The sequence below is a fragment of the Neobacillus sp. NPDC093182 genome (assembly GCF_044754045.1).
Map to the genome: position 1 here is coordinate 1 of NZ_JBIVOI010000015.1, position 202,730 is coordinate 202,730.

The 202,730-nt window shown below is 38.6% G+C and carries 200 protein-coding genes, 1 rRNA gene, 6 pseudogenes, 1 riboswitch and 2 other annotated features; of the genes and pseudogenes, 112 read left to right on the forward strand and 95 right to left on the reverse strand.

What is annotated here, in order from left to right; all coding sequences use genetic code 11:
- Positions 1-211: pseudogene (locus ACIQAA_RS23705) on the reverse strand (IS21 family transposase); the annotation flags it as partial.
- A gap of 540 nt (positions 212-751) precedes the next feature.
- Here ACIQAA_RS23705 and ACIQAA_RS23710 point away from each other — a divergent pair.
- The 13 genes from ACIQAA_RS23710 (at position 752) to ACIQAA_RS23770 (ending at position 10,846) form a co-directional block, all read left to right on the forward strand.
- Complete coding sequence (locus ACIQAA_RS23710; RefSeq protein WP_402624507.1) at positions 752-1,072, forward strand: ribonuclease E inhibitor RraB; 321 nt, start codon at positions 752-754, stop codon at positions 1,070-1,072.
- 5 nt (positions 1,073-1,077) lie between these two features.
- A complete protein-coding gene (locus tag ACIQAA_RS23715; protein WP_402624510.1) occupies positions 1,078-1,275 on the forward strand; it encodes a hypothetical protein in 198 nt (65 codons plus the stop codon).
- A gap of 402 nt (positions 1,276-1,677) precedes the next feature.
- A complete protein-coding gene (locus tag ACIQAA_RS23720; RefSeq protein WP_402624513.1) occupies positions 1,678-2,355 on the forward strand; it encodes a FadR/GntR family transcriptional regulator in 678 nt (225 codons plus the stop codon).
- 15 nt (positions 2,356-2,370) lie between these two features.
- The gene (locus tag ACIQAA_RS23725; RefSeq protein WP_402624516.1) at positions 2,371-3,540 is read left to right on the forward strand and encodes a trans-sulfuration enzyme family protein; all 1,170 of its coding nucleotides are present in this window, start codon (positions 2,371-2,373) and stop codon (positions 3,538-3,540) included.
- Positions 3,541-3,606: 66 nt separating this feature from the next.
- Entirely contained in the window at positions 3,607-4,926 is a 1,320-nt protein-coding gene (locus tag ACIQAA_RS23730) for an ABC transporter substrate-binding protein (protein WP_402624518.1), read from the forward strand.
- Between the two features lie 67 nt (positions 4,927-4,993).
- On the forward strand, positions 4,994-5,926 hold the full coding sequence (locus ACIQAA_RS23735) for a carbohydrate ABC transporter permease (protein WP_402624521.1): 933 nt from the start codon (positions 4,994-4,996) through the stop codon (positions 5,924-5,926).
- Positions 5,926-6,759, forward strand: coding sequence for a carbohydrate ABC transporter permease (locus ACIQAA_RS23740; RefSeq protein WP_402624524.1), 834 nt, complete (start codon positions 5,926-5,928; stop codon positions 6,757-6,759). Before ACIQAA_RS23735 ends, ACIQAA_RS23740 begins: the two co-directional genes overlap by 1 nt.
- A 327-nt stretch (positions 6,760-7,086) precedes the next feature.
- Complete coding sequence (locus ACIQAA_RS23745; RefSeq protein ID WP_402624527.1) at positions 7,087-7,698, forward strand: DUF1643 domain-containing protein; 612 nt, start codon at positions 7,087-7,089, stop codon at positions 7,696-7,698.
- Between the two features lie 301 nt (positions 7,699-7,999).
- Positions 8,000-8,446 carry a hypothetical protein gene (locus tag ACIQAA_RS23750; RefSeq protein WP_402624529.1) on the forward strand — a complete coding sequence of 149 codons (447 nt, stop codon included), beginning with the start codon at positions 8,000-8,002 and terminating at the stop codon, positions 8,444-8,446.
- Between the two features lie 2 nt (positions 8,447-8,448).
- A complete protein-coding gene (locus tag ACIQAA_RS23755) occupies positions 8,449-8,673 on the forward strand; it encodes a helix-turn-helix transcriptional regulator (protein WP_179603222.1) in 225 nt (74 codons plus the stop codon).
- A gap of 51 nt (positions 8,674-8,724) precedes the next feature.
- On the forward strand, positions 8,725-9,444 hold the full coding sequence (locus ACIQAA_RS23760; RefSeq protein WP_402624532.1) for a DUF4386 domain-containing protein: 720 nt from the start codon (positions 8,725-8,727) through the stop codon (positions 9,442-9,444).
- A complete protein-coding gene (locus tag ACIQAA_RS23765; protein WP_402624535.1) occupies positions 9,441-10,403 on the forward strand; it encodes an NAD(P)-dependent alcohol dehydrogenase in 963 nt (320 codons plus the stop codon). Before ACIQAA_RS23760 ends, ACIQAA_RS23765 begins: the two co-directional genes overlap by 4 nt.
- A 131-nt stretch (positions 10,404-10,534) precedes the next feature.
- Positions 10,535-10,846 carry a hypothetical protein gene (locus ACIQAA_RS23770; RefSeq protein ID WP_402624538.1) on the forward strand — a complete coding sequence of 104 codons (312 nt, stop codon included), beginning with the start codon at positions 10,535-10,537 and terminating at the stop codon, positions 10,844-10,846.
- A gap of 388 nt (positions 10,847-11,234) precedes the next feature.
- Here ACIQAA_RS23770 and ACIQAA_RS23775 read toward each other — a convergent pair whose 3' ends face one another.
- Positions 11,235-11,579 carry a GNAT family N-acetyltransferase gene (locus tag ACIQAA_RS23775; protein ID WP_402624981.1) on the reverse strand — a complete coding sequence of 115 codons (345 nt, stop codon included), beginning with the start codon at positions 11,577-11,579 and terminating at the stop codon, positions 11,235-11,237.
- A 528-nt stretch (positions 11,580-12,107) separates the two neighbouring features.
- Between ACIQAA_RS23775 and ACIQAA_RS23780 the strand changes: the two genes are divergently transcribed.
- The 4 genes from ACIQAA_RS23780 to ACIQAA_RS23795 all read left to right on the forward strand — a co-directional run bounded on the left by ACIQAA_RS23780 (position 12,108) and on the right by ACIQAA_RS23795 (position 15,642).
- Entirely contained in the window at positions 12,108-12,419 is a 312-nt protein-coding gene (locus ACIQAA_RS23780) for a luciferase domain-containing protein (RefSeq protein WP_402624541.1), read from the forward strand.
- A gap of 228 nt (positions 12,420-12,647) precedes the next feature.
- On the forward strand, positions 12,648-13,154 hold the full coding sequence (locus ACIQAA_RS23785; RefSeq protein ID WP_402624544.1) for a DinB family protein: 507 nt from the start codon (positions 12,648-12,650) through the stop codon (positions 13,152-13,154).
- A gap of 402 nt (positions 13,155-13,556) precedes the next feature.
- Positions 13,557-14,771: a metallophosphoesterase family protein gene (locus ACIQAA_RS23790; RefSeq protein ID WP_402624547.1), complete on the forward strand. Its 1,215-nt coding sequence runs from the start codon at positions 13,557-13,559 to the stop codon at positions 14,769-14,771.
- Between the two features lie 283 nt (positions 14,772-15,054).
- Positions 15,055-15,642 (forward strand): hypothetical protein, encoded by a 588-nt coding sequence (locus ACIQAA_RS23795; RefSeq protein ID WP_402624550.1) that lies wholly within the window; start codon positions 15,055-15,057, stop codon positions 15,640-15,642.
- A 246-nt stretch (positions 15,643-15,888) separates the two neighbouring features.
- On the opposite strand, the gene ACIQAA_RS23800 is transcribed toward ACIQAA_RS23795, so the two are convergent.
- Both ACIQAA_RS23800 and ACIQAA_RS23805 read right to left on the reverse strand, forming a co-directional pair.
- Positions 15,889-16,191 (reverse strand): hypothetical protein, encoded by a 303-nt coding sequence (locus ACIQAA_RS23800; protein WP_402624553.1) that lies wholly within the window; start codon positions 16,189-16,191, stop codon positions 15,889-15,891.
- A complete protein-coding gene (locus ACIQAA_RS23805; protein WP_402624556.1) occupies positions 16,157-16,405 on the reverse strand; it encodes an MATE family efflux transporter in 249 nt (82 codons plus the stop codon). The genes ACIQAA_RS23800 and ACIQAA_RS23805 overlap by 35 nt, the downstream gene beginning before the upstream one ends.
- A 390-nt stretch (positions 16,406-16,795) precedes the next feature.
- Here ACIQAA_RS23805 and ACIQAA_RS23810 point away from each other — a divergent pair, with 390 nt between their 5' ends.
- Both ACIQAA_RS23810 and ACIQAA_RS23815 read left to right on the forward strand, forming a co-directional pair.
- A complete protein-coding gene (locus ACIQAA_RS23810; protein WP_402624559.1) occupies positions 16,796-17,251 on the forward strand; it encodes a DinB family protein in 456 nt (151 codons plus the stop codon).
- 79 nt (positions 17,252-17,330) lie between these two features.
- Positions 17,331-17,555, forward strand: a complete 225-nt coding sequence (locus ACIQAA_RS23815) for a hypothetical protein (protein WP_402624561.1) — start codon at positions 17,331-17,333, stop codon at positions 17,553-17,555.
- Positions 17,556-17,599: 44 nt separating this feature from the next.
- Here ACIQAA_RS23815 and pepF read toward each other — a convergent pair whose 3' ends face one another.
- A complete protein-coding gene (gene pepF, locus ACIQAA_RS23820; protein ID WP_402624563.1) occupies positions 17,600-19,414 on the reverse strand; it encodes an oligoendopeptidase F in 1,815 nt (604 codons plus the stop codon).
- A gap of 110 nt (positions 19,415-19,524) precedes the next feature.
- Positions 19,525-20,241: a 23S rRNA pseudouridine(2604) synthase RluF gene (rluF, locus tag ACIQAA_RS23825; protein ID WP_402624984.1), complete on the reverse strand. Its 717-nt coding sequence runs from the start codon at positions 20,239-20,241 to the stop codon at positions 19,525-19,527.
- 197 nt (positions 20,242-20,438) lie between these two features.
- On the opposite strand from rluF, the gene ACIQAA_RS23830 reads away from it, so the two are divergent.
- Positions 20,439-21,311 carry a cation diffusion facilitator family transporter gene (locus ACIQAA_RS23830; RefSeq protein ID WP_483874190.1) on the forward strand — a complete coding sequence of 291 codons (873 nt, stop codon included), beginning with the start codon at positions 20,439-20,441 and terminating at the stop codon, positions 21,309-21,311.
- A gap of 47 nt (positions 21,312-21,358) precedes the next feature.
- Here ACIQAA_RS23830 and ACIQAA_RS23835 read toward each other — a convergent pair whose 3' ends face one another.
- Together ACIQAA_RS23835 and ACIQAA_RS23840 are read right to left on the reverse strand one after the other, a co-directional pair.
- Positions 21,359-21,673, reverse strand: a complete 315-nt coding sequence (locus tag ACIQAA_RS23835; protein WP_402624569.1) for a hypothetical protein — start codon at positions 21,671-21,673, stop codon at positions 21,359-21,361.
- A gap of 156 nt (positions 21,674-21,829) precedes the next feature.
- On the reverse strand, positions 21,830-22,750 hold the full coding sequence (locus tag ACIQAA_RS23840; protein WP_402624572.1) for a TetR/AcrR family transcriptional regulator: 921 nt from the start codon (positions 22,748-22,750) through the stop codon (positions 21,830-21,832).
- 188 nt (positions 22,751-22,938) lie between these two features.
- Here ACIQAA_RS23840 and ACIQAA_RS23845 point away from each other — a divergent pair, with 188 nt between their 5' ends.
- Positions 22,939-24,471, forward strand: a complete 1,533-nt coding sequence (locus ACIQAA_RS23845; protein ID WP_402624575.1) for a DHA2 family efflux MFS transporter permease subunit — start codon at positions 22,939-22,941, stop codon at positions 24,469-24,471.
- Between the two features lie 118 nt (positions 24,472-24,589).
- Positions 24,590-25,063: a branched-chain amino acid aminotransferase gene (locus tag ACIQAA_RS23850; protein ID WP_402624578.1), complete on the forward strand. Its 474-nt coding sequence runs from the start codon at positions 24,590-24,592 to the stop codon at positions 25,061-25,063.
- A 144-nt stretch (positions 25,064-25,207) separates the two neighbouring features.
- On the opposite strand, the gene ACIQAA_RS23855 is transcribed toward ACIQAA_RS23850, so the two are convergent.
- Positions 25,208-25,825 (reverse strand): GyrI-like domain-containing protein, encoded by a 618-nt coding sequence (locus ACIQAA_RS23855; RefSeq protein ID WP_402624580.1) that lies wholly within the window; start codon positions 25,823-25,825, stop codon positions 25,208-25,210.
- A gap of 147 nt (positions 25,826-25,972) precedes the next feature.
- On the opposite strand from ACIQAA_RS23855, the gene ACIQAA_RS23860 reads away from it, so the two are divergent.
- The 10 genes from ACIQAA_RS23860 to ACIQAA_RS23905 all read left to right on the forward strand — a co-directional run bounded on the left by ACIQAA_RS23860 (position 25,973) and on the right by ACIQAA_RS23905 (position 38,420).
- Positions 25,973-26,662: an NAD(P)H-binding protein gene (locus ACIQAA_RS23860; protein WP_402624583.1), complete on the forward strand. Its 690-nt coding sequence runs from the start codon at positions 25,973-25,975 to the stop codon at positions 26,660-26,662.
- A 123-nt stretch (positions 26,663-26,785) separates the two neighbouring features.
- A complete protein-coding gene (gene wrbA / locus ACIQAA_RS23865) occupies positions 26,786-27,397 on the forward strand; it encodes an NAD(P)H:quinone oxidoreductase (protein WP_402624586.1) in 612 nt (203 codons plus the stop codon).
- Positions 27,398-27,888: 491 nt separating this feature from the next.
- Positions 27,889-29,253, forward strand: a complete 1,365-nt coding sequence (locus tag ACIQAA_RS23870; protein WP_402624588.1) for an NAD(P)-dependent oxidoreductase — start codon at positions 27,889-27,891, stop codon at positions 29,251-29,253.
- A gap of 79 nt (positions 29,254-29,332) precedes the next feature.
- Complete coding sequence (preA, locus tag ACIQAA_RS23875) at positions 29,333-30,619, forward strand: NAD-dependent dihydropyrimidine dehydrogenase subunit PreA (protein ID WP_402624591.1); 1,287 nt, start codon at positions 29,333-29,335, stop codon at positions 30,617-30,619.
- A 15-nt stretch (positions 30,620-30,634) separates the two neighbouring features.
- Positions 30,635-32,053: a dihydropyrimidinase gene (gene hydA, locus ACIQAA_RS23880; protein WP_402624594.1), complete on the forward strand. Its 1,419-nt coding sequence runs from the start codon at positions 30,635-30,637 to the stop codon at positions 32,051-32,053.
- Between the two features lie 350 nt (positions 32,054-32,403).
- Positions 32,404-33,873: an NCS1 family transporter gene (locus ACIQAA_RS23885; protein WP_402624597.1), complete on the forward strand. Its 1,470-nt coding sequence runs from the start codon at positions 32,404-32,406 to the stop codon at positions 33,871-33,873.
- Between the two features lie 29 nt (positions 33,874-33,902).
- On the forward strand, positions 33,903-34,121 hold the full coding sequence (locus ACIQAA_RS23890) for a hypothetical protein (RefSeq protein ID WP_307301322.1): 219 nt from the start codon (positions 33,903-33,905) through the stop codon (positions 34,119-34,121).
- 73 nt (positions 34,122-34,194) lie between these two features.
- Entirely contained in the window at positions 34,195-35,466 is a 1,272-nt protein-coding gene (locus ACIQAA_RS23895; RefSeq protein WP_402624599.1) for a PucR family transcriptional regulator, read from the forward strand.
- 115 nt (positions 35,467-35,581) lie between these two features.
- Positions 35,582-37,048, forward strand: coding sequence for a CoA-acylating methylmalonate-semialdehyde dehydrogenase (locus tag ACIQAA_RS23900; protein ID WP_402624601.1), 1,467 nt, complete (start codon positions 35,582-35,584; stop codon positions 37,046-37,048).
- A gap of 16 nt (positions 37,049-37,064) precedes the next feature.
- Positions 37,065-38,420 carry an aspartate aminotransferase family protein gene (locus ACIQAA_RS23905; RefSeq protein ID WP_402624604.1) on the forward strand — a complete coding sequence of 452 codons (1,356 nt, stop codon included), beginning with the start codon at positions 37,065-37,067 and terminating at the stop codon, positions 38,418-38,420.
- A gap of 51 nt (positions 38,421-38,471) precedes the next feature.
- Here the strand turns inward: ACIQAA_RS23905 and ACIQAA_RS23910 are convergent, their stop codons facing one another.
- Together ACIQAA_RS23910 and ACIQAA_RS23915 are read right to left on the reverse strand one after the other, a co-directional pair.
- A complete protein-coding gene (locus tag ACIQAA_RS23910; RefSeq protein WP_402624605.1) occupies positions 38,472-38,699 on the reverse strand; it encodes a hypothetical protein in 228 nt (75 codons plus the stop codon).
- Between the two features lie 33 nt (positions 38,700-38,732).
- The gene (locus ACIQAA_RS23915; RefSeq protein ID WP_402624608.1) at positions 38,733-39,719 is read right to left on the reverse strand and encodes a multicopper oxidase domain-containing protein; all 987 of its coding nucleotides are present in this window, start codon (positions 39,717-39,719) and stop codon (positions 38,733-38,735) included.
- A gap of 424 nt (positions 39,720-40,143) precedes the next feature.
- On the opposite strand from ACIQAA_RS23915, the gene ACIQAA_RS23920 reads away from it, so the two are divergent.
- From ACIQAA_RS23920 to ACIQAA_RS23955, 8 genes are all read left to right on the forward strand, one after another.
- The gene (locus tag ACIQAA_RS23920; RefSeq protein ID WP_402624610.1) at positions 40,144-42,393 is read left to right on the forward strand and encodes an AAA domain-containing protein; all 2,250 of its coding nucleotides are present in this window, start codon (positions 40,144-40,146) and stop codon (positions 42,391-42,393) included.
- 84 nt (positions 42,394-42,477) lie between these two features.
- Positions 42,478-42,683 (forward strand) — a binding site (T-box leader).
- Positions 42,684-42,734: 51 nt separating this feature from the next.
- On the forward strand, positions 42,735-43,847 hold the full coding sequence (proB, locus tag ACIQAA_RS23925; RefSeq protein WP_402624612.1) for a glutamate 5-kinase: 1,113 nt from the start codon (positions 42,735-42,737) through the stop codon (positions 43,845-43,847).
- A gap of 8 nt (positions 43,848-43,855) precedes the next feature.
- The gene (locus ACIQAA_RS23930; protein WP_402624614.1) at positions 43,856-45,097 is read left to right on the forward strand and encodes a glutamate-5-semialdehyde dehydrogenase; all 1,242 of its coding nucleotides are present in this window, start codon (positions 43,856-43,858) and stop codon (positions 45,095-45,097) included.
- A gap of 121 nt (positions 45,098-45,218) precedes the next feature.
- A complete protein-coding gene (locus ACIQAA_RS23935) occupies positions 45,219-47,495 on the forward strand; it encodes a helicase C-terminal domain-containing protein (protein WP_402624617.1) in 2,277 nt (758 codons plus the stop codon).
- Between the two features lie 97 nt (positions 47,496-47,592).
- Positions 47,593-48,369 carry a hypothetical protein gene (locus ACIQAA_RS23940; protein WP_402624619.1) on the forward strand — a complete coding sequence of 259 codons (777 nt, stop codon included), beginning with the start codon at positions 47,593-47,595 and terminating at the stop codon, positions 48,367-48,369.
- Positions 48,370-48,386: 17 nt separating this feature from the next.
- On the forward strand, positions 48,387-49,250 hold the full coding sequence (locus tag ACIQAA_RS23945; RefSeq protein ID WP_402624622.1) for a DUF3307 domain-containing protein: 864 nt from the start codon (positions 48,387-48,389) through the stop codon (positions 49,248-49,250).
- An 83-nt stretch (positions 49,251-49,333) separates the two neighbouring features.
- Positions 49,334-49,858, forward strand: coding sequence for a type 1 glutamine amidotransferase domain-containing protein (locus tag ACIQAA_RS23950; RefSeq protein WP_402624986.1), 525 nt, complete (start codon positions 49,334-49,336; stop codon positions 49,856-49,858).
- Between the two features lie 84 nt (positions 49,859-49,942).
- On the forward strand, positions 49,943-50,215 hold the full coding sequence (locus ACIQAA_RS23955) for a DUF1292 domain-containing protein (protein ID WP_402624625.1): 273 nt from the start codon (positions 49,943-49,945) through the stop codon (positions 50,213-50,215).
- 39 nt (positions 50,216-50,254) lie between these two features.
- Here the strand turns inward: ACIQAA_RS23955 and ACIQAA_RS23960 are convergent, their stop codons facing one another.
- Both ACIQAA_RS23960 and ACIQAA_RS23965 read right to left on the reverse strand, forming a co-directional pair.
- Positions 50,255-50,620, reverse strand: coding sequence for a hypothetical protein (locus ACIQAA_RS23960; protein WP_402624628.1), 366 nt, complete (start codon positions 50,618-50,620; stop codon positions 50,255-50,257).
- A 100-nt stretch (positions 50,621-50,720) separates the two neighbouring features.
- Positions 50,721-52,145 (reverse strand): sigma-54 interaction domain-containing protein, encoded by a 1,425-nt coding sequence (locus ACIQAA_RS23965; protein ID WP_402624629.1) that lies wholly within the window; start codon positions 52,143-52,145, stop codon positions 50,721-50,723.
- A gap of 206 nt (positions 52,146-52,351) precedes the next feature.
- Between ACIQAA_RS23965 and pruA the strand changes: the two genes are divergently transcribed.
- The 3 genes from pruA to ACIQAA_RS23980 all read left to right on the forward strand — a co-directional run bounded on the left by pruA (position 52,352) and on the right by ACIQAA_RS23980 (position 56,447).
- Complete coding sequence (gene pruA / locus ACIQAA_RS23970) at positions 52,352-53,896, forward strand: L-glutamate gamma-semialdehyde dehydrogenase (RefSeq protein ID WP_402624631.1); 1,545 nt, start codon at positions 52,352-52,354, stop codon at positions 53,894-53,896.
- 26 nt (positions 53,897-53,922) lie between these two features.
- Complete coding sequence (locus ACIQAA_RS23975; protein WP_402624988.1) at positions 53,923-55,113, forward strand: ornithine--oxo-acid transaminase; 1,191 nt, start codon at positions 53,923-53,925, stop codon at positions 55,111-55,113.
- A gap of 68 nt (positions 55,114-55,181) precedes the next feature.
- Positions 55,182-56,447, forward strand: a complete 1,266-nt coding sequence (locus tag ACIQAA_RS23980) for a Glu/Leu/Phe/Val family dehydrogenase (protein ID WP_402624991.1) — start codon at positions 55,182-55,184, stop codon at positions 56,445-56,447.
- A 51-nt stretch (positions 56,448-56,498) separates the two neighbouring features.
- Here ACIQAA_RS23980 and ACIQAA_RS23985 read toward each other — a convergent pair whose 3' ends face one another.
- Positions 56,499-57,866, reverse strand: coding sequence for an aldehyde dehydrogenase (locus tag ACIQAA_RS23985; protein WP_402624633.1), 1,368 nt, complete (start codon positions 57,864-57,866; stop codon positions 56,499-56,501).
- Between the two features lie 141 nt (positions 57,867-58,007).
- Here ACIQAA_RS23985 and ACIQAA_RS23990 point away from each other — a divergent pair, with 141 nt between their 5' ends.
- Positions 58,008-58,256: a hypothetical protein gene (locus ACIQAA_RS23990; RefSeq protein WP_402624635.1), complete on the forward strand. Its 249-nt coding sequence runs from the start codon at positions 58,008-58,010 to the stop codon at positions 58,254-58,256.
- A gap of 37 nt (positions 58,257-58,293) precedes the next feature.
- Here the strand turns inward: ACIQAA_RS23990 and ACIQAA_RS23995 are convergent, their stop codons facing one another.
- Positions 58,294-58,893: a TetR/AcrR family transcriptional regulator gene (locus tag ACIQAA_RS23995; protein ID WP_402624638.1), complete on the reverse strand. Its 600-nt coding sequence runs from the start codon at positions 58,891-58,893 to the stop codon at positions 58,294-58,296.
- 185 nt (positions 58,894-59,078) lie between these two features.
- Here ACIQAA_RS23995 and ACIQAA_RS24000 point away from each other — a divergent pair, with 185 nt between their 5' ends.
- The 5 genes from ACIQAA_RS24000 to ACIQAA_RS24020 all read left to right on the forward strand — a co-directional run bounded on the left by ACIQAA_RS24000 (position 59,079) and on the right by ACIQAA_RS24020 (position 63,859).
- Entirely contained in the window at positions 59,079-60,215 is a 1,137-nt protein-coding gene (locus tag ACIQAA_RS24000; protein ID WP_402624641.1) for a CaiB/BaiF CoA transferase family protein, read from the forward strand.
- Between the two features lie 21 nt (positions 60,216-60,236).
- Positions 60,237-61,004 carry a 3-hydroxyacyl-CoA dehydrogenase gene (locus tag ACIQAA_RS24005; protein WP_402624644.1) on the forward strand — a complete coding sequence of 256 codons (768 nt, stop codon included), beginning with the start codon at positions 60,237-60,239 and terminating at the stop codon, positions 61,002-61,004.
- 39 nt (positions 61,005-61,043) lie between these two features.
- Positions 61,044-62,198: a thiolase family protein gene (locus tag ACIQAA_RS24010; RefSeq protein WP_402624646.1), complete on the forward strand. Its 1,155-nt coding sequence runs from the start codon at positions 61,044-61,046 to the stop codon at positions 62,196-62,198.
- Between the two features lie 282 nt (positions 62,199-62,480).
- Positions 62,481-63,419 carry an MBL fold metallo-hydrolase gene (locus ACIQAA_RS24015; protein ID WP_402624649.1) on the forward strand — a complete coding sequence of 313 codons (939 nt, stop codon included), beginning with the start codon at positions 62,481-62,483 and terminating at the stop codon, positions 63,417-63,419.
- A gap of 47 nt (positions 63,420-63,466) precedes the next feature.
- Complete coding sequence (locus ACIQAA_RS24020) at positions 63,467-63,859, forward strand: acyl-CoA thioesterase (protein ID WP_402624651.1); 393 nt, start codon at positions 63,467-63,469, stop codon at positions 63,857-63,859.
- A gap of 100 nt (positions 63,860-63,959) precedes the next feature.
- Here ACIQAA_RS24020 and ACIQAA_RS24025 read toward each other — a convergent pair whose 3' ends face one another.
- A complete protein-coding gene (locus tag ACIQAA_RS24025; RefSeq protein ID WP_402624994.1) occupies positions 63,960-64,487 on the reverse strand; it encodes a helix-turn-helix domain-containing protein in 528 nt (175 codons plus the stop codon).
- Positions 64,488-64,683: 196 nt separating this feature from the next.
- On the opposite strand from ACIQAA_RS24025, the gene ACIQAA_RS24030 reads away from it, so the two are divergent.
- The 4 genes from ACIQAA_RS24030 (at position 64,684) to trhO (ending at position 67,775) form a co-directional block, all read left to right on the forward strand.
- Complete coding sequence (locus tag ACIQAA_RS24030) at positions 64,684-65,328, forward strand: alpha/beta hydrolase (protein ID WP_402624653.1); 645 nt, start codon at positions 64,684-64,686, stop codon at positions 65,326-65,328.
- 23 nt (positions 65,329-65,351) lie between these two features.
- Positions 65,352-65,771 carry a DoxX family protein gene (locus ACIQAA_RS24035; RefSeq protein WP_402624656.1) on the forward strand — a complete coding sequence of 140 codons (420 nt, stop codon included), beginning with the start codon at positions 65,352-65,354 and terminating at the stop codon, positions 65,769-65,771.
- Positions 65,772-65,790: 19 nt separating this feature from the next.
- On the forward strand, positions 65,791-66,573 hold the full coding sequence (locus tag ACIQAA_RS24040; protein WP_402624658.1) for a DODA-type extradiol aromatic ring-opening family dioxygenase: 783 nt from the start codon (positions 65,791-65,793) through the stop codon (positions 66,571-66,573).
- 254 nt (positions 66,574-66,827) lie between these two features.
- Positions 66,828-67,775 carry an oxygen-dependent tRNA uridine(34) hydroxylase TrhO gene (gene trhO / locus ACIQAA_RS24045; protein WP_402624659.1) on the forward strand — a complete coding sequence of 316 codons (948 nt, stop codon included), beginning with the start codon at positions 66,828-66,830 and terminating at the stop codon, positions 67,773-67,775.
- Positions 67,776-67,818: 43 nt separating this feature from the next.
- On the opposite strand, the gene ACIQAA_RS24050 is transcribed toward trhO, so the two are convergent.
- The gene (locus ACIQAA_RS24050) at positions 67,819-68,970 is read right to left on the reverse strand and encodes a glycoside hydrolase family 18 protein (RefSeq protein ID WP_402624662.1); all 1,152 of its coding nucleotides are present in this window, start codon (positions 68,968-68,970) and stop codon (positions 67,819-67,821) included.
- Between the two features lie 181 nt (positions 68,971-69,151).
- Here ACIQAA_RS24050 and ACIQAA_RS24055 point away from each other — a divergent pair, with 181 nt between their 5' ends.
- The 3 genes from ACIQAA_RS24055 to ACIQAA_RS24065 all read left to right on the forward strand — a co-directional run bounded on the left by ACIQAA_RS24055 (position 69,152) and on the right by ACIQAA_RS24065 (position 72,335).
- Positions 69,152-70,258, forward strand: a complete 1,107-nt coding sequence (locus ACIQAA_RS24055) for a metallophosphoesterase (protein ID WP_402624665.1) — start codon at positions 69,152-69,154, stop codon at positions 70,256-70,258.
- A 114-nt stretch (positions 70,259-70,372) separates the two neighbouring features.
- A complete protein-coding gene (locus ACIQAA_RS24060) occupies positions 70,373-71,800 on the forward strand; it encodes an ATP-binding protein (RefSeq protein ID WP_402624668.1) in 1,428 nt (475 codons plus the stop codon).
- Positions 71,778-72,335, forward strand: coding sequence for a response regulator (locus ACIQAA_RS24065; protein WP_402624671.1), 558 nt, complete (start codon positions 71,778-71,780; stop codon positions 72,333-72,335). The genes ACIQAA_RS24060 and ACIQAA_RS24065 overlap by 23 nt, the downstream gene beginning before the upstream one ends.
- Positions 72,336-72,365: 30 nt before the next feature.
- On the opposite strand, the gene ACIQAA_RS24070 is transcribed toward ACIQAA_RS24065, so the two are convergent.
- On the reverse strand, positions 72,366-72,956 hold the full coding sequence (locus ACIQAA_RS24070) for a hypothetical protein (RefSeq protein WP_402624674.1): 591 nt from the start codon (positions 72,954-72,956) through the stop codon (positions 72,366-72,368).
- Between the two features lie 246 nt (positions 72,957-73,202).
- Between ACIQAA_RS24070 and ACIQAA_RS24075 the strand changes: the two genes are divergently transcribed.
- The 4 genes from ACIQAA_RS24075 to ACIQAA_RS24090 all read left to right on the forward strand — a co-directional run bounded on the left by ACIQAA_RS24075 (position 73,203) and on the right by ACIQAA_RS24090 (position 77,685).
- On the forward strand, positions 73,203-73,499 hold the full coding sequence (locus ACIQAA_RS24075) for a 4a-hydroxytetrahydrobiopterin dehydratase (protein WP_402624676.1): 297 nt from the start codon (positions 73,203-73,205) through the stop codon (positions 73,497-73,499).
- Between the two features lie 27 nt (positions 73,500-73,526).
- Positions 73,527-75,254, forward strand: a complete 1,728-nt coding sequence (locus tag ACIQAA_RS24080) for an aromatic amino acid hydroxylase (protein WP_402624678.1) — start codon at positions 73,527-73,529, stop codon at positions 75,252-75,254.
- 235 nt (positions 75,255-75,489) lie between these two features.
- A complete protein-coding gene (locus tag ACIQAA_RS24085) occupies positions 75,490-76,401 on the forward strand; it encodes a CBASS cGAMP-activated phospholipase (RefSeq protein ID WP_402624680.1) in 912 nt (303 codons plus the stop codon).
- Positions 76,402-76,500: 99 nt separating this feature from the next.
- A complete protein-coding gene (locus tag ACIQAA_RS24090) occupies positions 76,501-77,685 on the forward strand; it encodes a DHH family phosphoesterase (RefSeq protein WP_402624683.1) in 1,185 nt (394 codons plus the stop codon).
- A 47-nt stretch (positions 77,686-77,732) separates the two neighbouring features.
- On the opposite strand, the gene ACIQAA_RS24095 is transcribed toward ACIQAA_RS24090, so the two are convergent.
- Complete coding sequence (locus ACIQAA_RS24095; protein WP_402624686.1) at positions 77,733-78,098, reverse strand: carboxymuconolactone decarboxylase family protein; 366 nt, start codon at positions 78,096-78,098, stop codon at positions 77,733-77,735.
- A 76-nt stretch (positions 78,099-78,174) separates the two neighbouring features.
- The gene (locus ACIQAA_RS24100; protein WP_402624688.1) at positions 78,175-79,014 is read right to left on the reverse strand and encodes a DUF2935 domain-containing protein; all 840 of its coding nucleotides are present in this window, start codon (positions 79,012-79,014) and stop codon (positions 78,175-78,177) included.
- A gap of 119 nt (positions 79,015-79,133) precedes the next feature.
- Between ACIQAA_RS24100 and ACIQAA_RS24105 the strand changes: the two genes are divergently transcribed.
- The 4 genes from ACIQAA_RS24105 to yiaA all read left to right on the forward strand — a co-directional run bounded on the left by ACIQAA_RS24105 (position 79,134) and on the right by yiaA (position 83,378).
- Positions 79,134-80,591, forward strand: coding sequence for a spore germination protein (locus tag ACIQAA_RS24105; RefSeq protein ID WP_402624691.1), 1,458 nt, complete (start codon positions 79,134-79,136; stop codon positions 80,589-80,591).
- 5 nt (positions 80,592-80,596) lie between these two features.
- Positions 80,597-81,682 carry a GerAB/ArcD/ProY family transporter gene (locus ACIQAA_RS24110; protein ID WP_402624693.1) on the forward strand — a complete coding sequence of 362 codons (1,086 nt, stop codon included), beginning with the start codon at positions 80,597-80,599 and terminating at the stop codon, positions 81,680-81,682.
- Positions 81,675-82,772, forward strand: coding sequence for a Ger(x)C family spore germination protein (locus ACIQAA_RS24115; protein WP_402624696.1), 1,098 nt, complete (start codon positions 81,675-81,677; stop codon positions 82,770-82,772). Before ACIQAA_RS24110 ends, ACIQAA_RS24115 begins: the two co-directional genes overlap by 8 nt.
- A gap of 135 nt (positions 82,773-82,907) precedes the next feature.
- Positions 82,908-83,378: an inner membrane protein YiaA gene (gene yiaA / locus ACIQAA_RS24120; protein WP_402624698.1), complete on the forward strand. Its 471-nt coding sequence runs from the start codon at positions 82,908-82,910 to the stop codon at positions 83,376-83,378.
- A gap of 84 nt (positions 83,379-83,462) precedes the next feature.
- Here the strand turns inward: yiaA and ACIQAA_RS24125 are convergent, their stop codons facing one another.
- Positions 83,463-83,723, reverse strand: coding sequence for a DUF2533 family protein (locus ACIQAA_RS24125; RefSeq protein WP_402624700.1), 261 nt, complete (start codon positions 83,721-83,723; stop codon positions 83,463-83,465).
- Positions 83,724-83,860: 137 nt separating this feature from the next.
- On the opposite strand from ACIQAA_RS24125, the gene ACIQAA_RS24130 reads away from it, so the two are divergent.
- Both ACIQAA_RS24130 and ACIQAA_RS24135 read left to right on the forward strand, forming a co-directional pair.
- The gene (locus ACIQAA_RS24130; RefSeq protein WP_402624703.1) at positions 83,861-84,145 is read left to right on the forward strand and encodes a DUF3219 family protein; all 285 of its coding nucleotides are present in this window, start codon (positions 83,861-83,863) and stop codon (positions 84,143-84,145) included.
- 21 nt (positions 84,146-84,166) lie between these two features.
- Positions 84,167-85,183, forward strand: a complete 1,017-nt coding sequence (locus tag ACIQAA_RS24135; RefSeq protein ID WP_402624706.1) for an LLM class flavin-dependent oxidoreductase — start codon at positions 84,167-84,169, stop codon at positions 85,181-85,183.
- 143 nt (positions 85,184-85,326) lie between these two features.
- Here the strand turns inward: ACIQAA_RS24135 and ACIQAA_RS24140 are convergent, their stop codons facing one another.
- Positions 85,327-85,626, reverse strand: coding sequence for a hypothetical protein (locus tag ACIQAA_RS24140; protein WP_402624708.1), 300 nt, complete (start codon positions 85,624-85,626; stop codon positions 85,327-85,329).
- Between the two features lie 264 nt (positions 85,627-85,890).
- Between ACIQAA_RS24140 and ACIQAA_RS24145 the strand changes: the two genes are divergently transcribed.
- The 3 genes from ACIQAA_RS24145 to xerS all read left to right on the forward strand — a co-directional run bounded on the left by ACIQAA_RS24145 (position 85,891) and on the right by xerS (position 90,210).
- Positions 85,891-86,280, forward strand: a complete 390-nt coding sequence (locus ACIQAA_RS24145; RefSeq protein WP_402624711.1) for a cupredoxin domain-containing protein — start codon at positions 85,891-85,893, stop codon at positions 86,278-86,280.
- Positions 86,281-86,611: 331 nt separating this feature from the next.
- Positions 86,612-88,870: a PxKF domain-containing protein gene (locus tag ACIQAA_RS24150; protein WP_402624714.1), complete on the forward strand. Its 2,259-nt coding sequence runs from the start codon at positions 86,612-86,614 to the stop codon at positions 88,868-88,870.
- Positions 88,871-89,124: 254 nt separating this feature from the next.
- Positions 89,125-90,210, forward strand: coding sequence for a tyrosine recombinase XerS (gene xerS / locus ACIQAA_RS24155; RefSeq protein WP_402624717.1), 1,086 nt, complete (start codon positions 89,125-89,127; stop codon positions 90,208-90,210).
- 245 nt (positions 90,211-90,455) lie between these two features.
- Here the strand turns inward: xerS and ACIQAA_RS24160 are convergent, their stop codons facing one another.
- From ACIQAA_RS24160 to ACIQAA_RS24185, 6 genes are all read right to left on the reverse strand, one after another.
- Entirely contained in the window at positions 90,456-91,217 is a 762-nt protein-coding gene (locus ACIQAA_RS24160) for a hypothetical protein (RefSeq protein WP_402624720.1), read from the reverse strand.
- 97 nt (positions 91,218-91,314) lie between these two features.
- Positions 91,315-93,753: a DNA topoisomerase IV subunit A gene (gene parC / locus ACIQAA_RS24165; RefSeq protein ID WP_402624723.1), complete on the reverse strand. Its 2,439-nt coding sequence runs from the start codon at positions 93,751-93,753 to the stop codon at positions 91,315-91,317.
- Positions 93,750-95,729, reverse strand: coding sequence for a DNA topoisomerase IV subunit B (gene parE, locus ACIQAA_RS24170; protein WP_402624724.1), 1,980 nt, complete (start codon positions 95,727-95,729; stop codon positions 93,750-93,752). The genes parC and parE overlap by 4 nt, the downstream gene beginning before the upstream one ends.
- Positions 95,730-96,007: 278 nt before the next feature.
- The gene (locus tag ACIQAA_RS24175; RefSeq protein WP_402624726.1) at positions 96,008-96,421 is read right to left on the reverse strand and encodes a CoA-binding protein; all 414 of its coding nucleotides are present in this window, start codon (positions 96,419-96,421) and stop codon (positions 96,008-96,010) included.
- A gap of 125 nt (positions 96,422-96,546) precedes the next feature.
- Positions 96,547-97,050: an ATP-binding protein gene (locus tag ACIQAA_RS24180; RefSeq protein WP_402624727.1), complete on the reverse strand. Its 504-nt coding sequence runs from the start codon at positions 97,048-97,050 to the stop codon at positions 96,547-96,549.
- 238 nt (positions 97,051-97,288) lie between these two features.
- Positions 97,289-99,028: a glycosyl hydrolase family 18 protein gene (locus tag ACIQAA_RS24185; RefSeq protein ID WP_402624729.1), complete on the reverse strand. Its 1,740-nt coding sequence runs from the start codon at positions 99,026-99,028 to the stop codon at positions 97,289-97,291.
- A gap of 154 nt (positions 99,029-99,182) precedes the next feature.
- Between ACIQAA_RS24185 and plsY the strand changes: the two genes are divergently transcribed.
- From plsY to ACIQAA_RS24205, 4 genes are all read left to right on the forward strand, one after another.
- The gene (gene plsY / locus ACIQAA_RS24190) at positions 99,183-99,770 is read left to right on the forward strand and encodes a glycerol-3-phosphate 1-O-acyltransferase PlsY (RefSeq protein ID WP_402624731.1); all 588 of its coding nucleotides are present in this window, start codon (positions 99,183-99,185) and stop codon (positions 99,768-99,770) included.
- Between the two features lie 506 nt (positions 99,771-100,276).
- Complete coding sequence (locus tag ACIQAA_RS24195; protein ID WP_402624733.1) at positions 100,277-101,428, forward strand: CapA family protein; 1,152 nt, start codon at positions 100,277-100,279, stop codon at positions 101,426-101,428.
- A 39-nt stretch (positions 101,429-101,467) separates the two neighbouring features.
- Entirely contained in the window at positions 101,468-102,211 is a 744-nt protein-coding gene (locus tag ACIQAA_RS24200) for a CPBP family glutamic-type intramembrane protease (protein WP_402624736.1), read from the forward strand.
- A 77-nt stretch (positions 102,212-102,288) separates the two neighbouring features.
- Entirely contained in the window at positions 102,289-102,582 is a 294-nt protein-coding gene (locus ACIQAA_RS24205; protein ID WP_402624739.1) for a HesB/YadR/YfhF family protein, read from the forward strand.
- 44 nt (positions 102,583-102,626) lie between these two features.
- On the opposite strand, the gene ACIQAA_RS24210 is transcribed toward ACIQAA_RS24205, so the two are convergent.
- The 9 genes from ACIQAA_RS24210 to ACIQAA_RS24250 all read right to left on the reverse strand — a co-directional run bounded on the left by ACIQAA_RS24210 (position 102,627) and on the right by ACIQAA_RS24250 (position 109,422).
- Positions 102,627-103,535, reverse strand: coding sequence for a Gfo/Idh/MocA family protein (locus ACIQAA_RS24210; protein WP_402624741.1), 909 nt, complete (start codon positions 103,533-103,535; stop codon positions 102,627-102,629).
- Between the two features lie 16 nt (positions 103,536-103,551).
- Complete coding sequence (locus ACIQAA_RS24215; RefSeq protein WP_402624744.1) at positions 103,552-103,845, reverse strand: hypothetical protein; 294 nt, start codon at positions 103,843-103,845, stop codon at positions 103,552-103,554.
- 24 nt (positions 103,846-103,869) lie between these two features.
- The gene (locus tag ACIQAA_RS24220) at positions 103,870-104,298 is read right to left on the reverse strand and encodes an acyl-CoA thioesterase (RefSeq protein WP_402624747.1); all 429 of its coding nucleotides are present in this window, start codon (positions 104,296-104,298) and stop codon (positions 103,870-103,872) included.
- 4 nt (positions 104,299-104,302) lie between these two features.
- Positions 104,303-106,651 (reverse strand): AAA family ATPase, encoded by a 2,349-nt coding sequence (locus tag ACIQAA_RS24225; protein ID WP_483874192.1) that lies wholly within the window; start codon positions 106,649-106,651, stop codon positions 104,303-104,305.
- A gap of 115 nt (positions 106,652-106,766) precedes the next feature.
- Positions 106,767-106,982, reverse strand: coding sequence for a small acid-soluble spore protein Tlp (tlp, locus tag ACIQAA_RS24230; protein ID WP_402624752.1), 216 nt, complete (start codon positions 106,980-106,982; stop codon positions 106,767-106,769).
- A gap of 319 nt (positions 106,983-107,301) precedes the next feature.
- Entirely contained in the window at positions 107,302-107,445 is a 144-nt protein-coding gene (locus ACIQAA_RS24235; RefSeq protein ID WP_179595565.1) for an acid-soluble spore protein N, read from the reverse strand.
- Between the two features lie 68 nt (positions 107,446-107,513).
- A complete protein-coding gene (locus ACIQAA_RS24240) occupies positions 107,514-107,645 on the reverse strand; it encodes an FbpB family small basic protein (protein WP_402624755.1) in 132 nt (43 codons plus the stop codon).
- A 317-nt stretch (positions 107,646-107,962) separates the two neighbouring features.
- Positions 107,963-108,496 (reverse strand): redoxin domain-containing protein, encoded by a 534-nt coding sequence (locus ACIQAA_RS24245; RefSeq protein WP_402624758.1) that lies wholly within the window; start codon positions 108,494-108,496, stop codon positions 107,963-107,965.
- Between the two features lie 137 nt (positions 108,497-108,633).
- Entirely contained in the window at positions 108,634-109,422 is a 789-nt protein-coding gene (locus ACIQAA_RS24250; protein ID WP_402624761.1) for a class II aldolase/adducin family protein, read from the reverse strand.
- A gap of 145 nt (positions 109,423-109,567) precedes the next feature.
- On the opposite strand from ACIQAA_RS24250, the gene ACIQAA_RS24255 reads away from it, so the two are divergent.
- Positions 109,568-110,608, forward strand: a complete 1,041-nt coding sequence (locus ACIQAA_RS24255; RefSeq protein WP_402624764.1) for an NAD-dependent epimerase/dehydratase family protein — start codon at positions 109,568-109,570, stop codon at positions 110,606-110,608.
- A gap of 96 nt (positions 110,609-110,704) precedes the next feature.
- Here ACIQAA_RS24255 and abc-f read toward each other — a convergent pair whose 3' ends face one another.
- The 6 genes and pseudogenes from abc-f to ACIQAA_RS24285 form a co-directional block, all read right to left on the reverse strand.
- Entirely contained in the window at positions 110,705-112,405 is a 1,701-nt protein-coding gene (gene abc-f, locus ACIQAA_RS24260) for a ribosomal protection-like ABC-F family protein (RefSeq protein ID WP_402624766.1), read from the reverse strand.
- A gap of 523 nt (positions 112,406-112,928) precedes the next feature.
- Positions 112,929-113,138 carry a hypothetical protein gene (locus tag ACIQAA_RS24265; protein WP_402624769.1) on the reverse strand — a complete coding sequence of 70 codons (210 nt, stop codon included), beginning with the start codon at positions 113,136-113,138 and terminating at the stop codon, positions 112,929-112,931.
- Positions 113,139-113,164: 26 nt separating this feature from the next.
- Positions 113,165-113,530: a DnaJ family domain-containing protein gene (locus tag ACIQAA_RS24270; protein ID WP_402624771.1), complete on the reverse strand. Its 366-nt coding sequence runs from the start codon at positions 113,528-113,530 to the stop codon at positions 113,165-113,167.
- A gap of 106 nt (positions 113,531-113,636) precedes the next feature.
- Positions 113,637-116,228: pseudogene (gene acnA / locus ACIQAA_RS24275) on the reverse strand (aconitate hydratase AcnA); the annotation flags it as partial.
- On the reverse strand, positions 116,206-117,141 hold the full coding sequence (locus tag ACIQAA_RS24280) for an L-threonine 3-dehydrogenase (protein ID WP_402624773.1): 936 nt from the start codon (positions 117,139-117,141) through the stop codon (positions 116,206-116,208). The pseudogene acnA and the gene ACIQAA_RS24280, both read right to left, overlap by 23 nt.
- Before the next feature lie 46 nt (positions 117,142-117,187).
- Positions 117,188-118,378: a glycine C-acetyltransferase gene (locus tag ACIQAA_RS24285; protein WP_402624776.1), complete on the reverse strand. Its 1,191-nt coding sequence runs from the start codon at positions 118,376-118,378 to the stop codon at positions 117,188-117,190.
- 268 nt (positions 118,379-118,646) lie between these two features.
- Between ACIQAA_RS24285 and ACIQAA_RS24290 the strand changes: the two genes are divergently transcribed.
- Positions 118,647-118,937 (forward strand): hypothetical protein, encoded by a 291-nt coding sequence (locus ACIQAA_RS24290; protein WP_402624779.1) that lies wholly within the window; start codon positions 118,647-118,649, stop codon positions 118,935-118,937.
- A 43-nt stretch (positions 118,938-118,980) separates the two neighbouring features.
- On the opposite strand, the gene ACIQAA_RS24295 is transcribed toward ACIQAA_RS24290, so the two are convergent.
- The gene (locus tag ACIQAA_RS24295) at positions 118,981-119,979 is read right to left on the reverse strand and encodes an NAD(P)H-dependent flavin oxidoreductase (protein WP_402624781.1); all 999 of its coding nucleotides are present in this window, start codon (positions 119,977-119,979) and stop codon (positions 118,981-118,983) included.
- Between the two features lie 211 nt (positions 119,980-120,190).
- Positions 120,191-120,292, forward strand: a riboswitch (purine riboswitch).
- 111 nt (positions 120,293-120,403) lie between these two features.
- On the opposite strand from ACIQAA_RS24295, the gene ACIQAA_RS24300 reads away from it, so the two are divergent.
- Together ACIQAA_RS24300 and ACIQAA_RS24305 are read left to right on the forward strand one after the other, a co-directional pair.
- Positions 120,404-120,997 (forward strand): xanthine phosphoribosyltransferase, encoded by a 594-nt coding sequence (locus tag ACIQAA_RS24300; protein WP_402624784.1) that lies wholly within the window; start codon positions 120,404-120,406, stop codon positions 120,995-120,997.
- Positions 120,997-122,310 carry a nucleobase:cation symporter-2 family protein gene (locus ACIQAA_RS24305; protein ID WP_402624787.1) on the forward strand — a complete coding sequence of 438 codons (1,314 nt, stop codon included), beginning with the start codon at positions 120,997-120,999 and terminating at the stop codon, positions 122,308-122,310. The genes ACIQAA_RS24300 and ACIQAA_RS24305 overlap by 1 nt, the downstream gene beginning before the upstream one ends.
- 38 nt (positions 122,311-122,348) lie before the next feature.
- On the opposite strand, the gene ACIQAA_RS24310 is transcribed toward ACIQAA_RS24305, so the two are convergent.
- The 5 genes from ACIQAA_RS24310 to ACIQAA_RS24330 all read right to left on the reverse strand — a co-directional run bounded on the left by ACIQAA_RS24310 (position 122,349) and on the right by ACIQAA_RS24330 (position 127,239).
- Positions 122,349-123,473, reverse strand: coding sequence for a Ger(x)C family spore germination protein (locus ACIQAA_RS24310; RefSeq protein ID WP_402624789.1), 1,125 nt, complete (start codon positions 123,471-123,473; stop codon positions 122,349-122,351).
- Between the two features lie 2 nt (positions 123,474-123,475).
- On the reverse strand, positions 123,476-124,582 hold the full coding sequence (locus tag ACIQAA_RS24315) for a GerAB/ArcD/ProY family transporter (protein ID WP_402624792.1): 1,107 nt from the start codon (positions 124,580-124,582) through the stop codon (positions 123,476-123,478).
- Positions 124,583-124,601: 19 nt separating this feature from the next.
- A complete protein-coding gene (locus tag ACIQAA_RS24320) occupies positions 124,602-126,113 on the reverse strand; it encodes a spore germination protein (RefSeq protein ID WP_402624997.1) in 1,512 nt (503 codons plus the stop codon).
- 100 nt (positions 126,114-126,213) lie between these two features.
- Entirely contained in the window at positions 126,214-126,405 is a 192-nt protein-coding gene (locus ACIQAA_RS24325) for a spore germination protein (protein WP_402624795.1), read from the reverse strand.
- Between the two features lie 315 nt (positions 126,406-126,720).
- The gene (locus ACIQAA_RS24330) at positions 126,721-127,239 is read right to left on the reverse strand and encodes a methylated-DNA--[protein]-cysteine S-methyltransferase (protein WP_402624798.1); all 519 of its coding nucleotides are present in this window, start codon (positions 127,237-127,239) and stop codon (positions 126,721-126,723) included.
- Positions 127,240-127,385: 146 nt separating this feature from the next.
- Between ACIQAA_RS24330 and ACIQAA_RS24335 the strand changes: the two genes are divergently transcribed.
- Together ACIQAA_RS24335 and ACIQAA_RS24340 are read left to right on the forward strand one after the other, a co-directional pair.
- Positions 127,386-128,309: a DNA-3-methyladenine glycosylase 2 gene (locus ACIQAA_RS24335; RefSeq protein ID WP_402624801.1), complete on the forward strand. Its 924-nt coding sequence runs from the start codon at positions 127,386-127,388 to the stop codon at positions 128,307-128,309.
- Between the two features lie 65 nt (positions 128,310-128,374).
- Positions 128,375-129,418 (forward strand): DUF3231 family protein, encoded by a 1,044-nt coding sequence (locus ACIQAA_RS24340; RefSeq protein ID WP_402624803.1) that lies wholly within the window; start codon positions 128,375-128,377, stop codon positions 129,416-129,418.
- 44 nt (positions 129,419-129,462) lie between these two features.
- Here the strand turns inward: ACIQAA_RS24340 and ACIQAA_RS24345 are convergent, their stop codons facing one another.
- Complete coding sequence (locus tag ACIQAA_RS24345) at positions 129,463-129,816, reverse strand: VOC family protein (protein ID WP_402624806.1); 354 nt, start codon at positions 129,814-129,816, stop codon at positions 129,463-129,465.
- 191 nt (positions 129,817-130,007) lie between these two features.
- Here ACIQAA_RS24345 and ACIQAA_RS24350 point away from each other — a divergent pair, with 191 nt between their 5' ends.
- The 7 genes from ACIQAA_RS24350 (at position 130,008) to ACIQAA_RS24380 (ending at position 137,483) form a co-directional block, all read left to right on the forward strand.
- Positions 130,008-131,564: an ABC-F family ATP-binding cassette domain-containing protein gene (locus ACIQAA_RS24350; protein ID WP_402624808.1), complete on the forward strand. Its 1,557-nt coding sequence runs from the start codon at positions 130,008-130,010 to the stop codon at positions 131,562-131,564.
- A 209-nt stretch (positions 131,565-131,773) separates the two neighbouring features.
- Positions 131,774-132,682, forward strand: a complete 909-nt coding sequence (locus ACIQAA_RS24355; protein ID WP_402624811.1) for a putative selenate ABC transporter substrate-binding protein — start codon at positions 131,774-131,776, stop codon at positions 132,680-132,682.
- A 13-nt stretch (positions 132,683-132,695) separates the two neighbouring features.
- On the forward strand, positions 132,696-133,448 hold the full coding sequence (locus tag ACIQAA_RS24360; RefSeq protein WP_402624814.1) for a phosphonate ABC transporter ATP-binding protein: 753 nt from the start codon (positions 132,696-132,698) through the stop codon (positions 133,446-133,448).
- A gap of 1 nt (position 133,449) precedes the next feature.
- Positions 133,450-135,087, forward strand: a complete 1,638-nt coding sequence (locus tag ACIQAA_RS24365; protein WP_402624817.1) for a PhnE/PtxC family ABC transporter permease — start codon at positions 133,450-133,452, stop codon at positions 135,085-135,087.
- Positions 135,088-135,351: 264 nt separating this feature from the next.
- Positions 135,352-136,515: an MFS transporter gene (locus ACIQAA_RS24370; protein WP_402624820.1), complete on the forward strand. Its 1,164-nt coding sequence runs from the start codon at positions 135,352-135,354 to the stop codon at positions 136,513-136,515.
- 66 nt (positions 136,516-136,581) lie between these two features.
- Entirely contained in the window at positions 136,582-136,923 is a 342-nt protein-coding gene (locus ACIQAA_RS24375; protein ID WP_402624823.1) for a hypothetical protein, read from the forward strand.
- A 152-nt stretch (positions 136,924-137,075) separates the two neighbouring features.
- Entirely contained in the window at positions 137,076-137,483 is a 408-nt protein-coding gene (locus ACIQAA_RS24380; protein ID WP_402624826.1) for a VOC family protein, read from the forward strand.
- A gap of 46 nt (positions 137,484-137,529) precedes the next feature.
- Here ACIQAA_RS24380 and ACIQAA_RS24385 read toward each other — a convergent pair whose 3' ends face one another.
- The 3 genes from ACIQAA_RS24385 to ACIQAA_RS24395 form a co-directional block, all read right to left on the reverse strand.
- On the reverse strand, positions 137,530-139,665 hold the full coding sequence (locus ACIQAA_RS24385) for a heavy metal translocating P-type ATPase (RefSeq protein WP_402624827.1): 2,136 nt from the start codon (positions 139,663-139,665) through the stop codon (positions 137,530-137,532).
- 176 nt (positions 139,666-139,841) lie between these two features.
- Complete coding sequence (locus tag ACIQAA_RS24390) at positions 139,842-140,282, reverse strand: ArsI/CadI family heavy metal resistance metalloenzyme (RefSeq protein ID WP_402624830.1); 441 nt, start codon at positions 140,280-140,282, stop codon at positions 139,842-139,844.
- Positions 140,283-140,307: 25 nt separating this feature from the next.
- Positions 140,308-140,439 (reverse strand): hypothetical protein, encoded by a 132-nt coding sequence (locus ACIQAA_RS24395; protein WP_402624832.1) that lies wholly within the window; start codon positions 140,437-140,439, stop codon positions 140,308-140,310.
- 228 nt (positions 140,440-140,667) lie between these two features.
- On the opposite strand from ACIQAA_RS24395, the gene ACIQAA_RS24400 reads away from it, so the two are divergent.
- Positions 140,668-140,991 (forward strand): ArsR/SmtB family transcription factor, encoded by a 324-nt coding sequence (locus ACIQAA_RS24400; RefSeq protein ID WP_402624835.1) that lies wholly within the window; start codon positions 140,668-140,670, stop codon positions 140,989-140,991.
- Between the two features lie 109 nt (positions 140,992-141,100).
- Here the strand turns inward: ACIQAA_RS24400 and ACIQAA_RS24405 are convergent, their stop codons facing one another.
- The 7 genes from ACIQAA_RS24405 to ACIQAA_RS24435 form a co-directional block, all read right to left on the reverse strand.
- The gene (locus tag ACIQAA_RS24405; RefSeq protein WP_402624838.1) at positions 141,101-141,271 is read right to left on the reverse strand and encodes an iron-sulfur cluster biosynthesis family protein; all 171 of its coding nucleotides are present in this window, start codon (positions 141,269-141,271) and stop codon (positions 141,101-141,103) included.
- 178 nt (positions 141,272-141,449) lie between these two features.
- Positions 141,450-141,878, reverse strand: a complete 429-nt coding sequence (locus ACIQAA_RS24410; RefSeq protein ID WP_402624841.1) for a protein-tyrosine phosphatase family protein — start codon at positions 141,876-141,878, stop codon at positions 141,450-141,452.
- A 22-nt stretch (positions 141,879-141,900) separates the two neighbouring features.
- Positions 141,901-143,682, reverse strand: a complete 1,782-nt coding sequence (gene arsA / locus ACIQAA_RS24415) for an arsenical pump-driving ATPase (RefSeq protein WP_402624843.1) — start codon at positions 143,680-143,682, stop codon at positions 141,901-141,903.
- 25 nt (positions 143,683-143,707) lie between these two features.
- Entirely contained in the window at positions 143,708-144,064 is a 357-nt protein-coding gene (gene arsD, locus ACIQAA_RS24420; protein WP_402624845.1) for an arsenite efflux transporter metallochaperone ArsD, read from the reverse strand.
- Between the two features lie 90 nt (positions 144,065-144,154).
- Positions 144,155-144,577: an arsenate reductase (thioredoxin) gene (gene arsC / locus ACIQAA_RS24425; protein ID WP_402624848.1), complete on the reverse strand. Its 423-nt coding sequence runs from the start codon at positions 144,575-144,577 to the stop codon at positions 144,155-144,157.
- Positions 144,578-144,602: 25 nt separating this feature from the next.
- Positions 144,603-145,658 carry an ACR3 family arsenite efflux transporter gene (arsB, locus tag ACIQAA_RS24430; protein WP_402624851.1) on the reverse strand — a complete coding sequence of 352 codons (1,056 nt, stop codon included), beginning with the start codon at positions 145,656-145,658 and terminating at the stop codon, positions 144,603-144,605.
- A 15-nt stretch (positions 145,659-145,673) separates the two neighbouring features.
- Positions 145,674-146,024, reverse strand: coding sequence for an ArsR/SmtB family transcription factor (locus ACIQAA_RS24435; protein WP_402624854.1), 351 nt, complete (start codon positions 146,022-146,024; stop codon positions 145,674-145,676).
- A 193-nt stretch (positions 146,025-146,217) separates the two neighbouring features.
- On the opposite strand from ACIQAA_RS24435, the gene cccB reads away from it, so the two are divergent.
- The 4 genes and pseudogenes from cccB (at position 146,218) to ACIQAA_RS24455 (ending at position 148,051) form a co-directional block, all read left to right on the forward strand.
- The gene (cccB, locus tag ACIQAA_RS24440) at positions 146,218-146,574 is read left to right on the forward strand and encodes a cytochrome c551 (protein WP_402624857.1); all 357 of its coding nucleotides are present in this window, start codon (positions 146,218-146,220) and stop codon (positions 146,572-146,574) included.
- A gap of 143 nt (positions 146,575-146,717) precedes the next feature.
- Positions 146,718-146,885: a hypothetical protein gene (locus ACIQAA_RS24445; protein WP_402624860.1), complete on the forward strand. Its 168-nt coding sequence runs from the start codon at positions 146,718-146,720 to the stop codon at positions 146,883-146,885.
- A 15-nt stretch (positions 146,886-146,900) separates the two neighbouring features.
- Positions 146,901-147,227: pseudogene (locus ACIQAA_RS24450) on the forward strand (redoxin family protein); the annotation flags it as partial.
- A 122-nt stretch (positions 147,228-147,349) separates the two neighbouring features.
- On the forward strand, positions 147,350-148,051 hold the full coding sequence (locus ACIQAA_RS24455; protein WP_402624862.1) for a hypothetical protein: 702 nt from the start codon (positions 147,350-147,352) through the stop codon (positions 148,049-148,051).
- A 31-nt stretch (positions 148,052-148,082) separates the two neighbouring features.
- On the opposite strand, the gene ACIQAA_RS24460 is transcribed toward ACIQAA_RS24455, so the two are convergent.
- The 5 genes from ACIQAA_RS24460 to ACIQAA_RS24480 form a co-directional block, all read right to left on the reverse strand.
- Positions 148,083-148,685, reverse strand: coding sequence for an alpha/beta hydrolase (locus ACIQAA_RS24460; protein ID WP_402624864.1), 603 nt, complete (start codon positions 148,683-148,685; stop codon positions 148,083-148,085).
- Positions 148,686-148,703: 18 nt separating this feature from the next.
- The gene (locus ACIQAA_RS24465; RefSeq protein WP_402624866.1) at positions 148,704-149,312 is read right to left on the reverse strand and encodes a flavin reductase family protein; all 609 of its coding nucleotides are present in this window, start codon (positions 149,310-149,312) and stop codon (positions 148,704-148,706) included.
- A 13-nt stretch (positions 149,313-149,325) separates the two neighbouring features.
- A complete protein-coding gene (locus ACIQAA_RS24470) occupies positions 149,326-150,264 on the reverse strand; it encodes a ring-cleaving dioxygenase (RefSeq protein ID WP_402624868.1) in 939 nt (312 codons plus the stop codon).
- Positions 150,265-150,493: 229 nt separating this feature from the next.
- The gene (locus tag ACIQAA_RS24475; protein WP_402624870.1) at positions 150,494-151,648 is read right to left on the reverse strand and encodes a glucose-1-phosphate adenylyltransferase; all 1,155 of its coding nucleotides are present in this window, start codon (positions 151,646-151,648) and stop codon (positions 150,494-150,496) included.
- Positions 151,649-152,132: 484 nt separating this feature from the next.
- Entirely contained in the window at positions 152,133-153,611 is a 1,479-nt protein-coding gene (locus ACIQAA_RS24480; protein WP_402624871.1) for a SulP family inorganic anion transporter, read from the reverse strand.
- A 239-nt stretch (positions 153,612-153,850) separates the two neighbouring features.
- Here ACIQAA_RS24480 and ACIQAA_RS24485 point away from each other — a divergent pair.
- From ACIQAA_RS24485 to ACIQAA_RS24495, 3 genes and pseudogenes are all read left to right on the forward strand, one after another.
- A pseudogene (locus ACIQAA_RS24485) lies at positions 153,851-153,934 on the forward strand (transposase); the annotation flags it as partial.
- A 4-nt stretch (positions 153,935-153,938) separates the two neighbouring features.
- On the forward strand, positions 153,939-154,304 hold the full coding sequence (locus ACIQAA_RS24490; protein WP_402624872.1) for a hypothetical protein: 366 nt from the start codon (positions 153,939-153,941) through the stop codon (positions 154,302-154,304).
- Between the two features lie 21 nt (positions 154,305-154,325).
- Complete coding sequence (locus ACIQAA_RS24495; RefSeq protein ID WP_402624874.1) at positions 154,326-155,354, forward strand: zinc ribbon domain-containing protein; 1,029 nt, start codon at positions 154,326-154,328, stop codon at positions 155,352-155,354.
- Positions 155,355-155,797: 443 nt separating this feature from the next.
- On the opposite strand, the gene ACIQAA_RS24500 is transcribed toward ACIQAA_RS24495, so the two are convergent.
- The 11 genes from ACIQAA_RS24500 to ACIQAA_RS24550 all read right to left on the reverse strand — a co-directional run bounded on the left by ACIQAA_RS24500 (position 155,798) and on the right by ACIQAA_RS24550 (position 164,061).
- Entirely contained in the window at positions 155,798-156,370 is a 573-nt protein-coding gene (locus ACIQAA_RS24500; RefSeq protein ID WP_402624875.1) for a 5' nucleotidase, NT5C type, read from the reverse strand.
- Position 156,371: 1 nt separating this feature from the next.
- Complete coding sequence (gene ribD, locus ACIQAA_RS24505) at positions 156,372-157,475, reverse strand: bifunctional diaminohydroxyphosphoribosylaminopyrimidine deaminase/5-amino-6-(5-phosphoribosylamino)uracil reductase RibD (RefSeq protein WP_402624877.1); 1,104 nt, start codon at positions 157,473-157,475, stop codon at positions 156,372-156,374.
- Positions 157,468-158,223, reverse strand: coding sequence for a GTP cyclohydrolase II (locus ACIQAA_RS24510; RefSeq protein WP_402624878.1), 756 nt, complete (start codon positions 158,221-158,223; stop codon positions 157,468-157,470). The genes ribD and ACIQAA_RS24510 overlap by 8 nt, the downstream gene beginning before the upstream one ends.
- 129 nt (positions 158,224-158,352) lie before the next feature.
- Positions 158,353-158,988, reverse strand: coding sequence for a pentapeptide repeat-containing protein (locus ACIQAA_RS24515; protein WP_402624880.1), 636 nt, complete (start codon positions 158,986-158,988; stop codon positions 158,353-158,355).
- A 73-nt stretch (positions 158,989-159,061) separates the two neighbouring features.
- Positions 159,062-159,781, reverse strand: a complete 720-nt coding sequence (locus ACIQAA_RS24520) for a YebC/PmpR family DNA-binding transcriptional regulator (protein ID WP_402624882.1) — start codon at positions 159,779-159,781, stop codon at positions 159,062-159,064.
- Positions 159,782-159,954: 173 nt separating this feature from the next.
- The gene (locus ACIQAA_RS24525) at positions 159,955-160,755 is read right to left on the reverse strand and encodes a hypothetical protein (RefSeq protein ID WP_402624884.1); all 801 of its coding nucleotides are present in this window, start codon (positions 160,753-160,755) and stop codon (positions 159,955-159,957) included.
- Positions 160,756-160,939: 184 nt separating this feature from the next.
- Positions 160,940-161,578, reverse strand: coding sequence for a GTP cyclohydrolase I FolE (gene folE, locus ACIQAA_RS24530; RefSeq protein ID WP_402624999.1), 639 nt, complete (start codon positions 161,576-161,578; stop codon positions 160,940-160,942).
- Between the two features lie 27 nt (positions 161,579-161,605).
- On the reverse strand, positions 161,606-162,283 hold the full coding sequence (locus ACIQAA_RS24535; protein WP_402624887.1) for a helix-turn-helix transcriptional regulator: 678 nt from the start codon (positions 162,281-162,283) through the stop codon (positions 161,606-161,608).
- 142 nt (positions 162,284-162,425) lie between these two features.
- Positions 162,426-162,659, reverse strand: coding sequence for a hypothetical protein (locus ACIQAA_RS24540; RefSeq protein WP_402624889.1), 234 nt, complete (start codon positions 162,657-162,659; stop codon positions 162,426-162,428).
- A gap of 146 nt (positions 162,660-162,805) precedes the next feature.
- The gene (locus tag ACIQAA_RS24545; RefSeq protein ID WP_402625002.1) at positions 162,806-163,144 is read right to left on the reverse strand and encodes a DUF3231 family protein; all 339 of its coding nucleotides are present in this window, start codon (positions 163,142-163,144) and stop codon (positions 162,806-162,808) included.
- 23 nt (positions 163,145-163,167) lie between these two features.
- On the reverse strand, positions 163,168-164,061 hold the full coding sequence (locus ACIQAA_RS24550) for a mechanosensitive ion channel family protein (protein ID WP_402624892.1): 894 nt from the start codon (positions 164,059-164,061) through the stop codon (positions 163,168-163,170).
- 110 nt (positions 164,062-164,171) lie between these two features.
- Between ACIQAA_RS24550 and ACIQAA_RS24555 the strand changes: the two are divergent.
- Positions 164,172-164,375 (forward strand): annotated as a pseudogene (locus ACIQAA_RS24555) (VanZ family protein); the annotation flags it as partial.
- An 81-nt stretch (positions 164,376-164,456) separates the two neighbouring features.
- Here ACIQAA_RS24555 and ACIQAA_RS24560 read toward each other — a convergent pair.
- From ACIQAA_RS24560 to ACIQAA_RS24580, 5 genes and pseudogenes are all read right to left on the reverse strand, one after another.
- Entirely contained in the window at positions 164,457-164,687 is a 231-nt protein-coding gene (locus tag ACIQAA_RS24560; RefSeq protein ID WP_402624894.1) for a hypothetical protein, read from the reverse strand.
- A gap of 161 nt (positions 164,688-164,848) precedes the next feature.
- Positions 164,849-165,733 (reverse strand): annotated as a pseudogene (locus tag ACIQAA_RS24565) (ABC transporter ATP-binding protein).
- A 107-nt stretch (positions 165,734-165,840) separates the two neighbouring features.
- The gene (locus ACIQAA_RS24570; protein WP_402624897.1) at positions 165,841-167,187 is read right to left on the reverse strand and encodes a flavin monoamine oxidase family protein; all 1,347 of its coding nucleotides are present in this window, start codon (positions 167,185-167,187) and stop codon (positions 165,841-165,843) included.
- Between the two features lie 72 nt (positions 167,188-167,259).
- Positions 167,260-168,615 (reverse strand): arsenic transporter, encoded by a 1,356-nt coding sequence (locus ACIQAA_RS24575; protein ID WP_402624899.1) that lies wholly within the window; start codon positions 168,613-168,615, stop codon positions 167,260-167,262.
- Between the two features lie 301 nt (positions 168,616-168,916).
- Positions 168,917-170,623 carry a hypothetical protein gene (locus tag ACIQAA_RS24580; RefSeq protein WP_402624901.1) on the reverse strand — a complete coding sequence of 569 codons (1,707 nt, stop codon included), beginning with the start codon at positions 170,621-170,623 and terminating at the stop codon, positions 168,917-168,919.
- 221 nt (positions 170,624-170,844) lie between these two features.
- On the opposite strand from ACIQAA_RS24580, the gene ACIQAA_RS24585 reads away from it, so the two are divergent.
- The 5 genes from ACIQAA_RS24585 (at position 170,845) to ACIQAA_RS24605 (ending at position 176,107) form a co-directional block, all read left to right on the forward strand.
- Positions 170,845-171,912, forward strand: coding sequence for a CotH kinase family protein (locus tag ACIQAA_RS24585; RefSeq protein WP_402624904.1), 1,068 nt, complete (start codon positions 170,845-170,847; stop codon positions 171,910-171,912).
- Positions 171,913-172,066: 154 nt separating this feature from the next.
- On the forward strand, positions 172,067-172,612 hold the full coding sequence (locus tag ACIQAA_RS24590) for a hypothetical protein (protein ID WP_402624907.1): 546 nt from the start codon (positions 172,067-172,069) through the stop codon (positions 172,610-172,612).
- Between the two features lie 65 nt (positions 172,613-172,677).
- Positions 172,678-173,886 carry a hypothetical protein gene (locus tag ACIQAA_RS24595; RefSeq protein ID WP_402624910.1) on the forward strand — a complete coding sequence of 403 codons (1,209 nt, stop codon included), beginning with the start codon at positions 172,678-172,680 and terminating at the stop codon, positions 173,884-173,886.
- Between the two features lie 167 nt (positions 173,887-174,053).
- The gene (locus tag ACIQAA_RS24600; protein WP_402624911.1) at positions 174,054-174,725 is read left to right on the forward strand and encodes a DUF2642 domain-containing protein; all 672 of its coding nucleotides are present in this window, start codon (positions 174,054-174,056) and stop codon (positions 174,723-174,725) included.
- Positions 174,726-174,916: 191 nt separating this feature from the next.
- Positions 174,917-176,107 (forward strand): M14 family metallopeptidase, encoded by a 1,191-nt coding sequence (locus tag ACIQAA_RS24605; protein WP_402624913.1) that lies wholly within the window; start codon positions 174,917-174,919, stop codon positions 176,105-176,107.
- A gap of 349 nt (positions 176,108-176,456) precedes the next feature.
- Here ACIQAA_RS24605 and ACIQAA_RS24610 read toward each other — a convergent pair whose 3' ends face one another.
- A complete protein-coding gene (locus ACIQAA_RS24610; RefSeq protein WP_402625005.1) occupies positions 176,457-176,804 on the reverse strand; it encodes a DUF2500 domain-containing protein in 348 nt (115 codons plus the stop codon).
- Between the two features lie 167 nt (positions 176,805-176,971).
- On the opposite strand from ACIQAA_RS24610, the gene ACIQAA_RS24615 reads away from it, so the two are divergent.
- Positions 176,972-177,364, forward strand: a complete 393-nt coding sequence (locus ACIQAA_RS24615) for a thiol-disulfide oxidoreductase DCC family protein (RefSeq protein ID WP_402624915.1) — start codon at positions 176,972-176,974, stop codon at positions 177,362-177,364.
- Between the two features lie 158 nt (positions 177,365-177,522).
- Here the strand turns inward: ACIQAA_RS24615 and ACIQAA_RS24620 are convergent, their stop codons facing one another.
- Positions 177,523-177,933, reverse strand: a complete 411-nt coding sequence (locus ACIQAA_RS24620) for a VOC family protein (protein WP_402624918.1) — start codon at positions 177,931-177,933, stop codon at positions 177,523-177,525.
- A gap of 476 nt (positions 177,934-178,409) precedes the next feature.
- On the opposite strand from ACIQAA_RS24620, the gene treP reads away from it, so the two are divergent.
- The 3 genes from treP to treR all read left to right on the forward strand — a co-directional run bounded on the left by treP (position 178,410) and on the right by treR (position 182,307).
- On the forward strand, positions 178,410-179,834 hold the full coding sequence (treP, locus tag ACIQAA_RS24625; RefSeq protein WP_402624921.1) for a PTS system trehalose-specific EIIBC component: 1,425 nt from the start codon (positions 178,410-178,412) through the stop codon (positions 179,832-179,834).
- Between the two features lie 76 nt (positions 179,835-179,910).
- Positions 179,911-181,578, forward strand: a complete 1,668-nt coding sequence (gene treC / locus ACIQAA_RS24630; RefSeq protein WP_402624924.1) for an alpha,alpha-phosphotrehalase — start codon at positions 179,911-179,913, stop codon at positions 181,576-181,578.
- A 12-nt stretch (positions 181,579-181,590) separates the two neighbouring features.
- Positions 181,591-182,307 carry a trehalose operon repressor gene (treR, locus tag ACIQAA_RS24635; protein ID WP_402624927.1) on the forward strand — a complete coding sequence of 239 codons (717 nt, stop codon included), beginning with the start codon at positions 181,591-181,593 and terminating at the stop codon, positions 182,305-182,307.
- A 183-nt stretch (positions 182,308-182,490) separates the two neighbouring features.
- Here the strand turns inward: treR and ACIQAA_RS24640 are convergent, their stop codons facing one another.
- Positions 182,491-183,087: a class I SAM-dependent methyltransferase gene (locus ACIQAA_RS24640; RefSeq protein WP_402624930.1), complete on the reverse strand. Its 597-nt coding sequence runs from the start codon at positions 183,085-183,087 to the stop codon at positions 182,491-182,493.
- A gap of 175 nt (positions 183,088-183,262) precedes the next feature.
- Between ACIQAA_RS24640 and ACIQAA_RS24645 the strand changes: the two genes are divergently transcribed.
- Positions 183,263-184,534, forward strand: a complete 1,272-nt coding sequence (locus ACIQAA_RS24645) for an S-adenosylmethionine decarboxylase related protein (protein WP_402624934.1) — start codon at positions 183,263-183,265, stop codon at positions 184,532-184,534.
- Positions 184,535-184,653: 119 nt separating this feature from the next.
- Positions 184,654-185,271 (forward strand): RraA family protein, encoded by a 618-nt coding sequence (locus ACIQAA_RS24650; protein WP_402624936.1) that lies wholly within the window; start codon positions 184,654-184,656, stop codon positions 185,269-185,271.
- Positions 185,272-185,509: 238 nt separating this feature from the next.
- Here ACIQAA_RS24650 and ACIQAA_RS24655 read toward each other — a convergent pair whose 3' ends face one another.
- On the reverse strand, positions 185,510-185,908 hold the full coding sequence (locus ACIQAA_RS24655) for a c-type cytochrome (RefSeq protein WP_402624939.1): 399 nt from the start codon (positions 185,906-185,908) through the stop codon (positions 185,510-185,512).
- Between the two features lie 275 nt (positions 185,909-186,183).
- Between ACIQAA_RS24655 and ACIQAA_RS24660 the strand changes: the two genes are divergently transcribed.
- Positions 186,184-186,588, forward strand: coding sequence for a hypothetical protein (locus ACIQAA_RS24660; RefSeq protein WP_402624942.1), 405 nt, complete (start codon positions 186,184-186,186; stop codon positions 186,586-186,588).
- Positions 186,589-186,720: 132 nt separating this feature from the next.
- Complete coding sequence (locus ACIQAA_RS24665) at positions 186,721-187,632, forward strand: DMT family transporter (protein ID WP_402624944.1); 912 nt, start codon at positions 186,721-186,723, stop codon at positions 187,630-187,632.
- Positions 187,633-187,674: 42 nt separating this feature from the next.
- Here the strand turns inward: ACIQAA_RS24665 and ACIQAA_RS24670 are convergent, their stop codons facing one another.
- The 3 genes from ACIQAA_RS24670 to ACIQAA_RS24680 all read right to left on the reverse strand — a co-directional run bounded on the left by ACIQAA_RS24670 (position 187,675) and on the right by ACIQAA_RS24680 (position 189,942).
- A complete protein-coding gene (locus ACIQAA_RS24670; protein ID WP_402624947.1) occupies positions 187,675-188,943 on the reverse strand; it encodes a S8 family serine peptidase in 1,269 nt (422 codons plus the stop codon).
- Between the two features lie 219 nt (positions 188,944-189,162).
- On the reverse strand, positions 189,163-189,393 hold the full coding sequence (locus ACIQAA_RS24675) for a hypothetical protein (RefSeq protein WP_402624950.1): 231 nt from the start codon (positions 189,391-189,393) through the stop codon (positions 189,163-189,165).
- Between the two features lie 87 nt (positions 189,394-189,480).
- On the reverse strand, positions 189,481-189,942 hold the full coding sequence (locus ACIQAA_RS24680) for a flavin reductase family protein (protein ID WP_402624953.1): 462 nt from the start codon (positions 189,940-189,942) through the stop codon (positions 189,481-189,483).
- Between the two features lie 281 nt (positions 189,943-190,223).
- Here ACIQAA_RS24680 and ACIQAA_RS24685 point away from each other — a divergent pair, with 281 nt between their 5' ends.
- A complete protein-coding gene (locus ACIQAA_RS24685; RefSeq protein ID WP_402624956.1) occupies positions 190,224-191,876 on the forward strand; it encodes an FAD-binding dehydrogenase in 1,653 nt (550 codons plus the stop codon).
- A gap of 94 nt (positions 191,877-191,970) precedes the next feature.
- A complete protein-coding gene (yyaC, locus tag ACIQAA_RS24690) occupies positions 191,971-192,570 on the forward strand; it encodes a spore protease YyaC (RefSeq protein ID WP_402624958.1) in 600 nt (199 codons plus the stop codon).
- 74 nt (positions 192,571-192,644) lie between these two features.
- On the opposite strand, the gene ACIQAA_RS24695 is transcribed toward yyaC, so the two are convergent.
- Complete coding sequence (locus ACIQAA_RS24695) at positions 192,645-194,237, reverse strand: amidohydrolase (protein ID WP_402624961.1); 1,593 nt, start codon at positions 194,235-194,237, stop codon at positions 192,645-192,647.
- Between the two features lie 250 nt (positions 194,238-194,487).
- Positions 194,488-195,759, reverse strand: a complete 1,272-nt coding sequence (gene ilvA, locus ACIQAA_RS24700) for a threonine ammonia-lyase IlvA (protein ID WP_402624963.1) — start codon at positions 195,757-195,759, stop codon at positions 194,488-194,490.
- Between the two features lie 88 nt (positions 195,760-195,847).
- Positions 195,848-196,098, reverse strand: a binding site (T-box leader).
- 196 nt (positions 196,099-196,294) lie between these two features.
- Here ilvA and ACIQAA_RS24705 point away from each other — a divergent pair.
- Entirely contained in the window at positions 196,295-196,807 is a 513-nt protein-coding gene (locus ACIQAA_RS24705; protein ID WP_402624966.1) for a gamma carbonic anhydrase family protein, read from the forward strand.
- Between the two features lie 524 nt (positions 196,808-197,331).
- On the opposite strand, the gene ACIQAA_RS24710 is transcribed toward ACIQAA_RS24705, so the two are convergent.
- The gene (locus tag ACIQAA_RS24710; protein WP_402624969.1) at positions 197,332-198,669 is read right to left on the reverse strand and encodes an MDR family MFS transporter; all 1,338 of its coding nucleotides are present in this window, start codon (positions 198,667-198,669) and stop codon (positions 197,332-197,334) included.
- 201 nt (positions 198,670-198,870) lie between these two features.
- Between ACIQAA_RS24710 and ACIQAA_RS24715 the strand changes: the two genes are divergently transcribed.
- The gene (locus ACIQAA_RS24715) at positions 198,871-199,224 is read left to right on the forward strand and encodes a hypothetical protein (RefSeq protein WP_402625007.1); all 354 of its coding nucleotides are present in this window, start codon (positions 198,871-198,873) and stop codon (positions 199,222-199,224) included.
- A 37-nt stretch (positions 199,225-199,261) separates the two neighbouring features.
- Here ACIQAA_RS24715 and ACIQAA_RS24720 read toward each other — a convergent pair whose 3' ends face one another.
- The 4 genes from ACIQAA_RS24720 to rrf form a co-directional block, all read right to left on the reverse strand.
- Entirely contained in the window at positions 199,262-200,386 is a 1,125-nt protein-coding gene (locus ACIQAA_RS24720; RefSeq protein WP_402624972.1) for an NADH-dependent flavin oxidoreductase, read from the reverse strand.
- Positions 200,387-200,485: 99 nt separating this feature from the next.
- Positions 200,486-201,958, reverse strand: coding sequence for a diguanylate cyclase domain-containing protein (locus tag ACIQAA_RS24725; protein WP_402624975.1), 1,473 nt, complete (start codon positions 201,956-201,958; stop codon positions 200,486-200,488).
- Between the two features lie 269 nt (positions 201,959-202,227).
- Positions 202,228-202,482, reverse strand: a complete 255-nt coding sequence (locus ACIQAA_RS24730) for a DUF1292 domain-containing protein (RefSeq protein WP_402624978.1) — start codon at positions 202,480-202,482, stop codon at positions 202,228-202,230.
- Between the two features lie 153 nt (positions 202,483-202,635).
- Positions 202,636-202,730: ribosomal RNA gene (gene rrf, locus ACIQAA_RS24735) — 5S ribosomal RNA — on the reverse strand; the annotation flags it as partial.

Consider the following 202,730-nt stretch of genomic DNA (forward strand, 5'->3'; position numbering starts at 1 on the left):
CTCCTGATAAGTCAGGATGGTCCTGTAGCCATCGAAGAATGTCCTCCCGAAAGGGATCTAGCTTTTTACTTCTGCTTTGTAATGAGATGGCAAACGAAGGCGACATCTTTGCGTATTCTATCACTCTATTCCTAGAAATCTTCAATTTCCTAGCTATCGCGCTATTTGAAAATCCCTCACCGCGAAGCCTATGAACCTCGTTGTAAATCATTAGCCTTTCCACTCCTGTTAATTCCTCACTTTCCATAGACTGATTTAAGTATATAGAAAGTGGGTTCATTAAGGTAAACTGTTGATTCTTATTTGTCGAAATCTGTTTATCCTTATTTGTGGAAAACTGTTGATTCTAGTTTATCGTTTACACTGGGGACTGTTTTTGGTCGGCACTGTCCTCTTTAAAATCCATGTGAACCTACCCTGTGTATTGATGGCGCTTATTATTTGCACTGCTGTGTTCGCATAAAATAAGCTTCAGTTCAATGAATGATTTTCCTAAATAGAAATACTAAAGAGCTTGGTTCTCGAATACCTATACAATAAAACACACATGCGATAGAAATAGCCGTTTACCCTATTTAATGAAATTGTTTCCTTATTTTGGTAATTAGCGTGGCTATTCTTTTTTGTTATTAATGGGGTAAACACATAGACTTTATACCTTTTTGTACAATGAAAATTTATGATTTGTCGAATAGATATAAGTAAATTATAATGAAAACAATGAATGTACTATAATATGGAGGAAAAACAAATGAAATTTCCAAATGATGCTGATGGAGATGCTTTACATAGTCTATATAAAGATGGATTAGATTTTAAAAAACATCAATCAGTGGACTTTTTTGTTGCTGTGCCTAATAAAGCAACAGGTGAAGAATTATTGCAAGTACTAAGAGAAGAAGGATTCAATTGTTTCTTAGAGCAAGACGACGAAACGGAAGAGTGGGCATGTTGTTGTTCTAAAAGAATGTTATTAAATTATAATGAATTAATAAAAATACAGAATCAATTAAATAACTTAAGTAAACCACATGGTGGTTATTCTGACGGATGGGGCGTTTTTGTAGAATAAAAGGATTGTGGAATCAAAAAGATGCTTCCGTAGCGATTAATATCAATATTCAGCGAATTTCTGTTGATCCAAGAACGGCTCATAAAAATGAAGAAGTTGTTCGCTTTTTTCCAGTTGTCTATAGCATTAAATTACGAAGCCAATTAGACAATTTATTCATAAGAGCCACGGAGGAAAAAACAAGTAAAGTATTTTCTACATAAAAGAAATAGGTGACCCACTACCAACTGAAGAGAATTTTAAAAAAGTGAACCACAAGGCATTTAAAAAGAGTTTTGGTCAGGTATCTTTGTTTTAGGAACTCACGTACAATTTCATATTTTATACAACGGCCTACAGATATTTTAAAGAAATTATGGACTGTATCCCCAGTTTTTTTGTTTTACACAAAGTCTTTACTGCGTTTGCCTTATGATATTACTCTTAACCCTTGCCGCATACAGCAAGGGTTTTTACCTGTACATGTAGCTTTGGCACCAGCAAAGTCTGTCGGATATTGACCGAAAGTTAGAATTGACTTATTTAAATATTCAGAATAAACTTAACCTATCCGATAGGTTGATAGTCATAGAGCATGAAAAATTAATTCTTAGAAGGTGACAGTCATGAAGAGTATTAAAAAGGTTTCAATGCATGAGATGATTGCGGATGAAATCAAAAGATATATTCGCGAGCATCATTTAAAGAGGGGAGATAAACTTCCATCTGTAGCAGAATTAACATCTATCCTCGGTGTGAGCCGGTCGAGCATTCGCGAGGGCTTACGCTTCCTTGAAGGCTTTGACATGATTGAAGTTCAAAATGGAAAAGGAATTTTTGTTAAAGATGGTGATGCCTTAAAAATTGAGGCGAAGATCGAAGTGGAGCAGGAAAAAAACTCTCTATTACATATTAGTGAGCTGCGAAGAGCACTAGAGGGGAAGGCGGTGGAGTTAGCAGCCATCAGGGCCTCTGAATCTGAAATTGAAGAAATGGATCGGATCCTGACGGAAGTCATTGCCCTAAAGGATGCCGGACTAGACTCCTCCGAAGTGGATTGGGAGTTTCATAAAGCCATTTATCGGGCGTCACATAATCCGCTATTAGAGAGTGTCGCTGAATCAGTCTCTGACACTTTTAACCGGCTTTGGAGCAAACCCTTTGGTATTGTTCATATTTTTACAGATACGATCCCTTTTCACCGGACCATGCTGGATGGAATTAAGGACCGGGACCCTGCTTATGCGTTACAAGAGTTTAATAAATTTATAGACATAGTGGAAGATACTCTACGAAAAATTTAGAAAGAAGGAATAGGCATGACGAAACAGTCCTCAAATGAACATATCGTCACTCATATCGGTGATGAATATGAGCGGTTTCATGGAGCAGTGGTTCCACCCATCTATCAGAATTCGCTGTTTGTATTCGAAAACTTCGAGCAGCTGACAGCAGCGATGAAGGATGAGCAAAGCAGTTACCTGTATTGGCGTGGCACCAATCCAACGGTTGAAATTGTGGAGAAGAAAATTGCTGCGCTGGAAAAAGGGGAGAGGTGTAAGTTGTTTTCCTCAGGGATGGCTGCCATCTCATCAGCGACTTTAACCTTTTTACAATCAGGCGATCATGTTTTAAGTATCAGCAATATATACGGTCCTACAACGAAGTTCTTTACCTATATTGAAAAATTCGGCATCTCTCACACGAATACCCTCAACACAGACCTCGAGGCAATCGAGTCATTGATTCGCCCCAACACGAAAATAATCTACCTAGAAAGTCCGACGACCATGTCCTTTAAACTTGTTAATTTAAAAGCGATTGCATCTCTTGCTCAACAGCGTGGGATTAAAACAATTATTGATAATACCTGGGCTACACCTGTTTTCCAAAATCCGATTACATATGGAATTGATATCGTTGTCCATTCTGTTTCGAAGTATTTAGGCGGCCATAGTGACCTTGTTGGCGGCGCCTTAATTACGAGCAAGGAGATCATGGATCATCTTTTTTATCATGAATATCAGCTGCTTGGTGGTGTCATGCCGCCTTATGAAGCATGGCTTTTAATGCGCGGGCTTCGGACCCTGCCAATTCGGATGAAGGCACATCAGGAAAGCGGATTGAAAATCGCTTCCTTTTTAGAAGAATCTTCTGCTGTCAAACGGGTCAATTACCCTGGGTTAGAAAGCTCTCCAGACTACAGGCTTGGAAAAGAGCAGCTAAAAGGCTATACAGGCTTGATGAGCTTTGAGCTCAAGAATAACACATACGAATCTGTCCGGAAGGTGATTAATAGCCTAAAACATTTTCAAATCGGTGTTTCCTGGGGTGGTTTTGAAAGTCTTGTGATTTCACCGAACTATGGCTATAACGTCGAGCAGTTAGTGAAAGGCGGCTTAGACCCGGGGTTGATCCGAATTTCGGTCGGTTTAGAGAATGTCGATGAGTTACTCGAAGATTTAGAGGCAGCATTAAAACTAGTTTAACCATTGGTATAAAAGGGGGCTGCCCTTTTGTATATAACCACAAACATTTCAAGGGGGAGTAATGTTATGCTTCATCTCAAAAAGGGGTTTTGGGTTCTTGTTTCATTCATGTTGTTTGTTGGCATCTTGGCAGGCTGCACTAGTTCAGAGGTAGATAACGAGAAAGAGGATAAAGAGGGAAAAGTCACATTAAGGATGATTGAAAGTATTACTAGCCCAGCCAGGACTACACTCTTAAAGGAAATGATCGCTAAATTTGAAGAGGAAAATCCGAACATTAAAGTTGAATTGATTTCTCCTCCTTTGCAAAGCGCTGATGAAAAAATCACACAAATGCTCATGGCAAAAGAGGATATTGATGTATTAGAAGTTCGTGAGCAGACGGTTAAGAACTGGGCAGCTAACCAATTTATTGAAGACCTATCAGCCTATACAAGCAAGTGGGAAGACTGGAATTCGTTAACGGAAACGATTAAGCATGGAGCAACAGCTGTTGACGATAAACCTTATTATATCCCCTATGGTGTATATGAAAAAACGTTATTCTACCGGAAGGATTGGTTTGAAGAAGCTGGAATTAAGGTTCCGGAAACTTGGGATGAGTTAGTAGACGCAGCGATTAAATTAACCGATCCTTCAAAGAATCGCTATGGCTATAGCTTCCGAGGCGGTGCAGGCTCTCCGGACTATATTGAATTTATGACATGGTCATTCCTCGGGGAAAAGATTACGGAAAAGGATGCGTATTTCACAACTGAAGGTAAGGTCATGTTTGATACACCAGAAGCCAAGCAGGTGCTTGATACCTTTGTAGAAGTATATAAGAAAGCGTCTCCTCCTGATTCGATTAGCTGGAGCTACCCGGAAATGGTTCAAGGCTTTACTTCCGGAATGACTGCGATGTTAATTCAGGATCCAGAGGTCATTGTAACCGCTGAGGAAAATATGGAAGAAGGAACATGGGATACAGCTCCACTGCCTAAAGGAACTCCATCAGGGGTGGCACAGCAGCCGGCAGGAACAGCAGGCTGGGGAATCGGTGCTTTCACCAAGCATAAGCAAGAGGCATGGAAGCTTGTATCGTTTTTATCAAGTCCTGAACAAAATTTATTTTTCGCCAAGGAAAACTCACTTATTCCGATTCATTTAAGTGCAGGTGACGACCCCTATTTCAAAGAGGGCTACTTTAGCTCTTACATTGAAATGAATGCGAAGCCAGAAGAATTCTTAATCGCTGACCGTCCTGTCCACTATAAGGGATATGCTGAATACCGTGCCTTAGCTGAAAAGGACATTCAGGCTCTATTATTAGGTAAGCTATCAAAAGAAGATGTATTAGCAAAGTGGACTGATTTTTGGAAAAAGGAAAAAGAAAATCATAAATAAAGTAAATGGAGGGCAGTAGGAAAGACTGCTGCCCTTTGTTCTTTTTTCGGAGAGGAGACTATGAAACTTGAAAATACAGACTGAAACAGTTACAGAAAGAGGCTTGCCATTGTTTCGTATATCTAAACAAGGTCTTTTCATATTCCTTTGTTTACTCCCAGCAATCATACTTGTTTCTATATTCACCTATTATCCCTTGTTAAAAGGGGTGATCATGGCGTTTCAAAATTATTCGGCCTATGATTTAATGAACATTCGATTTATCGGTCTAGAAAACTTTAAAACAATCATGGCTGATATAGGCTTTAAAGAGTCACTCGTTAATAGTTTCTATTGGGTCTTTTTTTCGTTAGTTCCTCAATTCTTCATTGGATTTATCGTCGCCTTGATGTTGAGAAGGAAGTTCAAGGGAAGAGGGGTTTACCAAGCATTTATCTTTTTTCCATGGGCAATGTCGGGTTTTTTAATCGGGTTGATTTGGCGCTGGATGTTGAATGGACAAGGCGGGGTTATTAATGACCTGTTGATTAAGTTTGGAATCATTGATAGTGCCATCCCTTTCTTGGCGGACCCCACCTGGGCAATGGTTTCTGTCATTGTTGCAAATGTCTGGTACGGGATTACCTTCTTTGCGATTATGATTTTAGCTGCCTTACAATCCATTCCTGAAGATTTGTTTGAAGCAGCAAAGATTGATGGTGCCGGCTATTTCCAACAGCTTTTTAACATCACCATCCCATATATTTTGCCAACACTGATTGTCACAACGTTGCTCCGAGTCATTTGGATTATAAATTTTCCTGATTTAATCTACTCACTTACAAATGGTGGACCTGCGGGTTCAACACATATTCTATCAACCTTTATGTTGGAGAAAATCATGTTTGGCCAAAACTACGGACAAGCTGCTGCTGTTGGGGTTATTCTCATTTTTATTTTAATTTTCTTTTCAATCTTTTATCTGCTAGCAACGAAATTCAATAAAGCGGGTGATTTTTAATGGTGAGACGAATAAACTGGAAACTGTTGGTTAAGGTTGTTTTCTTATCCTTATTTCTTGTCTTCACGGTGTTCCCGCTGTATTGGATTTTCGTTACATCATTAAAACCTGCGAATGAAATGTTTACCTTCCCCATCCAATATTGGCCGGAAAACGTTACATTCGAAAACTATATCAATATCATTAAGATTTCAAACTTCGATGTTTATATTATGAATAGCTTGATTCTCTCCTTAATTGCAGGTGTTATTTCCTTAATTATTGCTACACTTGGCGGTTACGTTCTTGCCCGGTTTGAGTTTAAAGGTAAAACGCAGGTGATCTTTGCATTCTTCATTACCCAAATGATTCCCTTATTTATTGGGCTGGCACCATTATATTTGTTAATGTCCAAGCTGGAGCTGATTAATCGATTGCCTTCGTTAATGCTCATGTATACGGTGATGATGGTGCCGTTTTGTACGGTAATGATGAAGGGCTTCTTTGAAAGGATTCCGTTAAGTTTGGAGGAGGCAGCCATGATTGATGGCTGTTCACGGATAACAGCGCTATTTAAAGTGATCATTCCTGTCATGCTGCCGGGTTTAGCTGCAACATTCATCTTCGCATTTGTACAGTGTTGGAACGAATTGTTCCTAGCGGTTATGTTCATCGATAAAGAAGAGGCAAAAACTATTCCGGTTGCCATGAACTCGTTTATTACGAAATTTGATATTGATTGGGGATCGATGTCAGCCGCAACAGTATTATCTGTTATACCGACTCTGCTGTTGTTCGCTTTTGCTCAGAAGTATATTGTTGAAGGGATGACACAAGGTTCTATTAAGGGGTAGTGATTGCACTATCCCTTTTTGTATGTAGTTTCAGTGACATGGGTAAGTAATACGATTTTATGGTATTTAATCAATCGATTGGTTCATATCGACAATTGGCGGTTACTGAAGGATGTATTTGTTTATTGTTGGTTAAACGGGTTAGACTGTGTGGAATGCTGTGATAACTCGACATTTTTTAATCAATGTAGCGGGATATTGTTCAAAGCATCGTCTGTTTTGGTTAATTTTCTTCTAGGTCTAGGTCAGAATGATTTCTTCACTTAATTTAAAATTTTACATATTTAATTTGTTTATTTCTTATTATTTTGCAAACGAGGGAGAATATTGGACAGCTATAAAGCCTTTGGTACATTCTATAAGTGTAATAATTTTATATGTAGAATAAAAACATTCCTGCAGTTCGGAAACGGTAGTAACTCTATTGGATCAATTATTATGTTAAATCCTGGTGAAGCTAGCTTTGTTGATAAATCGATTGTGTTTGATGTTGAAGAAAAAACTGGAGAACTGATTCCAGATAAAACTATGAAAAGGCTGGCTGAAATCTTACAACAATCAAATAAAGAACTTCTTAATGGACGCTTTCATATTTATAATCTCTTTCCATTTCAACATACGTCTTCTAAAAACGCCGTAAAAGAAAAACAATGGTTAATCCAATCTTATGAAACAAACAAATCAATAATACAGCAATTCAATGAAGAAAAACATCCATGGGTGTTACTTGCATGGAGTACTGAAAAGGGGTCTGAACTTAATCGATTAAAAGAGCAATGGATCTCTGCGATTCATGATACGGATATAAAAGTTTTTGGTCTAAAAGCACAGGGGAAGTTAATGTTTTATCATCCATTTCCGCGGATACAGGATCATAAAGAACGTTATTTTAACGAGATCATTCGACAACTACAAAATAATGAGGGTATTGTAGTTTAACAAATACATATTATTATTTGAAAGCGAACATCAGATAAGGTGCTGAGGTTCGCTTTTTAGCTTCAAGAAGATTGTTAGCATAATTAAGCCCCTTTGATCTTATCCAATCAGAGGGGCTTTGGTTATGGTTTGTGTAGAAATAATTAAATTTCCATTCTACATCAAGGACAGGATACTGCCCAATAAGGCAGTATCCTGCCTATTTTTGTAAATTATACTTGACTTGATGTATGGTTTACTTTACATTTAGTATAACAAGTTTAACTTCTTGTAAAAATAATCATACACGGAGAGGTGAATCATGACTTATCAAGAAAAGAAAAGTATCGTTTCGGTCATTAGTGCTATTCTCATTTTCGTCTCGTATTGTTTGTTCATGTACCCGTGGTACCCAGGAGAGGGTGTGGAGTCGAGTGAGGTTTTTCATTATTGGGGTTCCTTTGTCCTTTACCTGACTTTATTTTCAATCGTTGCACATATCATGATCAGCATTATTTTCAACATCGTATTTAGACTGACGACCAATGAAAAAGAACCAGCATTTGCGGATGAATTAGATAAGTTAATTGACTTGAAAGCGTTCCGAAATTCATTTTTTGTGTTTGTCATTGGTTTTCTTTTTGCAATGGGATCACAGGTTTTCTATCAACCGTTACATGTGATGTTCATTATTCTGATTTCTGCAGGTTTCATTTCAGATGTCACCGGCTCGGTTACAAAACTTTATCACTATCGGAAAGGAGTGTAAAAATGGGTAAAAATCTTGTCGGCAATCACATCCGTAAATTACGATTCAACCATGATGAAATGACACAGCAGCAGTTGGCTGACAAGGTGGGAGTAACCAGACAAACCATCGTAGCTCTCGAAAAGGGAAACTACTCCCCATCACTGGAACTAGCTTTTCGCATCGCTCATGCCTTTAACTTACCATTGGAAGAAGTATTCTTTTATGGGGATCACACAAAGCAGTAAGAACGATCAATGCTTAACGTTTTTGAATTTATTAAGTGAGGGGATAGAAAAATGAATTCAAACAGAAAAGCTGCAAAAATTGTGGGAGTCCTGTTTATACTTGCTGCTGTTACAGCGGTGATAGGTCTAACTTTATACGATCCTATCTTAAACGGTCGCGATTATCTAATAAAAGGTTCCGAACACGCCAACCAAGTGATAGTCGGAGCAGTAATGGAATTAATTCTAGTCGTTTCAGCGATTGGAACGGCCACTACCATGTTTCCATTGTTAAGACTATATAATGAAACTATCGCCCTTTGGCATGTTTGCTTCAGGTTTCTTGAAGCAAGTATTATTACAGTTGGTGTCATCAGTGTCTTGTCCCTCCTAACCCTAAGCCGGGAATTTGTAGCAGCAGGAGCCCCAGATCCTTCATCTTTTCACTCTTCAGGCATAATCCTAAAAGCAATACATGACTGGACATTCATGCTTGGTCCACTTTTCATGCTTGGTATCAATACGATGATGTATAGTTATATATTTTATAAAACCAAGCTTGTACCCAGATTTATATCAATTCTAGGTATGACAGGAGCCACTTGTGTTTTCATTTGTTCCTTGTTCGTAATGTTTGGTGTATTCCCTCAAATTTCTTTTTGGGGTGCTATTTTGGCTGTGCCAGTAGCAGCGAATGAAATGATTTTAGCAGTATGGCTTATCGTAAAAGGATTTAACGAAAATGCCTTTACATCACTTACTGCAAAAAGTAAAAGGAAAGCGACGATATGAGAGCCATGATATGCACAAATTATGGATCACCGGATGTTTTTCAGCTCCAAGAGGTAGAAACGCCAATCCCTAAAGATCATGAAGTCCGGATTAAAATATACGTGGCTTCCGTCGGACCATCAGACTGTACCTTTCGAAAGGGTTCTCCCATCGTTAAGCTTGTATACGGGTTTAGAAGACCAAGGAACCCGATATTTGGTACGGAGCTGTCAGGCATAATTGATGCCGTTGGCAAAAAGGTAACACGATATAAAGTAGGCGACCAAGTCTTTGGGTTAAGTGCTAAGACGTTTGGCGCCAAAGCTGAATACAAATGTCTGCACGAAAACACCCCTCTGGCAATCAAACCGGCAGGAATGTCCTATGAAGAAGCGGTCGCCATCTGTGATGGTGCACCTACCGCATTGACGTTCCTTCGCGATAAAGGAAAGGTTCAGAGCGGACAACGTGTTCTGATTAATGGTGCATCTGGAGCGGTGGGGCTTTATGCCGTACAAATTGCGAAATACTTGGGGGCCGAAGTTACAGGAGTATGCAGCGGTGCAAATGTGGAGTTGGTAAAATCCCACGGAGCAGATAAGGTGATTGACTATACCCGGGAGGATTTTACGAAAAATGGTCAAATCTATGACATCATTTTCGATGCAGTGGGAAAGCGATCCTTTGCAGAATGTAAAGGATCGCTCACGCAAAGAGGTGTCTACCTTTCCACGGTACTTTCTTTATCCATTCTTTTAGACATGATGAAGACTACGGTGTTTGGCAACAAGAAAGCCATTTTTGTCACGGCGGGACTAATGCAGAACCAAGCAAATCTAAACTTTCTTACAGAGCTTTATAAGTCTGGAAAGATCAAAGCGGTCATCGATCAACGATATCCGCTCGAACAGCTTGCCGAAGCTCACCGTTATGTGGAAACGGGTCACAAAAAAGGAAATGTTGTGATAAATTTAGTTTGAGGCAGAAGCTATTAGAAGGATAAAATGCATGTTCTTTTATTCATACAAATAATCCAGTGGCTGCAGTACTACTTAGTAAGATGGGGTACACGGAACAAGAAAAAGTTCAAGTGAAAAAGGAATTTTTGCGAATGTTAGTAAAAATGGAATTGAACTCAGCAAAAGCAGAACTCATTAATGGCTTTTTCGAAACATATCTAACCATAAATGAGAGCGAGGAGGCAGAACTTATGGAAGAGATTAAACAATTAGATAAACAAGAATCCGAACAAATATTTAAGCTGCCAAATTCATGGCGTGAAAAAGGGATAGCAGAGGGAATTCAAAAAGAGAAAAAGCAAACGGCCCTTGAAATGCTTAGAGAAGGGTTATCTGTTGAACTCATTGCAAAGGTTACTAAGCTTAGTCCTAATGAGATTGAAGATTTAAGAGATACTCTATAAGCATTAAGGATGAAGAAAACTCATCTTAAGAGGGAAAGCTTCTTGGAAATGAAAACTCGGAGGGGCTTTTGTTGTATCGATAAGACAAAAATGCCAGTCAATGCCAGTCAACATCCATAAATGGCTGTTTTCTAGCTTTTTCTCATCACCCTTTGGTCCTATTATCAATATTTTGTCATTTATTTTTTCTCTTACTTTGTTTGATGAAATAATGATAGATTTGTTATAGCTGGAACTAGTACAAAAGGAACAGCTGCAATTAATTGAAAGGAGGACAAAAGAATGTGCTAGAATAAGTATTTTTTTGCTTCACAAAAGATTAATTGAATGATTTGGAGCAGGCATACGGCTATGGATTTATTCTTTAAGATTGACTTCCCACAATTACTTATTTCATCTCGAAATTTCTTCTCTTTTCTTTCAAATAAGATTTTCCTTCCTCTTGTTTCATAGTTAAGCCAAACTGCTTTTTTGCTCCGATCTTGTCGTATAAAGATTGGGCAGCAAGATTGTCATGTGCAGTTTCCCAACTCATATGTGAATAACCGTTCTCCCTCATATAAGAAATACAAGTTTGAAGTAGTTTTTCACCAATTTTTTGCCCTCTTCCATCAGGTGTTACAAATAAATCATAAAGGAAAGCCATCCGTTTAGCTTCCAATGTATTAAAAGTGAAATATAATGTAGAAAAACCAACTAAGCCATGTTGTTCCTTTTCTGCAACGAATTGAATACCTTCATAAGGGTTTTCAAGTAAATGATTAACTAGTTTTCAAAGTGAATCTTCAGTTGGACGAGGACACTTGTAGAAATCAACAATGTACTGATACATTAAATCAAGAAGTTGAGGGATATCTTGTTCTGTTGCATATCTAATGTTTACGTTCTTCACTTCATTTCCGCCTCCATTCTGGTTTTATTACAATTATTAATCTTGCAATTTTTATGCCAATTTTAAAAAACATTAAATGATTTTGCGGCGATTATTAAATAAGAAGAACAGTTCCTACAACTAAAGTTGTAGGAAGAATTCAATAAAATTAATGAAGGAGAAATGTATTTAATTCAGTAAGATGTAAATACGAGCAAAAAGATATTTATTATCTCCCGTATTCATTTCATTCTTTTTGATTTTCGGTAATGTTTGGCAAACCTTTGTGATGTTGGCCATGTAACTTTATTGTTAAAGCGAAGGTACCCCATATCATTATAGAAATCTATTGTTTATAACGATATTAATTGAAGAAAGGTGAGGAGAAAGATGATACTTGAATTGTTAAGACAGGAGCTTCTTAGTTGGGAAGGTGTTAGCGAGCAGCCACATCGGTTTGGAGGAGTGGAATTTCGCTTTAAAAATAAAGAATTGGGTCATTTACACGGTGAGAAGCTTGCTGACTTTCCTTTTCCTAAATCGGTGAGAGATGAACTCATTCAGGCAGGGCTAGCAGAACAACATCATGTTCTTCCTAATTCCGGATGGGTAAGTTTTCGAATCAAAGGAGAGCAGGATATTCCTCATTTATTAAAGTTGTTCAAAATGCAATATGACAGGATCGCTAATAAGAGTACTTGATTTTATTCAACTATAAATCTTTTTAAGAAGCTACATTTTTCAACAAAAGAAATTTTTTATAGCTCCTTGATAATATTAGCTTGATTGACTCTCATCAATAACACTAAACAAAATTAGGTTTCTATACTTCTATTAAGTGAAAATTTAACATTTTTTGTAAAAAAAATATAATTCATAGAATATAGGGGTTATAATGGAAACAAAACTAATAATCGAGGAGGAAATCAATTGAACTCGACATTACAATTTTATGGATACCATACTTGGTCAAATAACAGAATTTTTTCACATTTAAAGGAATTACCTAATGACATCTATACCCAAGAAATTCAAAGTGTTTTCCCATCGATTTCAGATGTGATTGTTCATATTTTTCTAACCGATGTTACTTGGTTTGGGGTGATCTCTGGTGACAGCTTTGAGGAAATCACGGAAAATGTGACTGAGATGAGGGAGAAGACGAATGGAAAGAGCATGGAGGAAATGGAGAAGATGTATACACAGCTAACGAAGAAGTACCATGCCTTTTTCGCTGCTCATGAAGATTTGAATTGTCCAATGAGTGTCGAACATCCTCATTTTGGAAAGTTAAATACTCATCTTTCTGAACTGGTTCAGCATGTGGTTAATCATGGCACGTACCATCGCGGGAATATAACGGCGATGCTGCGACAACTGGGCCATAAGGGTGCTTCAACTGATTATGTTTTTTATTTGTATGAACAAAGACAGTAATTTTAATAGGGGGAAAGTGGCATTCGCCGATTTTGGGGACATTTGCCAGATACCAAAGGGCTGTTTATGCAGTCCTTTTTTTATTTTTATGTAAATAAAGGGCGGGGTAGTTAATAATCATGGATTGTGGGACTAAGCTCCATGATAGCCGATGGAATCTTTCATTTATTATTTTTTATGGGAGTACTTCCTCCCATTTTAAGTGAACGTAAAAGAATAGTAAATAGGTCTATTAATATCATTTCAAATGCCCTCAATATAAAAAATTAATAATGATGCAATCTTTACCAAATAAACATTAAAATTTTACAAAGGGTAAACAAAGAATTAAAACTTCACTGCTACTCTTTTTATAGATTTACTTTTTAATATATTTCTATAAAGGGATGTGGAGATTTTATTATGAGTCATTATGAATTGCAAAAGGGATTGGACAGACGGCGCTTTATCAAAATCGGCGGGTTGAGTACATTGGCATTAACACTAGGGTCAGCGGGCATTCCGGCTAATATGTTCACGGGTAAGGTACATGCCGCAGCAAATGAGGATATCAAGCTTCAATTTAAACCGGATGGAAAATTCAAGATTGTTCAGTTTAACGATACCCAAGATGATGAAAACATTGACCGTCGTACGATCGAGTTGATGGAAAAAGTCCTTGATACTGAAAAACCAGATTTTGTTGTCCTTAACGGCGACAACATTACAGGTGGCTGTGATACACCTCTTGAGATGAAACAAGCAATAAATAATGTAGCACAACCGATGGAGCAGAGAGGGATAAAGTGGGCGATTACATATGGAAACCATGATGAGGACTCCACTCCAAAAAGTGGCCTTAATGAAGAGGACATGCTCGAAATTTACATGTCTTACAAATACAATATGAACAAGCCGAGTGTAAAAGATATTACTGGAACAGGAAATATGAATCTCCTTATCAAAAATTCCAAAGGAACGGACGCAGCTTTTAATCTTTGGTTGCTTGACAGTGGAAGATATGCTCCTAATTCTATTGCTGGTCAAGACTTTGAGGGATATCCAACCTGGGACTGGCTGCGTTTTAATCAAGTAAGCTGGTATTACGAAACCTCTAAAAATTTAGAGAAACAATGGGGTCACAAGGTTCCTTCGCTTGTATTTATTCATATTCCACTTTGGGAACATCGATATATGTGGTTTGCGAGTGTAGATAGTAGATCGGACGAAAACCACGCTAAAGCTGTGAACAAGCATAATATTATCGGAGAAAGAAATGAAGAGGAATGCCCAGGCCCGATCAATAGCGGCATGTTCTCAGCTATGCTTGAGAGGGGAGATGTCAAAGGTGTTTTCTGCGGCCATGATCATGTAAACACCTACATGGGTAACTACTATGGCATCCTGCTTGGTTATGCCGGGAATACCGGTTTTGGGACCTATGGTCTTCCGGGTGCAGATCGAAATAGATTACGCGGTGCAAGGGTTTTTAATTTGGATGAAAATACTGCAGATGTGCTAGTAGAAACACATATGGTGTTTGCAAAGGACTATGGTATCGATCTGACAGCCAATGACCAGAGCATTTCTCCAGGTCCAATCGATGAAAGCAAAAAGAAAGAAAAAGTAGTTAAATAGATTGACTTAAAACGGGTGGTAACAGTTACTACCCGTTTTATTTTGAGAGGTGATACAATACCGGCGAGGATTAAAACCCAGAACAGTATCATCATTCAGTTGAAAATTATTTTACAGATTTTGTGCCAGATTTAAAGCGCTAGTATTATCCAAAGCTTGGATAATACTAGCGCTTTTGTATTGAGTTTTTTAATTACTCCGAAATTCCAAATAACTTAGTTTCATGCAGAAGGTAATGTGATATCCTATAGAGGAAAATACGGTCAAATAGGAGAGAAAAACATTGTCTAAAGAAATATTATCTAAACAAACCGCAGGTGTTTTAAGCGCAGTTATTAACCAGCCTCATTGGAAAAAGGATGCGCTTTCACAAAGAGTGATCCAAGTATTAACAGAGATGAAACAAGCTGTGGATTCGCAAGAAGCTCACTTAGAGACATTGCTTAGAAACGTGACATTTTTGATTGAAAATACGAATCGTGCAAAAGCTTTTTTAAAGCATTGTATTAATGAAGAAAAGTTTGTTCCCCAAGAAACTTTTCATACCTTCATGTTGGACGTCCCTAGACAAGTGAACGAGTCTAATTTCTTAGCCGAAAATATGCCTCGTTTTAAGGAAATGGTGTACAAAGGTTCCACTAAAGAAGAACAAGTTGCACATGCTGAATTGGTTTATTGCAATATCAGGCTAGTAAACGATCTGCTAATTGATTTTATTGGCACTTTCCTTCAGCCAAATAACAAAGACTTTATGATCCACTTTATGGAGTATGCTTCCGATGTAGTCGTAGATACCGTCATGCACCATTGCCAGTCTATTTCGAACCTCATTCTAAAAGAAATAAACCAGAATATCAAAATAGAGGATTAGTAAACTATAAATTATCTCTATTGTGGGACAGTGGTAAACTGTCTCACAGAAGGGTTTTTTTGTTGCTGAAAATTTAATTAAACCAAACATACTGGAGTTGTGGAGCTTTTAAGAACAAGGGCATTATAAGTACTTACCATAACATGGGCTAAAGGGGAGTGCTAAAAGCAAAAGAAATGCCAATTCATAATCAAATTGGCCCCAATTCTAAATTCATCATTATACATTCATTAAGATCCTTCTTATTTAAACATGAACCGATGTTACCTCTGATATTGGTACATTTTTACTTTGGGCTGAGGTCCATTTGTAAATGATATACCTTAAAGCATTGGTTAACCCTTGAAGAACAATTAAGCTAGAAAAAGCGATCCACGCACCTGTCTGTCCTAAATCAAAAACCTGTGTTAATAGAATGGTACAAGGAATGAAGAAAACCCAGTTTAGTACCAAGGCTGCCCGAGAAAGGAAGGTGGTATCTCCTACTCCCCTAAGGCCACCCGCAAAAATGATGTTAGCCCCAAAACAGCACCATGAACCCCAATCCAAGATAAACCGTCACCAACCCGAACTTCTTCGCTTCCAGCGGTCTGCCTTTTCCAATCGCTTGACCAATTCCAACAGTAGAAGCCGCCCCGAAACCATTTGCCGGCATAAAACCGAAGGACAGGATATTTAAAGCAATTTCATTGGCCGCAATAGCCACTGTACCAAGACGGGTAATACAGGCGGTAAACACCAGCATTCCTATGCTATTAGACAATTCTGTAATCCCCAGAAATCCCTTTCTTAACCATTGAGGGATTGTAAAAAGACGGACTTAATATGCATTTTACATTCAAGAAAATGATTACTAATATTACATTTTTTATTACGATCTAAAAACTAAATGAAGTTAAATCAATACACGAAGCTTTAAAAGAAATGCTGTTATTAACCTAGTAGTATAAATTTAGGGAAAATTTGGTTTTTTTCTTATAAAACTATTTATAATAGTAATAGGAACTTAATTTGTTCGATATGCAAACCATATTATTAGGGGTGAATACCATTTGAATTTCGTTATTTAGCTTTGAAATATTACGTTAAGTGACCACGTACCATTAAGTGCTGTATTTGATCATGAGTAAGGATAATTTAATATAAAAGGATGGTGGCTTACTTGGAAACAATCCAATCTATGTTTAAGCATTTACATTGGGCTAATCAACGAATTCTAGAAACCTTACAAAACAGTGAAGAGAACAAGCAGGCAAATAATCTCTTCTCCCATACCCTTCATGCGGAAAACGTTTGGTATACTAGATTAAAAGGTGCAGATAGTTCTCATTTACCGATCTGGGCAGAGGTAAGTTTAGAATCCTGTGTAGAAATGGTTAATCAAAATCATCATAACTATGCTGAATTCCTTTCAATGTTATCCAATATCGATTTAGATCAACTAGTCTCTTACAAAAATAGTAAGGGTACAGAGTTTCAGGATTCCATAAGGGATATCTTAACCCATGTTGCTCTTCATGGTCAGTACCATCGAGGACAAATCAATCAACTTCTAAGAGCATCAGACCTAGAACCTATTAATGTTGACTTCATTACATTTAAAAGATGATGGTCCGATTTAAAACATAATTCAGGGCAATACTTATTAGGGATAATAAAAGAAAAATTTTAAAAAGTGGGGGAGCAGATTGCTTAAAAAAGCAAACGATGAGGTAGTTTCTTTTTCTGCTAATAAAAAATGGCTTGCCATTCCAGCAGCAATACGCAAAGACCTCGAACAAAATGTTTGGTGTAGTAATTGCAGCGAAGTTGTACAAATTGTAAACTATGACGTCAAAGATTCACCTCCCGGGATTGTTCTAAAAGGGAAATGTAAAAATTGTGGCAAAGATGTGGCTAGATTTATTGAATAAAAGAGTGCCAGGCACCATTTAATATGAGCGGTGCCTGGCACTTTTTACTCGTATGATTTTTCTAATTCATCAATTAGTGAACCGACATAAGCTACTGCTTTTCTGACTGGCTCTGGAGTCGACATATCCACACCGGCATGTTTCAAAAGCTCAAGTGGTTTCATGGTTCCACCGGCACGCAGAACTTCCAGCCATCGGTTAACAACTGGCTGACCTTGTTCCTGAATCAATTTTGCCACTGCAGTAGAGGCTGTCAATCCAGCGGAATAAGTGTAAGGATATAAGCCCATGTAGTAATGAGGCTGGCGCATCCAAGTCAGGCTTGCACCTTCATCGATTTCCACCTTATCTCCCCAGAATTCTGTTAGTACAGCTCTGGTCACTTCAGATAAAGTATTAGCAGTAAGGGCTTTTCCGCCTTCTGCTAACGCATACACTCTGCGTTGATATTCAGCTTCCAGTAGATGAGTGACAAAATTATGATAGTACGTTCCTAGCAGCTGAAGCACTACCCAGCGGCGCATTTCCTTGTCTTCATTATTTGCTAATAGGTGCTGCCCTAATAAAAGCTCATTCATAGTTGATGGAGCTTCAATAAAATATAAGGAAGGTCTAACATTCATGATTCTTTGATTTTTGTTTGCTAAATAAAAATGGCCAGCGTGACCGAATTCATGTGCAAGGGTGAAGCAGCCGCGCATATTATCCTGCCATGTAACTAAAATGTATGGGTGTGCACCATAAGGGCTGGAACAGAAGGCACCTGTCGATTTTCCGATATTATCGGCAAGATCAACCCACCGCTCTTTAAAGCCTTTTTCAATAATTTCACTATACTCAGGTCCCATTACCTTCAATGATTCCAGGATAAGTTGACTTGCTTCTTGGTAGGTTGTTTCTGGATTAAAATCAGGATCCAATGGTGCTTTCAAATCACAAAACTTCATGACATCAAGACCTAATGCTTTTTTCTTAAGTTCAGCAAACCGGCGCATGTGAGGGGCGAGCTCTTTAAAGATAATATCTATTTGATTGTTGTACATTTCAAGGGTTACTTGCTGTGGTTCTAGAAGCATTTGTTCAACGGACTGATAGTTTCTTAATCGAGAAAGGGTTACTTGCTTTTTTACTTCAGCAGAATAGGCTGCTGCAATTGTGTTTTTATATTGTTTAAGCGTTGAAACGAAAGAGTCATATGCTTTTCTGCGTGTTTCTGTATTTGCAGAAAACTCATAGCGATTTTCAAATAAAGCAAAAGAAACAGGTAATTCATTTCCTTTACTATCCGTAATAGGGGCAAAGTCCATGTCTGCTAATTTAGCCATGTTATAAACGGTATAAGGGGCACCATGAACCTCACCCAAAGCGGCTAATACTTCTTCTGTTTCTGGTGAAAGTCTATGTTTTTTTGTTTCAAGCAGCTCGAGTAAATCCTTTCTGAAAGGTTGAAGTTCTGAGTTCTCTTGAAGATATTTTTCAATCGTTCCTTCTTCAAGTGAAAGGATTTCAGAAGCAATGAATGATAATGCAGCAGTCATTTTTGTTCGTAGTGCAGCTAGTTTGGCTGAATTAGCTTGATTAACAGGATCAGTCCCATCAGCGGATTGCTTTAAGCTTGCATAGGTTGCTGCTTTGACCATTTTCATTAATAGTTGTTCTTGAGCGATTAAGCATGCTGCTAACTCTTTTGAACTTGTATGTAAATTACCTTTAAAGCCCTCAATCTTTGCGGTATCATTTTCAATCAGAGCAAGGTCGGCTTCCCATGCCTGATCTGACACAAATAAATCATCAAGATTCCATGTTAAGTCATCTGGAATTTCTGAGCGGGTAAGCCGTTTTTCTACTGTCTTTTCCATTTATTTTCTCCTCCTCTAAACCTTCGTGTTCCTAAGTAATATCATATATTATTTGAATATTAAAGCAAATAAAAAATGAGTCGAACTGTTTACGTTTCGACTCATTCTTTTCACCATTCTCTAGGTTCATAATTGAGATCACTAAATAATTGCTGCTTTTCCTTTTTCGTTAAATCTCTCCATTGGCCAACAGGGAGGTTTCCTAAGTGGATATTCATAATCCGAATTCGCTGAAGGCGGACAACGGAATATCCGAGAGCAGAGCACATCCGTCGAATTTGCCGATTCAGCCCTTGCGTTAAAATAATCTTAAAAACATACTTTGACAGCTGTTCCACTTTACATGGGAGGGTTATCGTATCTAGAATTTTAACGCCTTCAGACATCTTTTTTAAAAACTCCGAAGTAATCGGCTTATCTACGGTTACAATATATTCTTTTTCATGCTTATTCTCCGCCCGCAGTATTTCGTTGACGATATCTCCGTCATTCGTTAACAGGATTAACCCGTCTGAATCTTTATCTAGTCTGCCTATGTTAAAAATTCGAAGAGGGTGGTTCACTAAATCGATGATATTACCTTTGATATGTCTTTCCGTTGTGCTTGTAATCCCAACGGGTTTATTAAGGGCAATATAAACATAATTTTTGGCGACCCTAATGGTTTCACCGTTAACACGAACCACATCTCCAGGCTCAACCTGACTTCCAACCTTAGCAACTTTTCCGTTAATCGTAACTCTACCTTCTTCTATCCATTTATCCGCTCCGCGCCTAGATGTTTTTCCAGACTCGGAAATAAATTTATTTAATCGCAGGTTAAACACATCCTTAAATTCGTTCAATATGTTCTTAGAATACTTAACTGTCAGCTTAATTTCAAGGTTAAGCTAACTGTTGTTTTTACCAAAGCCAAAACTTTTTCGTGCTTGTTATAAAGTTCGAGCAGGGGAAAAAGGTTTCTCTAGACCCACTAGATGTTTTTGTTCAATAATATAGATGAGATAAGAAGTGGGTGATGAAAATGTTAGAAGAACAAGGATTTTTGGATTTAAAAAGAGGAGAGCGCGGAGCTATCGTAAGTATTATTGCCTATATTTGTTTGTCAGCTTTAAAACTAGCAGTTGGATATATAGCAAATTCTGAGGCATTGAAAGCAGACGGTTTAAATAATGTAACAGATATCATTGCATCAGTGGCAGTTCTTATAGGTCTAAAATTATCCCAAAGGCCGGCGGATGATGATCATCCTTATGGACACTGGAAAGCAGAAACCGTAGCTTCCATGGTCGCCTCCTTTATTATGGCAGCAGTGGGTCTCAAGGTTACATACGAAGCGATCGTTAGTATTTTTTACGTACAAAAAGAATCTCCAGATGTTATCTCGGCCTGGACGGGGCTTTTTTGTGCGTTCGTGATGTACTGGGTTTACCGGTATAATAAAAAACTCGCAACAGAAATTAACAGTCAATCTGTCATGGCGGCAGCAAAGGATAATCTCTCTGATGCCTGGGTAAGTGTAGGTACTTTTATCGGTATCATGGGTGCACAGTTTGGACTCCCTTGGCTTGATCCTTTAGCAGCAGTACTTGTTGGACTCCTCATTTGTAAAACAGCATGGGATATTTTTAAAGAAGCATCTCTCTATTTAACGGATGGATTTGACGAAAAGCAAATGGATATATATAAAGATACCATCCATCAATGTAAGGGCGTCAAAGGTGTAAAAGAAATTAAAGCAAGAAACTACGGGAACAACATAGTCGTGGACGTCGTCATACTCGTTAATTCCACATTAGATGTGAAAGAGGCTCATGATATTGCCACAACAGTGGAAGATGAGTTAATGAGGACACATAAGGTTTATGACGTACATGTTCACGTAGAACCTAAGTAGAATATACATAAAAACAAAAAGGATGGAGTTTTTATGCTCCATCCTTGCTAGTAATTTCTCCTCCGCATTTTATATACCAGCATATTATTTCCATCCCAGCCTCTTGTGATAATGAAATTACCACTTATTGTTTCATATAGTTTTACGCTGCCAGGATTTGATTCATCCCGTTTTTCTTTCGGGGTAACATCGGCTGCAACGTCTTCGATAGTCTTATCGGTTGCCACGTCTTCGATCGTGATTGTCGGGCTATTTTCAATATCTGCGCTTAGAGAATCCCTGTGCTCAGGTCTATGACCCCAGAACTTGAAAGAATCAAATATTGATCTTCTTTCATTCTTATCTGGCATGAAATCTCCCATTGTTTTGCACCTCCAGTAGCTTTAAAAAGCAGTAAGCAGCTGCTCCTCCTCAAAATAGTAAAACAATCCATTGTTTTTACTATATTACGTAAAACTACCTAGAAATGCATGGGCAAACGCTCAGTCGATAAAATTCTCATCAGCAAAATGTCTATTTTAGTGTTCTTCTTCAGTTTCCTCCAATTGTTGAAAGAAGGCAGTTATGATTTCGTTAAGCTGTAGTAACTCTTTTTCCCAGGCACCTGCTGGGTTATTTTGCAATGTTTGGAGGGTGCTTTCGATTAGGAATTTTCTTGGTGCACGAGTATGCATGATTTCTTCTTGGATAAAATCTATCAGTTCGTGATATTTTTCCTGGTCATTTTTATCTTGAAAGTGTTTTGAGATGCAATTTCTCATAGCACTGACGATTTTGTAAAATTGAACGATTAAATCATGATTATTCTTCTGAAGCCCAGGCAGCCATTTTTCTAAAAGCTCAGGGTCGTGCAATTGTTCATCGGCTTCCGCTACTTCGTTAACCATATTAACTAAACGATTCACACTATATCTGACAACATTACTAATTTTCTCATTTGAATCGGTTGCCAAGCGATTGTATTGGAGATTGTTCTGCAGGAGCCCCTGAAACATAATGGCACAATCTAATAAATAAGGTTTATTTTTTTCACCAAAGATATCGATAAATCTGCTAACCATCCATCTTAGTGAACGTAATCGTGCGATTCGGATAAATTGCTTTAAATCTGCGTCATTTGTGGAAGTGACTTCTTCATATAAAGCAATTAACTTATTTTTTTTATTAGAGATCATTTGCAGTTCTAGTTGTCTAATAAAGACCTCGATATCTGAAGGGCTTTTCCCAATTAATAAATCGTTTCGCTCCTTTTGGAGCTGCTTATAGATTGTTTTATAAATAGCAATTAATAGCTCACTCTTTGATGAGAAATATTTATAAAAGGTTCCTTTTGAGATACCGCTAAAATCTAAAATATCCTGAATCGATGTCGCTTGGAAACCCTTTTCAATAAATAATTGATGGGCCTTATTAATGACATGCTGTTTTCGATCATTCATTTTATCACCTATCATTCAAAGTATACTACCTGTATAAAAATATACTACATGATAATTCTGGGCTTTACAAATCTATAATTTTTAGGTGTTTTTTGATTGCAAAAAATGAACTATCGGTATATTATTAATAAAGCGTGAAACAGTGGTATAAAAAAATGTACAAAGAGTTTACACAGGGGGTATAGAACATGGAACACGTAAAAAATGAAACGAAACGTCCCCCATACGGGATTATCTCAATCCTAATGATTGGGGCTTTTATTGCTTTTTTAAACAATACTTTACTAAACATAGCACTTCCATCTATCATGGCTGATTTGGAAGTTGAGGCGTCAACTGTCCAATGGTTAACCACAGGCTTTATGTTAGTAAACGGGGTATTAATTCCTACAACCGCATTTTTGATTCAAAAATATTCTGTACGAAATCTATTTTTAGTGGCGATGGGCTTGTTTACGGCTGGAACTATTCTTGCTGGGTTTGCTCATGTGTTCCCGATTTTATTAGCAGGCAGGATGACCCAGGCGGCAGGTTCTGCGATCCTAATGCCGTTATTAATGAATGTTATGCTAGTAAGCTTCCCAATTGAAAAAAGAGGAGCAGCAATGGGGATTTTTGGATTAGTTTTAATGGGGGCACCGGCAATTGGACCCACATTATCTGGCTGGTTAATTGAGCATTATGACTGGAGAATGCTTTTCCACTTTGTTACACCAATTGCTTCGGTTGTTCTATTAATCGGTTTCTTCTTATTAAAAGATAAAAAAGAAAAAGTTGATATTCGACTTGATTTCATATCTGTATTCCTTACAAGCGTGGGCTTTGGGGGCATGCTTTATGGTTTCAGTTCAGCAGGAAAGCAAGGCTGGGATAGTCCACAGGTTTATTTGACGATTGCTATTGGTGCTATATCATTGCTTATTTCCATCATACGTCAACTTAAACAAGATAAGCCGATGCTTAATTATAGAATCTTTAAGTATCCGATGTTTGCTTTATCATCTGTTATTTCAATGGTATTAACAATGGCAATGTTTTCAGGGATGCTGTTGCTGCCGATTTATGTTCAAACGGTACGCGGCATATCTCCATTTGATGCAGGCCTAATGATGCTTCCGGGAGCAATCATTATGGCACTTATGTCACCCGTTACAGGTAAACTATTCGACAAATTTGGCGGACGCCTTTTAGCAATAATTGGCTTAGTGATCACCGTGATAACTAGTTATCTCTTTAGCCAATTAACGCTCGAAACAACGTATACTCAATTGCTGCTTTTATTCTCAGTCCGAATGTTAGGGATGTCCATGGTAATGATGCCTGTTTCTACGAATGGCTTAAACCAATTACCTGCACGTTTCTATCCACATGGCACTGCCATGAATAACACGCTTCAGCAGGTTTCTGGAGCAATCGGAACTGCCTTATTGGTCACCGTGATGTCAAACCGTGCAGAATCAAAGGCAAAAGAGCTCGGTGAAGCAGCAATGGCAAACTTGACTGAACAGCCAACACAAGAAGCTTTAGCTCAAATGCAGCAGCAAATTATGATGAGCGCAACATTAGACGGTATTAATTTTGCATTTTTCGTATCAGTCTTTATTGCCTTGGTTGCGCTGGTCCTTGCCTTCTTCATGAAACGTGTGAAGCAAGCAGAAGATAATTTAGAAGAAAAACCTGTTGGAAAAAAAGTAGTAAATAATAAACTAGCAGAAAATTAATACGAATCTAAACGTCTATACTCTTAGTGAGTTTAGGCGTTTTTTTTATTAAAATTTGCTTTTTTATTTGACATAACTCTATAGTAAAAGTGGGATTGTCTAAATAGGAGGTTTTAAAATGGAAATCAAATTAAACTCAAGTTTTAATGAAGCCTATATTGAACGCTGCAGCAAGGAAACAGAAACGATGATTGCTAATGAATCAGCGAGTTTTTTAACCAAACCAATTACATATTTAAAAGAACATAAACGTGAATTTATTTATGTAGAGTCAGCTTTGTTTGAAGAAATCGGTGTCGAAGGTGTGTCGATCGAGGTAGATGATGTCTTCGGAACCTATGATGTCATGCTGGGTTTAAAGCTTCAAAAGAAGTTTGAAAAAATGTTAAAGGAACAGCTTAATCACTCTTTACAGGGTGATGAAGCAAAATTTGATTTAATGTTTAGCCATGACGATGGTTTATGGGATTTGAACTTTGCCTTAAATTACGTAGATGCATATCGAGAAAATCTATCCATCCATGAGTCCCTTCAATTAATTCACCAGTTTTTATCTGCTTTAGTACATACCGTTAAACAAACAACCAGCTGAAATACGCTGGTTGTTTGTTTGTATCTGCGTTAAGCATGATAGTAAGGGAGGGAGAGTTTTTGAGAGTTATATCATTGTGCCCAAGTAATACTGAAATAATGGAATACTTAGGTTTGTCTGATCTTTTAGTATAAGATCCAAGTGTTATTTTATCTTATATCTAAGTACTGTTTTTAATTTTGCGGGGTCCGACTTTCTTGGATCACTTATGTAGATTTCCCGATGTCTTTTGTCGATTCGAGTCAGGTGATTGGCAGCACAAAAATCATCCATTTTTGAAAAAGTTACCGGTTCACTATCGTAATCCCCCATGTGCATACATTGGACACACAATCCCTCTTCAATAGTTTCAAATTTAACGGACCGTAACAGTACATCTGATACCTTTTTCGCACTTACTTCCTTGGCAAATGAAAAGAGTTCCGCTGTAACAAACTCTGGCTGGCGAATCATCAGCTTATAAACGAGTCTGTCTTTGTCCAGCTTTTCTAATTGTCTCCCTTCTTCATCCAAGTCCCAGACTCCTTCTAATGGAAAAACCGTATATTCATAATATCCCTCCGGAGTGATACCTTTCTTTGGAAGCATCCTGATCGCATATGATAAAGCATATAGGGCCTCCACACATTCCGTAAATGCTTCGCTGTTAGGATTTCCTTTCCCTTTTAATGTGAAGTAATGGATCGGAGGCACTGCAATTTTAGCTGGGTGCGCAGCAGGCAAATACAAATCTTTCTCTTTTTTTCTCCATTCATATTTCATCGTTCGCTCTCCTTTATGTTGGCTACATAAAAATGATATATCATTTATTGTAAAAAAACATTTTCTTTTCTACTTTTTATTTGAACCTTTTGTGCATGGTATAATTTTCTTACGTGATTGCTTAATGTTGAGAGGGGCTAGCTGAATATGGGTCTAACAAAAAAAACGGCACTTGTGCTCGGAGCTACAGGTCTAATCGGAAAAGAATTAGTCCAAATACTTAGTGAAAATGGGCACTATCAAAAAGTGCATTTATTGGTTCGCAGACCGATTGAAGTAGAATCTAAAGTATGTGAAGTACATATCGTTGATTTCGATAAACTACATCAATACCATGAGTTATTTCAAGTAACAGATGTTTTCTGCTGCCTAGGGACAACGATAAAAGTGGCAAAGACAAAAGAGGCTTTTCGTAAAGTAGATTATGAATATCCTATTGAGGCTGCAAAAAAAGCAAAGGAAAACGGTGCTGAAAAGTTTCTCATAGTCAGTTCTATGGGGGCAGACAGTAAGTCATTATTTTTTTACAGCCGGGTAAAAGAGGAGGTAGAGGAAACACTGGCTAATTTAAACATACCTTCTCTGCATATTTTCAGACCTTCATTATTGTTAGGAAAGCGGGAAGAGTTCCGGTTAGGAGAGAAACTAGCCGAAAAAGCCAGCGGTGTGTTGAACAAAATCATGATAGGTCCCCTGCGTCCATACCGAGGGATACAAGCAAGAAAAGTTGCTGCTGCGATGGCAGTGATGGCTCAATCAAATAAAAAAGGACACCATGTCTATCTCTCACATGAAATTGATTCAATGATTGGGTTTTCAGAATGGAAAAAGCTTTAAGCAAACGAATATTTTAATTTCTTATCGGGGAAAATTTAATGTCACCAACAATCATAGAGGTGGTATTAAATGGGTTTTTTAAGCAGATTATTTGGAAACCAACCGGATAAGGAGACAGAGCCAATGACAAATGTAAAATTAGCTGTCGTTTACTATAGTATGGGCGGCACGAACTACCAATTAGCAAAATGGGCTGAAGAGGGGGCGAAAGAAGCAGGTGCAGAAGTAAGAGTATTAAAGGTACCTGAGCTTGCTCCTCAGAATGTAATTGATGAAAATGAAGGCTGGAAGGCACATGTAGAAGCGACAAAGCATGTACCTGAGGTAAAACATGATGATTTAGAGTGGGCAGATGCCATCATTTTCAGTGTTCCAACTCGCTTTGGAAATATGCCTGCCCAAATGAAGCAATTTTTAGATACAACAGGGGGATTATGGTTCCACGGGAAACTGGTTAATAAAGTAGTCAGCGCGATGTCTTCTGCACAAAACGCTCATGGCGGACAAGAAGCAACGATTCTATCTCTTTATACATCTATGTATCATTGGGGTGCGATTGTTGCAGCACCTGGTTATACAGATCCTGTTATTTTCTCATCAGGAGGCAACCCATACGGAACCAGTGTTACAGTTGGACAAGACGGTAAAATGATTGAGGATGTACAAGCTACCGTCAAACACCAAGCAAAGCGTACCGTTCAAGTTGCTGAATGGGTAAAAAAAGGTAATCAATAATATTAATCGAAAGTGTACCAAATAGGTGCACTTTTTTGTTTGTCGTTATCATTCGGCAATTAATTTAAGAATGTCGAGAACTTATTTGTTAGATAAACTGTCATTGATTTTTAATTTAGCCCTATTTTTTATGTGAAAACCTTGGTTCTTTCGTAAAGGATGCCTATTATTTTTTTTATAATCTTCATTAATAGGTTCGATGTAATTTTACAAAATTTTTTGTTCACATGTGATAAATTGGTAAAAGATTAACATTGGTACAAGAATAACTCTCATTTATCAACTACTTTATTCAACGCAATTTCCCTTCAAAACATCATCTGCTAATAAGGATCACATTTCATGTTTTAATACATCGGGTTACATATTGGATAGTAGAATACGAGCATCATTTTACAGGTTGTATAATGAAATGCACTTTTGTGGTCTGTAAAATTAAAAATAGATGCAGAATTTTCAGTAAAATCACTTTTAAAAAGGAGGGCTTTTTATTGGAAAAAATACAGCGAATCTCCACGATCAATCTAGAACGTAACTTCCAAGAAGTAGAACGTGCACTTACCAATCAAGAAGCGTTGGAAGAATCCAATCGCTGCCTTTATTGCTATGATGCCCCTTGTATTAAGGCATGCCCCACAGGCATCGATATCCCAACTTTTATAAAAAAAATTGCCTCAGGAAATTTACTTGGCTCTGCGAAAACCATTATGACCTCCAATCCAGTTGGTGCAAGCTGTTCTAGAGTGTGTCCAACAGAGGAGCTGTGTGAAGGTGCTTGTGTCTTAAATCATTCCACAAAACCAATTATGATTGGAAACCTGCAGCGATATGCTACCGATTGGGCCATCAAAAATGAACAAACGCTGTTTGAGCCTGGAAAACCAAATGGTAAATCTGTTGCTGTAGTGGGCGCGGGACCGGCTGGACTTTCTGCTGCCAGAGAACTAGCACGATTTGGATATAAAGTGACGATATTTGAAGCCGCAGAAAAAGCGGGCGGGTTAAATACCTACGGAATTGTCTCTTTCCGTCTTCCACAATCTATCTCGTACTGGGAAGTGGAACAGGTTGAAAAGCTTAATGTAACAATCAAAACCAATACACGGGTTGGTAAAGATGTGTCCGTAAAGAATTTACTTAAAGATTTTGATTGTATTGTTTTAGCGGTTGGCATGTCACATGTTCCTCATTTAGGTATCGAAGGTGAAGACCTCGAGGGAGTCTATGATGCGATTGAGTTTGTAAAGGAAACTAAAAGCGGAAGATTATCAAAGGATTTTGTTGGGAAGCGTGCCGTTGTGATCGGTGCAGGAAATACGGCCATTGATGGTGCCACCTGTTCAGTACGATTAGGTGCAGAAAATGTAAAAATTTTATACCGTCGAACAGAAGAAGAAATGACGGCCTATGATTTTGAATATGAATTTGCCAAACAAGATGGTGTCGAATTCCGCTGGTTAACCGCACCTAAGAGAATTATTGGAGATGAACATGGAAAGGTAACCGGGATTGAATGTATCAAAATGAATCTTGGTGAGCCTGATCAGGACGGCCGCAGAAGACCTAATTCCGTTGAAGGATCAGAATATGTTATACCGGTTGAAGCGGTTATCAAAGCGATCGGACAAACAAGGCATTTGGAACTTATTAAGGCACTAGAACTACAGCATGATAGTGGTGTAGTAAAGGTAAATAAAGAAACCTATCAAACTTCCAATCCCAAAATATATGCATGTGGTGATGTTGTTTTTGGAAAAGGCAATGGCGATGCCATGGTGGTTACCGCTGCACAGCAAGGGAAACTGGCAGCCTATAGCATTCATAAACAATTTACAGCAGTTGGAACTGCACATTAATTTAACATTCCTAAGGATATAATTATGTAAGCGCTTTCTGATAATAAAGCATGTTTCTATAACAAAGGGGTGAATTCATTTGGCTGATTTAAGTATTAATCTTGCAGGAATAAAATCTCCTAACCCATTTTGGTTAGCTTCTGCACCTCCAACTAATTCAGGGTATCAGGTTCAGCGAGCCTTTGAAGCGGGGTGGGGCGGTGCCGTATGGAAGACATTAGGTGACCCCATCTTAAATGTTACCTCTAGGTTTGCGGCGATAAGTTTTAACGGACAGCGGGTTGCTGGGTTCAATAATATTGAATTAATAACGGACCGGCCATTAGATGTAAATTTGAAGGAAATCTATGAAACGAAAAAGAGATTTCCAAACCATGCAATTATTGCATCCTTAATGATGGAGCCAAAACAAGAGAAGTGGCATGAACTGGTTAAACGTGTTGAGGATGTTGGGGTCGATGGTTTGGAATTAAACTTTGGCTGCCCGCATGGAATGGCTGAACGAGGAATGGGGGCTGCATCCGGGCAAGTACCAGCACTAGTTGAACGTCAGACCTATTGGGTAAAAGAAGTGGCAAAAACGCCTGTTATCGTAAAATTAACACCGAACATCACGGATATTACAGCTACTGCTGAAGCGGCTTGTAATGGCGGAGCCGACGCTATCAGTATGATTAACACCATAAATAGTTTAATGGGAGTAGACCTTGATACATGGAATACGATTCCACATGTTGCTGGGAAGGGTGCGCATGGCGGTTACTGTGGTCCTGCCGTAAAACCGATTGCTTTAAATATGGTGGCAGAGTGTGCACGACATGCAACTATTAATGTTCCTATTTCAGGTATTGGCGGAATCTCGAACTGGCAGGATGCCGTTGAATTTATGTTAATGGGCGCAACGGGTGTGCAAATTTGTACCGCTGCTATGCATCATGGATTCCGTATTGTTGAAGATATGATTGAAGGACTTAATCATTATTTAGATGGCAAGGGGATTAAATCTGTCAGCGAAATCATTGGTAAATCCGTCCCGAAATATTCGGATTGGGGTAATTTAGATCTCAATTATAATATTGTGGCAAAAATCAATACCGATGTGTGCATCAATTGTAACAAGTGCCATATTGCCTGTGAGGATACCTCTCATCAATGTATTGATAGGTTAACAGACGAAAATGGGAATGGGTACCTGAAGGTTAGAGAAGAGGATTGTGTTGGCTGTAATCTTTGCTCGATTGTCTGCCCGGTTGATGGAGCAATTGATATGGTGGAAGTACCAAATGAAATGCCTCCGATGACTTGGAATGAAAGACAGTCTGCCTTGAGTCTTGCAGCAGAATGTAAGATTAATAGTCACAAATAAGAAGGGAGAAATGGTATGAAGAAATTGATAAAAAATGGAACGATTGTAACAGCCTCAGATACCTATACAGCAGAAATATTAATTGAAGACGGAAGAATAACTCAGATTGGCACAAATCTTACAGCACAGGGAGCAGAAATAATCGACGCCAATGGCTGTCTTGTTATCCCTGGGGGTATTGATCCCCATACTCATTTAGATATGCCTTTTGGAGGAACCGTGACAAAGGATGATTTTGAAACGGGAACGATGGCGGCAGCTTTTGGCGGAACAACAACGATAATTGATTTTTGTTTAACGAATAAAGGTGAACCGTTAAAAAATGCGATCCAGACCTGGCATGCAAAATCGAAGGAAAAAGCGGTAATCGACTATGGTTTCCATTTAATGATAGCGGAAATCAATGAGAATGTCTTAAATGAACTTCCTTACGTGATCAATGAAGAAGGTATTACCTCTTTCAAAGTATTTATGGCCTACAAAAACGTTTTCCAGGCGGATGATGAAACGCTTTTCCGAACCCTTGTTACAGCGAAAGAAAATGGTGCGCTTGTAATGGTCCATGCTGAAAATGGGGATGTCATTGATTATTTAACGAAAAAGGCCATCGCAGAAGGAAACAAAGATCCAATCTATCACGCCCTGACCAGACCGCCTGAACTAGAGGGGGAGGCGACGGGAAGAGCAGCGAAACTCACCGGACTGGCAAACTCGCAATTATATGTGGTTCACGTTTCTTGCGCGGATGCAGTTGAAAAAATCGCGGAAGCACGCAGCAAGGGTTTTGATGTTTGGGGTGAAACTTGTCCACAATATTTAGTTTTAGATCAAAGTTACTTAGAAAGACCAAATTTTGAGGGTGCAAAATATGTTTGGTCACCTCCATTACGAGAAAAATGGAACCAAGAGGTGTTGTGGAATGCCTTAAAGAGCGGACAGCTGCAAACGCTTGGATCTGACCAATGCTCCTTTGATTTTAAAGGACAGAAGGATTTAGGAAGAGATGATTTTACAAAAATTCCAAACGGCGGACCGATTATTGAAGATCGACTATCGATCTTATTTTCTGAGGGGGTGAGGAAGGGACGGATTAGTCTAAATCAGTTTGTTGATTTAACTTCTACTCGAGCGGCTAAATTATTTGGCTTATTCCCGAAAAAAGGGACGATTGCAGTGGGGGCAGACGCTGATATCGTCATTTTTGATCCACAAGCAGAAAGAGTGATCTCTGCTGAAACTCACCATATGGCAGTCGATTACAATGCCTTTGAAGGCATGAAAGTCACGGGTGAGCCGGTTTCCGTATTATCACGAGGGGAGTTCGTCGTGCGGGATAAGCAGTTCGTCGGCAAACCAGGATCAGGCCAATATCTAAAGAGAGCCAAATACAATGTGAATGCACCAGTAAACCAAAACGAAACCCTATCCATTTAACAGCATTAAAGAGAACACTACTTTCTCCATTCATTGTTGAACGACTCCTGCAATTGCTTGCCATACAGCAAGCAATTGCCCTAAATAACCTCAGTTGTTGTCGGTGATTGAATTTGAATATTTAAATTCTTTTAATCTTGGCTGTGTTCGATCAAATTGTTGATTTGCACCCTGTTGATTGGAGCGAAAGGCACGAAGACTCCTGCGGGAGTACGGGGCTGGGGAGACCCCACAGGCGCTTAAGCGCCGAGGAGGCTCCCCGGCACGCCCGCGGAAAGCGAAGTGCCTGTAGTGGAAATCAACAGGCCCCATCAACACAGCCTTTAGTAAAACCGAAAAGGAGTGTTCATATGAAAAAAAGCCACTTAAAGTCTTCAGATTTATTACCAATTCAACAAAAAGACAGAAAAGTTACAAAGTTAGGATATTCATTTATGTGGGTAGGGATGGTAGTCGTACTCGCTACCTTTGCGATTGGCGGTGCAGGGGTCCAAAGTCTCTCCTTGCCGCTTGTCATTCTTGCAACCATTATCGGTTCACTCGCCATCGGATTTTTCATTTCCTTAATTGCTGATATCGGCATAGAGCATGGATTGTCATTTCCTGTATACATGAGAGCTCCATTTGGGACGATCGGAACCCATATTCCTTCAATCACAAGGGGAGTTACCGCTTCAGCTTGGTTTGGGATTAATACCTATTTCGGTGCGACAGCAATGAACGGCATTTTAAATATTTTATCTGGATTTGATAATTGGTTCATCTGCTTCATTATTTTTGCAATTTTCCAATTGATTAATACCGCTTTAGGAATTAAATCGATTGAAAGATTTGCTGATTTAGCGGCGCCAATCATTCTCATAATCTCGATTTGGATGTATTCCTCATTATCGGACCAAGCCCAAGCTGCGGGAAGAGATGTTTGGAGCTGGGTAGAATCACCAGTTACCGGCGGTGCGGCGGTTACCGCTTTTATGGTTGTTATTTTTAGTAACATGGGCTTCTGGGCAACACTGAGTGCCGATATTCCATCGATTTCTCGCTACATGAAAGCTCCAGTAAATGAAAAGAACTGGTTTAAGAGAAACAAAAGTTCTTTAATCGGAAACCTTATTGCCATGCCATTAACGCAAACCTTCATGATCATCATTGGTGCAGTCTCTTACATTGCGGTATTAAATGCAGACCCAGTGGTTGCACTTCAAGAATCAGCCAGCGGAATGGTCCTTGCCGTTTTACTGTTGATGATCGTATTAGCTCAGTGGTCAACGAATACTGCTGCGAATGTTGTTCCTGCTGCAACGATTTTCTCTAATGTAGGCGGACCGAAGTTTCCATTTTGGGCGGGTGTTATTACCGCTGGAATAGTGGGTACAATCGTGCAGCCGTGGGAGCTATTTGGTGTCATCATTCCTATTCTTTTAATCGTTGGCGGCGTATTGTCAGCAATCGTTGGTATTCTCTTTGCGGACTATTATTTAATCCGTAAAAGAAGAGTAAATGTGCCGGAGTTATACGAAGACCATGGTCAATTTAGATATTGGGGCGGTGTGAATCTTGCAGGCTTTATTGCTTGGATTATTGGCGGTTATGTCTCCTATTTACTCCCGGCATATGGATTTTTAGTAGGTTTCCTGCTTGGAGCTGCTATCTATTATGTCCTGGCGAAATACTGGTGGTTTAAGAAGTATCAACAAGCTGAAATTGAAGATCCAAGTGACGCAAAATATCTAGGAATCTCAGTCGGACGTGATTGGGTGATTGAAGAAGAATTTGAGTCTGTCATCGAGGAAGCACCTGCTGGTTTAAAATTTGATTAATGAAAATTTCTGAATTGTAGGAGGATACGATGTCGGATTATCAACAATATCTTAATGAACGAGATAAGCTTGATTTTTTCATCCAAAAGGGTTTTCGAATTAATGCCGTCCATGAACACTTAGATGGTGCTTCGGTTGAGTTTTACCACCCAGCGAGTAAAGAAAAGGAAACATTGCTTATTGGCACTGCCAATGCAAGAAAGTATTTTTCCAGCTTACTTATTAAACAGAATTTGGGCATAAGATGAGTTGAGAAGGAAGAAAGGGGATTGGTGCTTATAACCAATCCTCTTTTGAAAATTGATAGTTGGGAGAAATAGGATGAAGGAGCATTTACCATTGAGGGTTTCCGATATATTATCTCGGAAGCACTTCGAAGAAGCGATCGTGATAGCTGGGGAAGAAGGTTTGAATCGGATAGTAAAATGGGTTCACGTTGTCGAAGTAACAAACATTCGAAATCTTTTAAACGGAGATGAACTTATCCTATCAACAGGGGTGGCATGGAAAGAGGATGAGGATCTGTTTGTTTCTATACTCAATCAACTAGTAGAAACAAATGCAGCAGGTCTTTGTATTGAAATGGGAACTTATTTGTCAGAAATCCCTGCAGCTGCCATCCAGATTGCGGAACAAAAAAAGTTTCCGATCATTATTTTTCAAAAAGAAGTTCCCTTTGTTGAAATTACCCAGGATATTCATACCTTTATTATAAACAAACAATACAGGAAAATAAGTGACTTGAGGGCGTTATATGATGAGGAAAAAAAGAGGGTCGAGGAATTAGAGTGGCTCCAAGGCTGGTTAGAGGGGGACCATCCTTTAGACAGTATAAACGAATATTTATTGGAACATGGGATAAAACCAAAATCTACTGAAGCCCTTGTTTTACTTGCCAAGTTACATTCATTTAAAGAGAAATCGAATCAAGATGTAACGTATATTAAGTTATTATTTCAGTCTGTTTTTGAACAGAATGGCTTTGCTGTATTTTTGGTTGAAAAAAGAAATGTGATCATTTTTATCTTAATAAATAATCGCCCGAATAAGAATGTTAAGGATCGAATAAAAAAAGCAATCGAGTCGATTGAAGATTCAGAGTTTCTGAGAAAGAAGAGTACAGCAAAGATATTTATGGCAGCAGGTAAGTTTGTTGACCGATTAACAGATATACATATGAGCTGCCAAACCGCAAAAGAAACACTCCGCATTCAACAAGAAATGTCCAAGGAGAAAACGTATTTTTATGAGGATTTACATTTATACCGCCTCATATCCCAAATCAGTAAGCATGTAGATTTACAGGAACTTGTCATGGAATATCTGCAGCCAGTCATTCAACATGATAAAAAGTATAACGGCAAGCTGTTAGAAACATTAAAAACTTATTTAGAATGTAACGGATCCAAGCAAGAAACGGCTAATAAGCTTTTTATTGTAAGGCAGACCTTATACCACCGGCTCCAAAAACTGGAGAATCTGCTTGGAAAGGATTTTATGGACCATGAAAAACGAGTGGCATTCGAGTTCATGCTGCTCGTAAAAGATTATTTATCACCCTATTTCGCGGACAGTAAGAAAAATATTACGTAGTGTTCATTATGTGGAAGAAAATGCATGGGTTATCTTACAGTATGTCTAATGAACAACTTTCAACTATACGAGATAATGAATGTATATGATTTTAATTTAACTAGGAGGCGAATATATGAGCGTAACAAAAAAGGATACAACTGTTCTACAAAATTATATTAATGGTGTTTGGGTAAGTTCAAACAGCAGTCAGACCCTAAATGTCCCAAATCCTGCAACAAATGAATTACTCACTAAAGTTCCAGTTTCGACGAAAGAAGATGTGAATGAGGCGGCTGCAGCTGCGAAGGAAGCGTTTAACAAGTGGAAAAAGGTCCCGGTGCCAAAACGAGCAAGAATACTCTTTAAATATCATAGTCTATTAAGTGATAACCATGAAGAATTAGCAAGATTGATCGTCCAAGAAAATGGTAAAGCATTTAAAGAGGCATATGGGGAGGTTCAGCGTGGGATTGAGTGTGTAGAATTTGCCTCGGGAGCACCTACCTTGATGATGGGTGAAACATTATCAGGTATTGCGGAAGAGATAGATTCGGAGATGTTCCGCTATCCATTAGGGGTGGTTGGCGGCATCACACCGTTTAACTTTCCTATGATGGTACCGCTTTGGATGTTTCCTTTAGCCATTGCCTGCGGAAATACCTTTGTGTTAAAGCCGTCCGAACGGACACCGATTTTAGCTAATAGACTAGCAGAGTTGTTCTCTGAAGCGGGAGCTCCTCCTGGAGTCTTAAATGTCGTCCATGGTGCACACGATGTCGTAAATGGATTACTCGATCATGAAGATATTGCTGCGATCTCTTTTGTTGGTTCTCAGCCAGTTGCAAAGTATGTTTACGAACGAGCAGCAGCGAAAGGAAAAAGAGTTCAAGCCCTATCAGGAGCGAAAAATCATCATATTGTCATGCCAGATGCCGATATGGATAAGGCGGTACAGCATATTATCTCTTCAACGTTTGGAAGTGCGGGGCAGCGCTGTATGGCATGCAGTGCGGTTGTGGTTGTCGGTGACAATGAACCATTCGTTAAGGCCTTAGCTAAAAGAGCAGATGAGTTGATCATCGGAAATGGAATGGATGACGAGGTATTATTAACTCCTGTCATTAGAAAAGAACATCGCGAAAAGGTTCTTGGTTACATTGAAAGAGGCATCGTAGAAGGTGCTGACTTAATCCGCGATGGCCGCAAAGAAATGAGTGACCATCCAGAAGGGAATTTCTTAGGACCAACCATTTTCGATCATGTTACTCCTGAAATGACCATTGCCAAGGATGAAATTTTCGCCCCCGTTTTAAGCCTGCTCCGTGCCAGAGATTTAGATGAGGGATTGGAATATATTCGAAAATCCAGATATGGAAATGGAGCCACCATTTATACAAATAATGCAAAGGCAATCCGGCAATTCCGTGAAGAAGCTGACGCGGGTATGCTCGGTATTAACGTTGGTGTTCCGGCAACAATGGCATTCTTTCCATTTTCAGGCTGGAAGGATTCCTTCTATGGTGATCTCCATGTAAATGGGAAAGACGGCTTGAACTTCTATACGCGTAAAAAAATGATTACATCCCGTTTTGAAGCATAAAAAGGAGGGACGGAGCATGGTTCAAACAGGTCGTCCGCAGGAAGAATTACTTGCACAGGATGATAAATATTTATGGCATTCCATGAAGCCTTATAACCCCAATGCAACCATAGTTGCCACGAAAGCAGAAGGTTCTTGGGTAACCGATGCCGATGGAAAGCGCTATTTAGATGCAATGGCTGGATTATGGTGCGTGAATGTCGGCTATGGAAGAACAGAGCTTGCCGAGGCAGCTTATGACCAGCTAAAGGAAATGGCTTATTTTCCACTTACTCAAAGCCATATTCCGGCTATCAAACTGGCTGAAAAATTAAATGAGATGCTTGGCGATGAATACGTCATCTTTTTCTCAAACAGCGGTTCTGAGGCGAATGAAACGGCTTTTAAAATCGTCCGTCAATATCATCAGCAAAAAGGGGATGTGAATCGCTACAAAATAGTATCCCGTTACCGCGGTTATCATGGAAATTCCATGGGGGCTCTAGCAGCAACCGGTCAAGCACAAAGAAAATATAAATATGAGCCGCTCGCTCCAGGATTCATTCATGTTTCTCCGCCAGATTCCTATCGGGATGATGTTAATGTAAGTGATCCAAAGGAACTTTCATCTGTAAAAGAAATCGATCGGACCATGACGTGGGAACTAAGCGAAACGATAGCTGCGATGATTATGGAGCCTATCATTACGGGCGGGGGAATCCTAGTGCCGCCTGAAGGATACATGAAGGCAGCCAAAGAGGTTTGTGAAAAACATGGTGCTCTGTTGATTGTAGATGAAGTAATTTGCGGCTTTGGGCGAACTGGAAAACCTTTTGGCTTTATGAATTACGATGTTAAGCCCGACATTATCACAATGGCGAAAGGGATAACGAGTGCGTACCTGCCGTTATCCGCAACAGCCGTTCGTAAAGAAATATACGAAGCCTTTAAAGGAACGGAAGAATATGATTATTTCCGCCATGTGAACACCTTTGGCGGCAATCCAGCTGCTTGTGCCCTGGCGTTAAAAAACCTAGAAATTATGGAAAAAGAAAATCTCTTTGACCGCTCGCGTGACCTCGGTAAACTAGTGGTCAATGAATTAAGTGATCTTCTTCAGGACCATCCATTTGTTGGCAATGTACGTGGAAAAGGCTTATTGGTAGGAATTGAATTAGTGAAGGATAAGAAGACAAAGGAACCTTTGGAGGTAACCCTGGTTAATCAAGTGATTGCAAACTGCAAGCAGGAAGGGTTATTAATTGGTAAAAACGGAGCCACTGTAGCGGGCTACAATAATGTATTAACCCTATCACCTCCATTAAATATCACCCAAGAAGATATCAATTTCATTATTAAGACGGTAAGTGACAGCTTAAAGAAAATTAAATAAGCATAAAAAAAGTCCTAAGTGCCGGAAACACTTAGGACTTTTGCTGCTCATTTATTTTATCACAATGGGTATTCTTCCGTTTAAGAGGAAGGCATCGCTCAAATGATGTCTATATTCTATTTGACCATATGAGCTTAAAGATCTGCTAGACCTAATCAGCACATCCATCCTCTGGGCAGTCGACATTTCAATCGGCTTTCCAGCTGGAATCGTAAAAGGTTCATTGTAACGGCCAAATGGCGGTACACCGAGAGACCGGCCATCGACTGCGATAACCACGACATCAACCGGAAAGGTAATCTTTATTTTTGTTTAGGCTGCACATAATAAACGGACAAGGATCGTCTGATTTCTTTTAGCGTTAATAGAAATCTGCATCCCAGCCACACCACTATTTAAACCAGCTTGAACTGTTAGTCCAGGGCGGATAGATACCGCACTGCCAATGCGTCCTGGGAAATTAACCCCCGTAACGACAAAGTAATCAGGATTGTAATCATGAAAGGCAAAGAAATCATAACTTCCACTGTCATTTTCGTGAAAATCATCATTGACTCCCGGTTCATCACCCATCTTTGGGAAAGTCTGATGTACATGATCTGCTTGCTCACGCCAAACGGAGTCGATGTCATCAATAACCCAAAGTGCTTCCACATCATAAGGAACGGTCATGGCATGCGGATCACCACTCTCTAAGTTGCCTCCAATAAAACCAGGGAAATTTGGATATTTCGCTAGGTTGGCTGCTGTACGACGAGGATATCCGCCAACATTTTTGCCATCACTAGCATCATAGGCATCAGGCGGTTCCACAATCAGAAAATCATATAAACCAAAGTCGAAATGCTGAATCGTGCTTCGATGGCAATGATAAAAATAACTGCCGATATGATTAGGCTGCCACTGATATGTGTATTCTCCCAACTCCATGGAGGTATGTCCAACACCATCATTCATGGCAGTAGGCTCGATTCCATGCCAATGTACAGTGTGTGCAGGCTGACCGTGAGCTTCCACATAACTATGAAATACTACACCGCGCGGCACCCGTATCGTAGGACCAGGAAACGTTCCTTCCGATGCCTCAGGAACATCAGGATTTCCAATTAGAAAAAATCCAAGTTTTCTGCCATCCCACATCGCAAGGTCTCTTCCGTGCATAAGGTGGACTCTTTGGTTTTTTGGGATACTCATGACAGCTCCTGGTATAGTTGCAGCAACAAACTCAGGGACTGGATTGGTTGGATTCAAGAGCTCAGGGGTTGGCGGACTCTCTTGTGGTGGATCAAACGATTTCACCCATTCACCCTCGTGTCCAGCCACAAATAAAGACCTTATTTTAACCTGTTTTGAGTATTCAACCTTGTTCGGCTGGTACTAAATAACTATTCATTTTACAGATTGAAAATTCCTTTCTTTACCACATCTTGACAGCAATTTTTTTATCGAGGATATCTTTTTAAATATGACAAATTACACGCACGATTGTTTCGTAAAATAGGCAAAAAGACTCAATTGAAAACGAAGGGAATCAATTGTTGACTTTATAACGAACAGGTGGAGGCAAAGAAAAAATTTAACGTCGAAATTATTCTATGTATAACATTTTACTAAATCCAGAGATTGAGATTTTTTACACGATAGATTTATTTTTATGGATAAAACATGCTATAGTAAATTGACCATTTAGGGTAAATAGCTTTTAATTTAAAGGATGAAATCGATGACGAAGACAGTTTATTTGAAAGAGTGGCAGCAGGCGCTCCAAAATGAAATACTTTTTTTAAAAAAATACGGCAGTAACAAATATAGAGTGACAAACGGCAGGCTGTTATCTAACGATGGCACATTTACCTATTATTTTGACACTGCCTTTTCATTAAAAATACCAGTTGGTTCCTCCATCACGGTTATGTGGGGCGGAGTAAAGCAGGGAGGACGGACCCTTTCTTCTGAAGGGAAGGGGATCATTGTTCAATTAGAGCAATCGTTAGGTGATTTAATCCCTGAAGCCTATATCTATCACGATCCTTGGGAGCTGCTTGAACAGCTCATCGAACGGTTAGATGAAGTCAACAAAAGCAAGCAGAAACGTTTAAGAGTCAACCGATTAATGAACCCTTCGATGCCCGCAAAGCATCCCGTAGAAAAGATTAAAAGCAATGTTCATGAATTAGTGCTGCGCTCAAAATACAACCCGGTCACCTTCGTGTGGGGACCGCCTGGAACTGGAAAAACCTATACCCTTGCACGGGTTGCTGCAAATAAATATTTTCAAGAAAAAACGGTACTTATTCTTTCCCATAGTAATCAGGCAGTTGATGTATTAATCAGTGAAATTTCAGCATTTATTAAAAAGAAAGACCGCTTCAAAGAAGGAGATGTACTTCGGTACGGATCTAATACCGGGGTGGGAGAAGATAGCGATGAAGCACTTACCATCAGTCAGCTCTTACAGAAACAGGAAAATAGTCTTGTAGAAGATAAAGAAGCATTAATAGAAGAAAGAAAAAACCTAAAACAAGATATAGCCCGTTCCTTTAGTAAAAGAGATACGAATCAGCTATTGGATCTTGAGAAAAAGATTGCAAGAGTGCTTGAAAAAATACGTCAAAAAGAAATAGAGTATGTAAAGAATGCCCTTGTCGTTGGGTCTACGCTTGCCAAAGCAGCTAGTGACCCTGCTATTTATGGTAAGGAATTTGATGTTGTTATTGTGGATGAAGCAAGTATGGCCTATGTACCACAGGCAGCATTCGCGGCTTCACTTGGTAAAAGAGTAATCATATGCGGAGATTTTAAACAATTACCGCCCATCGCTTCTTCTAGGGACTCCCTCGTCACGGAATGGCTGAAAGAGGATATTTTTCATCGAGCAGGTGTGGCAGATTGGGTAGAGGAGGGTAAACTCCATCCGCATTTATTTTTATTGAAAGAACAGCGAAGGATGCATCCCGATATCTCTGCTTTTACCAATCGATACATTTATCATTCTCTTGTAGGTGACCATGAAAGTGTACTTAGTAATAGAAAAAAAATCGTTGATCATGCACCTTTTCCAGGGAGGGCTGCGATCCTTTTAGATACAAGTTATATGGGTGCTTTTTGTATTAATGAAAAAAGTTCTAATTCAAGATCAAATCTATGGCAGGCTCTGATTTCTTTTCAATTGATTCATGAATCCTATCTCGGCGGTGCACGTTCCATTGGATATGTAACACCCTACCGGGCACAAGCAAATTTAATGGATCTCCTGCTGCAGGATTTATATGAAAAAGAACGATTATCTACAGATATTGTTTCAGCTACCGTTCACCGCTTTCAGGGCAGTGAAAGGGATGTAATGATCTTTGATACGGTTGATTCCAATCCACAGGAACGGGCGGGAATGCTATTAACTGGAAAAGATAGCGAACGACTCATTAATGTAGCCATTACAAGAACAAAGGGAAAATTAATTCATGTCTGTAATATCGCTTTTATCCGCAAACATGTCTACAATAGAAAAACGATTAGACAGCTTGTTGAACATCAAGAAAAACATCAACAAAGTGTAAGAACAAAGGATATTGGCACTTGGATAAAAAATCAGCTTCCTAATTTAAAGTGGATCCATGCACTAAAATTAGATAAGGTTCTCAAGGACATAGAAAATGCCCGTTCTTCTATTGTTATTTCCTTACCAATAACTATTGTTTTGCCAGAGTCATGGACAAATGTTTTAGTTCATCGCAATCCGTCCGCCACACTCACCGTTATTTCTGAGAAACCCATTCCAGAAATACAGCCCGACTCATGGCAGGAGGCTGGATGTTCGTTCCCGTTTGTCGTCATTGATGAGCATATTCTCTGGCTCGGTTTCCAGCTAGGAAGAGGAAAAGGGTTACAGCCTCCCTATATCGCAGCTAGATTAAATTCGGAAAAGGTATGCGATTATTTGATCGGACAGTTAGTAACAAATGACTTAGACTAAAGAACTCATGTAATATTTTAATTTTCAAAAAACATTCTTGACATTTTGCTCATTTCTATAGATAATAAATAAAATTACAAAATGTTAATGGTAAGGGATTAGTAAACTTGGGAACGTGATAGAGAGTGAAACCCACAGGCTGTAAGGTTTCTCACGGGAAAGAGGTTGAACCTGCCCTATTCACACCGCTTATGAAAACATAAGCCGTTTTCCCTCGTTACGGAGTCAAAGTGGATGCTTTTGGGCATCAATGAAGGTGGTACCGCGGAAACGATTCTTCCGTCCTTTTTATAAGGACAGAAGAGTCGTTTTTTTATTTTTTTTAGAGGGGTAAGAGTAGGATGAAGAAACAACTTGTGGTTGTAAAAATAGGAAGCAGTTCGTTAACAACAGCTTCAGGTACGATATCTGAAGAAAAAATCCGTGATCATGTAGAAGCACTTGCCTGCATAAAAGAACAAGGCCATGATGTCATCCTGATCTCATCTGGAGCAGTCGCAGCAGGCTTTGGGGCGTTAGGGTATCCGACACGCCCGAAAACCACAGCAGGAAAGCAGGCAGCGGCAGCAGTCGGCCAGGGATTATTAATGCAGCATTATCATTTGCAATTTAAAGAGTTCGGGATTGTCCCAGCCCAAATTCTATTAACTAGAGAAGATTTTTACAGCCTTGAGCGGTTTCATAACCTTTACAATACCATATCGGAGCTTCTTCAAAGAGGCGTTATTCCGATTATTAATGAAAACGATTCTGTTTCGATTGAGGAATTAACCTTCGGTGATAATGATATGCTGTCAGCGCTTGTAAGCGGGTTTTTACATGCGAATGCATTAATCATCTTAACGGATGTAAATGGCTTATATAATGGAAATCCAAAAGTGATGAAGGATGCGAAGAAATATGACTTCATTCCGAGGGTTAACGATGACCTGCTTGAAGCAGCAGGAGGCAGTGGTTCTTCCGTTGGAACAGGCGGAATGAAATCGAAGCTGCTGGCAGCGAAAAAGGCACTTTCCTTCGGCGTTAGTGTCTTTGTCGGGACCGGTCAGGGCAGGGATAAGCTTTCCAATATTTTAGAGGGTAAAGGCGATGGAACTTATATTGGAGGCTCTTTCCAGACACAAATGCAAAAGAAAAAGCAATGGATTGCTTTTCATTCTCATACAGCTGGCATTGTGGAGATTGATGACGGGGCAGAAGAGGCAATTCTTACAAATGGGAAAAGTTTGCTGCCTGTTGGTGTTACAAATGTTATTGGTGATTTTAATGCGATGGATGTTGTCGAGGTTCACAATCAAAGAGGTGAATTGATTGGCAAAGGACAAATCTATTATTCTTCAAAAAATCTACAAATGGTCAAAGGTTTACCTGGTGAGAAAACGAAAAATTTTTCAATCAATAAACGTGCAGAAGTGATTCATCGAAATAACTGGGTCTCTCTGCCAGAGGAGTGAATTTTGTAATGAGTGAATTACTAGAAAAGGCCAAAAAACTAAGATTAGCCTCAAAGGTACTTGCTATTCTTTCTACCGAAGAGAAAAATGAAGCCTTAGCAAAAATGGCTGACCGATTACTGACAGAGAAAGAATTAATCCTTACTGAAAATGCTAAAGATATTCAAGCAGGAAAGGAAAATGGATTTTCGCCTTCTTTGCTGGATCGGTTATTGCTTACCGAAGCAAGAATTGAACAAATAGTGGAAGCGATTCGCCAGTTGATCGAACTTGAAGATCCAATCGGGGAAACCATAGAAGCTTGGGAGCGCCCGAATGGGTTACAGATTCATACGGTTCGTGTTCCGCTTGGTGTTATTGGAATGGTGTATGAAGCTCGTCCGAATGTAACCGTTGATGCAGGAAGTCTTTGCTTAAAAGCGGGCAATGCGGTTCTGCTAAGGGGAAGTACTTCGGCTCTTCATTCTAATAAGGCACTTGTTAAAGTAATGCGTGAGGCTTTAGCTGAAAGTAAGATACCAGCAGATGCCGTTCAGCTGCTTGAGGATACGAGCAGGGAAACCGCTTCGCAAATGTTTAAACTAAATCAATATCTTGATGTACTGATTCCCCGCGGAGGTGCGGGTTTGATTCAATCTGTTATTGAAAATGCGACAGTGCCTGTACTTGAAACGGGTGTTGGGAATTGTCATATATTTATTGATGATACAGCACAAAAAACAATGGCGGTTGATATTACGATTAATGCAAAATTGCACCGTCCTTCAGTATGTAATACGGCTGAAACTCTTCTCCTTCATGAGGATTGGCCATATATCTCAGAAATCATTCATTCCTTAAAGGAAAAAGGAGTGGAGCTTAGAGGGGATGAAGAGCTTGCTGCTCAATATCCATTTGTAAAACTAGCGGTTGAAGAGGACTGGCAGAACGAATTTTTAGCACCAATTTTAGCTGTTAAATTAGTTAAGAGTGTGAAGGAAGCCATTCAACATATTGACGAGTACAGTACAAAACATTCGGAAGCGATAATCAGTGAAAACGATGAAAATGTACGGTTATTTTTCCAGGCAGTGGATGCAGCTGTCGTCTATCATAATGCCTCCACACGCTTTACCGATGGAGAACAATTTGGCTATGGAGCGGAAATTGGAATTAGTACACAAAAACTGCATGCACGCGGACCAATGGGGCTTAGGGCTATTACTACTTCAAAGGCAATTGTGCAGGGTACAGGTCAAATTCGTTCATAATAAGTATTAGAGAACAAGGTAGATTCTTGTTCTCTATTTTTTTAATCATTGATTATGTGAGAAAAGAATTCTGTTATAATATTATTCAAACATATATTCTTATTTGGAGAAGGTGAGATTCTTGACTAATACCATTCAAATAGCGGTTAGGACCCTCGTGGAACATGTTTATAGCAGTGGCAGTATTGATTCCAGGTTTAGAGCACAGTCCACGATGTTAGATGGAACCAGAATTCACCAAAAAATCCAACATACATATCAAGAATCTGATCAAAAGGAAGTTTATCTTCGTGCTGACCTGTCTTTTAAAGACCTCGTATTTACAATTGACGGCAGGTGTGATGGTTTATTATTCCGTGATGGAGTCGTAATTATAGATGAGATTAAATCCACCTCTCAGCCGTTGGAACACCTTGGAGAAGAGGGTCTTCCCGTTCATTGGGCACAAGCAAAAATGTACGCTTATATATATGCGAAGGATCATCAGCTTCAGGAGATTTTTGTACAGCTTACCTATGTACAGGTTGAAAGTGATGAGAAGAGATATTTAAAAAAGTGTTTTACATTTGAGGATTTAGAGGTTTTTGCTCATGAGGTAGTAGAGAATTATTATCCTTATGCTAAATTACTTTATGATCACCGAGAAGCACGGAATGAAAGTAGTAAACAACTTGTTTTCCCGTTTGAATCTTACCGTGCTGGACAAAGGAAACTAGCTGGCGGTGTTTATAAAACGATATCAGAAGAAAAGAGTTTGTTTGTAAAAGCACCAACTGGGATTGGCAAAACGATTTCAACGTTTTTTCCTGCTGTTAAAGCAATGGGGGAGGGGCATTTAAATCGTATTTTTTATCTTACAGCTAAGACCATTACCCGGACAACGGCAGAAGAGGCTGCAGAGCGAATGCGGTCTTGCGGGCTATGTATGAAGTCCGTTACGATTACGGCTAAGGACAAGGTTTGTTTTAAGGATGAAACGAAATGTCAAAAGGATTATTGTGAGTTTGCTGATGGCTATTATGATCGAATAAATGAAGCGATTTTAGATATCGTATCGAATGAAACCTCTATGAATCGTGAGGTAATCGAGAAATACGCCCGCAAGCATACCATTTGTCCTTTTGAATTCTCGATTGATCTTGCTTATGTCGCTGACGCTGTCATTTGTGATTATAATTATATTTTTGACCCTCGCGTTTCGTTAAAACGATTGTTCGAGGATCAGAAGAAATCCACACTTTTATTAGTCGACGAAGCTCATAATCTGGTTGATCGCGGGAGAGAAATGTTCTCTGCCTCCTTAAACAAAGATTCATTTCTCCAATTGAAAAAGGAATTTAAAACTGTCAATAAGGTTATATATGATTGTGCTTCTAAGATAAATGCTTGGTTTATTTCTATGAAAAATAATCATGGAGAGCAGAGTGAATTTACTTTAGAGCAGGTGGATGAAGAATTGGTCGAGTTGTTAACCCAATTTAATGAAGGTGCTGAACTTTATCTACAAAAAGAGAACGCGCAAAACCTCCTGGATCTGTACTTTCAAGTCAATGCGTTTTTGAAAATAGTTGAGTTACTTGATGACCACTTTGTAACCTATGGGGAGAAAAATAAAAATGATGTGACACTAAAGTTGTTCTGCATCGACCCTTCCAAATTGCTGCAGAAGATGGGGAAAAACTATCGTTCGAAAGTCTTTTTTTCTGCCACGCTATCGCCGATATCTTATTACCAGGATGTCCTAGGCGGGCATGTGGACGATTATACCCTGTCGATCCCTTCGCCATTTAAAGAAGAACAGACAGATATTTTTATCAAACCGCTTTCGACTAGATATCGTGACCGAGAGAGAACAAAAGAGCCAATTGCATCCATGATCCATTCCTTAGTTCAAAATCGACCGGGTAATTATTTAGTCTTCTTCCCGTCCTATCAATATTTACTTGCGGTATATGAACAGTTCGTCACAGAATTTCCGGGAATCCATACCTTACTTCAGGGTTCGGGAATGTCTGAGCAGGAAAGAGAAGCATTCTTAGCAGAGTTCCAACCAAATCAGACAGAGACGCTGGTTGGATTTGCCGTACTTGGCGGAGTTTTTTCAGAAGGTGTCGACTTAAAGGGTGACCGGTTAAATGGAGTGGTGGTGATCGGTGTAGGTCTGCCACAGCTTTGCTATGAACGTAATCTTATCAAGGATCATTTTAATCAAAAGGAAAAAAGCGGTTATGATTATGCCTATGTATTTCCTGGAATGAACAAGGTATTACAGGCGGGTGGACGGTTAATCCGTTCGGAAGAGGACCATGGGACCATTGTGCTCGTAGACGACCGATTTTTACAAAGGCACTATCAAGAACTGCTGCCACTAGAATGGCGGAGTTTTACGGTCATATAGGAGCATTTTTATCAAATTGGATGAAAGTTTGACTATTTACTCTAAATTAACTAAAATTAGACTATATAATCTAATTTTTGGATACGAAGGTGTAATGATGAATCATCCTATTTCCATTTTTATACTTGATGTAAGTAACTCTTCATCCGCCGAAATGGGAGAAGAATTGACGGATTACCTAGATGAGCTTGTAAACTGGATTAATGTTTGGATGAAGGAGTTTGGTCATTGCAAGGTAAAACACCGTGCGGGCGATGAAATTATTTTTGCAGGTTATGGCTATTCAACTGCCTATATTATCGCATTTTTTATAAGCAGGGTTTGGAAGTATAGCGACCATACCCCTTATTTTGGTTTATCATTTGGTGATAGTGATAAAGAGTTAGAAGAAGTCGATATTGAGAAATGGATCCACCCGTTAATTAAGCAGGCAAGATATGCGAATGATTTATTAAAACAAGAGCAAGACAGGCCGTTATTTAAATTTGAACTGGATCAATTTTATCAAAATATATCACACTTCCCATATAACCAGTTCCGGAATGAGTTTGAGGTTTTAATCAATTCATTATTACGTTTACAAATGACGATGTTAAAAGAGCAAACACCTATTCAGGAGCAGGTTTTTACTTATTACCTTATCTTGCAGCAGCAAAAAGCAGCAGCAAAACTGCTTGGAAAAACAGCACCGACAATCTCTAGTCATTATAAAAAAGGGAAATCTGAAGAAATCATTAAGGTTTTTACCGAATTGGTCACCATCCTAGATTCACTGCAGGAAAAATCATATATCGATAAGCCGAAGAAAGCAAATAGTGAATCATTAATCGAATCAGTTCGAAATCATTTAAAAATAAATCATATGAAGCAATGATGCAGAGAGGAGTTTCCATGCTAGTATTATCCCTTATTCTCGCCCATCTCATAGCTGATTTTTATTTGCAGACCGATGAAATGGTCGTAGATAAGATGAAAAATATTAAGAAGCATACCGGCCACCATTTTCTTGTAAATCTACTTGTGCTGACTGTTTTTTACCTTTTTTCATTTAATGAACTAAGTGTTTTTACCAGTCTCATTTTTCCGTTGCTCTTTATTGTGAGCAGTCACTTTCTAATCGACATCCTGAAAATTAGGCTCCTTGATACCTTAAAAATAAGCAATGAAGAAAACCTAAAAAGAGCTAGTTTCTTTATAATTGATCAGCTCATACACCTTGGACTGATTCTGCTTGCGGGACAGTTATTTTTAGGAGTTAGTCTTGCAGGATTCCAAAAGTTTTTACTGCACGAGAAAGAATTAGGAGCTATAAACTCAGTTTTATTCATTATCATTGTGATTATTCTTGCAACGAGTGTAAGTGGGCATATGATAAAAATCCTATTAGGTTCCCTGCCTAATCAGCTTTTAACCTTTGAAGGTAAATATACATTTAAAAATGAACGGCAAGAGGCTCAATATGCCAAGAATCATACGGGTAATAGAGCATTGACAGAAGAATACAACTATACGATTTTTAGCAAACATGACCTCTCTCGGGGAAAATTAATTGGCTATATTGAGAGATTACTAGTCTTAGTGTTAACCTTTTATAGTGCGTATCCCGCAATTGGATTTATTGTTGCTGCAAAGTCGATTGCACGGTTTAAACAAATGGATGACCGGAACTGGGCGGAGTACTTTTTATTGGGAACGCTGACATCGATGTTCATAGGGATTACGCTGGGAATACTTCTGCGGGAAGTGTTGACGTAGACACCACTGATTAGAAAAAATCATGGTGTTTTTTTGTGATTTGTATTTTCTATGTCATAATTAAAAAGGAGGTGGGAAGAATGATGCAATTAAAAGGTAAGAAAGTTGTTAGTCTTGTTCATCATGATTTTGAAGATCTTGAATTATGGTATCCCATTCTAAGACTAAGAGAAGAAGGGGCTGTTGTTCACTTAGCAGGTGAGAAGGCTGAGGATGAATACATAGGTAAATACGGTGTTCCGGCAAAATCGGATTACTCCTATAGTGATATTAAAGGAGAAGAGTACGATGCTATATTGGTTCCAGGAGGCTGGGCACCTGATAAGATCCGCCGCTTTCCTGAAGTCCTTTCACTGCTTCAACATTTCGAAGACAACAAAAAGCCGATTGGACAAATCTGCCATGCAGGGTGGGTTTTAATTTCTGCAAAAATATTGCAGGGTAAGAAGGTAACAAGCACACCTGGGATTAAGGATGATATGGAAAATGCCGGTGCAACTTGGTATGATGAACCGGTTGTGGTCGACGGACACTTAGTCTCAAGCAGACGCCCGCCGGATTTACCGGATTATATGCGCGAATTTATTAAAGTTATCGAGAAAAAATAAGTTATTTTTAAGCATTATTTCCATCCTTTTTAGAGATACTTATGGAATGAAATGCTTATTCTTTTAATGAGAGGGAGATGTAACGTGGCCAATATTGAAGTAGGCGAAGTTTTTACGATTAGTGATGAAACAGATCAGGAGCAGGAAGTAGAAGTATTAGCTTCCATCAATATAGAAGGTACCAATTATGTGGCTGTTGGTTTTGTAGAAGATATTAAAGAGGAAACAGAAGAAGACATTGATATTTTCTTCTTAAAAGTTGATGAGGATGGAGACTTAACGGCTATCGAAAGTGACGATGAGTTTGATAAAGTATCGGCTGCTTTTGATGAGATTATGGATGAGGAAGAGGAATAGGAAAAAGCTGGCTTCGGCCAGCTTTTTTTAAAGAATAGATTAGTGTTCGTGGGAGTCAGGTGGAGTAACACCCATGTAAAATCCATTAAAAAATGCTGCTGTCCAGACTGTTCCATCAGAGTATGTTACCGGAATACCTATCATCATTGTTTTATGGGTAACATTGTATATTACTTCAACGTTTCCTACGCCATTCCACTTATATCCCTCTTGTTTTATTAACTTTTTTGCGTTTTTTAATTCATTTGATTTTAAAAGGTCAGAAACAATTTTATTTTTTTCAGCACCTGTAATTTCTTCTGTGATACACCCACACTCGCCATGTGCAAAAGCTACATTTCCCGAACCAACAAACATCAAGAAAACAATTAAACTAGTACAAAGTAATGTTACTATCTTTTTCATAAATTCTCCTCCTTTTTATGTACTACTTATATATTCCTCTATTTCTCGACAATTTCCTGCAAACATTGTGAAAAATTTCGGACAATTTTACTAGTACTTGTTACTCATGCTTGATGTTTAGTTTTTTCATTCGATACTGGAGGCTTTGGCGGCTTAGTCCTAGTACATCAGCCGTTCTAGTAATATTGTAATCATGATTTTTCAAGACATGTTCAATATAGGACTTCTCAAAGTATTCCATTTGATCCTTTAGTGAACCTGTGATATCATTCCCGTCTTTCAAAAACATATCAACGGAGACAGAAGAAGAGTTTCTTTCTTTTACATGCAATTTGCTTCGATATTGATAGGGTAGATGCGAGTACTCAATGAGTTCCTCATCATCCAACATAATGTTCATAGCCGCTTCAATCAGGTGTTCTAGTTCACGAACATTTCCATGCCAATCATACTCTAGAAAAGAAGCTTCGACCTCTTCTGATAAACCTTTTACATTCATTTGAAAGAGATCGTTGTACTTCTTAATAAAAAGCTGGGCCAGGAGAGGGATATCCTCTGTGCGCTCCCTTAAAGGCGGAATGAAGACAGTGACAACTCCAAGACGGTAATACAAGTCCTTCCGCATATGGTTATTGGTTACCGCATCAATCGGGTCCTCGTTTATATTTGCGATCACTCGAACATCAACTGGTGTATCTTTCGTATCCCCAACCCGGCGGATCGTTTTTTCTTGAAGTGCACGAAGCAGTTTCGCCTGAAGATTTAGATTAAGAGAATTAATCTCATCAAGTAACAACGTTCCGCCATTGGCCTGTTCAAATAATCCTGGCTGGTCGATGGCTCCGGTAAATGCACCCCGCCTTGTGCCGAATAGAAGACTTTCTATTAAGTTATCAGGTAAAGCCGCACAGTTTTGAGAGATAAAGGGGCCGGAAAACCGACTGCTGGCATTATGTATACTTTGGGCAAACAGCTCTTTCCCAGTGCCTGTTTCTCCCACAATTAAGACATAAGAAGAGGTCCGTGCCGCACGCTTGGCACCTTCAATGACTTCCTTCATCACTAGACTGTTTCCTGTAATACTATCAAAAGTATATCTAGTGGTACCTTTACGCGTGATATTCCCTTTTATTAAACGTTCCAGCTTTGTCACGTCATTGGCTATTTCAACAGCACCCAACAGTTCTTCGTTTTCATAAATAGGAATGGTATTGTTGTTGGTGGTGATTTCCCGGCCTTTGTTATTAAAATAGGTTTGTTTAACATTCTTTGTCTCTTTTCTATCTTGAAGCGCTTTTACAAGTGTGCTAGATTGATCTTCCTTAAACATAAAGACATCTAGCAGATTCTTATTCATTACATCCTGGATGTCCATCGATTCCATTTGGGCCATTTTATTATTATAAATAACCGTATTCCCTGAAGCATCTACAGCATGGACCCCAACATCCACTTCATCTAAAATCCTTTTATACATGGAAATAAGATACTGCAGGTATTCAACTGTCATTTTTGTCTGATCCATGAGAGTCATTCCCCTTATTGTTTATCTTTCTATTAAAACAAATAATCCAAAATAGCGCAAAATATTTTTGCATTAAAAATAATTTATAAATTTGGCGCAAAAATATTTTGCATTTAATAACATAAATCCCTTATTTATGTAGATTTTATGTTTGGCACGGAACTTGCAATATTATATTTTGTACAAACCACAAGGGGGACAAAAGAATGAAACCGTATACGCATGAACCATTTACTAATTTTACAGAAGAAGCAAATAAACAAGCATTTCAACAGGCTCTTTCGTATGTTCAATCCCAGCTAGGAAAGGAATATCCAGTTGTGATTGACGGGGAATCCATTACTACCGATAAAAAGATTCAATCTATTAATCCAGCAAATAAAGAGGAAGTCATCGGAAGTGTGTCCATGGCAGACCAAGAACTTGCCGAAAAGGCCATGCAAACGGCATTAACTGCATTTGAATCCTGGAAGAAATGGAAGCCTGAACACCGTGCCAATATCCTATTCCGTGCAGCTGCGATGTTACGCCGACGTAAACATGAATTTTCTGCTTATCTTGTAAAAGAAGCTGGAAAGCCATGGAAGGAAGCGGACGCAGATACCGCTGAAGCAATTGATTTTATCGAATATTACGGTCGTCAAATGCTTCGTATTAAAGAAGGTTTTCCTGTTCAAAGCCGTGATGGTGAATACAATCAATATCACTACATTCCACTAGGTGTAGGAATCATTATTTCACCATTTAACTTCCCATTGGCCATTATGGCTGGAACAACCGTGGCAGCAATCGTCTCTGGTAATACCGTGCTATTAAAGCCTGCAAACTCAACACCAATCGTGGCTGCAAAGTTTGTAGAGCTTATGCATGAAGCTGGACTGCCAAATGGTGTATTAAACTTTGTACCAGGCAGCGGGGCGCAAATTGGTGATTATTTAGTTGATCATCCAAAAACTCGTTTTGTATCCTTCACTGGTTCTCGTGAGGTAGGCTGCCGAATCAATGAACGAGCTGCAAAAGTTCATCCAGGACAAATTTGGATTAAACGTGTGATTGCTGAAATGGGCGGTAAGGATACCGTTGTTGTGGACAATGATGCTGACCTAGATTTAGCAGCAGCAAGCATTGTTTACTCTGCTTTTGGTTTTTCGGGTCAAAAATGTTCTGCTGGCTCACGTGCGGTTGTTCATCAAGATGTTTATGATGAAGTGCTTGAAAAAGCTGTGGTGTTAACAAAGACACTTACACTTGGTAACCCAGAAGATCTTTCTAATTATATGGGTCCAGTGATTGATGATAAATCATTTAAGAAGATCTTGAATTATATCGAAGTTGGTAAACAAGAAGGAAGGTTAATGACAGGCGGAGAAGGCGATGACTCTGTGGGTTACTTTATCCAGCCAACGATCTTTGCTGATTTAGATGAAAATGCCCGGCTTATGCAGGAAGAAATTTTTGGTCCAGTTGTCGCTTTCTCAAAAGCTCGTGATTTCGACCATATGATGAAAATCGCTAACAACACCGATTACGGCCTAACAGGAGCATTAATTTCAAACAACCGTCAACATATTGAACGTGCCCGTGAGGAATTCCATGTTGGAAATCTCTACTTTAACCGTACTTGCACAGGAGCGATTGTTGGATATCAGCCATTTGGAGGTTTTAATATGTCAGGGACAGATTCAAAAGCAGGCGGTCCTGATTATTTATTGCTCCATATGCAAGCAAAAACAACATCTGAAACGCTATAGAGGAGGAAGTCACAATGAATACGATTATGAATAAAACAACTGAAATTATCGAACAAACACAAAAATTTGGTGCCAATAACTATCATCCACTTCCGATTGTGGTATCAAAGGCAGTGGGAGTATGGGTGGAAAGTCCAGAAGGAAATCGCTATATGGATATGTTAAGTGCTTATTCTGCGGTAAACCAAGGACACCGTCATCCTAAAATCATTCAAGCCTTAAAAGACCAAGCAGATAAAGTAACGTTAACATCACGTGCTTTTCATAATGATCAGCTTGGTCCATGGTATGAAAAAATATGTAAATTAACGAATAAAGATATGGCACTTCCAATGAATACAGGTGCTGAGGCTGTTGAAACAGCTCTTAAAGCAGCACGCCGCTGGGGCTATGATGTGAAGGGAATCGCTGACAATCAAGCAGAGATCATTGCTTGTACAGGCAACTTCCATGGCCGGACAATGGGTGCCGTTTCACTATCATCTGACCCTGAATATAAGCGAGGATTTGGTCCAATGCTTCCGGGCATTAAGCTCATTCCTTATGGAGATCTTGTGGCGTTAAAAGCAGCCATCACTCCAAATACGGCAGCATTCTTAATTGAACCAATACAAGGTGAAGCAGGAATTATTTTACCACCTGAAGGTTTCTTAAAAGCAGCATCTGATTTATGTAAAGAAAACAATGTATTATTTATTGCTGATGAAATTCAAGTTGGCTTAGCTCGGACAGGAAAAATGTTTGCGACTGAATGGGAAGAAGTGAACCCTGACATGTTGATTTTAGGAAAAGCATTGGGCGGCGGAGTATTCCCGATTTCTTGTGTTGTGGCTAACTCAGATGTACTAGGTGTATTTAACCCAGGTTCACATGGTTCTACTTTCGGTGGAAATCCACTTGCTTGTGCTGTGTCCATTGCAGCGTTAGAAGTCATTGAGGAAGAAAAACTAGCAGAACGTTCATTTGAATTAGGTAGGTACTTCTTAGAACAATTAAAAACAATCAATAATCCTGTGATTAAAGAAATAAGAGGCAGAGGTTTATTTATTGGTATGGAACTGACAGAAGAAGCAAGACCTTACTGTGAGCAACTAAAGGAAGAAGGTTTATTATGTAAAGAAACACATGATACCGTTATTCGTTTTGCTCCACCGCTGATTATTACGAAGGAAGAAATCGATTGGGCAGTTGAGAAAATTACTAAAGTTTTTGCTTAAATACTAATTTCATATTCCACTAAACTAAGAGGTGTCTAACCATGTCCGTTAAGACAGTGATAAATGAAATGTCAAAAGAACTGCAAAAGGAAAAAGAATCTTTAAACTTATATTATTCTACACAAACTGTCATACAGGAAGCGCTAACCAAATTAGGTTATAATAGCGAAATGTACGAACTATTAAAAGAACCGATTCGTTTATTAACGGTCCGAATTCCAGTTCGTATGGATGATGGTACGGTAAAAGTATTTACCGGGTACCGTTCACAGCATAACGATGCGGTTGGACCAACCAAGGGTGGAGTCCGGTTCCATCCTGATGTAGATGAAGCTGAGGTAAAAGCCTTATCGATCTGGATGAGTTTAAAGTGTGGGATTACTAACCTTCCTTATGGTGGTGGAAAAGGCGGTATTATCTGTGACCCAAGAAAAATGTCCTTCAGAGAACTAGAGAGATTAAGCCGCGGCTATGTTCGTGCAATCAGCCAGATCGTTGGACCAACAAAAGATATCCCTGCTCCGGATGTATATACCAACTCACAGATTATGGCTTGGATGATGGATGAGTACAGTCGTTTACGTGAGTTTGACTCGCCTGGATTCATAACCGGTAAACCACTAGTATTAGGCGGATCACATGGACGTGAAACGGCAACGGCACGTGGTGTTACCATTTGTATTAATGAAGCCGTCAAGAAAAAAGGAAAAGAGTTAAAAGGAGCTCGTGTAGTTATCCAGGGGTTTGGAAACGCAGGCAGCTACTTAGCTAAATTTATGCATGATGCAGGTGCGAAGGTAGTGGCTGTTTCCGATGTATATGGCGGGGTTTATGATCCTGACGGCCTGGATATCAATTATTTGCTTGATAGAAGAGATAGCTTCGGTACATTCTCACAGCTTTTCAATGAAACGATTAGCAATAAAGAATTACTTGAATTAGACTGCGACATTCTAGTGCCGGCTGCTATTTCGAACCAAATTACTGAAGAAAATGCAGCAAATATTAAAGCTAGCATTATCGTTGAAGCGGCAAATGGACCTACCACGCTTGAAGCCACAAAGATCTTAACAGAACGTGGAATTCTTCTTGTTCCCGATATTCTTGCAAGTGCAGGCGGTGTAACGGTTTCTTATTTTGAATGGGTGCAAAATAATCAGGGTTACTATTGGTCTGAAGAAGAGGTCATGGAAAAGCTTGAGAAGGTAATGGTTAGTTCTTTTGACACAATTTATCAACAGGCTCAGACCTATCAAGTTGATATGAGATTAGCGGCTTATATGGTTGGGATTAAGAAGGTAGCAGAAGCATCCCTATTTAGAGGCTGGGTTTAATCGAAACAAAAGCCTTGCAGAACACAATCTGCAAGGCTTTTTTACACGCTTTTATTTAATAAATCGTTTAATTTGTCTTAGTGCATCTTTTCGATTTGGATATCGGAATGGTAAATCAAAGGTAGTCGTTTGTTTTAAGATACTCTTCTGGTGAGAGAAGACATCAAAGCTGCCCCTGCCATGGTAGGCGCCAATTCCACTTTCACCAACACCGCCAAATGGAAGGTAAGGTGAACTAAGGTGCATAACGGTATCGTTTAAACAGCCGCCGCCAAAAGAGATCGAACCCAAGATGGAATCTTGGAATTCTTTACTTTCAGAGAAAATATAAAGTGCTAATGGCTTAGGGTGATCATTAATTTTTTGAATCATGACTGCTTCATTATCATATTCAAGGACTGGGAGAACCGGCCCGAAAATTTCCTCCTGCATCACGGGGTCATCCCACGTAACACCGCCAAGGACTGTCGGCTCAATTGTAAGTGTATCCTTCGAATAATTGCCGCCATGAAGGATTTCACCGCTCGAAAGTAAGCCGGTCACACGATTAAAATGTCGTTCACTTACGATTCTCGTAAATTCACCATTTTTTACGATATCTTCATATAGCTCATTAATAGTTTCTTTGAAGGTTGTTAAAAATTCTTCCTTGATGTCTTTGTGTACATATAAATAGTCAGGTGCCACACATGTTTGACCTGCATTAATAAACTTGCCCCAGGCAATCCGTTTGGCTGCTAATTTAAGATTCGCGTCATGATGAACGATACAAGGACTTTTTCCTCCTAATTCTAGCGTAACCGGAGTTAAGTGCTTTGCAGCCGCTTCCATAATTACCTTTCCAACTGAAACACTTCCAGTAAAAAAGATATAATCGAATTTTTCTTTTAATAACAGCTGAGTGGTTTCGGCATCTCCTTGAACAACAGAAATGTACTCTTCAGGAAATGTCTTATTGATCAGGTCTGCCATAAGTTTTGATGTCTCTGGTGTTAATTCAGAGGGTTTAAGCACCGCACAATTCCCCGCAGCAATCGCACCAATCAGAGGAGCGATAGCTAATTGTAAAGGATAATTCCAAGGAGAAATAATCAATGCAATCCCATATGGTTCGGAATAAATATAGGCCTTAGATCCTATTTGCGTCATTGCCGTTTTTACTTTCCTTGGCTGCGTCCAATCTCTTATATGTTTGAGCGTAAAGCGGATTTCCTCAAGCAATATTCCCATTTCGCTAATATAAGAGTCAAAGTCACTCTTATTCAAATCCTTTTTAAGTGCTGCCATAATTTCAGTCTCATGTGAGCGAATCATGGCTCCTAAGGATGTTAATGCTGCTATTCGGTATGAAACATCTTTTGTTTTACCAGTTAGAAAGAAATCACGCTGCCTTTTCAATAAATGACTAAACCCTTCCATATGCGCACCTCCTCCTAGATAATGATATTCTATCACAACATATTTTAATCACCAGTTTTGATCGAAGCAAAATGGAATAAATTTGTATGAATAAAAATTATCGGAGAATACTATGATTAAATACAGCGAAGGAGATAGCAAATGTCTATTGAAACAGGAATGAAATATCAAATTTCTCAAAGCATCAAGGGGAATTTTAATTCTGCAGAATCGTTAACGGTTACGACTAACAATGGGATTACCGTTCAATTTACACTAGAAGATGGAAAAGGTCATGGGTCAATGCCACTGGATCATTTAAACTATTTATTAAAGCGATCCAACCTTACCCCGGTAACTTCTAATAAGAGAGTACTTTTAAGTTCAGAAAATGAAGAAAAAATAGGATGACAAGCAAACCCTCCATTTATGACAAGGAGGGTTTAACTTATTCTTTTTCTTTCATTAGCATTTTTAATAAGTAGTCAGCATAGGCTTCAGAGATTTCTTCTGCACTTTGAGGACCATTTTGGTCATACCATTCTTGGATCCAGTTGAGAGCACCCAAGATTATTAAACGTACCATTTTTACGTCCACAGAACCAAACACCTGTTTATCTATACCTTCATGAATGATTCTATCAAAATAGTGAGAGTAACTTTTTCTCAGCTCGAGCACTTCTTGCAGCTGCTCTTCTGAGAAATTATGATTCGGTTTCGATAGCGCCATAAACATTGATTTCTCACTAGTAGCTAGTAGAATATGTTCTTTAATGGCGCTTCTTAGCTTTTCAATTGGGTTACGATCACTTTCGATAACTTGCTCAATTCCATCCAGACAGATTTCCATAATCATTAAATGGCATTGATACAGAAGGTCATCCTTATTCTTAAAATAGTAGTACATTGATCCTTTTGTCATGAGAAGTTTTGCAGCAATTTCTTCCATCGTGGTTCCTTGGTATCCTTTTTCAATAAGAACGGCCGCAGCAGAACGAAGGATTTCCTGTTTTTTTTTCGCCATTTTCTGCGCTCTAAAAGAGGACATGCTCTTTCCCCCCTAACTATTAAACTTTGTAATCTTAAATATAGGACAGCTAATATGAAAAATCAATAAATTTTAAACATGAGTTCAAAAAATAAACCAATTGTAAAATTATAAGAAAATTGCTATTATTTAAAATATAGATGTAAACGGTATCATAAGGTATTTTTTTATAAGGAGATGATAGTTTGTTACCTCTTGAAGGTATACGCGTTCTTGACCTCACAAGACTTCTGCCTGGCCCTTATTGTTCATTACTACTGGCTGATTATGGAGCAGATGTAATAAAAGTGGAAGATCCCAAAAGAGGGGATTATGCCCGCTGGTACGAACCAAGAGTAAACGATGATCAAAGTGCTATGTTTATCTCATTAAATCGTAATAAACGCAGCATTACCCTAGACCTTAAAGACGAAAAGGATAAAGTGGCGTTTATTTCTTTAATCAAAACAGCAGATGTCCTGATAGAATCATTCCGCCCTGGGGTTATGGATCGTCTAGGTCTTGGATATGAGGAGTTAAAGGTACATAATCCAAAACTGATTTATTGCGCAATAACCGGTTATGGCCAATCCGGACCCTACGCCAAAGAGGCTGGACATGATTTGAATTTCTTGAGCTATTCGGGGCTGCTGCATCTACAAGGTGCTCCAAACGAAAAACCTCTCATCCCATCCGTTCAAATCGGTGATATTGGCGGAGGAGCATTGATGGCTGCAGTGGGAATCTTACTCGCCATTATTGAAGCGAAGAAAACGAACACCGGTCAATTTGTGGACATTTCCATGCTTGATGGTGCTCTGTCATGGATGCATACGATTCTGCCAAACTACTGGACCTCCGGTGAAGTGCCAACTCGCGGGGAACTAACTTTAAACGGCGGGAAAGCATGTTACGAGATTTATAGAACAAAGGATGATCGATTTATTTCCGTTGGTGCACTTGAATATAAGTTTTGGGAAAATTTTTGCAAAGTCATTGGTAAGGAACAACTAATAGACCAATTAGAGGAACCACTTGAACAACAGCACATAATGAAGCAGGAAGTTCAAGCAGCCATCCAACAAAAAACATTAACGGAATGGCTTGAGCTTTTTGAAGGTATTGATGCCTGTGTCTCCCCAGTCTTAACTCCAGAAGAACTCGTAGATCATCCGCAAATTAAACATCGTCAAATGATTGAAGACATCACCCATCCAGAAGTGGGCGTAATCAAACAAATAGGAAATCCTATTAAACTATCAAGTTCAACTGTTACAACTAGACGGCATGCACCCGGTCTGGGGGAACATACTAATGAAATACTGAAGGAACTAGGTTTTTAAAAAAAGAAAGGGGATTAGAAGATGAGAATACAAGATTCCATTGCTTTGGTAACGGGCGGTGCTTCGGGGCTTGGTGAAGCAACTGTCCGAAATATCGTAAAAAACGGCGGTAAGGCGGCAATTCTTGACCTCTCTGAAGAAAGAGGTGCGAGTTTAGCAGAAGAATTAGGGGAAAATGCGGTTTTTTACAAAACGAATGTAACAAGTGAAGAAGATGTCGAGAATGCGATCAATTCAGCGATTGCTCAGTTTGGCAGTATCAATACCGTAGTGAATTGTGCAGGTATTGCTATTGCTGAAAAAACTGTTGGCAGAAATCAACCGCATAGTTTTGATCATTTTAAAAAGGTCATTGAAATCAATTTAATTGGGACCTTTAATGTCATTCGCCTTGCTGCTGCTCAAATGGTCAACAATCAGCCAAATCAAGAAGGTGAAAGAGGAGTAATCATCAATACCGCGTCTGTTGCCGCATTTGATGGTCAAATTGGGCAGGCCGCCTACAGTGCCTCTAAAGGCGGTGTTGTTGGAATGACACTTCCAATCGCTCGCGACTTGGCGAAATCTGGAATCAGAGTGATGACCATCGCACCTGGTTTAATCGAAACACCTCTTTTCGCTTCATTGTCTGAGCAGGCTAAAGCAGCATTGGAATCCCAGGTTCCATTCCCATCCCGACTCGGGCGTCCTTCTGAATATGCACAATTAGCTCAGTCGATTATTGAAAATGTCATGCTTAATGGTGAAACCATCCGATTAGATGGCGCTATTCGCATGGCCCCAAGATAAATTTTTAAAAAAATTATATATATATTGGAGGAAGATGAGATGCGTGAAGTTGTTATTGTGGAGGGTGTTCGTACCCCAGTTGGAAAAAGAAAAGGGTTATTAAGCAACGTTCGTCCAGATGATTTGGCTGCAAAAGTATTAAGAGAATTAGTAAATCGTGCAGGCATTTCCCCAGGAATCGTGCAGGACGTCATCATGGGCTGTGTCTCACAGGTGGAAGAACAAGGTCTTAATATAGCGCGTAATGCAGTGCTAATGGCAGATTTCCCTATCCATGTACCAGCAACCACCATAGATCGTCAATGCGGATCCGGTCAGCAGGCGATTCATTTTGCAGCACAAGCCATTCTAAGCGGGGATATGGATGTTGTCATTGCCGGGGGAGTAGAGAGCATGACACGTGTCCCGTTGGGTTCGACCCGTCAAAATTCAACATCCAGTGAAGAGCTAACATCAAGGTATGAAATTATTCACCAAGGTTTATCAGCAGAAAGAATTGCTGATAAGTGGGGATTTACACGTACCCAGTTAGATGAATTTTCTGTAGAGAGCCACAATCGTGCTTTAAAAGCCCAAATAGAAGGCAGATTTGATAGAGAAATCATGCCGTTAGAGGTAACCCTAGAGGATGGAAGTACAGTTGTTGTGAAACAGGATGAGGGACCGCGTAAAGGTTCCACGATTGAAAAATTAGCAACGCTAAAAACCGTCTTTAAAGAAGATGGAAAAATTCATGCAGGAAATGCCAGCCAAATGAGTGATGGTGCTGCAGCTGTATTATTGATGTCACGTGAAAAAGCGGAGGAGTTAGGGCTTAAACCGAGATTCCGAATTGTTGCCCGTTCCGTAGTAGGATCTGATCCAACATTGATGCTGACGGGTCCAATTGAAGCAACAAGACAGGTACTAGCTAAAGCAGGGCTTACAATTGAAGATATGGACACCTACGAAGTAAATGAAGCATTTGCTCCGGTACCAATGTGCTGGTTAGAAGAAATTAAGGCAGATCCTAAGAAATTGAACCCTAACGGGGGGGCCATTGCCCTTGGACACCCACTAGGTGCAACAGGTGCAAAATTGATGATTTCCATGATGCATGAATTAGAAAGAACAGGCGGCCGCTATGGTTTACAGGCAATTTGTGAAGGCGGCGGAATGGCCAACGGAACAATCATTGAAAGAATTAGTGAATAAGAACGAATAAAGGGGAATAAGCAGCAAAAATTTATTTTTGTTGCTTATTCCTTTTTAATTAGGCTGTGTTAAAGCTATTTGTTGTTTTTTGCACCCTGTTAATTGGAGCGGAAGGCACGAAGACTCCTGCGGGAGGACGGGGCAGGGGAGACCCCGCAGGCGCGTAGCGTCGAGGAGGCTCCCCGGACCGCCCGCGGAAAGCGAAGTGCCTGGAGTGGAAATTAACAGACAAATTTAACACAGCCAAAGGTAAATAAGAAGTAAGAGGGAGGAGAAGGGTTTTTGTTCAATGAATTCGGTGTAACACAAGTAACCATACCGCTGCCTTTTCGACTAAATCATGTAAATTGCTTTTTAGCTGAAGGGACAAACGGGTGGACCATTATAGACACAGGACTAAATAATGATGTATCCAGGGACATATGGAGACCTATCATAGAAAAGCATGAAATAAAGGACATCATTCTTACTCATTACCATCCAGACCATTTTGGCTATGCAGGCACACTACAGCAGCTTACAAATGCAGAGGTATGGATGACAGAAATGGATACGGAGGCTGGGTTATCCTATTGGGAGAAAGATTCTTTAGGAATTGTAAATAAAAACTATGATACATGCGGGCTTCCTGATAATTTATCTCAGCTGTTAACGACGGATGAACAGGGTTTTAACCCACAGGTAAAGCCTTATCCAACTGTTCAACATTTTCTTGAAGAGGGAATGAAAATCGTATTCGGCAAATACGAATACGAGGTTATTTTTACACCGGGACATTCCGATGGATTAATCACTTTATTTAATAAAGAGAATAGTATCTTATTTTCAACCGATCATATTTTACCAAGAATTTCTCCCAATATATCCTACTGGTTCAGGGGTAATCGGAATCCATTACAATCTTTTATGACTTCCTTGGAAAAAATTAAAGTTTTGAACGTTGACTATGTAATCCCTTCTCATGGGAAGCCATTTAGAAATGCCAATCAAAGAATTGAAGAATTATTGGCACACCATTATGAAAGATTATCAGAGACGTATGAAGCTATTAGACGACCAGCAACCATCTATGAGGTTAATCAACAGTTGTTTCGAAATTTGAATATCCATGAAACTCGTTTTGCTGTCGGCGAAACACTTGCTCACTTGGAGTATTTATATGTAAACAACCAATGTAAAAAATTTCTTCAGGATGGTACATGGTATTACGAAAGCATTTAATTTTATATTTTGCGCAGTGGTTCTAAGCTTTGGTAAGGAGGTTAGTCATGGAAACTATTTTTACACTTCAAACACGAAAAGAAGATATAGATCAATTAGGTCATGTGAATAATTGTAGATACGTTCAGTTTTTGGAGGATGCTCGTGTAAATTGGTATGAAAATTGCGGAATATCTTTAAAGGACTTTCGAGAAATGAGTATTGGAACGGTTGTTTTAAAATTGGAGGTTTTGTATCGAAAGGAAGCAAATTTAGGAGATCATTTAAAAATTATTACCCGTTCAGACTATTTAGGGAATACAAGTTTCGTATTAAAACAAGATATTTATAATCAATTTGATGAACATATTACAGATGCCAAAGTGACAATGGTCATGTTTGATACGTTATTAAGAAAAGGTATAAAAGTAATCGATCAAATCGCTCAGAATTTTAGATAATCTTTCATTTAAAACAGAGCATTTTTGTTTGAAATAAATGCTCTGTTTAACTGCAGTATTCATTATGTATACCTGCAGAACGAATATCGCATGTTAATCCTTAAAAAGCTGTATTAGAATAAACCGCTATTAAAACAACCGCTTTGCAATCCCCAATATTTTTCACCGTGTGAGGAACACTTGCATTCCAGCTAAAGGAGTCACCTTCTTCTAAAATAACAGAATCTTCCCCTTGCTCTGCGAGGATTTTTCCCTCCAGCACTAAATGACATTCTTCCCCTTCATGTGCATGGGCATCGCCAATCGAGGCGCCTGGCGGAAATTCCACACTACGCAAACTTAAACCACCCATGGATGAGATATGTTCAATTTTTAACTGATTAAATGAGGTCGTTGTTCGGGCATCTTTTCTAACTACGCGTAAATGTTGTTTTTTTTCTAATAATAAGTAAGGTAATGGAACCTCTAAGTAGCTCGCAATGGTTTGCAGCGTGCTAATCGACGGTGAGGTGTTATTGTTTTCTATATTGCTGATAAATCCTTTTGACAGTCCAGTACCTTCACACATTTGGGCTATTGTGATTTTTTTTCGATTTCTAATTGCACGAATTTTTGCGCCGATATCCAGTTTGATCACCCTTTATTGTTTCCTAATATAGAACATATTTATATATTAGCAAAAATGCCATTGACAATCCATAAGATTCGCTGTTATCCTATAAGCAACAAATGTTCATATTTAAAAACATTTTATTTTTTGTTATTGTGTTTATAAATATGAATCCTTATTAACTATTAAAATACTTACAGAAGGGATGATATAAATGAGTGAACCGATGATTTATGAGCTTCGCCGTCCAAATGAGATCGATCCTGATAAAAAGTATCCAGCATTGTTTATCATGCATGGAATTGGCAGTAATGAGCAAAACATGCTGTCTTTGGTAAACGGATTAGAAGAACAGTTCTACATTTTCAGTATTCGCGGTCATCTCACGCAGCCTCCAGGCTATGCTTTCTTTACTATTGAAGGGTACGGGAAGCCGCATCGAGAAGTGTTCGATGAAGGTGTAAACAGGCTTACAAGCTTTATTGACTATGCTTGCGAACAGTATCCGCTAGATACATCTCATTTATACTTATTAGGTTTCAGCCAAGGTGCAATTTTAGCAATGACGCTATGCTTAACATTAGGCAATAAAATAAAAGGAATTGTTGCACTTAGTGGTTACATTCCGGCCTTCGTAAAGGAAGAGTATGAGATTAAACCTGTGAATGAAGTTTCCGTATTCATTTCACATGGAGAAATGGACCAAGTGCTTCCTTTTGAATGGGGAGTTGCCAACAACGAGTATTTTGGTCAGCTTGGTGCAAATGTTACTTTTAAGACATACCAAGAAGGACATAGTGTTTCCTTAAGAAATCTGCAGGATTTTACCAACTGGTTACTACAGGATTTAAAAAAATAATTTATTAAGGGAGAGGTAGAAAAATGAAGAAAATAGAAGTAAGTACATTAATATTACGTTTAGTATTAGGGGTTACGTTTTTTATCCATGGATTAGTGAAATTCCAAGGCGGAATTGAAAATATCGTGGGCTGGTTTGATTCCATTGGCTTACCAGGTGTTCTTGCCTATGGTGTTGCAGTGTTAGAAATGGTTGGAGGACTTGCTTTAATCATTGGTTTAGGAAGCAGAATTGTATCAGCATTGTTTGTTTTATTAATGCTTGGAGCGACTGTTAAAGTGAAATTAGCAGGCGGTTTTTTAGGAAATGGTCAAGGTGCTGGCTGGGAATTAGATTTAGCATTACTAGCAATGGCATTATTTATTGCCATCAACGATAGTAAGATGTTTGCGCTAGATAAAGTGTTTTTTAAAGGACAAAATAACCAGACACAATCACTTTAATACAGGAGGGAAAAGTACTATGATGCCATCACTGTTTATCGCTCATGGTGCACCATTGCTTGCGGTTGAAAACAATGAGTATACTCAATTTTTAAATCAACTTGGACAGACTTTACCGCGCCCAATGGCGATTGTTTTATTTTCCGCCCATTGGGAGTCTAGAGCACAAAAAGTAAGCAAAGTAAACGAATATGACACCATTTATGATTTCGGTGGATTCGACCCGGCATTGTATACCATTAAATATCCAGCTAAAGGTTCAGAGGAAATCTCTAATGAAATAATGGATTTATTCAAACATAATGGTATTCCTGTTGAGGTAGAAACGAAACGGGGGTTGGATCATGGTGCGTGGGTGGTGCTTCGATTACTTTACCCAAATGCAGATGTTCCTGTGATTGCGATGTCTGTCAATCCTGCTCTTACACCGGAAGAACAATATAAGGTAGGAAAATCACTGGCTGCATTACGTGCTAAAGATGTTTTAATCATTGGCAGCGGGGGAACCGTTCATAATTTAAGAGCCGTGAATTTTGCGGACAATGGACAAGTAGATACATGGGCGGTTGAATTTGATGATTGGTTAGCTCATCATCTTCATACATGGGATACAGATTCATTGTTTAAGTACGATTCACTCGCGCCAAATGCACAATATGCTGTACCTCCATATGGCAATGAACACTTTGTTCCGATTTTTTATGCTATGGGGGCAGCAGATGATAATAAAAAAGCGAAACTATTACATCGCAGCTTCCGATATGGCAACCTAAGTCATAGTGTATGGCAATTTGGAGAGTAACACGTTTTTCAGCTATATCTACAAAATTTTGGCCGATATCTTGACATACTTAGAGATATCTACACACTTTTGAAAATATCTACAAATGTACTATTAATAGGTATCCTGCCCAATTAAAATCAACGGCAGGATGCCTTTTAATTTTTAAAAAAAGGGAATAATAATTCTAATTAATTGAAATAAGTGTTTGATTATTGATATAATAATTCGGTTATTAATATAAAGAATGTATAAAAGTTAATAAGGTGGTTAATATGAATCAAGATTATCGAGTGTTACTGTATTATAAATATGTCAATATAGAAAATCCGGAGGAAGTTCAACAAGAGCATCTTCAGCATTGTAATGAGTTAGGTCTTAAGGGTCGGATTATTATTGCATCTGAAGGAATTAACGGTACTGTGTCAGGTACAGTTGAGCAAACTGATGCTTATATAAAATATATGGATGAGCACCCGCTTTTTGCAGGTACTGTCTTTAAAATTGATGAAGCCACAGAGCATGCGTTCAAAAAAATGCGCGTTCGTCTTCGACCAGAGCTTGTTACTCTACGTTTAGAAGACGATGTGGATCCTCTTGCTATAACCGGCAAGCATTTAAAACCGAAAGAATTTTTCGAAGCTATGCAAAGTGAAGATACGGTTGTGATTGATGCACGTAATGATTATGAATATGATTTAGGTCATTTCAGAGGCGCAGTTCGACCTGATATATTAAATTTCCGTGATCTGCCAGACTGGATTAGGGAAAATAAGGAGCAATTCGAAGGTAAAAAGATTCTTACGTATTGTACAGGCGGTATCCGCTGTGAAAAATTTTCAGGCTGGCTTGTAAAAGAAGGGTTTGAAGATGTTTCACAACTAGAAGGCGGTATTGTGACCTACGGAAAAGACCCAGAAGTTCAAGGGGAATTATGGGATGGACAGCTTTATGTATTTGACGAGCGTATCGCAGTCCCAGTCAATCAAAAAGAACATGTGGTGGTAGGTAAGGATTATTACACAGGTGAGCCTTGTGAGCGTTACGTAAACTGTGCAAATCCTGAGTGTAATAAGAAGATTCTCTGCTCTGAGGAAAATGAACACCGTCATTTACGCAGCTGTTCACATGAGTGCAGAATACACCCACGAAACCGTTATGTAGCTCAGCATGGATTAAGCCAAGAAGAAGTGAATGAAAGGTTAATGAATCTTCAATCATAAAAAGAAAGGCTGCACGCTCATAGTAGAGTGTGTAGCCTTTTTGTTATTTCTTTGCTACGACATCGCTTGATTTAAGTAATTCATCGTATATTGCTGTTGTTAAGCTATGATCACCTTTGCTGTCATGACCAGCTTCCCACAGCATCATCCCGCCAAAACCGTGATCCAGTGCTAAATTCGTCTTCTTTTTAATCGTTTCAACCCCATTATAATGATAAGTGGTTCCGTTCATACTCACCGTATCATTCACAGCATTTGCAGGATCACTGTTGACGATAGCTGCATAAGAAACCTGTTTAATCGCAGGGTCTTCAGGCTGAGCATAAAAAGGCACTCCTAAAACAAGCTTTTCTTTCGGCAGATTGTTTTGATCAAATAGATTTGCCCAATAGTTTACTATTTTCTCCGTAAACGGATAAGGAGATAGATTCGCTGCGTTGTATCCGCCGTCCCACTGGCCATCATAGGCCATAATATTTACATGGTCGACAAATTGGAAAGTAGAAGGTTCATATACAACAAAGCCCATCTCGGTGCCTGTCACCGCATGAATTTTGGCATAAACAGCAATCGACAGCTCTTTTCCTTTTGGATGCAGCTGATCGCTCAGCTCCTTCGCAAATGCCGCCAAGTTTGCCGCGTCGGCTTTTGAACGAGGATGTTCGAAATCGATATCAATACCGTCAAGTTGTTCACGGTCTACGATGCTAGTAAGTTCATTCACTAGTCGTGTTCTAGAGTCGGGATTACTGATGGCTGTTTTAAATGGCTCGTAGGATTCCCCGCCATTAATATGAAACCAGCCGCCAACAGCTAGAATTACTTTTGTATTGTGTTTGTCAGCTTCCTTGACCATCGCTCGTAAATTATTGATGGCTGAGTCACCATTTAGCAATATTCCCCCATCCTGTGTCGGATGAGCAAACGAGAAGATAGCATGTGTTAACTTGGAATAATCAACTACATTCGGATCACGAAAATCCTGTACATAACCCAATAATACTTTAGATTCCTCTATACTTTCCTCTGGAATCTCTTTTTCTTCGAGATATTTTTCTGATTCTGAAGCTTTTTCTATTTTAAGCGATTTCGATGCTTGTTCTATTTTGTTATTGGAATATAAAACTCCTGTAAAAATTCCCCCTGTAAAGGTAATGAGGATTACCAGGGCTAGGAGGAGATTGCGTTTCTTCATAGATTGTATTCCTCCCTACTATTCTCTGACTTTAAAATTGTATCAAAAAATAAGAGGAGGAAGTGTTGGTAATATCAACCTTGCGAAAAAATGGAAAATAGTGAGTCCTAATTATTTGTTAAATGAGCTCAAATATTGTCTAATTATAGTAAGACTTCTAGTGAAAAGGAGATTTACTTCTGTGTGGGCTGTTGGAATAGGAATTATCTTACTATATAATATATTGATATTTTACATTGGCTATAATATTTGGGTTTGGCTGAAGCAAATTAGTGGTGACCGAAAAAGTATAAAAATAATGTTCTGGGTTGTACTCGTTCTTTTTGCTTATTCTTTCGTTTTCTCACGCTGGCTGGATGAGAGTTTATTTTTTACATGGCTTGGGGCTGCGTGGCTGTCGTTATTTTATTTTTTAATCTTGCTGCTGCCAGCAGCCAATATAGCCGTTTTTTTAAGAAGATTTACGAAGCTACAGAAAGAAATGTTTGTTAAAAGGACAGGATACACCGTTTTAATTGTGCTTGTTTGTTCATTCTTATTCGGAGTATTTAATGCATACAGTCCTAAAGTGACAACATATCAAATTAATATCCCGAAACAGGTAGAAGGGAAACAAAATCTGAAAATTATTATGGCTTCGGATATGCATTTTGGGGATTTATCGGGAAGCGGGCAGGCTAAAAAACTCGTGGAGTATATTAATTCTGAAAAACCTGACTTAGTACTTTTTCCAGGAGATATTATTGATGATGATATTACACCTTTTCTTGAAAAGGGAATTCCAGAGATACTAAAACAAATCCAAGCTCCTGTTTATGCTTCCTTAGGGAATCATGATCGTGATGACGCGGATCTTGTAAACATTTTTAATAATAGCGGCATGAAGGTCCTAGATGACGAGGTCTTCAACCTTCCTGAAGGGATTGTCCTTGTGGGCAGGAAAGACAGAGGGTATCAGGATGTTGTAAGAGCAGAGCTTCCGAAGTTAATGAAGCAAGTCGATTTAGAGAAACCCGTTTTTCTTCTTGAACATCAACCATATGATTTAGATATTGCCGAAAAGAACGGGGTGGACCTTATTCTATCGGGTCACACACATCGAGGTCAGGTAGCACCAGGGGACCTGATTACGAACATGATTTTTGAAAACGACTTTGGCTATCTGAAAAAAGGGCAGCTCCAATCGATTGTTTCATCCGGCTATGGTGTGTGGGGACTGCCGCTCCGAATTGGTACACGTTCAGAAATTGTCCAAATTAACGTTACCTTTGAGCCTATAAAAAAATAATAAATCAAAAAAATCTATCTGGCTAACAGATGGATTTTTTTTGATTTAAGTAAAGACAGAAGATTTCAAAAATATTATGATGGTTTTAGAATACCAGTTTTTGGAGGTGAAAATGTGTTTCCTATCCTTTGGCCGATTGCTGTATTTTTATATATTAATAATCGGAAGGACACCTATATTAAATGGATTTGCTTGTTTTTACTGATTGGCGGCGGTGGCAGTTATTTTGCTTTAATGCATAGTGTAGTAAAACCATATTTCCTCACAAAAGGAATCCTATCAGCTTTGGAAGCTAATATTCTCACTTTTTCAGTCCTTTCTTTTATGTGTATGTTTTATTTCCTGTTGCCCTATGTGTTTCTTATGAGCTCTTTTGCGCTTACAAATAGAGTTTCGATGTTTTTAAGGGTTGTTTTCCTTTTTCCTTCAATTATTTTTTTTATTTTAGAAGCTCAAACCATTTCAGAAGGAATCAATTTAAATCTTCTGCATTTCTGGGCTGGGCTATATATAATTACTGGATGTATGATCTACATCTACTCAATCTTTAAGTCAGGAGAACAAGGGGAAAAACGAAATCATCTCCGGCTGTCGATCATTTTTGTGCCCATTATGATCCTCATTTATTTAAAGGATTTTCTATTTGTTGAAAGCATTATCCTTATGGAAAGCAGCATTTATTTCAAACAAAACATCAACTGGAGTTTAAACAGCTTTTATATCGATTTTTGGCTTCTCTTCCTATTGTTTTTTTACAGTATTCGTTATGGAATTCTAGGAATAAAACTAAGATTTGAGAAGCATAGACTAAACGCCTCTATAACTTCCATGTCGTTTGGAACCACGATAATTAATCACACGATAAAAAATGAAGTCCAGAAAATCGAATATATGCTCGAACGTGCCAAGGACCATGTGATCCAACAAAACGAGACGGAAACGATTCAATCACTGGATAAAATTGCAGCTATCACAAACCATCTCCAGGGAATGGCCTATACCATCAAAGAAAAATCAGAAGAAGTAGAATTAGTAGAACATATCGTTGATTTAAAAGACGAACTAGCCAAAGTGATAAATCCCCTTATGCCGATAGTAGATAAGAAGAACATTATTCTCGAGGTGGTTTACAAGTTTGATGGCACCCTTAGATGTGATCCTAACCATGTACGGGAGGTACTTTCAAACCTTTGTATGAATGCCATCGAGGCGATTGATCATGACAAAGGGTTCATAAAGATTACTGTTAAAATGGTTAAAAGTCAGTTGGCCATTGATATCCGTGATAATGGATGTGGAATTGATAAGAAAAATTGGACGAAGGTGTTTGAACCATTTTTTACATCCAAAAAGGTCACCACTAATTATGGACTTGGTTTAACGTATTGTTATCAGGTGATGAAAAAGCACCGAGGAAAGTTAACGATTGTGGAGAGCGAGAAAAATAAAGGAACGCTAATTAGAATGACATTTCCAAAAAAACGACTTCTCTCCAGTAAGGTTAAAGGGGGAATATCAAGTGATAAGAGTTTTGTTGGTTGAGGATGATCCCTTTTGGCAGGAGAGCATCTCCACTGATTTAAGTAAGGAGCAGGATATAATCGTAACTGGAGTTGTATCGACAAAAGAAGAAGCAGTAGAGGCTGTAAAAGCTTCTAGGATTGATGTTATTTTGATGGATATTAACTTAACGGAGAATAATTTAGACGGTATTGAGGCTGCAAAAGAAATAAAAAGAATAGGACAACATAATATTATTATGTTAAGCTCTTTAAATGATAAAGATGTAGTCATACAATCATTCAAACAGGGAGCAGTTAACTATATCACAAAATCAAGCTATAAAGATATCCTTAAAGCCATAAGAGAAGCCTTCCATAATAGCTCATCCATCCATGCTGATGCAGCAAACATCATGCGAACAGAGATGATTTTATCGGACTTAACACCTTCAGAAAGAGAAATTTATGAGCTCAAGAAGCAGGGCTACAATAAAACACAAATTTCACAGATGCTCTATAAATCCATAAACACGATAAAAACACAGCTTCGAAGTATCCGGGATAAATTAATGTAAAAAGGAGCTCCGCATAGAGCTCCTTTGATGTTAAGAACCGTTGACCAGTTGACGTGCTGTCTGTTGTTCTTTTCTGCCCTTTACGATGGGATAGGCAATAGAGATAAAGATAAAGGCGAATAATATCGGAGAGATAAATATACCAAATGGGATGACAAAACCAAATGGACTTACCATTAATAAGAATCCTAGTTTTCGCTGCGGAATCTTCGATAACCCAATGGCTAAACCAAACAGCACAATACTTAATGGAAAGATGATAAAGGCTGCCATAATCACCTCACCAAGGGGTGATGGGGCAATTTGATTTTCCAACGTTTGTGGAACATATTCTAGTAATACCGGCTTGATAAATCCACTGGCTGCCTTCATGAAAATTTGAAAAACAAATCCAATTACTACACCCACCACTGCAATGAAACCGAATTTTCCAAGTTTGTCTGCATGGTTAAAATAGATTCCTAGCATACCCATTAAAATTAGAATGTGGGCAGTCAAATCCACCGCTGTGACCCCTAACGTTTCTGGCCATAAAGCAAACCAGAGTGGAAGTGTGGCGAACAGGATTGCTCCACAGATCCCGATAAATGAAAACGCTGAAATTCCTTTTTGAACTGTCATGTTTTATTCCTCCTAATTGTTTTTACAATTTGATTATAGGAAGAAATCGCTATTACCGGGAGGATGAACTTTTATCACCCCCCTAACCTAAATGAGCCCAATCACTACCCCATTGGCGATAATAAAATGGAGTATATTTTTGTCTAAACACGGATAATTCTTTCAACTTGCAATAGTATTATAGTGGTGCATGAAATTTTACCTTGAAAAATGTAAGCGCTTTATTCGTGTAAAGGAGTGAAGACAATGGAAAAATTAACCCCCTTTGAGGTTCAAGAAAAGTTATCCTCCGTTCCTGACTGGAGATTAACGGATGAAAAATGGATTGAGCGCAAGTATCGTTTTCGTGATTATCTAAAAGGAATTGATTTCGTTCAATCAGTTGCTAACCTATCTGAGCAGGTAAACCATCACCCATTTATTTCAATAGACTATAAGGTCGTAACAGTAAGAATTTCGTCCTGGAACGCCAGGGGTTTAACATCTTTGGATTTTGAATTAGCCACAAAATATGATGAATTTTATTTACAAACGAAAAGTTAATTTTCTTCTAGAGGGAGAGATTTCTATATGGGGGAAGCAAGGAAAATTCCGAGACATCTCCAAAAATATGTCGTCGACCAACAATATGAGAAATACACACCGATTGATCATGCTGTTTGGCGTTATGTGATGAGGCAAAACCATAACTATCTAAAAGACACTGCTCATCAAGCGTATGTTGGCGGGTTAAAGTCTTCTGGGATATCGGTTGAGAAAATACCGAATGTTACTGACATGAACAAAGCGTTAGAGCCGTTCGGCTGGGGTGCAGCAAATATAGATGGTTTCATCCCAGGTGTTATTTTCTTCGACTTTCAAGCACATGGAATCCTGCCGATAGCCTCTGACATTCGTAAACTAGAAAACATTCAATATACTCCAGCACCTGATATTATTCATGAGGCTGCAGGTCATGCACCAATTCTATGTGAAAAGAAATTTTCTGAGTATGTAAAGCTATTTGGACAGATCGGTTCAAAAGCATTAGCTACAAGTGAAGAGCATGAATTATTTGAAGCAGTACGTACCTATTCAAATTTATTAGAAAGCGGAAAAGCAACAAAAGCAGAAATCGACGCAGCTAAAGCTACATTTGAAGAAAAACAAGCTGCTGTAACCGAATTATCAGAAGCGGAACAAATTTCTCGTTTATATTGGTGGACCGTAGAATACGGCCTGATTGGCAGTGTAGATCAGCCGCAAATCTATGGTGCTGGATTATTATCTTCTGTATCGGAAGGAAGAAGCAGTTTAACAGATTCGGTAAAGAAAATTCCTTTCGACCTGCAAACTGTTATAGAAACCGGCTTTGATATTACCAAACCACAGCCGCAGCTTTTCGTGTGTGACAGCTTTGATCAGTTAATCGATGCAGTGATGGAATTCTCGAAAACGATGGCGTTTAAGGTTGGTGGAAACAAAGGTTTAGATAAAGCACTTCGTTCGAATCATACGGCTACGATTCAATATAGCTCAGGTCTGCAGCTAACCGGAACCTTACGTAACCTCATCAAGGATGAAAAAGGTGAAGCGATATATATCCAAATAGAAGGACCTTCAGCCTTGTCCTATCAAAATACCGAATTGCCTGGGCATGGAAAAGCCACACATCAAGACGGTTTCGGAGCTCCAATTGGAAAAATAGCAAACAGCCTAAATCCATTAGGGGAGCTTAATGATGAGGAGCTTAAAGGAATTGGAATAGAGATAGGAAAAGAATCTACTATTGAGTATGTGAGTGGCGTTAAGGTTTCCGGGACACCTCAACATTTCCAGCGGAAAGATGGCAAACTTCTGCTGATATCGTTTAAAGATTGTACGGTTTCATATGAAGATCAAACTTTATTTCAACGTGATTGGGGCACGTATGATTTGGCCGTTGGAGATCGAATTACCTCCGTTTTCGCTGGTGCCGCAGATTCAGAGCAATTTTATGCAGATTTAGAGGAAGTAGTAACAAAACCACTTGTAAAAAGGGAGTTATCTTCGTTAGAACAATTGTATGGGAAGGTTAGAAGTATCCGCGAAACCAAAGTAAAAAACATGGAAGCAGTGCTGGTAGAAGTGATTGAAAAATTAACCACTGAGTTTAAGGAGGATTGGCTATTAAGGATTGAAATAATGGAAATCCTTGTAAAACGGAATCTCCTGCCAGACCAGCAGCTATTGCTTAGAAACCAGCTTGAAGATATAAAGCTTTTTCACGAGGAGTTTCCAGTGTTAATTGATAGAGGTCTAATGTTAACCAATGCATGATGTATACGAAAATATCGATGATTAACAATACCCCGCCCATTGAATATACTTATTAAAGGTTGAATCGATGGGCGGGTTTTCAATGGAAATTCAACTAAAGGAACTGGTTGGAGGGGGAATTGCCCTTTCGGAAAGCGGATGATCTCTCCACCATTGATAAAGAAAAACCTTAATAACCTGGGAACATGAAGGGTACACTTAAGGAAATAAGAAGTATAAATTAGGTGAAATATAAATGAAATTACTTTGTATAGACGGTGGCGGCATCCGGGGGATATTTGCAATTTCGATTTTACGAGCATTGGAAGAAGAAGTGGGCCATCCTGTTGGAGAGTTGTTTGATGCTGTTGCTGGTACAAGTACTGGAGCAATCATCGCTGCCTCCGTTTCACTTAATAAAAACATGAGAGAAATCTATGAAAGCTACAAGCATTATGGCGGAAAGATTTTTACGAGACAGGCAAAGGTTGGACTATTCAAAAGTGTCTACAGTGACCGAGCATTAAGACATCTTTTAAAAAATGCATTCGGTGAAGTGGAGCTAAAGGATATAACCAAGCCGCTCCTTATTCCTGCTGTGGACATTACGCATGGAAAACCGTTTACGCACCGCTCCAACTACGGGCATCCTGATTGTGATGATTTATCGATAAAGGTATGGGATGCTGTCCTTTCTTCCTGCTCAGCACCTGTCTATTTTCCTCCTAACAAAATAGGGGATCAATACTTATCCATAGATGGCGGGCTATGGGCGAATAATCCTTCATTAGTCTGCTTAACCGAAGCAATTCATTTCTTCCAAAAAAGTATGAAAGAAATCAATATCTTATCGATTGGCACTGGATTACAGAATATTGATTTTACGAACAACAATGATAAGTATTGGGGAATCAATCAATGGCTCCCGTTTCATTTGCCTTCGATGAAGGTCACACCAAAGCTACTCGATTTGGCCCTTCACCTTTCATCAGAATCTGTGACCTATCATTGTCAGCTTCTCCTTAAGGAACAATACCTTCGAATCAATGAAGATTTAGGAGAGGAAGTACCGTTCGATGAAGTCAACTATATGGATATACTTAGTGAATTGGGGAGAAATGTCTTTCAGAAACAGAAAAATGATATCCTTTCTTTTATAGAAAATTAACGGACAAAACTCGCACTTTTAGAAGCAGCGGGTTTTTTGTTTGCTGTCATTCAATATTTTTACCCTTTTGATACCATACTATTTTATGAGGTGAAGAGCATGTACAAATTGTTGTCGCATAATGATTTAGATGGGGTCGGGTGTGGTATTTTAGCAAAGCTTGCCTTTGGGGAGGATGTAAAGGTTCGTTACAACTCCATATCTGGTTTAAATCGAGAAGTAGAGTGGTTTTTTGAAAACGGAGATAAGAACACGTTTTTATTTATTACCGATTTGTCTGTAAATGAAAAAAATGAGCAGAGGATTAACGAGTTTTACCAAGATGGCGGAAAAGTACAGCTAATCGATCATCATAAAACCGCACTGCATTACAATGATTATCCCTGGGGTCATGTGGTTGTAGAGGATGAAGAAGGGAAATTAACTTCTGCAACCTCCCTATTGTATCACTATCTTCTTTCACATCAGTTCATCGAGGAGACCGCTGCAATCACAGAATTTGTTGAGCTGGTTAGACAATATGATACGTGGGAATGGGAAAAAAATGATAATCAGGAGGCCCAGCGTCTAAATGCTTTATTTTTTCTCGTATCCATTGACGAATTTGAAGAAAAAATGATTACACGTTTACAGACTAGTGAACATTTTCATTTTGACGAGTTTGAAAAGAAAATATTAGACATGGAAGAAGATAAAATTGACCGCTATATTCGAAGGAAAAGACGGGAGCTGGTACAAACTGAACTCAATGGTCTTTTTGCAGGTGTGGTCTATGCTGAATCTTATCACTCTGAATTGGGAAATGAATTAGGGAAAGAATACCCTCATCTTGACTATATTGCGATTTTAAATATTGGCGGGAAGCGGATGGGTTTCCGAACCATTCACGATCATATTGATGTTTCTGAGGTTGCCGGACAATACGGAGGCGGGGGGCATGCAAAGGCGTCAGGCTGTTCGTTAACCGAAGAAGCCTATACTAGTTTCGTGACCGAAACCTTTCACCTAGAACCGATTCCAGAGGACGCGAGACGAAATCGTTATAACCTTAAGGGTTCTGAGTTTGGTACTTTGTATAAAAGCAGAAGAGAAGATTACTTCTTGCTTCATCAAATAAATGACCATGAATGGGCGATTCAAAAAGGGCAAAAACGCTTGGAACAAACCTATGCTAATTTTGAAGAAGGGGAAAGCTACTTGAAAAGGAATTATGAGGTCTGGTTAGTAAAAGACGACGATTTTGTTCAATATCTCATGAAACAAGTTAAAAACCATATCCACTGAAAAAACCACTACAGAACAAATGTTCTGTAGTGGTTTTTTAAAGAGTATTATTGTTTTAGTTGATTTAAATCCTCAATACATTCCTGAACAAGTGTAACTGCCTGACTCATCGCTGCTCCTCCGCCAAATGCAGCCGTAACACCAACTGCTTCAAGGATTTCCTGTTCAGAACATCCTTGATCAAGACAACCTTTTGTATGGTAAATAATACAATATTCATCTTGTGAATAGAGGCTAATGCCTAATGCAATCAATTGCTTTTCCCGTTGAGTTAAAGCTCCCTCTTTAAAGCACTCTTCTGTAAATGCATTGAAATGTCTAGCAAACTCCGGCATTTTCTGAGTAAACACACCTAAACCTGCTTTATACTCGTGAAGGGCAGCTTCAGTGTTATTCATAGCTTCAAATTCCATTCTTATAATCAGCTCCATTTCTAATAATCATGAATCCAAAATTAGTATGAGCAAACAAAGAATGGATTAACCAACATTAATATTCTCTGTGGTAGTTTTTAAAATAGGATGTTAATGAGCAAGGGGGTCTTTCCATATCCGGTACAAATGCACTGATCTTGGTTAAAAAATAACATGACTCGGGAAAATGGTGCTCTAGAAACCGCAGCGTTGTCGCATTTAGGACTTCTTTTCCTTTATATAGCGTAATAACATGTTCGACCAATTGGTTAAAGGCAAGCACTGTTCCGCTAACTTCACGAGCAAAGGTGATTTGGACTGGGAAATGAGGAGGCATAAACCGTAAATACCCTTTTATCGCGTCATTTTTTAACATATGTGCAGAAAAAAGCTTACTTAGTGTGTTTACTTTTTCATGAAGGATAAGTTCTACACCATCAAGTGCGCGATTTAATAATGAAGCATGACCTAGCTGATCCTCTAACCAAAGGTCTAATAAATCAACTAATGGAAGCGGGGGATAATCGGTTCCATTCATGTAATACTGAAGGATCCGTAAATATTCACCGTTTTCATTTAAAGTACCATTAAAATAGGTTGGGGTAATGTTGATCAGTATTTTATTATTTAATTGTAAGTTAAGAACCTTTCCTTCAAAGCGGTAATAATCATAAGAAACTTGAGCAGAAAGCCTAGAAAATTCCACTAATGCCTGAGAATTTACATGACTGTCCTTTGGAATTTGTTCCAGCTGATTTCTTAGCTTAGTAAACCTGCCTATAAAGTTCACAGCTTCTTCTATAAGGTTTACCTCGACGGGTGATAAATAATCCCGAACAAAAACGGCATGATCTAAAAGTATATTTACCCAAAAATAATGCTCTTCCCAAGGAGAAAATGGATTTAGGTTTTTCACCGGTAACCTCCTTTATTTGCAATCTGTCTCTCTTATACAAAATATTATTCAACTTTTTAATAAATGTATAAATTACCATTGTTAGCAAAAAATAAAAGAAAAAGATGGGGCGGGTGCGAATGCGAATGCGTAAAGATCGCAATCGCTTTTTGAAGGATTTCAAACTGCAGAGAAACCTAATACAAACACCTACGAGTGATAAAGAAGACCTAAAATTAGCTGAAGAATCAATATTACAGCAATTTATTAACAATTTTAATAATAGTTCTGATTTAAGTGTTACAGAGTTTCCGCATTTAACAGTAAAAATTTATTACTTTAGTTATCTAATTAATAAGGATCATTATGAACAATTTTTATCAAAACTAAGAAATATTACGCTAGAAGAGTTACAGTCTTATTTAAACCATTCAGAGTTTAAAGTACTTTCCGATATGAATAGTGTAGAAGAAGCCATATTATCTGGGAGTGCTATCTTTTTCACCGAGAAACTAGCATATGAGCTTCCTTTTAAAGAGGGAAAAGGTCGTTCTATTTCACCATCTGAAACAGAAACGGTCATTCTTGGTGCGCATGATGCTTTTGTGGAATCTGTTGATGTAAATTTATCTCTTATTCGAAAAAGAGTAATGAGTTCACAACTCAAGACGATAAAATTGCATGTGGGTAATAAGTCAAAAAGGGCTGTATATTTACTATATATCGAAGGTGTAGCATCTGATAAAGACTTAGAAGAAATTAAAAAACGGATTCTATCGATTCATAACGATGGTATTGTAGATACGAATATGCTTGTTCAATTTATTGATGAACATCCAAATTCACCATTTCCACAATTTTATACCACAGAAAGACCAGATGTAGCGGCATATAAGTTGTTTGATGGAAAAATCATAGGGTTAATGGACAACAGTCCGTTTGCTTTTTGTACACCTGTCAGTTTTTTTGATTTTATGGAATCAATGGATGATTTCGGGCAAAGATGGATTGTAGGTACTTTTATTAAGGTAACTCGATATATTGCCATTTTAGTTACCCTTTTATTTACTGCCTTATATGTAGGCGTTACAACTTATCATTATGAAATGATTCCGCAGGCATTACTTCCGACATTGCTGGAATCACGAAGTAAAGTACCGTTTCCTCCTGTTATTGAGGCGCTGTTTTTAGAATTCTTGTTAGAGCTGTTGAGAGAAGCTGGTGCCAGGCTTCCAACAAAAGTTGGACAGACAATTGGTATTGTAGGTGGTATTGTAATCGGGCAGGCCGCTGTACAGGCAGGGATTACCAGCAATATTCTCATTATTGTGGTTGCGGCATCTGCCATTGCATCCTTTGTCGTACCCAGTTATTTATTAAGTGCATCAATTAGAATTGTTCGTTTCGGATTTATTATCATCTCTGGATTTTGGGGTAATCTTGGGATAATTTTTGGTATGGGGATCTTGATTATCCATTTAAGCAGTCTGACCAATTTAAATTCTCCCTACTTATTGCCAATATCGCCTATGTATTCTAAATTCTTTAAATACTCACTAATAAGGGGTCCATTTAAGAAAAAAGCCGAAAGGGGATGATGATCATGCAAATGAAAGAAAAATTATCACCCTTTCAAGCTTCCATTTTAATCTATTTAATCCAATCTGGTGTTACATTATTTTCTTTGCCGCGACTTGTTGCTGAAGCCTTTGGGACAAACGGATGGATTGGACTTATCATTATCTCTATAATTGTAAATATCAATCTAGTTCTCATTTGGCTCGTATTTAAAATAAGTAAAGGGAAGTCCATGTTTGAAATTATATCCATTTTTCCAAAATGGATTACACTTCCATTTTGTTTGTTCATTGCCGTGGTATGGATGCTGTTAGGAATAATGGTCATGGTTAAGTTTACAATGATCATTAAAGTATTGTTCTACCAAAACGTGTCACTTATTTACTTACTCTCAATGTTTTATATTTTAACGTATGTGTTGTTAAAAAAAGATCTTTATCAAATCGCAAAATCAACGGTTGTAATATTTTATTTTACCGTTTGGACTATTTTTTTATTAGCTTTCCATCTTCCAGAATTTAGCTTTATCCGGCTTACACCGTTTATTTTTGAAGGCGAAACGGATATGTTGAAAGGGGGAATGTCTATTTTTACAGCCCTTTTAGGTTATGAATTGTCCATTTTATTTATCCATATGATAGAGAGAAAACAATTAAAATCTCTTATAGCAGGGAATTCGATTACAGCAGTGATTTATTTCGGTGTGACATTCGTCAGTTTTGGTTTTTTCAGTTTTGAGCAATTATTAAGGGAAATATACCCAGTGGTAACCTTGTTGGGATATATTTCTTTTCCTGTCCTTGAAAGGGTAGAAAATTTTACTTTTTCGGTTTTTGGCTTAAAGGTACTTATGACGACTGTTATGTACCTATGGGGTTCAAAGGAACTTGTACAGTATCAGTTTAAAAGGATAAAATCAAACTTTCTCTTAATTGGCATTTTGACGATTAGTTTTTTTGTGTCGTTTATTCCCAAGGTTATTAAAGAAGTAGAACAATGGTTAACGTATATTACCTATGCAGCTACTGTAATTGCTTTTCTAGTACCGATATTTTTATTGATTACAGTTCTATTCACGAAAAAAATGAACAGGAAGCAAGCCAATGAATAAGTTATTTTTCATCATAATATTATTTTTTCTGACTGGATGTGCCGAGCAACGTATTATAGATGATTTAGCTCTTGTTAACGCTGTAGGCTACGATCTCACTGATAACGAAACTAATCCCATAAAATTAACAGGTACCTTTCCAATCATAACAAAAGACGGGAAATATGATCGAAAAACGATTATAGTGGAGGGAAAAACAAGTAAAGAGGCGAGGGAAAAAGTAAGAGTTAAAACTAATTTAAAACTAGAAAGCGGACAAATTCGTGTTTCCTTGTTTGGACAGGAATTAGCTAAAGAAGGGATGTTGCCTTATTTACATTCCATAGTTCGTGATCCAAGTATCGGTACAAGACTAAAGTTGGCTTTAGCTGAAGATGAAGCCAGTGATGTTTTAATGCTGCAGATAAAAAGCGAAGGTCAAAATGCGACATATCTAGAACAGTTTTTAACAAAATTGAATAGAGAAAATTTGAGAACAAATTATAATATTTATCAATTCCTTAGAGACTACTATGATGACGGAATAGATCCGATCCTGCCGGTCTTTAAAGTTGAAAAAAATAACATCGCCTATAATGGTATTGGTTTATTTCATGAAGACAAACTTGTCGATGTCCTTAAACCTTCTGAAGCCCGATATCTTTTCCTTTTTCGAGAAGAGATGAGACAAGGTAATTTCGTCGAACAAATCGACGTAGGAGAGAAAGAAAAAGCCTCAATCATGCTTTCTTATGAACTTAAGGAACACCGAATTAAGGTTCAATCAATGGAAAATAATCAAAAGAAAGCCTCGATTTATATAGAATTAGTAGGGGATGTTCTTGAATATTCAGGGAAAGAAGAAATTTCAGATCCAAAAATACAAAAAAAAATTGAAAATATTATTACCAAGAAAATTAATCAGGAGGGTAAGGAACTAATAGTAAAGTTGCAGAAACTCAAAGTAGACCCACTTGGAATTAATCGATTTGTACGAAATAAAATGCACTACAATGAATGGAAAGCATTAGATAAGTATCAATCCTACCAGGATATGAACATAGATATCGAGGCAAATATTATTTTGAACAGTTCAGGAAAATGGAAGTAGGTTTAATAAGAAATTTAAGGAAAAATCATCTTTCATTTGTAAGAATTTTCTATATAATAGAATGAGGTGGGAACACTACAGTGTATCTGCGGTGCTCTATTTTTATCTGATTAAAAGATGGAGGGGAAACATTCAATGTCTAATGATCATGAGATTTTATTAGATAAAGGAAAACAAAAAGATCCTAAAATGAAAGCAGTAAGGAAAGAGGGCGAACCGACCCCAGCTTTCATAGGGGCTTCCTGGGGTGCGCTGTTAGTAGGTGTTACGGCTTATTTCATTGGCTTGTTTAACGCAGCGATGCAATTGAATGAAAAAGGATATTACTTTGCGGTTTTAATATTCGGGCTCTATGCAGCGGTATCTTTACAAAAAGCAGTTAGAGATAAAGATGAGGGAATACCCGTTACGAATATTTATTATGGAATTAGCTGGTTAGCACTTATCGTATCGATTTCATTAATGGGCATCGGTTTATACAATGCTGGAAGTATTGATTTGAGCGAAAAAGGATTTTACGGGATGTCATTTGTTCTTAGTTTATTTGCAGCCATTACGGTTCAAAAGAATATTCGAGATACACAGAGAGCAAGAGAAAGAGAGTAGTTTTATCTGAGATATGGTCCGTCTGGCTGGCCATTTATAAGGAAAAAACGACAGTAATGATCTGTCGTTTTTTTCGTTACCGGATTATTTTTTTTTTAATGACTTTACATATTCTTGTACCATTTCAGTGGTAACATTTTTTCTAAGTGAAATGATTCGCAGGTTAATTCTGTTCATTTTATTGGTGACTTCGTTAATTTTATCTGTTGTAAAAGGTTTTCCTTGTTTACATAATTCGACGGCTTCTTCTATATATTTTTCACGCAGCTCGTCCAAAGCTTTAAACTCCTGGTAACTTTGATTTTGATTTTTCGCATGTTTAATTAAGTCTTTATGTACACTCATGATTCCACTCCTCAATGATTAACTTTTATTATCATACCATAATTCAAAAGGAATCAGGCACGGCACTTAAGCAAGATTTTTGTTTTTATAAACGTAAGTGCTATTATTTTAATGAAGATGAAAAGGAGATGCTTCTATTGGTTAAAGAGATTGTCTTAGATGAAACATCGATTAACGTTTACAAGTATGAAGAAGAAAAAGAAGATCATTTACATAAAATTTCAATCGAATTTAACGTAACGAGTGAGGAATATCATGATATCACGACGCTGTTGTACAAAGGTACATTTGACGTAAAAGTTCCTGAGCGAGATTTATCATTTAAAGCGAGTATCCAGCAATACTCTACTTCCTTTACAAATTTATATATTACAGGGCAGGTCGGAGAATTTAAATTAAGTTTACTGGAAGTAAGAGAATAGGAGAGAAGGGATGGTGTAAAAATGAGGTTAAGCATTTTGGATCAAGCGCCCATATCTTCTAATCAGAGTGCTGGAGAGGCACTTGTAGAATCTATGAAGTTAGCCCAAGCAGGTGAAAATTTGGGGTATACAAGATTTTGGATTGCAGAACATCATGATTTACCTGGCCTTGCATGTTCTGCGCCGGAGGTAATGTTAGGTTATATTGGAGCAAATACGAGTAAAATTAGGATCGGCTCAGGGGCTGTATTATTACCACATTACAAACCATATAAAGTAGCCGAGGTATACAATATGCTTGCTGTGTTATTTCCTAATAGAGTCGATGTGGGGATTGGCCGGGCTCCCGGTGGTTCAGCAGAAGTAACCAATGCTTTATCTGATAACTTCTTACAACAAGTGTGGAATATGCCAAACTCAGTGCAAGATTTACTGCATTTTATAGACAATACAGTTCCACCTGAACATCCCCACGCGAAAGTGACTGCAGCTCCAGTGCCAACACTTCCACCAACGCCTTGGCTGCTGGGTACTAGTAAAAAAAGTGCAATACTTGCTGCAGAAAAGGGACTTGCATACGCATTCGGACAGTTTATGAGTGACCAAGATGGTGCTGCCATAATCGAACAATATAGAAATCATTTTCAACCGAGGAAACAAAATGAAGTTCCACAAGTAATTGTAACTGTTACAGCTATTTGTGCAGAAACCACAGAAAAAGCAGAAGATGTGGCTTTAAGCTCACTGGTATGGGGTTTACAAAGAAAAAAAGGAGAAGGGCAGAAAGGGGTTCCTTCCATCCAAGAAGCGAAAGACTATCTTCAAAATGAAGATAAAACGCTACTGGAAGGGATTAGAGAAAGTATGATCATAGGTAATCCTCAACAAGTAAAAAAGAGAGTAGAGAATCTGCAGGTCCGATACAACGCAGATGAAATGATGATTGTAACCATCACACATTCACCGGAAGATAAAATTAAATCCTATAAATTGATTGCAGAAGAAATTTTACATAACAGTAAGGAGCAGGTTTCGTAGAAATAAAAGGGAAGAGTTATATTAGTTACAGGGCTTGGTGGGATTTGAACCCACAAGATACTTAACAGATTACGTTTGAAACTGTTAGTTGCTCTACAATTGAGCTACAAGCCCTGTTTTTATTTTGGTTTTAAAACAAAATATTATGCATTCCTTTTAGTAATTTCCTCAGTCACAACAAATGCAAGGTCATCGTTTCCAAACAACGATAAGACACCAAGCAGTGTTTCATCTCCAATTTCTCCAGCTTCATCCTTAGGTACGACTAATTCCATAGCTTCTTTTAAAGCCATGTTCGAAGCCTGATTAGGGTAGGCACGCAAATACAATTCCTCAGGATTTAAATCATGGTTGATACACCATTGAGCAAATACGAGGATCATCATTTTTTCCTCGCCCTGATAGTTTTGAATAATTTTTTCTTCTAACTGTTTTTTATCCATTAAGTAAGAAAACTCCTTTAATAACATCATAAATCCATTATATCGAATTTGGGTGATTCAAAGAAGGATTTTGTAAAGATTGAAGGGAAGAGTAAAACAGGAGAGATACGTGAAGAGTGACAAAAAAGTATTTAATACCTTGTAATAATACGAATGTATGTGTTAGTAGGAGTTACTATTTGAAAACACACTCCAAACTCAATTTACATTGATAATATTTAATGAATTGATAAAAAATAGTAATTAAGAAAGGAGGGATTGCGAATGTCTGTGAAAAAGTGGGTAACAGGATTGGTCGTTTTGCTTGCAATGATTGCGGTTGTGACAACATCAGGCTCACCCGGCGTATTTGCCGAATCCCGTGTTGCAACACAGCCTTTAGAGACGATGAAAGCGATTGAAGTCGAGTTGAACGATGATTACTTTAATCCTAAAGTCATTACTATTCCCAATGGAAGAACGACAACGTTGATATTGAAAAACGTAGGTAAGAAAGAACACACCTTCACAGTAAAAGAACTTAGAATTGACGCCGAAGTCCAGCCAGGAAAAGAAAAAACCATTACCGTGACACCTGAAAAGTCTGGTACATATGAACTGATATGCCGGTACCATTTCAATGAAGGAATGGTTGGAAAAGTAATAGTCAAATAACAAGCAGGGCCAATTGGGCCTTGCTTTTTTAATAGGCAACGGTAACTTACTTATTATTAAAAGCCCGACATCATTATAATAGTTAACTTTCCTCTTTATTTCTCAAAATTTTGAGTATCTGTTTTTTAAACAAAGATAACTGTTTTTTCACTACAATCATTTTCAGAAAATAAATACAATTTAACGTGTAAGCGATTTCAACTTAACGAAAGAGAGGTGAAGCGATGGTCAAACATTTTTGAAGGTAGTTTAAGTTCTCTTTTTATCTAAAAATGTTAACGTTAACAATTCTTTTTTTGCCTAATACTAATTTTTAGTCTGGAGGAAAACCATGTTTAAAAAATCTAAAACGATACTTGCTTCTGTCCTATCACTATCAATGATAGCTGAATTTGTTCCGATAAAACAACCTGTGTTTGCTGAAAATGAAGTACATACTTCAGCCCTATCCGCCCCACGTGGAATAGAAATCTCTTCTGTAACCCAAACGTCTATTTCATTAAAGTGGCAAGCAGTAAACGGGGCTGAAAGTTTTAATATTTATCGAACAAAATTAGGTTATAAGGATTATAAATTGGTTGGTAACTCACAAACGACCAATTTTACTGATGAAAGTGTCGAAAGCGATTCTAGTTATTTATATAAGGTTTCAGCAGTAAGTGCTGCAGGAGAAGGGGACCGATCTGCAGAGGTTTTAGGTATGACACAATGGTCCTTTCCTAACCTAATTAGCAAAATTGATATTAGCGCAGCGGGCACAGGAAATAGGATGCGTATTGGTGATATGAACGGAGACGGCCGCCAAGATATTTTAATGGTGCAGCCTGCCTTAGTAAGAGATGATGCTCGGAACCCTCGATACGTCGGACATTTGGCAGCCTATGATATAGAAGGGAACTTATTGTGGCAGCAAGGAACGGTTGATCCGAGAGTGACAACGAGCGGAGCCGATGAGCCTGCTCAGATTTATGATATTGATGCTGATGGAGAAAATGAAGTATTGACCGTCATGCAACTAGCTGAAGATACAGAAAAGTATTTTTACATTTTTGACGGGAAGACAGGTGAGATAGAGAATAAGCATAAACTTCCAGATCAAAGAGCGCATGATGCTATTTTTATCGCGAATTTCTCAGGTAACAAAACTCCACAAGACATCTTATTGAAGGATAGATATTCAAAGATTTGGGCGATGGATAAGGATTTTAACCAACTATGGTATTATCCAGGAAACACTGGACATAGCTTGCTACCTTTTGACTTTGACGGAGATGGAAAAGATGAATTAGTGAACAACTATTCCTTAATTTCTCACGATGGGAAAGAGATTTGGAGAAAAGATTTACCGGATCATGTTGATACTCACTGGGTAGCCGATATAAATGGTGATGGAGAACAGGAAATCATTCTTGGTGGGTCCGATACTTATGCTTTCGACTTTGAGGGTAACCAACTATTTAGAAATAGGGATACAGTAGAGCCACAACAAATATTAGTAGGTGAGTACCGTGTAGACTCTCCTGGTCTGGAGCTTGCAGGACTAGATAGAGTCAACAGAGGGAATCCAGGTCAGGATGGAATGTTCCTGTTTACTTCAAAGGGCGAAACTTTATACCATGAACAACGTGCTAAGGGAGATTGGGGAAGTATCGTACGTCCTCTAGACAACTGGACAGGAAGTTATACACCACTTATCACTGCATATAGAAGAGGGATAGATGCAGACAATCCGAATGGAATTGTACCAAAGCTATACGATGGATACTTTAATCCAATTGTTACCTTTAACGAACATACGGATGCAAAAGAGCAAGTAATGGTAGCAGACATGAGTGGAGATTCAAGGGATGAGTTAATTGTTTATAACCTTACAGGAGAACTTGCTGTATATATTTACTCTAATGGTACCAGCAATTTAAGGGAGCATATTACTGGTGTAACACGCATGCCAGATTTCAGAAACTACAACTTTAGCAGATATGATTCCCGAAGATACGATTTATCCATTAAAAACCTTGTTCCTGCCGGGATAAAGGCTTCAGTAAACAATCGTGCCGATATAGATGTAAGCTGGATTCCTATACTAGGTGTAGAAAACTACAATATTTATCGTTCATCAACTGCAAATGGCGAATATACCAAGATTGGATCTTCTACCACCCCAGAGTTTACTGATCGTACTGCACCTTTAGGTACTTCTTATTACAAAGTAACGGCTGTAAACAGCAAAGGGGAATCTAATTTACCGATAGTTGCTTCCAGCGAAACGATTCAATCAAGTGGAATTCTTGCACCTGTAAAAACGGATGAATCTACCAGCTACAAGGCAGGTAGTACACTACCAGTTAAGTTCCAGTTAACAGATAAAACAGGTAGCTACCTTACTGGAGCAACTGCTAAGATCTATGTGGAAGACTCTAATGGATTATCTACAAGTGCAGCGGTAGGAGATCATCAATTCCGCTATGATTCTACTGAAAATCAATATATTTTTAACCTTAACACGAAGTCAATGTCAGCAGGTAAATACAAAATTAGAGTTGATGTGGGTGACCGTACCATTTATTCTTTTCAAATATTCTTAAAATAAGCGGTTAAAAACAAAAAAGAGGCTGTACTAAAAGTATAACTTTTTGCTGCTAGCCTCTTTTTTATAAATATTAACCCGTCGACTATTTTTTTATTTAGAACATGTTACATATTGCCTCAACCATATTATTAACTAGGGAAGAAGGGAATAAAACATAGGAAAAGTGGTGTCTACTATTCATATACATAATTACGTAAAATATAAATTTGACGTAATTAACCTTGTTAGGTAAAATATAGAAGTGAGGTGATTTTATGGTAAATCCATCAAAACAAAATAATTTTAATAAATTACAATCTCTTCTTTCCGAACTTCCCTGGTATGTTGATGAATATATCAATCATAAATTAAGAAAGCTTTCGACTGCTTCCTTGTTTAATTACTGCCATGATTACAAAATCTTCTTCAACTGGATGATCCGTGAGCAATTATTTATCGGTAATGTTCAGGATATTCCTTTAAGCCGTTTAGAGCAAATGACAGTTATTGAGATTGAAAGTTTTTTAAATTTCCTTCATTACGAATTAAACAATAAAGAATTAACCGTTAATCGGAAATTATCAGCGTTAAAGTCCCTGTTTAATTATCTGCAGAACATTGCTGAAACCCCTGATTTACAGCCTTATATTAATCGAAATGTATTGGCCAAAATCGAATTTAATGAAGTCAAAGACAGCATGGAAACCAAAGCTGCTAAAATGGAAGGTAAAATCCTTCTTGGTGATGAATACGAAAAGTTTCGTTTATTTATTGCTCATGATTATGGTGAAGTAAACAAAGAAAACAAAAAACTCTATAACTTTCATCAATTAAATAAAGAGCGTGATACGGCTATTGTTTCATTAATTTTGGGGTCAGGACTTCGCCTTTCAGAGTTAATTGGGATTGAATTAGACGATATTGATTTTAAAAAGTACTGTGTAAGAGTGATTCGAAAAGGAAATAAAGAGCAATTCGTGTACTTTAGTCAGACTGCGATGGCTGACTTGCAGGCATATCTAGCTGTGAGAGCCACTAAGTACAAGGTTGAAAAAAATAATAAGGCTTTATTTATTGCAGCGGCAATTGGTCCAAAAGGAAAAACACGAAGACTGACAGCACGATCTGTTGAAAAATTAGTTGAAAAATATGCGACTGCATTTGGTAAACCATCATTATCTGTACATAAGCTGCGTCATTCCTTTGCTACAAGATACCATGCAGAAATTAATGATGTACCAAAATTACGCCGGCAATTAGGTCATTCATCGATTCAAACGACCATGATCTATACACATATCAAGAATGATGATTTAAAAATTGCTGTAGATAAAATGGATATGCCAAAAGAGGAATCATAATGAAAGTCAGCAGAATAACCTGCTGACTTTTTCTTTTTTATCAGTTTACATAATAATGTTATTGAAACAAATTTATGCATTATCTCAAAATCCAAGTATACTTAAGAAAATGAGACAGAATGAAAATTTTCGCTTTTTTCCACTCATTATTATATCTTTTTGATTCGAAAAATACTCAAAAAACACAGATTTACCAGTGTTCTTTGAGTATTTTGTGTACGTGGTAAATCGGTATGGCTCCTGCCCTACTTGCCGTTTTTGCTAGTGTGAACACTTGTTGTATTCAGATTCCATTGATGGTCTCCATATTTCCATGTAGACTCCACAAACGCAATTGTGTCGGCATTTGCTATCCCGGTAATTCTTTGTACCCCTTTTAACATCATCTCACCTGTTTTTAATTTAACGGGCTTTAGAGAATGAAATGAATTTACAGTTAATTCTGTTGGCTCATTTAACCTCCCTTTATAATAAAGACCAAGCTTTTTGTAATATTTTTTCCGATCCTTCAAGTCAAACATATAGGTCTTCCCTGTTTGACCAATCGTAATTTTCGCTTTATAGCCGTTTTCAAAGGTACTGGCAATGTCTAATGGTTCTGGAACAACCAATTCCTTTTTGATAAAATCCTTAAATGTATATAAATAATTAAGGGTAATGCCGCCGCTTCCCCCCGTTAATACATTTGAAAATAAATCTTTTACTCCATCCTGGTTGAGATCTACTAGCTTTAATGATGCTTTAGACCCGCTTTCAAGCGGAATTTTGTACTGTTTTTCATCGGTAGTAGCTATATCAATATAAATCTCTTTCAAATAACCCTCTTCATCTTCATATGGAACCCCTTTTAACTGAATGCTTTCAGTGATTCCATCTCCAGTGACATCCGATTCATGTGTTGAAATCGTGACGGTTTTAGCTTTTTCATCGAAGGCATGAACACCGGTAATCGCAGTAACGGACATGAGAAAAAATGCAGCAGCAACTAGTAGTAATTCTTTTTTCATTCTTTTCCCCTCCAAAATCTGATACATGTAGTATGCCCCAATTTTGGTAAAAACATGAAAAAGACTCCCAATATTTTGGGAGTCTTTGATCATCATTTTATTCTGCTGCTTTAGGTGTACCTTCTACCTTCCAAATGGTGATAACTTTTCCATTATCGTTTTCATCAAGGATAAATGAACCATTCGAATAACGGTCATTTAAGCGAATTTCTGATGTTACCACAGTTTCAATGTAACCTTTTTCTGTTTGAATGTAGATGGTATCCTCGTCATTCGCAACGACAAAGCCCACTACACGATGAGGATTTGCTTTTAGTTCTCGTAAAATGACAACCCCGCGTTTAGCTCGTGTGGTTTTTTCGAATTCCTTCAGCTTCATTCTCTTAATGGAACCGCGCTGCGTGGTGATCACAATGGTTTCTTTACTGTCTGGAGTAATAACCTTACCGGCAACAATAACGTCTCCATCCTTCAAATTCATACCTTTTACACCGGCTGCTCGAACACCGACGATACTAATTTCTTCTTCATGGAACCATAATGCATAGCCGAAATTTGAGATTAAAAACAATTCTTTCGTTCCATCTGTAAGATGTACATCAATTACTTGATCATCATCCTTAAGATTAACACCCACTAATGGCTTGGAATAGCGCTGTGCTTTATATTGCTTAAGTTCTGTTTTCTTTACCATACCATTTTTAGTGACAAATACTAGATAAGCATCAATCTCAAAATCTTTCACTGGAATCACTTGAATGATATCTTCATCTCGATCAATTGGAATGATATTTGCAACATGCTGCCCTAGATCCTTCCAGCGAATATCAGGCAGTTCATGAACAGGACAGTATAAGTAATTCCCTTTATTCGTAAACAGGAGCACTACGTCCTTTGTGTTCATATCAAGCTGAGCAAGTAAACGGTCTGAGTCCTTCATGGCCAAATCTTGTCCATTAGAAGCAGCAAAAGAACGCTGGCTGGTCCGTTTGACATACCCTTCTCTTGTAACCGTTACAATAACATCCTCACTAGGAACCGTTACTTCAAGATTAATTTTCAATTCTTCAATTTCTGCTTCTATTTTTGAACGGCGAGGATCAGCAAACCGTTTTTTGACGTCTTTTAATTCCTTTTTTATGACGGATAGTAGTTTCTTCTCACTTAATAAAATCGAAGTCCATTCTTCAATTTTATTAGCCAATTCTTCTGCTTCTTTCTGCAGGGCAGTGATATCAGTATTGGTTAAGCGGTAGAGCTGTAAAGAAACGATCGCTTCCGCCTGTGCTTCAGTAAAAGCAAATTTGGCAATTAAATTATCTTTCGCGTCACGTTTATCTTTTGAAGCACGGATGGTCGCAATCACTTCATCAAGGATCGATAATGCTTTCATCAAGCCTTCAACGATATGCTGACGTTCCTTTGCTTTGTCTAACTCAAATTTTGTTCTTCTAAGAACCACTTCTTTTTGGTGCTCAATATAAGCATCAAGTAATTCACGTATACCTAATAATTTAGGACGTTTTTTAGCAATGGCAACCATATTAAAATTGTATGCTACTTGCAAATCACTATTTTTATATAGATAGTTTAGGACACCATTGGCATCCGCATCTTTCTTTAATTCAATGACAATTCGTAACCCCGTTCGATCTGTTTCATCACGAACCTCTGATATTCCTTCAACCTTGCGATCGAAGCGGAATTCATCGATTTTCTTAACAAGATTCGCTTTATTCACTTCATAAGGGATTTCGGTCACGACAATTTGCTGCTTGCCGCCCCGTACGTCTTCAATATCCGCTTTACTGCGAACAATGATTTTCCCTTTACCAGTTTCATAGGCCTTTTTAATACCATCAATCCCTTGAATAATACCCCCAGTTGGAAAATCAGGACCCTTAATCACCGTCATTAATTCATCAACCGATACGTTAGGATTGTCCATTCGCAAGATGACTCCGTCAATGACTTCACCAAGATTATGCGGCGGAATATCGGTTGCGTACCCTGCTGATATCCCCGTTGAGCCGTTTACCAGAAGGTTTGGGAACATCGCCGGTAATACAGTTGGTTCCTTGGACGTATCATCGAAGTTAGGAATAAAATCGACTGTTTGTTTTTCAATATCGCGAAGTAGCTCTGCAGCAATCGCGGATAGGCGTGCCTCCGTATAACGCATCGCTGCTGGAGGATCACCATCCATACTTCCGTTGTTTCCATGCATTTCAACGAGGACATTTCTTAGCTTCCAGTCCTGGCTCATCCGCACCATCGCTTCATAAACGGATGAATCACCGTGCGGGTGATAGTTACCAATAACGTTACCAACTGTTTTCGCTGATTTACGGAAGCCCTTATCATGGGTATTCCCCTCAACATGCATGGCATATAGTATTCTTCGTTGTACTGGTTTTAAGCCATCTCTCGCATCTGGTAAGGCCCGTTCTTGAATGATGTATTTACTATATCTTCCAAAACGATCGCCGAGAACATCCTCTAGAGGTAAGTCACGGAATTTCTCATTTGTGCTCATTCTTCAGATTCCTCCTCAACGACCATAATATTTTCATTTTCAAGGATCGTATCATCTTCTTCTAACCCAAACGCCACATTGCTTTCAATCCATTTACGGCGAGGGTCAACTTTATCACCCATAAGCGTGGTGATACGTCGCTCTGCTCTTGCCGCGTCATCTATTTTCACACGTATTAATGTCCGTGTTTCTGGATTCATCGTTGTATCCCAAAGCTGGTCTGCATTCATCTCGCCAAGACCTTTATAGCGCTGAATCATATAGCCTCTGCCAACCTTTTTAATGGCACCCTGAAGTTCATCCTCGTTCCAGGCGTATTCAATGATTTCTTTTTTACCGGCGCCTTTACTCACTTTATATAAAGGAGGCAGCGCGATAAACACTTTACCTGCTTCAATTAGCGGTTTCATATACCGATAGAAAAAGGTTAACAGTAATACTTGAATATGTGCACCGTCTGTATCGGCGTCGGTCATAATAATGACTTTATCGTAGTTTACATCTTCTAGATTAAAATCAGATCCAACACCAGCGCCAACCGTATGAATAATCGTATTGATTTCTTCGTTTTTAAAAATATCCGCAAGCTTCGCCTTTTCCGTATTGATAACTTTACCACGAAGTGGAAGTACGGCTTGAAAGCGGCGGTCACGGCCTTGTTTAGCTGAACCGCCTGCGGAGTCACCCTCAACCAAGTAAATCTCATTTCTTTGCGGATTTCTTGATTGAGCAGGTGTAAGCTTCCCTGATAAAAGAGCATCAGACCGCTTTCGTTTCTTCCCGCTGCGTGCGTCCTCCCGTGCTTTTCTTGCTGCTTCACGGGCTTGGTAAGCTTTAATGGACTTCTTAATCAATAACGCGCTGATGTCTGGATTTTCTTCCAGGAAGTAAGTCAGGTGTTCAGAAACAACTGCATCGACTGCCGATCTTGCTTCACTCGTACCTAATTTTCCCTTCGTCTGCCCCTCGAATTGTAATAATTGCTCGGGAACCCGAATCGATATAATCGCAGACAATCCTTCACGAATATCGGCACCTTCAAGATTTTTTTCCTTTTCTTTTAACAGTGCAACCTTTCGTGCGTAATCATTAAAAACACGCGTCATAGCCGTTTTCGAACCTACTTCATGTGTTCCGCCGTCTTTCGTCCGGACATTGTTTACAAACGAAAGCATGTTCTCTGAATAGCCATCATTAAATTGAAAAGCAAATTCCACTTCAATCCCATTATGGCTTCCCTCAAAGCTAACGACGGGATGAAGGACATCTTTTTCTTCATTTAAGTAAGAAACAAAGGCCTCAATCCCATTTTCATAATGAAAAACTTCATGAAAATCATTACGATCATCAATGATTTCAATCTTCAATCCTTTTAAAAGAAACGCTGACTCTCGTAACCTCTCACATAAGGTTTCGAAATTATATGTGGTGGTAGAAAAGATGGACGGGTCCGGCTTAAAGTGAATCGTTGTACCTGTTTGATTGGTTTTCCCGATTTTCTCCAAGGTCGTAACCGGTTTACCGCCATTTTCAAACCGTTGTTCATAAACAAAGCCGTCTCTTTTTATCGTTACCGTTAACCATTCAGATAAGGCATTAACAACAGAGGCGCCAACACCATGCAGACCGCCGCTGGTTTTATAACCGCCTTGGCCAAATTTACCGCCGGCATGGAGGACAGTTAAGATAATTTCTGGAGTCGGTTTCCCCATTTTATGCATGCCCGTTGGCATTCCGCGTCCTTTATCCATTACGCTTATCGAGTTATCTTTGTGAATTTTCACAATGATTTGGTCCCCAAATCCACCCAGAGCCTCATCGACAGAGTTGTCGACAATCTCGTATACAAGATGGTGTAATCCGCGTGTATCAGTGCTCCCGATGTACATTCCTGGTCGCTTCCTGACGGCCTCCAGCCCCTCTAGTACCTGTATGGCATCATCATTATATTCAAAAGCTTTCTGATTACTTGCCACTAAAATACCCCTTTCATTCCCTGCAAAAGAAAAAACATCTGTTAATTGCTATCTTTATGAGTAAGTTTATTCATTCGTGTAAAAAAGTTATTTCCATAATTTAGAACGAATGTTTGCCGCTCTTAATTGTACCACATGTTTACGGCGTCTATGCTTTATTTTAGCGATTTATTTCGATTTGGCAAATGTCAAAATTAAAACAACATAATTTTGTAACACGACCTATCGAAAAAAAAAGAAAAAAACTGCTAAATGTTAGCAGCATTTTTCTTTGATCCTTATTTTGTTAAAGCATGTGCCACTTTAATACAAAGGTCCATAATGACTGTATACCCTTTTTCTTTCAAAAACTCGTAGGCTTCCTCATTTACCAAGCCCTGCTGTGCCCAAAAAACATCGGCGTCAACTTGGTCAAATTCTTTCGCAACATCAAACAATTGTTCTGAACGACGGAAAACATTAACGATATCAATATGTCCCTCAATATCCTTTAAGGAAGCAACCGCTTTCACTCCGAGCACTTCATCAACCGTTGGATTCACTGGAATGATCTCATAACCTGCTCTTTGCATCACCTCAGAAACCATATAAGAGGTTCTGTCTGGTTTATCACTTAACCCCACAACAGCGATGCGTTTCGATTTCTTTAAAATTGCTCCAATTTCCTCTAAAGATGGATTTTCAACTGCCATGAACAAACACTTCCTTTATTTCCTGAATTTTACTAGCTTCCTTTTACTATAACACAATTCGATTTTTTGCCAAAAAAAATAGCTCCTGGGGTTCCGGAGCATATAAGTATCGAGTTTTGGAGTGATTAGGAAAGAACCTTCGGAACAGATAAAATAAAACGTGATCCATCCTCCGTATTTTGAATCCTAACGAAACCATTCATCTTTTCAATATACATTTTCGTTATATAAAGGCCATTCCCAGTTCGGCCCCCATTTATTGTGAAATCCGGTTGAGATAAGCTAGAGATTAGTGCAGGATCAATACCACCTGCATTATCAGTAAACTCCACATTAATAAACTCTGTATCATTGGAAATCTTGATCTTCAGTTTTCGATTTTTTATATGGTTTGTATCAAAAGTTTCTCTCACATATATTAATATATGTAAAATGATTTGACTGAAAACAGTTGGAAATCCATAGACCATTTGCAGACCTCGGTATTCGAAATCTACCTGAATATCGTGGTTCTTTAGGCAGGAGAAAAAAATTGACAATGCTTCCTCAATGGAATCTGAAACAGAAAAGGAACTCTTTTCTTTCTTAGTGCGATAGAACTCTCGAAAATCATGATTGGTTTGCGACATATGTTCACCTCTTTTATCTACTAAATTTTAATATCAGAAAACCGTTCAGTTACACAGTTGACAGGCAGCGGTTTTAACGACTTTTTCTTAAATTATATTTCGGGATAACAATTATTTTCAATCGCTGCCGAAAGGGTTTGAAAATTCTCCATATATTTGTAATAAAATAGACTTTAATTGTTCTTAACTTAGACAGAATATTATTTTAAAAGATGCAAAAATAGACCAGCTATGTGGTCTATTTCTGTGTTACTGCCTTATTAGGGTCGATATTCATCGCAGTCCACGCCGTCTGATCACCAAAGACTCTTGACCAGGAAGCCATACCTGCCAGTTGATAAGTGGCTGCAAGTTTTGCCCGCTTCGTTAACGATAATTCATCCTCAATCCATACTTTATAAGTGGCATTCTCTTCTGCTGCAAAATATTCAGCGTAATTTTGGCCGCTTGCCTCATCATACACAGGCTGAATTCCTTTTTCTGCAAGCCATTCTTTCACCTTCGCCATTGACATAGATTGAGAGGAAACCTCTGTCGTTCCATCATCTTTCATTTGTTCCTTCCACAATCTAGTATATAAAGGGACACCTAGTATTAATTTTTCTTTTGGTACTTCTTTTAACAAGTTTTGCAGGTTCATCTCTACCCATGGAAGACTTGAAACACTGCCGGCAACAGGAGACGATCCCGGGTGTTCATCATATGCCATAATAATAAGGTAATCCACAATACTTGCAAGCTTATCTCTTTCGTAGAAGGATGACCAATTATTGTTTTCACCTGCATAAAACGTAATGTCCATGGAAACAACTAACCCTGCTTCATGCAAATACGGTGCTGCTTCCCTCATCAATTGAGTAACAAGTGGACCATCTGCGGGATAGACATTTTCAATATCAAAGTTAATCCCCTGTAATTGGTACATTTGACTGAAATGAAGAAGCTGGACGATAATCTTTTGACGTGTTTCAAAGTCCTTTAACGCTTCATGCGTTAGTACCGGATCAAACGAATTTGAAAATAATCCCCATACTTGATATCCCTTGGATTGTGCCCATTTACTATATTCTAAAGACGCTAAATTACTTATTGTCCCATCATTTCCAGTTAGGGAGAACCAAGTTGGTGACACAACATTTACACCCAGCATATCCGGTATTTGGGTATGGTCTGGATTCTTCGTGTAGATCGCTTCCCAGGTTAGTTGAATCGGTCCGTTAATTTTTGGAACAACTGCGCTTCCATTTTTCTGTGAGATGGTGATCGTAACCTCTTGGTTTTTCTCTACATATTTCTTGTTGATGTATCCACTAATTCCATTTTCTTTTCTTACTAAATAAAAATCATCTTCCTCGCCCTCAATCATTACAGTCTCTTTTTTTGACATTTCCGAAGTATAGGGTGCTTTTAGAGAAGGCTCTGTTCGTAATCGCAGCTTTTCCGGATGTACATCCTCAGCAATGATTTCCCCTTGCACATACTGGTCACCGTTTTTTTGAATCCAAAGGACTCCCGTATCCTCTAAAACCTTATACTGAATGGGATAATAGGCAAGAAGCGGCTCGAGTGCCACATATATTTGGCCTTCTTTCGAGATAATCGGTGATACTTGAAGTTCCACCGGCTTTTGATTGACAAAAAAGGTTAAGGAATCAGTCGGCATTTGGATGACTTTATCTGATGTAGTAATGATAATAGACTTTGATTTTTCATCAAAAATAATGCTGTTATCTATGTTCTCCTGCATAAATGTAAGTGGAAGAAAGATAGAATCCCCTTCGATTAGTGCATTTCCCCGCTGACTTCCCTCGAAAAGGATCGGATTTTTTTCGGTAAAATAAGCTGCTCTTTCTTTTGATGCAAACGGATATAATAAAAAAAGAATAGAAGACGCAATTAATAGAATTGCAATCATCAATCCTCCTAAGATCCATTTTGGTGATAATGATTTCTTTTTCTGGTATTCAATTTGTGCCATCGTTGTTCCTCCTTACTTCTATCGTACGGTATCAACGAAAAATTGAGAAGGTATTTTTACGTACTTTTTGAATTAGTTAAAAGCAGTAGTGTTTTTTCACCAATACATGGTAAAATAACAGGACATGCACTATTTATAGAAGGAGAATTCGTTGATGGTTCAAATTATTTTAGTTCTACTACTCGCCTACCTGCTAGGATCCATTCCGTCAGGTTTAATCATTGGGAAAGTTTTTTATAAAACAGATATCCGCGAACATGGAAGTGGAAATTTAGGGGGAACAAATACTTTTCGAACATTAGGAGTAAAAGCTGGTATTGCTGTAACATTGGCTGATATCCTAAAAGGGACGTTAGCCGCTTCCTTGCCTGTTATATTTGGACTAGCTGATATAAATCCTTTACTTCCTGGGGTATTTGCTGTTATCGGACACACCTATCCAATCTTTGCTGGCTTTAGAGGCGGTAAAGCAGTAGCGACATCTGGCGGTGTTTTATTGTTTTGTTCCCCGCTAATGTTTTTAGTTATTTTCTTGGTCTTTTTTGCAAGTCTTTACATGACCAAATATGTATCTCTATCATCGATGCTCGCCGGCATTTGCGCTGTGATTTATGCCGTCATTGATGGGGACATACCTCTCCTAATTGCCGTCACTCTTTTGGCGTCCTTTGTGATTTATCGACATCGTGCAAATATTAAGCGAATCATGAATAAAACGGAACCTAAAATTAAATGGCTTTAAGGAATCGAATTTGGTTCCTTAAAGCCATTTTTCATGAATGGAATAATAAAAATATAAAAACGGAGTCCCGCGATCGGAAACTCCGTTTTTATTTTTTTATTAGCTTAAATGCAAATTTACCGTCTTCATTCCTGCTATAGTCAAGTTTTGTCTTGTCAAAGTGTACATAATCCTCACCATGAATCAGGATTTTTACCCTGCCAAATTCAAATAGCTGATCGCCAGTAATTTTCCGCTCTTCCAGAGACAGATTTAGTTTTGGGCCGCCTCAGCCAATCCCCATACTCAACCGGACGAAAAGTTCCTCATTAGGGGTCTGCTTTTCTCTCTCAATTACATCTTCTAATATCGTGCTAGCACTCTCCGTTATTTTAAACATAAAATCACGTCCTTTATTTTTTCGAAAAATGCAGGAAAAAGTCGAAAAATAGCATATAAATATATTATAGTATTGGTAGAATGGATTAAAATATTTTGCCTCAAAAACAGATGATGAAGGAGAAATTATGAGAAAGAAAGCAATCCTAACGTCCGTATTGATCATTTCTGCGTGTATTCTTTTTGCTTCGGTACTTCTGATTCAACAACACAATAATAAGGCTGCCGCCGTCAAAAAACATCCTGTCAAGGAGCATACTGCCAGATTACAACCGGTTATGGGCAGGACATTGACAGAAAAATTAACCATTGGTGCGATCGGAGACATATTGATTCATGATACCGTTTATCAGGACGCCTTTAATGGAACGCAATATAATTTCAATCCTGTCTTCGAAAATGTAAAAGGTATACTAGAATCGCCAGATGTTCTAACCGCGAATCAAGAAAGTATGTTAGGCGGCGCTGGCATCGGTGTTTCAAGTTATCCCATGTTTAACAGTCCCCATGAAGTCGCAGATGCGCTCGTTAATACCGGGGTGGATATCGTTTCTCTTGCAAACAATCATACGCTGGACAAGGGTGAAAGAGGAATTCTTTCCGCAACAGATTATTTAAATAGTATTGGACTGCCTCATGTTGGCAGCTTTCTAAATGAAGAGGATCGTCAAAAACTTAGAATCATCCACAAAAATGGCATCAAATTAGCTTTTCTATCTTATACATACGGTACCAATGGAATTCCGGTACCAGATGACAAGGATTTCTTAGTAAACCTGATTAATCGGGATGTCATGAGTGAAGAAATAAAGCGGGCTAAAAAAGAGGCGGATGTTGTGATTATGAGTATTCATTGGGGAAATGAATACCAGCGAATTCCTACAAGTGAACAAAAGGATTTGGCTAACTTCCTGGCGAATGAAGGTGTAGATATCATTTTCGGCTCTCACCCTCACGTACTTCAGCCAATGGAATGGATTAAAACAGAAGATGGCAGGAACGCATTCGTTATTTATTCCTTGGGTAACTTCATTTCTGGACAGGTCCGTGACTATAAGGATATTGGCGGTATGGCTACAGTTGAAATAACGAAACAGGTAACGGAAACTGAAAAGAAAATAGAATTGGCAAACCCTGCTTTTTATCCGACCTATGTCTCAAGCCAAAGCAATCGAAATTATCAAGTAGTCCCCCTTGAAAATGCAGGCTCTTTTGGACTTGATAATGCTTCGGCTAAATATCAGGAAATTCAAGATCATATGACTCAATGGCTCCGTTAATTCGGGGCCTTTTATAAGTTTTTGGAAGGATGTTTCGGAATGAAACAAAATGATTATCAAGGTATTTTTTTATCATTGTTGTTTATTGTCTTAGTTTTTTTCTTTACGAGAAATTATTATAGTCCCTTCTTTTGGATGATCCTTGGTTTATTCCTGCTGCTGGCGTTCCTCAGGGAAGAGAACCGGTTATTTACCTGGGTCATTATTTCCTTCTTTGGGGGGAATTTAATTGTCATTTATGTAGATAAGTTTATCGAAGGAATGATTGTGGATCCTTTCTTCCGGTTACTCATGAATCAAATATTGTTTATCATTCCTATCCTTTCAATGTGTTATGTCATCAAACAGTTCAATAAAAGGATTAGCTTCTTTTTTAAAATACCGGAATCTTCTAGTATTCTCTATATCGTTTTACTGCTTATGTTTACAGGATTCAGTTTTTTATTTTTTATAAAGGATGGGATGAACGTTTTCCTCTCCCTCTTCACATTCTCACTTCTTCATGCCGCCGTGCAGGAAGTGATATGGCGGGGTATTCTGTTAACACAAATGATTAAGATTACGAGTGAAAGAACTGCTATTCTGTTTGCTAGTATAGCCTTTGCCGTTAATACGACAATATTTGGATTCTCTCCCGCTGTTCTTCTGTTGTATCTAATATTAGGCTTGATGTTTGCCTTTTTAACAACAAAACTTAAAATCATTTTGCCTGCTATTGTTGTTCATACAGTGGTGTTACTGTTCTGTTTCTTAAATGGCTGGATCCAACTGCCAATTTTATAGAGTGAAGCAACATCATCGATAATTACAGGAGCTTTATTATATAATAACAATAGAGGTATTTTTGAAAGGAGATACAGATGAACATCCAAATCAGCAGTGAAGCAGCAGCGTGGTACAAACAAGAGCTTAATCTAAAAAACGGTGATTTCGTCCGTTTCTATGTCCGTTATGGCGGATTTAGCCCGGTACAAAAAGGATTTTCACTTGGGATATCAAGTGATGAACCCAATGATATTGGTGCAAAGACAACCGTAGATGGAATTACTTTTTATATTGAAGAAAAAGATTTATGGTATTTCGATGACCATGATCTAATGGTTGACCTTCACAAAAAATATGAAGAGCCGGTTTTAGATTATAAAAAAGCATAATCAACATAAATCAAGCACACATGAGGTTCATGTGTGCTTTCCCATTACATTCTCTCAAGGTGCTCGACCACTTGCTCACATATTTCATGTGTCCTTAACGAATCTCTTGCCGTAATCGATGGGGAATGGTTACTGCGTATGGCATTAATAAATTCAGCGACTATTTGTTCAAATCCTCTTTTATATAATGTAGAATCCCAGCTGTTAAAAGAAACTGCTATTTCTTTCTGATCTTGATAAATCGTTAATTGGTCTAAATCATAAGCGACCCTTTTTTCATTTGGTCCCATTACCTCTAGCTTTTCTTCAACCGCTCCGCTGTCGCGATTCATTATTGCCAGTGCTGTCATATCTTTAGAGATAAAAGTAACCGCCACATGATAAAGCATTTCATTGCTGACTCTTCCTTGAACGTTGAAGTCTTCAATTTCACCTTTAAACAGGTACCGGACCGTATCTAAAACATGAATAAAATCATCGTAAACAAAGGACCGAATGGTACCAGGAAGTGCATGGCGATTTTTTTGCATCATAATCATATTTGGATTATTCACTTCTGCCATAGACTGATAAAATGGAGCAAACCGCCTGTTAAAACCGGTCATCAAAATTAGTCCTTTTTTCTCGGCTAATTCAACAAGCTCCTTGGTGGTTTCCAAGTGATAGGTAATCGGCTTGTCTACATAAACATGAATACCATTCTGTAAGAGTTCTCTTATAAGGTTCTCATGTGATTCCGTTGACGAATGAACAAATGCTCCTTTTATCCCGCTTTCAATGATAGATGAAAGACTAGAATGAGTATTTGAAAAGCGATATTGATTACTTACTTCCATTAATACTTCGGTATTTCTAGTAAATAAATGGATTTCGACACCAGCCAGCTTACTAACAACAGGCAGATAAGCTTTCTTCGCAATATCGCCAAGCCCGATGATTCCCAATTTCATCATGGTTTCATCTCCCCTTTTATCCCCAAATATGATGCTGTAATCCTTCTTTATGTAATATTTCTTTTTGTCTTTCTCCGATTAAATCGAAATGTGAATAGCCGTCACGGCGGTGATGAATCCATTCTTTTTTCAACCCATATTTTCTTCCCCATTCAGCTAGTTTTTCAAGGTCATGGCAGCCTACCTTGGTAACCGTTTTGCTTCCTGGGAAGCGGTCATCCAGCCAATAATGAGTTAAGAATGCAATTTCACCCTCATCGATTTTTTGCTTCCACTCTTTTATTTCCTGTCTTTTGATTCCAAATGCCATAAATTCACCCCAAAGCTCATTCCATTACTTTTTCTTAATTTCTTCATACTTCAGGAACCATTCAGGGAACGCCTTTTTAAATGCGATCGGTCTAAAGTTGTCCTTTTTGACAACGATATGGGTCGAAGTTCCTTCTGCACAAACTTCCTCGTCACCATTTATGATGGAATAGCCATAAACGGTTTTAAGCCCGTCATTTTTCTCAATCCACGTTTTTACGAAACCCCTATCGCCGTAACGTAATGGCTTTTTATAGGTTGCTTGGATGTCATAAACGGGCGCAAAATACCCTGCGTTTTCCATATCTACATAACTATATCCAAGATCCTCAATCAATCCGCTTCTTCCGAGCTCAAAATATTTCAAATAGTTAGCATGATAGATGACTCCCATCATGTCGGTATCCGCATATAAAAGTTGAATCTCTCTTGTTGAAATAAATAAATTGTCCATATTTCTATTCCCCTTCCCTGTTTAAAGGAAATTTATTTAGCGCCTTTTCCACATCTTCACTTTCAATATGAATGGCTTTTTCTAATAAATCCTCATCTTGTGCTGCTCCCATGAGCCTCATAGCTTGGGCTTGTATCATCTCATCAGCCAAATTGGTAGCAAATCTTCCGTTCCCCTTGAAGGTATGATTTTCAATACTTTGTTTCAAAAGAGTTCTGGACCCTTCAGTTAGTTGGTATTGATAGCTTTCTACGTACGTTTCGATAATCGCAAGCAGTTCCTCCGACGAATAATCCGGGAACAGAAAGAATTTCTTAAACCGAGAGCGCAGCCCAGGATTGCTCTCTAATAGCTGGTCCATTTCTTTTGGGTAACCCGCAAGTACCACTACAAGATTTTCATTATGCTTGGTCATTTCATCAACGAGGGTGTCTACTACTTCTTTACCAAAATCTCCTGCACTTTGGCTTAAGAGTGAATAGGCTTCATCAATAAATAACACGCCGCCTAGAGCTTCTCGTATCTTCTTCTTTGTTTTTCCTGCCGTTTGACCGACATATCCGGCAACGAAATCTGCTCTGCTTGCGACAATTAAATGACCTCTTTTTAACATACCGCATTCCTTTAGGAGTTCCGCATAAATTTTAGCCACTGTTGTTTTTCCAGTGCCCGGATTGCCTGTAAACACGGAATGCAGCTGAATCGGTACTGTTGGAAGCTTTTTTTCTTTTCTAAACTGCTGCATTTTAACAAAGGAAACGAGCGTCTCCATTTCACCCTTTAACTGTGTCAGTCCAATTAACCGTTCTAATTTTTCAAAAGGTGATTCCCGGTGTTCATCCTTCTCCACGCAAAAGTCTTTTTTATCCAATAACGTGTAGGTGAGAATATCTTCATTTGAAATGGGGTGATCGGACCCTTTTTTAAAAATAGCATCTAACACAATATTCCGTGCGGATCTTGCATTGCCAAATGTATCATCGACCCGTTCCTGTTCAAGACGATGGTTGATTTCTATCTTGGCTTCCTCCGTAAGGATATAGTCGTTTTCAGAGGCAATTTTTTCAGCGATTAATAGTAATTCCTCGTTGGAGTAATTGGGCAAATGGATGAGATTGGATTGAGGGAAACGGCTCCTTAATCCGGGGTTAGCATCTAAAAAGATTCGCATTTCATCTGGATATCCTGCTAGAATAACAGCGAATTTTCCCCCATATTCTTTTCCAGTCATAAGCGAAACAAGAGTATCAACAGCGGTTTGCCCATAATCATTTCCTGATTGCCCCTCACGTTTTAAACTATAGGCTTCATCAATGAACAGAACCCCGCCAACCGCTTTCTCAACAACAGCTCTGACGTTCTCCTCTGTTTGACCTACAAAGGCCCCTACGAGCTGTGAACGGTCTGTCTCAATTACTTCTGAACGAGGCAGAACCTCAAGCTCGTGATAGATTTTTGCTAATAAACGAGCGATGGTTGTTTTTCCGGTACCAGGATTTCCAGTCAGAACCATATTAAGACTTAATTCATCTTTTGTTTGGAATCCAAGTTTTTTACGGTCCTTCTGGTATTTTAAAAATTGATAAAAATCATTGACTCGTTTTTTGACAACATCCATCCCAATCATTTCATTTAATTCGTCTAAGGCATTTTTTGAATCTTGATGTTCGTCTTCTTCGATTAAAAAGAGTTTCTGCCAGTCTTTTTTTATGTCTTCGAGGCTGGATAAATGTAATTTTAAGTCATCATAATATGTCGCCGTATGAAATACACCCTTAATCGATTCCTCATACTCTTCAGCGGCCTTCAGGAGATTACCACTAACTTCTATTGCATTAGTAAGGAGTTCAGTAAGCTCTTTGTATTGATTGAAAAGCGGTGTGTTTCCAAGCGTCTCTGCAAGATTCATCTTTTCCGTGAGATCCTCAAGCTGGTCATCTGACTCTGCTAAGTAGCTTTGACAAATTTGTATGTATTGTTCCGCAACTTTTTTCTTTGCTGTTCGATTATCTGTTTCACGCATTGCAGGGAAGGTTAAAACCTCTAAAATATCCTTTTTCTTTTTCCAATCGTATTGAATGAAATAAGACTTTGCCTTTTTATTCTCTGGATGTAGTTCTAATGCTTTGTGAAGCCATGCTGAAGCTAATGAATCTTGGTTCTTACGCTTTAGACGTGATAGTGCAGCAACGGTTAACATCCTTGATAACAGGACAGGGTTAGATTCCTTTCGTATGACTGTTAATAGCTCATTTTCATTGGAAATAAACCCTTTTTCACTCAGTTCATTTTCCCACTGAAGTAATTGTTCATGGTCGTTTATCGAATTTGTTTGTTGTCTTATCAATATGATCACTTCTTCTTCAAAATTTCCCTTTTATCTTACCACAACCTATCGACCTACACGAAATTGAAAGACCTAATAAAAAAGGACCTGTACGAAATGAACAGGTCCTGGTTTTATTGCTTTAGACTTCATCCTTAATTTCGGAACGGAAGGATTCAATGCTTTCGCGGCGTCTTTCGTTTTTAGCTTCGATCTCCCGGCGCTGAGTTTCACTATTCGTGAAACGAAGTGATTCTTCAGCCGCTTCCATGTTTTCAATCGTATCATGAATCATGGACTGCAGCTTTTCTACATTATCACTTCGATCATCTGGTTTCGGTTTGTTGTTATAAGTCATTGAATGGTTCCTCCTTCGTGGTGTCGTGGTACAGATATAGTTTGTTTCGAAGTGAAAAAAATATCACAGAAAATTTTTTCTATAGGCTGTGTTAAACTGGGCTGTTGATTTGCACTCCAGGCGCTACGCTTTCCGCGGGCTCGCCCGTGAGCCTCCTCGGTCGTCCCGACCTGCGGGGTCTCACTCAGCTCGTGCATCCCGCAGGAGTCGAGCGCCTTCCGCTCCAATCAACAAGTTCTAAAAAACAACAGTATTCTTTAACACAGCCTTTCTATAAAAAAGACCCGCTGGCAAATGCCTGACGAGTCTTAGCCATTATTTATTCACCTTTAGTTTGAATTACTTGTGCGTGTTTACCTGATGTATCTTGATATTTTTTCCCTTTGTTGCCGCCGTAACGCTGGGACTTATTTCCAAGTTCATCGGTGCTGAAGCCCTGTTGACTATGTTTTGGATTGCTCATGTAATATCCCTCCTCCTTAACATTTTGTCCGTTTTAAAGGAGGAACATGATTGGTAATCTATGTGAGTTTATTCGGCTTTACCAAGACGCTTTTCTTCTAAACGCATTTCAATTTTCTCCATCGCCGCTCTATCTTTCAAAAGTTGATTTTTATTTTCGGATACAAGTTCTGCAAAAGAACGTTTTCTAGGCTTTCTCATGTATATCACCTTCCTTATGACCTATTCTAACAGTTATTATGCCCGGAAACGGTTGCAATTATTACAACTTTTTGAAAATTATAAAGAAAAGTATGCGATAACGCATTAAAGGGCTAAACAATGGCTGTGTTAAAGTTAATTTTTGATTTTGCACCCTGTTGATTGGAGCGGAAGGCACGAAGACTCCTGCGGGAGTACGGGGCTGGGGAGCCTCCTCGGCACGCCCGCGGAAAGCGAAGTGCCTGGAGTGGAAATCAACAGGCAAAATTAACACAGCCAGACCAAATAAAAAAGACAATGGATTACACATCCATTGTCTACTTCAGATCCTTTGTATATTGTTTCATGGCGTCAAGATTCATTGCACCAATATATTTGTTTCCGATATTCCCCTTCGTATCGATAAAATACGTTGTTGGTATAGATAGGACTTGGTACGTTTCGTTTACCTTATCTTCCGCATCTAGCGGAATCGGAAAAGTAATCCCATTTTCATCTATAAAAGCCTTAACATCTAAATGCGGGTCGATGTTTACCGCTAAAATAACAACTTCGTCCCCTGCTTCTTTATGGAATTCCTCCATGGCTGGCATTTCTGCCTTACATGGCGGGCACCAAGTTGCCCAGAAATTGAGCATAACCTTCTTCCCTTTTAGATCAGAAAGTTTAACTATATCGCCAGCTAATGTTTTAAGTTCAAAATCTGGAGCTTTTGCCCCTACTTTTAATCCACCCATATTTGCGGCTTCTTGACTTACATTTTCGGGTTCAGCCTTTTTATCCATAGCCTGCACGATCGCTACTCCAAGTAAGGCTATTAACACAACTGCAGCAATGACTTTCTTCACCATACCCCGAACCCCCTTGATTCAATAATATGCTACATCGATTTTACACTATAAAGTAAGTTGAAATACAGGTTGTATATGCCAAATATGTGACAGTTTAAAAATAGTTTAGTAAAAGTATTCTAGAAAAGCAAATAAAGTTACTTTTTTAAAGCGTTAAGGACACTGGTTGTCACGCGGTCTACGATCAAATCAATATCCCGTTCTGATAAGGTCTGTTCATTAACGGCAGTTACTTTCTTTGCCTGTGTGCCTTCAGGTACATCAACACCTAATGGTGAAATACCTTTTACACCCATCATCGCTTTAATATCGATGAGTTTAGCGACATTTTCTTTAGAAAGTTCGCGGTCCCCTTTTAATTGTCTGGATATCCAATTTATTTTTGCCGTGAACTCTAATGATTCCATTAAATAATAAGCGTGTTCTAAATTCTTCCCCCATGTTAAGGCGCCATGGTTTTCTAATAATACACCTTGATGATCGTAAACATGTGCTTTGATTGCTTTCGGAACCTCATCTGTTGAAGGCGTTCCGTATTGGGCTAAAGGGATGGTCCCTAAAGAGACAACAGCTTCAGGCATAATTGCCTGATCCAAAGGAAGCCCAGCAATCGCAAAAGCCGTCGCATATGGAGGATGAGCATGTAAAACTGCATGTACATCGGGACGTTCATGATAAACAAGGAGGTGCATTTTCATTTCCGAAGTAGGTTTAAAGTCTCCTTCAATCACATTTCCTTCCCCATCTACTTTTATAATCATTTCTGGAGTCAGGAACCCTTTGCTTACATTGGTCGGTGTAATTAAAAATTCATTTTCATCAATGCGGACAGAGATATTTCCGTCATTGGCTGCCACGAATCCTTTTTCATACACGCGTTTTCCGATATCACTTATTAGTTTTTTATATTTAATCTCGATAATCATCCTAAACCCTGCTTTCAATTATGAATCCATTTTATCTAGTAGTATACCCTTCTCCTTCATGATATTAGAGATTTATACGATGTTTAAATTAACGCAATCTTGTGAAAATTTGTTAAGATGTATCTTACAGAGAGGAGTTGGAAAAATGAAGATACTTGTTTTAGGGGGAAGCCGCTTTTTAGGCAGAACATTTGTGGAGGAAGCACAGAGGCTAAACCATGAGGTAACTATTTTTAATCGCGGTAATCAAAATGAAGGGTTTAAAGATGTTGAGATTATTACTGGTGATCGTAATGGAGACTTAAATGGCCTTAAAAATCGCTATTGGGATGCTGTATTAGATACAAGTGGATTTATCCCTTCTGCGGTCTTAAAGTCCACCGAACTGCTAAAAGACCGTGTAAAGCATTACACCTTTATTTCAAGCATTTCTGTTTACAAAGATTGGGTCCAAGAAAATTTTGATGAAACCTATCCGGTTTACGATATGTCATTAGAGGAAGCAAATGAGCTTGCTAAAGACAGTAATATATATGAGTATTATGGACAATTTAAAGCTTTGTGTGAAGTGGTTGCTGAAAAAGCTATGCCGGGTCGTGCAGCGAATATTCGAGCTGGCCAATTAATCGGACCTAATGACTATACGGACCGCATTCCCTATTGGATACATAGAATCGCTGCTGGAGGTAAGGTTTTGGCGCCAGGGAATCCTGACAGACCTGTGCAGGTGATTGATAATAAAGATCTTTCAAATTGGATATTAAAGTTAATGACCAATGGAACAGCAGGAACTTTTAATGCAACTGGACCAGACTACTCACTTACAATGAAAGAGTTTCTTTCGGCTTGTATGAAGGTGACAGGCACCGAATCAGAAATCGTTTGGGCTTCAGAAAAATTTCTTCTTGAGAACAAGGTTGCGCCTTGGACAGAAATGCCTCTTTGGGTGCCTGAAGAGTTTCCTTTGGAGCCAGAGCTTAAGGATCCATGGAGGGGTGCTTTTACCGTGAATATTGAAAAAGCCATTGCGAGCGGACTTACCTTTAGGCATTTAGAGGAGAGTTTAGCCGAAATTTATGAATGGGAAAAACAGCGTAATTTAGCTTCGGATGAATGGAAATCTGGAATGCGTGCTGATCGGGAAAAAGAGCTGCTTGAATTGTGGTCTCAACAAACGAGTAAATGATGTTCGCGGATATAATTTAATTACCGCGGATATATAGGATTTAACGCTGATATAATAGAATAGCCCCTCTTCAGGGAGGGGCTATTGAATGTGGATTTATATTAATTTTCTTTTTTGCTTCAAGAGTTCATTAAATTCTCTATCTAATTCCACATATTTAGGGTTTTTGGGGTCAATGAGTGATAATTCACCCAAAATCGTAGCTATTCTATTTTCAATTATCATTAAATTCTCTTTACTATCAGTAGGTTCAGTCCTGTTGGTTTTATTAAAGTACTCTTCCGGCTTCATTTCCAAACGCTTTATCCTCTGATTATCAAATACAAGCAGTTTATCACAAAGCTTATTTAAGAAATAGTAATCGTGCGAAACGGTAATAATCGAACCTGCGAATTCATTTAGTGTTTTTTCAAGCTGTTCCCTGCTTGGCAAGTCGAGGTGATTGGTCGGTTCATCCAAGATCAGAACATCATATTCCTTCATTAGCATGTCGACTAGTTTAACGCGAGTTCTTTCTCCAAGGCTTAAAGTCCCAATGGGCTTCGTAATAAACTGTTCTTTTAATCCGAGATTTGCAAATAATGTTCTTGCCTTGAGAATATTTTCTCGGTCCGTAAATCCTAAAGCCTCTAAAGCCGTTTTGTCAGCGGGTAAGTTGTCAACATCCTGACTTAAGTAAGCAATCTTTAATGATTCACTTTTCCAAAGGTCGCCGCCAGTAACCGCTGTTTCACCAAGGATCATTTTAATTAAGGTGGTTTTACCGCAGCCATTTTCTCCAAATAAACCAATACGTTCTCCGTGATTGATATAAAAGTGACATTCACTAAAAAGGGGTCTCTCTTCAAACGACTTCGATAAACTCTTTGCCTCAATAATCCTTTTTCCTCTATTCCCTTTTGTATCAAACTGAAATCTAACTTTTGTCTCCTCTAGAGGTTTGTCGACCTTGTTCTTTTCTAGCTCGCTCTGAAGACGTTTCATTTTAGATTTCACTTGAGCATCTCGTTTTTTCGCCTTAACCCGGTGATATTCTTTATTGCCAAAATCTCTGCCTTGTTTCGTTGATGTCCTATGAGCTTTCTCAGACCAGGACGATAATTGTTCCATCTGCATTTCAATTTCTTCTTTTTTACGCTGCTGAACTTCATAGTGGTGCATTTGGGTTTCGTGTCTGTGCTGCTTTTCCTTCTGATAATCACTATAGTTCCCATTGTAGAAGTTCATTTTGGTATTTTCTATCTCAAAAATACGGGTCACTGTTTTATCTAAGAAATGGCGGTCGTGAGAAATGATCAATACCGGACCTTTAAATTTCTCCAGCTCTTCAATCAGCCATTCTATCCCTTTAAAATCTAAGTGGTTCGTAGGCTCATCGAGAATCAAGAATCCCGGCTTGGAAGCCCACACGTTGGATAATGCGAGTTTTAACTTCTCGCCGCCGCTTAAATGGTTTAAACGCTTCTCTTCCCATGTAGAAACCTTCTTCAGTCCTAACTTACTTGAGTGCTGCAATAGGTCTCCCTCAATTGAAAATAATCCATTACCTTCATAATCTATTGATTGTGTAAGGTAACCAATCTTTAATTCGTGTGATTTTTCAATGAATCCCTTATCAGGTGTGAGCTTACCAATAAGGATATTGGCCAATGTCGTTTTCCCTGTGCCGTTATACCCTACGAGACCAATTCTTTCGCCATTTTTTATATCAAAGGAAATATTGTCTAAAATTTTCCTCAGATTAAAGTTCATTTCTATTCCAGTTACTTTTATAACAGATAAATGATTGTTGTTCATAAAAAAACTCCCTTCGTTTGAACCTGAAGAGAGTTTTTGTGTCATGTCGTTTACGCAATCACAAAAAAGCAGACGTTAATAAACCTAAAAAGGCTTATGTTAACGATGTTTTGATTGAAATATAAACGTATAGGACAAAAAAGGACAGACTAATCCTATTCTTCAGGTTCACCATTTTTTCGCTATTCGAATAAATGTCTGAAAAAATAAGATTATAACTTCATTCCTCTTTACCATTCCTTTACGTTTATTATGTTTATTTTATGCTACCTAAACCAAAACTGTCAATCATTTCCGTAAAATTAACATTGGAATAAGGCTTTCCACTCTCGATATTATTTTTTAAGTGTAGTTGTTGGTACTTTTCTGCTATTGTTTCTGAAGTGATTTTTGGAAATAGGTTCAATAAATCAGGTTGGTGCACTGTCCAAATTGGCCGATTTACTTTTATTTTTTTCCCAGCACTATGCATCCTCCCCATTGAAAAAATAGTTCTTTGTTCCATACCTTACGATTGGTGACATCAATGGATGTTCACTTTGCTTTCTCGAAGGCCACGACAAAATGGTGCCTGCCGATTGTTTCGACCAACTGCTTGCTTTCGTCTGCTGGAAGGTGAAACTCTAAATATATGATTTCCATTCGTATACACGGTATTATGAAAGCCGTCATTGATTGGAATGAGTTCACCTTCCGTATAGCCATATAAACGTAAAATACGATCAGTAATCATGTTAATCTCTCTTTCTAAATGAGCACCTATTTTAATTTTTTATAAATTTTATCTGCATAGCTCCCAAAACGAGAATTCGTCGCGGTTCCTCTTTTCTCAAGTAATCGCTCCATTTCCAGCCTTTTTTTCATCAGTTTTGCCTGCAGACGTTCTCTCTGTTCTTCGTCCACTGCTCCCTCTAACAATTCTTCCATCCTAAAAATTTCTTTTTTTACATCCTCAGGTGAATAGCCTGCATTATTTAACACGCGATATGCCATTTTCCATTCATCAGACATTCCCGGAAAATGATCCTTTATTTCCAGTGGCTGCCCCATGCCAGGAAGATTGTCGAACTCTTTCTTCTTTATGGCTTCCTTAATTTTATCTTCAGCGATTTTTGAAAAATCCATTTACATCGCACCCTTCGCTCTACAAGTAAATAGTTTATTTTTCACTAAAATATATGTTATTACTCTGAAAAAACCACCATGCAAAGGTTGCATGGTGGTTTGAATATTATGCTTCTTGTAATTTTTCGCGAAGTACCATTGGAAGGATACCGCCATGACGGTAGTAATCAATTTCAACTTCAGAATCGAAGCGAACAAGTACTTCAAATTCCTTCTTGGTTCCAGCTTCATCAGTAGCTGTAACTTTTAGAAGATCACGTGGTCTAACATTTTCATCCACTTGTACATCGATCGTTTCTTTACCAGTTAAACCAAGAGTTTCAGCGCTTTCGCCATCTTTAAACTGAAGTGGAAGCACGCCCATTAACACAAGGTTAGAACGGTGAATACGCTCAAAGCTTTCAGCGATAACGGTCTTAATTCCTAAAAGGTTTGTACCTTTAGCAGCCCAGTCACGTGAAGAGCCCATTCCGTAGTCTTTTCCAGCTAGAACAACAAGTCCTGTGCCGTTTTCTTTGTACTTCATGCAAGCATCGTAGATGGATGTAACTTCACCAGTCGGCCAGAAAGTTGTGAAGCCGCCTTCTGTTCCTGGAGCGATTTGGTTACGGATACGAATGTTGGCAAATGTTCCACGCATCATAACTTCGTGGTTACCACGGCGAGATCCGTAAGAGTTGAAGTCACGAGGCTGAACACCTTTTTCTAATAAATACTTACCAGCTGGTGTATTTTTGCCAATAGCACCTGCAGGAGAGATATGGTCAGTTGTTACAGAATCCCCAAACTTACCTACTACACGAAGTCCAGTTAATGGTTCAACGGTACCTGGTTCAGGTGATAAGCCTTCAAAGAATGGCGGGTTTGCAATATAAGTGGAATCTTCATCCCAAGTATATAATGGCTCGTTGCTAGTTTTGATTTCGTTCCAACGCTCGTTGTCACCGAAAACATTCGCATATTCTCTGCGGAATAGTTCAGGAGTTACAGTGCGTTTCACTACATCATTTACTTCAGCAGTTGATGGCCAAATATCCTTGAAGAATACATCATTTCCATCTTTATCTTTACCGACTGCTTCATTAGCGAAATCAATGTTCACAGTACCTGCTAGTGCATAAGCAACAACAAGCGGCGGTGAAGCCAGGTAGTTAGCTTTTACAAGCGGATGAATTCGTCCTTCAAAGTTACGGTTACCTGAAAGTACAGATGTAACTAAAAGATCGTTTTCAGCGATTGTTTTTTCGATTTCTTCTTTTAATGGACCGGAGTTACCGATACATGTTGTACAGCCGTAACCAACAAGGTTGAAGCCGATTTGCTCTAGGTATGGAAGTAATCCAGAATCACGAAGATATCCAGTTACAACCTTAGATCCTGGTGCTAAAGAAGTTTTAACAAACTTAGGAACTTCCATTCCAAGTTCAACCGCTTTTTTCGCAACAAGACCTGCCCCAACTAGAACGTAAGGGTTAGATGTATTTGTACAGCTAGTGATAGAAGCGATTGCTACTGCACCAGTCTTAATGGTTGTTTCGTCTCCATTTTGGAAATTAACGACAGCAGACTTTTCAAGCTCATCTGCTTGTAAGCCGAAGCCTTGGTTTCCTTGTGGCGCAGAAACTGCTTTTACGAATTCTTCTTTCATTTTTGAAAGTGGAATTAAATCTTGTGGACGCTTAGGACCAGAAAGATTAGCTTCAATTTCTGAAAGATCGATTTCAATAACATCAGTGTATACTGGCTCAAATGATGGGTCGAAGAAAAGGCTATTTGCTTTGCAGTACTCTTCTACTACTTGGATATGGCTTTCTTCACGGCCAGTTAAGCGCATATACTCTAATGATTCACTATCGATTGGGAAGAAACCACAAGTTGCGCCATATTCTGGAGCCATGTTAGCGATAGTTGCACGGTCTGCTAATGGAAGTACGGATACCCCAGGACCGAAGAACTCTACAAACTTACCAACCACACCGTGGCTACGTAGAACTTGAGTTACTTTTAATGCTAAGTCAGTTGCAGTTGCACCATTTGGAAGCTCGCCAGTTAATTTAACACCGACTACTTCTGGAACTGGGAAGTAAGAAGGCTGTCCAAGCATTCCTGCTTCTGCCTCAATACCGCCAACGCCCCATCCTAATACACCAATACCATTGATCATAGTAGTGTGGGAGTCAGTACCAACTAAAGTATCTGGGTAAGCTTCTAATTCACCATCAGATGTCTCGGCAACATGTACCACATCAGCTAAATACTCAAGGTTAACTTGGTGTACGATACCAGTTGCAGGCGGAACCGCACGATAGTTATTGAATGATTTTTGAGCCCAGCTTAGGAATTGGTAACGCTCAGCATTACGTTCGAACTCTAAATCCATGTTAACACGTAAAGAGTCAGCAGAACCGTATGCATCTACCTGTACAGAGTGGTCGATAACTAGATCAACTGTTTTCTCTGGGTTAATCTTATCTGGATCTCCGCCAAGATCAGCCATTGCTTTTCTTAATGAAGCAAGGTCAACTACTGCTGGAACACCAGTGAAGTCTTGTAGAATAACACGTGACGGTTTGAATGGAACATCTACTTCTTTAAGTTCATTTGTTCCCCATTTTGCTAAGTTTTCAACGTGCTCCTTTGCGATGACACGGCCATCGTATTGACGAAGCACAGATTCAAGTAATACTTTTACGGAATATGTCTGTCATTTTCGCTAAGTCGTATTGGAATTTAAAGCCCCACTCTTCTTCTGCTGCAATCGCATCGATCGAATTTGGCCAGCTGTCGGCAATTCTTTGGCGTACAGGATCTACCTGATAAGTGAGTTCGAATCCTGGGATATGTTTCTTAATCTCGTTTGCAATTTCTTCTGGATCAAAGCTCATTGCTGTAACATTGAATGAGTTACGGTGCTTAAGCCGGCATGGGTCTGCCTCCATCAAATCGATAATGGCATTTAGTGCATCTGGCATATACATCATATCCATATACGTACCTTTATCGATATACGATGTATATCTTCCGTTTTTGATCGCTTCATAGTAGATTTCCACTGCATAGTCTGTGGTGCCGCCGCCAGGCAGTGCTACGTGTGAAATTAAGCCTGGGAATCGAAGTCCCCTCGTGTCGACGCCAAATTTGTGATAATAGTAATCGCTCAAAAGCTCGCCAGCTACTTTATTTACACCGTACATGGTCGTTGGGCGCATGATGGTATCTTGTGGTGTGCTGTCTTTTGGTGTAGAAGGTCCAAATGCACCAATCGAGCTTGGAGTGAAAAATTGTGCATTAAGCTCCCTCGCAGTTTCTAATGCATTCATCAAACCGCCCATATTTAAATTCCAAGCTAAGACGGGTTTCGCTTCTGCTGTGGCCGACAATAGTGCGGCTAAGTGCATGATGGTATCAACTTTATATTTTTTTGCAATTTCGCCCATCTTGGTTAAATCTGTAACATCTAAGACTTCAAACGGGCCGCTCTGTGCAGCTTCACTGTCATTCTTTCTTATATCCGTAGCAATTACATTATCCGACCCATACGTTTCTCTTAATTTCATCGTGAGCTCAGAACCAATCTGTCCTAACGCACCTGTAATTAAAATCCGTTTCATTCTTCTCCGTCCTCCTCATTAAATGTCCATTGAAGGGTTTCTATGATTAAATAATGCCCATTTCCTTACCGACCTTCTCGTAAATCGCAATCGCTTGATCTAGCATTTCTTTTGTATGTGCAGCAGTTGGCATATTGCGAACACGTCCTGTTCCTTTAGGAACGGTTGGGAATACAATCGCTTTTGCATAGACTCCCTCTTCATTTAAACGTTTGCTAAATTGCTGCGTAAGAGCCTCGTCGCCAATAATACATGGAGTAATCGGAGTTTCACTGTTTCCAATATTAAAACCTAATTCCTTTAAGCCTTTTTTGAGATAATCTCCATTCTCCCAAAGCTTTTTGTTAAGTTCTGTGCTTTCCATTAAGATTTCAATGGATCTCTTGCTTGCTGCTACATCTGCTGGTGTTAATGATGTAGAGAATAGGAATGGTCGGCTGCGGACCTTTAACCAATCAATTAAATTCTTCTTCCCTGCTACGTATCCGCCTACTACACCAATCGCCTTTGATAAGGTACCGATTTGGAAATCGATTTTATCGGACAAGCCGAAATGCTTAACGGTACCAGCACCATCACCAAGGACACCTGATCCATGTGCATCATCTACATATGTAATGAGGTCGAATTCTTCAGCAATTTTTACGATTTCTGGTAATAATGCAATGTCTCCATCCATGGAGAAAACACCATCGGTAATAACCATGATTTTATTGTATTGACCCGATTCCTTCGCTTCCTTCGCTTTTGCACGTAAATCTTCCATATCAGAATGATTGACGCGGATAATCTTTGCTTTGGATAAACGGCAGCCATCAATAATAGAAGCGTGGTTTAATTCGTCAGATAAAATGGCATCATTTTTATCCATTACCGCAGAAATGGCGGCCATATTACAATTGAAGCCTGATTGATAAGAGATTGCTGCTTCTGTATGTTTGAATTCTGCTAATTTTTCTTCCAGTTCAACGTGAAGCTTTAAAGTTCCGTTAATCGTGCGAACGGCTCCGGCACCAACACCATACTTCTCAATGGCCTCCGCTGCTGCTTGTTTTAAGCGTTCATCCGTTGCTAACCCTAAATAGTTATTGGAAGAAAGATTGACTAACTGTTTACCATTTATTGTAATCATTGGACCATTAGGACTTTCTAATGGATCGATGACATTGTACAGACCCTTACCTTTTAAATCTTCTAGGTTTTCATTTAAAAATTGCTCCAAAATAGTACTGGACACTTTTTATTCCCCCTTATTGTCGCTAATAGAAAAACATTTGTCCGCCTGAGACGGACACTTCAATGTTCGATGAATACCCTTAGTTAAAGGGTTTCTTTAATATACTTTACCATACTTTTTTGGAAATGTTCACCCCAAAAGGACATTTGATATAAAATTTTTTTTGCATTTTTAGGTTATCCATTTTGAAAACAGGTTATTTTTCAATTGAAGCAAAAAAGGTATAATGGAGAGCATACTTAATTTAGGAACAGGAAGGATGTAATACGTGGAATCAATTTCATCACTACTATACACAATGATTGTAGGCGGCATTTTTGTCTTTATTTTTATTTACCTTTATGATTGGCTTTTTGGTGAAAAACAGGAAAAACAAATTCGTAAGATTCACAAATACTATCGTAATGAAACACTCCAAAAGGTTGAAATGCTGGAGCACCAGCCGAAAAAATTCACTCTATATCAAGTAAAAACCGCTAAGGAAACGAAACGAGTGAAAATAAAGCCTGGCTATAAAGTAGTTAAAATGGTTTCCAAAAAAAAAGAACCTTCCCATTGATAAGTGGGACAGGTTCTTTTTTTTTGTCAGCCAATTACATGCGTTATTTCACCGTTAAGCTGCTTACTTTTGCAGCAGTTTGGTTCACTTTTTTTAGAGCTTCTTGATATTCTCCTTCTAATCGTTGAATGATTTCTCCTGCGGATTCAATCTTTTCAATGGCACCTACTCCATGCCCTGCGCTCCAAATATCACGCCATGCCTTCGCCTCTGGTTTACCGTGCATATTATCAAAATCAACTTTTTCTTTTTTTACCAGCTGAGCGGGATCAAGTCCTGCTTTTTGGATACTTGGAATGAGCATATTTGCCCTGACACCAGAAAAGGCATCGGTTAGGATGATATCCTCCTGACTAGAATTCACAAGCATTTCACGATATTCATCATTTGCCATACTTTCTGTAGCGACAATAAATCTTGTACCCATATAAGCTAAATCAGCACCAGCTGCCTGTGCAGCTAATATACCCTTCCCTGTTGAAATCGCACCAGCAAGGACAATAATACCGTCCCAAAAAGTACGGACCATATCGACAAACGCAAAGCTATTAATTTGTCCAGCATGGCCGCCAGCACCGCTTGCAACTAGAATTAGTCCGTCAACACCTGTTTCTGCGGCCTTACGGGCAAATTTTAGATCGCTGACATCTGAGAATACTAATCCTCCATACTCATGAACAATGTCTACCACATGTTTTGGACTTCCTAAAGAAGTGATGACCAATTGTGGCTTGTGCTTTTTGATTAACTCCAATTCATCTTGAAGACGGCTATAGGTGCTATGTACAACCATATTCATCGCCCAAGGAGCAATTTTTCGGTCAGGCTCTGCTGCCCTGGCTTGTTCTAATTCTTCGTTTAACTGGCCCATCCATTGATCAAGCACCTCAATCGGTCTTGCGTTTGGAGCTGGAAATGACCCAATAACACCATTTAAGCAGCAATTTTTTACTAGTTCAGGACCCGATACTAAAAACATCGGTGCAGAAATAACAGGCAGCCTTAGCTGATTCCACCAATTTTCAGGGATTGTTTTTTGCATGGTCGACTCTCCTTTGGTTTAGAATTTTCTGAATAAATTTCCTATTCTAATAGTAACGGAAAATGAATGGTTATTCAATCATAGAGTGAGACTTTTAGAATAAAGAATAAAGCGCTTTCCCTACACGAACGATGAACTCGTAAAAATATCTTTCGTTCGTCTTTTGGTAAAAAAACGATTGCTTTCCGTTTTCACCATGGTTATAATGAAAATAAATTTATAAGGTTTCACTCATATAATCGCAGGAATATGGCCTGCAAGTTTCTACCGGATTGCCGTTAACAATCCGACTATGAGTGGGTAATGCTAACGGCGTTATTTTGCGTCCATACATTTGGTTACTAAGCCCAAATGTCATTGCCTCACTCAAATTTGATGTGAGCAATGACATTTGGGCTTTTTATTTTTTCATAGGGGGATAAACATGAGATTACTAGAAGAAAAGATTAAAAAGGATGGCAGAGTCATTAATGACAATGTATTAAAGGTTGATTCGTTTTTAAATCACCAAATTGATCCTCAATTAATGAATGAGATTGGAAAAGAATTTGCTCAAGCATTTGCAGCGGAAGGAATTACGAAGATTGTTACGATTGAATCTTCTGGGATTGCCCCTGCTGTGATGGCTGGATTATATATGAATGTTCCCGTTATTTTCGCGCGAAAAAGAAAATCCGTTACGTTAACAGATGACCTTCTGACAGCAAGTGTCCATTCTTTTACTAAAAATGAAACGAATGAGCTTGCCATTGCAGGCAAGTATCTTAATGAAAACGATAAGGTTCTTATTATTGATGACTTTCTTGCTAACGGTGAAGCTGCTCTCGCTTTAGTCAAAATGGTCCAACAAGCGAATGCCTCCGTTTCTGGCATTGGCATTGTAATTGAAAAATCCTTCCAGCCTGGCGCTAAGAAATTAAAGGAGCTAGGATTACGGGTTGAGTCATTAGCTAGAATCGCCTCTCTATCAAATGGAGAAGTTACGTTTATAACTGAAAAAATGGAGGAATTGGTTTAATGAAACAACATCCGTTCAAAATCGCATCTTTAGGTATTCAACATGTATTAGCCATGTATGCAGGAGCTGTCATCGTCCCTCTTATCGTCGGCGGTGCCTTGAACCTTACTGGAGAACAATTAACTTATTTAGTGTCGATTGATATTTTAATGTGCGGTATCGCGACAATATTACAAGTTTGGCAGAATCGCTTTTTCGGGATTGGCTTGCCGATCGTTCTAGGATGTACCTTTACGGCTGTGGGTCCAATGATTGCCATTGGCGGAGAGTACGGTGTTTCTGCGATTTACGGTTCCATTCTAGTCTCTGGTTTAGTTGTCGTTTTGATTGCGCAGTTCTTTAGTAAGTTAATTAAATTCTTCCCGCCAGTTGTAACTGGTTCTGTTGTTACGATTATTGGTATTACCCTTATTCCAGTTGCTATGAATAATATTGCCGGCGGCCAAGGAAGTCCTGATTTTGGAAGTCTCTCAAATATCGGCTTAGCTTTTGGAACGTTATTATTCATTATCCTGCTCTATCGTTTTACAAAAGGATTTATTCGTTCTGTTGCCATTCTCCTAGGTCTTGCAGGTGGAACCATTGCAGCTGCATTAATGGGTAAGGTAAACTTTGCAGCCGTTGGAGAGGCTTCATGGTTCCATATGGTAAAGCCTTTTTACTTTGGTACCCCTACTTTTGAATGGACACCGATTATTACGATGACCCTTGTTGCGATTGTTAGTTTAGTAGAATCTACAGGCGTCTATTTTGCACTAAGTGATATCACTGGAAGAAAGCTAAAGGAAAGTGATTTAGCTAAGGGTTATCGTGCAGAAGGTCTTGCGATTATTTTGGGTTCTTTATTCAATGCATTTCCGTATACAACCTACTCTCAAAACGTTGGGCTAGTTCAGCTTTCTGGTGTAAAAACCAAAAATGTTATCTACACAATGGGTGCAATGTTAATTATCTTAGGATTCGTTCCTAAAATTGGTGCTTTAACAACGGTTATTCCTACCCCTGTTTTAGGTGGTGCAATGGTAGCGATGTTTGGTATGGTCATTGCATACGGAATCAAAATGTTAAGTAAAGTAGAATTCGCTTCACAGGAAAACCTCTTAATTATTGCTTGTTCTGTGGGAATGGGTCTTGGTGTTACAGCTGTTCCTGACCTTTTTGCACAGCTTCCTGAAAGTGTAAAAATCCTAACAAACAATGGGATTGTCGCTGGAAGCTTGACTGCGATTTTCTTAAATATTGTATTTAATGTTGCTAGACCTTCAAAACAAAGTCAAACCACAAATCCAAGCAGTCAAAGTGCTGCTCAATAGTAATCTAGAAAAGCTGCCAGTTTTTATTGGCAGCTTTTTTACTCATTAAGCCCTGTTCTTTTCACACTAAAGTCTACATTTACATTGACTTTAGCCTCATTAAACATTTTATACCATCTTTTATCGGTAAGTTTTGAGTGCCGGACAGAGCTTCTATATATTTCTCCAAAGCCCAATGCATCTGACTCCTTTGATTGACAATAAGCGATAAGCTTTTCAATCTCTCTTTTCATACTCTTCGTGATTTCCTTCTCGATCAACTTAATATTTTCCGGATTACCCATATCAATCATACTCGTAACCTCAAGTACTCTGCCAGCAACTTTAACATCTAAATCAAATTCCACTTTTTCTTTGTTTATAAGCTTAATATTACTCCTGCCGCCGATTGAATCTAAAGAGGCAACTGTTTTTTTCAGCTGTGGGTTCATTGGTTTTAATTTCGAACTTTTAATCTCAATATCCTTGTTTCCGCCTTTATATTTGTCAATAATCAAATTTAGATAAAAGCTTTGTTCCGTATTTATTTTTCCAACTAATTTACTGCCTTTAAACAAAGCTACTCCTGTGAAACCAACCCCCTGCTTACCTTCTTCTTTTTTTAAAATTGGCATAACAGGTTCTTTACCAACTGAGAAATGGCTATGTAACACTTCTTGCAGGGTGGCTGACGGCATGACTCTTCCCTTAGTGTTTTGATCAATGAGCTTATAAAGATGATTTCCGATATCAGGAATATGTTCCGTCTTTACCTTTAACAAATCCCGCGCTTTCCCATCAGCCATCGCCAAATAGGTCATATCACTAATAGATGGGTCACTCGTTAACGTTTCTGCTATTCCAGTTCTTCCTTGTTTAAGCATTTCTTCACCGTATAAGATGACTCGAAGCTGGCCAGAAGCAAGCCTTTTAGAGGTCTTATTATTCGCATTGTTACGAATTCCCCTTACCGAAAGTGCTTCTGACTCTAAAATAACTACATCCTTAGGTGAAGCAGGATCAATTGTTAACTCAACCATCGTTCCTAAGATCGTGCCTTTTTTTGAAATATCATAACCATAAGTAGTAACAAGACCTACTTCTTCAAGAATCCTAGGTTGTGCACAGCCACACAGTAACAGAAATGAAAATGACCAAGACCAAAACCATCCTTTTGTTCTCATTTCTATTTCTCCTTTAGGGATGTCATTTTCTTCTTAATCAAAGCCAAAATATAAAGGATAAATGGATAACAAAAAGCAATATAAAAAGCTATGTTCTCAAAAAAGTCGTTAAACTGATTTATTTTCAAACGGGTATTAATAAAAATACTGACAAAAAAAATAATGAATGTAAAAACCCAAATGACCCTGTTTGTTTTTCTTCCAAATGAGCGCTTTACACCCCGTACTGCCGCCCACATATAAAGCAATAGATTCGGGAGGATAATGAGCAGCCAAAAAGAAACGGCTACGTACTCAGTTCTTTCAATAAAAGGAAGTTTAACAATTTTAAATAAGGAAAGAGTCGGCCAATTGGTATTCTCCAATTGACCAGGGCTAAAATAACTGATGGTTAGCAGCATAAGGACTAAGTACAAGATGTTAGTTGCGGCAACTCCTAGGTGGGCGTACTTTATTACCTTCTCTCTATCCTCCATGAAAGGATAGACTATATAGAGGATCTCAAAACCTATTAAGGTGATCGTCATTTTATAAGCCCCTTTTAGAATTGATGTAATATTTGACTCCATTACAGGAAGAAGATGATCGAAGTCAACAAATCGTAAAGGGTAGCCGATGAAACTCAACATCCAGACTGAGAGAATAATGCTAAAAAAACCGGCACCGGCTATTACTCGTAATCCCCCAGTCACACCATAAACCACTAATAATAAGATGGAGATTGAAAACAACCAGGAGGGTACCATTGGAAATACCCATGTTTGCATGACCTCAATATAGTTATTTAAAATGACCACAAACATACCTAAGCAATAAAAGATATATATACTATTAACTACTTTTCCAATCCACTTTCCATACACTTCGATATGGATGCCATAAATATCTGTAGGTCCATATAGTTGTAAGGTTTTAATGATGAAAAATACCACAATATGAGTGAAAACACCTGCCAGGACCACAGATATCCAAGAATCGTGCTTTGCCTCCGGGAAAATAATTCGTTGGAAACTATGTATCCCAATCCCAACTTGTATGGAATGGATAATAAAAAAAAGTATAAAGGTACTTAAAATAGATTGTGGCTTTGCTTGATATTGAACTTTCATCGTGTCACCTGCTGCCTAGTCAATTATGTTTTTTTGCCTTTATTGGGTCATATTTATATTCGTTTTCAGCCCTTGTTAAGTCCGGTCTTTTGTTTGTGATGGATAATGGCAGTCGAATGATACTGTCCTTCCAGTCTGCAAAACGCGGCGGATAAAATGGTGCTAGATAAGGGCTTCCAAGGCTTGTTTGTCTTAACAGGTGCAGTAGTAAAAAGCAAAAGCCGAACATCATTCCATAAAAACCCCAGAATCCAGCCAATATGATTAGCGGAAATCGAACGATACGAATGACATTTCCCATTGTATAACTTGGAGTTACGAACGAACCTAGAGCTCCTAAGGAAATAATGATAATGAGGATGTTACTCGTAAAACCTGCTTCTACAGCAGCAGTTCCTATTACAATACCGCCAACGATACCCATCGTTTGACCTACTTTTGTCGGCAGACGGGCACCCGCTTCTCGTAATAATTCCATAATAAATTCTAATAATAGTGCTTCTATTATCGGAGGAAATGGTACCTTCGCCCGTGACTCACTAAGTGTAAACAACAAAGTTTGCGGGATGACCTCATAGTGAAAGGTTAAGGACGCAACATACAAAGCAGTAAAGAAAACGGAAAGGAATAAGGCAGTGAATCTTAATAATCGCCAGAATGTCGCAATCTGCCAATTTACATTACTATCCTCCATACTTTGAAAAAACTCCATAAACGATTGAGGACAAACAATAGCCAATGAGCTTCCATCCACAAAGACTGCGAGTTTTCCTTTTAGGAGCCAATCTGATACACGGTCGGGTCGTTCTGTTAATGCCATTTGTGGGAAAATGGTCAATGAGTTCTCTGCAAGAAGCTGTTCTAACACCGAACTGTCAAGGATTCCATCCATTTTTATCTCTTGAATTCTTTTTCTTAGGCTGCCGACCATTTGCTCAGAAACAATGCCGTTAATATAGACAATGGAAACCAATTTATTTGTGCGGGACCCTACCTGTAAATTTTCAATACATAAAGATGTATCCTTAATATAACTTCTAATAAGGGTGATATTTGTCATTAGGCTTTCAGTAAACGCCAACTGAGGTCCAATAACCTGAGATTCATTTTGAGCATAAGATACTGAACGTCCAACTCTGGAAGGTATTTTTGCTAATAGAACGTTTGAATTCCCGTCTAAAAAAATGATTACATTTCCGTCTAGAGCAGCTTGGACTGCCTTTTCCATCTGGTTTGACTTTTCAATCTCACCAATTGACAAATGCTCCATAATTTTTTGGATAGAATCGAAGGATAATTCTTTTAGTGGATCAATAATGTCTCTATGAAGCATGGTTTTGTCTATTAATGTACCTATGGAAAATAAGGTAATCCCTGAAACTCCTATTTCATTCTCCAAAATGTCAGCGCTATTCTGCAGTCTTTTTTTAAACTCAGTGGACATTTTTTCTCTTGTCTCAGGAATTAGATCATGGTTCTTAGGTTTTAATTGACCTCTTGGTGAAAACAGCTTTTTAAAGAACACCTTCATCACCTTCTGTCCACTAAAGATAGTTGCTTAAAGTATTATTTACCAACTAAACCTCTTTATACCAACCTCTCTTTTACCGCAAAAAAAATAGCGGTGCATGTTAGCATCGCTTAGGGAAACTCATCATTTGCTCAGTTTCAGAGTCCATCTCAGAATCGGGACTGGTGTTGTTTTCGCCAGAACCGCCAATGGTTTTGGTTATGGAAATCGGTGAAATGTAAACAGCACCGCCAAAGTTAACAATCCCGCCAGAAACGGTTCCAATTGAAACATTATTATGGTTTGTGACCAAAGTAACCCCTCCTTGGTGTTACTACTATGTTATGTATGGGTCGGGTCAAGGTTCATGAAAAAAGACAGAGCCTGATGAAATGGCTCTGTCTTCTTTGAATACAATAAGTCCTTAAAAAAACGATTTGAACAGTTCCTGGTGATCGTTGCATTCCTGGCAGATATACTCGATTTCCAACGGGTCTTCTCGCACCATATGTACCGTTTCTCTGCTGCAGTTTTCACAAAATCTAACTTCTTGGATCTCTTCCATGAAATAAGCACCTCGTTTTCTTAATTCATAAGAAATAGTATGTCCAAGAGTATCGTGCTTTTATCATCGATTAGTATGGTTTGCCTGCTCCAGCTTTAAAAGCTGGTCCTTCATATCTAATCCACCGCGAAATCCAGTAAGTTTACCATTTTTCCCAATTACTCGATGACACGGTACTGTTAAGAGGACGGGATTTGCCCCAATGGCTGCACCAACGGCACGGACTGCTGATGGTCGTTCAATTGCATTGGCAATATCTGAATATGTCCAGGTTTCTCCATAAGGGATTTTACAGAGTGCATTCCATACATCTGTCTGAAATTTGGTCCCCTTTAATTCTTGTGGAATGGTAAAAGAATTCCGTTTACCTTGAAAAAATTCTTTAAATTCAGTAACGTATGGCTGCATAACCGTAACATCCTGCACCAATTGACTGCCAGGGTAATGTTTTTTTACCCAAACCTCCATTTCCTCAAAAGGCTTATCTTGAGAACCAACGTAACAGAGTCCATTAGAAGTTGCTGCCATATACAGTTTCCAATTTTCATAAACTAACTGTGTCCAATATAGTAGTTGTTTCATCATTAACCCCCCGCTATTATCACTGCTCTTCTATCAGTATACCCGATTTAGAGAATCAGTTTTAAGTCTTTCAGAATGAAAAAACAAGATTTTAGTTCTCCTAAGTGTTATAACTTTAATTAGTAATGTAAAAGCGGAGGTTTATCATGAGGATCCAATCTTGGGATGATATTGGGAATGAACTGAAACTGGTCTTACCAAAAGAATTCAACTTTCAAGAAAATATAAATTATCTCGCGAGGAGTAGTAACGAATGCCTTTTTCACATTGATAACAATCGTATTTACAAGGCCATTCCGATAGGAGAAGAAATAGCACTTATTGAGGTTAGTTCTGTAGAAGAAAACCATTTAATCGTACGTTTTTTAGGAGAAAGTAAAACAACTAGCAAAGAAATCCGTGCTGATGTCGCCCGCTATGTCAGAGAATGGTTTGATTTAGACAGGGATTTGAGTCCGTTTTATGCGATGGCAAAGAAGGATCTGCTGCTGGATGAAGCGGTTGATTCCTTCTATGGTTTGCGGATTATTGGAATTCCCGATTTATTTGAGGCGCTTTGCTGGGGCATTTTAGGACAGCAAATCAACCTCTCGTTTGCCTACACCTTAAAAAGACGTTTAGTTGAAAAATTCGGTCGAAGTGCTATGCATGATGGTGTCACCTATTGGGTCTTCCCTTCCCCAGAGGATATTGCAGGATTACCTGTCGATGAATTGGAAGGCTTGCGCATGACGAAAAAGAAGTCTGAATATCTCATTGGTGTTGCACAGCTTATGGTTGAGGGGAAATTATCAAAAGATATGCTGCTCGAGATAGGAGATTATAAAAGTGCTGAGAAAATGCTAGTTAAAATACGTGGTATCGGCCCCTGGACGGCTAATTATGTATTAATGCGCTGCTTAAGATATCCTTCCGCTTTTCCTATTGATGATGTGGGACTGCAGAATGCGATTAAACACCGATTAGGCAGAGAAAAGAAACCCGCCAAAGACGAGATCATGAAATTAGCAGTAAATTGGACGAATTGGGAATCCTACGCAACCTTCTATTTGTGGAGATTTCTTTACTGAAACGAATAAATTTACATTAGATGAAAAAACTAGGAGAAACGATTGACGTAAGGAGCATTTATCTAATGAAGACCATAAAGCCGATAAAGATTACCTCTAAACTTATCGGGCAGCCAGTCGAAAAATTAACATCAGCTGAAATGGGTAAGCTTTGGGCTGTATATATGGGCAATACCATGTCTAAATGTGTAATTAGTTTTTATCTTCAGCATGTGAATGACAAAGACATAAAAGAAATCCTGAAAAATGCTTTAAATATCGGCAATGAATTTCTAAAAGACATTAAAGCGATATTTGATAAAGAGAATTTCCCCATTCCTATAGGCTTTACTGAGGATGACGTAAATTTAGGAGCTCCTAGATTATTTGCTGATGAATTTTATCTTCATTATTTGAAATATGCAGCGAAAGCAGGCTTAAGTCTCTACTCCACTGCGATCCCGTTAATGCTTAGACAAGATGTAAGGGATTTTATCCTAAAGTGTAATCAATTAACCACCGATTTGTTAGTAACCCTTAATGATACGTTAAAAGAAAAGGGATTTTTAACGAGACCACCTGTAATTCCTGTTCCAGAGAAGGTTGAATTCGTACAAAAGGAAAGTTATTTTAATGGTTTCTTAGGTCATGTCCGCCCTTTACATGGCCTGGAGATTGCTCATTTATACGATAATATGGAGAATAACTCCACTAGCAAAGTATTATTAATGGCCTTTGGACAGGTGGCTAAAAATGAAAAAGTTAAAAATTTTATGCATCGTGGAAAAGACATTACCATGAAACATATTGAAGCATGTAGACATCAGTTAAATAAAGAAGATTTACCTGCCCATCCATTGTTGGATGACTTAGTAGAAAACTCAACATTTGCCCCGTTTTCAGATAAATTAATGATGTTTCATAAAATCGATATGTTCAGCATGAAAATCAGGTCATATGCGAATGCTTCATCCCTTAACGGGCGGCATGATTTAGGTGCAATGTATAGCAAGTTTTTATTGGATATAGGGCTTTATGTTCAGGACGGAGCCAAAATATTTATAGATGAAGGCTGGATGGAAAAACCGCCGCAAGCAGTGGACCGTGATTCTATGTCTTCGAATAAATAACATTTAAAAAAGAATGAGCTTGCCGGCTCATTCTTTTTTTATGCTTATTTTTCCCAAAGTTCTATCCATCTGCCTTCTGGATCTGCAATCCAAGTAAATGTCCCAAACTCACTCTTTTCAGTTTCCTTAAGTAAAGGAATCCCAAGCTCTTTGAGGTGTTTTAAACATTCACTCATATCTTCAACCTGAAAATTCAACATCACCTGCTGCTCTTTAGGAAAATAATCATTGTCCTCTTTAAAAAAGGAAAAGATGGTTGCATCACCTTCTTGTGAAGGAAGAGTTGTACCATTCCATTCGTTATCCAACGTAATTCCTAATACCTCACTATACCATTTTTTTAGTTCATTAATATTTCTAGACCTCCAAAAGACACCGCCAAAACCGATTACATTCATACACTCACCTCAACTATTGTCTTACTTACTAATTCTATTACCATCCCACTTGTCCTTTATATTTTTTAGTATTTTTTCTTTTCCAATTTATTTACAGTATTTTACTCATTAAAAATATAGTCGAATTCATGGAAATTTAGTATGATGTAGTAACGTATTAATTCTTGAACAAAGCGAGGATTTTAAAAACCATGAGCTTATTAACTGTTGAAAATTTATCCCATACATTTGGGGACCGTACCTTATTTAAGGACGTTTCCTTTCGATTATTAGCTGAAGATCATGTTGGTCTTGTCGGTGCAAACGGCGTCGGTAAATCGACATTAATGAATATTATTACAGGTCAATTGATTCACGACAGCGGTCGTGTCGAATGGACACCTGGTGTGCATTACGGATATTTAGATCAGCATACAGTTCTTACCCCAGGAAGAACGATGCGCGATGTGCTGCGCGATGCCTTTCTTCCTCTATTTGAAAAAGAAAAAGAATTAAATGAAGTCATCGCTAAAATGGGCGACACAACTCCTGAGGAGCTTGAAGTTCTTTTAGAAAAGATGGGTGAAATCCAAGACGCGTTAGATGCAGGCGGATTCTATTCCCTTGATATTAAAATAGAAGAAGCGGCACGCGGGTTAGGACTGGATGCGATTGGTTTAGACCGTGATGTAGCAGCGCTTAGCGGCGGGCAGCGTACAAAAGTTCTTTTAGCAAAGCTTTTACTTGAGCAGCCAAAAGTTCTTTTACTCGATGAGCCAACAAACTATTTAGATGTTGAGCATATCCGCTGGCTAACAAATTATCTAAAAGAATACCCTTATGCCTTTATCTTAATCTCCCATGATACGGAGTTTATGAATCCGGTATCGAATGTTATTTTTCAATTGGAATTCTCTAAATTAACTCGATATACTGCAAGCTATGAAAAATTCCTAGAGCTTGCTGAAATCAATAAAAATCAGCACATTAATGCGTATGAAAAACAAATGGAATTCATTAAAAAACAAGAGGATTTTATCGCGAAGAACAAAGCCCGTTATTCTACTACAGGACGTGCGAAAAGTCGCCAAAAGCAGCTCGATCGCTTAGAAAGAATTGACCGTCCTGAAACGGCTGTAAAACCTACTTTTGGTTTTAAAGAATCTAGAAGCAGCAGCCGTTATGTTTTTGAAGCAAATGACTTAGAAATTGGCTACTCTCACCCGCTTTTACCGAAAATGAGTATGACACTCGAACGCGGTGAAAAAGTTGCGATTATCGGCTGTAACGGTGTTGGTAAGTCAACTCTTCTTAAAACGATGCTTGGAAAAATTGATCCTTTAAATGGTAAGGTTGAACGCGGTGATTTCCTCTTCCCTTCTTACTTTGAGCAAGAGGTTAAAGCAGGAAATATGACGCCAATTGATGATGTTTGGAACGCCTTCCCTTCTATGGATCAACACCAGGTCCGAGCTGCACTTGCACGCTGTGGCTTAAAGAACGAGCATATTTCTCGTCCAATGAACCAGCTTAGCGGCGGCGAGCAGGCAAAAGTCCGTCTCTGCAAACTAATGATGAATGAAAGTAACTGGATACTGTTCGATGAGCCGACAAACCATCTGGATGTGACCGCAAAGGAAGAGCTAAAACGTGCCTTAAAAGAGTATAAAGGCACAGTCGTTTTAGTATGCCATGAGCCTGATTTTTACGAGGATTGGGTAACAAAAGTTTGGAATGTCGAAGAATGGTCACAAACGATAAACGCATAAAAAACTTCAATCTCCCGCATCCTGTGCGGGAGATTTCTTTATTACCAAGGGTTTAGTACTATTAACCTATTTTCCTATCGATAATTCAGATTAATATTCATTTACTTTATAGATAAAATGAATTTAATAGATTGACACAATTCATTATAATCAAAAGGCAAGGATATAACTACTGTGTAAATTACATAATTAATGAGGTGAATACTCTTATGAAAAAATGGTTAACGGGTATTATTTTATTTATGCTTGTTTTTTCATTAGCAGCTTGTGGGCAAACTGAAAATAAAGCAAATGAAGAAAAAGAAGGTAATAAGGAAACAAAAACAGAGGAAGTATTTAAAATTGGTGCGATTCCCGATCAAAATGCTGCTTTCCTCCAAACAGGGATGGATGCAGTTGCGAAGCAGTTAAGTGAAGAAACTGGCATGAAGGTTGAATTTGTTCCTTCTGTTGATTATGCTGCTTTAGTTACAGGATTCCAACGTGGCGAGATCCATTTAGCATGGTTCGGCGGTTTAACAAGTGTTCAGGCAAGAAATCTTGTTCCGGAAGCTGAATCCATTGTACAGCGTCCGCGTGACGCCGAGTTTAAATCTGTATTTATTACTCAAGAAGGCTCTGGTATTAGTACATTAGCGGATTTAAAAGGAAAATCATTCACATTTGGCAGTGAAAGCTCTACATCAGGTCATTTAATGCCTCGTTATTTCTTAACGGAAGAAGGCATTCACCCTAATACTGATTTTAATGGAAAGCCTAACTTCTCAGGCTCACATGATACTACTTACAAGTTAATTGAATCTGGTTCCTTCCAAGCTGGTGCATTAAACATCTCCGTTTGGGAAGCAGCGGTAAAAGAAGGTAAAGTGGATACAAACAAAGTGAAAGTGTTCTATACAACTCCAGATTATTATGACTATAACTGGACAATCAATAGCAACGTAGAAGAAGTATTTGGCAGTGATGCTAAGCAAAAAGTTAAAGACTCCCTTCTTTCCATGCCAGGCGATTCAAAAGAAATTGCTGACTTGTTCCAAACCGACAAGTTTATTGAAACAAAAAATGATAACTATGAAAAAATTGAAAAAGTGGCAAAAGAATTAGAGATTATTAAGTAGTAGGTGCTGTTCCATGTCTTCAAAAACAATGATTGAAGCAAAAAACATAACAAAACATTTTGAGCGGAAGATAGCCTTATCTTCCCTTTCTTTTTCTATTAAGCAAGGTGAATTGGTGGCATTAATTGGCCCCAGCGGCGCAGGAAAAACGACTTTATTGAATTCCATTGCCGGTCTTGTTCCTCTTCAAAGCGGCGAACTTCTAATAGACAGTCTGCCTCTTGCTGGTTACAAACGAGGAAAGAAGTTTGCAAAAAAAATTGGTGTCATCCGCCAGCAGTTCGATTTAATTGGCCCTTTGGCCGTTATTCATAACGTTCTGGCCGGCAAATTATCACAGTGGGGATTCATTAAATCATTATTTTCGCTGCTTGTCCCTCAAGAAAAAGAAGCAGCCCTTAATGCTCTTGATAGAGTCGGGCTAAGAGATAAACTTTACGAAATAACCGCTACATTATCGGGCGGTGAGCAACAGCGTGTGGCGATGGCACGACTAATGGTACAGAATCCAGAGATTATTCTAGCGGATGAACCAGTAGCATCTCTTGATCCTGCACGGGCTGACGATGTGCTTTCTATGCTGACTAAAATTGTTTCAGAGGAAAACCAAACGTTAGTAGCCAGTCTGCATTCAGTGGAATACGCACGAAAGTATTTTACAAGAATCATTTCTCTCAAAAACGGCGAAATATTTTTTGATCTGCCAACAGAAAAAGTAAGTGATGAGCTGTTAAATGAGCTTTATCAGCTTAAGGAACAGGATTAATATGATGAAACTGATCCCCTCCCTTCAATTGCATAAAAGATTCATTCTTACTTTACTGCTGCTGGCAATTTTCGTTTGGAGTCTTACCTCTATTCATTGGAACTCAGAGCTTTTCCATGCAGGCGGTATTCCAACCATGCTGCAGATTTTTGAAGGGCTAATCCAGCCTGATTTAGCACCAAGCATATTATTAGTCGGTTTGGAATCGGCTTGGATTACGCTTGCTTATGCAGTGGCAGGGATGTCGCTGGCCATTGTTTATGCTTTTATTGTAGGCGTCTTGGCGTCAGGAACGTTAACGACTAGCAAATTTTCGCGTTTTATTTCTAAGGTTTTTTTTAGAGGTATATTAGGTTTTACTCGTTCGATTCATGAATTAATTTGGGCATGGCTTTTTGTGGCCGCAGTTGGATTATCCCCATATGCCGCAATCCTAGCACTAGCGATTCCATACGGCGGGATACTAGGCCGTATTTTTGCAGATATGCTGAATGATGTCCCCGAGCAGCCAATCATCGCCTTAAAAGCATCCGGTTCCTCTCGGCTTCAAACATTGGTTTATGGTTACCTCCCCTTGGTTTGGGCTGACTTTATAAGTTATACGATGTACCGGTTCGAATGTGCTATTCGTTCTTCCGCCATTATGAGTTTTGTTGGCTTAGGAGGACTTGGTTTTCAAATTCAATTAGCATTAGCGGATTTAAAATATGATGCTGTTTGGACATTTGTCTTTTTCTTAATTGCACTGGTGATATTTGTTGATGGCTGGAGTCATTTGGTCCGCAAGGGATTAACCGACCATAAAAGAAAAAAGGGATTTGGTTCCGGCTGGATGTCTGTCCTATTTGCCACATTGTTGATAATCGGTTCTTGGACGTATATTACTATTGGTGAAAATGCTAGGTTATTTGAGCTATTATCTGAAAAAAATATCGAATATGCTAAAACGTTTTTCGGCGGCCTCCTTGGATTCAATCAAGAGAATCCAGCCTTCCTAGATGGAGAAAGCTGGGCAATCGCATTGAAGCTTACGCTGGAAACACTTGAAATGAGTATCATGGCAATTGGATTTTCCACCATTGTTGCTTTCATTACGGTTATTCCTGCCGCAAGAAACATTGCCAATGGAAGTCTTACATTAAAAAAGAGATGGTATAATTGGCCGTTATTTGCTTTCATCCGCCTTCTTTATATCTTTTCAAGGTCTGTTCCAGAGTTAGTCTGGGCCATGATGATTATCTTTATCTTTAAACCTGGAATCTTACCAGGGGCATTGGCGCTAGCCCTTCATAACTTTGGTATACTTGGGAAGCTTTGGGCAGAGGTTGTCGAAGATATGGATCCGAGGCCGATTCGTAACTTAGCAGCAGCTGGTGCTTCCAAAATTGAAATTTTCTTTTACGGGATCCTGCCGATCGTTCTTCCGCGATTTCTCACCTATATTCTTTATCGATGGGAAGTGATCATGAGAACGACAATTGTAGTAGGGTTCGTTGGTGCAGGTGGTCTTGGAATGGACTTTAAGCTTGCGATGAGTTATTTTAACTATACACAGATTACGTTACTATTATTGTGTTATATGATTCTAGTCGTCATTGCAGACTTCGCATCAGAAACAACCCGGAAAGCAGTGAAATAAAGAGCACATGTCCCAGTAGACTTGTGCTCTTTTTTATCTATATCTCACTGCTATAATTCTGCTAGCAGGTGATAGACCTTTGTTATCTTACTGATAGGTGTTAATTAGGTGACATCTTATCAACTTAGAAAATTATTTTAAATAATAACTTGAAATGCTTGTATTAGATTCATGTTTTCTATTATCCTAAGCATAGCGCCAAATTTTGTAGTAATTTTTACATAAAGATTTGAACTGTTCAGATCATTTAGGAGATGGAGTTATTTGGAAACAAAAAGAGCTTTACCAATTTTATTTTTAGTCATGTTCCTTGTCATGATAGGCTTCGGGATCATTATTCCCGTACTGCCATTTTATGCTGAAGAAATGGGTGCTTCCCCTACGCAATTAGGCTTATTAATGGCTGTTTATTCGCTTATGCAGCTTATCTTTGCACCATTTTGGGGAAAATTATCAGACCGTATCGGCCGTAAGCCGATCATGATGATTGGAATCGCTGGATTATCATTATCCTTCTTTATTCAAGCGATGGCTACTGAGCTTTGGATGTTATTTGCCGCACGAATTATTGGCGGAGTACTTTCTTCGGCTAATATGCCAACTGCGATGGCCTATGTCGCCGATATTACCACTCCTGAAAACCGTGGGAAAGGAATGGGTATTATAGGAGCAGCAGTAGGACTAGGCTTTGTATTTGGTCCTGCTATTGGCGGTATATTCTCGAAGTCAAGTATGAGTATGCCATTTTACCTAGCAGGTGCTTCTTCGTTATTAACGTTAGTCATCATTTTCTTTTTCTTAAAAGAATCCTTACAAAAAAATAATGCTGCAGATCAAAGCAGGACTCAATCGAGATGGAAGGCTTTTTCTGGCCCAGCGTCGGTATTGTTTTTATTACAGTTGTTAATTTCTCTTTCTTTATCAGGCTTAGAGGCTACATTTGCCTACTTTGCAGCAAAAAAAGCAGGATTAGGGGCTGCGCAGCTAGGATATATATTCATGATTATGGGGTTTGCTGGTGCTATGGTACAAGGCGGCATGGTCGGCAGACTAACAAAAAAATATGGTGAAGGTACAGTTATTCAAGGTGGAATTGTTGTATCTGCAATTGGTTTCGGATTAATCCTGTTTGTTGATAGTTTTACAACTGCCGCTATCTTTTTATCAATCTTTGGTATTGGCAACGGAGTCATTCGTCCCAGTGTCTCTTCCCTGCTGACGAAAACCACTGACGCAGGTCATGGAAGTGCAACCGGATTGCTTTCTTCCTTTGACTCGTTAGGCAGGATTGTTGGCCCGCCTCTTGGAGGATGGCTGTTCTCTCTTTCAATCGGATTACCTTATATATCTGGAGCGATCATTTCAGTTATAGCCTTGGTACTATATCAATTTTATCGGACAAAAGCATTAGTGTTTAAAACAAACTAGCATATGTGATAAGGACATGCATAAGATAGGTTACGAGGATGTACTTGTAAAAAGGAGTCGAGATGAATGAAACTAGCCTCTCATTTCACGACGTTTTTATTCCTGTGTGTTATTGTTGCGCTTGTAGCCTATCTTGATTCGCCGTATTCATTTATTCATAGCCAATATTCCTACTCGACAATCAGTGAACCTGCAGCGGCACAGCCAGTAGACGTAGAACCGCCAACAGATGTGCCAGTGTTGGAATATAAGCTCGATGATATAAAAAAAATGAACGGTTATTTCGTGGAAATCTATCAGGAATATGAAGTCTATTACGACGAAGCAGGAAAAGTGGTTAAAAGAGAACCCACATCTAAGACAGAGAGTGTCCGATATTGGGAAGAAGACCGTAAAATTGAACCTTAAAAGCTGTCGAGTAATCATCGGCAGCTTTTCTTTTGTACCCCCTATTGGTGAAAACTTGAAAGTAGAACAAAAGTTCGGTTATAATCGTTTTATCACCTTTGTTTTAATAAATGGAATAGAACGAACATATTTGTTGAAGGAGAGTGCAAAAAATGATTAAACCTTATTTAATGTTTAACAGAGAATGCGAGGAGGCTTTTAAATGGTATCAAAAAGCTTTTGATGGAGAAATGGCTGTTATTCAGAAATATGGAGATATGCCTCCGAGTCCTGATTTTCCAATCGCTGAAAGTGATAAAGATCTTGTCTTACATGCTGAATTGAAAATAACAGAAACAGGTTCAATTTTGGGTTCAGACTATAAACGGGATTTACAAGGATCAGAGATCGTTTGTATTAGTGTTGAGCTGAATTCGGAGGAACAGGCTATCAACGCATGGAACGTACTTAAAGATGGTGGAACCGTACAAAATGACCTTCAGCCGACATTCTTCGCTAAGCTTCATGGTTCCGTCAAGGACAAATTTGGAGTTACCTGGATGTTTACGGTAGGAGCGTAAACTCTTCTAAAATAAAGAGGCTTCCCGCTTATTGGGAAGCCCTTTATTATTTGTCTTTGATTTTGAGTAGTCTTAAACCATTTAGGGTGACAATAAGTGTTGCGCCCATATCTGCAAATATGGCAATCCATAGCGTCAGCCATCCTGGGATTACTAATAACAATGCGACAAGTTTAATTCCTAAAGAGAATGTAATGTTCTGCTTAATGATATTCAAGGCTTTTCTACTTAATTTTAATGTAAATGGAAGTTTCCCTAAGTCATCTGCCATTAAAGCTATATCTGCAGTCTCAAGTGCCGTATCCGTACCCGCGCCGCCCATTGCAATACCAACTGTGGAAGCAGCCAATGCCGGTGCGTCATTTACACCGTCCCCAATCATAGCAACACGATCATATTTGCTTCTTAATTCTTTTATGAAGGCTAGTTTATCCTGTGGAAGCAATTCAGCCTTAATATTGGAGACCCCTACTTGTTTTCCAATTGCATTTGCAGTCGATTTATTATCCCCTGTCAGCATAATCGTTTCTTGAATGCCTAACGAGTGGAGTTTTTGAATGACCGATTTACTATTCCCTCTGACCTCATCCGCAACCGCAAGGATTCCCTCTATTTCTGTTTCAGTCCCCGCAGCCATTACCGTTTTTCCTATATTTTGAAGCTCCGTAATTGTTGTTTTAATTTCAAGAGGTATACCATTGACTAAGATTTCCTCAAACAAATTAGGGCTTCCGATATAATACATTTTATCGTCCACTCTGCCTTTTATCCCTTTACCAGTAATCGAAGAAAAATCTTGTATTACGATCTCTTTATAAGGCAAATTTTCCAGCTCAGCTTTTTTCATGATGGCTGAAGCCAATGGGTGCTGAGAACCATTTTCTAAGGCAGCGATAATCGTTAATAGTTCATTAGCATCTGAATTTGGTTGTGGTAAATAATCTGTCACTACCGGAATTCCTTCCGTTAGGGTTCCTGTTTTATCAAACGCAATGGCTTTGATGGATCCCATTTCTTCTAAATGAATTCCACCTTTAATTAACACACCATTTCGAGCTGCATTTCCAATGGCCGTTACAATGGCAACGGGTGTGGAAATGACAAGCGCACAAGGACATCCTACCACTAGAGCGGCTAAGCCTTGGTAAATCCATTTCTCCCAGTCTCCACCAAGGAACAATGGAGGTACAATAGCGACACCTAATGCGATGAGCATAATGATTGGTGTGTAATACTTTGCAAACCGATCAACAAATGCCTGAGATGGTGCTTTTTCTGCTTGGGCTTCTTCCACCAGGTGAATGATTTTAGCGATTGTGGTATCATCCACATGTTTGGTTACTCGTACTTCAAGTAAACCTTCTTCATTTAAGGTCCCAGCAAATACTTCATCATTAACCGCCTTCGCCACCGGTACAGATTCACCCGTAATTGCTGCCTGATTCACTGCTGATAAACCCTTAACAACAATTCCGTCCATAGCAATTTTTTGCCCTGGTTTTACAATTAGAGTGTCACCAATTTGAATATCATCTACTTCAACTGTTAACTCCTTATTTCCTCTTCGGATTAAGGCTTCTTTTGGAGCAATATCCATGAGAGAACGGATCGATTGTCGCGCTTTGTCCATTGAATAAGATTCAAGTGCTTCACTTATCGCAAACAGAATGACAACTGTAGCTCCTTCCCCCCATTCTCCAATAATCGCGGCACCAATGACAGCAATGGTCATCAAGGTCTTCATATCGAATTCCAAATGGAAAAGATTCTTAATCCCGGTTTTAAACAATCGATACCCACCAATTAAAATTGACGCACCATAGGCTAGAATGGAAGAGACACTCTCTTCCCCATTCAATTGCCCTGAAAACCATCCAATAAGTAAGAAAAGAGCTGATACGATGACCGTTGAATGTTTTTGTACAAAAGGTACTTTTTTCTCTTCTAGTTTTTGTTTTTCAGGAACAACTTTTATATTTTCAAAGGCTCCAGCTTTTTCTATTTCTTCTATGGTTGTATGACCATATACGGTTAGTTTTGCAGCACCAAAATTTACAGTTGCATCAGAAACACCATCCAGGTGTTTTACGTTCTTTTCGAACTTTGTGGCACAGCCTGCTCAGGTGAATCCTTGAACTCGATAAACCGTTTTTTCATTTGCTTTTTCTAACGCATTACTCATGAGCTTTCCCCTCCATTCGGTGAGCAAAGGCAAGTCGAATCATCATTCACCCGATACCCTCCTCATTCAAACGTTCATTTGATTATAGTATATACAATTGTGTTTCCAATGGTCAAACAATTGTTTGAATGTTAATAAAAAAACGCTGAATTCGTTCAGCGTTTTCTAAGGTAGTGTTAACAACAGGAGTTAGTTTTAATTTCAAGCTCAGTTGGTTGTGTATTACAGCACGAAGTAATAGTGTCCAAATCTTCTACATCACCTTTTGTATAGAAGAATTCCCATTCGTTCCCGTCAGGGTCTGTTACCCAAAATTTATCTTGTGTTGCATAACAACAGGTAACGTCTATCTCTTCTCTTGCAAAAAATCCTAAATTTTCTAAACGATTTTTATGTTGAAGGACTTCTTCAAGAGTTTCAACTTGAAATCCAAAATGACCTACCTGATTACCTGAGACTTCATCTTTTAAATTTAAAGTGAAATTAAGACCAGGATCATCAAGTAAGAATTTTGCATAGTCTGACTTTGCTTTTACTGGTTCCGAATGAAATACTTTTGTGTAAAACTCAATCGACTTATTTAATTGAGTAACATTAATACCAACATGCATTTTCATGCTTACCCCTCCATTTCAATTAAAATTAGCAGCAAGACGATTCCTGTTCATTGGATGTGCCACAACAAGCTTCCTCTTTAGTAGTTTCAACTTCTTTAATTTTAATACTGCAGCAGTTTGAAGATTTTTTACCTGTTAGTTTTTTGATAAAATTCATATTCCTCAACTCCTTTGTTTGATCAAATATTTTTGATTTAAATTATAAATCAACTTTTTTTGATTTATACGTATAGTATATTAGCAATAATTTCTAATTACAACTAATTTATCAAAAAAAATTGATAAATAAATCAACTTTTTTTGATTTTAGTAATTGACACATGAAAATATTGGATATATGATGAACATATCAAGATTATTTGATTAAAAAAGAAGGTGAAGAATCATGAAGGAAGAATTACAATTACAGGACATTTCCATGGATTCATTCTTTGAAAAGTACGAGTTAAAATTTAAAGCGATTGCTGATAAAAAGAGATTACAGATCATGAACATTTTAACTCAGAAAGGTGCGATGTGTGTTTGCGATCTTGCTCCACTGGTTGATATGGCTCAATCAAAGCTGTCTTACCATTTAAAGATATTATTAGATGCAAACATTATCACGAAAGAAACACGCGGAACATGGAGTTATTACGAATTAAATCAAGAGGAACTCAATCACTTATTGTCACATGAACTTTGTTGCGTGTTTAAACCATCCTGCTGATAATTTTTTTAATAAACTCGTGCAGCCATGCTGCCAGTGTTCATGTGCCTGACAAAGAAAATAAAAAGGAGTAATTAGTTTTCGAAACTAACTACTCCCTTTTATTTACCTAACAACAGTTGCTTTCATTTCCAACCAACACAAGTCCATTTGCTTCTTGATTGAAATCAAGTGTTAAGTTTTCTGTATATGGTTCAATATCGGGATCAATTGCTACCACTACTTTATTAATCGTAATTACTTTATCCTTTTCATCTGGCTCATCCAGAGCCAGTCCCACTTGAGGCTGTCCTCAGCCAAAGCCTGCAAAATAGACACGAATGTTTTCCGCTTCATGTTCTTTGAACAATTGATTCAAGACATCACGAGCTTGATCTGTAATATTCACTTCCCCCACACCTTTCAAGAAATTCACTTTTCATTTTACTTGTTGTTTATAAATTAGAGAATCAGAAACATTAGTTATTAGGAAAAATACGCTGCAATGCTTCTTTCATTTGAGGTTTCACGTTTATTTTTGGACGAGCAGCCTTAGCCATATTTTCGGCTTCATCTATAGACTTTGCTTTACCTAATGCCAATAATGTTCCAGTTGCAACAGTACCCGCCCGGGTACTGCCGCCGCCACAATGAAAATAAACTTTCTTTCCTTCGTTATAGGCTTTTACAACATGCTTAATGGACTGTTTAATTGATTCATCTTGACGCTCAGCATCATCAACGATTGGAATATGGATACGGTCGAATCCTGACTTGTTCTCATGTGATTCTGCACGCAGATCAAAAATAATATCGGCTTTTTCATTTTCCATCATGTCCTTTACATCATCTGCTCCGCCGAAATAAATACGATTTTTTATTAACTCGTTATAGTTCTTTTTCGCCATCGTTTTACTCCACCTTTATTAATCAATCATTATTAGAAATGATGAAATTTTTTAACTGCTCATATCCTTTATGCTGTTCACTCATGAAAGGAACAATTGCGCATTGTTCTGCCAATTCTTGCGTTACTTTATGAATCCAATTTTCTTCTGCCAGCGCTCTTCCCTTTAATATTGGATCCCTTGTTTCTGCCGCATATAAGCTTTGATTAATAACCCACCATTTTGGTAGTATATCTGCGCGTTTCAAATCAGCTTGTAAACGACTGGCTTCTAAAACAGGAGTAGCTTCTGCTAATGTTACAATCACTACGCCTGTTTCTTTAGGGTTCCTTAATCGAGGAAGCAACAATTTCACACTTTCTGGTACCTCCCCAGTAGACCGAGCAAGCTCATTATGAAAAGACTGTGCTGCGTCTAAAAGAAGTAAAGTATGGCCAGTTGGTGCCGTATCAATTACCACTATTTCATTTTGTGATTGTGCAACAACCTCTGCGAAAGCACGAAAAACAGCAATCTCCTCCGTACATGGAGAGTTTAAGTCCTCTTGAATATAGGCCACTGCCTCTTCATCAAGTTCATCGCTTACTTTTGATAAAACCTCAGCTTTGTATGTCTCCACTACCTCTATCGGGTTAATTCTGCTAATAGTTAATTTGTCATCTAATTCACTCTTTTGAAAAACAAATTCTAAATGAGCAGCTGGGTCGGTTGTGGTTAAATGTACTCTGTGACCTTTTTCTACTAAACCGACTGCAATAGCAGAAGCTATCGTGGTCTTTCCGACACCACCCTTACCCATCGTAAAAATTACTCTTGTGTTGTTATCTGAGAAGTTGTTAATCACTTCATTTAGACCTGGCAGTGATATGAGTTTACCTTGAATTTCTGATTGGGCAGCAGGCATTGTATATTGCTTAAATAAATAGCGAAGGTTTTCTACACCTGTCAACGAATACGAAACTAACGGTAATGAATAAGTGACAACCTGCTTTAATTCCTTTGGCATTTGTTTTATCGCAGTTCGTTGTCCCTGATAAATTGAAGAAGAAATCTTATCGTCAGGCAGATGAGACTGCAATAATCCGTTAATAATTAGGGCCTGGTTTGAAATGCCAATTTCTTTTAATTCCAAAGATGCACGATTCGCTTCATGTAAAGATGATTTATCAGGTCTTGCCACGAGGATTAGGGTTGTTTTTCTTGTGTCAGAAAGTGCATCCATTGTAATGGAGTACATTTGTTTCTTTTCAGATAAACCTGATATAGGACCTAAACAAGAGGCACCATGCGTGTTTTCTTCTAAAAAGCCACTCCATGCAGCAGGAAGCTGAAGAAGCCGAAGTGTGTGACCAGTTGGAGCGGTATCAAAGATGATATGCTCGTAAGCCTCAACTACAGAGGGATCCGCAAGTAAGTTCGTAAATTCATCAAATGCTGCTATTTCAACTGTACAAGCACCTGATAATTGTTCCTCCATGTTTGCTACTATTGCCTCAGGGAGCTTGCCACGGTAAGGTCCAATGATTTTGTCCCGATATACTCTTGCGGCTTCTTCAGGGTCAAGATTACAAGCATAGAGGTTATGTACATTTGGAATTGCCTTCGGTGTATTGGTCAAATCAACTTCCAGTACGTCCTGTAAATTAGAGGCAGGATCTGTACTAACAAGCAAAACCTTTTTATCTTCGTCCGCTAATGTAACAGCTGCTGCACAAGCTGTCGAAGTTTTTCCTACCCCTCCTTTACCTGTAAAGAATAAAAACTTAGTATTTACAATCGTTTTTGTATCGAAAGATTGAAACATCTTTTTCACTTCTATTCTAAACTTGTTATTTCAAATCAATTTTCAAACTCACCTTTTGCTTTTTATAAAGCTCTTCAACCTTCACACCAAACCATTCCGCAAATTCCTCGTTGGAAGGATAAATACCTATTTTTGCAATTTTGCCATCAACTAAGGTAACAGGGAGTGATTCAGGACCCTTTTGATGAAGTACCTGATTTACCTCTCTATTTTCAACAAAAATGGCTGGTTCAGTTCCAAGATTATATCGTTTAATATCAAAGCCTTTTTTCTCTAATAAAAAAATAGCAGTGGCTGCTCTAGTTAGTTCAGGATCAACACTCGGTCCACATACACCTGTAGGACAACACAATGCTGGGTCAAAGACTTCTACTTTACTCATAAAAACACTCTCCTATTGGGAACAATATAAGTATTGGCTTATATATTTAGTAAAGGTTAGGCCAAGAGTCTAGGTCTCTTGGCTCTTTTATTACTCGCCAGTTTCAGCAAAAGTTTTAATGCGATCTCCGATATCATCACGGACGCGTTGGAAAAATGTCCATTTTTCTTCCACTGTCCCTTCTGCTTTCGCTGGGTCGTCAAATCCCCAGTGAACTCGTTTCACATGATGTGGTGTTACAGGGCAATGATCTGCCGCATGTCCACATAAAGTTACCACTAAATCTGCGTTATTAAGTATTTCTGGATCAATTACATCGGATGTTTGCTTGGAAATATCAATGCCTGCTTCGCTCATTGCTTTCACTGCATTAGGGTTTAACCCGTGAGCTTCAAGACCAGCACTTTTTACTTCCCATTCATCACTTAAATGTTTTTTAGCCCAGCCTTCTGCCATTTGGCTTCGGCAAGAGTTTCCGGTACATAAGAAATAAATTGTCTTTTTGTTTTTCACGTTGATTTCCACCTTTATTATTTTTCTAGGCTGCTTGATCTTTAAAATACTTTCGTTTAAACCACAGTGCCACGTTTACTAACGCTATCATGACTGGCACTTCTACAAGTGGTCCAATAACGGCTGCAAAGGCTACCCCAGAATGGATCCCAAATACACCAACAGCTACGGCAATCGCTAATTCAAAATTATTACTTCCGGCTGTAAACGCAAGAGTTGTAGTTACAGGGTAATTCGCTCCAATTTTCTTTCCCATGAAAAATGAGATAAAAAACATAAGTATAAAATAAATTAATAACGGAATCGCGATCCGTACTACATCTAAAGGCAAGGCTACAATAGTATCTCCTTTTAAAGAGAACATAATGATAATCGTAAATAGTAATGCAATTAATGTAATAGGACTAATTTTTGGGATAAAAACTTTCTCGTACCATTGTCTGCCCTTTGCTTTTACTAGCGTAAAGCGTGTGATCATTCCTGCAATAAAAGGAATACCCAAATAAATAAAAACTGATTTTGCAACTTCCAGCATGGTTATGTTGACAACCGCTCCTTCGAGCCCAACCCATTGTGGAATAACGGTCACAAACACATAGGCATAAACGGAGAAGAATAGCATTTGGAATATAGAGTTAAATGCGACTAAACCAGCGGCATACTCCGTATCTCCCTTTGCAAGGTCATTCCAAACGATAACCATCGCAATGCAGCGTGCTAAACCGATCATGATTAGACCAACCATATATTCTGGTTTATCAGGAAGAAAGATGATTGCTAATAAAAACATAAGAATCGGACCGATAATCCAGTTTTGAACAAGAGATAATATTAGGACCTTTACATCCTTAAAAACTCTTCCAATTTCCTCATAACGAACTTTGGCTAATGGAGGGTACATCATTAAAATGAGACCAATAGCAAGTGGAATCGATGTTGTACCTACCTGTAAACTGTTCATCCCCTCAACAAAATTGGGAACCACGAAACCTAAACCTATCCCTATTGCCATCGCAAGAAATATCCATAACGTTAGGTATCTATCCAAAAACGATAGACGTTTTTTCTCTGTAATACTCACTTTTATCACTCCTTATTAGCAGCCGCAGCGAAGCGTTGGATTGCTTTGTTCAATGATTTTGATTTTATCAATCTGTTCTGGAACGTGACTCATAATCGTTTCAACCAGCCCGTAAAATTCACATTGTTTGTTCAGAGAATAATAAATCCACTGACCTCTTCTCTCTTCCTTTACAAGCCCAGCATCTTTTAATTTACGAAGATGTTGGCTGATCGATGGCTGACTTGTATCAAACACCTCTAAAAATTCACATACACAACATTCTCGTTTTTGTAAAATAGCAACGATTGTTAAGCGTGTTTTATCTCCTAATAGTTTTAAAACGTTAGCAGCCTTATCTAATTCAACATTTGCTTGTAACACCATGAACACCTCCTATTAACATATAACTATTTGCTTATATAATAGAACACTAAATAATTGATTTCAATACTTATTGTGTAAAGTTACTGTAAAGATGTCTTTACCTCCCTATTGAATATTATACTAATTTTGGAGTTATTGCAGAATATTCATCCCCCATGTAAGAAAAACTATCATTATATGGAGGTGAACATAAATGAAAAAACTGCTCTATGGTATAGTTTGTTTTGCTTTCCTAGGCTTTCTAACAGCTTGTGGCGGCGGTGACGATGAAACGGAACAAGATACAACACCTACTGAGGAACAGGCTGGCGATGAACAACAAACAGCAGATGCAGGTGACGGAGATGCGCTTTATCAACAAAACTGTTCATCTTGTCACGGCGGAGATTTAAAAAGTGGAGGCGCTCCTGACTTAGATAAAGTCGGCTCTAAATACTCTAAAGATGAAATTGAAGAAATTATCGTAAATGGAAAAGGCGGAATGCCTGGAGGAATCCTTTCAGGTGAAGACGCAGATGCCGTGGCTTCATGGCTTGCAGAGAAAAAATAAGCAGGAAAAACCAGAATGGAAAATCCAATCTGGTTTTTTATTTATATAAAGGTTCCTATAATCCAATTATTTGATAGATAAAGTAGTTTGCACTACAATTAAGGTGTTAATCACACCATTCCAAAGTTTAAAAGGAGCACAACATGAAACCAAAAGTACTAGTTCTTTTCCTTATAGCTATTCTAGTAGTAACAGCATGTGGACAAAAGACACTCAGCGAGCCGATTACATTACATAACCAAGATCAGAAAGAAGTTACTTTTCCATTAGAAAAACCAACAGTATTCTTTTTTATTACTACCTACACCTGAGGACTCTGCCATCAGCAGCTAGTTCAGCTGCATGAAAATCTCGGTAAATTAGAAGGCATGGATGTAGAAATGTATGTTATTAGCAAAGATTTACCCCAAGAACAGCTTCAATTATACAAAGAATTAGAAGGTATTTATGGGAAAAGCATCTCCTTCATTTCTGATCCCGATTTAGAATTAATCGACCACATGGGCATGAAAAATGGTGATGTAGCTTATAGAGGCTACGGAATGCTCGATCAAGACGGGAAAGTCGTTTTTAAAACGGTAAATGATCACTGGGGAGAGCAAATTGATAAAACAGTAGAAGAAATTAAGGATGAATATAAAAATCTTAAATAGGATTAACTCAGGTTAGTCCCCCCTGCAACAAGCCACAATCACTAGATTGTGGCTTGTTGTTTTTCAAATACCGTGGAACTAAAAATAAAAGGATACGTCTAACTATATAGAGGGGTGATGGATTGAAAAAATGTGGTCTGTTTATTTTACTATTCATCGTATTATCAGGTTGTCGTCAAACACCATTTGACGGTCACGCTGTTATTGACTGGGTTGATTTTATTAAGTGGGAAAACGTTGAATACAACGGTATTTATTCTGGTGTTTTAGCCGATGAAAAATACATTGGGGAAAAACTAGGCACAGTTAAATATAAAGTCGCTGATAATGTAACAAATCCAAATTACAAAATTAGGAATGGTGATGCTGCCTTTCATGAAAAAGGAACCGAGATTTTCACCATTAATGGGCAGCCCAATTTAATAGCAGTAAAGGCAGCCAGCCAAATAAACGGATATAGTGTTTATTATTCACGAGACGCGGCAGAACAACAATGGCATTTTAAGAATGTGCCACTTGATAAAGTTAATAAAATAGAGATTTATCAACCTTATACTTCTGAGGGTAATAAATTACTAAGTACTTATACCAATCATGAAGAGCTTAATCATATTCTTGTACTATTAAAAAATAGTGAAGAGTCACAAAATTTCCAGCCAAATACGGAAAAAGGTGACCCTGACTACTTTCAAATTGTTTTGTACACAGACGAACCTATCGCTTACAAATTTGATATACAATATGATGGTGCCTCCTACTATTGGTACCCATGGGATACGGCAATCTTATCAAATGAAATCGAAACATATCTTAAGAAAAAATAACAAGCTAATCGATTTGATTAGCTTGTTATCTTTATAATTTTCGATACCATTCAGCTGCTGCTTCCACTTCTTCTCTGGTCAATTGATGACCTCGATTCTCCCAATGCAGGACAACATTTGCATGGGCATCCTCTAATAAAGATTGTAATTCTGATGATTCTGATGGCGGACAAATAGGATCATTGGTTCCCGCTGCGATAAATACGTTTTTACCCGTTAAATCTGGAAGGTCTATTCCCCTTCTTGGCACCATTGGATGATGAAGAATACCACCTTTTAATGCGTTTTGATAGTGGAATAGTAAGCTTGCTGCGATGTTTGCTCCATTAGAGTATCCGATCGCAATGATATTTTTACGGTCGAATTCATATTTCACGGCCGCTTCATCTAGGAATTCGTTTAATTCCTTTGTTCGGAAAATAAGGTCGTCCTCATCGAACACGCCTTCTGCTAATCTTCGGAAAAATCGCGGCATTCCATTTTCTAACACATTTCCACGGACACTTAATACAGACGCCTCTTCGTCAATCATTCCAGCGAGCGGCAGCAGGTCTAATTCATTTCCACCTGTACCATGAAGCAATAAGAATGTTGGTTTCGTTACATCTTTTCCCTTATTAAATATATGTTTCATATCTCTGTCCTCCCAAAATCATTTAGGTCTTTCTATTGAAAATATCTCACCAATCTTTGCATAATTCGTTCCAGCCAATCTGCTTACAGCTCCTAATCCAATCGGATCAATTCTCCCTTTTTCATAGATGTCTTCCTCTATATGAAATTGAATGACTTTCCCGATAATCAAATCAACTCCTGGAGAATCCTGCCCGCCAAGTTCGAGCGAATGTTCTAATATACACTCCATTCGGATTTTCGCTTCTTTTACACCAGGCACTGTAATCTTTACGCTTTCTACAGGTGTGAGATTGGCTAATTCAATTTCACTTTCATTAGGCAGTAAACTTGCTGCGGTTTTATTGATTTCTTCAACATTGTCTTCATCGACTACATGGACCACGAATTCTTTTAACCCTATAATGTTTCGTGCTGTATCCTTTTGTCTTCCCGCAGATCGCTGAATCGCCAAAGAAATCATAGGGGGATTAGATGAAACAATATTAAAATAACTAAAAGGCGCCCCGTTAACTATACCTTCCTCAGATAGAGTAGTAACAAATGCAATAGGTCTAGGAACAATGCTGCCGATTAAAAATTTATAATTTTCCCGCTCTGTATTTTTTGAAGGGTCAATTGAAAGCAAAAGAAATCACTCCTTAGTCTAATTCTCTTACTTCAAATGGTAACAAACCTTGTTCAATCTGTCCTCTATGTGGCTCATATTGTTCTGGCAGCATAAGTTTTTTTCCCATTGTTTCCTGTGTTTCATCATGGGCAAATCCAGGTGGATCGGTGGCAATTTCAAAAAGGATTTCGCCATGCTCTCTAAAATAAATCGCATTAAAGTAGTTCCTATCCCGAACTGGAGTGACACCATATCCGTTTGCTGCAACATACTTTTGCCAATCTAGTTGATCCTTGTCATCAATGGCACGCCATGCAATATGGTGGACCGTTCCTGCACCCATTGTTCCGCGCCCGATTGGAGTTAATTTTAGGTCAATGACATTGCCGATATCTGCTGATGAGCGAAAACGAGTGAAATCTCCTTCGCTGCCGATAAGCTCTAATCCCATAACCTTTTCTAACAATTCTGCTGTTTTTTCAGGTTGAGTGGATAAGAGTGTTGCCCCGCCGAACCCTTTAATGGCAGCTTCAGGAGTTACGTCACCAAATTTCCATGGATTCGTTTCCCCTTCTTCTCTTGCAACAAGTTCCAAATGAAGTCCATGAGGATCATCGAATTCCAAATATTGCTCGCCAAATCGTTCCATTTCTTTATACGGAACATTAAACTTTTCTAGTCTCTTTTTCCAAAATTCTAAAGAACCTTTTGGAACGACATAAGAGGTTACCCCTACTTGACCATCACCGATTCTTCCTTTGCGTGCACCTGCCCATGGGAAAAAGGTAATGATGGTTCCGGGTTTTCCGCCTTCATTCCCGAAATAAAGGTGATACGTACCTGGATCATCAAAGTTAACCGTTTGTTTTACTAAGCGCAATCCTAAAACACCAGCATAGAAATCTACATTCTCCTGTGGATGTCCGACAATTGCGGTGATATGGTGAATACCTAGGGTTTTCTTTTCCATTTTTTTCACTCCCGTATTAGACTCAAGTGATAACTATTTTACCCATATATATGATTTCATCAATTATTATCTCGAATTCGAGATATAGGTTCAAAAAATAACTTGAAATAAGTTATCTTGAATATGAGATAATCATATTATAACACTTAATTTATGTCAACAAAAACCAAGGGAAAACCAAGGGGACGGTTCGTCCGGCCATTTTGGGCCAGACGAACCGTCCCCTTTGTTATTTATAAACTAGCGGTTGAATGGTTTCGTTATCGCCTATTAGAGTAATATCACTATATGTAGTTGAATCTCCTACCTTAGAATTAGCGGCAATGAAACTTCCACTTCCTACAACAGAGCGATAAATCTCTGCATTTTCCCCAATTATAGTATTAGGTAAAATAACCGAATCCTTTATGATCGCCCCTTTACCAACTGTTACTCCATAAAATAATACAGAATTTTCAATCTCTCCATAAATCTTGCAGCCTTCACTTATAATCGATTGGTGTAAGGAGGCTTTTCCATCCAAATACATAGGCGGCTGACTTATTCCGTTCGTATAAATAATCCATTCTTCATTTTTTAAGATGGGGTTCGTGTTTACCGATAGAAGGTCCATATGGGCTTCCCAAAAGCTTTGGACGGTTCCAACATCCTTCCAATAACCTTTGAAGTGATAGGCATGTAGATGACAGTTTTCTTGAAGCATAGATGGGATCACGTCTTTGCCAAAATCCTTGGAGGAAAATGGATTGTTTTCTTCTTTTTCGAGAAATTTCTTCAGAATCGGCCAGTTAAATAAATAGATACCCATAGAAGCAAGATTAGATTTTGGATAAACAGGCTTTTCCTCAAACTCGATAATCTGATTTGTCTCTGGATCAATATTCATAATTCCGAATCTGCTGGCATCACTCCACGGGACTTGGATAACGGAAATCGTTGCGTCAGCACCAGAGTGTTTATGCTCATTGACCATATGACTGTAATCCATTTTATAAATGTGATCTCCCGAGAGGATGAGCACATATTCTGGATTTTGACTTTCAATAAATCGGAGGTTCTCGTATACAGCATGTGCAGTACCTTCATAGCTATTTTCTTTATTGTCCCTTTGATTCGGCTGAAGGATGGCGATTCCTCCAATTTTTCGATTTAGACCCCATTTTTCTCCATTCTCTATATAATTCTCAAGTGTGTCTTGCTTATATTGAGTTAGGATGCCAACCGTATCAATGCTAGAGTTCTTACAATTACTAAGTGCAAAATCTATGATTCGGTATTTACCTCCAAACGGGACTGCTGGCTTTGCTACGTTACGAGTTAATTCCTTTAGTCTTGATCCTTTTCCACCTGCTAACAACATGGCAATGCATTGTTTCTTTGTCATTTCTACCACCTCTTTCATTGACAAATTCGCATATGTAATACTTGTTTACCCTCATTGTAGCACCTGTACTAAAAGGAACACATCAATAAATTGCGACGGGTAAAATGGATATTCGACTAAAATCCTTTTTACCTTCAAAAATAAACAAAATATCGTAATGAGCTGGTACGGTATACAAACTGTTCATGTCGAATCCTATCGATGTAATAATTGAAAAATATGGAGATTTTGTGAATTTGCATTTAAAAAAAAGGCTGTGTTATATTTGGCTGTTGATTTTTGCTCCAGGCACTTCGCTTTCCGCAGGCGGTTCGGGAAGCCTCCTCGGCGCTAAAGCGCCTGCGGGGTCTCCACTGTCCCATCCTCCGCAGGAGTCTCGCGCCTTCCGCACAAATCAACAGAGTTCTAAAATCGAAATTTACCTCTAACACAGCCAAATAAAAAAACACGCTGATTCTATTATCATCAGCGTGTTATCAATCTATTAATGACCGACAGCTTTTTCAAGACCGCCTGGTTTATTATGAACTGCTAATTTTTCTACTAATTTATTACTCTCTTTATTCAGACCGATTAACTTTACTTTAGTTCCATTCTGGTGGTATTTAATGACCACTTTATCAATAGCGCCAACAGCTGAATCATCCCATAAATGTGCTTGTGTTAAATCAATACTTACTTCATTGACATCTTCATTGTAGTTAAAGCTTTCTACAAAGTCTGTAACAGAAGCAAAAAATAATTGACCAGAGACGGTATATACTTTTTTATGTGAGCCTTTCGAAGATAAGGTAGTAACCTTAACTTTTGAAATCTTGGAAGCAAAGAAAATCGCACTTAATAAGATTCCGACTAACACACCTTTTGATAAATCATGTGTCATTAGAACTGTTCCAACGGTTGCAATCATAACGATTGTATCGGAAATCGGAGTCTTATGGATGTTTCTAATCGAAGACCAATCAAATGTTCCGATGGAAACCATGAACATAACCCCAACTAATGCTGCCATTGGAATTTGCACCAAGAAATCATTTAACAGGATAATTAACACCATTAGAAAGACACCAGCCACAAACGCTGATAATCTTCCGCGGCCGCCAGATTTCACATTAATGACAGATTGTCCAATCATGGCACAGCCTGCCATACCGCCGAAGAATCCTGAAACAATATTGGCAATACCCTGTCCTCTTGCTTCCTTATTCTTGTCACTCGTTGTATCCGTCATATCGTCGACAATAGAAGCGGTTAACAAGGATTCAACCAAACCAACGATGGCAATCGATAGTGAATAAGGGAAAATGATTTGTAATGTTTCAAAAGTAAACGGAATATTAGGAATTAAGAAAAATGGCAGAGTTTGAGACAATTCCCCCATGTCTCCAATCGTCCGAACGCCGCTTCCTGTCATAACCGCAATAACCGTAATCGTTATGATTGCGACTAATGGAGAAGGAACAACCTTTGTAAAACGAGGAAAAATATAAATAATCGCTAGAGCTCCTGCGACCATGGCATACATTGCCCAAGATTCCCCAACAAAGTGTGTTAATTGGGCAGAAAAAATTAAAATGGCAAGTGCATTTACGAAGCCAATCATAACGGATCGCGGGACAAATTTCATTAGACGCCCTAATTTGAGTACGCCCATTATGATTTGAATGACTCCTGTAAGGATCGTTGCAGCTAGTAAGTACTGTAACCCATAGTCTGCCACTAACGTGACCATTACTAGGGCAGTGGCACCTGTTGCGGCCGAAATCATCCCTGGTCTTCCTCCTACAAATGCGATGACAACAGCAATACAGAATGAAGCATATAAACCGACCATCGGGTCAACGCCAGCAATGAGCGAAAACGCAATGGCTTCAGGAATTAGAGCCATAGCTACCACAATCCCGGATAATACATCTCCTTTAATATTACCGAACCATTCATATTTAATTGTGTTAAGGTTCATGAAGCACCTCTTTCTAATTTTAATTAATGACCAAACAAACATCCGCAAGCCCCTGTATTCATGTAAGGGGGTAAGGTTTTTTAGAACAAACGTTCCTCTTAAATTACTAATAGATAAAACTATTTGGTATAATAAGAGTATGAAAAGTCTAATTCAATATAAAAGTAATAATAACATAGATAAAAGTAATAAAAACATAGTGTTTTCTTGCAAGTATCATGTTGATTGGTGTCCCATGTACAAATAGTTATTTTGTTTCCACTGTCGGTGGAACTACGCTGGAAGTAGTAAAACAGTACATAGAAAATCAAAAAGGAGTGTAACGCCATGGTGGCATCAAAAGAAAGAACTCCCTCATTTATTGCAACGATTCGGTTAAAGACCAATAAGATGCAAGTAAAACACCTTTTGATGTTGTCTGATTGTGGCAGACAGCTATACAATGCTTGTTTAGGGGAAAGTTTGAAAAGGCTAAAGGCCATTCAAAACACCGAATTATATAAGGAAACCATACGATTATCTAAAACTTCGGAAACAGATCTAGAAAAGCGAAGAGCTAACTTTAAATATCTCAATGAGACTTTCCATTTTACGGAGTATTCTATTCAATCCTTTGGTACAAAAACGAAAAATGATTCGAAGTTTATTGCCGATCATTTAGGAACACACATTTGTCAAAAACTTTCTACTTGAGCGTTTAAAGCGGTTCAAAAATTGGCATTTAAGAAAGCAAAAAAAGTAAAGTTTAAACGAAAAGGTGAGTTTGTTTCACTAGAGGGCAAAAACAACAAGACCTTTTTAACCTATTCCAATGGGTATGTTTTTGTTGGTAAAAACCTTTCATTAAAATGCCTATTCGACCCAAAAGATAAATGGATTCAGGACGCTTTAAAGCATAGGATAAAATACTGTCGGATTATCAAAAAGGAAGCAAAAGGAAAAAACCGATTTTATGTTCAATTAATACTTGAAGGACATCCCTATCATAAATATGAAATAGGAAAAGATAAGATTGGGCTAGATGTTGGTCCTTCCACAATTGCAATCGTAGGTGAATCAAAAGCTGAATTAAAGGAATTTTGTGAAGAAGTAGTTACCATTGATAAAGAAAATAGAAGAATAAATCGCAAAATGGACCGACAACGACGAGCAAATAACCCCAATAACTATCAACGCAATGGCGTTGTAAAAAAGGGAAAAAAGAAGTGGGTCAATTCCAAAAGATACATAAAGACTCGATCCAAACATAGAGAATTGGAACGTAAAATGAAAGAAGTTAGAAAACAGTTCCATGGTCGAGATACCAACCAAATCCTACAACAAGCCTCTTCCATTCAAACAGAAAAACTTTCCTATAAAGCCTTTCAGAAGATGTTCGGCAAAAGTATTGCTAGAAAAGCACCAAGTATGTTTTTAAAAATGTTAAAACGAAAAGTAATAGCTCAGGGTGGGACCTTCCAAGAGTTTGCAACTTACTCGACAAAACTATCCCAAACTTGTCATTGTGGTGCCATTAAGAAAAAAAGACTAAAAGATCGCTGGCATATTTGTGAATGCGGTGTCCATGCACAACGTGATTTATACAGTGCCTTTTTAGCTAGGTATGTTTCAAAATCAGATCGTGTTGATATTCAAAAAGCTGAAAAAGATCGGTTACAAATTTCAAGTGTATTAAATGAGTGTATCTTAAAGTTGGAAAATAGAAAGTCGGAAAGAAAATACATATCAACATTTGGTTTATAATTTCCTATGAGATAAAAGGTTAAATCTCTCGGTGCAGACATACCCCGGAACAGTCAATAAGTTGTGAGTGGCAAGGGAATCCGAGCCCATGTAAATAGATTGTTTTTGATTATTTGCATTAGAACAATTTCGGCTGTAGAAGCCTTTTAAACCAAGGTGAAGTTCATCTTTTATATTTATTATAGAATTTGGAAGAGCCAAGGTTGTTTTTAGGTGGTACCCCCTCCACTTATGGATGGGTGAGTGTCAGTTTCAACTCTCATGAATGTCAGGGCCGTTGTGAACAAAAAACAGTATATAAGATTGTGACAAATTTGTGAAATTGTATGTAAACGTACACATCTCCGATATCTGCTGTTTTTCACAATATTCCTCTTGATTCCACAAGAATTGGTGAAAACAAAAAACAGAAGGGTTTATGTGTAACCCTTCTGCTTCTTTCGCTATTCAAGCTCTTTTTTCAAAATTTCATTTAAGTCCGTCCAATTTAATATACGGGGATATGGTAAATGTCGATTATATGACTGGTCCCTTACAAATACTTTTAAGGAATCGTGAGTCAATGTATCTAAAACCTCGGCTTTATCATCAAAGTAATAGTCTAGTTTTAATTCTTTGATAATTTGTACCTTTTCGTGGTCTAACATTCCATAGAAAAAACGGTCATCCCGAACAGGGAAGCCCTGCTCTTTCATCCATTTTTTTGTCCGTTCTCCATGTTCTTTTGGCCGTGCGGTTATGTAATAGATTTCATGACCTTTTCTTTCTAGTTCTTGTAACGTTTCAACCGCATTTGGAAAAGGAGGACAGTCTGTATAATAAATCTCTTCTAATGAGGATTTCCACATTTGACTTCCCTCTTCATCACTTAAACCAAAAGGCTCATGAATTTCTACTCTTTTTAACTCATGGAATACATCAGATGGTACATTTTTGTTTAACTTCTTATTGTAAATAGTAAATGCATGTTCTCTTAAATTAATTAATGTATCATCAATATCAAAACCAAATTTCATCTTAAGGCCCCTCGTGTAAGTAGATCGGATATCCAGTAAATTTAAAATCAGGCCCAATTTGCTGGACAGATAAGTCAGCTAACTGGACTGCATCTTTCATTTTATCCATTCCCGCCCCTGCCAAAAAGGAGGGAGCATTGCTGCCGCCAATAATTTTTGGAGCTACATATATAACTACTTTATCAATTAATTTATTCTCGAGGAAAGCCCAGTTAACCGTGCCTCCTCCTTCGATTAATACAGAGGAAACAAGCTTCTCTCCTAATATTTGAAGGACTTCACTTGGATTAACATATTTTGATCCACTCGTTGGAAAAATAGAAATACCTGATCCTTCTAATACCTTGGCTTTTTCTTTATCATAAATTTCACTAGTAAATATCCATGTTTCTGCTAGGTTATCCGTCAGTACCTTAGATTCCAATGGAATTCTTAAAGTAGAATCCAAAACAATTCGAATAGGATTACGTCCATTTGGTATACGTGTCGTAAGCTCTGGATCATCCTTTATCACGGTGTTAACGCCAACCAAAATCCCCATGTTTTCATTTCGAAGATGATGTACATCTCTTCGCGCTTCCTCAGAAGTGATCCATTTACTATCAAATGAATGGGTCGCAATTTTTCCATCGAGGGTGATTCCACTTTTCAAAGTTACAAAAGGTGTTTTCTCAACAATGAATTTATTAAAGACTTCGTTCATCCTTTGTGACTCTTCTTGACGGACACCAATTATCACTTCGATTCCGGCATCCTCGAGAATTTTTACACCATTCCCTGAGACAACTGGATTCGGGTCTAGGGTTGCAATGACAACCTTTTTAATTCCAGCCTCTACTATTGCAACAGCACAAGGACCTGTTCTTCCATGGTGGGAACACGGCTCCAGCGTCACATAAATGGTACCGCCTCTAGCTTTCTCACCTGCCATTCGAATGGCATGGATTTCAGCATGAGGCTCCCCAGCCTTCAAATGAGCGCCTATTCCCACTACACGGTTATCATTGACAATAACTGAACCCACCAACGGATTAGGGTCAGTCTGACCCTTCATCGCCTGGGCATTTTTTAAGGCTAAATCCATATAAAATTCGTGATTAGTCATTTGGACAAGTCCCCTCATCGTCTTCAAGATGTCCAGACTTATTAATCTTTGTCTGTAAATACTTCTCATTATACTCGGAGATATCTCCCCAAAGTGGCTGTCTGCCTGAAACTGCTAATCCTGCTTCTTTTAAGGCATTCAACTTTTTAGGATTGTTTGTCATTAAGGTAACCGGCTTTTGGCGAATAGCCTTTAATACTTGAATGGCGTCGCTGTAGTTTCTAGAGTCATCTACAAACCCAAGACCTTCATTTGCCTCAACCGTGTCATAACCGTTTTCTTGAAGCACATATGCCATGGCCTTACTAAATAAGCCAATTCCTCTTCCTTCATGGTTTGCTAAATAGAATAAGGCACCTGTTCCATGTTCCTGTATCGTTTTCATTGATTTTTTAAGCTGATAGCCGCAATCACATCGTTTACTGCCAAAAATATCACCGGTATGGCAAATAGAATGCATACGAATAATCGCATCCTCTGCATATTCAAAGTCCCCATAAACTAAGACACTTGACTGTTGTAATTCAGCTAAGTTTGAAGAGGATAATTTATCGATAATTCTTTCGAAATCCTCTGTGACCTCGTTACAATTTAACCAGCAGTACCATTTGAACTCCACTGTTTCACCGTAAAGATTAACGGGAAGTTTAATAGGACCCACTAAATAAATGGCACCTTTCTCCGTACGAATTAATTGGATTTTATCTTCTAATACTGAAAGTACTTTAGAATCCAGACCCTGTTTCATGTATATATCCCCTTTTTTTATTTAGTTTGCCGTATCCATTTTTATTTCATGCTAATGGATTGATGAACGTGATGTATTTTTCCCATTACTTAAGAAGGAGCAATCCGTTATGACTGCTCCCGATAAGCTTTATTTTATTATCAATCCTAATAATCGTGCAAATCCTAAGCCTTGATCTGCTGTAACTTCACAGCCCGCGAGGTCTTTTATGGATACATTGATGGTATCAAAGGTGCAGCTGCTTAAATCAATCCCTTTCAAAGGGGTTTGTTCAAAATTGGCTTCATTTAAATCACAGTCCTTAAATCCTACCTTATAAAATTTGGATTCATAATAGTCAGCGCCTCGAAGTGAACAAGAATGGAATTGTACCTGCTTTAGTTTGGAATAACCAAATGAAATCATATTTGCATTGCAATTTTCAAATAGAACGTTCCCAAGCGAAGCGTCCGAAAGATTAAGCCCTAATATTTTTGATTCTTTAAATTCAACCCGATGAATGCTGCCATCTCTAAAATCTGTATTAGATAAATCACAGTGATCAAAGATAACATCTGTTAATTCGATGTTTCTAAAAGAGACATCCAAAAAGGTAACATTTTTAAAAATGACTTGTTCGAAACGTATTCTATGTATTTCTTCACTTATGATGGAACAATCACTAATGATACACATTTCATAAAAAGGATCTTCCATCGATTGAAAAGTTCTAGCTGTTAAACCATCTGGTATTTTTGGCTGTTGAATTTTTATTGTTTTCGACATTTTTCCACCTACCTTACGAATCATCTCATCTAAAAGAAAAGACCTTTGTCAAAACAAAGGTCTTCTTCAAGTCTTATTCACCTAAATCCACATTGTGGTATACTTGCTGAACATCTTCTAGGTCTTCTAATGCATCAATCATTTTTTCGAACTTTGCTTGAGCGTCTTCTGGAAGTGTCACTTCGTTTTGAGCAAGCAACGTTAATTCTGCAACAGTAAATTCAGTGATACCGGCATTTTTAAATGCTTCTTGAACAGCATGGAACTGATCAGGCTCAGCATAAACGATAACCGATTCATCTTCTTCGATAATGTCACGAACATCTACATCCGCTTCCATTAGGATTTCTAGAACTTCATCCGCTGTTTTACCTTCAAGACCGATAACCGCTGTTGCGTCAAACATATAGGCAACAGATCCACTGACACCCATGTTCCCGCCATTTTTACCAAAAGCAGCACGTACGTCAGAAGCGGTACGGTTCACGTTATTTGTTAACGCATCAACGATAACCATTGATCCGTTTGGTCCAAAACCTTCATAACGAAGCTCAGAGTAGCTTTCTTCTGATCCACCTTTTGCTTTGTCTATCGCACGGTCAATAATGTGTCTGGGTACATTGTATGTTTTTGCACGTTCTAAAACGAATTTTAATGCCTGATTCGATTCAGGATTAGGTTCGCCCCTTCTCGCTGCTACATAAATTTCAACTCCAAATTTTGCATAAATACGACTGGTATTTGCATCTTTTGAAGCTTTCTTTTCTTTAATATTGTTCCATTTACGGCCCATACTGTCCACTCACTTTCAACTTTGGCTCTACATAAAAATAGTAATAGAAATAGATTACATCTTCAACCATTTTATAAAAATATTATACCGTAAGTTGAAAATTTGTTAAGTATTTATACTTAATACTAATAATCCTAATCAGTAAAAAGCCAGGAATATTGTTCCTGACTTTTTTAGGATAATTTTAGTTTTGCGATAAATTTAATTTCATTCTGGAATTTTTCTAGTATTTCTTCAAACGATGAATTGATTAATAGCGGAAAAAGATTTTCGAGTGCTTCCTCATAATTTTGCCCTAACGCTTCACGTAAAAGAACATATTCATGAAATAGCAGTGCTTTCTCAAAATCTATGCCAAGTTCATATAAGCCTCGAAACAAAGTCTCTTTTGGGATTTGTTTAATTTTTTTATAGATTTTTTCGTTTTTCTCAATAAACTTTTCTTCTAAATACCGCGTTACATAATCTCTATATACCATTTGCCCAATATCATTTGTCTCTTTTTTTGTATAATTAAAGCCAATCACACGCCCTTCCTTATTTTCACGGATGATAAAGGTTTTATTTCCTTTTAAATGCTGGATGAAACTCTTCACACTTTTATCAAAGATTTTGTTGAATTGAATGATTTGATGGAGTTTGACAGCAAAGTCTGAATTTTCTTCACCGACGACAAATAATCGATCGACAATAGGCAAAAGCTTTAATACTCCTTCAGAAAGCTGACTCGAGGCATCATATATGATAATATCGTACTCTTTTTTCATATTTTTAACGATTCGTTTCTGTTCGGGGAGAGATAGTTTAGAAAATTCATGGATTACCTCTTCAGATAGACCTTCCTTTTCCAATGTTCCGTAAGAAATAAACGCAGCCGATAAATCGGTATTCATTTTAAGCCAATGATAAATAGATAATGATAATTCCGTAACACCTGATTTCGCCTTTGGCGAATAAAAGCCGACCAAGTACACTTTACTCACCTGCCTTTTATTACTATAGTATTGAAAGAATCATATAAACGTTAAAGACAAACCCTTCCTTTGTGGCTTTTTCCTAAAAAAAGGCTCTCTATAAGCAAAAAAAGAATGACACCACCTATATGTCATCCTTGCTGCTTATATAAAATCATTATCCTGAAACTCTATTCATTTATTCTTACTCCCTTGTGTTTTTTATGAGTGAATAAAATTCAGCTCGAAGATCTGGTCGATTTTCATAGATTCCATGAAGACTGGATGTTGTGGTAACGGTGTTTGCCTTCTTTATTCCTCTGCTGCACATACACATATGCTTTGCTTCAACTACCACAATCGTTCCTTCTGGATCCAATACTTCTTCAATCGCTTCTGCGATCTGTGTCGTTAATCTTTCCTGAACTTGAAATCTTTTTGCGTAGCCTTCCACTAATCGCCCTATCTTAGAAAGACCCGTAATTTTATCTTTAGGAATATATCCAATATGTGCGACTCCAAAGAATGGAGAAAAGTGATGTTCACATAATGAGTAAAACTCAATATCTTTTATTAAAATGAGGCCTTTATGATGAATATCAAACGTCTTTTCTAAATGAACTTTCGGATCTTCGTGATAACCCTCAGTGTACTCAAGAAATGCTTTAAGGACTCTAAAAGGAGTTTCCAGTAAACCATCACGCTTCGGGTCATCGCCGCACAGTTTAATTAATTGTTTTACGGCCTCAGAAAACTGGGTAATATTGGTGAAGTTTTCGTTTTCAGAGGTAAATAAGTGTGGAAACTTTTTACTTAAAACCTGTAACTGCTCACTCGTCATGATCATATCGTCCCTTTATGATTTTTAGGACTACTCATCCTCAATGATGATACGAGGAGTGTTTTCACTAAGGGGTTCATCCAAAAGAACCTGAAAAACACAACAGCCATCACCATTCTGAAGTCGTTTCTCTCGCTTGACAGAACATCCTAATAAATGTGTTAAAACAGAAACAGTTACACTGCAAAGTATGGGCCGCTTCAATGCAACATTATGGAATGGGCAGTTACGTTCAATCAGGGAATAAGTGCGATTTTTATTTTCTAATTCCATAAATGAATCATCTTTCTTATAGAAGTCCTTTAAAACATTTAGACGTTCTTCTGTATTTAATCCTTTTAATTTTGGTTCCCACTGGCGGATTCTTTGTTCAATCATCGCGGAAAGTAAATTTTTTAGTGCTTTTTCTCCAAGAGAATTAGTTAATGTATCTAGAACTTCAATCGTTAAGTGATCATAATTTTTTTCAAATAGATGTTCACCGGCAGTGGTTAATCGATACTGTAGTACAGGACGGCCAACACCATTGTTTTCTGAATAACGAGTTACCCATCCTTCTTTTTCTAATTGAAGAAGGTGCTGCCGTACTCCCTCACCGCTTATTTCTAAGAAGGAAGACAGCTCACTCGTTGATGAGGATCCGTTATTTTTAATAAACTGTATCATTCTACGGCGTGGTTCTGACATATGGTCAGCACGGAAAGTCATCCTCTTCCCTCCCTAAGCTCTCTTTCTAAAATATATTCAGGGATAGGTCGAATAGTTCAAGTTTTTCAATGGAAAACTTGGTTTATTTGAAAAATAATACAAAAAAAACCCTTCCGCTTAGAAAGGGCTGTAAGTTACTAATTTAATAATATGGGTAGCCGCTATAAGGATAATAGCCTGGGTATGGTGCAGGTGCCGGATAAGGCGCTGAGACTGGATAAGGATAAGCACCATAGCCCGGTGAACCTAATGCTCCTGCTGCCAAACCTCCTAGTAAACCTCCCACAAATAGGGCTCCGCCAAATCCTCCATATCCATAACCATGATAGTGACCATGGTGTCCGCCATGATGACCTCCGAATCTTTCATTCAACATATTTTTCATCCCCCTGCAAAAAAAATTTTCTTTTACTGTATGAAGGATAGATGTCCTAGGAATGGGCTATATTCTGAGATCTTTCTTAACCCTTAATTAATTGATCACGATCCTCTGCTTGAGGTGGTCCTTCCAACCAACCATGATTAATCAACAACGTCCGGCCGTGTTGCCAAACCCAGTGCTGCACTACTTGCTGCCATAGCAAGTATAGACATATTTTTAAAATACATTTGTACAAAAGTGTCGGAAAACAGTTTCGGTGCATGAGCATGTACATCATCTTCATTAAAACCAACTGGTATCGGGAAATTCTCTTTTCTAAAAAGCTCTTGCATGGTTGAAATATTATTTTTTGATGATTGTAGGACAAATTCAATAATCGGACGGGTTTCTACATCTTCTACTTTTTCTAAAAAGTGAGTGCTAACACATGAAGCAAGTGAATCGTTTAAATATTTGGGTCCATAATGTCGACATTTCAGTTGATGTTAAACGAAGCTTTGCTTTATCCTCCAATGTCATTACCTCGCTCTTCATTATAGTTAGGCTGTGGCAGTAAGGCTAAGTTAGATGCAGGCATTTGAACTTGGTGTTCATAAAATACAGACATAAGCTCAAACCTGACCTGTCGAGAAGTTTCAAAATAATCATCTGGATTTACTAATCCTATTACACAAAACTCATAACCAACATATTTTAAGTTGGGATTTAGGTCTGTTATTCCAACGTATTGAAAACTTTCTTCCGGAGATCCATCTGGGTTCCTTAATAAACTTTGACCAAGCTTTTCATTACAAGTAACACAAACGCCTTCTAATAATTCTTTGATTCTTTGTGGGTCCTCTTGATAGCTGACAGTAATTTTCTCGATAACACGCATTCTACCTTTGTTATAGTTATGTATCGTCCTTATTTCACCATGTGGAATGGTAAGAAGCTTCCCTGACCATTCCCGAATTTGCATAAAACGAATGCCGATTTCCTCGATCGTTCCAGAAATCTGACCGTTAAAAGTGACGAAATGACCGACACGGAATTCTTTATCAGATAGTCTGACAAAACCAAGAAGAATGTCCTTTAACATTTGCTGTGCTGCAAACCCAATAATGACCCCTACAATCCCTGCACCAGCGAGAATTCCCTTCAAATCAACAAATTGACCAATAATAAAAATAAGAAGAATGGTTCCCACTGCGTATCGTAAGGTGGACCGGATGACACCCTGAATGGTTTGCTCTACTTCTTCATCTAATAAATTTGATTTTGTAAAGAACCAAGCTACTGTGCGATTAATTAAATAAGTAGCTGTCAACAAAAACAAAACCATAATGAGCAGTTTTAAAACTAAATACTCTCTTATGTATTCCAAAACATTTTGTGAGATAGACAAAAAATCCATGGTTCACTTCCTATGTTATAATCTTAACTTACTTTTCCCCAAAAATAGGAAAGGTAATATATGAATTGGGTTATAATGAAAGAAATAGTACGTGAGGTCCGTTTGGTTTATTTTTAATTGTAAAAAAACGTTCACCTTTTCAATTATTCTATCTCCCACTTCTTTTCACTTCGTTAATAGAGTTACTCCAATTTATTACGGGGAGAGGCAGCCTTGATATCGATGATTTCATGCTAAATGTACTTGGATTTTTCATTGGATATTTGCTGTATCCTTTTTTTCATCAGATTATCAAAGTCTCCTTTCAAAAATAAGAGCCAATAGGATCATAATTTAGACCTAATGGCTCTTTTTGTATATTCTTATTTTTTAAACATGGCACTCAAATGAGACCATTAGAATTTTTCGCCGTATACCATTACACCTTTCACATAAATCTTAGAAGCCCCTATTGCAAGTAATAGGATTGAAGCGACTAAAATGGTGCCGCTGATAATTAATTCCAGTGTTGTAAGCTCTCCTATTACAAATTTTGAATACGCTACAATTGGTGAAAAGAACGGGAAATAGGTCGAAAAGGTTATGAGTGCGCCTGTGGGATCCATCATGGTCTTGATACCAACCATTAAAGCGCCAACGACAAGACCTCTTTTTCATTTGAGGAAAATGGTTATAAGCAAAATAGCCAAGGATGATAAGAGAAATTACAATCTATGTGATGCGAAATCCTTTTGTTCGTATTTGTTCTCGAATGTGAAAAAGATACGCTGTCCATAATGCGTTCATATTAAGACCCCACCTTTTCAACGAAAATTTGATGAAGGGTCGGCTGTAGATAGGTGGCCTCGCTTACAGTAATATCGTCATTTTTTAATTGCGTCAAAACCGTGAGAGGGTCCTGTTCTTTCTTTAAAGGAATAATGATTCGTTTCTCTTCCTGTTCAAATGAGTATTGCTGCTTCTGACAAAATGATTTTAATTTATCCACATTACCAAAGAGAGACAAATACATTAATCAATAAGAGTCCTTAATCGCTTCTAAATCTCCGGTTAACAACGCTTGCCCGTCTTTCATAATGACAACTTCTTTACAGAATTTCTCTACCTGTTCCATTTGATGACTGGACATAATAATTACTTTTCCCTTTTGTTTTTCTTCCAAAATAACCTCGGTTAAGAGATTGGTGTTAACGGGGTCCAGCCCGCTAAATGGCTCATCAAGGATGATGAGGTCAGGATTATGTAATAATGTTGCAACTAATTGGACCTTTTGTTGATTTCCTTTCGAGAGGTCGCCTGCCATCTTATTTCTATAGATTTCGATATCAAACCGATCCAGCCAATAGTCGATACTTCTTTTAATAGTTGACTTGTTCATGCCTTCTAATCTAGCAAAATAGAAAGTTGGTCAACTACCTTTGCCTTGGGATATAAGCCCCTCTCCTCCGGTAAATAACCGAACGAAGCTCCCTTCAACCCCTTTTGATTTTTCCACATTACGCTGCCTTCATCCGGAGTAACCAGCCCAAGCATCATTTTAATCTTTAGTTGTCTTCCCTGCACCATTTCTACCGAGCAGTCCAAAAACTTCACCGGAAGAAACGGAAAATGCTAAATTATCAACTGCCGTTTTGTCGCCATAATTTTTTGTTAAACTCTTAACTTCAAGCAAAAAATCTTCCCCTTTACTTCAAAAATAAAAAAACACTCTGTCATTTATTGTAAACGACAAAATGTTGTTTTCGAAGAAATATTTACCAATTTTACCATTAATTAATATTATGTAAGTTTTCTTATCACCTCTAAAGCAGCTCGTTCTCCTGCTTCTAAGGCACCTTCCATGTATAGCCGCCATTCAGTCGCAGTCTCACTTCCAGCCCAATGGATGGGTCCAATGGGTTTGGTTAGTGCCTCTCCAAATTGTGAGAGTACACCAGGTGGGAAATGACCAGCGTAACCACCTCGTGCCCAAGGGTCTGCGGACCAGTCCTTATCAAAATATCCTTTAGGATTCAATCCCTCATGTCCAAAAAGATAAGAGATGCAGTTCAATACTTCTTTTTTTCTTTCCTCGTTAGAAAGTTCTCCGAGTCTACGTGCCTCTTCACCGGTGATGAATGCGATTAGAATCCCCTCCGTTCGGCTAGGATTTGAACCATCGATTGTAGCCTTAACTGGTCCATAGTCATGGAAAGCGATTCCACTTTCACCACGAATCCGCCAAAAAGGAGTTTCGTATACCATGACACATTTAATGACAGATCCTTGCCAAACCCGTTGACATAACTGGTCTCTTGAAGAAGGTAATGGTGGATGGTAGACAATTCGATTGGTTAGTGTTGGTGGAATTGCCAAAATTACTTTTTTACTGAACCACATTCCCTGGTCTGTGTACACCTTTACTTCTGAATCGCCCCAATCAATCCGCAACACTTTATGATCTAGCAGGACGGTGTCACCCAATTCTTCTGCAATTCGATTTGGAATTTCTTGCGCACCATTTGTAATCCATTCGTCTTCAGCACTAAGATACTGATCAAAACTTCCAGTTGCTTTAATATTCCATATTAAATCCAAGACGGAAACTTCACTCAATTTTCCACATAACCCTTCTTCATAAACCTGACGGTAAAATGCTTTACCGTATTTTGAAAACATTTTCTTTTCTAACCATGTTTCCATAGTGAGTGAATCTAATTTTTGTCCCAAAGGCGAATTCCATGGTTTTAATGGATCGATGTTTTTTAACATCTTCTTCACTGCATGTTCGATTGATGTAATATCAAGTAGTGACAGTCGCGAAAAAGGTGGTTTATTACCTAATCCTCGTTTCTTTTTGCCTAATAAGGCATATAAAGAGGTACCTTCTTTATAGGTAGAAGTGGTGGTAAGTCCGAACTCTTTTATTAAGGTTTGTATGCGGTGTTGGTGTGGAGAAACCCATTGAGCACCTAAATCAAAAATACTACCCTTTATGGAGGTGCTAAGTATTCTTCCACCTACACGTGATTGAGCTTCAAGGACTGTAACAGTCTTCCCATTTTTCATCAAGGTACGTGCAGCTGCTAGGCCTGATAAACCTGCCCCGATAATGATCACGTCTGTTTGCTTCCCCTTATTATGCATGTTGTCCACCTTAACTTCCTTTCTATCCAAAGAAAAATAGGACCACCATAAGGTGAATCCTTTCCACTAAATTTAAACAAATACCAGTAGCAGCCATAGGTACAGACCAATTAGAGTAAAAACAAGCGTTGGCGGAATGACAATTATTGTAACTTTAATATACTCCAGCCACGTTATTTTTATATTATTTTTCTTCAGGATATCCATCCAAATCAATGTTGCCAGAGTACCAATTGGCAGGATTAAGGAACCGATATCACTTCCTATAATATTTGCTAAGTAGACGGTCTGCGTTAATAATGGCTCTAATCCCATCTCAGTTAATGCAAGTGTCGATACCATTAAGGCCGGATGGTTATTAAATAGATTTGATAGGAAAGCCGTTATGATTCCCATGGTAACGCTTGCGTGAAGTAAACTGCCATTTACAATAGAACTCAGATGTTCTACCAAATAGGCTGTTAACCCGATATTGTGTAATCCGTATATGATGACATACATGCAAAAAGCGAAAATCAAGATATGCCAAGGGATTTTAAATAAAACGTCTTTTGGATTTTTCTTTAAATGAATCCATCTCCAAATTAGTAAAATGATTGAACCTAATACGGCTACCAAAGAAACAGATATATTCAAAAACGAGGCGACAAAAAGGCTGATTCTAACGATAAAGACAAAAATGAGCATTTGGATCATTAACTTCTTTTGTTTTTCAAACATATCCTCGTTTTTTCTTTGTAACGGATGGTAACGGTTGTTATTTAACAATGGCAGTGTGTAGGAATGAAGTCTGATTTCTTTAGGGATGTCCTTCTTGAAAACGAGGAGGAGCAGATAGGCTAAAAACAGTAATCCAATTGTACTCGGAACAAACATCATTGCAGTCTGAAGGTATAGATCCATTCCGATAATTTTTAATGCTATTAAGTTAACAATATTACTTACTCCGATTGGAGCACTAGAAGCGGTTGCGATTAAGGCGCCGCTTAATAGATATGGAATTTTTTGGCGGTTCTTTAAACCGATATTTTTAAATATAAGAATGAGAATTGGTGTGGTAATTAAAATACTGCCATCATTATTGAAAAACATCGTCATCAAAAAGCACAGTAATAATGTATACCAGAATAAACGAATTCCGGACCCTTTCGAAACTTTTAACATCAGTGCCGCCGTCCATCTAAAGAAGCCGAAACTTTCAAGCACAATCGCCATAACGATGGTTGCAATAATGGTAACAGCAGCGCCTGTTACTTTCGAACTTATATCCATTAAGTCTGCCAGAGAAACGCTGCCGCTTAACATCACAATGACTGCCCCAATCGTTGCTGGAATAGCTTCATTCATATTTTTCGGACGGATAAAAATCATCACCATGGTTAGAAAAAATGCAAATATGGTTATGATCACCGTCGATGGTTGATACATATATGTTATTTCTCTCCTTTCAATCTATCTAAAATTTCATTCTAAGAAATCTCCTTTTCATGTCTTTTCTTGTCCTTTGCTTTATCATACGTAGATTCTTAGAGGCTTGAACTAAACGAATATCTTGAATTTATGTAAATCAGCGGGTATCTAGAAATTTTCTTACAATAATGGTTGGATTAACGCCTATTTTTTTGCAGCTAAACCAATGCCTAGAGGTTTCCTTTATAGGCAGCTGTCTTATGAATTTAATGGGTACCACAAAGAAACCGGTACGCCAGGAGTACCGGTTAGGGATTTTTTATTTTTTTCCTTTGGAGTCCTTGCCTTTGCTTCCTTTGGTACCACCGGAACCGTGACCGCCTTTGGATCCTTTGCTTCCTCCAGAGCCTTTACCGCCCTTGGATCCCTTGCTTCCGCCAGAGCCTTTACCGCCCTTGGATCCCTTGCTTCCGCCAGAGCCTTTACCGCCCTTGGATCCCTTGCTTCCGCCAGAGCCTTTACCACCCTTGGATCCTTTGCTTCCTCCAGAGCCTTTACCGTCCTTTGATCCCTTGCTTCCGCCAGAGTGCTTGCCGCCTTTGGATCCCTTGCTGCCACCAGAGCCTTTACCGCCTTTGGACCCCTTGCTGCCGCCAGAGTGCTTACCGCCTTTGGACCCCTTGCTGTCGCCGGAGTCTTTACTGCCTTTAGATCCTTTGCTGCCACCAGAGCCTTTACTGCCTTTGGACCCCTTGCTGTCGCCAGAGTGCTTACCGCCTTTAGATCCTTTGCTGCCGCCAGAGCCCTTACTGCCTTTAGACCCTTTGCTGCCGCCAGAACCTTTACCGTCTTTGGATCCTTTCTTGCCGCCTGAACCGTGCCCGCCTTTGGATCCTTTCTTGTCGCCTGAACCATGACCGCCTTTAGACCCTTTGCTGCCGCCAGAGCCCTTACCGCCTTTAGATCCTTTTTTTCCGCCATAACCATAACCATCATTAGAGCCTTTACTCCCGCAGGAACCATGAGAGCCCTTGGATCCTTTACTTCCGCCGGAACCATGAGAGCCCTTGGATCCTTTACTTCCGCCGGAACCATGAGAGCCTTTAGATCCTTTACTTCCGCCGGAACCATGAGAGCCTTTGGATTCTTTACTTCCACCGGAACCATGAGAGCCTTTGGATCCTTTACTTCCGCCGGAACCATGAGAGCCTTTGGATCCTTTACTTCCACCGGAACCATGAGAGCCTTTGGAGCCTTTACTTCCGCCGGAACCATGAGAGCCTTTGGATCCTTTGCTGCCGCCAGAACCATGAGAGCCTTTGGAGCCTTTGCTGCCGCCAGAACCGTGTCCGCGTCTTCTGCCCTTAGGGCCTTTAGGACCTTTAGGACCTTTAGGACCCTTAGGACCTTTATTTCGACGAGATCCGCCGGAACCTCTTGAACCTTTGGTGCCCTTATTTCCACCAGAGCCCTTGCTTCCCTTGCTGCCGCCCGATTCTTTCCCGCCATAACCATAACCGCCATAAGACCCTTTACTTCCGCCAGAGCCACGTGAACCTTTGGATCCTTTACTTCCGCCAGAGCCACGTGAACCTTTGGATCCTTTACTTCCGCCAGAGCCATGTGAACCTGTGGATCCCTTACTTCCACTGGAACCATAGGATCCTTTTGAACCTCTACTTCCACCAGAACTGTGTTTTCCCTTTCTTCCTTTTGGACCCTTCGGACCTTTTCGGCCTTTTGGTCCTTTTTTTCGTCTGGACCCGCCAGAACCGCGTGAGCCTTTAGAACCGCTGCTTCCATCAGAGCCCTTACTGCCTTTACTGCCGCATGTCCCATGACTGCCGCTTGATCCTTTACTTCCTTTAGACCCCTGACTTCCGTCTGACCCTTTGCTGCCACTGGAATCTGAATCATCATTACAGAAACATTTTTTGTCATGCTTTTCATCTGGATTATTGTTTAGAAATAAAACGACTCCATTATCCTTAGCTTTTGACAGCATCTGATTCATGTCCTTCTTCATCTGGGTTTTCCACCACTTTCCATAAATATATTCTTTTCACTTTCTAATTTATGGTAATAAAGTGGCACTTGATATAGACAAACATTTATTTTTTTACATTCATTTCTAAAATATTTGAGTGTTGACATTTGTCCATTAAAGAAATGCTGGATGTTTATACTGCACATTCAACCTGGGTGCCGCATACTATCTAGAAAAAATGTATGTATAGGAGTATTTACGTGTTAAAATACGAAATCTTCATTAATCCAAAACGGTTACAAAAGTTGGAGGATGATATTTGGGAGGATGAACATGTCCCAGCTTTATTAAAAATTGACAATAAACGCTACAAAATAGGAATCGCGTATCGGGGAAATGTCATTAGAAAAAAGAAGAAAAAATCCTACAATATCATCTTCCAAAACCCTTATCTCTTCGAAGCAGCTCACGAAATTCATTTAAATGCAGAATATGATGATATTTCGCTCAGCCGAAACAAACTCTCTCTCGACTTTTTTGATACCATTGGTGTTATTTCTCCACACTCCAAGCACGTGCTTCTTTATATCAATGGTTTTTGTAAAGGAATATATTTAGAACTTGAATCCTTTGACCAACATCTTTTGAAAAAAAGAAATCTTCCTGATGGGCCAATCATATATGCCACGAATTATTTTGCAAACTTCTCGTTAATCTCTCCCGAGAATGAATTAAAAACGAGTTTAGATGAAGGTTATACGATAAAATATGGTGAGGAAAAAGACCTGTCTTTATTAGAGGATTTTATTGAAATGATCAACACCTTCTCTAATGAGGAATTTGAAAAAGAAGTTGGTAAAATCCTAGATATTGAGAAATATCTTAGATGGCTTGCTGGTGTCGTTTGTACACAGAACTTTGATGGCTTTATCCATAACTATGCTCTCTATCTAAATAGCAAAACCAACCTGTTTGAAATTACCCCTTGGGATTATGATGGGACCTGGGGAAGAGACCTTCACGGAAGGAAGCTTGATTACGATTTCGTCCCCATCACTGGGTATAATACCTTAACTGGACGACTTCTCCATATTCAACCATATAGATTACGATACAAAGAAATCCTGTCTTCCATCTTAGATACTTACTTTAATATCGAAACGCTAGAGCCAATAATTGAAGAGCAATTTCAAACATTAAAACCATTTATTAGGACAGATCCCTATATAAATATGGAAGAGAAATATTTTGATAAAGAAAAAGACGTCATTCTCACATTTATTAAGAACAGAAATGGCTATTTAACGAAAGAACTCGCTTCATTATGACCAATTCCCTTGTATATGGACTCCATATACTTCTTTTTTTGCCTATTTTTACAAAAAGGTAAGAAAAAAGGCTCGTCGTTTAGTACAACATCATACCGTGACACATATAAATGCAGTGTAAATGTTTATTTAATTAAAGGAGGATAAATATTGTATGAATAACGACATGTGGAAGTCTTTAGTGGGGAAGACGATCAAGGTTGACAGAGGAGGACCAGAATCAAGAATTGGTAAATTAATGGCCGTTCTTGATGACCATCTAGTTCTTTTGACTAAGGATGATGGTGTGCTTTATTACAATACGCACCATGTCAAAAGTGTAACAGAAAATTCAAAGGATACCATGGATTTAGGAATTGAGGTTCCGGAGAATTTCGAATATAAAAGTGCTGAAAGCTTCCAAGGTCTTCTAGAATGCCTAAAATTCCAATGGGTAAGAATTAACCGTGGAGGTCCTGAAAAACTTGAAGGTGTAATCAGCGAAATTAACAAAGACTTTGTTTCATTAATTAGTAAAGAAGAAGTTGTCCGTGTATCTATGTGGCATATCCGAAATGTTAGCTATGGATTAAAAATCGAAAGTGAAAAACAAGAAGAAAATAAAGATCAAGGTAAAGAAGAGAACACTATGTCTCAAACAGAAAAACAAGTTGTGAGACAAAGAGTGGTACGTGCAGAAAACGCACAAGTAAGACAGTAAAAATATAAAACCCTTGTCGCTTCTTACATGAGAAGCGACAAATTTACCCTAAGGAGGAACATTGAATGGGATCTGATAATTTTTCATCAACCGTGGATTTACTAAAAGGCTACAATGTAAATTTATATGTTGGTGAAGAAATTATAAAAGGAAAATTAATGGGCGTAGAGTCTGATCATATTATTCTAGAAGACGAAAAGGGATACGTCTATTACTATAGCATTGATAATATTCATGCTATAACAAAAAACACGAAACAATTTAAAGGTGAAGAAATTACCACGGAATTTATGAAAACTCAGAGTTTAGCGGATTTATTAAACTCTTTAAAGAATTCATGGGTATCTATATTGTGTTTAAATAAGCAATCTTTTGATGGTGTCCTAGGTTTCGTCGATTCCGACTTTGTTACGCTAATCAATGGTGAAAATCGAATTTTAATCAAGATTTCCCACATTGCAAATATATTAAAAGGCTATCGGAAGGAAGAAAAACAAGAAGAAAATAAAAATGAAACGGAATCAGCTGTTTCCGATAGTAAAGCGGAAGATACAGATGACAATTATGTCGAAACTGAAGTTTTTATGAAGGCTGACAAACAGGAATCTAATGTTCAACAAGTCGTAAATCTGGTAGACAATGACGCAATGGTTTCTCCAAAAGTAATTGTAAATCAACCGGAAAATGAGATAAAGGGCTGGGCAGAACCTATCAAATCCGCATTACCAATAGCAAAAATCAGTAATCAAAACAAAAAAGAAGAGAAAAAGCAAAGTGCTCAAAATGAAAACATGCAGCAAAGTGTAAAACCAAGCACAGATGGTAAATGGTCAAGAACGGAAATACCGCAAACAAATCAAGAGGATGGTAAAAAGCAAAAATCAGAAGTGGTTATTCAAAATATCGTAAAACATGATAAAGATAGTATTCAAAAATCTGCTGCTCCTTCCATCGAAAAAAGAGCTCAGGTAAAACAGCCTGTACGCGAGCAAATCAAAGCTGAACCTGCACTAAAAAAAGAAGTAACTGCGAATTCTACGAAGGAACTATTAAATAAAGTGAAAAAGGTAAAAGAAACCATTGATACCAATCCACTTATGAAAATAGAAAAGGCAAAAATGAACATTGTGGAAAGTAAAACAGAGGATAAAAAACCTAAGGCACAAGAAGTTGGGGCGTCTCGGTTTTCAGGTGAACCAGCTAAACCTGATTTTGACCGAAGATCCATCTTCTCAGGATGGCCAAATCGAAATAACTCACAAAGACGTATTTAATCACCCCCCAAGTTAATGGCAGTTAATGACTATCCGTAAACCAAAATTCTCTATTCCTGTGCCAATTACAATTTTACAATAAAGAGCTGGGCATTCTTCCTAGTAACATCTAGTTATGTGCACCCGCTCTTTTTGTAGAATCATTTTAGTAGAAAGGATGTGATTAAATGAAATTAAAAGACCATATTGGTACCTATATAAAACTAGAAATCTCCGGTAATAAACCCATAAGCGGAATTTTAATCGACATTGGCAGTGATTTGTGGGTTATCTACAACGGTTACGATTATTTATACATTCCTACCGTGCATATACAAAATTGGAAGTTTCCTAAAGAAGAAGAAATTGATGAAATTATCACTCTATCAGATGATCAATCCCCTATTTTTAATCCTAATGAGGAAATTTCACTACGAAAAACACTAACGGCTGCAAAGGGTATTTTCACGGAAATAGTTGTAACTAGTAAACAAGCTATACATGGTTACATTATAAGTATTATGAATAATTATTTTGTATTTTACTCCCCTATTTACAAAACAATGTTTATATCCCTTAACCACTTAAAATGGTTAATTCCTTATACCAATAACCAGCGTCCCTATGGCTTAAGCAATGCAAATCTACCGGTAAATCCATCAAACATAACATTCGCACGATCGTTTGAAGTCCAGATTGAAAAATTGATTGGGACATTAATTGTATTTAATGTCGGGGAAAACGAGAATGGTATGGGGAAAATAATGGGAATAAAAAATAACTTCGTGGAATTGTTAACGGCTAAAGGTGACCCTGTCTATTTAAATCTGCAGCATATTAAAACCGTTCATATGACATAAAAGATGAGGATAACCTCTGTTCGGTAACAATGACCAATTCGCTCTATATAACTTTCACAGAGTGTCCTAAGGGCGGCACTCTTTTATTTATTAGCACCCCTCTGCAATAAGCAAATATAAAATCCTACATATATACTAAACTTTCCCGCATACATTTTAAATAAGACCATTTTTACCATCAGGAGGATTCCATGGACATCTATGTGAGACAAGGTGATTCTTTATGGTATTACAGCCAATTGTATCGAATTAATATTCAACTGATTATTGATTCTAACAGGGATGTTCAACCAAGTCAGCTTGCTGCAGGACAGCGAATACGAATTCCGGGATTTGTTGGGCAGAATTATCAGATCAGACGCGGTGATTCTTTTTGGAGTATTGCGCAAAACCGTAATTTGTTACTGGATGCGCTGCTGCTTGCTAACCCTAATGTCAATCCCAATCGTCTAGTAGTCGGGCAAAGTATTAAGGTTCCACTTAGGATTACTTGGAGACTTGTGCAAGGCAAGCAGCATTATGATTTTAGCCGTATGATGAGTGATATTACTCGTTTGCAAAACGTTTATCCATTTCTCCGGGTAACAAATGCAGGAAATTCAGTGCTAGGCAATCGGATTCCAGAAGTTCTAATTGGTAATGGCAGTAAAAGGGTTCATTATAATGCTTCTTTTCATGCAAATGAATGGATAACTACCCCTATCCTAATGACATTTTTAAATGATTATTGTTTATCGCTTACGAACGGAAGCTCCATACGTGGTCTTTCGACTTTTCCATTATATAGGCAAAGTTTGCTGTCTCTTGTTCCAATGGTTAACCCAGACGGAGTAAGTCTTGTGCTGAATGGTCCGCCTGAAAATGAAACGTGGAGAAATAGAGTCATCGAACTAAATCGTGGAAGTACTGATTTTTCTGGCTGGAAAGCAAATATTAGAGGTGTTGACCTGAATGACCAGTTCCCTGCTCGCTGGGAATTGGAGAAAGCTAGGAATCCTACACAACCTGGACCGCGGGATTATGTAGGTGAACATCCGTTATCAGAGCCAGAAGCGATTGCGATGGCAGATTTGACAAGAAGACGTGACTTTGCTCGGGTTCTAGCCTTTCATACTCAGGGCGAGGTCATCTACTGGGGATTTGAGAATTTGGAGCCGCCAGAGTCAGAGGTGCTCGTTAACGAGTTTGCAAGAGTCAGTGGCTACGAGCCTGTCAAAACCATAGAAAGTTATGCTGGGTACAAGGATTGGTTTATCCAAGATTGGCGCCGGCCAGGGTTTACCGTCGAGCTCGGTAAAGGTACTAACCCCCTCCCTCTGAGTCAATTTGATGAAATTTATGAAGAGACACTTGGGATCTTTTTGGCTGGACTATATATGTAGTAATGACCTATTTCGAACTTTTTGGGATAGGTTTTTTTTGATGGGGTTTTTGGAGGTTATGCGAGAGTGTTTTTTGTTATGCGAGAGTAATTTCCGTTATCCGCCAGTATTTCTGGCTATGCGCCAGTATTTCTAGTTATCCGCCAGTAAATGCAGCTATCCGCAACTAAATTTCAGCTATCCGCAACTAAATTCAGGCTATCCGCAACTAAATTCAGCCATCCGCAACTAAATGCAGTTATCCGCAACTAAATTCAGCCATCCGCAACTAAACTCCATCATCCGCAACTAAATTTCAACCACCCGCAAATTTATATGCATTAAAAGAGGACACGAATATCCGCGTGTCCTAGTTAACCAGCTGTTTCCGTGTAAAACTATGATATCTTGTCCCTTGGAAGACAAGTTCCCCGATATCTCCTTCAGCAAGCATACCATAATCAGATCCCTTTACCGCTAGTTCCATTCTGTCACCGCTTTCAACTTGAAACGTAACATAATACCAAGTGCTGGCTCTGGAATCATTAGTTCCGCCACTTACTTTCGTACGTTTCGAAACGACAACCGCCTCCACATTCAACCTTGGCTGAGTATTATTGTAACTCCATTGTTTGATTCCTTTAAAAATAGTAAATAAAATAATTCCAATTACAAGGATAAAAAATAGTGGAAAAAGCGTACCGATAATCGAAAACATATCAAACCCCTGAGCAGCATCCACAGTACTTCCCCCCCTTACTCCGGCCAAATCAAGATTAATATATTCTTACTATATCGATAGAATTCTAGAGTCTCAAGAAAATTTGCTAACATTTAACTTTTTTTGTAAATATTATTTATACTGTAGAAGGGGTGGGTGAAAATATGGAAGCAATCATTTTGTTCGATGGGATATGTAACCTCTGTAATAGCGCTGTTCAGTTCATTATCAAGCGAGATCCAAAGGGATATTTCAAGTTCGCTTCACTCCAAAGTAATACTGGACAGCGATTAATAAAGCAATATGGTGTTAGCAGACACATTGACAGTCTTATAGTGATTGAAAAGCAAAAAGTATATATCAAATCAAGTGCAGCATTACGGATATGCCGGAAATTAGACGGTTTTTGGAAGTACTTAACGATACTAAGGGTCCTCCCTCCTTTTTTTAGAAATTTCCTTTATGACATGGTGGCAAAAAATCGTTATCACTGGTTTGGCAAAAGGGACAGCTGCATGCTGCCTACTGCAGAAATAAGAAAACGGTTCCTCGAATAAGGAAAAAATTTTCGAAAAATGGACATGTTCACTACATGCATGTACAAAGAGGTACATATATTATATTAACCCATGATACAATACCTCCTTTAGAAAGTGGCCCCACCACTTTCTTTTTTTTGTGCAATCAAAAAAGCACTTAGAAAAGTGCTCTGAGATTAAGACTTTTGATAATTCAATTCCCAAATTACCCCAAACTGATCCTGAACTCTTGCGTATTTGGCACCCCAAAATGTATCCTCAAGCTCCATAAGTGCCTTACCATCTTTCCGTAGGGAGTCATACAAGTTTTGAATCTCCTCTTCACTTTCAGGCTCCAGCGTAAGTGTAATATTGTTCCCCACAACAACCGAGTGACCTGGGAAGGTATCTGAAAACATAAGCGAAATGTCACCCTTACTTAGCTTTGCGTGCATGACACGATTATCTGCTTCTGGCGGAGTAGGATAATCAGCTTCACCGAATGTTTGGATACCGATAATTTCAGCTCCTAAGACATCTTTATAAAACTCCAAAGCTTGTTTTGCGTTTCCATCAAACGATAAATATGGTGTAATCTGCCCCTTCATACTAAACACTCCCTTATATCAAATAAGCAACAATATATTATTTTTTCATAAAATACAGCTTTTATTCAAAAAACTCAAAAAAAATACCTTTGACAGATGTCAAAGGCCAAAGGTGAGCTTAGTGGTCAAGGCTAAGCTCAAGTTTTAGGAGGTCTAAACTCAGAAGAATTTAAACAAGTTCATTATATCATTTTCCGAAAATTCTTTCAACAGTTTAAAGCGTTAAAGTTGAAAAGTTATGAACTTATAATAATACCTCCTATAATAAGTAAATCATAAAATAACTGCAAGATAATTTTTAAAAATAATTTGTTGACAGGCTTGTATATACAAGTTAGAATGTAAACGTAACCAGAATACTTGTATATACAGGTTGAAGTGGCGAGTTGAAAACGTACACATTAATTGGTAAATACAAGGAAACAATACACTATATAAAGAATTGGGACTTCCAATTCTTACAGGGGGAATAAATAATGACGAAGTTCACTGAGTCAGCGAAAGAACTGCTCGAACACGTTGGGGGCAAGGAAAACATTGCTGCTGTAACCCATTGTGTTACGAGAATGCGCTTTGTGCTAAATGATCCTAGCAAAGCTGATGTAACAAAAATTGAATCTCTTAAACCTGTAAAAGGTACTTTTACCCAGGCAGGACAATTCCAGGTAATCATCGGAAATGATGTATCTACCTTCTATAATGACTTTGTTAAAGTAGCTGGAGTCAGCGAAACAACAAAAGACGAAGCAAAAGTTGCTGCAAAGCAAAATATGAATTGGCTGCAGCGAATGATCGCCCATCTTGCAGATATCTTTACACCGTTAATTCCTGCACTCGTTGTAGGTGGTTTAATCCTTGGTTTTAGAAACGTAATCGGTGATATTAAATTGCTTGAAGATGGTACGAAGTCAATCGTTGAAGTTTCTCAATTCTGGGCTGGAGTTCACGCCTTCCTTTGGTTAATTGGTGAAGCAGTGTTCCACTTCCTGCCAGTCGGTATTACATGGGCCGTCGCTAGAAAAATGGGTGCAACACCAATCCTTGGTATTGTCCTTGGTATTACATTAGTATCTCCGCAATTACTAAATGCCTATGGCGTTGCGGGAGCGGAAGAAATTCCTACATGGGATTTTGGCTTTGCTCAAATTGAAATGATTGGTTATCAAGCACAAGTAATCCCTGCTATTTTAGCTGGATTCCTACTCTCTTTCCTAGAGTTAAGACTTAGAAAAATTGTTCCAAATTCAATCTCTATGATTGTTGTTCCATTCTTAGCGTTACTTCCAACTGTATTAATTGCACATACCATTTTAGGTCCTATCGGTTGGACAATTGGTTCTTGGATTTCTGATGTTGTATATACAAGCTTGACTTCTGCATTTGGCTGGTTATTTGCTGCAATCTTTGGTTTCGCTTATGCACCACTTGTTATCACAGGTTTACACCATATGACAAATGCAATTGACTTACAATTAATGTCAGAGCTTGGCGGAACCAACCTTTGGCCAATGATTGCCTTATCAAATATTGCTCAAGGTTCTGCCGTTCTTGCGATGATCTACATTAATCGTAAAAATGAAGAAGAAAAACAAGTTTCAATCCCAGCAGCAATCTCTTGTTACCTAGGTGTTACAGAGCCAGCGATGTTCGGTATTAACTTAAAATATGGCTTCCCTTTCCTTGCAGCGATGATTGGCTCTCTTACAGCGGCAGTCATTTCTGTAGGCAGTGATGTCATGGCTAACTCAATTGGTGTCGGCGGACTTCCAGGATTCCTTTCCATCCAACCGCAGCACATGATGATGTTCGCAATAGCTATGCTTACAGCGATTGTAGTTCCGTTCATCTTAACTATTATCTTTGCAAAAACAGGTATGAACAAATTTTCTTTTAAAAAGTAATACTCCTATTTAGGAGGGAGAATATCTCCCTCCTTTTCATTATTAGAGTTACAAAAATTATAGGCAGGTGTATATCATGGCAGCAACATGGTGGAAAAAAGCAGTAGTATATCAAATTTATCCAAAAAGTTTTTATGATACGACCGGTAATGGTACCGGTGATATCCAAGGAATTATCGAAAAGCTCGACTACTTAAAGGAGTTTGGTGTAGATGTTCTTTGGCTCACTCCGATTTATAAATCTCCCCAACGAGATAATGGTTATGATATAAGCGACTATTACAACATTCAAGAAGAATACGGTACGATGGATGACTTCGACCAGCTTCTTGCAGAAGCACACAAGCGCGGAATCAAAATCATTATGGATATTGTCATCAACCATACTTCCACTGAACATGAGTGGTTCAAGCAAGCAAAATCCTCAAAAGACAATCCATACCGCGATTTTTATATATGGAAAGATGGGAAAGACGGCCTCCCTCCTACCAACTGGGAATCAAAATTTGGCGGTTCAGCATGGCAATGGGATGAAACCACTGGCCAGTATTACCTCCATTTATTTGATGTTACCCAGGCAGATTTAAACTGGGAAAACCCAAAGGTTCGTCAAGCATTATATGACATGATGCATTTCTGGCTAAAAAAAGGCGTCGATGGCTTCAGACTAGACGTAATCAATTTGATATCCAAAAATCAGCAGTTCCCTGAAGATAACAGTGACGGACGTAAATTTTATACAGATGGACCTAGAATCCATGAGTTCCTCCATGAGATGAACCAAGAAGTATTTTCAAAATATGACATCATGACCGTAGGCGAAATGTCTTCTACATCCATCGATAATTGCATTCGCTACACGAATCCACGTGAAGAAGAGCTCAATATGACGTTCAGCTTCCATCATTTAAAAGTGGATTATCCAAATGGAGAGAAATGGACGAAAGCCGATTTTGACTTCCGGGCTTTGAAGGACATATTGTCGAAGTGGCAGGTTGAAATGAATAAAGGCGGAGGCTGGAATGCCCTCTTCTGGTGCAATCATGATCAGCCGCGTGTTGTCTCTCGGTTTGGTGATGATCAGCAGTATCACAAAGAATCAGCCAAAATGCTTGCGACGACCATTCATATGATGCAAGGCACCCCTTACATTTACCAGGGGGAAGAATTCGGAATGACGAATCCGAAGTTTGACAAGATTGATGAGTATCGTGATGTTGAGTCACTAAATATCTTTGAAATTAAGAAAAACGAAGGTTTGGCCGAACAAGAGATCATTGAGATTTTAAAACAAAAATCTCGTGATAATTCCCGAACTCCAGTCCAATGGAATTCAAGCGAACATGCTGGATTTACCACTGGCACTCCGTGGATTCATACAGCAGCCAACTATAAGGAAATTAATGCAGAAAACGCGATGAAGGATTCAGACTCTGTGTTTTATCATTATCAAGAACTCATCCGGTTACGGAAAGAATATGATGTGATCACGAACGGGGATTATGAATTGATTTCCGAAGACCATAACTCTGTCTTTGCTTTTGTACGCAAAACGGAAGATGAAATGCTGTTGGTGATGAATAATTTTTATGGAAAAGACACGACCTTTACTCTCCCAGTGAAGTTAGACATTGATGGCTTGTCAAATGGTGTGTTACTCTCAAATTATGAGGACTCAGCACAACTTGCCAAGGAAATTCAGTTACGACCTTATGAGTCCATTGTTTATCATTTGAAAAAATAATGGGAGATTTTTATGACGAATAAGTATCAAATTATCTTTAATACGATTGTCGACCAGATTAAAAGCGGTGAAATCCCGCCGAATTCCCTTCTCCCCTCTGAAAATGAACTGAAGGAACAATACGATACATCAAGAGAAACGATAAGAAAAGCTTTAAACCTGCTTGCTCAAAATGGCTATATCCAAAAAGTAAGGGGCAAAGGTTCGATTGTCATTGATATCAATAAATTTGATTTTCCTGTTTCGGGCTTGGTTAGTTTTAAAGAACTAGCCGATAAAATGGACAAAAAGCCAAGAACGATTGTCAATGAGTTATCGTTAATTATCAAGCCGGATGCCTATATCAAGCAGCAGCTTCAGCTTTCTGGAAAGGACCAAGTTTGGAAAATTGTTAGAACCCGGGAAATTGGCGGCAAGAAAATCATTCTTGATAAAGATTATCTTGCTGCAAAATACGTCCCTTCCATTACGGAGGAAATTTGCGCAAACTCGATTTATGCCTACCTTGAAAATGACTTAAACCTGAAGATTAGCTTTGCAAAAAAGGAAATTATCGTAGAAGAACCAACTGCTGAAGATCGTTCATTTTTAGACTTAGAAGGTTTTCATAATATTGTCGTCATCAAAAACTATGTATATTTAGAGGATGCCAGCCTTTTTCAATATACCGAATCCCGGCACCGTCCTGACAAATTCAGATTTGTCGACTTTGCCCGCAGAACACAGTAAAAACCTCAATTCATTTTGAGGTTTTTCTTTTTGCTTCCCTTCTAGGTGAAAAATGCTTGTTAGAGGGAATCAAAAAGTGTCTTTGGCTCCCCACTAAGTGAAAAAAGAAGATAAGAGGGAATCAAAAGTTGTTTTTGATTCCCTCCAAGGTAAAAAAGCTGATTAGCGGGAATCAAAAGGTACTTACTCCTTTCTATTCCTTAGCTCAGCTACAATAAAGAGGTCTTTATAAAATTTTTCTACTCTCTCTGCCTTCAATCCTTGAGATGTAAATGCCTTTAATGTTTCCCTATTCAGACAGCAGCCGTCGCAGATTTTTTTCCACAGTGGTGTGAGGCCTTCCTGCATGCTGCTAAGCACGGTATTTTCCATTTTGACGTGTTCAAATAATAGTATTTTTCCGTTAGGTTTACATACCCTTTTTAACTCTTTAAGAGCCTCTTCGACATTCGGTATCGTACAAAAAACAAGTGTTGCAACCACTGTATCAAATGTATGATCTTCAAACGGAAGCCTCTCCGCGCTCGCGTTAACCATTTCAATTGGCACCACTGCTAATTTACGCTTTGAAAGTGATTGGTCAATCATATGCTGACTTGGTTCAATGGCGATTACATTGTCAGCATTCCTATACAAAGGAAAATTAACGCCAGTCCCTGAACCAATTTCAAGCACCTTCCCTGTCGCGCTTTGAAGCAGGTCTTCCCGCACCCTGTTAAACTTCCTACGTTCCAAAGGTCCCATAAAAAAATCATACCATTTTGAAAATGTACTGCTCAATCACTTCAACTCCTACTCTACATGCTGTATCTACTATTATTATCACTTCTTCTGACTTAAGGTCTAGTGGCAACGTGAAAAAAAATTACTAAATTGTTATTTTTAAATAATAATCCAATCCATTTCCACCTTTTGAGCATATTTTATTATAAAAAAATATGGACGTGGTGTTGAAATGAAAGATCGCCAAACAGTTATATCCATTTTGGGAAGTGCTGGCGGGGTCGCAAAATCTATTCTTTCCATTTTAAATCATGCAGCAAGTGATACCAAAGATCCTATACATCCAATTTTGACAAATAGTGCGATTCACTTAATTGATCATAAACAAAAGGAACCCCAGTATTATCAAAACCTATATCCTCATTTAGAAAAATGGATGAACTATCATCAGTTTGACCTTAACGATAAAGAACAGATAATATACCATTTAACCAGTACCAATACGAGTATTGTGATTGATGTTTCATGGGCTGATACGGTTGAAATGCTGAAATGCTGTGACCAGCTGGGGATTAAATATATTAATTCTGCTCTAGAAAATACATTTATTGATGACCATGAAGAAGAATTCGCAGGGTTTCCACTGATAGAACGAATTCATTATTTTGAAAAACATAAAGACACTTTTAAAAATACCACCGCGATTGTATGCTCTGGTATGAATCCCGGAGTAGTACAGTGGATGGCATTTGAATTGATGAAACAACATGGTGATGAACAACCGCTGGGCTGCTACATTGTTGAGCACGATAGTTCTTTTTTCAAGAAAAAAACGAAGGCAAAAAAGGATGTCATCTATACAACTTGGTCTCCTGAATGTTTCCTGGACGAGGCCATTTTGTGCTATCCAATGTTCATGAAAAATCGTACACCGCTTTTTTTATATGAAAATGTATATGATATCGAATTTAAAGTTACCTTGGGGAAAAAGGTTTTCTATGGCTGTTTAATGCCGCATGAGGAAGTCTATACGCTAGGCAGGCTATTTGATATGGAAAGTGGGTTTTTGTATAAGGTAAATGACCATACGACTAAAATTATCCGTGAACATTTAGATGACACAGATGTTTTGTGGGATTTTGAAATGAAAGTACTCGATCCCCTGGAAGCACCGTTAACGGGTGAGGATTTAGTTGGTGTATTGCTGGTTTATCCAGATAAAGAGCGTTATATGTATAACGTGCTGGATAATGAAAGTATCTTTGCTCAGTACAAAACAAACGCAACGTACTTCCAGGTTGCTTGCGGGATTTATGCGTCCCTATCTGTGCTCCTTCTTGACCAGATACCAAAAGGTGTTTACTATGTGGACGAGTTATTACTAAATACGAAAAACCATTTTGGGCAATATTTAACCTGCTATATGACGGATTTTGTTGTTGGAGAAAATACCAAAACTGACGGATTGCTTTTAGACCGTATGAGAGAATTTCAGGATTTGTAAGAGCTTGGAGAAAAATCTCCAAGCTTTCCTTATGGCTATTTTCTAATAAAAATAGAATGTTTACCATCAAGCCGCATGTATAATAAAGAGTGAATGATTAAGCTTAGGGGGGAACGGAAGTGGAAAAAATAGTAAAGGATTTTCTGGGGATTCCAACTACCTGCATATCGGACGCAATGGATGGTTTAAATAATTTGCATCCCTCGATTAAACCTCTAATGGAAAATTACAAGCTCGCTGGGCGGGCTTACACAGTGAAAATTCCTGTTGGTGAAAATCTTTCAGTCCTAAAAGCTATCCGTGAAGCAAATCCAGGTGATATCTTAGTGGTTGATGCAAAAGGTGACCACTACAGGGCGATTGCCGGTGATTTTGTTGTAGGCATGGCACAAACATTGGGGATTGGCGGCCTTGTGGTCGACGGTGTGATACGTGACATTGCCGGCATTAAAGCATTGAATTTCCCGGTTTTTTCACGAGGAACGACGGTCGCAGCAAGCGGAAAAGCAGGCGTTGGTGAAGTGAACGTGCCCATTTCATGTGGCGGTGTTCCTGTAAACCCTGGGGATATCATCGTCGGAGACGCCGACGGAGTGGTCGTCATTCCTAAAGCAGCAGAACAAAGAATTTTAACTTTATCTTTAGAAAAAATGAAAAAAGACGAACGTCGAGAAGCAAGTATTTCTGGAAATCCTGATGCAATCCGGAGACATCTTGATCAATTATTATCAAAATGAGACCTATTTTTTAAATACCTTAAACAGCCTGGCAAACCAAAGAAACAACCTCCCCATCCATCGAATGACACCATGAAAAAGAACTTCTACAATGAAACTGACTATTATTTCGAATACTAGGTGCATAGGATTCCCCATTCAATAGTGTGTTCTTACCTCTATAATGTACAATTTTAACTTTTTTATGTGAATGTAAAAGGTATTGGTTTCGAACCAATACCTTTAAATAGTAATCTATTTATTTTTGATCCCATAAATAGTCTACTACTGCTTGGTACTCTGCTGCGGATAAAGAGGCAGGAGCACTTTTCGGCATATTCTTTTCAACAAAAGCTAAGAGATCCTCTTTTGTTTTAAAATCTGCATGAATTTTTGCACCATCAAGCTTTGCTTGACCACCTGTAATGTCCCCCGAACTGTGGCAGGAGATGCAGCTCTTTTGGAAAACTTCATTCCCTGCTAGAGATGTTGATGTTGAATCTCCTGTAGTACCAGAATCCTTATCCCCGCTTGAATCTTCACTGCCAGCTGTTTCTTCTGCTGCCGGTTCCTCACTAGCTGTCTGTTCATCATTCCCGCAAGCAGCCAATAGTGCCAGCAGTAACATAAAAAATACGATACTTAAAATCTTCTTCAACCCTAACACCTCTATTCAATTTTATATCGCATTGCCCATAATATGGGAGTCTTACTTCCTATGTAGCGAAACTGAATACATGGCCAAATACTATCTTCATCTTATTTTCACTAATCCGAAATTATACCTAGGTAATGGTACCGGTAAGTCAGAAAATTTTTTGCTCGTTCGCCCCTTTCTTCCGTTTTATTAAATAATTTGTTGAAGGTTAATCGTACTAATCCCTTATTGATGGTAATACAATAGAATATACGTTCGATGAGGAGGAGAGGATCTTGGGTAGACAGAATGATTCCTTCATTACAGATGAGATGCTGGTTAAATATTATGAGCTTAATAAGAAGAAAAAGGAAATTGAACTGGAAATGAATCAATTAAAGGACCAGTTTCAGGACTTTTTTAATAAACTGGTAGGTCCTGCAAATAAGGCCGAAATCACGATAAATGGCTATAAGCTGCAACGGCAAATAAGGAAAATTGAAAAATATAATGAAGACGTTACCGTCAAAAGATTAGAAGAATTACAACTGAACGATCTGGTTCAGGTTGTTAAAAAGCCGGATGACGCAAAAATTAAATCCGCCCTTCAACTAGGGTTATTAAGTGAAAGCAATCTAGAAGGCTGCATCGTTACCTCCTACTCCCCTGCAATTTCTGTTAAAACGTTAACTCCAAGATAATCGTAAAAGCCATTAGACAATGATCTGTCTAATGGCTTTTCTTTTTTAACCAGAAGTTTTCCCAAAATCTTCTTTTAAACTTTTTCAATTTCTGATAAATTAATAGAATGGTTTAATTGGGAGGGGATATATTTGACTACACTTGGTGCTTCTTTGTCGTATCCACGGACAAAAGGAATTTTATTAGTATTAATCGCGGCAACATCATGGGGTGTCTCAGGAACAGTTGCCCAGTACCTATTTCATCAGCAAGGCTTTAGCACTAACTGGCTGGTGGTAATACGACTGCTTTTGGCCGGACTGGGTTTATTACTTTTTGCTGATATAGTTGGGAAACAAAATATATGGAGTATTTGGAAAAATAAACGGGATCTTCTACAGCTTGTTGTGTTTGGAATTATCGGTATGCTCGGTGTTCAATATACTTTCTTTATGGCCATAGAGCAAGGGAATGCTGCCACTGCTACTGTTTTGCAATACTTGGCACCGGTACTGATCGCCTTATATTTTTGCTTCCGTACCAAGTCATTACCTGTAAAACATGAGATGATGGCCATAGTGTTTGCGGTAGGAGGGACATTCCTGCTGGTCACAAAAGGTAATATCCATTCACTTTCGATATCTGGCTCTGCCTTTGGCTGGGGGATACTATCTGCATTTGCTCTAGCTTTTTATACTCTTTACCCGGTAAAACTGCTCTCAAAATGGGGAACAACGTTAACCGTTGGCTGGGGAATGATGATTGGAGGTATTGGTTTAAGTTTCTTCCATCCTCCATGGAAATTTGAAGGTCACTGGTCACCCTCTTCTTTTATGGCAGTTGCATTTGTGGTTCTAGTTGGGACATTAATCGCGTTTCTCTGCTTTATGGAAAGCCTAAAATACATAAAAGCTTCTGAAGCGAGCCTTCTAGCCTGTATTGAACCACTCTCTGCCGCCTTTCTAGCCGTAGCCTGGCTTCATGTTTCCTTTAGTCCAATCGAATGGCTGGGGGCACTTTCAATTATTGCAACGATTTTTATACTTTCCGTAGTCAAACGGTAACGAGAAAAGCCATCTAAAATATCAGATGGCTTTTCTCTATGATTATTTTACTCTTGCAAAACCAAATCCTGACGCATAGTCATCTCCTGTCGTTGCACCATACCCGCCTTTAATGTCGTAAAGTTTCGCTCTTCTTTGTAACTCAGATCGAAGCTGCGTGTGAGACCAAGATAAATTAGATGACCAAATTTTTGCAGCTAAGCCTGACACATGTGGAGTAGCCATGGAAGTTCCACTAATCGTATTGTAATTGCCATCATACCAGGTTGATTCAATTGCAGCACCTGGTGCAGAAATTTCTACATCCTTTTCTTGAATCACGTAATCACCATCTGTTAAAGGATTACCGCGAGATGAGAAATTGGCAATGCGGTAGGTGCCATTTTGCTGAACATTTTCTAAGGCTGCTACTGCAACGGCATTCTTTAAGGCACCTGGATATCCAATCGTATTGGCCGCATATCCGGAGTTACCTGCTGCTGCGACAACTAAAACTCCCTTGCTATAGGCATAATCTACTGCACTAGCAATCATCGTATCTTTTCCGCTTGAGCCGAGTGACATCGAAAGGACCACTTTTGAGCCTGTTCTTACTGCTTCATCCGCTACGTGACGAATCGCTCCAGCTATATCATCGGAATAACCAGACCCACTGTCCGTTAATACCTTATACGCCCAAAGTTTCGCTTGCGGTGCGACACCATAAATACCTAAACCATCTGAAGCTCCGTGTGCCAATACAGTTCCAGCGACGTGTGTACCATGTCCGTTACGGTCTGTACATGAATTATTAACAATAGGTGAAGATGTTTGGGTGAAGTCTTTACATTGTTCTGCACTTCCTACTAAATCATAGTGATTTATATACGTACCCGTATCTAAAACAGCAACTTTAATTCCTGCTCCGCCTGATGTACTTGTGATATTCGGGTCATTATAAAGCGCTTGCATCCCCCACGGTGTCCGGTCACTTGGAAGAGATGTAATAGCAGTTGTACCGATTTTGTCTTTTGAAGTATTTTCTATTCGATCCAATTGTACTTCTGAAACCTTCTCAATCGTTAAATTTTTATTATTTAGTAAAGCTTGATATTGTTTCGAATTAACAGTGGTTGTATATCCTTCATCTCCAAAATCCCATCGTACTCCAGTAGTTTGCTTTGCTTTTCCTTTTTCAGAACTTGGTCCATTAATAACGACTCGGAAGGTTTCCTTTGAATCAGTGCCTTCACCATAAGCGGCTGAGGCATACAACGAAACCCCCATGGTTAATGCAAGTAATGCTGAGGCAATCCTTTTTTTCTTTTTCATCTCATTTCCCCTCTCCTGCTTTTTTTTATGTACAGCTTTCTTACGGCTGTAATATTGAGTCTATTTAGAAATTTCTAATTAATCAATAGACTGCAGGTTGGGAAATAATTTGAGGTGTAAACGCTTTCTTAAAAAGGGAAATCAATTTAATTTGCATCACATCAAAAAAATGCAGACCAAAAACGGAGAGATCATAAGATTCCTCCGTTTTTCACCCTTTTATGATAGGAAAGTTTTTATAGCAATCGCGAATACAAATACTGCAAGAAAAATACTGATATATCCACGGCGTTTTATCCCTTGTTTAAGCTCGTCCAAACCGCCCGCTAAAATAAAAGCACTTAAACTCAACATCATGATTGGCTGCGCCACAAAATTTTTCGTTACTAAACCATATCCTGCTAATAATATAACAACGATTCCCAATATAATTCTTATTTTCTTTAACAAAGGTAAACCCCTCCCGTTCTCATTGTACAATACAGAAGTAGAAGTACAATAGGAAAAAGCTGCCAAGTGACAGCTTCTTCCTAGGTGTTATTGTGATAATTTGCGGTATTGACCACCGAAATATAGCAATGGCTCCCCTTCATTCACCTTAAGGTCAGTAACCTCGCCGATAAATAAAACGTGATCCCCTGCCTCCACCTCGTTGTAAAGATTACACGTCATGTTCGCAAGTGCTCCCTGGATAACAGGCAGATTACCGAATTGCTCGAAATTATAGGGAGTTTCCTCTTTTATTTGACCTGCGAACCTCATGGATTCTGTTTGTTGATCTTCCGATAAAAAGCTTACTGCAAATTTTTTTGTTTGTTGAATGAAAGGCAGCATTCTAGCTCTTTTATCGATCGATACAAGAATTAATTTTGGATTTAATGAGACAGATACAAAGGCATTCGCTGTCATCCCATGTGCTTCACCTTCTACTTCAGTTGAAACAACGGTGATACCCGTTGCAAATTTCCCCATTGCATTTCGAAAAAAACGATCGTCCATTTCTCAACACCCCTGCTCTTATTTACGATGTGATGCTCACCTAGTAAACTAGGTTATCTAGACCGAATATTCTTTCTTAATCTTATTATCTTTGATATCTGGTGTCTAATATGCTGTTTCTTTCCTCTTTTTTATTACCAAATCTTAAGCAATCTCCCCTCTGTAAAACATTACTATCTATTATTCTATTTTCTGCGTCCATATTCCTGTTATAAATCCTCGATTGACTTTTCGGAATATTTAAAATACCATCGAAGTATCTGATGTTGTGGGGGTAAATTATGAGGTATGATGTCATTGTAGTAGGTGCAGGGCTCGCTGGTTTAGTGGCAGCAGCTGAGCTTGCGGACGCAGGTAAGAAAGTGTTGCTCCTGGATCAAGAACCAGAGGCTTCTATTGGGGGACAGGCCTGGTGGTCCTTTGGGGGATTGTTTCTAGTTGATTCACCTGAACAACGAAGGATGGGCATAAAAGATTCACGCGAACTCGCCTGGCAAGATTGGCTCGGGTCAGCAGGTTTTGACAGAGAAGATGACGAAGACTTTTGGGGTAAAAAATGGGCTGAGGCATATGTTGACTTTGCTGCCGGAGAAAAACGTGAATGGTTATTTAAAATGGGAGTCCGTTTCTTTCCAGTTGTGGGCTGGGCCGAGCGTGGCGGATACCTAGCTGATGGACATGGAAACTCTGTACCACGATTCCATATTGTATGGGGAACGGGTCCGGGTATTGTTGAACCATTTGAAAAAAAAGTCCGTAATGCCATGTCTGCAGGACTTGTGGACTATCGTCCTCGGCATCGTGTTAATGAATTACTGACAGATGATGGTGCTGTCATTGGAGTGAACGGATCCATTCTCGTCCCTAGCACAGCAGCCCGCGGCCAAGCAAGTTCCCGTGAAGTAATCAGTGACTTTGAATTCCATGCACAAGCTGTGATTGTAACAAGTGGCGGCATCGGGGGCAATCCAGATTTGATTCGAAAAAATTGGCCGATGCGACTCGGGAAAGCGCCAAAAAATATGATTTCAGGTGTACCTGATCATGTTGATGGCAGAATGCTAGATATCACCGAGAACGCTGGCGGCAGAATCGTCAACCGCGACCGTATGTGGCACTATACCGAAGGGATTAAAAACTGGAATCCGATATGGAGCAATCACGGTATCCGCATCCTTCCAGGACCTTCTTCAATTTGGCTTGATGCAAAAGGAAAGCGTTTTCAAGTGCCGAATTTCCCTGGGTTCGACACGTTAGGTACGTTAGAAGCCATTCAGAAAACGGGATTTGATTATTCCTGGTTTATCTTAACTCAGAAAATAATAGAAAAAGAGTTTGCACTTTCTGGGTCTGAGCAAAACCCTGACCTCACTGAAAAAAGTATTAAGAAAGTACTGTCTCGTGTTCTTCCAGGACCGACAGCTCCAGTTAAGGCGTTTATGGACAAAGGCGAGGATTTTGTAATTGCAGACAATTTAACGGAGCTTGTGGAGTGTATGAATAAGCTTACAGGTGATAACCTTCTAACCTTAAATGAGATCAAGCGGCAAATCGCTGCTAGAGACCGTGAAATGGATAATAAGTTTACAAAGGATCTGCAGGTAACGGCCATTCGCGGGTCACGCAATTATGTTGGTGACAAGTTGATTCGTGTCGCCTCGCCTCATAAATTGCTAGATCCTAAAAATGGTCCATTGATTGCGGTGCGCCTACATATTGTTAGTCGAAAAACATTGGGCGGTCTCCAAACAGATTTATCTGGCCGAGTACTTAATTCAGGGGGTGAACCTGTGCCCGGCTTATATGCCGCTGGCGAGGTTTGCGGATTTGGCGGCGGCGGGGTTCATGGCTACCGTGCACTGGAGGGAACCTTTCTCGGTGGATGCCTATTCACCGGCAGACAAGCAGGACGTGCTCTAGCAAAGGAATTATAGATTAGTTGGTTTGATAATTTTTCAAAAATAGAAGGATAATTTTATAGGAATGAAGAATTTTTTGAAAGTATAAAAGATGGTGAGGTGTTAAAGCATGGACAGTGGCACTGTTAGTATTAGTTTACCAACTAAACCGAATATAGTTATTCCCTATAATGATAGATTAGCACCTCTCTATATTCGCCAGGCACTTTATTCACTCATTCCAGATGAAACTGAACATATTTATGTGATTGGGATTGGCTCTAGCCGGATTAATGGTGACAGCCTGGGTCCTTTTGTTGGAAGCTTGTTGAAAAACAACTTTTCTGATCACTTAACCGTGCTTGGAAACCTGCAGGCACCACTTGACGCAACAACACTTGTACCGGAACTAGGACAACTCTCCTTCAGAAAAAATAGTTTTGTTCTAGCAATTGATAGTGTTTTAGGAAGTGAAGAATACGTAAATTCCATCGTGGTAAAGGACGGACCGATGGTGCCGGGTGTTGGACTGGGAAATATTCTTCCTCCGATTGGGAACTGCAGTATAACAGGTGTGGTCCTCGAGAATGATCCTGCCTTAAAAAATTCACTGCTATGTACAGATCTTAACCTCGTATATACCATGGCTACTTCAATTGCTAAGGGTATTTCTTTAACCGTTAGACAATATTTCAAATATCCATCTTACCAGCCAATTTTAACTTATTAATATACTTTACATAAAAAACAATGGATCCGGTTTGGAGATCCATTGTTTTTTTATAATCGGTTTAATCCTGTTTTTTAAACTTCTTGAACTTTCCCATCAATTATGGTCATTTCAATTTCCGTATTTAATAGTTCATCAGGATTGTCCAATTCAAAGAGATTCTTAGAATACACCGTCATGTCCGCTAACTTCCCTCTTGAAATCGTACCTTTTATGGCTTCCTCGTTTGTCGCATAAGCCCCGCCAACCGTAAAAAGCTTAACAGCCTCAAACATCGAGATCTTCTGACTCTCATTCCAGACCTCATTCTTACCTGGCGTTTTTCGAGTAACAGCTGCATGAATTCCAAGCAATGGATCAACAGGTTCAACAGGTGCGTCAGATCCTCCTGCACAGATAACTCCATTAGAGAGTAAGGATTTCCAGGCATACAAATAGGATTCCCGCTCCTTACCAATCCGTTCGATTACCCATGGATAATCTCCAACAACAAACCTAGGCTGGATGTCCGCAACGATGCTTGGGTCCGCTAATCGAGCTATTAAATCTTCCCTAACTAATGAAGTGTGGATGATCCGATCACGATAATTCACCTTCGGAAATTGATCTAAAATATCAAGAACATTCTCCAGCGCCTGATCACCAATCGTATGAACGGCTATAGGCATGGACTGCTCCCGTGCATCTTTTACAATGTTGTAAAGAACTTCTTCTGTTTGCATGGATTCTCCAAATTGACCAGGTTCATCATGATAAGGCTCCGAAAGCAGTGCGGTTCGGCGTCCAAATGCACCATCTGCAAATATTTTTATAGCGCCGATTTGCAGTTTCTCATTTCCAAAACTAGCAAACATCCCTTTTGCCTTTAACGCAGGCAGATATGGATAATCAATCAAAAGGTTGCACCGTAACCCTTTTTGTTCCTGATTGAGTAACTCATCATACATGCGATATGTTTGCTCTAATCCTCCTAAATAAGCAGGATCATTGGTATGCACACTCGTTAAGCCTTTTTTTATCGCGAATTTCATTGCTTGTCCCAAACCATTTTTTAACTCATCGTATGTTTTATCGGGGATGTGTTTGGTAACTAATTGGGAAGCAGACTCCAACAGCAGCCCAGTTGGTTTTTTTGTTTGTGGATCCAGAACCACCCTTCCACCCTGCGGTACCTCCATCGTTGGATGATAGTGGCTCATTTCAAGTGCTTTACTATTTACTAAAAATGCATGATAGCAAATCCTTTTAAGGTAAATGGGACAATGCGGTGCAACGTGATCTAATTCCTCGATTGTCGGAATAGATCCTTCTGTAAACAGATTCTCATCCCAGCCCATTCCAATCAGCCATTTACCAGGAGCAACGGTATCTGCTTTTTGCCTTATTTTATCGAGCATTTCAGATTTCGATGTTACCCCTGTTAAATCTAAGTCCAAAAAATTAAATGCGACACCTGACATGTGTAAGTGGCTGTCTATCAAACCAGGAGTAACCATTTTTCCCTGCAGGTCCATTACTCTTGTCCCCACTTTTCCCCATTGTAAGCTCATCTCGTGGTGTGAACCTAAATCTAGAATCCTGCCATTCTCAATGACCACAGACTCAACTACTGGCTGGTTAGAATCAAGGGTATAAATGACCCCATTTGTATAAATTGTCTTCGACACGTAGCCCCCACCTTGTACTTTAATGTAATCTTGAATCTATTATAAATGAAAATACAATTTCAGTGGAAGCATAGTTACCCAATTACCTTTGTTGCTGGCATTACGGTAACAATTGTCCTTGGATTGTTACCCAAATCCCTTTTTTACATGGTTTTCGGTCACGATCATGAACCTTAAAACAGATTTAGGTGTCGGAGAAGCCTTTTTCAAGCTAGAATAGCAAAGAGCCCAATTGGGCTCTTTTTTTGATCTATACAAGCATTTGGAACAAGGTGCTGTCTTTATTTACTTCACGGTAAACAAATCCTTTTGCTTTAATACGTTCCATCAGTGGGAAGTAATCATCCTTGCACTTCAGCTCAATTCCTACTAAGGCTGGACCGGTTTCACGGTTATTCTTTTTCGTGTATTCAAAATGACTGATATCATCATTCGGCCCCAGGACATCATCTAAAAATTCGCGTAATGCACCTGGCCGCTGAGGAAATTGAACAATAAAGTAATGCTGCAGCCCTTCATATAACTTTGAGCGTTCTTTGATTTCCTGCATCCGGCCGATATCGTTGTTTCCGCCGCTTACGATACAGACCACCGTTTTGCCTTTAATTTCATCTGTAAATTGATCGAGTGCGGCAATGGAGAGTGCACCTGTTGGTTCAACCACAATCGCATTTTCATTGTAGAGAGCTAATAGTGTAGTGCAGACTTTTCCTTCTGGTACGACCACAATATCATCAACGACTTCTTTACAAATCTCAAAAGTCATGGAACCGACGGTTTTAACTGCTGCTCCATCCACAAACGGGTCAATTTCTTTCAGAGAAGTCACTTCTCCATTAAAAATAGACTCCTTCATCCCTGCTGCCCCTTGAGGTTCTACCCCAATTAACCGGATTTCTGGTGAAAAATGTTTAATATAGGTTCCGACTCCAGAAAGAAGTCCACCTCCGCCAATAGCCCCAAATACGTAATCGATTTTTTCATTACAATCATTCAGCAGCTCTACGGCAACCGTACCTTGACCAGCAATCACGTCTGGATCATCGAATGGATGGATAAACGTTCTATTTTCTACTTGACTGCATTCCATTGCTTTTTCATATGCGTCATCAAAGGTATCCCCTACTAAAACAATCTCTACATGTTCCTTACCCCAAAATTTTACTTGATTCACCTTTTGCTTTGGAGTAGTACTCGGCATAAACACTTTTCCATTAATTTTTAAATGGTTGCAAGAATAGGCGACCCCTTGTGCGTGATTTCCAGCGCTTGCACAAATAATTCCATTTTCTAATTCTTCCGCTGTTAACTTTTTAATGCGATTATAAGCACCGCGGATTTTAAAAGAACGAACACTTTGCATGTCCTCTCTTTTCAAATAAATATGACAGTCATATCGCTCAGATAATAAGTGATTATACTGCAGAGGAGTTGGCGAAATCACATCCTTAATGGTGTGGCTTGCAATAATGATATCCTCTACTTGGACAGTTTTTTCTTTTTGGTCTACTTGTTGATTCATTTCACTTTCCTCCTCTTTTTTTGATCAAACTACATCGCCCTTTTAAGGCATACATATTTTTTGAAAACAACAAAAAACCCGCCCCTTGTATAGGGACGAGTTTAACTCGCGATACCACCCTACTTCCGCAGCAAAAATCACCTGGCTGCGGCTCTCGATTAACGTATCTTAATGATACGTATCCATGTAACGGCGGATTATTCCGGTGCAGCTTACTTCTATCCTTTCAGCTGCACATCTCAGAGATGATCTTCAGATAAGCCCTGCCATCGACTCCCAGCAAATGTCGACTCTCTTTGGACAAGGTGCTTAGCCTACTGTTCTCGTCATCAATTCGTTTTAAATTATTTATAAGATTATCACTGTAAAGCGTCAGAGTCAATGTTTTTTGACTATTTTAATTATTTTGTTAATTATTAAAGCGCTTTCATTGAAAAAGTTGTTCACAAACCAATTTCTTTCCCCTATTAGAATTGCAATGGTATAATTTTCTTTAAATGTAAAACAATTCTGAATATAAAGGAGAGATTTAACGATGAATATTCCTTACAAAGGTACAACACCTAACGTGGATGAAAGTGTATTTGTCGCACCTGGTGCTTATATTATTGGAGATGTTACGATTGGAGAGGAATCGACCGTTTGGTTTAATGCTGTGCTGCGTGGAGATGATGGCCCAATCAGGGTTGGGAAAAGATGCAGTATTCAAGATAATTCCACGATTCATCTGTATGAAGGTTCTCCTGTTGAAATTGGAGACGATGTTACCATTGGACATAATGTTATTTTGCATGGCTGCAAGATTGGAAGAAATTCAATTATTGGAATGGGGTCAACTTTACTAGACAATGTCGAAGTTGGGGAAGAATGTATTATTGGTGCAAACACACTTTTAGCTGGCGGAATTAAAATCCCTCCTCGATCCCTCGTTCTAGGTTCGCCAGGGAAAGTAGTCCGTGAATTAACAGAAAAGGACCTGCAGATGCTCAAATATTCCAGTGATAACTATGTGGAAAAAGGAAAAGAATATAGAGAAATAGTAAAATAATTAACATGAAAAAAAGTCCAATTCATACTGGACTTTTTTTCATATAGGCTGTGTTAAAGGAGACTGTTGATTTTAGAACCTGTTGATTGGAGCGGAAGGCGCTTGACTCCTACGGGATACACGAGCTGAGTGAGACCCCGCAGGGAGGAACGACCGAGGAGGCTCACGGGCGAGCCCGCGGAAAGCATAGCGCCCGGAGCGCAAATCAACAGCCAAGATTAACACAGCCTTCATATAAAAAGGCAAGCATAGTGCTATGCTCACCTTTTGTCCCTGCAATGCGAAACGATCTTACTTTACGAATACACTGTGCTTAGTCTAAGGGGCTTCCTTAACAAAATATTCAACTTACATTGAAGATTGTTAAGGATATAAGTTAACCTAATCCCTAGAAGCATTAAGGATCTTAATAAGCTAATAAGTATATTCAAAGTATATCCCCCCACATTGAAGTTTAGTGTTATTGGATAACACTAGGTCTATTATTTAACTGCGAAGGTATTTTATTCAACACGATTAAACCATTACTTTGATAATGCTGTCTCTCCAACAGGTGATGTTTTTTCTGGAATTCGCAAGCTGAGAAAAATAGTAATGAAACTCAAAATAAGTGCGTATAAGAAGACGTTTTTCATCCCTGTGGCTAGTGTAACACCATGGTTAATAATGACGCCCATAATGGTAACTCCAACGGATGTCCCAATATTTCTTAAAAATATTTGGAGTGAAGTTGACATTCCCTTTATATTGGCATCGGCAAACTCTTGTGATGCAATCGTTCCAAGGGCAAACAATAAACCAAAGCAAAAACCCTGGACCGTTAAGATGATAAACAAACCAATATAGGATAATTCCTGGATAAATAAATAAAGGACCAATCCTGAAGCGGTTGTCACAATACTGCCGATCATAAATAAAACCTTATAGCCAAAGCGAATAATCCATTTTCCTGCAGGAGTACTTCCAAACGACCAGCCAAGTGCAATACTTAACAAAATCAATCCACTTTTATAAATGCTCATTTGACTGCCTTCCTGTAAATATAACGGAATAAAGTTCGATGTTCCATAGAAAGACAGGCAGTAAATTAACATAAAAAGATTCGTCGATCGTAAACCTTTATTTTTTAATAAGGCAACGGGAAGAAACGGATGCCGCTCTTTTCTTTCCACAAGGACAAATAGAATAAACCCTATAACACCACTAAGAACGTACCAGGCAGGTTTACTCATGCTGGTTGATAACAATAATAGTGTGATAGAAATTCCAAAAAGGAAGAACCCTTTATAATCGATATGTGTCTTTTTGTATTCCGCAGCTTCCTTATATGGTATTAAGCAAAGAATCGTTGCAATACCAATAGGGATATTGATAAAGAATATCCATCTCCAGGACAACTCTTCCACAAACAAGGATCCTAATATAGGTCCAATGATTGAAGATACCGCCCATATACCGCTAAAGACGGCTTGGATTTTCCCGCGTTTTTCAATCGTAAATAAATCACCCACTATGATCATGGAGAGAGGAATCATTCCACCTGCCCCTAATCCTTGTATTCCTCGAAAAATAATCAACGTTACCATGGAATTAGCTAAACCGCAAAGAATCGACCCAATGGTAAACAAAGCTACGGCAATCATTAAAAGTTTTTTTCTGCCATACATATCCGATAATTTCCCATAAAGAGGAACCGTTATGGTACTTACTAACATATAAACAACAAATATCCATGAAAACAATTCAATGCCCCCAAGTTGTTTAACAATCGTTGGACTTGCTGTTTGCATGATATTTGTATCAAGAGCTGAAATAAGTGTTGTAATGATAAGCCCTATAAACACATACTTATTCTTGTTCATTTTGTTCCTCCTGGATGGTGCTGATGATAATTTAAATTTTTTACAAAATTTTTATTCACCCCTGCTATTATAGCAAAATGCTATTTTATGTAACTACAATTTTCTATTTATGGGCTAAATGGATAGTTCCTTCTTTTAATTGGGTATGCTAGTTCCTATAGCGAAGGAGGAATAACCTTGGAAGATAACATCATTGAGGTAATGGATGAAAGGTTGAAAGAACAAATTGAATATGAAATAAGGGGTATGAAGTTCACGAAACATTTTCGGTCACCAACAGCAGAGGAATGGTATATGTTTCTTCCCAGTTATACGGACCCGGTAACCGGAGGTGCGGCTGGAAAAACCATTATCCATTATAACCTTTATGATACCAAACAGATTTTTATTAATACCACGATCATATTTGATGATCCTTCCCTTCATAAGAGCGAACAGCACCAACTGGTTTATGCTCTTGCAGATGAAATTGTGAATCGGCTGGTAGGTTATGCTGACACGCTTTTATCTGTTCATTCTGGCGAAAATTCATATAACGCTGAGTATAAACAGTAAAGAGTTCATCCCGACCTTAGGATGAACTCTTTTCGCTTTACTGAATTCCAGGAAACCACCCTGGTGTGTGAGTAATCGCCTGCCATAGTGGATCAGGAATCACAAGCTGCTCCTGATTATTCTTATTAATCTCCGTAATAATCTCATTTTCTTTACCTTCTTTTACCTTCTGTACCCAATCAGGATCAATAATCATTTCACGTCCTAGGGCAATCAGTGCAACCCCTGTTTGGAAGGCTTTTAAAGCTTCATCTGGTGTATAGATGGAGCCGACCCCAATCACTGGGACTTTATTTCCAACCCGTTCTTGAATGATTTCTATTCGAGAACGAGTATCGTCCACACCTCTTCTTGGAGTGGACCAGAAATCTTGCAGGGAGACATGAAGATAGTCTAGATCCTTTTTGGCTAGTTCATCGATTAAGACAAGGGTATCTGCCATGGTAATGCCGGGTGTTTCGGCCTCTTCTGGAGAAAAGCGGTATCCGACAATAAACGGCTCTTTGGCATTCTCAGCCGCCACTCGCTTAACTTCATCCACAACAGCCATTGGGAAGGATAAGCGTTTTTCTAAACTGCCTCCCCAATGATCGTTACGACGGTTGGAGTGTGGAGAGAAAAACTGTTGAATAAGATAACCGTTTGCACCATGGATTTCAACTCCATCATAGCCCGCTTCTATCGCACGGCGTGTGGTTTCACCAAAGTCACGGATAATGGAACGAACTTCTTCATCAGATAATTCGCGTGGAACCGGCTTCCCATCACCTTCTGCTGGGACATTACTAGCACTAACAATATCGCCATCGGGTATTAATTCAGGCGGAACCTGCCTGCCGCCGTGGAAGATTTGTAATATTGCCTTGGCTCCTTGCTCTTTTATAGCAGTTGCCAGCTTTTGTAAGCTGGGTATTAATTCATCCCGATCCCCGCCAAATTCTCCATGAAATCCCTTCCCATTCGCTGTAACGTATGTACAAGCGGTAATAACCATCCCAACGCCGCCAGAACGTCTTGCATAATATTTTACCTCTGACTCCGTAACCGTTCCATCAGGATTGGATGACCAATTTGTCATGGGTGCCATCACCAATCGGTTTTTTAATTGGATTCCATTTTTATATGTCAATGTTTCAAATAATGGTTCATATTTAGAGTTCACCGCTATGTACCCCCATTGTTAATCTATTTTTTGCTTTCTTATTTTCCAGTTATTTTATCTAAAATAAACTTGTAAATAATACAAAAAAACATCTTGCTTTTAGGCAAGATGGGAAAGTTGGTTGAAAATAAGCTGGTTACGTCTGCTTTCTTTTGCTTTATATAATTCAATATCAGCAAGTTTAATTAAATCCTCTGGTTTCGTTTTTTCATCCGGAATCAGTGTTGAGCAGCCAATACTTATGCTGACAATGGGTTCTATTACGTTTGAAAGATAAGGTATATTAAGATTTTTTACATTTGCCTGAAGCAATTCAGCCACATGAGCTGCTCCTTGTTTATCAGTTTCTGGCAGCAAAATTACGAATTCTTCCCCGCCGTATCTTGCTGCAAAATCACCAGGTCTCTTTAAAGTATCTTTTAATACTGAGGCAATTTGCCTTAAACATTCATCGCCCGCCTGATGACCATTAAAGTCATTGTATTTTTTGAAAAAATCAATATCAATCATGATAGCTGAAAATGGACTAGAATTTCGTTTCAACTGCTTCCATTCCTCTTGCAGTTTTTCATCAAAACATCTTCGATTTGGGATACCTGTCAGCCCGTCCATATTTGAAATATAGCGAAGCATGACATTTGCGTCATGAAGTCTTTTTTCTTTTTCTAAACGTTCTGTAATATCTCGTGAAACAGCTACAATTCCTACAAGCTTTCGAGAATTCTTTCGAATGGTGCGAGCATTTGTTTCTATCCAAATATACGAACCATCTTTTTTCTTAATTCGGTGCGAGAATGCAGCAAAATCCAATTCGGAATCTGCCTCTAGGAGCAATGCAGTTACTTTTTCTACCTCATCAGGATGTAAATAGTCAAATAAATGGCTGCCAATCATTTCCTCTTGGTTGAAGTCTAATAAATCCTTACTTGATGGAGATAAATATTCATAATACCCGTTGTGATTGAGAAAAGAGATAAGATCTGTTGTGTTTTCTGTAATAAATCGATACAGTTCTTCATTTTTCCTTACCTCTTCTTCTAGTCTATTACGTTTAGTTACATCCCGCATAAAGACTTCTACAGCAGGTTTATCATTATAAAGAATTGGGGCAGAGGAAATTTCGACGTCCAAAATGGAATTGTGTGTGGTTTTAATTTTTAATTCAACACGATTGAGACTTTTATTCCCATTATGGATTTCATTTAACCGTTTCTTTACGATAGGATGATAGTCGGGTAAAATACATTCAAATATGGATTTCCCCAGTATTTCATCCGAAGATGATCGAACCAATTCCTCAAATTTATGATTCACAAATACAATTTTCTCATCTTGATATACAAAAATGGGTTCGGGTGAAAATTTTAATAAATTTGATAATCTATTTTTACTCATTTCAGCCCTATTCTTATAGTAAATAGCCTTATCATAAACCCATCCGAGTGAGGCAGCAATGGCAGCAAATAGAATAGCTTCAAGGATTGACCATGTAGTTGTAGGTTCGGAAAAAGATTCAATAATAGAAACCATCATGGATATAATAAGTAAAGTGATTCTGCCTGTGTATTTCATCGTTCCCACCCCAAAAATAACATAATTTTTCTATATGGAGCCAATTGAACTATAAACATATCGATGATACTAGTTCTAATTATTTACATTTCTACTACTTAAAATATAGTTTAACTAAGTTTAACATACCATACTGTGATTCCTTATATATCAATCATTTATGTTTTTATTTTGACATTTTTATGTAAAAAAAGGAGCTGTAAATAAGCCAGTCGGATACGACTGGCGTTAGTTTCTTTGTCAACATAACATTATTATGTAGTAAAGATTTATTCTGCAGGTGCTTCCTTCACGGCAATTTGGTATGCATCCAAAATGGACTGGCTTTCAACTGGATCAGAAATTCCAACTAAATATTGGTCTCCTTCTTCCCCTTCTACCTGCATGACCATCGTTTCATCTTCTGCTGCCAAAAGGGCATACGATTTACCTTCCATTTCAAACAATGCCTCAACAGCGAAATCCTTTAGGTTTCCGTCATCGTCCTTTATGGTAATATAATCACGCGGTTCATCGTGCATCATATTTCAATCACCTCCATAGAACTTACTTTCCCCTATGAGTGAAGATTTAATTAGGGAACAGTTGGAGATTGGTACCCTCGTTTAGAGATATGTTAGGGCATAATTCATTATAAAATATACAAAAACACAACCCATAACAGGTTGTGCTTATTTGCCTGGCAACGTCCTACTCTCACAGGGACAAAGTCCCAACTACCATCGGCGCTGAGAAGCTTAACTTCCGTGTTCGGTATGGGAACGGGTGTGAC

Coding starts and splice junctions, on each gene's coding strand:
- ACIQAA_RS24030 (WP_402624653.1), top strand. CDS start 64,684: ATGAGTGAACCGATGATTTATGAGCTTCGCCGTCCAAATGAGATCGAT.
- cccB (WP_402624857.1), top strand. CDS start 146,218: ATGAAAAAACTGCTCTATGGTATAGTTTGTTTTGCTTTCCTAGGCTTT.
- ACIQAA_RS24710 (WP_402624969.1), bottom strand. CDS start 198,669: ATGAACAAGAATAAGTATGTGTTTATAGGGCTTATCATTACAACACTT.
- pepF (WP_402624563.1), bottom strand. CDS start 19,414: ATGGAAAAGACAGTAGAAAAACGGCTTACCCGCTCAGAAATTCCAGAT.
- ACIQAA_RS24095 (WP_402624686.1), bottom strand. CDS start 78,098: ATGGAATTTGAAGCTATGAATAACACTGAAGCTGCCCTTCACGAGTAT.
- ACIQAA_RS23940 (WP_402624619.1), top strand. CDS start 47,593: ATGAATCATCCTATTTCCATTTTTATACTTGATGTAAGTAACTCTTCA.
- ACIQAA_RS24075 (WP_402624676.1), top strand. CDS start 73,203: ATGGAAAAATTAACCCCCTTTGAGGTTCAAGAAAAGTTATCCTCCGTT.
- ACIQAA_RS24265 (WP_402624769.1), bottom strand. CDS start 113,138: ATGATTACTGATCGTATTTTACGTTTATATGGCTATACGGAAGGTGAA.
- ACIQAA_RS23855 (WP_402624580.1), bottom strand. CDS start 25,825: ATGAAATATGAATGGAGAAAAAAAGAGAAAGATTTGTATTTGCCTGCT.
- ACIQAA_RS23950 (WP_402624986.1), top strand. CDS start 49,334: ATGCAATTAAAAGGTAAGAAAGTTGTTAGTCTTGTTCATCATGATTTT.
- ACIQAA_RS23895 (WP_402624599.1), top strand. CDS start 34,195: ATGAAGGAGCATTTACCATTGAGGGTTTCCGATATATTATCTCGGAAG.
- ACIQAA_RS23975 (WP_402624988.1), top strand. CDS start 53,923: ATGAATAAAACAACTGAAATTATCGAACAAACACAAAAATTTGGTGCC.
- ACIQAA_RS24475 (WP_402624870.1), bottom strand. CDS start 151,648: ATGACAAAGAAACAATGCATTGCCATGTTGTTAGCAGGTGGAAAAGGA.
- ACIQAA_RS23890 (WP_307301322.1), top strand. CDS start 33,903: ATGTCGGATTATCAACAATATCTTAATGAACGAGATAAGCTTGATTTT.
- ACIQAA_RS23740 (WP_402624524.1), top strand. CDS start 5,926: ATGGTGAGACGAATAAACTGGAAACTGTTGGTTAAGGTTGTTTTCTTA.
- ACIQAA_RS24320 (WP_402624997.1), bottom strand. CDS start 126,113: ATGAAGGTGTTCTTTAAAAAGCTGTTTTCACCAAGAGGTCAATTAAAA.
- arsD (WP_402624845.1), bottom strand. CDS start 144,064: ATGAGTAAAGTAGAAGTCTTTGACCCAGCATTGTGTTGTCCTACAGGT.
- ACIQAA_RS24330 (WP_402624798.1), bottom strand. CDS start 127,239: ATGAAACAACTACTATATTGGACACAGTTAGTTTATGAAAATTGGAAA.
- ACIQAA_RS23850 (WP_402624578.1), top strand. CDS start 24,590: ATGGAAATCAAATTAAACTCAAGTTTTAATGAAGCCTATATTGAACGC.
- ACIQAA_RS24510 (WP_402624878.1), bottom strand. CDS start 158,223: ATGAAACAGGGTCTGGATTCTAAAGTACTTTCAGTATTAGAAGATAAA.
- ACIQAA_RS24210 (WP_402624741.1), bottom strand. CDS start 103,535: ATGATGAAATTGGGAATCATCGGGCTTGGCGATATTGCGAAGAAAGCT.
- ACIQAA_RS24110 (WP_402624693.1), top strand. CDS start 80,597: ATGCAAATGAAAGAAAAATTATCACCCTTTCAAGCTTCCATTTTAATC.
- ACIQAA_RS24705 (WP_402624966.1), top strand. CDS start 196,295: ATGAATATTCCTTACAAAGGTACAACACCTAACGTGGATGAAAGTGTA.
- hydA (WP_402624594.1), top strand. CDS start 30,635: ATGAAGAAATTGATAAAAAATGGAACGATTGTAACAGCCTCAGATACC.
- ACIQAA_RS24175 (WP_402624726.1), bottom strand. CDS start 96,421: ATGGCAGTTGAAAATCCATCTTTAGAGGAAATTGGAGCAATTTTAAAG.
- ACIQAA_RS24135 (WP_402624706.1), top strand. CDS start 84,167: ATGAGGTTAAGCATTTTGGATCAAGCGCCCATATCTTCTAATCAGAGT.
- proB (WP_402624612.1), top strand. CDS start 42,735: ATGAAGAAACAACTTGTGGTTGTAAAAATAGGAAGCAGTTCGTTAACA.
- plsY (WP_402624731.1), top strand. CDS start 99,183: ATGGTTCAAATTATTTTAGTTCTACTACTCGCCTACCTGCTAGGATCC.
- ACIQAA_RS24220 (WP_402624747.1), bottom strand. CDS start 104,298: ATGGACAATTTATTTATTTCAACAAGAGAGATTCAACTTTTATATGCG.
- ACIQAA_RS24590 (WP_402624907.1), top strand. CDS start 172,067: ATGAATAACGACATGTGGAAGTCTTTAGTGGGGAAGACGATCAAGGTT.
- ACIQAA_RS24295 (WP_402624781.1), bottom strand. CDS start 119,979: ATGCAAAAAACAATCCCTGAAAATTGGTGGAATCAGCTAAGGCTGCCT.
- ACIQAA_RS24410 (WP_402624841.1), bottom strand. CDS start 141,878: ATGGCGAAAAAGAACTATAACGAGTTAATAAAAAATCGTATTTATTTC.
- ACIQAA_RS24310 (WP_402624789.1), bottom strand. CDS start 123,473: ATGAGAACAAAAGGATGGTTTTGGTCTTGGTCATTTTCATTTCTGTTA.
- ACIQAA_RS24390 (WP_402624830.1), bottom strand. CDS start 140,282: ATGAAAATGCATGTTGGTATTAATGTTACTCAATTAAATAAGTCGATT.
- abc-f (WP_402624766.1), bottom strand. CDS start 112,405: ATGAACAACAATCATTTATCTGTTATAAAAGTAACTGGAATAGAAATG.
- ACIQAA_RS24115 (WP_402624696.1), top strand. CDS start 81,675: ATGAATAAGTTATTTTTCATCATAATATTATTTTTTCTGACTGGATGT.
- ACIQAA_RS23900 (WP_402624601.1), top strand. CDS start 35,582: ATGAGCGTAACAAAAAAGGATACAACTGTTCTACAAAATTATATTAAT.
- ACIQAA_RS24550 (WP_402624892.1), bottom strand. CDS start 164,061: ATGGATTTTTTGTCTATCTCACAAAATGTTTTGGAATACATAAGAGAG.
- ACIQAA_RS24580 (WP_402624901.1), bottom strand. CDS start 170,623: ATGAAGAAGGACATGAATCAGATGCTGTCAAAAGCTAAGGATAATGGA.
- ACIQAA_RS24395 (WP_402624832.1), bottom strand. CDS start 140,439: ATGAATTTTATCAAAAAACTAACAGGTAAAAAATCTTCAAACTGCTGC.
- ACIQAA_RS24105 (WP_402624691.1), top strand. CDS start 79,134: ATGCGAATGCGTAAAGATCGCAATCGCTTTTTGAAGGATTTCAAACTG.
- ACIQAA_RS24715 (WP_402625007.1), top strand. CDS start 198,871: ATGGATGAAAGGTTGAAAGAACAAATTGAATATGAAATAAGGGGTATG.
- ACIQAA_RS24500 (WP_402624875.1), bottom strand. CDS start 156,370: ATGAAATTTGGTTTTGATATTGATGATACATTAATTAATTTAAGAGAA.
- ACIQAA_RS23930 (WP_402624614.1), top strand. CDS start 43,856: ATGAGTGAATTACTAGAAAAGGCCAAAAAACTAAGATTAGCCTCAAAG.
- ACIQAA_RS24315 (WP_402624792.1), bottom strand. CDS start 124,582: ATGAAAGTTCAATATCAAGCAAAGCCACAATCTATTTTAAGTACCTTT.
- ACIQAA_RS23730 (WP_402624518.1), top strand. CDS start 3,607: ATGCTTCATCTCAAAAAGGGGTTTTGGGTTCTTGTTTCATTCATGTTG.
- ACIQAA_RS24070 (WP_402624674.1), bottom strand. CDS start 72,956: ATGACAGTTCAAAAAGGAATTTCAGCGTTTTCATTTATCGGGATCTGT.
- ACIQAA_RS24035 (WP_402624656.1), top strand. CDS start 65,352: ATGAAGAAAATAGAAGTAAGTACATTAATATTACGTTTAGTATTAGGG.
- ACIQAA_RS24280 (WP_402624773.1), bottom strand. CDS start 117,141: ATGAAACGGATTTTAATTACAGGTGCGTTAGGACAGATTGGTTCTGAG.
- ilvA (WP_402624963.1), bottom strand. CDS start 195,759: ATGAATCAACAAGTAGACCAAAAAGAAAAAACTGTCCAAGTAGAGGAT.
- ACIQAA_RS24205 (WP_402624739.1), top strand. CDS start 102,289: ATGAACATCCAAATCAGCAGTGAAGCAGCAGCGTGGTACAAACAAGAG.
- arsA (WP_402624843.1), bottom strand. CDS start 143,682: ATGTTTCAATCTTTCGATACAAAAACGATTGTAAATACTAAGTTTTTA.
- ACIQAA_RS24200 (WP_402624736.1), top strand. CDS start 101,468: ATGAAACAAAATGATTATCAAGGTATTTTTTTATCATTGTTGTTTATT.
- ACIQAA_RS24125 (WP_402624700.1), bottom strand. CDS start 83,723: ATGAGTGTACATAAAGACTTAATTAAACATGCGAAAAATCAAAATCAA.
- ACIQAA_RS23905 (WP_402624604.1), top strand. CDS start 37,065: ATGGTTCAAACAGGTCGTCCGCAGGAAGAATTACTTGCACAGGATGAT.
- ACIQAA_RS23920 (WP_402624610.1), top strand. CDS start 40,144: ATGACGAAGACAGTTTATTTGAAAGAGTGGCAGCAGGCGCTCCAAAAT.
- ACIQAA_RS24305 (WP_402624787.1), top strand. CDS start 120,997: ATGAAACAACATCCGTTCAAAATCGCATCTTTAGGTATTCAACATGTA.
- ACIQAA_RS24515 (WP_402624880.1), bottom strand. CDS start 158,988: ATGTCGAAAACAATAAAAATTCAACAGCCAAAAATACCAGATGGTTTA.
- ACIQAA_RS23710 (WP_402624507.1), top strand. CDS start 752: ATGAAATTTCCAAATGATGCTGATGGAGATGCTTTACATAGTCTATAT.
- treC (WP_402624924.1), top strand. CDS start 179,911: ATGGCAGCAACATGGTGGAAAAAAGCAGTAGTATATCAAATTTATCCA.
- ACIQAA_RS24145 (WP_402624711.1), top strand. CDS start 85,891: ATGTCTGTGAAAAAGTGGGTAACAGGATTGGTCGTTTTGCTTGCAATG.
- ACIQAA_RS23990 (WP_402624635.1), top strand. CDS start 58,008: ATGTCTATTGAAACAGGAATGAAATATCAAATTTCTCAAAGCATCAAG.
- ACIQAA_RS24685 (WP_402624956.1), top strand. CDS start 190,224: ATGAGGTATGATGTCATTGTAGTAGGTGCAGGGCTCGCTGGTTTAGTG.
- ACIQAA_RS24670 (WP_402624947.1), bottom strand. CDS start 188,943: ATGAAAAAGAAAAAAAGGATTGCCTCAGCATTACTTGCATTAACCATG.
- ACIQAA_RS23985 (WP_402624633.1), bottom strand. CDS start 57,866: ATGGAAGGGTTTAGTCATTTATTGAAAAGGCAGCGTGATTTCTTTCTA.
- ribD (WP_402624877.1), bottom strand. CDS start 157,475: ATGACTAATCACGAATTTTATATGGATTTAGCCTTAAAAAATGCCCAG.
- parC (WP_402624723.1), bottom strand. CDS start 93,753: ATGAGCACAAATGAGAAATTCCGTGACTTACCTCTAGAGGATGTTCTC.
- ACIQAA_RS23995 (WP_402624638.1), bottom strand. CDS start 58,893: ATGTCCTCTTTTAGAGCGCAGAAAATGGCGAAAAAAAAACAGGAAATC.
- ACIQAA_RS24680 (WP_402624953.1), bottom strand. CDS start 189,942: ATGGACGATCGTTTTTTTCGAAATGCAATGGGGAAATTTGCAACGGGT.
- ACIQAA_RS24080 (WP_402624678.1), top strand. CDS start 73,527: ATGGGGGAAGCAAGGAAAATTCCGAGACATCTCCAAAAATATGTCGTC.
- ACIQAA_RS24335 (WP_402624801.1), top strand. CDS start 127,386: ATGAGGATCCAATCTTGGGATGATATTGGGAATGAACTGAAACTGGTC.
- ACIQAA_RS24570 (WP_402624897.1), bottom strand. CDS start 167,187: ATGCATAATAAGGGGAAGCAAACAGACGTGATCATTATCGGGGCAGGT.
- ACIQAA_RS24535 (WP_402624887.1), bottom strand. CDS start 162,283: ATGACTTTCCGTGCTGACCATATGTCAGAACCACGCCGTAGAATGATA.
- treR (WP_402624927.1), top strand. CDS start 181,591: ATGACGAATAAGTATCAAATTATCTTTAATACGATTGTCGACCAGATT.
- ACIQAA_RS23780 (WP_402624541.1), top strand. CDS start 12,108: ATGATACTTGAATTGTTAAGACAGGAGCTTCTTAGTTGGGAAGGTGTT.
- ACIQAA_RS24730 (WP_402624978.1), bottom strand. CDS start 202,482: ATGATGCACGATGAACCGCGTGATTATATTACCATAAAGGACGATGAC.
- ACIQAA_RS24600 (WP_402624911.1), top strand. CDS start 174,054: ATGAAATTAAAAGACCATATTGGTACCTATATAAAACTAGAAATCTCC.
- ACIQAA_RS24620 (WP_402624918.1), bottom strand. CDS start 177,933: ATGAAGGGGCAGATTACACCATATTTATCGTTTGATGGAAACGCAAAA.
- ACIQAA_RS24150 (WP_402624714.1), top strand. CDS start 86,612: ATGTTTAAAAAATCTAAAACGATACTTGCTTCTGTCCTATCACTATCA.
- ACIQAA_RS24300 (WP_402624784.1), top strand. CDS start 120,404: ATGAGATTACTAGAAGAAAAGATTAAAAAGGATGGCAGAGTCATTAAT.
- ACIQAA_RS24245 (WP_402624758.1), bottom strand. CDS start 108,496: ATGGTGAAGAAAGTCATTGCTGCAGTTGTGTTAATAGCCTTACTTGGA.
- ACIQAA_RS24010 (WP_402624646.1), top strand. CDS start 61,044: ATGCGTGAAGTTGTTATTGTGGAGGGTGTTCGTACCCCAGTTGGAAAA.
- ACIQAA_RS23765 (WP_402624535.1), top strand. CDS start 9,441: ATGAGAGCCATGATATGCACAAATTATGGATCACCGGATGTTTTTCAG.
- ACIQAA_RS23760 (WP_402624532.1), top strand. CDS start 8,725: ATGAATTCAAACAGAAAAGCTGCAAAAATTGTGGGAGTCCTGTTTATA.
- pruA (WP_402624631.1), top strand. CDS start 52,352: ATGAAACCGTATACGCATGAACCATTTACTAATTTTACAGAAGAAGCA.
- ACIQAA_RS24380 (WP_402624826.1), top strand. CDS start 137,076: ATGATTAAACCTTATTTAATGTTTAACAGAGAATGCGAGGAGGCTTTT.
- tlp (WP_402624752.1), bottom strand. CDS start 106,982: ATGACTTATAACAACAAACCGAAACCAGATGATCGAAGTGATAATGTA.
- ACIQAA_RS23945 (WP_402624622.1), top strand. CDS start 48,387: ATGCTAGTATTATCCCTTATTCTCGCCCATCTCATAGCTGATTTTTAT.
- ACIQAA_RS24160 (WP_402624720.1), bottom strand. CDS start 91,217: ATGAAAAAAGAATTACTACTAGTTGCTGCTGCATTTTTTCTCATGTCC.
- ACIQAA_RS24480 (WP_402624871.1), bottom strand. CDS start 153,611: ATGAACCTTAACACAATTAAATATGAATGGTTCGGTAATATTAAAGGA.
- ACIQAA_RS24195 (WP_402624733.1), top strand. CDS start 100,277: ATGAGAAAGAAAGCAATCCTAACGTCCGTATTGATCATTTCTGCGTGT.
- ACIQAA_RS24240 (WP_402624755.1), bottom strand. CDS start 107,645: ATGAGAAAGCCTAGAAAACGTTCTTTTGCAGAACTTGTATCCGAAAAT.
- xerS (WP_402624717.1), top strand. CDS start 89,125: ATGGTAAATCCATCAAAACAAAATAATTTTAATAAATTACAATCTCTT.
- ACIQAA_RS24180 (WP_402624727.1), bottom strand. CDS start 97,050: ATGTCGCAAACCAATCATGATTTTCGAGAGTTCTATCGCACTAAGAAA.
- ACIQAA_RS23725 (WP_402624516.1), top strand. CDS start 2,371: ATGACGAAACAGTCCTCAAATGAACATATCGTCACTCATATCGGTGAT.
- ACIQAA_RS23960 (WP_402624628.1), bottom strand. CDS start 50,620: ATGAAAAAGATAGTAACATTACTTTGTACTAGTTTAATTGTTTTCTTG.
- ACIQAA_RS24350 (WP_402624808.1), top strand. CDS start 130,008: ATGAGCTTATTAACTGTTGAAAATTTATCCCATACATTTGGGGACCGT.
- ACIQAA_RS24345 (WP_402624806.1), bottom strand. CDS start 129,816: ATGAATGTAATCGGTTTTGGCGGTGTCTTTTGGAGGTCTAGAAATATT.
- ACIQAA_RS24185 (WP_402624729.1), bottom strand. CDS start 99,028: ATGGCACAAATTGAATACCAGAAAAAGAAATCATTATCACCAAAATGG.
- trhO (WP_402624659.1), top strand. CDS start 66,828: ATGAATCAAGATTATCGAGTGTTACTGTATTATAAATATGTCAATATA.
- ACIQAA_RS24575 (WP_402624899.1), bottom strand. CDS start 168,615: ATGTATCAACCATCGACGGTGATCATAACCATATTTGCATTTTTTCTA.
- ACIQAA_RS24235 (WP_179595565.1), bottom strand. CDS start 107,445: ATGAGCAATCCAAAACATAGTCAACAGGGCTTCAGCACCGATGAACTT.
- ACIQAA_RS23980 (WP_402624991.1), top strand. CDS start 55,182: ATGTCAAAAGAACTGCAAAAGGAAAAAGAATCTTTAAACTTATATTAT.
- ACIQAA_RS23965 (WP_402624629.1), bottom strand. CDS start 52,145: ATGGATCAGACAAAAATGACAGTTGAATACCTGCAGTATCTTATTTCC.
- ACIQAA_RS24040 (WP_402624658.1), top strand. CDS start 65,791: ATGATGCCATCACTGTTTATCGCTCATGGTGCACCATTGCTTGCGGTT.
- ACIQAA_RS24470 (WP_402624868.1), bottom strand. CDS start 150,264: ATGGAAAAGAAAACCCTAGGTATTCACCATATCACCGCAATTGTCGGA.
- ACIQAA_RS23750 (WP_402624529.1), top strand. CDS start 8,000: ATGACTTATCAAGAAAAGAAAAGTATCGTTTCGGTCATTAGTGCTATT.
- ACIQAA_RS23830 (WP_483874190.1), top strand. CDS start 20,439: ATGTTAGAAGAACAAGGATTTTTGGATTTAAAAAGAGGAGAGCGCGGA.
- ACIQAA_RS24645 (WP_402624934.1), top strand. CDS start 183,263: ATGAAAGATCGCCAAACAGTTATATCCATTTTGGGAAGTGCTGGCGGG.
- ACIQAA_RS24270 (WP_402624771.1), bottom strand. CDS start 113,530: ATGGATTTTTCAAAAATCGCTGAAGATAAAATTAAGGAAGCCATAAAG.
- ACIQAA_RS24605 (WP_402624913.1), top strand. CDS start 174,917: ATGGACATCTATGTGAGACAAGGTGATTCTTTATGGTATTACAGCCAA.
- ACIQAA_RS23860 (WP_402624583.1), top strand. CDS start 25,973: ATGGGTCTAACAAAAAAAACGGCACTTGTGCTCGGAGCTACAGGTCTA.
- ACIQAA_RS23885 (WP_402624597.1), top strand. CDS start 32,404: ATGAAAAAAAGCCACTTAAAGTCTTCAGATTTATTACCAATTCAACAA.
- ACIQAA_RS24520 (WP_402624882.1), bottom strand. CDS start 159,781: ATGGGCCGTAAATGGAACAATATTAAAGAAAAGAAAGCTTCAAAAGAT.
- yiaA (WP_402624698.1), top strand. CDS start 82,908: ATGTCTAATGATCATGAGATTTTATTAGATAAAGGAAAACAAAAAGAT.
- ACIQAA_RS23835 (WP_402624569.1), bottom strand. CDS start 21,673: ATGGGAGATTTCATGCCAGATAAGAATGAAAGAAGATCAATATTTGAT.
- ACIQAA_RS24610 (WP_402625005.1), bottom strand. CDS start 176,804: ATGTTTTCGATTATCGGTACGCTTTTTCCACTATTTTTTATCCTTGTA.
- ACIQAA_RS23770 (WP_402624538.1), top strand. CDS start 10,535: ATGTTAGTAAAAATGGAATTGAACTCAGCAAAAGCAGAACTCATTAAT.
- ACIQAA_RS24560 (WP_402624894.1), bottom strand. CDS start 164,687: ATGGTTGGTATCAAGACCATGATGGATCCCACAGGCGCACTCATAACC.
- ACIQAA_RS23845 (WP_402624575.1), top strand. CDS start 22,939: ATGGAACACGTAAAAAATGAAACGAAACGTCCCCCATACGGGATTATC.
- ACIQAA_RS24435 (WP_402624854.1), bottom strand. CDS start 146,024: ATGGTGTTACAAGCAAATGTTGAATTAGATAAGGCTGCTAACGTTTTA.
- ACIQAA_RS24375 (WP_402624823.1), top strand. CDS start 136,582: ATGAAACTAGCCTCTCATTTCACGACGTTTTTATTCCTGTGTGTTATT.
- ACIQAA_RS24250 (WP_402624761.1), bottom strand. CDS start 109,422: ATGATTATCGAGATTAAATATAAAAAACTAATAAGTGATATCGGAAAA.
- treP (WP_402624921.1), top strand. CDS start 178,410: ATGACGAAGTTCACTGAGTCAGCGAAAGAACTGCTCGAACACGTTGGG.
- ACIQAA_RS24050 (WP_402624662.1), bottom strand. CDS start 68,970: ATGAAGAAACGCAATCTCCTCCTAGCCCTGGTAATCCTCATTACCTTT.
- ACIQAA_RS24140 (WP_402624708.1), bottom strand. CDS start 85,626: ATGGATAAAAAACAGTTAGAAGAAAAAATTATTCAAAACTATCAGGGC.
- ACIQAA_RS24490 (WP_402624872.1), top strand. CDS start 153,939: ATGGTGGCATCAAAAGAAAGAACTCCCTCATTTATTGCAACGATTCGG.
- ACIQAA_RS24360 (WP_402624814.1), top strand. CDS start 132,696: ATGTCTTCAAAAACAATGATTGAAGCAAAAAACATAACAAAACATTTT.
- ACIQAA_RS23790 (WP_402624547.1), top strand. CDS start 13,557: ATGAGTCATTATGAATTGCAAAAGGGATTGGACAGACGGCGCTTTATC.
- yyaC (WP_402624958.1), top strand. CDS start 191,971: ATGGACAGTGGCACTGTTAGTATTAGTTTACCAACTAAACCGAATATA.
- ACIQAA_RS23755 (WP_179603222.1), top strand. CDS start 8,449: ATGGGTAAAAATCTTGTCGGCAATCACATCCGTAAATTACGATTCAAC.
- ACIQAA_RS24255 (WP_402624764.1), top strand. CDS start 109,568: ATGAAGATACTTGTTTTAGGGGGAAGCCGCTTTTTAGGCAGAACATTT.
- ACIQAA_RS24355 (WP_402624811.1), top strand. CDS start 131,774: ATGAAAAAATGGTTAACGGGTATTATTTTATTTATGCTTGTTTTTTCA.
- ACIQAA_RS24615 (WP_402624915.1), top strand. CDS start 176,972: ATGGAAGCAATCATTTTGTTCGATGGGATATGTAACCTCTGTAATAGC.
- ACIQAA_RS23720 (WP_402624513.1), top strand. CDS start 1,678: ATGAAGAGTATTAAAAAGGTTTCAATGCATGAGATGATTGCGGATGAA.
- ACIQAA_RS24445 (WP_402624860.1), top strand. CDS start 146,718: ATGAAACCAAAAGTACTAGTTCTTTTCCTTATAGCTATTCTAGTAGTA.
- ACIQAA_RS24215 (WP_402624744.1), bottom strand. CDS start 103,845: ATGGCATTTGGAATCAAAAGACAGGAAATAAAAGAGTGGAAGCAAAAA.
- ACIQAA_RS24085 (WP_402624680.1), top strand. CDS start 75,490: ATGAAATTACTTTGTATAGACGGTGGCGGCATCCGGGGGATATTTGCA.
- ACIQAA_RS23840 (WP_402624572.1), bottom strand. CDS start 22,750: ATGAATGATCGAAAACAGCATGTCATTAATAAGGCCCATCAATTATTT.
- ACIQAA_RS24340 (WP_402624803.1), top strand. CDS start 128,375: ATGAAGACCATAAAGCCGATAAAGATTACCTCTAAACTTATCGGGCAG.
- ACIQAA_RS24365 (WP_402624817.1), top strand. CDS start 133,450: ATGATGAAACTGATCCCCTCCCTTCAATTGCATAAAAGATTCATTCTT.
- ACIQAA_RS24020 (WP_402624651.1), top strand. CDS start 63,467: ATGGAAACTATTTTTACACTTCAAACACGAAAAGAAGATATAGATCAA.
- ACIQAA_RS24400 (WP_402624835.1), top strand. CDS start 140,668: ATGAAGGAAGAATTACAATTACAGGACATTTCCATGGATTCATTCTTT.
- ACIQAA_RS24090 (WP_402624683.1), top strand. CDS start 76,501: ATGTACAAATTGTTGTCGCATAATGATTTAGATGGGGTCGGGTGTGGT.
- wrbA (WP_402624586.1), top strand. CDS start 26,786: ATGACAAATGTAAAATTAGCTGTCGTTTACTATAGTATGGGCGGCACG.
- ACIQAA_RS24595 (WP_402624910.1), top strand. CDS start 172,678: ATGGGATCTGATAATTTTTCATCAACCGTGGATTTACTAAAAGGCTAC.
- ACIQAA_RS24540 (WP_402624889.1), bottom strand. CDS start 162,659: ATGTTGAATGAAAGATTCGGAGGTCATCATGGCGGACACCATGGTCAC.
- ACIQAA_RS24005 (WP_402624644.1), top strand. CDS start 60,237: ATGAGAATACAAGATTCCATTGCTTTGGTAACGGGCGGTGCTTCGGGG.
- ACIQAA_RS24460 (WP_402624864.1), bottom strand. CDS start 148,685: ATGAAACATATATTTAATAAGGGAAAAGATGTAACGAAACCAACATTC.
- ACIQAA_RS24725 (WP_402624975.1), bottom strand. CDS start 201,958: ATGAAATACACAGGCAGAATCACTTTACTTATTATATCCATGATGGTT.